Origin of the sequence: Mesorhizobium sp. M2A.F.Ca.ET.043.02.1.1 (assembly GCF_003952405.1) — a bacterium.
Lineage (GTDB): Bacteria > Pseudomonadota > Alphaproteobacteria > Rhizobiales > Rhizobiaceae > Mesorhizobium.
The window spans coordinates 3,215,945-3,438,642 of record NZ_CP034445.1 but is presented as its reverse complement, the minus strand read 5'-3'; the positions used below and the strand labels follow the sequence as shown (position 1 = coordinate 3,438,642).

At 64.5% G+C, this 222,698-nt stretch carries 214 protein-coding genes, 1 tRNA gene and 4 pseudogenes (2 of these 219 running past the window's edge); 122 read left to right on the top strand and 97 right to left on the bottom strand.

The window, feature by feature from the left end:
- The 3 genes from hisF to coaA form a co-directional block, all read left to right on the top strand.
- A protein-coding gene (gene hisF / locus EJ068_RS16395; RefSeq protein WP_189341946.1) for an imidazole glycerol phosphate synthase subunit HisF crosses the window boundary here: on the top strand, positions 1 to 644 show its 3' portion. It extends 151 nt beyond the left edge of the window; only the last 644 of its 795 coding nucleotides appear in the window; its start codon lies off the left edge, out of view; it ends in the stop codon at positions 642 to 644.
- 72 nt (positions 645 to 716) lie between these two features.
- Complete coding sequence (locus EJ068_RS16390) at positions 717 to 1,040, top strand: phosphoribosyl-ATP diphosphatase (RefSeq protein WP_126080098.1); 324 nt, start codon at positions 717 to 719, stop codon at positions 1,038 to 1,040.
- Positions 1,041 to 1,076: 36 nt separating this feature from the next.
- Positions 1,077 to 2,036 carry a type I pantothenate kinase gene (gene coaA / locus EJ068_RS16385; protein ID WP_126080099.1) on the top strand — a complete coding sequence of 320 codons (960 nt, stop codon included), beginning with the start codon at positions 1,077 to 1,079 and terminating at the stop codon, positions 2,034 to 2,036.
- A gap of 170 nt (positions 2,037 to 2,206) precedes the next feature.
- Here coaA and EJ068_RS16380 read toward each other — a convergent pair whose 3' ends face one another.
- From EJ068_RS16380 to EJ068_RS16360, 4 genes are all read right to left on the bottom strand, one after another.
- On the bottom strand, positions 2,207 to 3,376 hold the full coding sequence (locus EJ068_RS16380; protein WP_189341943.1) for a glycosyltransferase family 87 protein: 1,170 nt from the start codon (positions 3,374 to 3,376) through the stop codon (positions 2,207 to 2,209).
- A 114-nt stretch (positions 3,377 to 3,490) separates the two neighbouring features.
- Positions 3,491 to 4,108 (bottom strand): alpha-ketoglutarate-dependent dioxygenase AlkB, encoded by a 618-nt coding sequence (locus EJ068_RS16375; protein ID WP_128314705.1) that lies wholly within the window; start codon positions 4,106 to 4,108, stop codon positions 3,491 to 3,493.
- An 86-nt stretch (positions 4,109 to 4,194) separates the two neighbouring features.
- Positions 4,195 to 4,632 (bottom strand): alternative ribosome rescue aminoacyl-tRNA hydrolase ArfB, encoded by a 438-nt coding sequence (gene arfB, locus EJ068_RS16370; RefSeq protein WP_126080103.1) that lies wholly within the window; start codon positions 4,630 to 4,632, stop codon positions 4,195 to 4,197.
- Positions 4,633 to 4,817: 185 nt separating this feature from the next.
- Entirely contained in the window at positions 4,818 to 6,428 is a 1,611-nt protein-coding gene (locus tag EJ068_RS16360; RefSeq protein WP_127249732.1) for a phosphoenolpyruvate carboxykinase, read from the bottom strand.
- 341 nt (positions 6,429 to 6,769) lie between these two features.
- Between EJ068_RS16360 and EJ068_RS16355 the strand changes: the two genes are divergently transcribed.
- From EJ068_RS16355 to EJ068_RS16290, 13 genes are all read left to right on the top strand, one after another.
- Positions 6,770 to 7,471 (top strand): response regulator transcription factor, encoded by a 702-nt coding sequence (locus tag EJ068_RS16355; protein ID WP_095819116.1) that lies wholly within the window; start codon positions 6,770 to 6,772, stop codon positions 7,469 to 7,471.
- A gap of 159 nt (positions 7,472 to 7,630) precedes the next feature.
- Positions 7,631 to 9,415: a sensor histidine kinase gene (locus EJ068_RS16350; protein ID WP_126080106.1), complete on the top strand. Its 1,785-nt coding sequence runs from the start codon at positions 7,631 to 7,633 to the stop codon at positions 9,413 to 9,415.
- A 12-nt stretch (positions 9,416 to 9,427) separates the two neighbouring features.
- The gene (locus EJ068_RS16345; RefSeq protein ID WP_126080107.1) at positions 9,428 to 9,889 is read left to right on the top strand and encodes an HPr kinase/phosphorylase; all 462 of its coding nucleotides are present in this window, start codon (positions 9,428 to 9,430) and stop codon (positions 9,887 to 9,889) included.
- Between the two features lie 164 nt (positions 9,890 to 10,053).
- Positions 10,054 to 10,455, top strand: a complete 402-nt coding sequence (locus tag EJ068_RS16335; RefSeq protein ID WP_027166957.1) for a PTS sugar transporter subunit IIA — start codon at positions 10,054 to 10,056, stop codon at positions 10,453 to 10,455.
- On the top strand, positions 10,452 to 10,748 hold the full coding sequence (locus EJ068_RS16330; RefSeq protein WP_126080108.1) for an HPr family phosphocarrier protein: 297 nt from the start codon (positions 10,452 to 10,454) through the stop codon (positions 10,746 to 10,748). Before EJ068_RS16335 ends, EJ068_RS16330 begins: the two co-directional genes overlap by 4 nt.
- 163 nt (positions 10,749 to 10,911) lie before the next feature.
- Positions 10,912 to 12,312: an adenosylhomocysteinase gene (gene ahcY / locus EJ068_RS16325; protein WP_126063335.1), complete on the top strand. Its 1,401-nt coding sequence runs from the start codon at positions 10,912 to 10,914 to the stop codon at positions 12,310 to 12,312.
- A 190-nt stretch (positions 12,313 to 12,502) separates the two neighbouring features.
- Complete coding sequence (locus EJ068_RS16320; RefSeq protein WP_126080110.1) at positions 12,503 to 15,082, top strand: PAS domain-containing sensor histidine kinase; 2,580 nt, start codon at positions 12,503 to 12,505, stop codon at positions 15,080 to 15,082.
- A gap of 10 nt (positions 15,083 to 15,092) precedes the next feature.
- On the top strand, positions 15,093 to 16,604 hold the full coding sequence (gene tsaE, locus EJ068_RS16315; protein WP_126080111.1) for a tRNA (adenosine(37)-N6)-threonylcarbamoyltransferase complex ATPase subunit type 1 TsaE: 1,512 nt from the start codon (positions 15,093 to 15,095) through the stop codon (positions 16,602 to 16,604).
- The gene (locus EJ068_RS16310) at positions 16,601 to 17,338 is read left to right on the top strand and encodes a nucleotidyltransferase family protein (protein WP_126080112.1); all 738 of its coding nucleotides are present in this window, start codon (positions 16,601 to 16,603) and stop codon (positions 17,336 to 17,338) included. The genes tsaE and EJ068_RS16310 overlap by 4 nt, the downstream gene beginning before the upstream one ends.
- Complete coding sequence (addB, locus tag EJ068_RS16305) at positions 17,335 to 20,454, top strand: double-strand break repair protein AddB (protein ID WP_127386058.1); 3,120 nt, start codon at positions 17,335 to 17,337, stop codon at positions 20,452 to 20,454. The genes EJ068_RS16310 and addB overlap by 4 nt, the downstream gene beginning before the upstream one ends.
- Positions 20,451 to 23,963 (top strand): double-strand break repair helicase AddA, encoded by a 3,513-nt coding sequence (addA, locus tag EJ068_RS16300; RefSeq protein ID WP_127251482.1) that lies wholly within the window; start codon positions 20,451 to 20,453, stop codon positions 23,961 to 23,963. Before addB ends, addA begins: the two co-directional genes overlap by 4 nt.
- A 74-nt stretch (positions 23,964 to 24,037) precedes the next feature.
- Positions 24,038 to 24,361, top strand: a complete 324-nt coding sequence (gene trxA, locus EJ068_RS16295) for a thioredoxin (RefSeq protein WP_112129004.1) — start codon at positions 24,038 to 24,040, stop codon at positions 24,359 to 24,361.
- A gap of 129 nt (positions 24,362 to 24,490) precedes the next feature.
- Positions 24,491 to 24,772, top strand: a complete 282-nt coding sequence (locus tag EJ068_RS16290) for a cupin domain-containing protein (RefSeq protein WP_095819107.1) — start codon at positions 24,491 to 24,493, stop codon at positions 24,770 to 24,772.
- Between the two features lie 7 nt (positions 24,773 to 24,779).
- Here EJ068_RS16290 and EJ068_RS16285 read toward each other — a convergent pair whose 3' ends face one another.
- From EJ068_RS16285 to EJ068_RS16260, 6 genes are all read right to left on the bottom strand, one after another.
- Positions 24,780 to 25,199: a VOC family protein gene (locus tag EJ068_RS16285; protein WP_127251481.1), complete on the bottom strand. Its 420-nt coding sequence runs from the start codon at positions 25,197 to 25,199 to the stop codon at positions 24,780 to 24,782.
- Between the two features lie 52 nt (positions 25,200 to 25,251).
- Complete coding sequence (locus EJ068_RS16280) at positions 25,252 to 26,577, bottom strand: folylpolyglutamate synthase/dihydrofolate synthase family protein (protein ID WP_127251480.1); 1,326 nt, start codon at positions 26,575 to 26,577, stop codon at positions 25,252 to 25,254.
- A 139-nt stretch (positions 26,578 to 26,716) separates the two neighbouring features.
- Positions 26,717 to 27,643 carry an acetyl-CoA carboxylase, carboxyltransferase subunit beta gene (gene accD, locus EJ068_RS16275; protein WP_127251479.1) on the bottom strand — a complete coding sequence of 309 codons (927 nt, stop codon included), beginning with the start codon at positions 27,641 to 27,643 and terminating at the stop codon, positions 26,717 to 26,719.
- 95 nt (positions 27,644 to 27,738) lie between these two features.
- Positions 27,739 to 28,578 carry a tryptophan synthase subunit alpha gene (gene trpA / locus EJ068_RS16270; protein WP_127386057.1) on the bottom strand — a complete coding sequence of 280 codons (840 nt, stop codon included), beginning with the start codon at positions 28,576 to 28,578 and terminating at the stop codon, positions 27,739 to 27,741.
- A gap of 2 nt (positions 28,579 to 28,580) precedes the next feature.
- Complete coding sequence (trpB, locus tag EJ068_RS16265) at positions 28,581 to 29,801, bottom strand: tryptophan synthase subunit beta (protein WP_127251478.1); 1,221 nt, start codon at positions 29,799 to 29,801, stop codon at positions 28,581 to 28,583.
- A gap of 26 nt (positions 29,802 to 29,827) precedes the next feature.
- Entirely contained in the window at positions 29,828 to 30,487 is a 660-nt protein-coding gene (locus EJ068_RS16260; RefSeq protein WP_127251477.1) for a phosphoribosylanthranilate isomerase, read from the bottom strand.
- A 108-nt stretch (positions 30,488 to 30,595) separates the two neighbouring features.
- Here EJ068_RS16260 and EJ068_RS16255 point away from each other — a divergent pair, with 108 nt between their 5' ends.
- On the top strand, positions 30,596 to 30,811 hold the full coding sequence (locus EJ068_RS16255) for a hypothetical protein (RefSeq protein WP_127251476.1): 216 nt from the start codon (positions 30,596 to 30,598) through the stop codon (positions 30,809 to 30,811).
- Positions 30,812 to 30,992: 181 nt separating this feature from the next.
- Here the strand turns inward: EJ068_RS16255 and EJ068_RS16250 are convergent, their stop codons facing one another.
- The 4 genes from EJ068_RS16250 to EJ068_RS16235 all read right to left on the bottom strand — a co-directional run bounded on the left by EJ068_RS16250 (position 30,993) and on the right by EJ068_RS16235 (position 34,382).
- A complete protein-coding gene (locus EJ068_RS16250) occupies positions 30,993 to 31,751 on the bottom strand; it encodes a M48 family metallopeptidase (protein ID WP_127251475.1) in 759 nt (252 codons plus the stop codon).
- 120 nt (positions 31,752 to 31,871) lie between these two features.
- Complete coding sequence (locus EJ068_RS16245) at positions 31,872 to 32,351, bottom strand: DUF2852 domain-containing protein (protein ID WP_126080124.1); 480 nt, start codon at positions 32,349 to 32,351, stop codon at positions 31,872 to 31,874.
- Between the two features lie 115 nt (positions 32,352 to 32,466).
- Positions 32,467 to 33,609 carry a benzoate/H(+) symporter BenE family transporter gene (locus EJ068_RS16240; RefSeq protein ID WP_127251483.1) on the bottom strand — a complete coding sequence of 381 codons (1,143 nt, stop codon included), beginning with the start codon at positions 33,607 to 33,609 and terminating at the stop codon, positions 32,467 to 32,469.
- A gap of 2 nt (positions 33,610 to 33,611) precedes the next feature.
- Positions 33,612 to 34,382, bottom strand: coding sequence for an alpha/beta hydrolase (locus EJ068_RS16235; protein ID WP_127251474.1), 771 nt, complete (start codon positions 34,380 to 34,382; stop codon positions 33,612 to 33,614).
- Positions 34,383 to 34,597: 215 nt separating this feature from the next.
- On the opposite strand from EJ068_RS16235, the gene infC reads away from it, so the two are divergent.
- The 8 genes from infC to EJ068_RS16195 all read left to right on the top strand — a co-directional run bounded on the left by infC (position 34,598) and on the right by EJ068_RS16195 (position 41,646).
- The gene (gene infC, locus EJ068_RS16230) at positions 34,598 to 35,134 is read left to right on the top strand and encodes a translation initiation factor IF-3 (protein WP_010912915.1); all 537 of its coding nucleotides are present in this window, start codon (positions 34,598 to 34,600) and stop codon (positions 35,132 to 35,134) included.
- Positions 35,135 to 35,287: 153 nt separating this feature from the next.
- Entirely contained in the window at positions 35,288 to 35,935 is a 648-nt protein-coding gene (locus tag EJ068_RS16225) for an isoprenylcysteine carboxylmethyltransferase family protein (RefSeq protein WP_127251473.1), read from the top strand.
- Positions 35,936 to 36,269: 334 nt separating this feature from the next.
- Positions 36,270 to 36,473 carry a 50S ribosomal protein L35 gene (rpmI, locus tag EJ068_RS16220; RefSeq protein WP_027166935.1) on the top strand — a complete coding sequence of 68 codons (204 nt, stop codon included), beginning with the start codon at positions 36,270 to 36,272 and terminating at the stop codon, positions 36,471 to 36,473.
- Between the two features lie 36 nt (positions 36,474 to 36,509).
- The gene (gene rplT, locus EJ068_RS16215; protein ID WP_042637600.1) at positions 36,510 to 36,911 is read left to right on the top strand and encodes a 50S ribosomal protein L20; all 402 of its coding nucleotides are present in this window, start codon (positions 36,510 to 36,512) and stop codon (positions 36,909 to 36,911) included.
- A 156-nt stretch (positions 36,912 to 37,067) separates the two neighbouring features.
- On the top strand, positions 37,068 to 38,165 hold the full coding sequence (pheS, locus tag EJ068_RS16210; RefSeq protein ID WP_127251472.1) for a phenylalanine--tRNA ligase subunit alpha: 1,098 nt from the start codon (positions 37,068 to 37,070) through the stop codon (positions 38,163 to 38,165).
- Complete coding sequence (locus tag EJ068_RS16205; RefSeq protein WP_126080128.1) at positions 38,162 to 38,599, top strand: GFA family protein; 438 nt, start codon at positions 38,162 to 38,164, stop codon at positions 38,597 to 38,599. The genes pheS and EJ068_RS16205 overlap by 4 nt, the downstream gene beginning before the upstream one ends.
- A complete protein-coding gene (gene pheT, locus EJ068_RS16200) occupies positions 38,596 to 41,004 on the top strand; it encodes a phenylalanine--tRNA ligase subunit beta (protein ID WP_127251471.1) in 2,409 nt (802 codons plus the stop codon). Before EJ068_RS16205 ends, pheT begins: the two co-directional genes overlap by 4 nt.
- Positions 41,005 to 41,043: 39 nt before the next feature.
- Positions 41,044 to 41,646 (top strand): nucleotidyltransferase family protein, encoded by a 603-nt coding sequence (locus EJ068_RS16195; RefSeq protein ID WP_127251470.1) that lies wholly within the window; start codon positions 41,044 to 41,046, stop codon positions 41,644 to 41,646.
- A 210-nt stretch (positions 41,647 to 41,856) separates the two neighbouring features.
- Here the strand turns inward: EJ068_RS16195 and EJ068_RS16185 are convergent, their stop codons facing one another.
- A complete protein-coding gene (locus EJ068_RS16185) occupies positions 41,857 to 42,852 on the bottom strand; it encodes an aldo/keto reductase (RefSeq protein ID WP_127251469.1) in 996 nt (331 codons plus the stop codon).
- A gap of 96 nt (positions 42,853 to 42,948) precedes the next feature.
- Here EJ068_RS16185 and EJ068_RS16180 point away from each other — a divergent pair, with 96 nt between their 5' ends.
- The 18 genes from EJ068_RS16180 (at position 42,949) to EJ068_RS16090 (ending at position 63,871) form a co-directional block, all read left to right on the top strand.
- Positions 42,949 to 43,839: a LysR family transcriptional regulator gene (locus tag EJ068_RS16180; RefSeq protein WP_127251468.1), complete on the top strand. Its 891-nt coding sequence runs from the start codon at positions 42,949 to 42,951 to the stop codon at positions 43,837 to 43,839.
- A gap of 318 nt (positions 43,840 to 44,157) precedes the next feature.
- A complete protein-coding gene (locus EJ068_RS16170; RefSeq protein WP_127250026.1) occupies positions 44,158 to 44,727 on the top strand; it encodes a cytochrome b in 570 nt (189 codons plus the stop codon).
- 66 nt (positions 44,728 to 44,793) lie between these two features.
- Entirely contained in the window at positions 44,794 to 45,369 is a 576-nt protein-coding gene (locus tag EJ068_RS16165) for a YceI family protein (protein ID WP_127250025.1), read from the top strand.
- Positions 45,370 to 45,635: 266 nt separating this feature from the next.
- Positions 45,636 to 46,622, top strand: coding sequence for a Gfo/Idh/MocA family oxidoreductase (locus EJ068_RS16160; protein ID WP_127250024.1), 987 nt, complete (start codon positions 45,636 to 45,638; stop codon positions 46,620 to 46,622).
- 90 nt (positions 46,623 to 46,712) lie between these two features.
- Positions 46,713 to 48,368, top strand: coding sequence for an FAD-binding dehydrogenase (locus tag EJ068_RS16155; RefSeq protein ID WP_127250023.1), 1,656 nt, complete (start codon positions 46,713 to 46,715; stop codon positions 48,366 to 48,368).
- Between the two features lie 92 nt (positions 48,369 to 48,460).
- Positions 48,461 to 49,435: a 2-dehydropantoate 2-reductase N-terminal domain-containing protein gene (locus EJ068_RS16150; protein WP_126080136.1), complete on the top strand. Its 975-nt coding sequence runs from the start codon at positions 48,461 to 48,463 to the stop codon at positions 49,433 to 49,435.
- A gap of 94 nt (positions 49,436 to 49,529) precedes the next feature.
- Positions 49,530 to 49,850: a hypothetical protein gene (locus tag EJ068_RS16145; protein ID WP_245463126.1), complete on the top strand. Its 321-nt coding sequence runs from the start codon at positions 49,530 to 49,532 to the stop codon at positions 49,848 to 49,850.
- 31 nt (positions 49,851 to 49,881) lie between these two features.
- Positions 49,882 to 50,769 carry an RNA polymerase sigma factor gene (locus EJ068_RS16140; RefSeq protein WP_127250022.1) on the top strand — a complete coding sequence of 296 codons (888 nt, stop codon included), beginning with the start codon at positions 49,882 to 49,884 and terminating at the stop codon, positions 50,767 to 50,769.
- Between the two features lie 234 nt (positions 50,770 to 51,003).
- Positions 51,004 to 55,074, top strand: coding sequence for a Pls/PosA family non-ribosomal peptide synthetase (locus EJ068_RS16135; protein ID WP_245463125.1), 4,071 nt, complete (start codon positions 51,004 to 51,006; stop codon positions 55,072 to 55,074).
- Positions 55,071 to 55,550 (top strand): GNAT family N-acetyltransferase, encoded by a 480-nt coding sequence (locus EJ068_RS16130; RefSeq protein ID WP_245463124.1) that lies wholly within the window; start codon positions 55,071 to 55,073, stop codon positions 55,548 to 55,550. The genes EJ068_RS16135 and EJ068_RS16130 overlap by 4 nt, the downstream gene beginning before the upstream one ends.
- A 17-nt stretch (positions 55,551 to 55,567) precedes the next feature.
- Positions 55,568 to 56,206 carry a 4'-phosphopantetheinyl transferase superfamily protein gene (locus EJ068_RS16125; protein ID WP_127250020.1) on the top strand — a complete coding sequence of 213 codons (639 nt, stop codon included), beginning with the start codon at positions 55,568 to 55,570 and terminating at the stop codon, positions 56,204 to 56,206.
- A 200-nt stretch (positions 56,207 to 56,406) separates the two neighbouring features.
- A complete protein-coding gene (locus tag EJ068_RS16120; protein ID WP_126080207.1) occupies positions 56,407 to 56,718 on the top strand; it encodes a helix-turn-helix transcriptional regulator in 312 nt (103 codons plus the stop codon).
- Complete coding sequence (hyfB, locus tag EJ068_RS16115; protein ID WP_127250019.1) at positions 56,715 to 58,730, top strand: hydrogenase 4 subunit B; 2,016 nt, start codon at positions 56,715 to 56,717, stop codon at positions 58,728 to 58,730. Before EJ068_RS16120 ends, hyfB begins: the two co-directional genes overlap by 4 nt.
- Positions 58,721 to 59,677, top strand: a complete 957-nt coding sequence (locus EJ068_RS16110; RefSeq protein ID WP_127250018.1) for an NADH-quinone oxidoreductase subunit H — start codon at positions 58,721 to 58,723, stop codon at positions 59,675 to 59,677. The genes hyfB and EJ068_RS16110 overlap by 10 nt, the downstream gene beginning before the upstream one ends.
- On the top strand, positions 59,677 to 60,339 hold the full coding sequence (locus EJ068_RS16105; RefSeq protein ID WP_127250017.1) for a hydrogenase-4 component E: 663 nt from the start codon (positions 59,677 to 59,679) through the stop codon (positions 60,337 to 60,339). Before EJ068_RS16110 ends, EJ068_RS16105 begins: the two co-directional genes overlap by 1 nt.
- Complete coding sequence (locus EJ068_RS16100) at positions 60,336 to 61,787, top strand: hydrogenase 4 subunit F (protein WP_127250016.1); 1,452 nt, start codon at positions 60,336 to 60,338, stop codon at positions 61,785 to 61,787. The genes EJ068_RS16105 and EJ068_RS16100 overlap by 4 nt, the downstream gene beginning before the upstream one ends.
- 19 nt (positions 61,788 to 61,806) lie before the next feature.
- Positions 61,807 to 63,318, top strand: a complete 1,512-nt coding sequence (locus EJ068_RS16095; protein WP_127250028.1) for an NADH-quinone oxidoreductase subunit C — start codon at positions 61,807 to 61,809, stop codon at positions 63,316 to 63,318.
- Positions 63,319 to 63,322: 4 nt separating this feature from the next.
- The gene (locus tag EJ068_RS16090) at positions 63,323 to 63,871 is read left to right on the top strand and encodes an NADH-quinone oxidoreductase subunit B family protein (protein WP_127250015.1); all 549 of its coding nucleotides are present in this window, start codon (positions 63,323 to 63,325) and stop codon (positions 63,869 to 63,871) included.
- 28 nt (positions 63,872 to 63,899) lie between these two features.
- Here the strand turns inward: EJ068_RS16090 and EJ068_RS16085 are convergent.
- The 3 genes and pseudogenes from EJ068_RS16085 to EJ068_RS16075 form a co-directional block, all read right to left on the bottom strand.
- Positions 63,900 to 64,797: pseudogene (locus EJ068_RS16085) on the bottom strand (hypothetical protein).
- A 10-nt stretch (positions 64,798 to 64,807) separates the two neighbouring features.
- Positions 64,808 to 65,791 (bottom strand): SPFH domain-containing protein, encoded by a 984-nt coding sequence (locus EJ068_RS16080; protein WP_127250014.1) that lies wholly within the window; start codon positions 65,789 to 65,791, stop codon positions 64,808 to 64,810.
- Positions 65,792 to 65,804: 13 nt separating this feature from the next.
- Positions 65,805 to 66,536 (bottom strand): NUDIX domain-containing protein, encoded by a 732-nt coding sequence (locus tag EJ068_RS16075; protein WP_127250013.1) that lies wholly within the window; start codon positions 66,534 to 66,536, stop codon positions 65,805 to 65,807.
- A 235-nt stretch (positions 66,537 to 66,771) separates the two neighbouring features.
- On the opposite strand from EJ068_RS16075, the gene EJ068_RS16070 reads away from it, so the two are divergent.
- Positions 66,772 to 67,950 (top strand): MFS transporter, encoded by a 1,179-nt coding sequence (locus tag EJ068_RS16070; protein WP_126080200.1) that lies wholly within the window; start codon positions 66,772 to 66,774, stop codon positions 67,948 to 67,950.
- 69 nt (positions 67,951 to 68,019) lie between these two features.
- On the opposite strand, the gene EJ068_RS16065 is transcribed toward EJ068_RS16070, so the two are convergent.
- Positions 68,020 to 69,078 carry a LacI family DNA-binding transcriptional regulator gene (locus tag EJ068_RS16065; protein ID WP_127250011.1) on the bottom strand — a complete coding sequence of 353 codons (1,059 nt, stop codon included), beginning with the start codon at positions 69,076 to 69,078 and terminating at the stop codon, positions 68,020 to 68,022.
- Positions 69,079 to 69,234: 156 nt separating this feature from the next.
- Between EJ068_RS16065 and EJ068_RS16060 the strand changes: the two genes are divergently transcribed.
- The 4 genes from EJ068_RS16060 to EJ068_RS16045 are packed head-to-tail and all read left to right on the top strand — an operon-like array spanning position 69,235 to position 73,586.
- On the top strand, positions 69,235 to 70,170 hold the full coding sequence (locus tag EJ068_RS16060; RefSeq protein ID WP_127250010.1) for a sugar ABC transporter substrate-binding protein: 936 nt from the start codon (positions 69,235 to 69,237) through the stop codon (positions 70,168 to 70,170).
- A gap of 19 nt (positions 70,171 to 70,189) precedes the next feature.
- Positions 70,190 to 71,743 carry a sugar ABC transporter ATP-binding protein gene (locus EJ068_RS16055; protein ID WP_127250009.1) on the top strand — a complete coding sequence of 518 codons (1,554 nt, stop codon included), beginning with the start codon at positions 70,190 to 70,192 and terminating at the stop codon, positions 71,741 to 71,743.
- The gene (locus EJ068_RS16050) at positions 71,740 to 72,732 is read left to right on the top strand and encodes an ABC transporter permease (RefSeq protein WP_127250008.1); all 993 of its coding nucleotides are present in this window, start codon (positions 71,740 to 71,742) and stop codon (positions 72,730 to 72,732) included. Before EJ068_RS16055 ends, EJ068_RS16050 begins: the two co-directional genes overlap by 4 nt.
- Positions 72,733 to 72,749: 17 nt before the next feature.
- The gene (locus tag EJ068_RS16045) at positions 72,750 to 73,586 is read left to right on the top strand and encodes an N-acyl homoserine lactonase family protein (RefSeq protein ID WP_127250007.1); all 837 of its coding nucleotides are present in this window, start codon (positions 72,750 to 72,752) and stop codon (positions 73,584 to 73,586) included.
- A gap of 21 nt (positions 73,587 to 73,607) precedes the next feature.
- On the opposite strand, the gene EJ068_RS16040 is transcribed toward EJ068_RS16045, so the two are convergent.
- The 3 genes and pseudogenes from EJ068_RS16040 to EJ068_RS16025 all read right to left on the bottom strand — a co-directional run bounded on the left by EJ068_RS16040 (position 73,608) and on the right by EJ068_RS16025 (position 75,684).
- Positions 73,608 to 74,138, bottom strand: a complete 531-nt coding sequence (locus tag EJ068_RS16040) for a dihydrofolate reductase family protein (RefSeq protein ID WP_126080195.1) — start codon at positions 74,136 to 74,138, stop codon at positions 73,608 to 73,610.
- Positions 74,139 to 74,261: 123 nt separating this feature from the next.
- Positions 74,262 to 74,730 (bottom strand): annotated as a pseudogene (locus EJ068_RS16035) (helix-turn-helix domain-containing protein); the annotation flags it as partial.
- 183 nt (positions 74,731 to 74,913) lie between these two features.
- Complete coding sequence (locus EJ068_RS16025; protein ID WP_126080194.1) at positions 74,914 to 75,684, bottom strand: SDR family NAD(P)-dependent oxidoreductase; 771 nt, start codon at positions 75,682 to 75,684, stop codon at positions 74,914 to 74,916.
- An 88-nt stretch (positions 75,685 to 75,772) separates the two neighbouring features.
- Between EJ068_RS16025 and EJ068_RS16020 the strand changes: the two genes are divergently transcribed.
- Entirely contained in the window at positions 75,773 to 76,411 is a 639-nt protein-coding gene (locus EJ068_RS16020; protein WP_127250006.1) for a TetR/AcrR family transcriptional regulator, read from the top strand.
- Complete coding sequence (locus EJ068_RS16015) at positions 76,401 to 77,198, top strand: rhodanese-like domain-containing protein (protein ID WP_127250005.1); 798 nt, start codon at positions 76,401 to 76,403, stop codon at positions 77,196 to 77,198. The genes EJ068_RS16020 and EJ068_RS16015 overlap by 11 nt, the downstream gene beginning before the upstream one ends.
- 54 nt (positions 77,199 to 77,252) lie before the next feature.
- Here the strand turns inward: EJ068_RS16015 and EJ068_RS16010 are convergent.
- Together EJ068_RS16010 and EJ068_RS16005 are read right to left on the bottom strand one after the other, a co-directional pair.
- Positions 77,253 to 77,329 (bottom strand) — tRNA-Arg (locus EJ068_RS16010).
- Positions 77,330 to 77,514: 185 nt separating this feature from the next.
- Positions 77,515 to 79,005, bottom strand: coding sequence for a HAMP domain-containing sensor histidine kinase (locus tag EJ068_RS16005; protein ID WP_126080191.1), 1,491 nt, complete (start codon positions 79,003 to 79,005; stop codon positions 77,515 to 77,517).
- Positions 79,006 to 79,258: 253 nt separating this feature from the next.
- On the opposite strand from EJ068_RS16005, the gene rpmH reads away from it, so the two are divergent.
- From rpmH to yidC, 3 genes are read left to right on the top strand one after another with little or no spacing between them, the layout of a single operon-like run.
- Positions 79,259 to 79,393, top strand: a complete 135-nt coding sequence (gene rpmH, locus EJ068_RS16000) for a 50S ribosomal protein L34 (RefSeq protein ID WP_008833937.1) — start codon at positions 79,259 to 79,261, stop codon at positions 79,391 to 79,393.
- Positions 79,394 to 79,409: 16 nt separating this feature from the next.
- On the top strand, positions 79,410 to 79,763 hold the full coding sequence (rnpA, locus tag EJ068_RS15995; RefSeq protein WP_112128961.1) for a ribonuclease P protein component: 354 nt from the start codon (positions 79,410 to 79,412) through the stop codon (positions 79,761 to 79,763).
- A 14-nt stretch (positions 79,764 to 79,777) separates the two neighbouring features.
- Positions 79,778 to 81,610 (top strand): membrane protein insertase YidC, encoded by a 1,833-nt coding sequence (gene yidC / locus EJ068_RS15990; protein WP_127250004.1) that lies wholly within the window; start codon positions 79,778 to 79,780, stop codon positions 81,608 to 81,610.
- Between the two features lie 722 nt (positions 81,611 to 82,332).
- Here yidC and EJ068_RS15985 read toward each other — a convergent pair.
- From EJ068_RS15985 to EJ068_RS15975, 3 genes are read right to left on the bottom strand one after another with little or no spacing between them, the layout of a single operon-like run.
- On the bottom strand, positions 82,333 to 83,877 hold the full coding sequence (locus EJ068_RS15985; RefSeq protein ID WP_127250003.1) for a DHA2 family efflux MFS transporter permease subunit: 1,545 nt from the start codon (positions 83,875 to 83,877) through the stop codon (positions 82,333 to 82,335).
- Positions 83,874 to 85,169, bottom strand: coding sequence for an HlyD family secretion protein (locus EJ068_RS15980; RefSeq protein WP_127250002.1), 1,296 nt, complete (start codon positions 85,167 to 85,169; stop codon positions 83,874 to 83,876). The genes EJ068_RS15985 and EJ068_RS15980 overlap by 4 nt, the downstream gene beginning before the upstream one ends.
- On the bottom strand, positions 85,162 to 85,626 hold the full coding sequence (locus tag EJ068_RS15975) for a MarR family transcriptional regulator (RefSeq protein WP_127250001.1): 465 nt from the start codon (positions 85,624 to 85,626) through the stop codon (positions 85,162 to 85,164). Before EJ068_RS15975 ends, EJ068_RS15980 begins: the two co-directional genes overlap by 8 nt.
- 167 nt (positions 85,627 to 85,793) lie before the next feature.
- Here EJ068_RS15975 and EJ068_RS15970 point away from each other — a divergent pair, with 167 nt between their 5' ends.
- The 3 genes from EJ068_RS15970 to yihA all read left to right on the top strand — a co-directional run bounded on the left by EJ068_RS15970 (position 85,794) and on the right by yihA (position 87,538).
- Positions 85,794 to 86,108 carry a hypothetical protein gene (locus EJ068_RS15970; RefSeq protein ID WP_127250000.1) on the top strand — a complete coding sequence of 105 codons (315 nt, stop codon included), beginning with the start codon at positions 85,794 to 85,796 and terminating at the stop codon, positions 86,106 to 86,108.
- 123 nt (positions 86,109 to 86,231) lie between these two features.
- Complete coding sequence (locus tag EJ068_RS15965) at positions 86,232 to 86,870, top strand: CatB-related O-acetyltransferase (protein ID WP_127249999.1); 639 nt, start codon at positions 86,232 to 86,234, stop codon at positions 86,868 to 86,870.
- 26 nt (positions 86,871 to 86,896) lie between these two features.
- The gene (gene yihA / locus EJ068_RS15960) at positions 86,897 to 87,538 is read left to right on the top strand and encodes a ribosome biogenesis GTP-binding protein YihA/YsxC (RefSeq protein WP_127250027.1); all 642 of its coding nucleotides are present in this window, start codon (positions 86,897 to 86,899) and stop codon (positions 87,536 to 87,538) included.
- A gap of 30 nt (positions 87,539 to 87,568) precedes the next feature.
- Here the strand turns inward: yihA and EJ068_RS15955 are convergent, their stop codons facing one another.
- Both EJ068_RS15955 and EJ068_RS15950 read right to left on the bottom strand, forming a co-directional pair.
- Positions 87,569 to 90,022: a DNA translocase FtsK gene (locus tag EJ068_RS15955; protein ID WP_128314815.1), complete on the bottom strand. Its 2,454-nt coding sequence runs from the start codon at positions 90,020 to 90,022 to the stop codon at positions 87,569 to 87,571.
- A 230-nt stretch (positions 90,023 to 90,252) separates the two neighbouring features.
- A complete protein-coding gene (locus tag EJ068_RS15950; RefSeq protein WP_189341983.1) occupies positions 90,253 to 90,951 on the bottom strand; it encodes a TetR/AcrR family transcriptional regulator in 699 nt (232 codons plus the stop codon).
- 131 nt (positions 90,952 to 91,082) lie between these two features.
- Here EJ068_RS15950 and EJ068_RS15945 point away from each other — a divergent pair, with 131 nt between their 5' ends.
- Together EJ068_RS15945 and EJ068_RS15940 are read left to right on the top strand one after the other, a co-directional pair.
- Complete coding sequence (locus EJ068_RS15945) at positions 91,083 to 92,276, top strand: HlyD family secretion protein (protein ID WP_127249996.1); 1,194 nt, start codon at positions 91,083 to 91,085, stop codon at positions 92,274 to 92,276.
- A gap of 148 nt (positions 92,277 to 92,424) precedes the next feature.
- Positions 92,425 to 94,008, top strand: coding sequence for a DHA2 family efflux MFS transporter permease subunit (locus EJ068_RS15940; protein WP_245463462.1), 1,584 nt, complete (start codon positions 92,425 to 92,427; stop codon positions 94,006 to 94,008).
- A 228-nt stretch (positions 94,009 to 94,236) separates the two neighbouring features.
- Here the strand turns inward: EJ068_RS15940 and msrB are convergent, their stop codons facing one another.
- The 4 genes from msrB to EJ068_RS15920 form a co-directional block, all read right to left on the bottom strand.
- Positions 94,237 to 94,740 carry a peptide-methionine (R)-S-oxide reductase MsrB gene (msrB, locus tag EJ068_RS15935; RefSeq protein ID WP_127252735.1) on the bottom strand — a complete coding sequence of 168 codons (504 nt, stop codon included), beginning with the start codon at positions 94,738 to 94,740 and terminating at the stop codon, positions 94,237 to 94,239.
- A 221-nt stretch (positions 94,741 to 94,961) separates the two neighbouring features.
- Entirely contained in the window at positions 94,962 to 95,516 is a 555-nt protein-coding gene (locus EJ068_RS15930; protein ID WP_127252736.1) for a fasciclin domain-containing protein, read from the bottom strand.
- Positions 95,517 to 95,731: 215 nt separating this feature from the next.
- Complete coding sequence (locus EJ068_RS15925) at positions 95,732 to 96,454, bottom strand: anti-sigma factor (RefSeq protein WP_127252737.1); 723 nt, start codon at positions 96,452 to 96,454, stop codon at positions 95,732 to 95,734.
- Entirely contained in the window at positions 96,451 to 96,990 is a 540-nt protein-coding gene (locus tag EJ068_RS15920; protein WP_127252738.1) for a sigma-70 family RNA polymerase sigma factor, read from the bottom strand. The genes EJ068_RS15925 and EJ068_RS15920 overlap by 4 nt, the downstream gene beginning before the upstream one ends.
- A 555-nt stretch (positions 96,991 to 97,545) precedes the next feature.
- Between EJ068_RS15920 and argB the strand changes: the two genes are divergently transcribed.
- A complete protein-coding gene (gene argB, locus EJ068_RS15915) occupies positions 97,546 to 98,439 on the top strand; it encodes an acetylglutamate kinase (RefSeq protein WP_126063404.1) in 894 nt (297 codons plus the stop codon).
- A 43-nt stretch (positions 98,440 to 98,482) separates the two neighbouring features.
- Here argB and bchE read toward each other — a convergent pair whose 3' ends face one another.
- Together bchE and EJ068_RS15905 are read right to left on the bottom strand one after the other, a co-directional pair.
- Complete coding sequence (gene bchE / locus EJ068_RS15910; RefSeq protein WP_128314778.1) at positions 98,483 to 100,033, bottom strand: magnesium-protoporphyrin IX monomethyl ester anaerobic oxidative cyclase; 1,551 nt, start codon at positions 100,031 to 100,033, stop codon at positions 98,483 to 98,485.
- Between the two features lie 111 nt (positions 100,034 to 100,144).
- Positions 100,145 to 100,621, bottom strand: a complete 477-nt coding sequence (locus EJ068_RS15905) for an Lrp/AsnC family transcriptional regulator (RefSeq protein ID WP_126080175.1) — start codon at positions 100,619 to 100,621, stop codon at positions 100,145 to 100,147.
- 139 nt (positions 100,622 to 100,760) lie between these two features.
- Here EJ068_RS15905 and phhA point away from each other — a divergent pair, with 139 nt between their 5' ends.
- Positions 100,761 to 101,594 carry a phenylalanine 4-monooxygenase gene (phhA, locus tag EJ068_RS15900; RefSeq protein ID WP_126080174.1) on the top strand — a complete coding sequence of 278 codons (834 nt, stop codon included), beginning with the start codon at positions 100,761 to 100,763 and terminating at the stop codon, positions 101,592 to 101,594.
- Positions 101,595 to 101,729: 135 nt separating this feature from the next.
- On the opposite strand, the gene EJ068_RS15895 is transcribed toward phhA, so the two are convergent.
- The 4 genes from EJ068_RS15895 to EJ068_RS15885 all read right to left on the bottom strand — a co-directional run bounded on the left by EJ068_RS15895 (position 101,730) and on the right by EJ068_RS15885 (position 104,950).
- Positions 101,730 to 102,152 (bottom strand): MarR family transcriptional regulator, encoded by a 423-nt coding sequence (locus tag EJ068_RS15895; protein WP_127252740.1) that lies wholly within the window; start codon positions 102,150 to 102,152, stop codon positions 101,730 to 101,732.
- Positions 102,153 to 102,303: 151 nt separating this feature from the next.
- Positions 102,304 to 103,743, bottom strand: a complete 1,440-nt coding sequence (locus EJ068_RS15890) for a GMC family oxidoreductase (protein WP_127252741.1) — start codon at positions 103,741 to 103,743, stop codon at positions 102,304 to 102,306.
- On the bottom strand, positions 103,740 to 103,913 hold the full coding sequence (locus EJ068_RS32655) for a hypothetical protein (protein WP_189341973.1): 174 nt from the start codon (positions 103,911 to 103,913) through the stop codon (positions 103,740 to 103,742). The genes EJ068_RS15890 and EJ068_RS32655 overlap by 4 nt, the downstream gene beginning before the upstream one ends.
- A 275-nt stretch (positions 103,914 to 104,188) precedes the next feature.
- Complete coding sequence (locus tag EJ068_RS15885) at positions 104,189 to 104,950, bottom strand: GGDEF domain-containing protein (protein WP_127252742.1); 762 nt, start codon at positions 104,948 to 104,950, stop codon at positions 104,189 to 104,191.
- A 149-nt stretch (positions 104,951 to 105,099) separates the two neighbouring features.
- On the opposite strand from EJ068_RS15885, the gene EJ068_RS15880 reads away from it, so the two are divergent.
- A complete protein-coding gene (locus tag EJ068_RS15880) occupies positions 105,100 to 105,807 on the top strand; it encodes a pyrimidine 5'-nucleotidase (RefSeq protein WP_127252743.1) in 708 nt (235 codons plus the stop codon).
- A gap of 43 nt (positions 105,808 to 105,850) precedes the next feature.
- Here EJ068_RS15880 and EJ068_RS32650 read toward each other — a convergent pair whose 3' ends face one another.
- From EJ068_RS32650 to EJ068_RS32640, 3 genes are all read right to left on the bottom strand, one after another.
- A complete protein-coding gene (locus EJ068_RS32650; protein ID WP_189342634.1) occupies positions 105,851 to 106,345 on the bottom strand; it encodes a hypothetical protein in 495 nt (164 codons plus the stop codon).
- Positions 106,345 to 106,797: a hypothetical protein gene (locus EJ068_RS32645; RefSeq protein ID WP_189342635.1), complete on the bottom strand. Its 453-nt coding sequence runs from the start codon at positions 106,795 to 106,797 to the stop codon at positions 106,345 to 106,347. Before EJ068_RS32645 ends, EJ068_RS32650 begins: the two co-directional genes overlap by 1 nt.
- 206 nt (positions 106,798 to 107,003) lie before the next feature.
- Complete coding sequence (locus EJ068_RS32640; protein WP_189341915.1) at positions 107,004 to 107,420, bottom strand: hypothetical protein; 417 nt, start codon at positions 107,418 to 107,420, stop codon at positions 107,004 to 107,006.
- 355 nt (positions 107,421 to 107,775) lie between these two features.
- On the opposite strand from EJ068_RS32640, the gene EJ068_RS15855 reads away from it, so the two are divergent.
- Both EJ068_RS15855 and EJ068_RS15850 read left to right on the top strand, forming a co-directional pair.
- Positions 107,776 to 108,378 carry a sensor histidine kinase gene (locus EJ068_RS15855; RefSeq protein WP_245463461.1) on the top strand — a complete coding sequence of 201 codons (603 nt, stop codon included), beginning with the start codon at positions 107,776 to 107,778 and terminating at the stop codon, positions 108,376 to 108,378.
- 361 nt (positions 108,379 to 108,739) lie between these two features.
- A complete protein-coding gene (locus tag EJ068_RS15850; RefSeq protein WP_245463435.1) occupies positions 108,740 to 109,384 on the top strand; it encodes a response regulator transcription factor in 645 nt (214 codons plus the stop codon).
- Between the two features lie 112 nt (positions 109,385 to 109,496).
- Here EJ068_RS15850 and EJ068_RS15845 read toward each other — a convergent pair whose 3' ends face one another.
- A complete protein-coding gene (locus tag EJ068_RS15845; protein WP_126080167.1) occupies positions 109,497 to 110,342 on the bottom strand; it encodes an LOG family protein in 846 nt (281 codons plus the stop codon).
- Between the two features lie 143 nt (positions 110,343 to 110,485).
- Between EJ068_RS15845 and dapD the strand changes: the two genes are divergently transcribed.
- The 3 genes from dapD (at position 110,486) to EJ068_RS15830 (ending at position 112,547) form a co-directional block, all read left to right on the top strand.
- Positions 110,486 to 111,340 carry a 2,3,4,5-tetrahydropyridine-2,6-dicarboxylate N-succinyltransferase gene (gene dapD / locus EJ068_RS15840; protein ID WP_127251077.1) on the top strand — a complete coding sequence of 285 codons (855 nt, stop codon included), beginning with the start codon at positions 110,486 to 110,488 and terminating at the stop codon, positions 111,338 to 111,340.
- Between the two features lie 126 nt (positions 111,341 to 111,466).
- Positions 111,467 to 111,838, top strand: a complete 372-nt coding sequence (locus EJ068_RS15835) for a DUF805 domain-containing protein (protein WP_189341914.1) — start codon at positions 111,467 to 111,469, stop codon at positions 111,836 to 111,838.
- A gap of 7 nt (positions 111,839 to 111,845) precedes the next feature.
- On the top strand, positions 111,846 to 112,547 hold the full coding sequence (locus tag EJ068_RS15830) for a hypothetical protein (protein ID WP_126080164.1): 702 nt from the start codon (positions 111,846 to 111,848) through the stop codon (positions 112,545 to 112,547).
- A 75-nt stretch (positions 112,548 to 112,622) separates the two neighbouring features.
- Here EJ068_RS15830 and EJ068_RS15825 read toward each other — a convergent pair whose 3' ends face one another.
- On the bottom strand, positions 112,623 to 113,657 hold the full coding sequence (locus EJ068_RS15825) for a 2-dehydropantoate 2-reductase (RefSeq protein ID WP_128314565.1): 1,035 nt from the start codon (positions 113,655 to 113,657) through the stop codon (positions 112,623 to 112,625).
- 175 nt (positions 113,658 to 113,832) lie between these two features.
- Here EJ068_RS15825 and dapE point away from each other — a divergent pair, with 175 nt between their 5' ends.
- Entirely contained in the window at positions 113,833 to 115,032 is a 1,200-nt protein-coding gene (dapE, locus tag EJ068_RS15820) for a succinyl-diaminopimelate desuccinylase (protein WP_127251075.1), read from the top strand.
- A 2-nt stretch (positions 115,033 to 115,034) separates the two neighbouring features.
- Positions 115,035 to 115,640 carry a transporter gene (locus EJ068_RS15815; protein WP_127251078.1) on the top strand — a complete coding sequence of 202 codons (606 nt, stop codon included), beginning with the start codon at positions 115,035 to 115,037 and terminating at the stop codon, positions 115,638 to 115,640.
- On the opposite strand, the gene truA is transcribed toward EJ068_RS15815, so the two are convergent.
- From truA to def, 4 genes are read right to left on the bottom strand one after another with little or no spacing between them, the layout of a single operon-like run.
- Positions 115,637 to 116,425: a tRNA pseudouridine(38-40) synthase TruA gene (truA, locus tag EJ068_RS15810; RefSeq protein WP_127251074.1), complete on the bottom strand. Its 789-nt coding sequence runs from the start codon at positions 116,423 to 116,425 to the stop codon at positions 115,637 to 115,639. The two genes, EJ068_RS15815 and truA, sit on opposite strands and share 4 nt — an antisense overlap.
- A gap of 23 nt (positions 116,426 to 116,448) precedes the next feature.
- On the bottom strand, positions 116,449 to 116,955 hold the full coding sequence (locus EJ068_RS15805) for an N-acetyltransferase (protein ID WP_126080160.1): 507 nt from the start codon (positions 116,953 to 116,955) through the stop codon (positions 116,449 to 116,451).
- Positions 116,952 to 117,887 carry a methionyl-tRNA formyltransferase gene (gene fmt / locus EJ068_RS15800; protein ID WP_127251073.1) on the bottom strand — a complete coding sequence of 312 codons (936 nt, stop codon included), beginning with the start codon at positions 117,885 to 117,887 and terminating at the stop codon, positions 116,952 to 116,954. The genes EJ068_RS15805 and fmt overlap by 4 nt, the downstream gene beginning before the upstream one ends.
- A gap of 58 nt (positions 117,888 to 117,945) precedes the next feature.
- Positions 117,946 to 118,476, bottom strand: coding sequence for a peptide deformylase (gene def, locus EJ068_RS15795; protein ID WP_127251072.1), 531 nt, complete (start codon positions 118,474 to 118,476; stop codon positions 117,946 to 117,948).
- A gap of 103 nt (positions 118,477 to 118,579) precedes the next feature.
- Here def and EJ068_RS15790 point away from each other — a divergent pair, with 103 nt between their 5' ends.
- Entirely contained in the window at positions 118,580 to 119,827 is a 1,248-nt protein-coding gene (locus EJ068_RS15790; protein ID WP_127251071.1) for a DNA recombination protein RmuC, read from the top strand.
- 1 nt (position 119,828) lies between these two features.
- On the opposite strand, the gene EJ068_RS15785 is transcribed toward EJ068_RS15790, so the two are convergent.
- Both EJ068_RS15785 and EJ068_RS15780 read right to left on the bottom strand, forming a co-directional pair.
- Entirely contained in the window at positions 119,829 to 120,233 is a 405-nt protein-coding gene (locus tag EJ068_RS15785; RefSeq protein ID WP_127251070.1) for a GFA family protein, read from the bottom strand.
- Positions 120,234 to 120,268: 35 nt separating this feature from the next.
- The gene (locus tag EJ068_RS15780; protein WP_127251069.1) at positions 120,269 to 121,228 is read right to left on the bottom strand and encodes a cation diffusion facilitator family transporter; all 960 of its coding nucleotides are present in this window, start codon (positions 121,226 to 121,228) and stop codon (positions 120,269 to 120,271) included.
- A 212-nt stretch (positions 121,229 to 121,440) separates the two neighbouring features.
- Between EJ068_RS15780 and EJ068_RS33680 the strand changes: the two genes are divergently transcribed.
- Entirely contained in the window at positions 121,441 to 121,566 is a 126-nt protein-coding gene (locus EJ068_RS33680) for a hypothetical protein (RefSeq protein ID WP_095819016.1), read from the top strand.
- 193 nt (positions 121,567 to 121,759) lie between these two features.
- Positions 121,760 to 122,074 carry a quaternary ammonium compound efflux SMR transporter SugE gene (gene sugE, locus EJ068_RS15770; RefSeq protein ID WP_127251068.1) on the top strand — a complete coding sequence of 105 codons (315 nt, stop codon included), beginning with the start codon at positions 121,760 to 121,762 and terminating at the stop codon, positions 122,072 to 122,074.
- 178 nt (positions 122,075 to 122,252) lie between these two features.
- Here the strand turns inward: sugE and EJ068_RS15765 are convergent, their stop codons facing one another.
- Positions 122,253 to 122,681, bottom strand: coding sequence for a DUF6481 family protein (locus tag EJ068_RS15765; protein ID WP_126080153.1), 429 nt, complete (start codon positions 122,679 to 122,681; stop codon positions 122,253 to 122,255).
- 337 nt (positions 122,682 to 123,018) lie between these two features.
- On the opposite strand from EJ068_RS15765, the gene EJ068_RS15760 reads away from it, so the two are divergent.
- The 5 genes from EJ068_RS15760 to EJ068_RS15740 all read left to right on the top strand — a co-directional run bounded on the left by EJ068_RS15760 (position 123,019) and on the right by EJ068_RS15740 (position 128,153).
- Complete coding sequence (locus EJ068_RS15760; RefSeq protein ID WP_127251067.1) at positions 123,019 to 124,071, top strand: LLM class flavin-dependent oxidoreductase; 1,053 nt, start codon at positions 123,019 to 123,021, stop codon at positions 124,069 to 124,071.
- A 125-nt stretch (positions 124,072 to 124,196) separates the two neighbouring features.
- Positions 124,197 to 125,366 carry an AI-2E family transporter gene (locus EJ068_RS15755; RefSeq protein ID WP_127251066.1) on the top strand — a complete coding sequence of 390 codons (1,170 nt, stop codon included), beginning with the start codon at positions 124,197 to 124,199 and terminating at the stop codon, positions 125,364 to 125,366.
- An 88-nt stretch (positions 125,367 to 125,454) separates the two neighbouring features.
- A complete protein-coding gene (locus EJ068_RS15750) occupies positions 125,455 to 126,276 on the top strand; it encodes an arylamine N-acetyltransferase (protein ID WP_127251065.1) in 822 nt (273 codons plus the stop codon).
- Positions 126,277 to 126,279: 3 nt separating this feature from the next.
- Positions 126,280 to 127,278, top strand: a complete 999-nt coding sequence (locus EJ068_RS15745; protein WP_127251064.1) for an LLM class flavin-dependent oxidoreductase — start codon at positions 126,280 to 126,282, stop codon at positions 127,276 to 127,278.
- A 74-nt stretch (positions 127,279 to 127,352) separates the two neighbouring features.
- Positions 127,353 to 128,153, top strand: coding sequence for an inositol monophosphatase family protein (locus EJ068_RS15740; RefSeq protein ID WP_127251063.1), 801 nt, complete (start codon positions 127,353 to 127,355; stop codon positions 128,151 to 128,153).
- Here the strand turns inward: EJ068_RS15740 and EJ068_RS15735 are convergent.
- Positions 128,143 to 129,162 carry a LacI family DNA-binding transcriptional regulator gene (locus EJ068_RS15735; protein WP_127251062.1) on the bottom strand — a complete coding sequence of 340 codons (1,020 nt, stop codon included), beginning with the start codon at positions 129,160 to 129,162 and terminating at the stop codon, positions 128,143 to 128,145. The genes EJ068_RS15740 and EJ068_RS15735 overlap by 11 nt on opposite strands.
- Positions 129,163 to 129,380: 218 nt before the next feature.
- On the opposite strand from EJ068_RS15735, the gene EJ068_RS15730 reads away from it, so the two are divergent.
- From EJ068_RS15730 to EJ068_RS15690, 9 genes are all read left to right on the top strand, one after another.
- A complete protein-coding gene (locus EJ068_RS15730; RefSeq protein ID WP_127251061.1) occupies positions 129,381 to 130,961 on the top strand; it encodes a sugar ABC transporter ATP-binding protein in 1,581 nt (526 codons plus the stop codon).
- Positions 130,958 to 132,253, top strand: coding sequence for an ABC transporter permease (locus EJ068_RS15725; RefSeq protein ID WP_127251060.1), 1,296 nt, complete (start codon positions 130,958 to 130,960; stop codon positions 132,251 to 132,253). The genes EJ068_RS15730 and EJ068_RS15725 overlap by 4 nt, the downstream gene beginning before the upstream one ends.
- Before the next feature lie 18 nt (positions 132,254 to 132,271).
- Positions 132,272 to 133,240 (top strand): substrate-binding domain-containing protein, encoded by a 969-nt coding sequence (locus EJ068_RS15720; RefSeq protein WP_127251059.1) that lies wholly within the window; start codon positions 132,272 to 132,274, stop codon positions 133,238 to 133,240.
- 462 nt (positions 133,241 to 133,702) lie between these two features.
- Positions 133,703 to 135,619, top strand: a complete 1,917-nt coding sequence (gene dnaK / locus EJ068_RS15715) for a molecular chaperone DnaK (RefSeq protein ID WP_126080143.1) — start codon at positions 133,703 to 133,705, stop codon at positions 135,617 to 135,619.
- 221 nt (positions 135,620 to 135,840) lie between these two features.
- Positions 135,841 to 136,968: a molecular chaperone DnaJ gene (dnaJ, locus tag EJ068_RS15710; protein WP_042647343.1), complete on the top strand. Its 1,128-nt coding sequence runs from the start codon at positions 135,841 to 135,843 to the stop codon at positions 136,966 to 136,968.
- A 144-nt stretch (positions 136,969 to 137,112) separates the two neighbouring features.
- Complete coding sequence (gene pmtA / locus EJ068_RS15705) at positions 137,113 to 137,718, top strand: phospholipid N-methyltransferase PmtA (RefSeq protein WP_128315277.1); 606 nt, start codon at positions 137,113 to 137,115, stop codon at positions 137,716 to 137,718.
- Positions 137,719 to 137,833: 115 nt separating this feature from the next.
- Positions 137,834 to 138,430 (top strand): NADPH-dependent FMN reductase, encoded by a 597-nt coding sequence (locus EJ068_RS15700; protein WP_127251057.1) that lies wholly within the window; start codon positions 137,834 to 137,836, stop codon positions 138,428 to 138,430.
- A 23-nt stretch (positions 138,431 to 138,453) separates the two neighbouring features.
- Positions 138,454 to 139,137 (top strand): orotidine-5'-phosphate decarboxylase, encoded by a 684-nt coding sequence (gene pyrF, locus EJ068_RS15695; RefSeq protein ID WP_245463434.1) that lies wholly within the window; start codon positions 138,454 to 138,456, stop codon positions 139,135 to 139,137.
- 173 nt (positions 139,138 to 139,310) lie between these two features.
- Positions 139,311 to 139,598: a DUF1330 domain-containing protein gene (locus tag EJ068_RS15690; RefSeq protein ID WP_095769448.1), complete on the top strand. Its 288-nt coding sequence runs from the start codon at positions 139,311 to 139,313 to the stop codon at positions 139,596 to 139,598.
- On the opposite strand, the gene EJ068_RS15685 is transcribed toward EJ068_RS15690, so the two are convergent.
- From EJ068_RS15685 to EJ068_RS15655, 7 genes are all read right to left on the bottom strand, one after another.
- Positions 139,595 to 140,647: a D-alanine:D-lactate ligase-like protein gene (locus EJ068_RS15685; RefSeq protein ID WP_127386225.1), complete on the bottom strand. Its 1,053-nt coding sequence runs from the start codon at positions 140,645 to 140,647 to the stop codon at positions 139,595 to 139,597. The two genes, EJ068_RS15690 and EJ068_RS15685, sit on opposite strands and share 4 nt — an antisense overlap.
- A gap of 105 nt (positions 140,648 to 140,752) precedes the next feature.
- Complete coding sequence (locus EJ068_RS15680) at positions 140,753 to 141,631, bottom strand: SMP-30/gluconolactonase/LRE family protein (protein WP_127252530.1); 879 nt, start codon at positions 141,629 to 141,631, stop codon at positions 140,753 to 140,755.
- On the bottom strand, positions 141,628 to 142,263 hold the full coding sequence (locus tag EJ068_RS15675) for a 2-dehydro-3-deoxy-6-phosphogalactonate aldolase (RefSeq protein ID WP_127252531.1): 636 nt from the start codon (positions 142,261 to 142,263) through the stop codon (positions 141,628 to 141,630). The genes EJ068_RS15680 and EJ068_RS15675 overlap by 4 nt, the downstream gene beginning before the upstream one ends.
- The gene (locus tag EJ068_RS15670; RefSeq protein WP_245463433.1) at positions 142,263 to 143,195 is read right to left on the bottom strand and encodes a 2-dehydro-3-deoxygalactonokinase; all 933 of its coding nucleotides are present in this window, start codon (positions 143,193 to 143,195) and stop codon (positions 142,263 to 142,265) included. Before EJ068_RS15670 ends, EJ068_RS15675 begins: the two co-directional genes overlap by 1 nt.
- Positions 143,192 to 143,959, bottom strand: a complete 768-nt coding sequence (locus tag EJ068_RS15665; protein ID WP_127252533.1) for an SDR family oxidoreductase — start codon at positions 143,957 to 143,959, stop codon at positions 143,192 to 143,194. Before EJ068_RS15665 ends, EJ068_RS15670 begins: the two co-directional genes overlap by 4 nt.
- Positions 143,960 to 144,258: 299 nt before the next feature.
- Positions 144,259 to 145,608 carry an EAL domain-containing protein gene (locus EJ068_RS15660; protein ID WP_126083626.1) on the bottom strand — a complete coding sequence of 450 codons (1,350 nt, stop codon included), beginning with the start codon at positions 145,606 to 145,608 and terminating at the stop codon, positions 144,259 to 144,261.
- Between the two features lie 245 nt (positions 145,609 to 145,853).
- Positions 145,854 to 147,653 carry a GtrA family protein gene (locus EJ068_RS15655; protein WP_127252534.1) on the bottom strand — a complete coding sequence of 600 codons (1,800 nt, stop codon included), beginning with the start codon at positions 147,651 to 147,653 and terminating at the stop codon, positions 145,854 to 145,856.
- A 126-nt stretch (positions 147,654 to 147,779) separates the two neighbouring features.
- Between EJ068_RS15655 and EJ068_RS15650 the strand changes: the two genes are divergently transcribed.
- The 5 genes and pseudogenes from EJ068_RS15650 to EJ068_RS15630 all read left to right on the top strand — a co-directional run.
- Positions 147,780 to 148,784, top strand: a complete 1,005-nt coding sequence (locus EJ068_RS15650) for a glycosyltransferase (protein ID WP_127252535.1) — start codon at positions 147,780 to 147,782, stop codon at positions 148,782 to 148,784.
- Between the two features lie 11 nt (positions 148,785 to 148,795).
- Positions 148,796 to 149,170 carry a GtrA family protein gene (locus tag EJ068_RS15645; protein ID WP_127252542.1) on the top strand — a complete coding sequence of 125 codons (375 nt, stop codon included), beginning with the start codon at positions 148,796 to 148,798 and terminating at the stop codon, positions 149,168 to 149,170.
- Between the two features lie 223 nt (positions 149,171 to 149,393).
- Complete coding sequence (gene gshB / locus EJ068_RS15640; RefSeq protein WP_127252536.1) at positions 149,394 to 150,335, top strand: glutathione synthase; 942 nt, start codon at positions 149,394 to 149,396, stop codon at positions 150,333 to 150,335.
- A 192-nt stretch (positions 150,336 to 150,527) separates the two neighbouring features.
- Positions 150,528 to 151,298 carry a glycosyltransferase family 8 protein gene (locus EJ068_RS15635; RefSeq protein WP_127386476.1) on the top strand — a complete coding sequence of 257 codons (771 nt, stop codon included), beginning with the start codon at positions 150,528 to 150,530 and terminating at the stop codon, positions 151,296 to 151,298.
- Positions 151,299 to 151,604: 306 nt separating this feature from the next.
- Positions 151,605 to 152,246: pseudogene (locus EJ068_RS15630) on the top strand (magnesium chelatase domain-containing protein); the annotation flags it as partial.
- A 1,208-nt stretch (positions 152,247 to 153,454) separates the two neighbouring features.
- On the opposite strand, the gene EJ068_RS15625 reads toward EJ068_RS15630, so the two are convergent.
- Complete coding sequence (locus EJ068_RS15625) at positions 153,455 to 154,000, bottom strand: hypothetical protein (RefSeq protein ID WP_129554620.1); 546 nt, start codon at positions 153,998 to 154,000, stop codon at positions 153,455 to 153,457.
- Between the two features lie 319 nt (positions 154,001 to 154,319).
- Here EJ068_RS15625 and EJ068_RS15620 point away from each other — a divergent pair, with 319 nt between their 5' ends.
- Positions 154,320 to 155,369: a hypothetical protein gene (locus tag EJ068_RS15620; protein ID WP_129554619.1), complete on the top strand. Its 1,050-nt coding sequence runs from the start codon at positions 154,320 to 154,322 to the stop codon at positions 155,367 to 155,369.
- Between the two features lie 83 nt (positions 155,370 to 155,452).
- Complete coding sequence (locus EJ068_RS15615) at positions 155,453 to 155,953, top strand: hypothetical protein (RefSeq protein WP_129554618.1); 501 nt, start codon at positions 155,453 to 155,455, stop codon at positions 155,951 to 155,953.
- A 33-nt stretch (positions 155,954 to 155,986) separates the two neighbouring features.
- Here the strand turns inward: EJ068_RS15615 and EJ068_RS15610 are convergent, their stop codons facing one another.
- The 4 genes from EJ068_RS15610 to EJ068_RS15595 form a co-directional block, all read right to left on the bottom strand.
- Positions 155,987 to 156,739 (bottom strand): hypothetical protein, encoded by a 753-nt coding sequence (locus EJ068_RS15610; RefSeq protein WP_129554617.1) that lies wholly within the window; start codon positions 156,737 to 156,739, stop codon positions 155,987 to 155,989.
- Positions 156,732 to 157,265 carry a hypothetical protein gene (locus EJ068_RS15605; RefSeq protein WP_129554616.1) on the bottom strand — a complete coding sequence of 178 codons (534 nt, stop codon included), beginning with the start codon at positions 157,263 to 157,265 and terminating at the stop codon, positions 156,732 to 156,734. Before EJ068_RS15605 ends, EJ068_RS15610 begins: the two co-directional genes overlap by 8 nt.
- A gap of 416 nt (positions 157,266 to 157,681) precedes the next feature.
- Positions 157,682 to 158,545, bottom strand: a complete 864-nt coding sequence (locus EJ068_RS15600) for a ParB/RepB/Spo0J family partition protein (RefSeq protein WP_129554615.1) — start codon at positions 158,543 to 158,545, stop codon at positions 157,682 to 157,684.
- 788 nt (positions 158,546 to 159,333) lie between these two features.
- On the bottom strand, positions 159,334 to 160,899 hold the full coding sequence (locus EJ068_RS15595) for a recombinase family protein (protein ID WP_245463432.1): 1,566 nt from the start codon (positions 160,897 to 160,899) through the stop codon (positions 159,334 to 159,336).
- A 51-nt stretch (positions 160,900 to 160,950) separates the two neighbouring features.
- Here EJ068_RS15595 and EJ068_RS15590 point away from each other — a divergent pair.
- Positions 160,951 to 161,844, top strand: a pseudogene (locus tag EJ068_RS15590) (ATP-binding protein); the annotation flags it as partial.
- A 52-nt stretch (positions 161,845 to 161,896) separates the two neighbouring features.
- Here the strand turns inward: EJ068_RS15590 and EJ068_RS15585 are convergent.
- Positions 161,897 to 162,484 carry a TetR/AcrR family transcriptional regulator gene (locus tag EJ068_RS15585; RefSeq protein ID WP_127252539.1) on the bottom strand — a complete coding sequence of 196 codons (588 nt, stop codon included), beginning with the start codon at positions 162,482 to 162,484 and terminating at the stop codon, positions 161,897 to 161,899.
- Positions 162,485 to 162,615: 131 nt separating this feature from the next.
- Complete coding sequence (locus tag EJ068_RS15580; RefSeq protein WP_127252540.1) at positions 162,616 to 163,206, bottom strand: DUF308 domain-containing protein; 591 nt, start codon at positions 163,204 to 163,206, stop codon at positions 162,616 to 162,618.
- 165 nt (positions 163,207 to 163,371) lie between these two features.
- Here EJ068_RS15580 and EJ068_RS15575 point away from each other — a divergent pair, with 165 nt between their 5' ends.
- Together EJ068_RS15575 and EJ068_RS15570 are read left to right on the top strand one after the other, a co-directional pair.
- A complete protein-coding gene (locus EJ068_RS15575) occupies positions 163,372 to 163,887 on the top strand; it encodes a GNAT family N-acetyltransferase (RefSeq protein WP_127252541.1) in 516 nt (171 codons plus the stop codon).
- A gap of 284 nt (positions 163,888 to 164,171) precedes the next feature.
- Positions 164,172 to 165,146 carry an integrase core domain-containing protein gene (locus tag EJ068_RS15570; protein WP_245463431.1) on the top strand — a complete coding sequence of 325 codons (975 nt, stop codon included), beginning with the start codon at positions 164,172 to 164,174 and terminating at the stop codon, positions 165,144 to 165,146.
- A 286-nt stretch (positions 165,147 to 165,432) separates the two neighbouring features.
- On the opposite strand, the gene EJ068_RS15565 is transcribed toward EJ068_RS15570, so the two are convergent.
- The 3 genes from EJ068_RS15565 to EJ068_RS15550 form a co-directional block, all read right to left on the bottom strand.
- Entirely contained in the window at positions 165,433 to 167,598 is a 2,166-nt protein-coding gene (locus EJ068_RS15565; RefSeq protein ID WP_127251348.1) for a malate synthase G, read from the bottom strand.
- Positions 167,599 to 167,845: 247 nt separating this feature from the next.
- Positions 167,846 to 169,867: a hydantoinase/oxoprolinase family protein gene (locus EJ068_RS15560; protein ID WP_127251349.1), complete on the bottom strand. Its 2,022-nt coding sequence runs from the start codon at positions 169,865 to 169,867 to the stop codon at positions 167,846 to 167,848.
- A 330-nt stretch (positions 169,868 to 170,197) separates the two neighbouring features.
- On the bottom strand, positions 170,198 to 170,824 hold the full coding sequence (locus EJ068_RS15550; RefSeq protein WP_127251350.1) for a CDGSH iron-sulfur domain-containing protein: 627 nt from the start codon (positions 170,822 to 170,824) through the stop codon (positions 170,198 to 170,200).
- Between the two features lie 311 nt (positions 170,825 to 171,135).
- Here EJ068_RS15550 and EJ068_RS15545 point away from each other — a divergent pair, with 311 nt between their 5' ends.
- Positions 171,136 to 172,062 (top strand): ABC transporter ATP-binding protein, encoded by a 927-nt coding sequence (locus EJ068_RS15545; RefSeq protein ID WP_126080257.1) that lies wholly within the window; start codon positions 171,136 to 171,138, stop codon positions 172,060 to 172,062.
- On the top strand, positions 172,059 to 172,820 hold the full coding sequence (locus tag EJ068_RS15540) for an ABC transporter permease (RefSeq protein ID WP_127251351.1): 762 nt from the start codon (positions 172,059 to 172,061) through the stop codon (positions 172,818 to 172,820). Before EJ068_RS15545 ends, EJ068_RS15540 begins: the two co-directional genes overlap by 4 nt.
- Positions 172,821 to 173,060: 240 nt before the next feature.
- Here EJ068_RS15540 and EJ068_RS15535 read toward each other — a convergent pair whose 3' ends face one another.
- Positions 173,061 to 174,098, bottom strand: a complete 1,038-nt coding sequence (locus tag EJ068_RS15535) for a phosphatidylglycerol lysyltransferase domain-containing protein (RefSeq protein WP_127251352.1) — start codon at positions 174,096 to 174,098, stop codon at positions 173,061 to 173,063.
- Positions 174,099 to 174,326: 228 nt separating this feature from the next.
- On the opposite strand from EJ068_RS15535, the gene EJ068_RS15530 reads away from it, so the two are divergent.
- Together EJ068_RS15530 and EJ068_RS15525 are read left to right on the top strand one after the other, a co-directional pair.
- The gene (locus EJ068_RS15530; protein WP_127251353.1) at positions 174,327 to 174,812 is read left to right on the top strand and encodes a MarR family transcriptional regulator; all 486 of its coding nucleotides are present in this window, start codon (positions 174,327 to 174,329) and stop codon (positions 174,810 to 174,812) included.
- Entirely contained in the window at positions 174,809 to 175,489 is a 681-nt protein-coding gene (locus EJ068_RS15525) for a GNAT family N-acetyltransferase (RefSeq protein ID WP_127251354.1), read from the top strand. Before EJ068_RS15530 ends, EJ068_RS15525 begins: the two co-directional genes overlap by 4 nt.
- Before the next feature lie 12 nt (positions 175,490 to 175,501).
- Here EJ068_RS15525 and EJ068_RS15520 read toward each other — a convergent pair whose 3' ends face one another.
- Positions 175,502 to 175,726, bottom strand: a complete 225-nt coding sequence (locus tag EJ068_RS15520; protein WP_126080260.1) for a hypothetical protein — start codon at positions 175,724 to 175,726, stop codon at positions 175,502 to 175,504.
- A 191-nt stretch (positions 175,727 to 175,917) separates the two neighbouring features.
- A complete protein-coding gene (locus EJ068_RS15515; protein ID WP_126080261.1) occupies positions 175,918 to 177,915 on the bottom strand; it encodes a PhoX family phosphatase in 1,998 nt (665 codons plus the stop codon).
- Between the two features lie 426 nt (positions 177,916 to 178,341).
- Between EJ068_RS15515 and EJ068_RS15510 the strand changes: the two genes are divergently transcribed.
- From EJ068_RS15510 to EJ068_RS15500, 3 genes are all read left to right on the top strand, one after another.
- Positions 178,342 to 178,680 (top strand): hypothetical protein, encoded by a 339-nt coding sequence (locus EJ068_RS15510; protein WP_042637321.1) that lies wholly within the window; start codon positions 178,342 to 178,344, stop codon positions 178,678 to 178,680.
- 14 nt (positions 178,681 to 178,694) lie between these two features.
- Positions 178,695 to 179,405, top strand: a complete 711-nt coding sequence (locus tag EJ068_RS15505; RefSeq protein ID WP_126080262.1) for a phosphatase PAP2 family protein — start codon at positions 178,695 to 178,697, stop codon at positions 179,403 to 179,405.
- A 78-nt stretch (positions 179,406 to 179,483) separates the two neighbouring features.
- Complete coding sequence (locus EJ068_RS15500; RefSeq protein WP_126080263.1) at positions 179,484 to 179,753, top strand: helix-turn-helix transcriptional regulator; 270 nt, start codon at positions 179,484 to 179,486, stop codon at positions 179,751 to 179,753.
- A 22-nt stretch (positions 179,754 to 179,775) separates the two neighbouring features.
- Here the strand turns inward: EJ068_RS15500 and EJ068_RS15495 are convergent, their stop codons facing one another.
- Entirely contained in the window at positions 179,776 to 180,702 is a 927-nt protein-coding gene (locus EJ068_RS15495) for a DMT family transporter (RefSeq protein WP_126080264.1), read from the bottom strand.
- A 118-nt stretch (positions 180,703 to 180,820) separates the two neighbouring features.
- Positions 180,821 to 181,678 (bottom strand): SMP-30/gluconolactonase/LRE family protein, encoded by an 858-nt coding sequence (locus tag EJ068_RS15490; RefSeq protein WP_127251355.1) that lies wholly within the window; start codon positions 181,676 to 181,678, stop codon positions 180,821 to 180,823.
- A gap of 112 nt (positions 181,679 to 181,790) precedes the next feature.
- Between EJ068_RS15490 and EJ068_RS15485 the strand changes: the two genes are divergently transcribed.
- Positions 181,791 to 182,585, top strand: a complete 795-nt coding sequence (locus EJ068_RS15485; protein ID WP_245463430.1) for a helix-turn-helix transcriptional regulator — start codon at positions 181,791 to 181,793, stop codon at positions 182,583 to 182,585.
- A gap of 43 nt (positions 182,586 to 182,628) precedes the next feature.
- On the opposite strand, the gene EJ068_RS15480 is transcribed toward EJ068_RS15485, so the two are convergent.
- Together EJ068_RS15480 and EJ068_RS15475 are read right to left on the bottom strand one after the other, a co-directional pair.
- Positions 182,629 to 183,561 (bottom strand): CHAD domain-containing protein, encoded by a 933-nt coding sequence (locus EJ068_RS15480; protein ID WP_126080267.1) that lies wholly within the window; start codon positions 183,559 to 183,561, stop codon positions 182,629 to 182,631.
- The gene (locus tag EJ068_RS15475; RefSeq protein WP_126080268.1) at positions 183,558 to 184,031 is read right to left on the bottom strand and encodes a CYTH domain-containing protein; all 474 of its coding nucleotides are present in this window, start codon (positions 184,029 to 184,031) and stop codon (positions 183,558 to 183,560) included. Before EJ068_RS15475 ends, EJ068_RS15480 begins: the two co-directional genes overlap by 4 nt.
- Before the next feature lie 92 nt (positions 184,032 to 184,123).
- Between EJ068_RS15475 and EJ068_RS15470 the strand changes: the two genes are divergently transcribed.
- The 5 genes from EJ068_RS15470 (at position 184,124) to EJ068_RS15450 (ending at position 188,378) form a co-directional block, all read left to right on the top strand.
- Complete coding sequence (locus EJ068_RS15470) at positions 184,124 to 184,828, top strand: CerR family C-terminal domain-containing protein (RefSeq protein ID WP_126080269.1); 705 nt, start codon at positions 184,124 to 184,126, stop codon at positions 184,826 to 184,828.
- The gene (locus EJ068_RS15465) at positions 184,825 to 185,778 is read left to right on the top strand and encodes an HlyD family efflux transporter periplasmic adaptor subunit (protein ID WP_127251357.1); all 954 of its coding nucleotides are present in this window, start codon (positions 184,825 to 184,827) and stop codon (positions 185,776 to 185,778) included. The genes EJ068_RS15470 and EJ068_RS15465 overlap by 4 nt, the downstream gene beginning before the upstream one ends.
- Entirely contained in the window at positions 185,775 to 186,695 is a 921-nt protein-coding gene (locus tag EJ068_RS15460; RefSeq protein WP_126080271.1) for an ABC transporter ATP-binding protein, read from the top strand. Before EJ068_RS15465 ends, EJ068_RS15460 begins: the two co-directional genes overlap by 4 nt.
- Entirely contained in the window at positions 186,692 to 187,828 is a 1,137-nt protein-coding gene (locus EJ068_RS15455) for an ABC transporter permease (RefSeq protein ID WP_126080272.1), read from the top strand. Before EJ068_RS15460 ends, EJ068_RS15455 begins: the two co-directional genes overlap by 4 nt.
- A gap of 70 nt (positions 187,829 to 187,898) precedes the next feature.
- Positions 187,899 to 188,378: a hypothetical protein gene (locus tag EJ068_RS15450; RefSeq protein WP_189342067.1), complete on the top strand. Its 480-nt coding sequence runs from the start codon at positions 187,899 to 187,901 to the stop codon at positions 188,376 to 188,378.
- An 89-nt stretch (positions 188,379 to 188,467) separates the two neighbouring features.
- On the opposite strand, the gene EJ068_RS15445 is transcribed toward EJ068_RS15450, so the two are convergent.
- Together EJ068_RS15445 and EJ068_RS15440 are read right to left on the bottom strand one after the other, a co-directional pair.
- Positions 188,468 to 189,445: a threonine/serine dehydratase gene (locus EJ068_RS15445; RefSeq protein ID WP_127251358.1), complete on the bottom strand. Its 978-nt coding sequence runs from the start codon at positions 189,443 to 189,445 to the stop codon at positions 188,468 to 188,470.
- Positions 189,446 to 189,877: 432 nt separating this feature from the next.
- The gene (locus EJ068_RS15440; protein ID WP_126080275.1) at positions 189,878 to 190,201 is read right to left on the bottom strand and encodes a hypothetical protein; all 324 of its coding nucleotides are present in this window, start codon (positions 190,199 to 190,201) and stop codon (positions 189,878 to 189,880) included.
- A 180-nt stretch (positions 190,202 to 190,381) separates the two neighbouring features.
- Between EJ068_RS15440 and mbfA the strand changes: the two genes are divergently transcribed.
- Positions 190,382 to 191,365, top strand: coding sequence for an iron exporter MbfA (mbfA, locus tag EJ068_RS15435; RefSeq protein ID WP_126063482.1), 984 nt, complete (start codon positions 190,382 to 190,384; stop codon positions 191,363 to 191,365).
- 117 nt (positions 191,366 to 191,482) lie between these two features.
- Here mbfA and EJ068_RS15430 read toward each other — a convergent pair whose 3' ends face one another.
- On the bottom strand, positions 191,483 to 192,574 hold the full coding sequence (locus EJ068_RS15430) for a TadE/TadG family type IV pilus assembly protein (protein WP_348527731.1): 1,092 nt from the start codon (positions 192,572 to 192,574) through the stop codon (positions 191,483 to 191,485).
- Positions 192,575 to 192,991: 417 nt separating this feature from the next.
- Here EJ068_RS15430 and lepA point away from each other — a divergent pair, with 417 nt between their 5' ends.
- Positions 192,992 to 194,797 (top strand): translation elongation factor 4, encoded by a 1,806-nt coding sequence (gene lepA / locus EJ068_RS15425; RefSeq protein WP_127252994.1) that lies wholly within the window; start codon positions 192,992 to 192,994, stop codon positions 194,795 to 194,797.
- 27 nt (positions 194,798 to 194,824) lie between these two features.
- On the opposite strand, the gene EJ068_RS15420 is transcribed toward lepA, so the two are convergent.
- Positions 194,825 to 196,561 (bottom strand): ATP-binding protein, encoded by a 1,737-nt coding sequence (locus tag EJ068_RS15420; protein ID WP_245463460.1) that lies wholly within the window; start codon positions 196,559 to 196,561, stop codon positions 194,825 to 194,827.
- Between the two features lie 312 nt (positions 196,562 to 196,873).
- Here EJ068_RS15420 and EJ068_RS32630 point away from each other — a divergent pair, with 312 nt between their 5' ends.
- From EJ068_RS32630 to EJ068_RS15400, 4 genes are all read left to right on the top strand, one after another.
- Positions 196,874 to 197,326 carry a hypothetical protein gene (locus EJ068_RS32630; RefSeq protein WP_245463429.1) on the top strand — a complete coding sequence of 151 codons (453 nt, stop codon included), beginning with the start codon at positions 196,874 to 196,876 and terminating at the stop codon, positions 197,324 to 197,326.
- Between the two features lie 11 nt (positions 197,327 to 197,337).
- On the top strand, positions 197,338 to 197,847 hold the full coding sequence (locus EJ068_RS15410) for a hypothetical protein (RefSeq protein ID WP_127252996.1): 510 nt from the start codon (positions 197,338 to 197,340) through the stop codon (positions 197,845 to 197,847).
- Between the two features lie 362 nt (positions 197,848 to 198,209).
- Positions 198,210 to 198,557: a hypothetical protein gene (locus EJ068_RS15405; RefSeq protein ID WP_126080281.1), complete on the top strand. Its 348-nt coding sequence runs from the start codon at positions 198,210 to 198,212 to the stop codon at positions 198,555 to 198,557.
- Between the two features lie 352 nt (positions 198,558 to 198,909).
- Positions 198,910 to 199,281 (top strand): hypothetical protein, encoded by a 372-nt coding sequence (locus EJ068_RS15400; RefSeq protein ID WP_127252997.1) that lies wholly within the window; start codon positions 198,910 to 198,912, stop codon positions 199,279 to 199,281.
- Positions 199,282 to 199,569: 288 nt separating this feature from the next.
- Here the strand turns inward: EJ068_RS15400 and EJ068_RS15395 are convergent, their stop codons facing one another.
- Positions 199,570 to 201,273: a phospholipase D-like domain-containing protein gene (locus tag EJ068_RS15395; RefSeq protein ID WP_127252998.1), complete on the bottom strand. Its 1,704-nt coding sequence runs from the start codon at positions 201,271 to 201,273 to the stop codon at positions 199,570 to 199,572.
- Between the two features lie 16 nt (positions 201,274 to 201,289).
- Here EJ068_RS15395 and EJ068_RS15390 point away from each other — a divergent pair, with 16 nt between their 5' ends.
- Entirely contained in the window at positions 201,290 to 201,694 is a 405-nt protein-coding gene (locus EJ068_RS15390) for a hypothetical protein (RefSeq protein WP_127252999.1), read from the top strand.
- A 435-nt stretch (positions 201,695 to 202,129) separates the two neighbouring features.
- On the opposite strand, the gene msrA is transcribed toward EJ068_RS15390, so the two are convergent.
- From msrA to EJ068_RS15365, 5 genes are all read right to left on the bottom strand, one after another.
- Positions 202,130 to 202,867 (bottom strand): peptide-methionine (S)-S-oxide reductase MsrA, encoded by a 738-nt coding sequence (msrA, locus tag EJ068_RS15385; RefSeq protein WP_127253000.1) that lies wholly within the window; start codon positions 202,865 to 202,867, stop codon positions 202,130 to 202,132.
- 255 nt (positions 202,868 to 203,122) lie between these two features.
- Positions 203,123 to 203,428, bottom strand: a complete 306-nt coding sequence (locus EJ068_RS15380) for a hypothetical protein (protein WP_127253001.1) — start codon at positions 203,426 to 203,428, stop codon at positions 203,123 to 203,125.
- Between the two features lie 88 nt (positions 203,429 to 203,516).
- Positions 203,517 to 204,203: a DUF1223 domain-containing protein gene (locus tag EJ068_RS15375; RefSeq protein ID WP_128298040.1), complete on the bottom strand. Its 687-nt coding sequence runs from the start codon at positions 204,201 to 204,203 to the stop codon at positions 203,517 to 203,519.
- A 116-nt stretch (positions 204,204 to 204,319) separates the two neighbouring features.
- Complete coding sequence (locus EJ068_RS15370; protein WP_127253438.1) at positions 204,320 to 204,664, bottom strand: antibiotic biosynthesis monooxygenase; 345 nt, start codon at positions 204,662 to 204,664, stop codon at positions 204,320 to 204,322.
- Positions 204,661 to 205,029, bottom strand: a complete 369-nt coding sequence (locus EJ068_RS15365) for an NIPSNAP family protein (RefSeq protein WP_127253439.1) — start codon at positions 205,027 to 205,029, stop codon at positions 204,661 to 204,663. The genes EJ068_RS15370 and EJ068_RS15365 overlap by 4 nt, the downstream gene beginning before the upstream one ends.
- 271 nt (positions 205,030 to 205,300) lie before the next feature.
- Between EJ068_RS15365 and EJ068_RS15360 the strand changes: the two genes are divergently transcribed.
- Positions 205,301 to 205,975, top strand: a complete 675-nt coding sequence (locus tag EJ068_RS15360) for a winged helix-turn-helix domain-containing protein (RefSeq protein WP_127253440.1) — start codon at positions 205,301 to 205,303, stop codon at positions 205,973 to 205,975.
- Between the two features lie 314 nt (positions 205,976 to 206,289).
- Here EJ068_RS15360 and ligD read toward each other — a convergent pair whose 3' ends face one another.
- The 3 genes from ligD to EJ068_RS15340 form a co-directional block, all read right to left on the bottom strand.
- On the bottom strand, positions 206,290 to 208,791 hold the full coding sequence (ligD, locus tag EJ068_RS15350; RefSeq protein ID WP_127253441.1) for a DNA ligase D: 2,502 nt from the start codon (positions 208,789 to 208,791) through the stop codon (positions 206,290 to 206,292).
- A gap of 9 nt (positions 208,792 to 208,800) precedes the next feature.
- The gene (locus EJ068_RS15345; RefSeq protein ID WP_127253442.1) at positions 208,801 to 209,661 is read right to left on the bottom strand and encodes a Ku protein; all 861 of its coding nucleotides are present in this window, start codon (positions 209,659 to 209,661) and stop codon (positions 208,801 to 208,803) included.
- A 114-nt stretch (positions 209,662 to 209,775) separates the two neighbouring features.
- A complete protein-coding gene (locus EJ068_RS15340; protein ID WP_127253443.1) occupies positions 209,776 to 210,282 on the bottom strand; it encodes a ferritin-like domain-containing protein in 507 nt (168 codons plus the stop codon).
- A 396-nt stretch (positions 210,283 to 210,678) separates the two neighbouring features.
- Between EJ068_RS15340 and EJ068_RS15335 the strand changes: the two genes are divergently transcribed.
- From EJ068_RS15335 to EJ068_RS15330, 3 genes are all read left to right on the top strand, one after another.
- A complete protein-coding gene (locus EJ068_RS15335; protein WP_126080293.1) occupies positions 210,679 to 210,825 on the top strand; it encodes a hypothetical protein in 147 nt (48 codons plus the stop codon).
- Position 210,826: 1 nt separating this feature from the next.
- A complete protein-coding gene (locus tag EJ068_RS33675) occupies positions 210,827 to 210,952 on the top strand; it encodes a hypothetical protein (RefSeq protein WP_281059023.1) in 126 nt (41 codons plus the stop codon).
- Between the two features lie 68 nt (positions 210,953 to 211,020).
- Positions 211,021 to 211,467 (top strand): thiol-disulfide oxidoreductase DCC family protein, encoded by a 447-nt coding sequence (locus tag EJ068_RS15330; protein ID WP_127253444.1) that lies wholly within the window; start codon positions 211,021 to 211,023, stop codon positions 211,465 to 211,467.
- 34 nt (positions 211,468 to 211,501) lie between these two features.
- Here EJ068_RS15330 and EJ068_RS15325 read toward each other — a convergent pair whose 3' ends face one another.
- The 3 genes from EJ068_RS15325 to EJ068_RS15315 all read right to left on the bottom strand — a co-directional run bounded on the left by EJ068_RS15325 (position 211,502) and on the right by EJ068_RS15315 (position 215,165).
- On the bottom strand, positions 211,502 to 211,879 hold the full coding sequence (locus EJ068_RS15325; protein ID WP_127386182.1) for a DUF1850 domain-containing protein: 378 nt from the start codon (positions 211,877 to 211,879) through the stop codon (positions 211,502 to 211,504).
- Positions 211,876 to 213,972 carry a TRAP transporter permease gene (locus EJ068_RS15320; RefSeq protein ID WP_129554612.1) on the bottom strand — a complete coding sequence of 699 codons (2,097 nt, stop codon included), beginning with the start codon at positions 213,970 to 213,972 and terminating at the stop codon, positions 211,876 to 211,878. The genes EJ068_RS15325 and EJ068_RS15320 overlap by 4 nt, the downstream gene beginning before the upstream one ends.
- 233 nt (positions 213,973 to 214,205) lie before the next feature.
- The gene (locus EJ068_RS15315) at positions 214,206 to 215,165 is read right to left on the bottom strand and encodes a TAXI family TRAP transporter solute-binding subunit (RefSeq protein WP_127252695.1); all 960 of its coding nucleotides are present in this window, start codon (positions 215,163 to 215,165) and stop codon (positions 214,206 to 214,208) included.
- 305 nt (positions 215,166 to 215,470) lie between these two features.
- On the opposite strand from EJ068_RS15315, the gene EJ068_RS15310 reads away from it, so the two are divergent.
- A complete protein-coding gene (locus tag EJ068_RS15310; protein ID WP_126080298.1) occupies positions 215,471 to 215,842 on the top strand; it encodes a YciI family protein in 372 nt (123 codons plus the stop codon).
- Between the two features lie 6 nt (positions 215,843 to 215,848).
- Positions 215,849 to 217,096 (top strand): RNA polymerase sigma factor, encoded by a 1,248-nt coding sequence (locus tag EJ068_RS15305; RefSeq protein ID WP_127252696.1) that lies wholly within the window; start codon positions 215,849 to 215,851, stop codon positions 217,094 to 217,096.
- Positions 217,097 to 217,517: 421 nt separating this feature from the next.
- On the opposite strand, the gene cysK is transcribed toward EJ068_RS15305, so the two are convergent.
- From cysK to hrcA, 5 genes are all read right to left on the bottom strand, one after another.
- Entirely contained in the window at positions 217,518 to 218,498 is a 981-nt protein-coding gene (gene cysK / locus EJ068_RS15300; protein WP_127252697.1) for a cysteine synthase A, read from the bottom strand.
- 327 nt (positions 218,499 to 218,825) lie between these two features.
- Positions 218,826 to 219,443 carry a LysE family translocator gene (locus tag EJ068_RS15295; protein WP_127252698.1) on the bottom strand — a complete coding sequence of 206 codons (618 nt, stop codon included), beginning with the start codon at positions 219,441 to 219,443 and terminating at the stop codon, positions 218,826 to 218,828.
- Between the two features lie 266 nt (positions 219,444 to 219,709).
- Positions 219,710 to 221,059 carry a sorbosone dehydrogenase family protein gene (locus EJ068_RS15290; protein WP_127252699.1) on the bottom strand — a complete coding sequence of 450 codons (1,350 nt, stop codon included), beginning with the start codon at positions 221,057 to 221,059 and terminating at the stop codon, positions 219,710 to 219,712.
- Positions 221,060 to 221,175: 116 nt separating this feature from the next.
- The gene (locus EJ068_RS15285) at positions 221,176 to 221,373 is read right to left on the bottom strand and encodes a hypothetical protein (RefSeq protein ID WP_127252700.1); all 198 of its coding nucleotides are present in this window, start codon (positions 221,371 to 221,373) and stop codon (positions 221,176 to 221,178) included.
- 71 nt (positions 221,374 to 221,444) lie between these two features.
- Positions 221,445 to 222,542, bottom strand: a complete 1,098-nt coding sequence (gene hrcA / locus EJ068_RS15280) for a heat-inducible transcriptional repressor HrcA (protein WP_126080304.1) — start codon at positions 222,540 to 222,542, stop codon at positions 221,445 to 221,447.
- Between the two features lie 148 nt (positions 222,543 to 222,690).
- On the opposite strand from hrcA, the gene rph reads away from it, so the two are divergent.
- Positions 222,691 to 222,698, top strand: partial view of a ribonuclease PH gene (gene rph, locus EJ068_RS15275; RefSeq protein ID WP_027169620.1) — the 5' end (the start) only. Its footprint extends 709 nt past the window's final position; the window shows 8 of its 717 coding nt (coding positions 1-8); it begins with the start codon at positions 222,691 to 222,693; its stop codon lies beyond the right edge, outside the window.

Here is a 222,698-nt window from a genome sequence, read left to right as displayed (position 1 = left end):
TCGACATCACCGCCTCGTCGGACAATCGCGAGACGATCTTCGACGTGGTCGCCCGGACCGCCGAGCAATGCTTCATGCCGCTCACCGTCGGCGGCGGCGTGCGCCAGGTGGCCGATATCCGCAAGCTGCTTCTGGCCGGCGCCGACAAGGTGTCGATCAACACGGCGGCGGTGAAGAACCCCGATTTCGTCACGGAGGCCGCCGACAAGTTCGGCAACCAGTGCATCGTCGTGGCCATCGACGCCAAGAAGGTGTCGGCGGCCGGCGAGGCCGACCGCTGGGAGATCTTCACCCATGGCGGTCGCGAGAAGACGGGCATCGACGCGGTCGACTTCGCCGCACGCATGGTCGATCGCGGCGCCGGCGAGATCCTGCTGACCTCAATGGACCGCGACGGCACGAAGGCCGGCTATGACATCGCGCTGACCCGCGCCGTCGCCGACGCGGTGCGCGCGCCGGTCATCGCTTCGGGCGGCGTCGGAACGCTCGATCACCTGGTCGAAGGCATCCGCGACGGCCACGCTGGCGCCGTGCTTGCCGCCTCGATCTTCCATTTCGGCACTTACTCGATCGCCGAGGCCAAGGCATACATGGCCAAGGCCGGCCTGCCGATGCGGCTGGACTCGGCCGCCCATCGGGCTTAAAGCATGATCCCGCAAGGTTGGGGACCGGTTTTCGGAAAAGATCATGCTTAAACAAGCAGATAGATGACCGACATGGCTCAATTTTCGCTCGCCGAGCTGGAAACGATCATCCATCAGCGCGCCCATTCCGGCGATCCGGACTCATGGACGGCGAAACTGTTCGCCAAGGGCATGGACAAGGCGGCGCAGAAGCTCGGCGAGGAGGCTGTGGAAGCCGTGATCGCCGCCGTCCGCGGCGACAAGCAGGCCCTCGTTTCGGAAAGCGCGGATCTTCTGTATCATTGGCTGGTCGTGCTCGGCATCGCGGGCGTTCCGTTGGACGACGTGCTCAAGGAGCTCGAGGGCCGCACCGGCCGCTCGGGGGTTGCCGAAAAGGCGTCCCGCCCCCGGGTTTGATGCCCGGGGCAGACGGCGAGGAGGGCAGGAAACCCGATGGACCAGCTGACTCCGACCGAGAAGTATTCCCCTTATCGCTTCTTCTCCGCCGAGCAATGGTCGCAGTTCCGCGCCGACACGCCGCTGACGCTGACCGAGGACGAGATCGACCGGCTGCGCTCGCTCAATGACCCGGTCAACCTCGAAGAGGTCAAGCGCATCTACCTGTCGCTTTCCCGCCTGCTCTCGGCGCATGTCGAGGCGAGCCAGCTGCTGTTCAGGCAGCGCCAGGCCTTCTTCAAGGCGCAGGACATCGTCAAGACGCCTTTCATCATCGGCATCGCCGGTTCGGTCGCGGTCGGCAAGTCGACCACGGCGCGTGTGCTGAAGGAGCTTCTGGCGCGCTGGCCGTCGAGCCCCAAGGTCGATCTCATCACCACCGACGGCTTCCTGCTGCCCAATGAGATCCTGCGCCGCGAGAACCTCATGGAGCGCAAGGGATTTCCAGAGAGCTACGATGTCGGCGCGCTGCTGAGATTCCTGTCCGGCATCAAATCGGCGCAAGGCAGCGTCCGCGCGCCGGTCTACTCGCACCTGACCTATGACGTCATCCCCGGCGAGTTCGTCACCATCGACCGTCCCGACATCCTGATCTTCGAAGGCATCAACGTGCTGCAGCCGGGCAAGCTGCCGAAGGACGGCAAGATCGTGCCGTTCTTGTCAGACTTCTTCGATTTCGCCATCTATATCGATGCCGACGAGAAGCTGATCCACCAATGGTACATCCAGCGCTTCATGCGGCTGCGCGAGACCGCCTTCCGCAATCCGGACTCCTTCTTCCACCGCTATTCTCAGCTTTCCGAGGACGCCGCGCGCGCCATCGCCGAGGGGCTATGGGCCAATATCAACCTGAAGAACCTGCGCGAGAACATCCTGCCGACCAGGGCGCGGGCCGATCTCATCCTGCGCAAAGGCGCCAACCATTTGATCGAGGAAGTGGCGCTGAGGAAGCTGTGAGGCCGCGCCCGACGCCGGATCGCCATTCTTCACATCTGCGAGGCAGCTCCTTCGCGCCACGATCCAATCTGGATCGCTGAAAATTCGGGACGCGGAAGCCCTCTTCCTTGCGCTATGCCAGACGGAAAATCGCCGGGGCAGTTGCCCCAGAACGGCTGCGCCCTGAACCGCTACGCCAGCGACGGCTTTGCGGAGATTTCAGCCTTCCGGCTTCCCGTCCATATCGTAGACAGCATCCACGCGGCGAGAAACAATGGCACCAGGACGGCAACGCAATATCCGCCCCAGGTGAAGTAATGCGTGACGAAAGGCCAGAGCCAGCAAATCGCGAGTATCAGCCGGGGCGGCCTTGACGTCATCGCGGCCAGCATGGCGACAGCGACGGCCAGACTGATCGTGTCGTAGGTGTAGCCGTAGGGCGTGGCAAGGATCGCAAGGACAGCGGTCAGCGCCACGCGTTCCTGATGCGAGACCTGGCGCCCCGGCCGCCAGAGCCAGACCGCTATGGCGATGGAAATGATGGTCGCGACTGCCTGGGCGCCATAGGCGGCGGTCAGCCCGAAGCCGAGCGCCCTCGCCGTGAAGAACACCGTTATCGCATTATACTGATAAGGCTGCGGATAAGGCGCCTCCATGATCGCCGTCATCAAGGGACGGGTTTCGGTCAGGAACAGCCGCCAGACATCGAAGCCAAAGAACAGGCCGGTGGCGAGGACGACCGCCACAGTGGTGACGATGGCGGCGAAAATGGCTCGCCAGTTGCCGCTGGCGAGCAGGCAGAAAGGCACGAGAATACCAAGATGCGGCTTGATGGTCAGAAGGCCGAACAGAACTCCGGCCAGCAACGGGCGCCTTGGGGCCACGGCGAGGCCTCCGATCAACAAGGCCATCGTCAGCGCGCCGTTCTGACCGAATATCGAGTTCCAGATAACGGCGGGACTGAGGACGACCGCCAGTTCCACCAGCGCTCCGAGTTTCAGCGGCCGGATTGCCAGCCACAGACACAGAACGGTCCCGAACGTCCAGACCAGATAGGCAGGCAGGATCGGCAGGGTCGCGAGCGGGACGCCGAGCAAGAGGATGTTCGGCGGATAGCTCCATTCCTGATTTGGAAGGTCGGGCGAGAACATGCCGCGCAACGCCGCGCGGTAGGCGTCCGCATCGAAAAGCACGGCAACATGGCCGTCGATGGCCAGGCGGGAGCCGGCCCAGAGATTGGTGAAATCCCAGTAGGGCAGCCTGTGCGATAGCTCGGAAAACCCTCTGCCGTCGAGGTCCCACAACATGCTCAGGTAGACCTCGGCCATCCAGATACCGATCATCGATACGACCGTGACCATTGCCACGTCCAAGAGGCTTCGGGTCCTGATCCAGTTCGGTTCCATGGCGATCTCGATTTGGCAACCGCGCTTGTAGCGTGGGTGTCCTTAAAATCGCGTTGCCCCCGGACATGGTCAGCCAGGCACCGTCACCCGCCGCAGCGTCAGATTGATGCGGCCGCCATTCTTCAACAGCGCCGATGTCGCCGGATAGATGCGATCGACGCCATGGAAGGCGAGGCGCCCCTCGCCGCCGAGCACGACGACGTCGCCGCTCTTCAGCCTGAACGATTTGGTGCCGCCTTCGCGCGTGTTCTGGCCGACCCGGAACAGGCAGTCGTCGCCCAGCGAGACCGACACAACGGGCGCGTCAAAATCCTGCTCGTCGCGATCCTGGTGCAGACCCATCCTGGCGTCCGCCGCATAGAAGTTGACAAGACAGCCCTCGGGCAGATGCGGGTAAGCCGAGACTTCGCGCCACAATTGCAGCAGCGCCTCGGGGATCGGCGGCCAAGGCTCGCCGGTCACCGGATGCGTCGGCTGGTAGCGGTAGCCGCGCTCCTTGCCGGTCACCCAGCCAAGCGCGCCGCAATTGGTCATGCGCACGCTCATCTGCTTGCCGGTGCGCGGCATGGCGGGCACGTAGAGGGGTGCGGCCTGCACCACGCGCCGGATCTCCTTGACCAGCGCTTCCTGGGCGGGGCGAGCGATGTAGCCCGGCATGTGGCGGACGCCTTTGGGCAGAACGAGCATTGGATCGATCCGATCAATTGGCCCGAAAGCATGCCACCGAAGGAAGAGTTCCGCGACCCGAAAACGGCCGCTCGTTTCCGGCATGCTCAGTCGCTGTCGACGCGACCGCGCAGCTTCTTCACCGTCGACCGGCCTGCCTTGCTCTTGAGGCGGCGCTCCACGGCGCCTTTGGACGGCCTGGTCTTCTTGCGCGGCGGCGGTGGCGGCTCGGCCGCCTTGGCGACCAGCGCGGTCAGGCGCGCCCGCGCGTCGGCCCGGTTCTGCTCCTGGGTGCGGAACCGACCGGCCTCGATGACGATGACGCCGTCCTTGGTGGCGCGCTGGCCGGCAAGCTTGATCGCGCGGACGCGGACCCGCTCGCTAAGGCCCGAAGCGTTCGCTGCGTCGAAGCGCAACTGCACGGCGGTGGCTACCTTGTTGACGTTCTGGCCGCCCGGGCCGGACGAGCGGATGAAGTCCTCATGCAGGTCGCCCGCATGGATGACCGCTTCGCCTGATATGATGATGTCGTCGTCGCTCGCCATGGAGCACTCATGACGCGACGGCTGCAAAAAGAAAAGGCCCGGCGCAGGGGGCTTCACCGTTTCACGGAAACGGCGAATCCTCCCTGGCTCTCAATGTTGGCGCAATTCCGGACGGAAAACCGTTTTGCACTTTTCCTGGAATTGCGCTGGCCGAGCACTGGAGGTGAGGACGCTCGAGGCAGCGATTATTCCGCCGCCTCCTGCAGGCGCGGCGCCGCGCCCAGGATGGCGGCGTCGACGTGACGCTCGAACTTCTCGAAGTTGGTCGCGAACATGTTGACCAGCTTCGCGGCCTGGGGGTCGTAGCCGGCCTCGTCCGCCCAGGTCGAGCGCGGGTCGAGAATGGCGCCGTCGACGCCCGGAACCGCCACCGGCACCTCGAAGCCGAAATTGGCGTCAGTGCGGAACTCGGCCGACTTCAGCGAACCATCGAGCGCGGCGCCCAGAAGAGCGCGCGTCACCTTGATCGGCATGCGGCGGCCGGTGCCGTAGGCGCCGCCGGTCCAGCCGGTGTTGACGAGCCAGCAATCGACCTTGTGCTCGGCGATCAGCTCGCGCAGCAGATTGCCGTATTCCGAGGGATGGCGCGGCATGAAGGGGGCGCCGAAGCAGGTCGAGAAGGTCGCCTCCGGCTCGGTGACGCCCTTTTCCGTGCCGGCGACCTTGGCGGTGTAACCGGACAGGAAGTGATACATCGCCTGCGCCGGGGTCAATTTGGCGATCGGCGGCATCACGCCGAAAGCGTCGGCGGTCAGCATGATGATGTTCTTCGGATGGCCTGCGCGGCCGGTCTTCGAGGCGTTGGGGATGAAGTCCAACGGATAGGCGCAGCGCGTGTTCTCGGTGAGGCTGCCGTCATTGAAATCCGGCACGCGACCGGCATCGAGCACGACATTCTCCAGAACCGTGCCGAAGCGCTGCGTTGTGGCGAAGATCTCAGGCTCGGCCTCGGCCGACAGCCTGATCGTCTTGGCGTAGCAGCCGCCCTCGAAATTGAAGACGCCGTGCGGGCCCCAACCATGCTCGTCGTCGCCGATCAGCGTGCGCGACGGATCCGCCGACAGCGTCGTCTTGCCGGTACCGGACAGGCCGAAGAACACCGCCGCGTCGCCGGCCGGGCCTTCATTGGCGGAACAGTGCATGGGCATCACGCTCTTTTGCGGCAGCAGGTAGTTCAGCATGGTGAATACCGACTTCTTCATCTCGCCGGCATAGGACGTGCCGCCGATCAGCACGATCTTGCGGATCAGGTCGACCGCGATCACGGTTTCGGTGCGGGTGCCGTGACGCGCCGGATCGGCGCGGAAGGACGGCAAATCGATGATCGTCATGTCGGGGAGGAAGCGCTCGAGCTCCGCGGCTTGCGGGCGGATCAAAAGGTTGCGGATGAAAAGCGAGTGCCAGGCGAATTCGGTGATGACCCGGGTCGGCAGCTTGAGGTCGGCGTCGGCGCCGCCGACCAGGTCCTGAACATAGAGATCCTTGTCCGCCGCGTGGGCGCGGAAGTCGAAAAGCAGCGACTCGAACTGGGCGGGCGAGATCGCCTTGTTGTTGTCCCACCAGACATGCGGCTCGGTCGCCTCGTCGCGCACGACGAATTTGTCCTTCGGCGAACGCCCGGTGTGCTGACCGGTCTCGGCGACCAGCGCGCCTTGCGCGGTCAGCCTCGCCTCGCTGCGCCGGATCGCTTCCTCGTAGAGTTCGGCCGCGCCGAGATTGTAGCGCACCATGCCCGTGGTCTTTAGGCCGATCGCGTCAATAGCGCAGTCGGGGTTGCGTTTGCCGGCTTCCGACATCAAATTTCCTCTCTGGATTTGGCCGCATGTGACGGGGATTTCACTGAGCCCGTGCCGGGGGCTGTCAGGTTCAGAACCAGAAAAGCCGAATGATATCAAATCATTAATCGATTTAAAAAATTTGAAAGTTGTTTAAATCGTTTATATGTGCAAAAAGTCGCGGACGTTGCCCAAAGGATTGGCAGACTCCAATCGTCCAATCCCGTTATGGGTGCGATGGTGTGTAGCGGCAGGCCGCCCGTGACTTCGGACAGGGCCCGTGCCACATTTTGTACCCAATTTGTCCTGCAAAAGCCCCTTCTCGACGACAGAAGGGACAGCTCATGAGGGAGCCGCTTGAAATGGCAACAATCGCGCTTGTCGACGACGACCGCAACATCCTGACCTCGGTGTCGATCGCGCTCGAATCCGAGGGCTACCGGGTCGAAACCTACACCGACGGCGCGTCGGCGCTGGAAGGCCTGGCGGCGCGCCCGCCGAACCTCGCCATCCTCGACATCAAGATGCCGCGCATGGACGGCATGGAGCTGTTGCGCCGCATGCGTCAGAAATCGGACCTGCCGGTGATCTTCCTGACGTCTAAGGACGACGAGATCGACGAATTGTTCGGCCTCAAGATGGGCGCCGACGATTTCATCCGCAAACCCTTCTCGCAGCGGCTCCTGGTCGAGCGCGTGCGGGCGGTGCTGCGCCGGACCAGCGCCCGCGAGGCGGCGGCCAAGGCGCCCGCCCAGCAGGCCCGCTCGCTCGAACGCGGCCAGCTGGTGATGGACCAGGAACGCCATACCTGCACCTGGAAAGGCGAGCCGGTGACGCTGACGGTGACCGAGTTCCTCATCCTGCATTCGCTGGCGCAGCGCCCCGGTGTGGTGAAAAGCCGTGATGCGCTGATGGATTCGGCCTATGATGAGCAGGTCTATGTCGACGACCGCACCATCGACAGCCACATCAAGCGGCTGCGCAAGAAGTTCAAGGCCGTCGACGACGACTTCGAGATGATCGAAACCCTTTACGGAGTCGGGTACCGGTTCCGCGAAGCATGAATAGGCAGTAGTGAGTAGGCAGTAGGGAATAGTCGGTAGTCAGCTTTGAATAGTGCGAGCGGCCGGTTATGCCAGCTGCGGTCCCCGCCAGCCACTGCTCTATTCCCTACTGCCTACTGCCTACTCACTACTCACTAATTAACCAGGGCCTGCTATTCGATGGCAGTGGAAGTAGAGCGAGGCAGACGGGCGGGCGCGGCAAGGCGTCCGCCGCGGATCGTGCCCGCCTTCGTGTCGAGAATCACGGTGCCGATGCGCCGGTTTCTCGGCCATCACATCTTCTCCAGCCTGACGAGGCGCATCCTGTTCCTCAACCTGGCCGGCCTTGCCGTGCTGGTGACCGGCATCCTCTACCTCAACACCTTTCGCGACGGCCTGATCGACGCTCGCGTCGAGAGCCTGATGACGCAGGGCGAAATCATCGCCGGCGCGATCGCCGCCTCGGCGACGGTGGAAACCGATTCGATCAGCATCGACCCGGAAAAGCTGCTCGAGCTGCAGGCCGGCGAGAGCCTGGGGCCCGGATCGGACCAGCTCGACAATCTGGACTTCCCGATCAACCCCGAGCGCGTCGCGCCGGTGCTGAGACGGCTGATCTCGCCGACGCGCACCCGCGCCCGCATCTATGACCGCGACGCGAACCTCCTGCTCGACTCCCGGCATCTCTATTCGCGCGGCCAGATCCTGCGCTACGACCTGCCGCCCGTCGACGACGAACAGCCCGCCCTCGTGGAGCGGGTCGAGAAGTTCATCTTCGACTTCTTCCGCAACAAGGACCTGCCCGTCTACCACGAGCAGCCCGGCGGCAATGGCGCGGCCTTCCCGGAGGTGGTCAAGGCGCTGACCGGCAGCCCTTCGACCATTGTGCGGGTGAGCGAGCAGGGCGAGCAGATCGTCTCCGTCGCGGTGCCGATCCAGCGTTTTCGCGCCGTGCTGGGTGTGCTGATGCTGTCCACGGAAGGCGGCGATATCGACAAGATCGTCGCGGCCGAGCGCAAGGCGATCCTGCGCGTGTTCGGCGTCGCGGCGCTGGTCACCGCGATCCTTTCGATGCTTCTGGCGTCCACCATCGCCAATCCGCTGCGGCGGCTTTCCGCCGCCGCCGTCAGGGTGCGGCGCGGCGTCAAGAACCGCGAGGAAATACCGGACTTTTCCGACCGGCAGGACGAGATCGGCAATTTGTCCATCGCCGTGCGCGACATGACCAATGCGCTTTACGCGCGCATCGAGGCGATCGAAAGCTTCGCCGCCGACGTCTCGCATGAATTGAAGAACCCGCTGACATCGCTGCGCAGCGCGGTCGAGACGCTGCCCTTGGCGAAGAACGACACGTCTCGCGCGCGTCTGATGGAGATCATCCAGCACGACGTGAAGCGGCTCGACCGGCTGATCACCGACATCTCCGACGCCTCCCGTCTCGACGCGGAGCTGGCGCGCGAGGACGCCGGAACCGTGGACCTGAAGAAGTTCATCACCGATCTGGTCGCGGTCTCGCGCGAGACCACGCGCAACAAGAAGGCTGTCGAGATCGAACTCAAGGTGGCCAAGCTGCCGACCGGCGCCAAGGGCTATTACGTTGTCGGCCATGATCTGAGGATTGGCCAAGTCATCACCAACCTGATCGAGAACGCGCGCTCCTTCGTGCCCGACGAGCACGGCCATATCGCGATCTCATTGGCGCGCGCTGGCAAGTTCAACATCATCACCGTCGACGACAACGGCCCGGGTATCCGGGCCGAGAACATCGACCGCATCTTCGAGCGCTTCTACACCGACCGGCCGGCCGGCGAGGCGTTCGGCCAGAACTCTGGTCTCGGGCTGTCGATCAGCCGCCAGATCGTCGAGGCGCATGGCGGCACGCTGACGGCCGAAAACATCCCCGGCACCAAGCCCGGCGAGATCAAGGGCGCGCGTTTCGTGGTGACGCTGCCGGCGGAAGGCTGACGCTAGCCGAACATGCCGGACACCGCCGCGAAGCCCCTGAATATCCACGGGACGGCCCTCCTGATCGGCGAGCGCGGCGTGCTGATCACGGGGCCGTCCGGCGCCGGCAAGACGACGCTGGCGCTGGCGCTCCTCGATCATTGCCGAACCCGCGGCATGTTTTCCCGGCTGCTGGGCGACGACCAGCTGTTCGCCGCCGCGCATGGCGGGCGGCTGGTGTGCCGCGCGCCGGCAAGCATCGCGGGACTCTGCGAGGTGCACGGCATCGGGCCGCGGCCGTTGGCCTTCGAGCCGGCCGCCGTGATTGACCTTGTCGTTCGGCTTGTCGAGCCGGCCGATATGGCGCGGCTGCAAGACGAAGCCACCGAGACGATCGAGGGTTGCCGGCTGCCCCGCATCGACATCACCCGGCAAAATGTCACCGCCGCGCTGCCCATGCTGATGGCGCGGCTGGCGATCCAGCCTTTTTCATGATCCGGCCGGGGTTTTTTGCTGCGATGCGTCAAAATGGCCCAAGCCGCCGCAATTTTGGGCTTGTCAACCGGCCGTGCGTCGACAAGATAGCGCTCCCGCCGCCTGGAATGGCTGGCGAACATAATATACGCCTGTGAAGCGGCGATGACGGGAGCCACCAGAGAATGATCGGACTCGTGCTCGTGACGCACGGTCAACTCGCCACCGAGTTCCGGCATGCCGTAGAACATGTCGTCGGGCCGCAAGACAATTTCGAAACCGTGGCGATCGGCGCCGACGACGACATGGAGCAGCGCCGGGCCGACATCGTCGACGCTGTGGCGCGCGTCGACACCGGCGCCGGCGTCATCGTGCTAACCGACATGTTCGGCGGCACGCCCTCCAACCTCGCCATCTCGGTCATGGAATCCGGTCGCACCGAGGTCATCGCCGGCATGAACCTGCCGATGCTGATCAAGCTCTCCTCGATCCGCAAGGGCGACAACATGGCCGCCGCGCTCGATGAAGCGCAGGCGGCGGGCCGCAAATACATCAACGTCGCCAGCCAGCTCCTGAGCAGCAAATGAACGCACCGGCGCAGCAGACGGACGAGGTTGTGCGGGAGTTCCCGATCATCAACCAGCGCGGCCTGCATGCGCGCGCTTCGGCGAAATTCGTCCAGGTTGCCAGCGGCTTCAATGCCACCATCCATGTCGAGAAGGACGGCGTGAAGGTCGGCGGCACCTCGATCATGGGCTTGATGATGCTGGCGGCGAGCCCGGGCTATTCGATCCGCGTGATCGCCAGCGGCCCGGAAGCCGTGCCGGCCATGGACGCGCTGGAGCAGCTGGTCGCCTCGCGTTTCGGCGAGGAAATCTAGTTCCCGGCCTCACATTTCGCGCCTCGAAGACATGCGCGCATAAAGATTTCTTTATGTCCCATTGTCGTATCGCGGCCGATCTGCTAGTCAGGCCGGCAACCGCGCCCTTCCATGCGCCTCCCGGCGCCGGCGCGCATTGAGAAAATCACACCGGAGCACTGCCATGACGGGTAGCAAGGACTATGTGGTCGCCGACATCTCGCTTGCCGGCTGGGGCCGCAAGGAGATCGAGATCGCCGAAACCGAAATGCCGGGCCTGATGGCCTGCCGCGAGGAGTTCGGCGCCAAGAAGCCGCTGAAGGGCGCGCGCATCACCGGCTCGCTGCACATGACGATCCAGACGGCGGTGCTGATCGAGACGCTGAAGGCGCTGGGCGCCGACATCCGCTGGGCATCGTGCAACATCTTCTCGACGCAGGACCATGCGGCTGCGGCGATCGCCGAGGCCGGCATTCCGGTCTTCGCCATCAAGGGCGAGTCGCTCCAGGACTATTGGGATTACACCGACCGCATCTTTCAGTGGACCGATGGCGGCACATCCAACATGATCCTCGATGACGGCGGCGACGCCACCATGTATATTCTGCTCGGCGCGCGTGCAGAGGCCGGCGAGGACGTGTTGTCCAATCCCGGCAGCGAGGAGGAAGAGATCCTGTTCGCGCAGATCAAGAAGCGCCTGAAGGCCTCGCCCGGCTTCTTCACCAAGCAGCGCGAAGCAATCCGCGGCGTCACCGAGGAGACCACCACCGGCGTCAACCGCCTCTACCAGCTGCAGAAGAAGGGCCTGCTGCCCTTCCCGGCGATCAACGTCAACGATTCCGTCACCAAGTCGAAGTTCGACAACAAATATGGCTGCAAGGAATCGCTGGTCGACGGCATCCGCCGCGGCACCGACACGATGATGGCCGGCAAGGTCGCGGTGGTGTGCGGCTATGGCGACGTCGGCAAGGGCTCGTCGGCCTCGCTGCGCGGCGCCGGCGCCCGCGTCAAGGTCACCGAGGTCGACCCGATCTGCGCGCTGCAGGCAGCGATGGACGGCTTCGAGGTGGTGACGCTGGAAGACGCGGCCCCAACCGCCGACATCGTCATCACCACCACCGGCAACAAGGATGTCGTCACGCTCGACCACATGCGGGCGATGAAGGACATGGTGATCGTCGGCAATATCGGCCACTTCGACAACGAGATCCAGGTGGCGTCGCTGCGCAACCTGAAATGGACCAACGTCAAGCCGCAGGTCGACCTGATCACCTTCCCGGACGGCAAGCGGATGATCCTTCTCTCCGAGGGACGCCTGCTCAACCTCGGCAACGCCACCGGACATCCGAGCTTCGTCATGTCGGCCTCGTTCACCAACCAGGTCCTGGCGCAGATCGAGCTGTTCACCAAGCACGGCCAGTACCAGAACCAGGTCTATGTGCTGCCCAAGCATCTCGACGAGAAGGTGGCGCGGCTGCATCTCGACAAGCTCGGCGCCAAGCTCACGGAGCTCTCCGGCGAACAGGCCGCCTATATCGGCGTGACGCCGCAGGGCCCGTATAAGCCGGAACACTACCGCTATTAACCAAAGCGAAATTATCTACCAGATATTGAAGTCGGGTGGTTGACTTTCCGCCCGGCTTTATTTTTTGCGCCAATGATTCTTCACGCCGATTCCAGCAGGCGTTATTGTTGTGATTCGCGGTCCGGGGACATGTTGGGCCGGGGACGCATTCAGGGCGGTCTTGCATTCAAGCGGCGAAGAGGACCAAGACATGCCGGGGGATTACCCGCGAAGCGCGGGAAAGGCCGTTTCCGGCGGCCATGAGGATTCGAACGAAGCCGACCCCGCCGTGAACGGCGGCGGTTTTCGCGCCGGTGCGCGGCAGGCCTTGCTTCTTGCCACCTCGGCGCTTGCCAGCCCGCTGCTCGCCTTTGCCGCGCGCGCCGACACAAGCCTTCCGGGAAAGGCCGATGCGCCGGTCAGTACCGTCGAGGTCATGCAGCTCGCCATGTTCGTCGGCGTGATGGGCGCGGCGCTTGTCTCGGCCATCTTCCTGATCCGCGAACGCGGGCGCACCGCCGCGCAGAATGTCCAGCTCAGGGCCCGCATCGCGGACGTCAACGCGGCGCTGCAGCGTTCCGAGGCGCTGCTCAACCTGCGCGACCAGCGGCTGATCGTCTGGGCCACGGACAACAAGAAACCCGAACTCATCGGCAGCCTGCCGTTGGAAAGCGGCGCGCCCGACGACAGGTCCGCCTTCCTCGCTTTCGGCCGCTGGCTGATGCCGCGCTCGGCGGCGGCGCTGGAACACGCGGTCGCCGCGCTGCGCGAGCAGGCAAAGGCCTTCGATCTGGTCATCGAAACGCAGGCCGGCGTGCCGCTGGAAGTGCATGGCCGCAAAAGCGCGGCGCATGTCTTGGTGCGCTTCGTCTCGCTGTCGGAGACGCTGCGCAACCAAGCCAGGCTGAAGATCGAGAACCAGCGGCTCAGCGCCGACCACGACACCATGATCGGCCTGCTCGACGCGTTGAAGATGCCGGCATGGCTGCGGGCGGCGGACGGCCGATTGCAATGGGTCAACCGCGCCTATGCCGAGGCGGTGGAGGCGGAAAGCCCGGCTGCGGCCGTGCGCGACGCCAGGGAGTTCCTCGGCGGCCAGGCGCGCGATCAGATCGCCGAACAGCACAAGACGCGCGCGGTCTTCGAACAGACGCTTTCCACCGTGATCGATGGCGACCGCCGCATGTTCGCGGTCACCGACTTCGCCGGCGCCGACGGCTCGGCGGGACTTGCTTGCGACACAAGCGCGGCCGAGACGATCCGCGCCGAACATGAGCGGACCGTGCGCAGCCATGCCGACACGCTCGACCAGCTGAACACCGCGGTGGCGATCTTCGACACCGACGAGAAGCTGCGTTTCTTCAACCAGGCCTTCCAGAAGCTGTGGGGCCTGGATTCGGGCTTCCTGCTCAGCGCGCCCTCCAACACGCTGCTGCTTGACCGGCTGCGCTCGGAAGGCAGGATCGCCGAGCAGCCGGAATGGCGGCGCTGGAAGGAGAACCTGCTCAGCGCCTATCGCGCCGTCGAATCGCAGGAGCATTGGTGGCACCTGCCGGACGGCAAGACGATCCGCGTAGTGGCGAACCCGCAGCCGAAGGGCGGCGTCACCTGGGTGTTCGAGAACCTGACCGAGAAGATGGATCTCGAGAGCCGCTACCAGACCGCCGTGCGGGTGCAGGGCGAGACGCTGGACAACCTCGCCGAAGGCGTGGTCGTCTTCGGTCCGGACGGGCGGCTGCGCCTGTCCAATCCGGCCTTCGTCGCGCTTTGGGGGCTGACGGCGGAAGCGCTCAAGCCCAACGTCCATGTCTCGGCGATCCGCGACCTGTGCGACCAGCACGCCGCGAACAGCCCGTGGGGCGGCTTCGTCGCCGCCGTCACCGGCTTCGACGACGAGCGCCGCGACCGGCGCGGCCAGATCGAGCTGATCAATGGCAACGTGCTGAGCTACGCGGTGATCCACCTGCCCAATGGCCAGGTGATGATCACCTTCGTCGACGTCACCGACACCGTCAATGTCGAGCGGGCGCTGAAGGACAGGAACGAAGCGCTGGAGAAGTCCGACCAGTTGAAGAACGAATTCGTGCAGCACGTGTCCTATGAGCTGCGCTCGCCGCTGACCAACATCATCGGCTTCACCGAGTTGCTGTCGCTGCCCGCCACCGGGCCGTTGACGCCGAAGCAGCGCGAATATGTCGAGTATGTCGGCTCGTCGTCATCGGTGCTGCTCACCATCGTCAACGACATTCTCGACCTGGCGACGGTCGACGCCGGAATCATGCAGCTCGACATTTCCGAGATGAACATCGATCGGACGATCGCCGCGGCGGCCGAGCTGGTCGCCGACCGGCTGGACGAGCACCGGATCAAGCTCGCGATCGACGCGACGGAGGCGCCGGCGAGCTTCCATGGCGACGAGACCCGCATCCGCCAGATCCTCTACAATTTGCTCAGCAACGCGGCGAACTACGCGCCGGAGGCAAGCACGATCCGGCTTACCTGCCGGCGGCTGGCCGACGCCGTCGAGTTCTCGGTGCATGATGACGGCCCCGGCATGCCGCCGGACGTGCTGGAGTCGGTCTTCCGCCGCTTCGAGCCGCGCGCCAATGGCGGGCGGCGGCGCGGCGCCGGGCTGGGGCTCTCGATCGTCAAGAGCTTCGTCGAGCTGCATGGCGGAACCGTGCGCATCGAGACCGGCCAGGACAGGGGCACCACGGTGATCTGCACCTTCCCGGACAAGCCGTCCGGAATCCCGGATACGCCGGCCGGCATCCGCGACGCGGCCGAGTAGCGCGGCCTATATGGAAGGGATGGTGCTGGAGCGTTTTCTCGCCGACGAGGCGGCAACGGCAAGGCTTGGCGAGGATCTCGCCATGGCATTGCGCGCCGGCGACGCGATCGCGCTCAAAGGCGATCTCGGCGCCGGCAAGTCGACGCTGGCCCGCGCGCTGATCCGGGCACTGGCCGACGACGCCAATCTCGAGGTGCCGAGCCCGACCTTTACGCTGGTACAGAGCTACGAGACGCGCGTCCCCGTCCACCATTTCGACCTCTATCGGCTTTCCGCGCCGGACGAGCTCGACGAGCTCGGACTCGACGATGCTCTCAGCCAAGGCGCGGCGTTGATCGAGTGGCCGGAACGGGCCGGAGACCGATTGCCCGCAAATGCGCTGTGGGTCGATCTCGCCGAACATGGCGAAGGTCGCGTGGCGCGGTTGTCGGGCCAGGGACCTGTCTTTGAGCGCGTGGCGCGATCGCTGGCCATGCGCGATTTCCTGGCCTCGGCCAGACGGGGCGAAGCCAGCCGCCGCCATTTCGTCGGCGATGCCTCCGCCCGCTCCTACGAGATCGTGTCGCTGCCCGGCGAGGCGCCGCGTGTGCTTATGAACTCTCCGCGCCTGGTGCTCGGGCCGCCGGTGCGCGACGGCAAGCCCTATGCGGTGATCGCCCATACGGCTCAATCCGTCGCCGCCTTCGTCGCCATCGACAAGGCGCTGCTGGCGAACGGCGTCAGCGTGCCGGTGATCCATGCCCAGGACATCGACCAAGGCTTTCTGCTCATCGAACATCTCGGATCGGAAGGTTTTCTCAGCCACGACGGCCAGCCCATCGCCGAACGCTACGAAGCAGCGGCCGAACTGCTTGCCATGATGCATGGCAAGGCCTGGCCCACGCGCATGGAAGCGGCGCCCGGCGTGGTCCACGACGTGCCGCCCTTCGATCGCGACGCCATGCTGATCGAGGCCGATCTTCTGGTCGACTGGTATGTGCCCTGGATCACCGGCGGTCCGGCGAGCGAGGACTTGCGAGCGGGCTATCACAAGGAATGGAACGCGGCGCTCGACCGCCTCGCCGGCAGCGAATACACGCTGATGCTGCGCGATTTCCATTCGCCCAACATCATCTGGCGGGCAGAGCGATCCGGCCTCGACCGGCTCGGCATCGTCGACGTCCAGGACGCGCTGATCGGGCCCGCCGCCTATGACGTCGCCTCCCTGGCCATGGACGCACGCGTCACCGTCTCGCCCGAGATCGAGCGCCGGACGGTCGCCGCCTATGTCGCGGCGCGGCACGCTGCGGGCGCCTTCCATGAAGCCGCTTTCGCCGAGGCCTACGCGATCATGGCGGCGCAGCGCAATTCGAAGATCCTCGGCATCTTCGTGCGGCTCGAAAAGCGCGACGGCAAGCCTTACTATCTGAAACACCTGCCGCGCATCCGCGACTATCTGAGGCGGGCGCTGGCGCATCCGGCGCTGGCCGGCCTGAAGGAATTCTACATGGCCCACGGCCTGCTCGAGGAACGGGTCCCATGAAGCCCCCAACCACGACGCCGAAGACAGCGATGGTGCTGGCGGCCGGGCTTGGCAAGCGCATGCGGCCGATCACCGACACGATGCCCAAGCCGCTGGTGAAGATCGCCGGCAAGACCTTGCTCGACTGGGGGCTGGACAGCCTGGAGGCCGCCGGCATCGCCAAGGCCGTCGTCAATGTGCACTATCTGCCCGAGCAGATCGTCGCCCATGTCGCCAGCCGGAAAGCTCCGAAGATCGTCATCTCCGACGAGCGCGAGGCGCTGCTGGAATCGGCGGGCGGCATCGTCAAGGCGCTGCCGCTTCTGGGCAGCGAGCCCTTCTACATCATCAACGCCGATACGTTCTGGATCGACAGCGGTCAGCCCAGCCTCAAGCGCCTTGCCCTTGCATGGGACGCCGCCAGAATGGATATTCTGCTGATGCTTACCGATCTCGACTCAGCGACCGGGCACTGCGTCGGCACCGATTTCCTGGTTGCCGCCGATGGAGCTCTACGGCGCTCGAAGGGTGATCCGACTGGCCTGATCTATGCCGGCGCCGCCATCATCCATCCGCGCATCTTCAAGGACGCGCCCACGGGCTCGCATTCGCTCAACGTCTATTTCGACAAGGCGATCGCCGCCGGGCGCCTGTTCGGCATGAAGATGAACGGGCGCTGGATCACCGTCGGCACGCCGGACGCCATTCCCGCCGCCGAAGCGGCCGTGGCCGGCGCGCTCGCGAAAGCGGTATGAGCGGCGCGCGCCGCGTCCTTTCCATCCCGCCCGGAGCGCCGTTCCTGCCGACGCTGGCGGAGGCGTTGCTCGACGGACGATTGATTCCCGGCTTTCGTTTCGACGGCGAGCCGCTGGCGCTGGCCGACGCGACCGTCTATGTGCCGACCCGACGCGCGGCGCGGGCGCTGCGCGGCGCCTTCGTCGACATTCTCGGTCAACGCTCGGCCATCCTGCCGACGGTGCGGCCGCTCGGCGAGTTCGACGAGGATGAGGCAGCCTTCGACGCAGAGGCGGCGCCGGCGATAGACCTCGCGCCGCCGATCGCGGCGCAGGAGCGATTGCTGTTGCTGGCGCCGCTGGTGCGTGCCTGGAAGGAAAGCCTGCCGGCGCATGTCAGAGAGCGGTTCAACGAGGAATTCGTCGTGCCGACCTCGGCCGCCGACGCCATCTGGCTGGCGCGCGACCTTGCCCGGCTGATGGACGAGATCGAGACCGAAGGCACGGATTGGGCGAAGCTCGCGACGCTGGTCACCGGCAATCTCGCCGGCTGGTGGCAGGTGACGCTCGATTTCCTCGGCATAGTCACCGACAACTGGCCGGAACTGCTCAAGGAGCGCAACCGCTCCAATCCGGCCGCGCATCGCAGCGCGCTGATCCGGCTGGAAGCGGCGCGGCTGAAGCGCAATCCGCCGGCCGGACCTGTGATCGCCGCCGGTTCGACCGGCTCGATTCCCGCCACGGCGGAACTGCTTGGCGTGATCGCCGGGCTGCCCAATGGCGCCGTCGTGCTGCCCGGGCTCGACCGCGAGCTGGACGACGCATCCTTCGCGGCGATCACGGCCCCCGGCGCGCGTCCGGCAACGCTCGGCCACCCGCAATATGGCCTCGCCAAGCTGATCGGCGGCATCGGCATCCAGCGCCGCGATGTCGAGGATGTCATCGCCGCGCCACCGCCGCTGGCGCTGCGGGCGGCCCTTGTCGGCGAGGCGCTGCGGCCCGCCGAAACCACCGAATACTGGACCGAAACGCGGCCGCGCTTCACGTCAGGCGATGTCGAACAGGCGCTTGCCGGCGTGACGCTGGTGGAAGCGGCGAACGAACGCGACGAGGCGGCGGCAATCGCCATTGCACTCAAACTTGCCGTCGAGGCACCGGGCAAGCGCGCGGCGCTCGTCACCGGCGACCGCGCGCTGGCGCGGCGGGTCTCGGCCGAGCTTCTGCGCTTCGGCGTCGTCGCCGACGATTCCGGCGGCGCGCCGCTCATCAACATACCGGCCGCCAGCCTGCTCAGGCTCGCGCTGAGCGCCGCGTTCCGGCCCGGCGACCCGGTAAGCCTGCTCTCCTTGCTCAAGCATCCGCTGCTCGGGCTCGGCCTCGAACGCCAGGCCGTGCGCAAGGCGGCCGAGTTGGTCGAGCTGGTCGCCTTGCGCGGCGGCACGGGCCGGCCGGATGTCGCATCGCTCGGCGCGCTTTTCGAGACGCGACTCGCGGAGCTGAGCGGCGATACGAGGCAGCCTTTCTGGTTTTCGCGGCTCACCGTGCGCGGCATCGAGCAGGCGCACGGCATACTTAGCCGCCTTACCAAGGCGCTCTCGCCGCTCACCGCTATGCGCGACGAGAAAGACGCCGATATCGCGACGCTGACCAGCGCAAGCGTCATCGCGCTGGAGGATCTCGGCCGCGCCGCCGATGGCAGCCTGGCGGAACTCTATGCCGGCGATGCCGGCGAGAAACTCGCCGAACTTTTGCGCGGACTGGTGGCGGCGTCCTCGCCCTTCACTTTCGCCGCCTCGGAATGGCCCGACGTGATCGAGGCGCTGATCGCGCCGGAGACGGTGAAGCCGGGGCAAGGCACCGACCGCAACATCGCCATCTGGGGCGCGCTGGAAGCGCGATTGCAGAATGTCGACATGCTGGTCATCGGCGGGCTCAATGAAGGGGTCTGGCCGCGCAAGCCCGATAGCGATCGCTTCATGTCGCGGCTGATGAAGACCGGCATCGACCTCGAACCGCCGGAGCGGCGCATCGGCCTTGCCGCGCATGATTTTCAGATGGCGATGGGCGCGGCGGAAGTGTTGCTGACACGGTCGGCGCGATCCGGCGATGCGCCGGCGGTGCCGTCGCGCTGGCTGCAGCGCATCCTGACCTTCATCAGCAAGGAGCCGGCGGCGGCCCTTCGCGGGCGGGGCGACGCGCTGCTTGGCTGGGCGCGCGCGCTCGATGCCGGCGAGAAGAAGGATTTCGCCGCCCGCCCGCAGCCCAGGCCGCCGCTCAGCATGCGCCCGCAGCATTTCTCGGTCACCGAGATCGAGACGCTGCGCCGCGACCCCTACGCGGTCTATGCGCGGCGCATCCTGGGGCTCTCGCCGCTCGAGCCGTTGATCCGCGATCCGGGCGCCGCCGAACGCGGCACGCTGTTCCACGAGATCCTGCATCTGTTCTCGCGGCGGGTGGAGGATCCAAGGGCGCCGAATGCGCTCTCGAGCCTCATCGAAGCCGGCCGTCTCTGCTTTGCCGAGGCAAAGCTTCCGCCGGACATCGAGGCCATCTGGTGGCCGCGTTTCGAAAAGCTCGCCGAGAATATCATCGAATGGGAGCATACCCGCGCCGATGCGGTCGCGAGGCGCTATGCCGAGGAACGCGCCGACAAGACGGTGGTCGGCCGCACCGGCGTGACGCTGTCGGGCTATGCCGACCGCGTCGACCTGCTGGCCGGCGGCATGGCCGACATACTCGACTACAAGACCGGCTCCTCGCCCTCGAAAGCGCAGGCGCACACGCTTTTGTCGCCGCAGCTTGCGCTGGAAGGCGCGCTGCTCAGGCGCGGCGCGTTCAGGGAACTGGGTATCCGCGAGCCCTCGCAGCTGGCCTTCGTGCGGCTGAAGCCGAATGGCGAGGTATTCGAGGAATCGATCCTCGAATACAACCGCAAGCCCCGCACCGCCAACGATCTCTCCGAGGAAGCCTGGGCGCGGCTAGAGCGGCTGCTGTTCCATTATGCCGACCCGACCACCGGCTATCTGTCGCGCGCCCTGCCCTTCCGCGAGGGCGAGGCCGACGGCGATTACGATCATCTGGCGCGCGTGCTGGAATGGTCGGCCGGCGGCGCCAGCGAAGACGAGGCGGAAGGATGAAATATCCGATCCCCTCCGATACCGCCGCCAGCCAGGCGCGCGCCTCGGATCCTGCCTATTCCGCCTGGGTGTCGGCCAATGCCGGCTCCGGCAAGACGCATGTCCTGGCGCAGCGCGTGATTAGGCTCCTGCTCAACGGCACCGATCCGTCGAAGATCCTGTGCCTGACCTACACGCGGGCTGCCGCCGCCAACATGTCGAACCGCGTGTTCTCGACCCTGTCCGAATGGACAGCGCTGCCCGATGCGGAGCTGGCGGTCAGGATCGCGGCGCTGGACGGCCGCGGCGCCGACCGCGACATGATGCGGCGCGCGCGCCGGCTGTTCGCCGAGGCGCTGGAGACGCCGGGCGGGTTGAAGATCCAGACCATCCACGCCTTCTGCGAATCCGTGCTGCACCAGTTCCCGCTCGAAGCCAACATCCCGGCGCATTTCGAGATGCTCGATCCGCAGATGGAGGCCTCGCTGTTCGCCGATGCCCGCCGCGACATGATCTCGGGCGCTGGCGCCGGCGTCGAAGGCCTGGCGGAAGCCTTCGCCACGGTGCTGGAGCGCGGCGGCGAGTTCGGTCTCGATTCCCTGCTTGCCGAGATCGTCGGCAAGCGCGACGAGTTGCGCGATTTCATCGCCAAGCTCGGCAGGGATCGGGATTTCCGGCCGCTCTTCGCCGAATTCGGCTTCAGGCCGGGACAGACGGCCGAGGGCATCGCCGCTTCGCTATGGCCGCTGCCTGGCTTCGACCCCCGCCAGTTCGCCGAATTCGCGCATGCCGCCGAAGCCGCCGACGCGCGGCAGGTGCTGAACAACGTCATCCCCTATGCACGGGGCGCCTTCGCCGAAGCCGACCCGATCCGCCGGCTGCGGCTGCTGGCAAAGGCCTTTCTCAAGGCCGACGGCGACCCCTATGAGCCGCCCAAGATCTTCAAGAAGGCGCTGGTCGACCGGCTACCGGATCTGCCGGACCGCTATCTGGCCGGGGCCAAGGCGATCCTCGACGTGTCGGACCGGCTGGCGCTGTTCCGCATGCTGGAAGGCACGGCGGCGGCGCTCACCGTCGCCGGCTGGCTGATCGCGCGCTACGAGCAGTTGAAGCGCGGACGCGGCTTCCTCGACTTCAACGACCTCATCACCCGCACCGTGAGCCTGCTGTCACGGCCCGATGCCGGACCATGGGTGCAGTTCAAGCTCGACCAGGGCATCGATCATATCCTGCTAGACGAGGCGCAGGACACCAGCCCGGACCAATGGGAGGTGGTGAAGAAGCTGACCGAAGAGTTCTTTGCCGGGCTCGGCCAGCGCGAGGCAGTCAGGCGCACGGTGTTTGCCGTCGGTGACGAGAAGCAGTCGATCTACTCCTTCCAAGGCGCCGCACCCGACTCCTTTGCCGAAAGCCGGCTATTGTTTGCCGGCCGTGTGCGCGACGCCGAAGCCGCCTTCGCCAATCTCAAGCTCACCTGGTCGTTCCGGTCGAGCGACGATGTGCTGGCCGCCGTCGACCGCGTCTTCGCGGAACCCGGCGTGCGGCGCGGCATCAGCCACGATCCCGATCCGCTCAGCCACAAGGCGATCCGCATCGACGCGCCGGGCTATGTCGAGGTGTGGCCTTCGGTCGGCGCCGAAATGGTCGAGGAGCCGGACGATTGGACGCTACCGGTCAACCATGCCAGCGCGCCCGCCGTGCGCGTCGCCGAGCATGTCGCCACGACCATCCAGACCTGGCTCAAGCAAGGCGAGATAATCGAAGGCAAGGGCCGGAAGCTGACCGCCGGCGACATCCTGGTGCTGGTTCGCAAGCGCGACCGCTTCGTCCATGCGCTGTCGCGCAGCCTGAAGAACCGGCAGATCCCGGTCGCCCGCGCAGATCGGCTCAGCCTGCCCGGCCATATCGCGGTGCAGGACCTGATCGCGCTCGGGCATTTCCTGATCCAGCCGGAAGACGATCTTTCCCTGGCCGCGGTGCTGCGCAGCCCGATCTTCGAGGTCTCCGAGGAGACGTTATTGACGCTTGCCGGCCAACGGCCGAAGGGCCAGTCGCTGATTGCCTCGCTCAGGCATCACGCGGCCGAAGATGTTTCCCTCGCCGCTGTCGTTAGCCGGCTCGATGGCTGGGCAACCGAGGTCGCGTTCAAGCCGGTGTTCGAATTCTACGCCGCGGCGTTGGCGCGTGACGGGCTGCGCCGCAAGATGACGGCGCGGCTGGGGCCCGAGGCCGGCGACATCCTCGACGAATTCCTGAGCTTTTGCCTGGCCGAGGAACGGACCGGACTGCCGGGGCTGGAATCCTTCCTCTCGACGCTGGAGAACGCCGGCCCCGAGATCAAGCGCGAGATGGACCAGACGCGCGACGAGGTCCGCGTCATGACCGTGCACGCCGCCAAGGGCCTGGAGGCACCAGTCGTCTTTCTGGTCGACGGCGGCTCGGCGCCGTTCAGCGACCAGCATCTGCCGCGGCTGATGCCGTTCGAAGGCTCGGGGACGCAATGGAAAGGCAAGGGCTATCTGTGGCGCTCGGCCAGCGATGTCGCCAACGGCGTCTCGAAGGCGGCGTCGGTGCGGGCGCGCGAGCTGGCGGACGACGAATACCGGCGGCTGCTCTATGTCGGCATGACGCGCGCCGAGGACCGGCTGATCGTCTGCGGCTATCACGGCAAGCGGCAGCCCAGCCCCGGCACCTGGCATTCGATCGTCAGCCGCGCGCTGCTGGGCGCGCCCGAGAGTTCCGAGCGGCGGCATCCGGCGACGGCCGATGTGGCCGTGCATCGCTTCCATATGACGAAACTGCCGCCGGTGGCGCTGGCAGCGGGCGAAGCCGAGCATAAAATCGAGCATGCCGCGCCGCTGCCGGACGAGCTGTTCCGGCCGTTGCCGCCCTATGAAGACCTGCCGCGGCCGCTTTCGCCCTCCGGCGCTTCGGCCTTGATCGAGGAAGCGCACGACGCCATCCCCGATACGCGCTCGCCGGTGCTCGACGCTGCCGCCGAGCCCGGCTTCGCCGTCGTGCGCGGCCTTGCCCTGCACAAATTGCTGCAGATGCTGCCCGGCATCGCCGAGGCGGAAAGGCACGGTGCGGCCGAGCGCTACCTGGCGCGCACCGGCGCAGATTGGCCAGATGGTGAGCGCGACAGGGCGTTGGACGCGGTGCTCTCCATCCTTTCCGACGACCGCTTCGGCGCGTTGTTCTCGCCGTCGTCCCGCGCGGAAGTCGCGATCATGGGCAGCCTGGAGGTGAAGGGCAGGCTGCGTTCCATCTCCGGCAAGATCGACCGGCTGGCTGTCACCCCGCAAAAGGTGTCGATCGTCGACTACAAGACCAACCGGCCGGCCCCCAAAGACCTGGCCGAAGTGCCGCCGGCCTATGTGCTGCAGCTTGCGCTCTATCGCGCGCTGCTTGAGCCGCTCTATCCGGGACGCGCGGTGACCGCGGCGCTGCTCTTTACCGAGGCACCGCGGCTGATCGAGCTGCCGGCCAGGGCCATGGACGATGCCCTTGCCCGACTCACGGGAGCGTGACACAAGAACTGCTTGAACATCGCCGCCACAACCACCACATTTGGTGCAACCCGAGTTTTCGAAAGGATTTCAGCATGGCCACCGTCAAGGTCGACAATGGCAATTTCCAGGCCGATGTGCTCAACGCCAAGGAGCCGGTCGTGGTGGATTTCTGGGCCGAGTGGTGCGGCCCGTGCAAGATGATCGGCCCGTCGCTGGAAGAGATCGCCAAGGAGCTCGGCTCCAAGGTGAAGATTGCCAAGCTCAACATCGATGAGAATCCGGAGCTTGCCGCGCAGTTTGGCGTGCGCTCGATCCCGACGCTGATGATCTTCAAGGGCGGCGAAGTGGCCGACATGAAAGTGGGCGCCGCGCCGAAGACGGCGCTGTCGCACTGGATCAACGGCGCCATCGCCTGAGTCAATCCGAAAGGTTCAAGATCAAGCCCGGCCATCGCGCCGGGCTTTTCTTTGGCGCCATCGCTCATGGCGCCCTGGCCCTGACGTTCGCGCCCGCCATCTCCTCTTCTACAGGAAAAGGAGAACGCCATGACCGGAACAGCCAAGGCCACAGTCCATGTCGACAATGAGCGGGTGATCGTCACCGAGTACCGCTTCGCGCCCGGCGCCAACACCGGCTGGCACCGCCATGGCCACGACTATGTCGTCGTGCCGCTGATGGACGGCAAGGTGAGGCTGGTGACCAAGGACGGCGAATCCTTCGCCGAAATGAAGAAGGGAGCGCCCTATTTCCGCCGCGAGGGCGTTGAGCACGACGTCATCAACGCCAATGACGGCGAATACGCTTTTATAGAGATCGAGCTGAAGTAGGCTTGGGTCACCAGTCGACGACGCGATCGCCGCCGGTGAACTGCGCGCTTTTTGCGGTGTATTCGAACAGCTCGATCCTCACGCCGTTGGGATCGGTGATCCAGGCCTGAAAAGTGTCGTCGCAGGCGAGCTTCTTCGGCGTCACCTCGACGCATTTCGAGCGGATATGGGCGATCGCAGCCTCGATATCTTCCACTTCCAGGCAGAAATGGTTGATCTGGTTACGGTCGCCGTCGCTGGCCTCGGTCTTCTCAAACACCTCGACATGGCTGCGGCCGCGGCAGTTGAGATAGAAGCCGAAAATCCTGCCGTCGCGCAGGAAATTGAACCTTGTGTCCATGCCAAGCACGTCGCGATAGAAGGAGCGTGTCGCCTCCAGGTCGTGCGCGAAGATGCAGACATGGGCGAGCTGCCTGACTTTGATCATGGCCGGTTCCTTTCGGCCCCCGCCGAATCCGCAGCGCTATCTTGACCCGGCCTCAGGTCGGAGGCGTGCCGTTTTCGGCCAGCACGGCGCCGGCGAAATAGAGCGAGCCGCCGATGAGAATGCGCGGCGCCGGGCCGTCCCAGGAGTCGCGCAAGAGCATGAGGGCGCTGGCGACGGAGCTGACCGGCTCGGCCGACAGGCCGGCCTCTTCCGCCCGCAATGCCAGCTCGTCGTTGGGAACGCCGGCATCGCTGTTGCTTACCGGCACGGTGTAGACATGGCGGGCAAGCCCCTTGAAGGCGCTGAAATAGCCGGTCTGGTCCTTGGTGTTGATCATGCCGGAAATCAGCACCAGCGGTCTCGGATTCTTCTCCTCCTGCTCGGCCAGCGCCTCGGCGATGACGATGCCGGCGCCGGGATTGTGGCCGCCGTCCAGCCAGATATCCGCGCCCTTCGGAGCCAGATCCACCAATTTGCCCTGCGTCAGCTTCTGCATGCGTGCAGGCCAGGCGACATGGGTCATCGCCCGCTCGGCGGCGCGATGGCCGATCTCGAAGCCGGCCGCCTTTACAGCGGCGATCGCGGCGGCGGCATTCGCGTACTGGTGCCGCCCGGGCAGGCGCGGCAGCGGCAGGTCCATCAGCCCGTCCTCGTCCTGATAGACCATGCGGCCGTTTTCCTCGAAGGCGAGGAAATCCTGGCCATAGACCACGGTCGGGCAATCCAGCCGCTCGGCCGTCTCGATCAGCACCTGAAGCGCGGTGTCGCTTTCCTGGGCGCCGATCACGACGGGGCAACCACGTTTCATGATGCCGGCCTTCTCGGCGGCGATCAGCTCGACGCGGTCGCCGAGATAGGCTTCGTGGTCCATCGAGATCGGCATGATCACCGAAACCGCGGGCCGCTTGATGACGTTGGTGGCGTCGAAGCGGCCGCCAAGCCCGACCTCGATGATGGCCGCCTCCGCCGGATGCTCCGAGAACAGGACGAAGGTGACGGCCGTGAGTATCTCGAAGACGGTGATCTTCTGGCCCTGATTGGCCTCGGCGACGCGCGCGATGGCCTCGGCGAATACATCGTCCTCGACGAGCTTGCCGCCGCCTTCGGCCGCCAGCCGGTAGCGTTCGTGCCAATTCACCAGATGCGGCGAGGTGTGGACGTGAACGAGATGACCGGCCGCCTCCAGCAGCGCGCGCGAGAAGGCGGCGCAGGAACCCTTGCCATTGGTGCCGGCGATGTGGATGACCGGCGGCAGCCGGTCCTGCGGATTGCCGAGGCGTTCGAGAAGCCGGGTGACGCGGTCCAGCGAAAGGTCGAAACCTTTCGGATGCAGCGTCATCAGATGTTCGATTTCGCGTTCGGCGGAGAGCGTTGTCATGGCGGAATCCTAACGCCTGACCCGGAGACCGGGAATCGGTCTCGGAACGGTCATATGCAAATAAGAGGCTACAGCAGACAACGCACGGCGCAAATCGCGGTTCGCGGCGAATGATGTCGCGCAGACCGATATGGCGTCATCAGGCCTGGGGCCGTGTCTCCGCGTTGGCGATCGCCGGCGGCAGGATTTCCGGCTCCAGCGGCTTGTCGGCTTGCGGCATCTTGAGCAGCATCTTCAGGAGCCGGGAAATGGTCTGGCGCATCTCCAGCCGCGAGACGACCATGTCGACCATGCCGTGCTCCATCAGATATTCGGCGCGCTGGAAACCGTCGGGCAGCTTTTCGCGAATGGTCTGCTCGATGACGCGCGGACCGGCAAAGCCGATCAGCGCGCCGGGCTCGGCGATATGGACGTCGCCCAGCATGGCGTAGGAGGCGGTGACGCCGCCGGTGGTGGGGTTGGTCAGCACGACGATGTAGGGCAGGCCGGCTTCCTTCAGCCGGTCGACGCCGACCGTGGTGCGCGGCAGCTGCATCAGCGACAGGATGCCCTCCTGCATGCGGGCGCCGCCGGAGGCGGCGAACAGGATCAGCGGCCGCCTGCGCTGCAGCGCGACCTCGAAGGCATGCACGATGGCTTCACCGGCGGCCATGCCGAGCGAGCCGCCCATGAAGGCGAAATCCTGCACTGTGACGATGACCGGCAGCCCATCGATGGTGCCGGCGCCGTTGAGGATCGCATCCTCGAGGCTGGTCTTGGCCTTCGCCTCCTTGAGGCGATCGGTGTAGCGCTTCTCGTCGCGGAACTTCAGCGGGTCCTGGACGACCTTGGGATTTTCCAGCACCTCGTATTTGCCGTCGTCGAAGAAGTATTTCAGCCGCTCCTTGGCCGAAATCTTCATGTGGTGCCCCGAGGCCGGGATGACGAACTGGTTGGACTCGAGGTCCTTGTGGAAGATCATCTCGCCGGTCTCGGGATCCTTGATCCAGAGGTTTTCCGGCATGTCGGTGCGCCGGCCGAGCATCGAATTGATCTTCGGGCGGACGTAATTGGTGATCCAGTTCATGGCTTCGGCTCCCGTCCTGGAAAGGACTTCCCGCAATTCCAGGAAAAGTCTGTGGCGATTTTCCGTCCGGAACTGCTTGTAGAGGAATAGTCAGGCTATTCGGCGGCAACAAGGCGGGCCGAACGGACGCCCTGGGCGAGGCCGCTGACCAGCGTGGCGACGGCTTCGGCCGGATCGGCTGTCTTCTCGCCCTTCGGTCCCAGCACATTGGCGATCGCATTGACGATCGCCGTGCCGACCACGACGCCGTCGGCCGAGGCGCCGATGACGCGCGCCTGCTCGGCGGTCTTGACGCCGAAGCCGACGCAGACCGGCAGCGCAGTGTGGCCCTTGATGCGGGTGACCGCCGCCGAGACCTTGGCGGTGTCGGCAAGCGCCGAGCCGGTGATGCCGGTCATCGAGACGTAATAGACGAAGCCGGAGGTGTTTTCGAGCACCTTGGGCAGGCGCTTGTCGTCGGTGGTCGGCGTCGCCAGGCGGATGAAGTTGACGCCGGCTTTCAATGCCGGAATGCAGAGCTCTTCATCCATTTCCGGCGGCAGGTCGACGACGATCAGGCCGTCGATGCCGCTGGCCTTGGCGTCGACGAGGAAGCGATCGACGCCGTAGATGTAGATCGGATTGTAATAGCCCATCAGCACGATTGGCGTCTCGTCGTCGCCGGCGCGGAAATCCGACGCCATCTTCAGCGTCCTGGCCAGCGTCTGGCCGCCCTTCAGCGCCCGAAGACCCGCCGCCTGGATGGCCGGACCGTCGGCCATCGGATCGGAGAAGGGCATGCCGAGCTCGATGACGTCGGAGCCTGAGGCAGGCAGCGCCTTCATGATCGACAGTGAGGTCTCGTAATCGGGGTCGCCGCCCATGACGTAGGTGACCAGAGCCGGACGGCCCTCGGATTTGAGCTTCGCCATGCGGCGGTCGATGCGGGTGGTCATTGTCAGATCTCCATGCCCAGCATGTTGGCCACCGTGTGCACGTCCTTGTCCCCGCGGCCCGACAGATTGACGATGACCAGCTGGTTCTTGTCCATCTTCGGCACGATCTTCATCGCATGGGCGATGGCATGCGCCGATTCCAGCGCCGGGATGATGCCTTCGACCCGGGTGGTGATCTGGAAGGCCTCCAGCGCCTCGTCGTCGAGGATCGGCTCATATTGGACACGGCCGGAATCGCGCAGCCAGGAGTGCTCGGGGCCGACGCCGGGATAATCGAGACCGGCCGAGATCGAGTGGCCGTCGAGGATCTGGCCGTCCGCGTTCTGCAGCAGATAGGTGCGGTTGCCGTGCAGCACACCGGGCTTGCCGGCATTCATCGACGCGCAATGCTCGACGCCGTCGACGCCGCGCCCTCCCGCCTCGATGCCGATGATGCGCACTTCCTTGTCGTCAAGGAAAGGGTGGAACAGGCCGATGGCGTTGGAGCCGCCGCCGACGGCGGCGATGATGACGTCCGGCAACCTCCCTTCCTGCTCCAGCATCTGCGCGCGCGCCTCCGAGCCGATCACCGACTGGAAGTCACGCACCATCTCCGGATAGGGATGCGGGCCGGCGGCGGTGCCGATCAGGTAATAGGTGTCCTCGACATTGGTGACCCAGTCGCGCAGGGCTTCGTTCATGGCGTCCTTCAGCGTGCCGTGGCCGGCGGTGACCGGCCGCACCTCGGCGCCGAGCAGCTTCATGCGGAAGACGTTGGGGCTCTGGCGGGCGACGTCGGTGGCGCCCATGTAGACGACGCAAGGGTAGCCGAAGCGCGCCGCGACGGTTGCCGAGGCGACGCCATGCTGGCCGGCGCCGGTCTCGGCGATGATGCGCTTCTTGCCCATGCGCTTGGCGAGCAGGATCTGGCCGAGGCAGTTGTTGATCTTGTGCGAGCCGGTATGGTTCAAATCCTCGCGCTTGAAATAGACCTTGGCGCCGCCGAGATGCTTCGTCAGGCCTTCGGCGAAATAGAGTTTTGAGGGCCGTCCGGCATAGTGGGTCGACAGGTTCTGCAGTTCGGCCTTGAACTCCGGATCGTTCTTGGCGTGGTTCCACTGCTCTTCGAGATCGAGGATCAGCGGCATCAGCGTCTCGGCGACGAAGCGGCCGCCGAAAATGCCGAACATGCCCTGCTCGTCGGGTCCGGTGCGGAAGGAATTGGGCATAGCCGGCTTGTTCATCGCCGATCTCCTGATTTTAGTTGTGCTCAGGCGGCGCGGTCGTCGCGCGCGGCCCTGACGGCCCGGAAAAACTGCTCGATCAGCGCCGGATCCTTGACGCCCGGAGCGCTTTCCACACCGGACGAGACGTCTATTCCGGGAGGGTTGGCCAGTCTCAGGGCATCGCCGATATTGGCGGCGTTGAGCCCACCGGAAAGCATGTAATCGAGCCCGGCGTCAAGGCCGGCAAGGATGCGCCAGTCGAAGGCGACGCCATTGCCGCCCGGCAGCTGCGATCCCTTGGGCGGCTTGGCGTCGAACATGAAACGATCGGCAATCCCGACGAACGGCTTTATACGCTCGAGGTCGGCTGTCTCGCTGACGGAAAAAACCTTCATGACCGGCAGGCCGTAACGCGCCTTGATCTCGGCCACGCGCTCAGGCGTTTCCGAACCGTGAAGTTGCAGCATATCCGGCTGCATCTTGGCGACGATCTCGTCCAGGAAAGCATCATCGGCGTCGACCGTGACGGCAACCGCCAAGGCCTTGCCGCGCACCGCTTCGCGCAGGCGCCCGGCCTCGGCGGGCTCGACATAGCGCGGGCTTTTGGGGAAGAAGATAAAGCCGACATGGCTGGCGCCGCCGGCAAGGGCGGCGGCCATCGCGGCGTCGGTCTTCAATCCGCAGATCTTGATGTCGAGCGTCATGGGCCGGGCTTGGCACGAAAAGCCGCGAGAGTCGAGAAAAAGCATGCTGTTGCCACCACGGCGGAAAACGCTACCTTCATATAGGAACCACAGGCGAGCAGGATAATCATGGCCGACCGGACCGTCGCCGAACTGAAGCAGAAGGTCGCGCAAGCGCGCGAGGTGATCGCGCATCTGATCGACAAGGCCGCCTTCAACGGCGCCGAGGCGCACCGGGCGCTGGACTATTTCGGCAGCGACGCCTTCGACCGGGATTTTCTGCCTTGGCCGCATATCGAGGAAGGATTGCGGCCGGACGAGTTGAATGCGGCGAATGACGATTGAGGGGTGCGTGAGGCAACCACGCGGTCGTCATCCTAGGGCGGAGCGACGCGAAGCGGCGCGCGGACCCTAGGATCCATGCCGTTACATCAGCCGAAAGGTGCAGCGGCGGAGATGGCTCAGCTAATCTCCAGCGTTTGCGCTAGCAGTGGCGGCGTTCTTCGCACCGCTGCATCCGCTGTAGCTACTCGAACACAATCGCCTGCAACGCCCCACCATTCCGCTTCAGCCAGTCCTTGCAGCGGTCGGTATCCGGGCAGAGCTTCTCGCACAGCTTCCAGAATTTCGGGCCGTGGTTCATCTCCTTGAGATGCGCCACCTCGTGCGCCACCAGGTAATTTATTACCGCCGGCGGCGCCATCATGATGCGCCAGGAGAAGGAGAGATTGCCCTCCGAGGTGCATGATCCCCAGCGGCTGGAGGTATCCTTGTACCTTATGGCCTTGGCGCGCTTGCCGATCGACTCGGTGTGCTTGACCACCAGCCTTTCGATCTCCTTCTTGGCCTCGCGCTTGAGATAGTCGGCGACACGGCGCGGCAGATGGATGCGCTCGCCATGGACGACCAGAAGCGGGCCGCGGTCGTCGCGCGAGACGGTGACGGTGCCGCGCTTCGAAGGCTCATGCACGATGCGGTGCGGCACGCCGCGGATCGGGATCTTTATGCCGGGGCGCACTTGCGGGCGGGTCGGCACCTTGGCCAGGCGCTGCTCCAGCCAGTCCTGGTGGCGGTCGAGGAATTTCTCCACCTCGCCCCGGCGCAGGCCGGGCGGCACGGTGACGCGGAGGCCCTGGCCGCCGGAATCGATGCGCAATGTGAGCCGCCTGGCCCTGGCGCTTTCGACGATCTTCAGCGGCAGCGTTCGGCCGGCGACGCAATGTTCGCGCTCCACCACAGGGGTGGGCTTTGGCTTGGTCAGATTGCGAAAGAAGCCGAGGGTCATGGCTGGACGATACGCGATTCGAAAAAAACGGCCAGTGGAGGGAAGCTACAAAGAGAACAAAAACGAAACGGCGCCGCTAGACGCGACGCCGCATATCAAGCCGAGACCTGTCGCAGGATCTCAGTCGTCGAGCAGGTTCGTGCCCTTGCCGCGCTTGGCAGCGGGCTTGTCGTCCGAGCCGGTGGTGGTCGGCGCGGTATGCTTGTTACGGTTGGCCATGAAGCGGTCAAACTCTTCCTGGTCCTTGGCGCGGCGCAGTTCGCGGGCGTAGTCGTCGAACTCGGTCAGCATCTCGTCAAGCTTGCGGCGCTCCTCGGCCAGGCGCTCCAGCTCCTTCTCGCGCCAGTCGTCGAAGGCGACGTTGCCGGTGCGGGCCGAACCGTGACCCCAGCGGGCCGCCTTGTCGGAGCCGCGGCGGCAGCCGGCGAAGATGCCGTCGGTCGCGCGGTTGACGTCGCGCTTGAAGCCTTCCAGCCGGTCGCCCCAGATGATGTAGGCGAGCATGGCGAAGCCGAGCGGCCAGAACACCATGAAGCCGATGACCATCAGCGCGATGGTGGCCGGCGTCCAGGCCGGACGGATCAATGCAGTCGTATTCATTTCTCCCAATCCTTCCGTTGGAGACAGCCAAACCGGCTGCGTGGAATCGAAATGGGAAGGCGAAATGGGCTATTCAAGACAAATCCGGCCAAAACCGGCGAAGCTTCTGAAATGATTATCGCTTTTTGAGTTTTTCCAGGAAAAGCACTGCCATGCCGGCGACAAGCCCCCAGAACGCCGCGCCGACGCCGAAGAGCGTGAGCCCCGAAGCCGTCACGGCGAAGGTGACGGTGGCCGGCATGCGGTCGCCAGCGTCATGAAGGGCTATCGACAGCGCGTTGGCCAGGGGCGCCGTCAAGGCTAGCCCCGCGACCAGCACGATCAGGCTTTGCGGCAGGACGGCGAAGATCGCCACCAGCGAGGCGCCGAAGATGGCGAAGATGAGATAGGCGAGCGCGTAGAACGGCCCGGTCTTCCACCGCTCGGCCGGGTCTGGATGGACGTCGGGGCCGGTGCAGATGGCGGCCGAGATCGCCGCGAGATTGGTGGTCGCGGCGCCGAACGGCGCCGAGAGCAGCGAGAACAGGCCGGTGACGCCGATCAGCGGACCGGGCTCCGGATGATAGCCCGCTGCGCGCAGCACCGCGAGGCCGGAGAGGTTCTGCGAGGCCATGGTGACCAGGTAGAGCGGCAGGGCAAGGCCGATGGTCGCCGATGCGGTGAATTGCGGCGCAATGAACGTCAATGTCGACAGTTCCGGCACAGGCAGGCTGCCGACGCGGCCGGTGAGGAAAGCGGCAAGGCCGCCGCCGACCAGCACCACCAGCACCGATAAAGCCGGATTGAACAGGCGAATGACGAAGAAGGCGGCGATCAGCGGCAGGATCAGCCAGGGATCAGCGGGAATGGTTTTCACCGCATTGACGGCGAAACTGACCAGGATGCCGGCCAGCATGCCGGACGCCACAGAGGCCGGAATCTGCGCGATCAGCCGGGTCAGCGGCTTGAACAGGCCGGTGGCGACCAGAAGGACGCCGGTGACCATGAAGGCGCCCACGGCCTGCGGCATCGTGAAACCGCTGGAGGCCGCGATCAGGGCGAGACCCGGCGTCGACCAGGCGGTGATGACAGGCATTTTCGTGCGCCAGGACAGCCACAGGCATTCCACGACCATGGCAAGGCAGATCGCCGTCACGCCGCTGGCGGTCTCGATCTGTGTGGCGCCGACCGCCTTGGCGGCGGCGATGACGAGGGCCAGCGTGCCGCCAAAGCCGACGATCGCGGCGACGAAGGCGGATATCGGGATGGAGATGCGCACGGTCACGCGGCCCGCCTGACCATGTCGGCGACGGCGCGCTGCAGCATATCGAGATCCTCGGGACGGGACAGGCGATGGTCGCCGTCGGGGATCAGCGACAGCGTCACGTCGTCGGCGGGAAGCATCGATGCGAGCTTCAGCGCATGGCTGGACGGCACGTCCGGATCGGCCAGGCCCTGCAATATGTGCACCGGACAGTGCGTGTCGATCGGTCCGGTCATGACCCGGTTGGCGCGGCCGTCCTCGATCAGCGCCCGGGTGTAGATATAAGGCTCGTCCGAATAGTCGGACGGCTCGGCAAAAAATCCCTTTTTAGAAAGATCGCGCCTCTGTGCCTTGGTCAGCACCGGTTCGATCAACTCGAAAGTGAAGTCAGGCGCCGGGGCAAGCAGCACGAGACCAGCCACCCGGTCGTCGCCCGCCCGGCGCAATTCCTGCACCATGCGCAGCGCGATCCACGCCCCCATCGAGGAGCCGACCAGTATCTGCTTGCCTTTGCTGAAACGCCGGAAGACGGCGAGGCTCTCGGCCAGCCATCTGGAGATCGTGCCGTCGGCGAATTCGCCGCCCGACTCGCCGTGGCCGGAATAGTCGTGGCGCAGATAGGCGCGGCCCTCGCGAGCGGCCCAGGCGGCAAGCGTCTCCGCCTTCGTGCCCAGCATGTCGGACTTGTAGCCGCCGAGCCACACCACGCCGGGCGCCGCGCCGGGCGCCTGCCTGACGGCGATGCTCGATCCGTCCACGTCGATGAAAACCGGAGCGCCGGCGGCCATGGGCTTGGTCCTTTCCGCCGGTCTTTTGACACAGGCGGTGGTTCAACGAAAAGTGCTCGCGGCATTTCTTTGCTTGGTGCAGACAATTGCAGGCGGCAGGTGATTTTCCGGCAGGGCTATGCTATTGACTCACGCCCCGCGCTCACCACATAGGCGCGTCCACCTGTTTTGACTCTACAGAAACCCTGAACGAAACGGCCGAGGAGACCACGACCATTCGCAGACCTTTCAAAGCAGCGGCACCCACCAAGGACGGGCCGCGCTCCAACCGAGACATCCGGGTTCCCCGGGTCCAGCTTATCGACGCCGAAGGCCAGAACCGCGGCGATGTTTCCATCAACGACGCATTGCTGCTGGCCGAAGAGGCCGGGCTCGATCTCGTCGAGATATCGCCCAATGCTGTACCGCCCGTCGTCAAGATCCTCGATCTCGGCAAGCTGAAATACGCCAACCAGAAGAAGGCGGCCGAGGCGCGCAAGAACCAGAAGGTCATCGAGATCAAGGAGATCAAGATGCGCCCGAACATCGACAGCCATGACTACGAAACCAAGATGAAGGCCGTGCGGCGCTTCTTCGAGGAAGGCGACAAGGTCAAGCTGACGCTGCGCTTCCGCGGCCGCGAGATGGCGCATATGGAGCTTGGCATGCAGCTTCTGAACAAGGTGCGCGAGGAAGTGGCGACGATCGCCAAGGTCGAGGCGGAGCCGAAGCTCGAAGGCCGCCAGATGATGATGGTTCTGGCGCCGCGCTAAATCCCGCCAAAATCATGGTGCAGGGGCGTCCCGACGATCGGCGGGACGCCTGTTTTCTGTCCGATCGCGAGCAAATCGACGACCGAGTTCTTCGGTTGCGTGCAAATCTCGACGATCGCTTCGCGATCGCGAGCAGACGATCGGGTTTTCCTCATGGCCGATGAAGTGAAGTCCAAGCCTGCCAGGCAAACGCCAGGTCTCGGCGGCTATCAGTATATGCGCCGCGTTGTGCTGGCCGTTCTGATCGTGGTGCTGTTTGCCGCGCTTCTGTTCGGACAGTCGACTTTTCCGCCGGACACGCCGGTGCACGAAACGATCGAGATGTTCGGCGTGCTCTTGATTTTTCTCGGCATAGTCGGGCGATTGTGGTCGACGCTTTATATCGGGGGGCGCAAATCCTCCGAAGTGGTCACCGGCGGGCCCTATTCGATCACCCGCAATCCGCTCTATCTGTTCTCGACGGTGGCGGCCGCCGGCGTCGGCGCGCAAATCGGCTCGTTTTCAGGCATCATTCTCTTTGCGCTGCTGTGCGCCGGCGCGTTCCACATCGTCATCCTGCGCGAGGAGCGGTATCTGAAGGAAGTGCTCGGCGCCCCTTACGCGGCCTATCTTGCCAAGGTGCCGCGTTTCTTCCCGAACCTGACGCTCTACCAGGAGGGCGACACCGGCAGCTTCAAGCCGCGCCTGCTGTTGAACACGCTGCTCGACGGGCTGGTGTTCCTGGTGGCGCTGCCGGCCTTCGAGCTGATCGACGGCATGCAGCAGTCGGGGGTGTTGCCGGTGTGGTTCACGCTGCCGTAGGAACGGTGATCCTCAGGTGAGGCCGGCCTGCAAACGGCGGCTTCCTGCGCTTCCGGTGCTCACGTACTTTAAGTACGCTCCGCTCCGGTTCTCGGAAGCCACCGTTTTCGACTCGGCCTGACCTGAATCTCAACCGTTCCCCCCGACGCACATCGAGAACACCGCGTCACACGGCTTGAGGTGTTGCACACAGGCCGTCTTTGATCTATAGGACCGCGGTTCTAGAAAACCGCCCGGCAGGGCATGCCGTGGCGGTTTCATTTGCTTTTCGGGCTTTGGTCGGCCCGAAGCGGACAAGAAGCGCGATGGTGCGCCACCAATACGGAGTAGCAAAATGCCCAAGATGAAGACCAAATCGGCCGCCAAGAAGCGGTTCAAGATTACTGCCACCGGCAAGGTGCTATCGGCTGCCGCCGGCAAGCGCCACGGCATGATCAAGCGTTCCAACAAGTTCATTCGCGATGCCCGCGGCACGATGGTTCTGGCTGAACCGGACGGCAAGAAGGTCATCAAGAATTTTCTGCCGAACGGCCTCTGAGCATTCGGCCTGGTTACGTTTTAAGGAGATCATGACATGGCACGCGTCAAGAGAGGCGTCACCGCCCACGCCAAGCACAAGAAGGTCCTGAAAGCCGCCAAGGGTTTCTACGGCCGCCGCAAGAACACCATCCGCATCGCCAAGCAGGCGGTGGAGAAGTCGCTGCAGTATGCCTACCGCGACCGCAAGAACCGCAAGCGCTCGTTCCGCGCGCTGTGGATCCAGCGCATCAACGCGGCGACCCACGAGCATGGCCTGACCTATGGCCGTTTCATCGACGGTCTCAACAAGGCCGGCATCGAGATCGACCGCAAGGTCCTGTCGGACATGGCCATCCACGAGCCGCAGGCTTTCGCCGCGCTGGTCGCCAAGGCCAAGGTCGCGCTCGAATATCTGAAGAACACCACGCCGAATGCTTTTGAGAGCGCTGTCGCCTAAGCCAGCGCTTCCCAAGCATTTCTAGTACTGATTTGGGGAACCCGCGCTGGCACGGCTGGCGCGGGTTCTTTTTTGCACCTGATGTAACCAAAATGGCACCCGCGTAGTCACAATCGTAACGCGCTAAAGCAGCCACCGAATAGAAAGAATTTCGCCGTGAATGCCACTGCTGGAAATCTTGAAGCCCTGGAAGCTTCGTTGCTCGCCGAGATCGCGGCGGCCTCGGACGAGGCCGCGATCGAGGCGGTGCGCGTCTCGGCGCTGGGCAAGAAGGGCTCGGTCTCCGAAATGCTGAAGACGCTGGGCGCGATGAGCGCCGAGGAACGGCAGGTGAAGGGCCCAGCGATCAACGGCCTCAAGAACCGCGTCACCGAGGCGCTCATCCAGCGCAAGGCCGAGTTGAAGGACGTGGCGATCGCCGCCCGGCTCGAGGCCGAGAAGGTCGATGTCACGCTGCCTGTGCGCCAGTCGCCCGCCGAGCGCGGCCGCATCCATCCGATCAGCCAGGTGATCGACGAGATCGCGGCGATCTTCGGCGATCTCGGCTTCTCGATCGCCGAAGGCCCGGATATCGAGACCGACCACTACAATTTCACCGCGCTGAACTTCCCCGAGGGACATCCGGCGCGCGAGATGCACGACACCTTCTTCTTCCAGCCGGACGAGAAGGGCGAGCGCAAGCTGTTGCGCACGCACACCTCGCCCGTGCAGATCCGCACTATGGAGCGGCAGAAGCCGCCGATCCGCATCGTCATCCCCGGCAAGACCTACCGACAGGATTCCGACGCCACGCATTCGCCGATGTTTCACCAGGTCGAAGGGCTGGTGATCGATAAAACCGCCAACATCGCCAACATGAAGTGGGTGCTGGAGGAGTTCTGCAAGGCCTTCTTCGAGGTGCCTAGCGTCAAGATGCGCTTCCGCCCGTCCTTCTTCCCGTTCACCGAACCCAGCCTCGAGGTCGACATCCAGTGCGACCGCTCGCGTCCGGGCGAAGTGCGCTTCGGCGAAGGCTCCGACTGGATGGAGATCCTGGGCTGCGGCATGGTGCATCCCAACGTGCTGCGTTACGGCGGGCTCGATCCCGACGAATATCAGGGCTTTGCCTGGGGCATGGGTATCGACCGCATCGCCATGCTGAAATACGGCATGCCGGATTTGCGCGCCTTCTTCGATGCCGATGTGCGGTGGCTCACGCATTACGGCTTCCGGCCGCTCGACCTGCCGACGCTGTTTGGGGGATTGTCGACATGACTGCTCCCCACACCGGGGGCTGCCGGTGCGGCGCGGTGCGGTTCGAGGCCTCGGCCGAGCCGCACCACATCAGCTATTGCCATTGCGGCGACTGCCGGCGCGCCACCGGCGCGCCGGTGTCGGCCTTTGTCGGCTTCATGGCCGACCAGGTCGCGCTCGAAGGCAAGTCGCTGAAAAGCTATCGCAACGGCCCGGTGGAGCGCTCCTTCTGCGGCATTTGCGGCTCGCCGATCGCCTATGTCGATAAGCGGCTCGACAACAAGATCTATTTCATGCTCGGCGTCATGGACATGCCGGCCTATTTCAAGCCGACGCTGCATGCCTATGTGCGCGAGCAACTGCCCTTCCTGCACATGCCGGACGACCTGCCGAGACATCTGAAGACCAGCGTGCCCCGACCAGAAGGGCAAGGACCGAACGGAACAGAACCATGAAATTCACGCTCTCCTGGCTCAAGGACCATCTCGAGACCGACGCCTCGCTTGCCGAGATCGTCGAGCGGCTGACCGCGATCGGCCTCGAAGTCGAACATGTCGACGACAAGGCAGGCTTGAAACCCTTCGTCATCGCCAAGGTGCTGACGGCGGTGCAGCACCCCGATGCCGACCGGCTGCGGGTGCTGACCGTCGACACCGGCGACGGCAAGCCGCCCGTGCAGGTGGTGTGCGGGGCGCCCAATGCCCGCGCGGGGATGATCGGCGCCTTCGCCGCGCCCGGCACCTACATCCCGGGCATCGACGTGACGCTCTCGGTCGGCAAGATCCGCGGCGTCGAAAGCCATGGCATGATGTGCTCGGAACGCGAGCTGGAACTGTCGGACGAGCACAGCGGCATCATCGATTTGCCTGAGGATGCGCCGGTCGGCACCAGCTTCGCGGCCTACGCGCATCTCGACGATCCGGTGATCGAGATCAACCTGACGCCGAACCGCCCGGACGCGACCAGCGTCTACGGCATCGCGCGCGACCTCGCGGCGAGCGGGCTCGGGCGGCTGAAGACAGCGCCCGTGGAAGCGATTCCGGGCAAGGGCGCGACACCGGTCAAGGTCACGATCGAGGCGCCCGAGCTTTGCCCCGGCTTCGCGCTGAGGCTGGTCAAGGGCGTCAAGAACGGCCCGTCGCCGAAATGGCTGCAGCAGCGGCTGATCGCCATCGGGCTCCGGCCGATCAGCGCGCTGGTCGACATCACCAACTACGTCACCTTCGACCGCGGCCGGCCGCTGCATGTGTTCGACGCCAAGAAAGTCGCCGGCAACCTCGTGGTGCGCCGCGCCAGGGACGGCGAGAAGGTGCTGGCGCTGGACGGACGCGAATACACGCTGACGCCCGAAATGTGCGTGATCGCGGACGACAATGGCGTGGAATCGATCGCCGGCATCATGGGCGGCGAGCATTCGGGCTGCGACGAGAACACCACTGATGTGCTGATCGAATCCGCGCTCTGGGATCCGATCACCACGGCCCGCACCGGCCGCGCGCTCGGCATCATCACCGATGCCCGCTACCGCTTCGAGCGTGGCGTCGATCCCGAATTCATGGTGCCGGGTGTCGAGCTGGCTACCAAGCTGGTGCTCGATTTCTGCGGCGGCACGCCGAGCGAGATGGAGGTTGCCGGCTATGCCGGACACAAGCCGATGGTCGTGTCCTTCCCGCTGTCGGAAGTGAAGCGGCTGACCGGCATCGAGGTGCCGAGGGAAGAAACCCTCGGAATCCTGACCCGTCTCGGCTTCGAGCCGCAGGGCTCGGACGACGTCTTCAAGGTGAGGGTGCCCTCATGGCGGCCGGATATCGACGGCAAGGCCGACCTGGTCGAAGAGGTGATGCGCATCCATGGCGTCGACAACATCTTGGCCCAGCCGCTGACCTCGCACGACGCCGTCAACGGCAAGATCCTGACCACGCTGCAGGTGCGCACCCGCGCCGCCAAGCGGGCGCTCGCCGTGCGAGGCATGATGGAGGCCGTCACATGGTCGTTCATCCCGGCCAAGCACGCCGAGCTGTTCGGCGGCGGCCAGACGGCGCTGAAGCTCGCCAACCCGATCGCCGCCGACATGTCCGACATGCGGCCTTCGCTGCTGCCCGGACTGATCGCCGCGGCGCAGCGCAATGCCGACCGCGGCATCGGCGACGTGGCGCTGTTCGAGGTCTCCGGCACCTATGAAGGTGACGCGCCCGAACAGCAGCGGCGAGTGGCAGCCGGCGTGAGGCGCGGCACGGCCAAACTCGACGGTTCGGGCCGCAGCTGGGCCGGCAATGCCGGTCCGGTCGGCGTGTTCGACGCCAAGGCGGACGCGATCGCGGCGCTGGAAGCCTGCGGCGCGCCGGTCGACCGGCTGCAGATCGAGCCCGGCGGCCCGGCCTGGTATCACCCGGGACGTTCCGGCACGATCAAGCTCGGCCCCAAGACGGTGCTCGGCACTTTCGGCGAATTCCATCCGAAGACGCTGGACGGGCTCGACGCGTCCGGCCCGATCTGCGGCTTCGAAGTCTTCGTCGACGCCGTGCCGGAGCCGAAGGCCAAGCCGACGCGCACCAAGCCGAAGCTGGAGCTGTCGCCCTTCCAGGCGGTGAAGCGCGATTTCGCCTTCGTCGTCGACAGGACGGTCGAGGCCGGAACGCTGGTGCGAGCAGCCTTGGCTGCCGACAAGAAGCTGGTCACCGGCGTTTCGGTGTTCGACGTCTTCGAGGGCGCGTCTCTCGGCGCGTCCAAGACGTCGATCGCCATCGAGGTGTCGATCCAGCCGGTCGAAAAGACGCTGACCGACGAGGATTTCGAGGCGCTGGCCAAGCGCATCGTCGAGAACGTCAACAGGCAGACGGGCGGCGTGTTGAGAGCATAAGGCATTGCCGGCAGGTGGCGAATCGCCTTCCAAAGGGCGATGGACCACCTCCGCTATTCCGGCCTTCCCTTCGAAACGCAACGCGCGGCTTTCCTCGCCATCGTCGCGGCCGACCCGCTGTTGGCCGAGACGCTGTCGCGGGCGCGGGCGCTTGCGCTGCCGGATTGGCTGGTGGTTTCCGGCGCGCTCTACAACAGCGTCTGGAACCATCTGGCCGGGAAGCCGCCGGGCTACGGCATCAAGGACGTCGATCTGTTCTATTTCGATGATGCCGATCTCTCTTACGAGGCCGAGGATGCAGTGATCCGCCGGGCGGCGACGCATTTCGAGGGGCTGCCGCTGCCGGTCGAGGTGCGCAACCAGGCGAGGGTGCATCTGTGGTATCCGGTGAAGTTTGGGCAGGAATGTCCGCGGTATGCGAGTTCGAGCGAGTCGGTGAGCTATTTTGCGTCGAAGACGCATGCGGTTGGGGTGCGATACGGTGCTGACGGGGCGCTGGAGCTGGTGGCGCCGTTCGGGCTGGATGATATCTTTTCGTTTCGCATCACGCCGAACCGGGCGCTGGACAATCAGCGGACCCATGAGGCGAAGGGGAGAAGGGCCAGGGAGTGCTGGCCGGAGATTGAAGTGGTGCCGTGGTAGGGGCGCACAGATAAGAGACGTCGGCGCGAGGCCCCCCTCTCTGCCCTGCCGGGCATCTCCCCCTCAAGGGGGGAGATTGGCAGCTCTGCCGACGGCGCTTCCTCCTCATCGGTGAAAATTGGCGAAAGCCGGCGCGACATCTGATCTCCCCCCTTGAGGGGGAGATGGCCGGCAGGCCAGAGAGGGGGGCCTCGCGCCGACTTTCAACTCTCACCTATTCACCAGCGCCAGCAGTTCCTCCGTATAGCGCTTGCCGACCACCTTGTCCGGCGACAGCGCATCGCCGATCGCCGCCACTTCCGCAGCGCTCAACTCAATCCCGGCCGCCGCCGTATTCTGCTCCAAGTGGCGTATCTTTCTTGCACCGGGGATCGGCACGATGAAATCGCCCTGGTGCAGCACCCAGGCGAGCGCCAGCTGCGCCGGTGTCACGCCCTTTTCCGTCGCCATCTTCTCCAGCACTGCAATGACGGCGTTGTTGGCTGCCATCGCCTCGGCCTGGAAGCGCGGCAGAGTGAGGCGCCAGTCGCCGGCGCCGAGCGCGTCGGGCTTGGCGATCGTGCCGGTAAGCAGGCCGCGGCCGAGCGGGCTGTAGGGGACAAAGCCGATGCAGAGCTCGCGGCAGACGGCGAAGACCTCGTCCTCGGGATCGCGGCTCCACAGCGAATATTCGCTCTGCACCGCGGCGATCGGGTGCACGGCATGCGCCCGGCGCAGCGTCGCGCCGCTCACCTCCGACAGGCCCAGCGCCCTCACCTTGCCCTCGCGCACCAACTCGGCCATGGCGCCGACCGTGTCCTCGATCGGCACGTTGGGATCGACGCGGTGCTGGTAATAGAGGTCGATGACATCGGTATCGAGCCGCTTCAGCGAAGCTTCCGCCACCGCCTTGACGTGCAGGGGGCGGCTGTCGACGCCTGCCATGCGGTCGAGGCCGGTGCCTTGGTCGAGGATCTTGAAGCCGAACTTGGTGGCGATGGTCACTTTGTCGCGCACCGGCTTCAGCGCCTTGCCGAGGAGGATTTCGTTCTCGAACGGACCATAGACTTCGGCCGTATCGAAGAAGGTCACGCCGATTTCGACGGCGCGGCGCAGCGTGGCGATGGCCTCGGCCTCCGGCTGGCCGCCATAGGCGAAGCTCATGCCCATGCAGCCGAGGCCGACGGGAAAGACTTCGAGTTCAGTTCCGAGTTTGCGGGTTTGCATGACGCATCTCCTTGTTGCGATGGGCATGAGATAGCGCCTGGAACCTTGTTCGATAATTGGTTCTCTTTTGTACGGCTTGCTCTATAGAATAGAACAATGAACCGGACGAACCTTTCGCAGCTCGCCGTGCTTGCCACAGTCGCCCAATGCGCCAGCTTTCGGGGCGCCGCGCGCGAGCTCGGCATCGCGCCCTCGGCCGTGAGCCACGCCGTGTCGAGCCTGGAAGCGCGGCTCGGCGTGCGGCTTCTGGCGCGCAGCACGCGCAGCGTCGCGCCGACCGAAGAGGGCGCGCAGCTGCTCGAACGGCTCCGCCCGGCGCTGTCCGAGATCGATCTTGCGTTGGAAACAGCGGTCGAGGCGCGCGACCGGCCGGCCGGCAATCTGCGGCTCACCGTGCCACGCACGGCCGCCCACCTGACGCTCACGCCCAGGCTCGGCGCCTTTGCCGCGGCCTATCCCGATATCGTGCTGGAGATCGTCATCGAGGATCGCTTCACCGATGTGGTCGAAGGCGGCTTCGACGCCGGCGTGCGCCTCGGCGAAAGCCTGCAGCGCGACATGATCGCGGTACGCATCGGGCCCGACATCCGGGGCGCGGTGGTCGGCTCGCCATCCTATTTCACCTCCATGCCGAAACCGCGCCATCCACGCGAGCTGGCCGACCATCGCTGCATCCGCTTCCGTTTCTCCAGCGGCATCCTCTACCGCTGGGAATTCGAGAGGGACGGCGAGGAGATCGAGATCGCGGTGCAAGGGCCGCTGATCCTCGACGAGGACGAGCTGATCGCCCAGGCGGCGGTCGACGGCGCCGGTCTCGCCTTCGTGTTCGAACCCTATGTGCGGGCGCCGCTCGCCGACGGCAGGCTGATCCGCGTGCTGGAGGACTGGTGCCCGTCTTTCGAGGGTTTCTTCGTCTATTATCCCAGCCGCCGGCAGATGCGCCCTGCGCTGCGGGCGTTTGTCGATTTCTTCAAGGTGAGCGGGTAAGCGGTCGTTGAAAGCGCCGACAGCAGGCTATCAATTCAGCGTTGATCGCAAGTCCTGTCAAACGCTGGCGCCGCCCCTCATCTGCCTGCCGGCATCTTCTCCCCGTTGAACGGGGAGAAGGGCGCAGTGGCCGGCGGTTTCGCCAATCGCCAACGCCGCAGGAAAGAACGCCGGCGTCGCGGCCAGCCTCTTTCTCCCCGTTCACGGGGAGAAATGCCCGGCAGGGCAATGAGGGGCGGCGCCAGCGTCTGGAATTGTCTGGGGGGCAAGACATAGAATACTTCGGAAGAAAGCTGATCTCAGCGGCGTTCTTCGGCCATGGAATCCCTCACCAACACCCCTACCCGCTACGGCTGGGCGATGATCGTCCTGCACTGGCTGATCGGCGTCATCTTCATCGGCCAGTTCGCGCTCGGCGTCGTCATGGTGCGCACGACAAGCCAGCGCGCGTCCTTCGAGCTGATCCAGCTGCACAAATCCTTCGGCTTCCTGCTGCTCGGCCTGATCATCCTGCGCATCGCCTGGCGACTCGGCAATGCGGCGCCAGCGCTGCCGGCTTCGGTCGGAACGATGGAGCGCAGGACCGCGCCGCTGGCGCATTTCGCGCTCTATGCCTTCCAGATCGCGCTGCCGCTTTCCGGCTGGGCGCTGGTGTCGGTGTCGACGCTGGAAATCCCGACCATGCCGTTCGATCTCTTCGTGATGCCCAATCTGCCGCTCGCCGAATCCGACGCTTCGGAGAGCTTTTGGACGTCCGCGCATTGGTATCTCGCCTATGCCGGTATCGGGCTGGTGGCGCTGCACATCGCGGCGGCGCTGCGCCACCATTTCCTGCTGCGCGACAATGTGCTGACGCGCATGATCACACCTTCGTCAGGCAGGGAATAGAAACGCGCCACCATTCGTTGGTGGGGCAAGAACGCAGAAAAGCGTATCTGCGGAAGGAAAAAACCCATGAACGCGCGTATCCTCGGATTGGCGGCCTTTGCCGCTTGCCTTGCCGTGCCTGCCATTGCCGCGGTGGCGCTCAGCGACGCCGCCGGCAGCTACACGATCAGCCCGTCGGGCTCCTCGATCCGTTTCACCATCGGCAAGGCCGGCGGCGGCGGCTTCGACGGCGCTTTCGGCCGCTTCAAGGGCACGATCCGCATCGACAATGGCGATGTCGGCCGCTCCAAGGTCGACCTCACCATCTATCCCGAAAGCGTCGGCACCGGTCAAGCCCGCATCGATGCCTTCCTGCGCTCCGACGCGGTGTTCGACGCGGCCAACAACCCGGAGATCCAGTTCCGCTCGACCAGCGTGACGCGCACCGGCGACACGACGGCGGTCGTGACCGGGCGGCTGACAGCGCGCGGCAAGACGTTTCCGGAGAAATTCACCGCCGAGCTCGGCGGATTGAAGGGCGGGACCATCAAATTCCACGTCACCGGCAAGGTGCTGCGGTCGCGCTACGGCATGGATGTCGGCACGCCGCTCTATTCCAATGTCGTCAATTTCGACATGACGCTGACGGGGAAGAGGGGGTAGTTCCAAGCTCCGCTTCCTCGAGTTCGTGATCCTAGGGCGAGCAAGGAGCGAAGCGACGCGCGCAGACCCTAGGATCCATGCCGTGACGCTAAGGCGTTGCAGCAGTTACAGAATTCTGCACCGCTGCACTTTACGTCATAGGTCACGGAATGGATCCTCGGGTCAAGCCCGAGGATGACGAACGCGTTTTGTGACCCGCGTCTGCGATTGGCTTTTCTCCAGAATTGGGGCACACCTCCATGATGTAACCGACATGGAGAAGCGTGATGTTCCGATGGGGTGTTCTGTCGACGGCGAAGATCGGCCGCGAGCAGCTTTTGCCGGCAATCGTGGATTCGGAGAACGGCGTGCTGTCGGCGATCGCCAGCCGCGACCTGTCGAAGGCGAAGGCGCTGGGCGAGCGTTTTGGCGCCCGTCATGCTTTCGGCTCCTATGAGGAGCTGCTTGCCTCGAAGGAGGTCGACGGCGTCTACATCCCGCTGCCGACCTCGCAGCATGTCGAATGGACGGCGAAGGCGATCGAGGCCGGAAAGCATGTGCTGGTGGAAAAACCGCTGGCGCTCGACGCCAGGGACATTCCGCCGCTGATCAAGCTGCGCGACGAAAAGAAGGTGCTGGTCTGCGAAGCCTTCATGGTCGTCTACCACCCGCAATGGATCAAGGTGCGCGACCTGATCGCTGGCGGCGCCATCGGCCGGCTGCGGCACGTGCAAGGCGCGTTCTCCTACTACAATGTCGACCCCAACAACATGCGCAACAAGCTCGATCTGGGCGGCGGCGCGCTGCCTGACATCGGTGTCTATCCGACAGTGTCGACGCGCTTCTCGACCGGCAAGGAGCCGATCCGCGTGCAGGCGACGATCGAGCGCGACAAGACCTTCGGCACCGACATCTATTCCTCGATCCGCGCCGATTTCGGCGACTTCGAATTGTCCTTCTATCTCTCGACGCAGATGGCGGCGCGCCAGGTGATGGTGTTCCACGGCGAGAAAGGCTTCATCGAGGTCTTCGGCCCGTTCAATGCCGGGCTCTACGAGCACCACCGCATCGAGCTGCACAACCAGAACCATACCGAGGCGCAGGTGTTCCGCTTTCCCGGCACGCAGCAATACCGGCTGGAATGCGAAGCCTTCGTGCGCGCCGCCCAGGGCGGCAAGGACCGCGTCTTCACGCTGGAGGAATCGGTGCTCAACCAGAAGGTCATCGACGCCATCTTCCGCGCCGGCGAAAAGGACGGCTGGGAGCCGGTCTGACGATTTTTGCTTTTACGCAATTCCGCGTCACACTTTTCCTGGAATTGCGTAGGCTCCGAATAAGTTTGCCGGCTCATTCTGGGAGGAAAAATGGCTGACGCGGACGTGATCATTGTCGGCGCGGGGCTGGCCGGCCTCGTGGCCGCGGCCGAGCTGGCGGAGGCAGGCAAGAAAATCATCATCGTCGACCAGGAGCCGGAGCAGTCGCTGGGCGGCCAGGCCTTCTGGTCTTTCGGCGGGCTGTTCCTGGTCGATTCGCCGGAGCAGCGGCGCATGCGCATCCGCGATTCGCACGACCTCGCGCTCGAGGACTGGATGGGCACGGCCGCCTTCGACCGGCCGGAGGATTTCTGGCCGCGCAAATGGGCCGACGCCTATGTCGGCTTCGCCGCCGGCGAGAAGCGCTCCTGGCTGATCGAGCGCGGCTTGAAATTCTTCCCCGTCGTCGGCTGGGCCGAGCGCGGCGGCGGCAATGCCGTCGGCCACGGCAATTCGGTGCCGCGCTTCCATGTCACATGGGGCACCGGACCCGGCGTGCTCGAACCTTTCGTGCTGCGCGTGCGCGAGGCGCAGAAGCGCGGGCTGGTCGAATTCAGGTTCCGTCATCGGGTCAACGAGATCATCCGCACCCGCGATACCGTCACCGGCGTGCGCGGCGACGTGCTGGAGGCGAGCAGCGTCGAGCGCGGGCATAAGAGCTCGCGCGCCGTGTCCGGCGCGTTCGAGCTCAGCGCGCAAGCAGTGATCGTCGCTTCCGGCGGCATCGGCGGCAATCACGAGCTGGTGCGCAGGAATTGGCCCGAGCGCCTGGGCGCGCCGCCCAAGCGCATGATTACCGGGGTGCCCGACCATGTCGACGGGCGCATGCTTGCGATCACCGAGGCCGCGGGCGGCAGGATCATCAACCGCGACCGCATGTGGCACTATGTCGAGGGCATCAAGAACTGGGCGCCGATCTGGACCGAGCATGCGATCCGCGTCCTGCCCGGTCCCTCCTCGATCTGGCTCGACGCGCGCGGCAAGAGGCTGCCGGTGCCGCTCTATCCGGGCTTCGATACGCTCGCCACGCTTAGCCATATCATGGGCACCGGCTTCGACTATTCCTGGTTCATCCTGACCAGGAAAATCATCCAGAAGGAGTTCGCTCTGTCGGGCTCCGAGCAGAATCCGGACCTCACCGGGAAGAGCTGGCGGCAAGTGCTGGGCCGCGCGACATCGGGCATTCCCGGCCCGGTGAAAGCCTTCATGGAAAAAGGCGAAGACTTCATCGTCGAGGCCGACCTTTCAAAGCTGGTGGCGCGCATGAACGCGCTGGCCGGCGGCGAGCCGCTGCTGGACGTCGCCCAGGTCGAGCGCGAGATCCGCGCCCGCGACAGGCAGCTCGACAACCCGTTCTCCAAGGATGCGCAGATCACGGCGCTGCGCGGCGCGCGCACCTATCTCGGCGACAGGCTGATCCGCACGGCCAGGCCGCACAAGATGCTCGATCCGGCGAACGGCCCGCTGATAGCGGTGCGCCTCAACATCCTCACCCGCAAGACGCTGGGCGGGCTTGAGACCGATCTCGACAGCCGCGTGCTCGATGCCGCCGGACAGCCGGTTCCGGGGCTCTACGCGGTCGGCGAGGTAGCCGGCTTCGGCGGCGGCGGCCTGCATGGCTATGCGGCGCTGGAGGGCACCTTCCTCGGCGGCTGCATCTTTTCGGGGCGCAGCGCCGGACGGGCGGCGGCGGCCACGATTGCGTGAACGGAGGGGGCAGGTGATCGCCGGGTTAGCGACAACGCTGTAGGCTTTTTCAGTCAACAGTTGTCGACCGAACTCCAATCAGCGGGAAGAGCATGCGCATCATCGTCTATGGCATCGGCGCGATAGGAGGCGCCATCGCGGCCCAGCTGAGTTTTTTCGGCCACACGGTCCTCGGCATCGCCCGCGGCAGGCAGCTTGATGCCATCCGCGCTTCGGGACTGTCGCTTTCCACTCCGCAAGGCACCAGGACCGCGCGCTTTCCTGTCTATGCCGACCCGGCGGAGATTTCCTTCGAGCCGGACGATGTCGTGCTGCTGACGATGAAAACGCCAGACACGCTCGGCGCGCTGCAACGGCTCAACGCCGCCGGCCTGGCGACGCAACCCGTATTCTGCTTCCAGAACGGCGTCGCCAACGAGGCGCTGGCCTTGCGTTTCTTTGCCAATGTCTATGGCGCAACGGTGATGCTGCCGGCCGATTACGACACGCCCGGCGAGGTCGGGACCTATTTCGCGCCCAAGATCGGCGCCTTCGACATCGGCCGCTATCCTTCCGGAACCGACGACGCGGTCGAGAAACTGTGCGGGGTCCTGAGCACGTCCGGCTTCATCGTCGAGGCCAGGGACAATGTGATGGACAGCAAATACCGCAAGCTGCTGGCCAATCTTCGCAACATCATCGACGCGGCGCTTGGCGACACCGAGCTTCAGCGGAAATGGTATGCCAGGGCGCTCGCCGAGGCGGAGGCGGTGCTGACCGCCGCCGGAATAGCGTGGGACAAGACCGACGCCATGGCCCGCCAGGAACTGACCATAACCGCCATTCCCGGCCGAACGCGCGTCGGGTCGTCGACGCTGCAGAGCATCGTGCGCGGGACGGGCTCCCTCGAAACCGACTTCCTCAACGGCGAGATCGTGCTGCTCGGGCGGCTGCACGGCATGGCGACGCCCGTCAACGCAGCCTTGTGCAGACTGTCGATCGCGCTGGCCAGCGGCCGGATGCGGCCGCAATCGGCCGGCGACGACACGATCGCCTCCATGATCGGCGCGGCCGACGGAACCGGCTGATCGCCGGAGGCAATCAAAAAACAGAGCCGCCCGAGAATCCTTTCGGGCCCATGGAACGTCTTCCTCACGCAGACACGTCAAACAGGAGACGACCATGAACTACAACCTCATCCGCTACGGCGTGAAGGACGCCGGAATCGTCGAGAACCGGACGCTGGTGACAAAGGTGTTCGAGGCGCTGGATGAAACAAAACCGCAAACCGTGCGCTATCTCGTGCTCGAACTCGACAACGGCGAATTCATCCACATCGTCGGTTTTGAAAAAGACAGCTCGGCGCTGACCGAGCTCGACGCGTTCAAGGCATTCAGCGCCGATCATGCCGGCCGGCGTTCGACGCCGCTTGTGAGGTCGCCGGCGAAGATCGTCGGCAACTATCGTATGCTGGCCAGGGCCAATGAAGCCGTGCCCGCCTGACCTTGGCATTGGCGAGGCGAGAAAGAGGACGATGAGCTTGGCAGGGTTCGGCCGCGCGGAACTTGAAGCCATGCTCGTCGGCCTGCGCCCGAAACTGCACCGCTATGTCGCGCGCATGGCGGGCTCCGCCATCGAGGGCGAGGACATCGTGCAGGAGGCAGTGGTGAAGGCGCTCGCCGCCCATGATGGCGGCGCTCTCGTCGAACGCCCCGAGCAGTGGCTGTTCCGCATCGCCCACAATGCGGCGCAGGATCATCTGCGCCGCCGCCAGCGGGAGCGCTCCCGCGTCACCGAGGCCGACATGACGACGATCGAGGATCTCTCGGCCAATGCCGAGGCGAGGCTCGCGGCGGCGGCAAGCCTGCGCAGCTTCATGCAGCTTACGCTGGCGCAGCGCAGCGCCGTGATCCTCGTCGACGTGCTTGGCCTCACCTTGCATGAGACCTGCGAGGTGACGAGCGCGACGCTTGCCGCCACCAAGGCGGCTCTGCATCGCGGCCGGGCGGAGTTGAAGGCGCTGGCTTCGGCGCCGGCCGACGTCGCGATGCCAAAACTCGAACCGGAAGAAGAGCGCCGGCTGCGCCGCTATATCGACCTGTTCAACGCGCGCGATTTCGACGGGGTCAGGGCGCTGATCGCCGAGGACGTCCAGGTCGACGTCGTCAACCGGACCCGCCTCGACGGCAAGAAGGAAGCCTCGACCTATTTCGGCAATTACGAGCGCCTCGGCGACTGGGCATTGTCGCTCGGCTTCGTCGATGACCTGCCGGCGATCCTCATCCGCAACCCGCAGGCGGACGATGCCGTGCGCGGCTTCGTGCTGGTCCATTGGCGTGGCGAAGAGGTTGTGCGCATCCGCGATTTCCGCCATGCACCCTACTGCCTCGAGAATGCCCACGTCCGTCCCGTCGCGGTTTGATCGTCGCGTGAGGCACTGCTCCATCAAATCATCGTGAGGCCGCGCGATCGTCACGGATCGGCCATCAGCGCAGCAGCATAGGCCTGCTCGAAGTCGGCCAGTCCCCGGTCCCATACGCGCCACGGCACGATCATTTCACCGTCCGCGAAGAAGGCGCCTGGCTGGCCGTCGTTAGTTTTTTGTCATTTCACCAATCACGTAATGCGGGCGGACAGGAGCCCGCGAGGTTCTCCGATGTCTCTTACCGAAGCCACCAAGCCCGCCAAGCAGGATTCCCGCAAGGCCAAAGCAGCGACCGCGGCGCCGCCGCGCGAGCAGATCCTGATCGGCCCCGATTTCATCCAGAAAGGCGAGCCGCACGAGCGGCTCGACCGGTTCTTCGCCGATCTGGCGGGCCGCTTCGACGCCGCACCGGCGGTCATCTCCGACGGTCGGCCCTGGTCGTATCGCGAGCTGAACAGCCGCGCCAACCAGTTCGCCCATCTGTTGATCGAGCGCGGCGTCAAGCCAGGCGACAGGATCGGCCTTTTGCTCGACCGCTCCGCCGAAACCTATATCGCGGTGCTTGCCGTGATGAAGGCCGGGGCGGCATTCGTGCCCTTGGCCACCGCGTTTCCCGAAGACCGCATGGTGATGATCATCGAGGACGCCCACGTCACGATGGTGATCAGCGTTTCCGGTTATGCGGCGCGCGTGGCGCGCCTGCCCGTTCCGCATATCTCGATCGATTCGGCGGAGTCCGAAATCGCGCTCCAGCCGGAAACGGCGCCCCTGCCGGACGGCGCCCAGGATCAGACCTGCTACATCCTCTACACGTCGGGCACCACAGGCAAGCCCAAGGGCGTGGTCATCACCCATCAGAGTTTTTGCAACTTCATCCGTGTCGCGGCGGCATCCTATGGCTACCAGCCGGGCGACCGCGTCTATCAAGGCATGACCATTGCCTTCGATTTCTCCTCGGAGGAGATCTGGGTGCCGTTCGCCGCAGGCGCGACCGTCGTGCCGGCGCCCGGCCAGCAGCCGTTGGTGGGCGAGGAGCTGGCCACTTTCCTGCGCGAGCACACCATCACCTGCATGGCCTGCAGCCCGACGCTGCTGTCGTCGATCGAGAGCGATGCGCCAAGCCTGCGCGCGATCCTTGTCGGCGGCGAGGCCTGCTCTCACAAGCTCGTGGTGCGGTGGGCGAAGCCTGGCCGTCAGATCCTGAACACCTACGGCCCGACGGAGGCGACCGTCACAGCCACCATGGCCTTGCTGACGCCGGATGAACCGGTGACGATCGGCAGGCCGCTGCCCACCTATTCGATCGCCATCCTCGATCCGAAAAAGCCACAGGTTCTGAGCGGCGACGCGTTGGGCGAGATCTGCATCGGCGGCATGGGCGTTGCGGTCGGCTATCTCAACCGGCCGGAACTCAACGATGAGAAATTCATCCATGATTTCATCGGTCTGCCGAACAACCCAGGCGGCCGCATCTATCGGACGGGAGATCTTGGCCGGATCAACGACAAGGGCGAGATCGAATACCACGGACGCATCGACACGCAGGTCAAGATCCGCGGCTATCGCATCGAGCTGGGCGAGATCGAGGCCGTGCTTTTGGATCAGCCCGGCATCGCGCAGGCGGCGGTCACGACCTGGGAGATCGAACCCGAGCGCACCGAGCTGGTCGGCTACTATGCCCCCAAAAGCGGCGGCGACGGTGTGGACCGCACCGCTCTCGTGCAGGAGCTGAAGCGACGGCTGCCCGATTACATGGTTCCGGCCTATCTCGAGCAATTGCCCGCGATCCCGATGACCGTTTCCAACAAGGTCGACCTGAGGAAGTTGCCAAAGCCGACGAGCGCGCGTGTCGCCGCCGGCCATGCGATGATCGACCCGCGCAACGAGGACGAGACGCTCCTCGTGGAGACGCTGGCGGACGTGCTGAAATTCGAGGACATCTCCATCGAAGATCACTTCTTCGACGACCTCGGCGCGAACTCGCTGCTGATGGCGCGGTTCTGCGCGCGCATCCGCTCGCGCAAGGCCTGGTCGACGACGTCGATGCGCGACATCTACCTGCACCCGACGGTAGCGAAGCTTGCGGAATATCTGCGGGAACCCCAGACGGCCGCGGTTGCCGCGCGCGAGCCGATGTTGACGCACAGAGCCACCAATCTTGCCATCTGGGCGACGGGATTCGGCCAGCTGCTGTTCTACGCGGTCTACAGCTATGCGGCGTTGTGGACGATCAATGACGGCCTCAATTGGGTCTATGACGCCCTGGACGACCCGGTGTCTCTCTATCTGCGTTGCGTTCTTCTGTCCGCCGGCGTGTTCTTTGGATTGAGCGGCTTCGCCGTCGCCGCCAAATGGCTGCTGGTCGGCCGCTGGAAAGCCGAGACCTTTCCGATCTGGGGTTGGCGTTACTATCGATTCTGGATCGTCAAGACTCTGGTCCGCAGCGCTCCGGTCGTGCTGTTCCGCGGCAGTCCGCTCTATAGCCTCTATCTGCGCCTGCTCGGCGCGCGGCTCGGCAATCGCACCGTCGTCGAGTGCCGGGCCGTTCCGGTCTGCACCGATCTGATCGCCATCGGCGACAACTCGATCCTGCGCAAGGACTCGACGATCCTCGGGTTCCGCGCGCAGGCCGGCTATATTCATACCGGGCCGGTCAATATCGGCAACAACGCCTTTGTCGGCGTCGGATCGACGCTCGACATCGACACGCGCATGGGCGACAGCACCCAGCTCGGCCACGCTTCGTCGCTGCATCGCGGACAGACCATTCCGGCCGGAGAGCACTGGCACGGCTCGCCTGCGATCCCGACGGAGGCGGATTACTGCAACGTGCCCAACGTCCCATTGTCGCGGGTGCGCCGCGTCATCTACGAGGCGATCCAGCTCTTCATCCTTTTTGCCATCGTCACGCCGTTCCCGCTTCTGTTCCACAGCTACTGGGAAAATGTCGGCGACGACTATGATGAGACCATCGGCGTCGTGGCGATCGGCACCACGGTCACGGTGGCGGGCTTCATCATCGGCGGGGTGCTGCTGGCGGCCATCGTGCCGCGGCTGTTCAACCTCGTGCTGAAGCCCGGCCGGAACTATTCGCTCTACGGCTTCCACTACTGGCTGCAAACGATGCTGGAACTGGTCAGCAATGTGCGGCTGCTGAACGTGCTGTTCGGCGACAGTTCCGCCGTCGTCTATTATCTGCGCGCCATCGGCTGGAAGCTGAACAAGGTGGATCAGACCGGATCGAATTTCGGCACCAACCAGCGGCATGAAAACCCGCAGCTGAGCGAGATCGGCTCGCACACGATGGTGTCCGACGGCCTGTTCATGGTCAACATGCAGAAGTCGGCCAACTCCTTCCGGCTCGAGCATACGCGGGCCGGCGAACGCAACTTCTTCGGCAACAACATCATCTATTCACCGGATTCCCGCGTCGGCGACAATTGTCTGCTCGGCACCAAGGTTCACGTGCCGGTGGACGGCCCCGTGCGTGAGAATGTCGGGCTCCTGGGCTCGCCACCATTCGAAATTCCGCGCATGGTCAATCGCGACAAGGAGCTTCTCGGATTGATCTCCGACAAGGAGCGCAGTCGCCGCCTGCCGCTGAAGAACCTGCACAATCTGGTCACCGCTCTGATGTTCGTGGCCGCGCAGTGGCTGATCCTGTTCCTGACGCTCGCAATCTGGGACCGCGCGCTGAACTACTATACCGAGTGGGGGCAGACGGCACTGTTCGTGGCGGTGATGCTGACCACGGCGATCGGCATCCCGTTCTATATCTTCCTCGAGCGCGCCAGCCTCGGCTTCCGCCGCCTGAAGCCCAGGATGGCGACGATCTACGACCCGGTTTTCTGGCGGCACGAACGTCACTGGAAGCTGTCCGATTCACCGATCATGGGCCTGTTCACCGGCACGCCGTTCCGGCCGCTGATCCTGCGCATGCTGGGCGTGAAGGTGGGGCTGCGCCTCTATGACGGCGGCTGCATCATCACCGAGCGGTCGCTGGTGGAGATCGGCGACGACGTCACGCTCAACGAAGGCTGCGTGATCCAGCCGCACTCGCTGGAGGAAGGCGCGTTCAAGTCTGACTACATTCGTATCGGCAATGGCTGCACGCTGGCGCCGTCCGCTTTCGTTCATTACGCGGTGACGATGGGCGAGGGGTCGGTGGCCGACGTCGACTGCTTCGTCATGAAGGGCGAGGTGCTGGAGCCGAACACGGTCTGGCGCGGCAACCCGGCGAAGCTCTATGGCGTGGTGACGCCGATCGACGCCCGCGCGATGGAAGCCGGGCACGCCGCGTGACGCGCCGCGCCGGCACCAGCGACCGGCCGGTTGCCCTGGAGCCTGTCGGCAAGGGCAACCGGGCGGCGATAATGGCGCTCGAACTGTTGCCGGAGCAGCAGGAGCACGTCGCCTCCAACGCCGAATCGCTGGCGGAGGCCGAGCAGGATGACGAGGCGATCGCCCGCGCCGTGGTCTTCGCCGGGCGCGTGGCCGGATTCCTCATGTACAGCGCGCCAAAGGACGATGACGAAGCGATCGTCTATCGCTTCATGATCGACCGCCGCGAGCAAGGCACAGGTCTTGGCCGCGCCGCTGTCGGCAAGGCGCTGGAAGAGATTGCGAAGCTCGGCCACATCCGCCGCGTTGCGATCTGCTACGAACCGGAGAACGAGGCGGCGCGCCGGCTTTACGCCGGCTTCGGTTTCGTCGAGCAAGGACTGGACGAAGACGACGAGATGATCGCCACGCTCGAACTGGGGCGGATAGAGCGTTGAAAACCCGGCCGCAAGGCATGTCGGCAAGCATCCGACACACCGTCGAGCAGGCATTGGCCGGCCTCGCGCCGCCCGGCCTGAGCGCCGGTTGCCGTCATATCCTCGCCGGCGACGAACAATATATCCTGCCCGCGGAAAGCGCTTCCATGGCGACGCGCGAACCCGGCGCGCGCGCCGCCACCGGGGCAGGCCGCCACATCGCGCATGAATTGCTGCGGCGTCTGGGATGCGTGAACCCCGCGATATTGCGCGGCCGATCGGGAAGCCCGATCTGGCCGGCCGGCATTGTCGGCTCGATCGCGCATGACGACACGATTGCCGTAGCAGTCGTCGCGCGATCCGGCGCGCTGCGAAGCGTCGGCGTCGACATCGAACCCGCCTTGCCATTGCCCGACGACCTCAGGGCCATGGTTGCCGCCCCGAAGGATCGCCTGGGTGATCTCGATCCGAAGCTGGGCGGCCGTATCCTGTTCGCGGTCAAGGAAGCGGCCTACAAGGCATCGTTCCCGCTCGACGGTCGCGTGTTGGGTTTCGAGGACATCGCCATCGATTTCGAAAAGGGCGAGGCGGTCACTTCGCCGGGCCGTCGCCTGGCCGTCCGTTTTGCCACCTCCCAATGCATCCTGGCGCTGGCTTACGCAGCCGTGGAGCGCTGAGAAGCCCTTCCGTATCCCGGCACTCTGACGCCGGCTGCATAGATGGGTGCCGTATCTGGCCAGGGGCTGCCGCGCCTTCGGCCCACACTGTCACGCCATCAACATAGATGTTCTAAACATCAATCCTTGACGATAGGACATTTTAATGTAGGCTATAGCACCGAGACCTAATATCTCAAACCTGAACGAGTGAGTCCTCGGTGATAACCGCACCGCAATTGCGCGCCGCAAGATCGCTGCTCGGCATCGATCAGCGCCGGCTTGCCGAATTGTCCGGCCTATCGGTGCCGACGATCCAGCGAATGGAAGCCAGCGGCTCGATCATCCGGGGCAATGTCGATTCGCTGATGAAGCTGATCGCGGCGCTCGAGATCTCCGGCATCGAACTGATCGGGGAAGGCGCGGCGAGCCCCGGCGGCGGGCGCGGGGTGCGGCTGAAGAGCGGTTTCGATCCCGCCAAGGCGCCCGAACCCGATGGCGGCCAGGTCGAATCGGGCGGGAGCCAGCCGTGAATTCGACCGTCGCCCTTCTGCTGTGCGGTGCTGCCGCGTTTTTGGCAACGGCCATAATGGCCGCGGCCGCCAGCCGGCTCGCCGCCGCGACGCGCCTGGTCTACGGCGCGACGCTTGTCATTTCAGCCGTGCTGCTCGCGACTGCTGCCGGCCATCTTGCCGGCAACCCCGGCGAGGCCTCCGCCACCTTGCCGCTCGGCCTGCCCTGGACCGGCGCCCGGTTCCGCCTCGACGGCCTGTCGGCGTTCTTTCTCGTCGTCGTCAATTTGGGCGGCACGATCACCAGTCTCTACGGCCTCGGCTACGGCCGGCATGAATCCCAGCCGCATCGGGTGCTGCCATTCTATCCCGCCTTCCTTGCCGGCATGAACCTCGTGGTGCTGGCAAACGACGCCTTCAGCTTCCTGTTGTCCTGGGAATTCATGTCGCTCGCCTCCTGGGCGCTGGTCGTGGCGCATCACCGCGACGAGGCCAACCGGCGGGCCGGCTACATCTACCTGGTGATGGCAAGCTTCGGCACGATGGCGCTGCTGCTTGCCTTCGGCCTGTTGGCCGGGCCGGCGGGAACCTATGCGTTCGACGCGATGCGGACGGCGCATCCCGGCCCGTTCGTCGCCGGCGCGGTGCTGGTTCTCATGCTGCTTGGCGCCGGCTCCAAGGCCGGCCTCGTGCCGCTGCATGCCTGGCTGCCGCTTGCCCATCCGGCGGCACCCAGCCACGTCTCGGCGCTGATGAGCGGCATCATGACGAAGGTCGCCATCTATGGCTTCGTCCGCGTGGTGTTCGACCTGCTTGGCGAGCCGGCATGGTGGTCCGGCGTCGCGGTGCTTCTCATCGGCGGCGTGACGGCGGTGCTGGGCATCCTGCACGCGCTGATGGAAAAGGACCTGAAGCGGCTGCTCGCCTACTCCACCATCGAGAATATCGGCGTCATCTTCGCCAGCCTCGGCCTTGCGCTGGCCTTCAAGGCAAACGGCATGCCGTCGGCGGCCGCGCTGGCCTTCACCGCGGCGCTCTTCCACGTGCTGAACCATTCCTTCTTCAAGAGTCTGCTGTTCTTCGGCGCCGGCGCCGTGCTGACAGCAACCGGCGAACGCGACATGGAGAAGCTGGGCGGCCTCATCCATCGCCTGCCGGTGACCAGCTTTGTCTTCCTCATCGGCTGCGTCTCGATCTCGGCGCTGCCGCCCTTCAACGGCTTTGCCTCGGAATGGCTGGTCTTCCAGGCCATATTGCGCAGCCCCGAGCTGCCGCAATGGGGGCTGAAGGTCATCGTGCCCGCGGTCGGCGGCATGCTGGCGCTGTCGGCCGCACTTGCCGCGGCCTGCTTCGTCAAGGCATTCGGCATCACCTTCCTTGGCCGGGCGCGGTCGGCGGCGGTGGAACGCGCCCACGAAGTCGATCGGTGGTCGCTGGCGGCGATGGCCGTGCTTGCCGCCTTCTGCCTGCTCGCCGGCATCCTGCCAGGCTTCGTCATCGACAGCCTGTCGACGGTGACGCTTCCGCTCGTCGGCGAGCGCATGCCGGTTCAGATGGCGCAGCCTTGGCTGTCGATCGTGCCGATCGCCGAGAGCCGCAGCTCCTATAACGGCCTGCTGGTGTTCGTCTTCATCACCATCTCGGCGTCGCTCGCGGCCTTCTTCATCCACCGCTTCGCCTCGCATGCGCTGCGCCGGGGCATCGCATGGGGGTGCGGCTTCCCGGATGAGGTGCCGGCCGCGCAATACACGGCCGTCAGCTTCGCTCAACCCATTCGCCGCGTCTTCGGCGGCTTCGCGTTCCGCTCGCGCGAGACGGTGGACATGCCGGCGCCGGGCGCGCTGGAGCCGGCGCGACTCAAGGTGGAGATGCACGATGTGGCCTGGGAGATCTTCTACCAGCCGATCACCGGCGCGATCGATTTCGCCACCGAGCGGCTGAACCACCTGCAGTTCCTGACCATCCGCCGCTATTTGACGCTGGTCTTCCTCTACCTCGTCATCCTGCTTCTGGTGCTCGCGCTATGGCCATAATCTCGCAACTGGCCGTGCAGGGCGCGCAGATGCTCGCGGTGCTTTTGCTGGCGCCGCTGCTGATCGGCTTCGTGCGCAAGGTGAAGGCAAGGCTGGTCAGGCGGCAGGGGCCCTCGCTGATCCAGCCCTATCGCGATCTCGTCAGGCTGATGCGCAAGGAGGTCGTGCTGGCGGACAATGCGTCCTGGCTGTTTCGGGTGACGCCCTACCTCATCTTCGCCGCGACGTGGGTCGCGGCGGCGCTCGTCCCGACCTTCGCCACCGGCCTCGAATTCAGCTGGACCGCCGACCTCATCGTCATCGTGGCGCTGCTCGGCAGCGCGCGCTTCTTCCAGGCGCTGGCGGGAATGGATGTCGGCACCAGCTTTGGCGGCCTCGGCGCCAGCCGCGAGGTGATGATCGCGTCGCTGGCCGAACCGGCGATGCTGCTCATCGTGTTCAGCCTGGCGCTGGTCGCCGGCGCCACGCAACTCTCGACGGTCGCCGCCTTCATGGGCTCTCCGCAAGTCGGGTTGCGGGTGTCGCTCGGCATGTCGCTGATTGCGCTCGTGATGGTGGCGATCGCCGAGAATGCCCGCATTCCGGTCGACAATCCGGCCACGCATCTGGAGCTCACCATGGTGCATGAGGCGATGATCCTGGAATATTCCGGCCGCCATCTGGCGATGATCGAGCTCGCCACCTTCCTCAAGCTGCTGCTCTACATGTCGCTGATCTCCTGCGTCTTCCTGCCCTGGGGGCTGGACAGCGGCGGGACCGGGCCGAAATCGCTGGCCATCGGCGCGGCCGCCTATCTCTGCAAGCTCGCGGTGCTCGCCATCCTGCTTGCCGTGTTCGAGACGGCGGTCGCCAAGATGCGTGTCTTCCGCGTGCCGGACTTCCTGGGCGCGGCGCTGATGCTGGCGCTGCTCGGAACGCTGTTGCTGTTCGTCTCGCGGAGCCTGTGATGAACGGTCTCACCTTCGACATCGCCCATCTGCTCGCCGGCAGCCTGGTGCTGATCTCCTTCATGATGCTCTATCAGGACCGGCTGTTCGCGCTGATCAACGTCTTTGCCCTGCACGCGATCGTGCTTGCACTCTCGGTGGCCTGGCAGGCCTATATCCAGGACGCGCATCATCTCTACATCACGGCGGCAATCGCGTTGGTCTTCAAGGCGATCGTCATTCCCGTCGGGCTGCATCGCATCATCCAGCGGCTCGGCATCCACCGCGACATCGAGACCGCGGTCGGCATCGGCCCGACCATGCTTGCCGGCATCGGGTTGGTGACGCTCTCCATGGTGCTGATGCTGCGGGTGACGCCGGAGGCCGACCCGCTCGCCCGCGAGGACCTGGCCTTCGCGCTGTCGATCATCCTGCTCGGCCTGCTGGTGATGGTCACCAGGCGCAATGCCGTCAGCCAGGTCGTCGGCTTCATGTCGCTGGAGAACGGGCTGGTGCTGGCCGCCACCGGCGCCAAGGGCATGCCGCTGGTGGTCGAGATCAGCGTCGCCTTCTCGATCCTGATCGCCTTCATCGTGATTGGCGTCTTCCTGTTCCGTATCCGCGAACGGTTCGATTCGGTCGATATCGGCGCGCTCGACGACTACCGGGGAGAACGCCGGTGAGCGGGTTTTCCTTCGACGCCGTGGCCGCGATCCTTTTCATCCCGGCAGGTGCCGCGGCCATCCTGGCGGCAATGCCGAACTATCGCATGACAGCGACCGTCAATGTCATTGCGAGCCTGCTCACCTTGCTCGCGGCGCTGTCGCTGTTCGTCACGGACCGGCCGGCGCCGGGACAATATCTGCTGGTCGACGACCTCAACATCGTCTTCATCGTGCTCAACACATTCGTCGGCTTCACCACCAGCGTGTTCAGCGCGTCCTATATCGCGCATGAGCTGGAAACCGGCCGGCTGACCGCGCCGAACCTGCGCTTCTACCACGCGATGTACCAGATCATGATGTTCGGCATGAACCTCGCCTTCGTGTCGAACAATATCGGCCTGATGTGGGTCGCGGTGGAGCTCGCCACGCTGACCACCGTGCTGATGGTCGGCATCTACCGCACGCATGAGGCGCTGGAGGCGGCGTGGAAATATTTCATCCTCGGCAGCGTCGGCATCGCGCTCGCGCTGTTCGGAACGATCCTCGTCTACATGGCGGCGCAGCCGGTCGTCGGCGAGGGCACCAACGCAATGGTCTGGTCGGTGCTGATCGAGAAGGCGGCGCGTTTCGATCCCGCGCTGCTCAGCGTCGCCTTCATCTTCCTGCTGCTCGGCTACGGCACCAAGGTCGGCCTTGCCCCCTTGCATGCCTGGCTGCCCGACGCCCATGCCGAGGGCCCGACGCCGATCTCGGCGGTGCTGTCGGGCCTGCTGCTCAATGTCGCGCTCTATGCCGTGCTGCGCTTCAAGCTGTTGCTCGCGGCGAGCCCGCAGGCGATCGGGCCGGGGCCGCTGATGGTCACGATGGGACTGACCTCGCTGATCTTCGCGGGCTTCATGCTCTACCGCCGCCGCGACATCAAACGCCTGTTCGCCTATTCCTCGATCGAGCATATGGGCATCATCGTCTTTGCCTTCGGCATGGGCGGCCCGCTCGCCAACTTCGCCGGCCTGTTGCACATGGTCATGCACAGCCTGACCAAATCGGCGATCTTCTTCGCCGTCGGCCATATCGCGCAGGTCAAGGGCACGCAGAAGATCTCCGAGATCAGGGGGCTGACCGAAAGCCATCCCGGACTTGGCTGGGCGCTGGTCATCGGCGTCGTGGCCATTGCCGGCCTGCCGCCGCTCGGCATCTTCATGAGCGAATTCCTGGTCGTCAGCTCGACTTTCGCCAGGCATCCGTGGCTGGCGATCCCGCTGGTGTTCGGGCTGCTCATCGCCTTCGGCGCGCTGCTGCTGCGGCTGACCGGCGTCGCCTTCGGCGAGCCGCGCGGCGGCATGGCGCCGGTCGAGGCGTCCTATGTGCCGATGTATTCGCACCTCGCCTTGGTGTTTGCCGCCGGCATCTATCTGCCGGCGCCGCTGGTGGCGTGGTTCCAGCATGTCGCCGGTATCCTGGGGTAGGCGCATGGTGAGGAAAAACATGCCCGCGCTTGCCGATCTCATCGAGGCAGACCGCCAGGTCGAACATCACGCGCCCTGGCGGCGCGGCGTCGTCGCTCCGAAGGCCTGGAACCTCGCCGTCGAGCAGCTCGTCGCCGGACGCTGGAGCCTGCTCGGCCTGTGGGGGGAGCCTGACAAGGTGCACATGGCGCTTCTCGACGAGGCGCAGACCATCGGCGTGATCAGCCTGGATTGCCGTGGCGGCCGTTACCCGTCGGTCGGCCAGCTCCATCCACCGGCGCTCCGGCTGGAACGCGCCGCAGCGGATCTTTTCGGGCTGGCGCCGCAAGGCCTGCCCGATACCCGCCGCTGGCTCGACCATGGCCAGTGGGGCATCAGCCACCCGCTGGCGGCGCGGCCCGGCGGGCCGGCGGCCGCGTCGTCCTACCGGTTCCTGGCGGCCGAGGGCGAGAGCCTCCATCAGATTCCTGTCGGGCCGGTGCATGCCGGCATCATCGAGCCGGGGCATTTCCGCTTCACGGCAGGCGGCGAAACCGTGGTGCGGCTGGAGGAGCGGCTGGGCTATGTGCACAAGGGCATCGAAGCGTTGATGCAGGGCGCATCGATCGATCGTGCCGCGAAACTCGCGGGCCGGACTTCAGGCGACAGCACTGTCGCCTATTCGCTGGCCTTCGCCCGCGCGGTGGAGGCGGCGCTCGGCATCACGCCGCCGGGGCGCGCGATCTGGCTGCGGGCGCTGATGGCCGAATTGGAGCGCCTCGCCAACCACCTCGGCGACATCGGCGCCATCTGCAACGACGCCGCCTTCGCGATCATGCACGCGCATTGCGGCGTGTTGCGCGAACGCGTGTTGCGCGCCGCCGATGCGGCCTTCGGCCACCGCCTGATGCGCGACCGCATCCTGCCCGGCGGCACGGCAAGCGACCTGAGCGAGGCGGGGACGGATGCCATCCGATCGCTGGTCGCGGAGATCAGGCGGCGCTTCCCGCATCTGGTCGAGCTCTACGACAACACCGCCTCGCTGCAGGACCGGACGGTGGCGACCGGCCGGCTCAAGGGCGAGCTTGCCCGGCAATATGCCGCCGGCGGCTATGTCGGCCGCGCCTCGGGCCGCGATTTCGATGCGCGCCGCAGCCCGGGTTACGCGCCCTATGACGAGCTCGCCTTCGATGTGCCGGTGCTGCAGGAGGGCGACGTCAACGCGCGCGTCTGGATCCGCGTGCGGGAGGTCGAGCAGAGCCTGTCGCTGGTGGAGCAGATTCTCGGGCGGCTGCCCGCCGGGCCAATCAGCGTCGATATCGCTGCACCGCAAGAGCCGCGCGAGGGCATGGCGCTGGTCGAGGGTTTTCGCGGCGACATACTGGTCTGGCTGCGCATCGGCGAGGACGGCCTGATCGAGCGCTGCCACCTGCGCGACCCTTCATGGTTCCAGTGGCCGCTCTTGGAGGCGACGATCGAGGGGAACATCGTCGCCGATTTCCCGCTCTGCAACAAATCGTTCAACTGCTCCTATTCCGGCCACGACCTGTAGAACCATGCGAAAACTGCTCTTCGAAAGCCTGATCCGCCCGCCCCTGACGGAACGCGCGCCGCAAGTCAGCAATGCTGCCGTCGACGAGCTGGCGCGCGCGCTTGACGGCATGGCGCGCCGGAAGCTCGGCCGGAGCCTGTCGATCCGTGCCGTCGATGCCGGCTCCTGCAATGGCTGCGAGCTCGAAATGCACGCGCTCAACAACGCCTTCTACGACATCGAGCGCTTCGGCTTCCGCTTCGTCGCCTCGCCGCGCCATGCCGACGTGCTGATGGTCACCGGGCCGGTGACCAAGAACATGCGCGAGGCGTTGAAGCGGACCTTTGAGGCGACGCCCAACCCGAAATGGGTGGTTGCATTGGGCGACTGCGCGAAGGACGGCGGCTGCTTCGCCGGCAGCTACGCCGTCGTCGGCGGCGTCTCGGACGTGGTGCCGGTCGACCTGCACATTCCAGGATGCCCGCCGCCGCCGATCGAGATCCTGAAGGGATTGATCGCCCTGCTCGACGGCGCGAACGGGAAGGCTGGAAAGACCGGCGCCGTCCAGGGCTGACTGTTGCAGGTTTGCGGCCAACTCGGTCCTACCGATCAACGACCAGCCGCAACACCCTTGACGCTGGCGACAGCCGCACCTGCCGGCCCCAGTCGAAGGCGATGAAATCCTGCTCGATGCCGTCGGCGAAGATCACGCCGCCCTCGTTCATGCGCGAGGTGATGAAGAGCGGTTTCTCGGTGATCTTTCCCGCCCGCAATTTCGTGGCGGTGGCGATGCTTGGGAAGGGCTCGCGCACCCAGAAGCCGACCGCATGTTCCTCGCGGCCGAGCGACAGCTCCAGATGCGTCGCTTCCATGATCGTAGCGCGCCCAGCCGGTCGCGCCGGTGCCGGAGGCGACGATGAGACCGCTGGAGGAATGGTCCTCCGCCTCGCCTTCCGCCTCGATCCGGTAGCGGGCCGACTGGTGGCTGCGATGGCCGACGAAAATCTCGTTGAGCGCAAGCAGCGTCTCGCCTTCGCCGAGCTCGGCCTGGACCATGGTGCGCGACTCCATGTCGACATCGCCGGCGGCGCTGGCGACAAGCAGCCTGGCCAGCCTGCCGGTGCCGATGCGCACCAGCACGCCGTCATAGAGATCAGGCGCCGGATTGACGCCGAGCACCGGCTGACCGTTGAGATATTTGGCGACATTGGCGACCAGCCCGTCCTGCCCGACGGCGACGATGACGTCGTCGGGCGCGAACAGGAAGCGGTTGAGGTCGGCGCGGCTCACCAGGGTCTGGCGCCAGTCGGCCGGCACCGAGGCGCGCGCCGTGCCGAGCACCGCGTGGAAGCGATCGTGCCGGGCCTCGACGTCTTCCAGGCGCTGGCCGCGCGTCTCGAGAAAGAAGCGAGCCTGGCCACGCGTCGCGTGATGCGCGATCAGCAGCTCGTAGTCGGTCTCGCGCGTCACGAAGACCGCGCGGGGACGGTTCGCGGCCATGGCTCGCTCCTCACCGGCCTTCGATCACCGCCGGGGCCTTGCGAAACTCGCCGAGCACGGTGGCGAGCAGGTCGGGCGTGACGTTGACATGCTCGATCTTGTCCAGCTTGCCGGCGAGCTGCTGGGCGGCAAGGCCGAGCAGGATCGCGGGCGGCAGGTCACGGTAGATGGCGATATGCTGCCGTTCGGCTTCCGCCTTGGCGCCCTCGATGGCGCGGATCCGCTCGGCCTCGGCGCCGGCCTCGATCTGCTGCGCCTCGGCCGCGCCGGTGGCGCGATTGCGGGCGTTCTCGGCCTCTTCGGCGATGAGCAGCTTCTCGCGCCGCGCCAGCTCGGTCTTGTTCGCCAGCTCGTTCTCGGCGATGGCACGCTCCTTCTCCACGGCAAGCGCCCGGCGCTGGAAGGTCGCCTCGTCGGCCTTCTGCTGCAGCGCCTCGAAGGTCGGCGTCTGCAGCGCCCGCTCGAGCTCGCTGGTCGGCGTCAAATTGGTGAGCCTGACCGCGACGGCGGCGACACCGATGTCGGTCAGCGCGGGATCGGCGGCGACCAGCGCCTGCAGCCGCTCGCGCAAGGGCGCCGGGCCGGCGTCGAGCAAAGCGCGCACCGGCGCCTGGCCGAGATATTGCTGCACCGCCTGGTTGGCGATGCCGGCAATGCGCGCCTGGATCTTCTCGATCGGCTCGCCGCGCAGCTTGCCGGTCCTGAGATCGATGCTGAAATCGACGCGTTCGGCGAGCCGCGCCGGATCGACGACATGCCAGCCGATCGTGCCCTGCACGGCAGCGGTCTGGAAATCCTGGCTGCGGCCCTTGACGAAGAGCGTCATCTCGCGATCGTCCATCGGCAGCTCGGCGATGCTGGCCGTCTCGGGCACGAACCAGAAGGCCAGGCCGCGGCCGCTCTGCATTTCGCGGCCGTTGCGGCAGCGGATGACGTGGCTGCTTGCCTCGCTGCGAAGCTGGGCAATGAAGCCGAAACTGAGAATGGTGGCCATGATGGTCTCTCCCTCAATCAGCCATGAGACGTTGGAAACGATAGAGCTCGGCCGGGCGGAAAGCAGCGCCCGATTCATAGGCGCCGGTCGCCGCCAGCCAGCCCTTGTCGAGCTGGCGCCGGCGGAAGGCGGGCTTGTTGAGCGACGTGCCCAGGATCGCCTCATGCACATCCTGCAGCTGCCGCAACGTGAAGAATTCGGGCAGCAGCGCGAAGCCGACATCGGAATAGTCGAGCTTGCCGCGCAGCCTGAGCATCGCCATCGCCAGGATATCGGCATGATCGAAAGCGAGCATCAGTTTTTCGCCTTCCGGCGCGAGCACATCGACCGGCCCACCAGCCTCGCCGGCCCAGGGCACCTGGATCGTAGCTGGCAGCAGCGTCGGCTTCGCGCCGAGCGCCGCATCGAAGGCCTGCTCGGTGAGCAGCGCCAGATAGGCGACGCTGATGATGCGCATGCGCAGATCGCGCTCCACCGCGCCGAATGTGTAGAGCTGCTCGAGATGCGCCTCGCCCATGCCGGCCTTTTCGCGCAGCACGCGCGCGGCGGCCGCGTCGAGGGATTCGTCGATGCCGACAAAGCCGCCCGGCAGCGCCCAGCGCCCCGCATGCGGAAGCTGGTCGCGCTTGACCAGCAGCACGGCCGGCCGGCCGGCGCGGATACCGAGCAGCACAAGGTCGACCGCCACCGACGGCCGCTGGAAGGCGCTTGGGTCGTAGTCCTTGAGGAAATCGGTCTCGTTCATCGAACGCTCCGCTAATATGCAAGACACATATATCTGTTATGAATATATGTCAACGATGAGTTGTGAGGTCGATGACGGAGCGCCGTCTTGGCACTGGTGATGAGGCTTTCATGCAGGGCGACAGATCGCTTCCCGAGCGGGCCGAATAGTGCATTATCCGTGATATCGATCGCGCCAGACATTCATTGCTTTCTACCGTAGTCGAGCCGCCAAGTGTCTCAGCAGGAGCAGTGCCGTGCCCAGCCGCTGGACCATCCTTGCCGTTCTGTTCGTCGCCCGCGCCGCGATAGCGGTGCAATTCCAGAGTATCGCGGCCATTGCGCCGGAACTGGGCAAGGCGCTCGACGCAAACCTCGCCGACATCGGCGTGCTCATCGGTCTGTACTTCGCCCCGGGCGTTGCGCTGGCGCTTCCCGGCGGCGCGATCGGCAGGCGCTTCGGCGACAAGGCAAGCGTGCTCGCCGGCCTGGCGATGATGCTGGCCGGCGAGATGCTGCTTTTCACCTCAACCTCATGGAGCGTGCAGATCGCGGCACGGTTGATCTCCGGGGTCGGAGGCGTGCTGCTGAACGTGCTGATGACCAAGATGGTCGTCGACTGGTTCACGGGCCGGCGGATCGCCACGGCGATGGCGATCTTCATCAACTCTTGGCCGCTGGGCATCGCCCTCACGCTCGCCGGGCTGCCGCTGATACGGGCGGAATTCGGCATAGCGGGGACGCAGATTGCCGTGATGGCGCTCATCGTCGCGGCGCTTGCGCTGGTGGGATTCCTGTACCAGCCACCCGGACCCGCCGCCGCTCCGGCTTCAGCGGAAGGCTCACGGCTCGCGAAGCCTGCTGTCTGGGCCGTGCTGCTGGCGGGTTTGATCTGGGCCTTCTACAATGTCGGCTTCGCCATGATCTTCAGTTTCGCGCCGTCGATGCTGGTCGAGCGCGGCTGGTCGACCGCCGCCGCCGGTTCGGCCGTCAGCATCGTGCTGTGGCTCGCGGCTCTTTCGGTTCCGCTCGGAGGCTACCTCGCGGACCAGAGCAGGAGCCGCAACGCCATGCTGGCGACAAGCTGTCTCGCTTTCGCGGCCTTGGTCCTCTTGCTATGGCGCTGTTCAGCGGTGCTGCCCACCATGGTTGTGCTCGGCCTGGTCTGCGGGCTGCCGGCCGGAGCGATCATGAGCCTGCCGGCGCGGGTGCTGGCGCCGGCGACACGGGCGCTGGGAATGGGGCTCTTCTACACGGTCTACTACGCCACGATGCTGATCGCGCCTTGGTTCGGCGGCAAGCTTTCGCTTTGGACGGGCAGCGCCGGCGCGGCGCTCGGCCTCGGCTCGGCGGCTCTTCTAGCCTGCCCGGTCCTTTTGTGGGAGTTCGAACGCCGGCTGCCCGTGCAGGCCCGAACGGCCCCGCAGGCGGGCTGAGGCCCTTGCGGACTTTCCGCTGTCGAGACGAGGGATGGGCGCCGCCCGAAAACGCAAGCCTCGATCGGATCAAGGCGCGGGGGTCATTGGGTCGGAGCTGGGCGGCGACGCCACGGGTTGCGCCACGACCGGCGCGCAGCTGTCGCCGACCACCAGTGAAGGCTGGAAGACGACGTTGCGCGGTTCGGCAGGACCGCCACGCCTGATCTGATCGACGAGAAGCCGCACCGCCTCGTTGGTCATGTCGACGAGTGGATGCTCGGTGCGCGTCAAGCGCGGACGCAAGCCTCCGATGCCAGGGATGGTATCGGTGGAAGCGATGGAGATGTCGCCCGGACAGCGCAGCCCGAGATCCGCGACTGCCCGCATCACGCCGAGAGCCATCAGACCGCTCGCGACATAGAGCGCCGTTGGCCGCGCCGGCTGTTCCAACAGGCTGCGCGCCACCGAATAGGCGGCATCCTCACGGAACTCACCCGAGCGTATATAGCGCGATTCAAGCGTCAGGCCTCGCGACCGCATGGCCGCCAGCATTCCGTCGAGGCGGCCCCGCCCGGTGGTGACATGCAGCGGGCCGGTGACCGTGCCGAGGCGGGTATGGCCGAGATCGAGCAGATATTCCGTCGCCTGCCTGCCGGCCGATATGTTGTCGATCGTCACCGTGTCCGACCTGTCATCGGCGACGGTACGGCCGAACAGCACGGTCGGGATCGGTTTGCCGTCGGGATCGTTCTGCAGATGCTCCGTCGAGTCGCCGACCGGGACCAGGATCACCCCGTCGCAGGAGAGTGTTCGCACGCGGGCGAGGATGCGACGCTCGACCTCCGGCTTCTCGTCGCTGTTGAAGATCAGCAGCGAATAGCCCCAGGCGGCGACCGCCGCTTCCGCCGCCCACACGACGCGCGAGAAGAAGGGGTTGGCGAGATCGGCCACGACCAGGGCGATCAACTGGCTGCGCCCGCGCTTCAGGTTCCGCGCGGCGAGCGAGGGCGCATAGCTGAGGTCACGGACGGCGGCCAGGACGCGGGCCCGCAATTCCGGGCTCACATAGGCGGAATCGTTAATCACCGCCGACACCGTTGCCGTCGATACCTCTGCCTTGCGAGCGACGTCCTTGATGGTGGCCATAGCGAACTCAGCTAATCGATTAGTTGAGTTTTGGTCGCCAAAATGGCCTTTGTCTAGGCTAAATCCCCGAAAATTTGCTTGATTGCCGTTGTTATCCGCATAATCTAGCGAAACGGTTCGGCGAGGTAGGCGCCGTAACATCAAAGGGAGGAAATCATGAAGTGGATAGTCATTGGGGCTGCGTTGGCGGCCGCGGCCGCAGCGTTTCCCGCTCGGGCGGACACGCCGCTGGCCGGCATCGTCTCGATCTCGGCGACGGAGGCGAACAACGCCCGCTATATCGTCGGCGCCAAGGCCGCCGCCAAGGAGATCGGCTGGGATGTTTCGGTCATCGATGCGGCGGGCAGCGCCGACCAGGCCAATGCCGCGATCCAGAATTTCGCGCAGCGCGGCTCGGCGGCCATCGTCGACATGGTGTTTCCCTATTCCTCGATCGGGGCCGGGCTGCAGGCGGCCAAGTCGGCCAATATCCCGGTCGTGACCTGGGGCGGCGGGCTGGGAAGCTCGGTCGCCGCCACCAATGGGTCGGGCGGGCCGATGGTGGTGCCGGTCAATGAGCTGATGCTGAAGACGATGGGCGGCAAGGGCTCCATCCTGGCGCTGACCTATCACACAGGCGAGGTCTGCCGAAACCGCGAGGTCGAACTCGACAAGGCGCTTGCGGCCAATCCCGACATCAAGGTCACCAAGAACGAGGTGCGCATCCCCGGCTATTTCGAGGATGGCGCGCAATATGCCAACGCCTGGCTGGCCTCGCATCCGGCAGGCCAGGAGAATCTCGCCATCTGGGGCTGCTGGGACGATCCGGCGATCGGCGCCATCGGCTCGCTCAGGGCGCAGGGCCGCGACGACGTCAAGGTCTACGGCGTCAACGGCAACGCGCAGGCGCTGGAGAACATCAAGAACGGCTTCATGACCGCGACCGCCTGGCAGGACAGCTATACAGAAGGCTACACTATGATCAAACTGCTGCCGGAGATCCGCAAGGCCGGCGCGGACTGGACGCCGAAGGCGGTGGAGGTGCCCGCGGTGCTCGTCACCAAGGACACTATCGACGACTTCATCGCCAAGCATCCGGACGCCATGAAATAGGAACCTCAACGCTTCACCCATGAACCCAGTCCCGACAGCGATGGCGGCGCCGCCGGCGGTGCCGTTCGTGGCGGCGAATGCGATCAGCAAATCCTACGGAGGAGCGCAGGCGCTGCGCGGCGCTTCGCTCTCCGTGCTGCCCGGCGAAGTGCATGGGCTGGTCGGCGCCAACGGCGCCGGCAAGTCGACATTGATCCGTATCCTGGCCGGCGTGACCCAGCCGGACACGGGCGAAATCGCCATCGAGGGCAGGCCGGTGGCGATCGTGTCGCCGCACGCGGCGAGCGGGCTCGGCATGAGCTTCATCCATCAGGAGCTCGCCTATGTGCCGGATATGACGGTGCTCGAGAACATCATGCTCGGCCTGCCCAAGAAAAAGACGAGGCTCGGCCTGGTCGACTGGAGCGCGATCCAGCGCGACGTCGCGCCGATCATCGAGCGCGTCGGCATAACCGCGCCGCTCGATGCCGCGGCCAAGAGCCTGTCGACGGCCGAGAACTGGCTGATCAGCATCGCCCGGGCGCTGGTGTGGAAGGCGCGCCTCATCGTCATGGACGAGCCGACCGCTTCGCTCTCGGCAGGCGAGTGCCGCAAGCTCTTCTCCATCATCCGGGGGCTTTCGGCGGCGGGCGTGGCGGTGCTCTACGTCTCGCACCGGCTGGACGAAATCCTCGATCTGTGCAGCCGCGTCACCGTTTTCCGCGATGGCCGGTCTGTTGCGGTCCTCGACGGCTCCGGACTGACCCGGCGCCGGCTGGTCCAGGAGATCGTCGGCGGGGCGGTCGAACAGCTGCCTAAGTCGCGCGAGGCGACGGGCGGCGAGATCGTGCTGTCGGTGCGGGGCCTGCGCCGCCTGCCGCGCGTGGAGGAAGCAAGCTTCGACCTCCGCCGCGGCGAGGTGCTCGGGCTCGGCGGCCTTGTCGGCGCCGGGCGCAGCGAGCTCGCGCGACTGCTCTACGGCGCCGACCGGCCCGACGCCGGCAGCATGACGATAGAGGGAAGGCCTTTTGCGCCGCGCACCCCGGCCGGCGCGGTGCGCGCCGGGCTCGGCCTTGTGCCGGAGGAGCGCCGTACGGAGGGGCTGCTCCTCGGCAAATCCGTCGCCTTCAATCTCAGCCTCGGCAATCTCACGCCTCTCCTCGCCAGCCCGGTCCTGCCCTTCATCAGCCTGCGCAGGCGGGCGCGGCTGGCGCAGGCGACGATCCGCGACCTGTCGATCAAGGCCGGCTCGCCGGAACAGCCGGTCGGGCGGCTTTCCGGCGGCAACCAGCAGAAGGTGGTCATCGGCCGCTGGCTGCGCTCGAAGCCGAAGGTCCTCATCCTCGACGAGCCGACGCGCGGCGTCGATATCGGCGCTCGCGGGGAAATCCATCGGCTCATCCGCGAGCTCGCCGGACACGGCATGGCCGTGCTCGTCATCTCGTCCGAACCGGACGAGCTCCCCGATCTGTGCGACCGGGTCCTGGTGATGGCGGAAGGACGGATCGTGCGCGAGCTCGCCGGCACCGACCTCACCCGCAGCGCCATCATCGAGGCAAGCTATGCCTTAACCGAGGAAAGGGTTTCCGCATGAGTGACGCCGGTTACACGCGACGCCTCTCGCCCGGCACCAGGGCCGCGCTCGGTGTTTTCGCGCGCTATGGCACGATCATCGGCCTGCTCGTGATGATCCTGGTCTTCTCGTTCCTGTCGCCGCACGCCTTTCCGACCTACAATAATTTCATCAACGTGCTGAGCCAGGCATCCCTCGCCATGATCATCGCCGGCGGGCTGACCATGGCTGTGATCGTCGGCGAGCTCGATCTCTCCGTCGGTTATGCCGCCAGCCTGCACGGCGTGCTCGTGACCGGGCTGATCGTGGCAAACCATATGCCGATCCCGTTGGCGGTTTTGATCGTGCTCGCGCTGGGCGCCCTCATCGGCGTCGTCAACGGCCTGATCGTCACCAAGCTCAAGGTCAATTCGGTGATCGCCACGCTCGGCGTCGGCACCGTGCTGGTCGGTCTATCCTTCGCCTATTCGGCAGGCGTGCCGATCGTCTCCGGCGTGCCGGAAGCCTTCCTGCAACTGGCGCTGGGGCGCTGGCTGTTCGGCATCCCCAACCCGATCATCTTCATGGCGCTGGTGTTCGGCGGCCTGTGGTTGCTGGTCGAGCGCACCGCGATCGGCCAGGAGATCCAGGCGGTCGGCGGCAACCCCGCCGCGGCCCGGCTCGCCGGCATCAATGTCGACCGCATCAAGATCCTCGGCTTCGTGCTTTCGGGCATGTGCGCGGCGCTTACCGGAACCTTGCTGGCCGCCAGGCTTGGCAGCGGCACGACCAATGCCGCCGATTCCTATCTGCTGACCGCCTTCGCCGCCGTCTTCCTCGGGTCGGCCACGCTGCGCGACGGCGAGTTCCACATATTGGGCACCTTCATCGGCGCGCTCATCATCGTGCTCGGCTTCAACGGGCTCAACATCTTCGGCGCGCCGACCTTCTCGCAATTCGTGTTCCAGGGCGCCATCCTGATCGTCGCGGTCGGGCTCGCCAGCCTTGGCCGCTCGCTTGCCGAAAGCTGAATTGGAGGAGAATGCCGATGACCGTTCCGCAATCCGCGACATGGCAAGTCTTTGTGCTGGAATATGCGCGCTCCAAGGAACAGCCCTGGGTCGATCTCATCAGCGGCATGTACAATGACGGCGTGGTCGACCTGCCCTTCTCCTTCGTGCTCGCGCGCAACGGCGAACGCAACGTGCTGATCGATACCGGCTTCATGCAGGACGACCACAGCTTCTCGCAGAAGTTCGGCATCCCGACATGGATCTCGCCGGTGCGGATGCTGGCGGCGCTCGACATCGCGCCCGATCAGATCAGCGACATCGTGGTCACCCATGCGCATTTCGACCATATGGGTTCGATCGCCGAATTCCCGCGCGCGCATATCCACATCCAGAAGAGCGAACTGCTTTCCTGGTACGAGGCGATCGCGCTGCCGAAACGCTTCGCGCATCTGACCGCCATCATCGATCCCGACAATTTGCGCACCGCCCTCGAAGCCTCGATCGAGCATCGCGTGACGCTCATCGACGGCGACAAGGACAACATCCTCCCCGGCATCCATGCGCGGCTCGGCAGCGGCCACACGATCGGCCAGCAATTCGTGCTCGTCGACACCCACGCCGGTCGCCGGGTCATCTCCGGTGATTGCGTCTATTCGCGCCGCCAGTTCACCGGGCACAATCACGACGGGGTCTATGTCCCGCTCAACAATGCGGTGGGCAGCGTCTGGGAGCAGCTGAAGACCATCGACAAGATGAATGACGAGCTTGGCGGCGACCTGTCGAAGCTCGTCGTGCTGCATGATGTCGAGCGCTGGAAGGACCATCCGGTCGTCAAGGAGGTCGAGGGCTTCAAGATCGTCCGGCTCACCTGATCACGGGAGACCGTCGCGAGATCATGCTGGAGCGTAGGTCAACCTGATCACATCCTCGCCGATCCGGTCATGCGCCATCAGGCGAAGCGGCGGCCGGGGTCCGGCGAAATAAGGCTTGCCGCGGCCGAGCACGACCGGGTGCAGGTAGATCCGATACTCATCGATCAAGCCCAGTTCGGTGAGGCTTCGCGCCAAGTCCGGGCCGGCGACTTCGATCTCGCCGTCGTACTCGGCCTTCAGCTTGCGCATCTCGCCCTCAAGGTCATCCCCGACGAGGCTGGCGTTGGGGCCGACCGACTGCAACGAGCGCGAGACGACCCATTTCGGCTGGCGCCGCCACGCCGCCGCGTAGGCAAGGCGATCGGCATCCCATTCAGGATGCTCCTCGTCCCAGTAGCGCATGACCTCATACATGCGGCGACCGTAGATGCTGCCCGACTGCCGCTCGGCCTCCTCGATGAAGTGGCGGAAGAGCGTGGGGCTTGGCCCGAACGCCGTGTGATCGACATAGCCGTCCAGCGACTGGTTCATTCCGAAGACGAGCTTGGCCATTGCCTGTTCCTCACATGGCATTCGCGCGATCCGATTGCGTTGTGCAATCGGTTCAGGCTAGGCCAACTGATTTTATTTTGCAATTGGTTGGTGCTGCATGAACGCGCCCCGGCAAGGCGAAACTCAAGCGACCACCGCCAAGCCCGGTGAGGCGCGCAAGCGGGCTATGTCGCGCGCCGGCGGTTCGCCAAAATGACGGCGATATTCGCGGCTGAACTGCGACGGGCTTTCGTACCCCACGCGGAAGGCGGCGGTCGTCGCATCGATGTCCTGGACCAGCATCAGGCTGCGCGCGTCCTGCAGCCTGAGCTGTTTTTGGAATTGCAGCGGCGTCATCGCCGTCACCGCGCGAAAATGCTCGTGCAGGCTCGACTCATGCCCACCTCCGCGGCAAGCTGCTCGATGCTGAATCGCTCCCGGAAGTTCTGCCCGATCCAGGCGATGGCGCGGCCGACCTGAGCCACCCGACCCTGGCTGGAGGTGATGTGGCGCATCCTGGCGCCGTCCGGGCCGGCAAGCAGGCGATAGAGAATTTCCTGCTCGGCAAGCGGGGCAGCGCCGCCGGATCGTCGAGCAGGCGCAGCAGGCGCAGGACCACCAGCATGACGCTCCCCAGCGACGACATCGCGGCACTGGAAGCTCTCGCCGACGCCGCTGACGTGAACACCCGCGGCTGCTGGGAGCAGGAGATGGAAGTCTGAGTTCCCTCGGACGGCGTTGCCTGCCGTTGTTCGCAAGAACTACGCGAATATGACGCGGCCATCGGGAAGGGCGGCTAGATCCGAGCGCCGCCTGTGGCGTCGATGGACTGCCCCGTCGTCCACCGCGCGTCGTTTGACGCGACGAAGGTGATCACGTCTGCCACGTCGGCGGGCTGGCCGACACGTGAAAACACCGACAATGCTTCCGCGCCCGCACGGGCATCCGTCGCAAGCCAGTCCGCGTTCATGTCGGTGTCGGTGACGCCGGGCATGACCGAATTGACGGTTATGCCGCGGCTTGCGAAATCGGGAGCGAGCGCCAGCGTCAGTGTTTCGAGAGCTCCCTTTGACGCCGCATAGGCGGGGTGGGTCGGCGCTGCGATGCGCGTGAAGCCGGTGGAAATGTTGATGATGCGTCCGTCGTCCCGGATGTCATTGGCCAGCGCCTGGATCAGGAAGAACGGCGCCTTGAAGTTGATGGTCATGAGGTCATCGAATGTGGTCTCGCTGGTCTGCGCCAACGGCGTTGCCACCGCGATGCCCGCATTGTTGACGAGGATGTCGAGGCCGGCTTTGCCAGTCGCGGCCAGCGCCGCGGCCCTAAACTCTCCGGCAATGCTGTCGGCAGCCGCCTTGGCGTCGCGCAAATCCGCGCCGATGGCGACAGCTCGCGTCCCCAGTGCCTCGATATCCCGCACCGTAGCGTCCGCGGCTTCCTTGTTGCTGGCGTAGTGCACGCCGATGAGCGCAGCGCCTTCCCTGGCGAAGGCGAGCGCCACTGCTCGCCCGATACCGCGCGACCCGCCGGTTACGAGTGCGACCTTGTTCGAGAGGCGTCCGGACATTTGCAACTCCGTTGCGATTTTTAATAGCGATCGATATATTAATCCCGGTCGATGGTTGTCAACAGATTTTATAGGGATCGATATATAAATGACCGAGCCTCCAAAAAAACGGGGCAGGCCGAGGACCCTGGATCGTAATGTCGGGCTTGATGTCGCGGCGCGGCTGTTCTGGGAACACGGCTATGAAGGAACATCGATCGCCGACTTGACGGCGGCCATGGGCGTGACCCCGCCGTCGCTCTATGCGACGTTCGGCTCCAAGGAGGAGCTGTACAGGCAGGCGCTCGACCGTGCCACCGAGCGGGAGAGCAAGGCCCGGATGGACGCGCTACGGAGCGATATGAGCGCTTATGAGGCTTTGTCCTTCTACCTGCACGACGTCGCGACCGGCATCTCGCGTCCCGACGATCCGCGCGGATGCATCGTCTCGACAGCGGTTGTTCAATGCGCGGCGGAAAACGAGACGGTGGCGAAATCCGTAACCGCAAGGCGCGAGGCTGCCATCAAAGCCATACGCGAACGTTTCGACAGGGCGGTCGTCGAAGGGGAACTTGCCACCGGCACCGACACGGATTCGCTTGCACGCTTCTACGGAGCTTTCGTGCAAGGAATGTCGGTGCAAGCCTGTGACGGCGCCTGCACCGAAAGGTTGCGGCGCCTGGTCGATATCGCGCTTTCAGCCTGGCCGGGAAACCATGGTGAAAGAAAGGTTCCCCATGCCCCATGACCCCGTCGTCGAACAGTCCGCTCTGAGCACGTTGCCCACTTTCCGCCTGCTCGACGTGCGCGATCAGGCTGCCTTCTCCTTGGGCCACGCGCCCAATGCCGTCCGCGTTCCGATCGAGGTGTGGGAGGCTGCGGCAAAAGCCGGAGAGACGTCGTTCGAGAACGTCGCTTATTGGGAGCGCGCCATTGGCGAACTCGGTGTCGATGGCGAAGTGCCGGCCATCGTCTATGATGACGGGCGAATGACCGAGGCCGCGCGGGTCTGGTTCATCTTGCAGTATTTCGGAGCGAAGGCGTTCATCCTGAACGGTGGATGGCCGGCGGTCGAACGACACGACGACCTGCCGGGAGCGGCCCAGGCAGCCGGCGCCTCGGCTGTCTTTCGAGCCAGGCCCGGCGCGGGTCCTGTCGGTCTCGTCGATCGGCAGACCTTGAAGGCTGAACTCGACGGTGATGTGCGCATCTTCGATGCCCGCACCGCTGGTGAATACACAGGCGAAGACCTGCGCCGCAATACGCGCGGCGGCCATCTGCCCGGCGCAAGGCTGCTGCCGCACGCGAACCTGCTTGACGGCTCGCGCCTGAGGCCGGCGGCGGAATTGCACGATCTTCTCGCGCAGGCTGGTTTCCAATCCGGCGACCATATTGTCACCCATTGCGACGGCGGCGGCCGCGCCGCTCTCGCTGCCGCCGCAGCGGCCCGGGCCGGCTATCGCGATGTTCGCGCCTATTACCTCAGCTTCGCCGATTGGGCGAAGGATGAAAGCTGCGCGATCATTCGCGATTGAGCGAGCGTAGTCCCGGCGGCTACCGGCGGTAAATTTCGGCGATGGCAGCGGAAATGGCGCGCCCGAAGAGATTCGAACTCCTGACCCCCAGATTCGTAGTCTGGTGCTCTATCCAGCTGAGCTACGGGCGCGCAACAGGCCGTGTGTGACACAAGCCTCGCGTTCCGGTCGAGACGGCCGGCCGCGATGTGGAGTGTTCCCTAACGACTGAATTTGAGAATTGCAAGCCGATCCGGCAAAAGTTTTGTCGCAGGCGGTTTTGCCCCTGTTGAGGCGTCGCGCGACTTAGGCCGGTCTAAACCGGAAGAAGTGCTCGTCAAGCCGGGCGGCGCAGGCCGTTGCGCGCTTGATCGAGCCGGACCGGCTGGTCGGGGATGGTGACGGCGAAGACGGTGCGGCCGCCGATCGATTCGACAAGCTCGACCGAGCCGCCATGGGCGCGGATCAATTCGTGCGCGATCGCCAGGCCGAGGCCGGTGCCGCCGCTGCGCGCCGAGCCCCGGAAGGCGGCGAACAGGTTCTCGCGCGCCTTGGGGGGCAGGCCGGGGCCGGTGTCGGTGACGGTGATGCGGCTGACGCTGCCGTGACGCTCGGCCGCCACCGCCAGCCGGCGCACAACCGTCCTCTCCGTATCGGCGGCCATCGCCTGAATGGAGTTGCGGCACAGATTGGTGAGCACGCGGAAGAGATGGTCGGAATCGGCGTCCACCTCGAAGGCATGCTCGACGGCGTTGATGAACTCGATGCCTGTCTCGATGTCGAGCAGGCCGTGCACGTCGTCGACCAACTGGCGCAACCTGAGGCGTCGGCGTGACGGCGCCGGCTCCTGCGTGCGGCCATAGGCGAGCACGCCCTCCGAATAGGCAACGGCGCGGTCGAGCGCGCGCACAAGTTTCGGCGCGAAGGATTGCACAGTCGGATCCTTCACCTGGCGCAGGCGGTCGGACATCAGCTGCGCGGAAGCCAGGATGTTGCGCATGTCGTGATTGATCTTGGAGACGGCGAGGCCGAGGTCGGCGAGATGCTTCTGTTCGGAAAGCATCTTCTGCAGCCGGTCCTGCATCTGCGCCAGCTCGCGCTCGGCCACGCCGATCTCGTCGGCGCGCTCGGTCGGACAGATTATGCGCCCGGGATCGTCTGGCGCCTCGGAGAAGGACAGGATCGAGCGCGTCATGGTGCGGATCGGCCCGATCATGATCAGGTCGATCGCCGCATAGACGAGCATTGCGGTGAACAGCGAGATGAGCAGCGAGACGACGGCGACATTGCGCGAGTATCTGAGCATAGCGTCGCGCAGACGGTAATCCGGCATGATCAGCTCGAATTCCTTGTCGCTGTCGCCGACCGGGCCGAAGACGCGCAGCATGCGCTTGCCGCCGAAGAACAAAGTGTCGAGCGCGCCGGTCATGCCGTTGACCAGGCCGACATTGGCGATGTCGATATGCTCGTCGACCTGCGGCGGCATGTCGGAAACGACGAGCAGCCGCGACACGCCGCCGTCGCGCACGGCGATCGCCTTGGCGCCGATCGCCATCAGCACATCGTTCTGGGCATTGTGCGACAGCGCGTTGGGCTCGCCCTGCAACAAAACGATCGACACGGCGGCGGCGGTGCTCAACCGCTCCTTCAGCCAGTTCACCCGGTAGCTGGCGATCCAGGGCAGGAAGATCAGGATTTCGGCCAAAAGCACGAACGCGATGGTGAGCAGAAGAAGCTTTGTCGACAGGCCGCGCGACAGCGGCACCCGGCGCGTCGGGTTTGCCGCCGGGGTTGCCTTCTCGTTCGTGGACAGAGTTTCACTCGTCATTGACGCGCATTCACAAAGGCTTGATCGGGCAAGATTATGCGATTTGCGGCTTTTTTGCCAATTTCATCGTCACCCCGCAAAAAATTGCCTCGCGGCGGGCGGATTGACTTCCAAAAACCTTCTTTCTATAAGCCCGCTCACGCTCGGGCCATTCGTCCCGGCGCGGTTTCGATCGCGCCTAAGCCGGCCCGGCAAAGCTCCTGTTACAGAGTGACAGAATCAAGAAGGGCCGCACCCCGCGGTATTAAAACAAATGAAGCGTACATACCAACCGTCCAAGCTCGTCCGGAAGCGCCGGCATGGTTTCCGTGCCCGCATGGCCACCAAGGGTGGCCGTGGCGTCGTTGCTGCCCGCCGTAATCGCGGCCGCAAGCGGCTCAGCGCCTGAACGAAAGACGAGATCGTTGCCCGCAACCGGCAAGCCAAAGGGGAAAACTCCCGGGCGGCTTCTGAAACGCGCGGACTTCCTGGCTGTGCGCGGCGGCGAGAAACGCCGCGGACGGCTTTTTCTCGTTGAAGTTCTCGACCGCGGCGACGACCTTGCGCCGCGTGTCGGCTACACCGTCACCAAGAAGGTCGGCAACGCCGTGGTGCGCAACCGCGTCCGGCGGCGGCTGAGGGAAGCCGTGCGCGTTCACGCCGCCGATGACATGGCGCCCGGCAATGATTATGTCATCGTCGGGCGTGAAGACGTGCTCGCCACTCCGTTCGGCCAGTTGAAGGCCGAGCTTTCCCGCCGGCTACGCGGCGCACGATAGGCCAAGGGCTTTCGATGGAAAACAACCGCAATTTCTTCATCACCATCGCGCTGTCGGTGTTGATCCTGACGCTCTGGCAGGTGTTCTACATGAACCCCAAGATGGAGCAGCAGCGCGAGCAGGCCCGCATCGAGCAGCAGCGCGTCGAGGCGCAGAAGAAGGAAGCGGGCGGCGGCGCCAATTCCGGCGCGACCGGAACGCCGGCCCCGGCGGCCGGCAGCGTTCCCGGCGCACCCGGCGGTGAAGCGGTGACCGCCGCCAGCCGCGACCAGGCCATTGCCGCCACCAAGCGCGTCAAGATCGACACGCAAAGCCTCGAAGGCTCGATCAACCTGACGGGCGCGCGCCTGGATGACCTGAAGCTCAAGCACTATACCGAGACGGTCGACAAGAATTCGCCCGAGATCGAGCTGCTCAACCCGTCGTCGCTGCCCAACGGCTATTTCGCCGAGATCGGCTTCGTCGGCAACGATGCGACCGGCGCTGTACCGGGCGCGGATACGGTGTGGAGCGTCGAAGGCAATCCGACGCTGACGCCCTCGACGCCGGTGACGCTGACCTTCACCAACGACAAGGGCCTGACGTTCAAGCGCACCATCTCTATCGACAACGAATATATGTTCACCGTTTCCGACACGGTGCAGAATTCGGGAACGGCCGCCGTCTCGCTCTACAATTACGGGCGCGTCACCCGTTTCGACAAACCGGCCGTCGCCAGCACCTATGTGCTGCATGAAGGTCTGATCGGCGTGACCGGCAGCGAAGGGCTGACGGAGTACAAATACGCGGCCATCGAGAAGGACAAGGAAGTCAAGCCAGGCAAATCGACCGATGGCTGGCTCGGCATCACCGACAAATACTGGGCCGTGACGCTTGTGCCGACGGAGAAGCAGCCCTTCCAGCCGAAATTCTCCTATTTCGAATTCAAGGACGGGCCGCACAGCCACAGCTATCAGTCAGACTTTCTGTCCGACGCGATCAGCGTCGCGCCGGGACAGTCGACGACGATCGAGTCCGAAATCTTCGCCGGCGCGAAGGAAGTCTCGACCATCAACGCCTATGAAAAGGACCGGCACATCCGCCAGTTCGACCTGCTGATCGACTGGGGATGGTTCTATTTCATCACCAAGCCGATGTTCTGGCTCATCGACACGCTCTACAAATTCTTCGGCAATTTCGGCCTGGCGATCCTCGCCACCACCGTCATCGTCAAGGCGATCTTCTTCCCCCTTGCCAACAAGTCCTACGCCTCGATGGCGAACATGAAGAAGGTGCAGCCGAAGATGGTCGAGATCCGCGAGAAATACGCGGACGACAAGATGAAGCAGCAGCAGGCGATGATGGAGTTGTACAAGACCGAGAAGATCAATCCGCTGGCCGGCTGCTGGCCGGTGGCGCTGCAGATCCCGGTCTTCTTCTCGCTCTACAAGGTGCTCTACATCACCATCGAGATGCGGCACGCGCCCTTCTTCGGCTGGATCCACGACCTTGCGGCGCCCGATCCGACGTCGATCTTCAACCTGTTCGGCCTGCTGCCCTTCGCGGCGCCCGCCTTCCTGCCGCATATGGGCGCCTGGGCGGTGGTGATGGGCATCACCATGTTCCTGCAGATGCGCATGAACCCGGCGCCGCCGGACCCGACGCAGGCCGCGATCTTCACCTGGATGCCGGTGATCTTCACCTTCATGATGGGCTCCTTCCCGGCCGGCCTCGTCATCTACTGGGCCTGGAACAACACGCTGTCGATCCTGCAGCAGGGCGTGATCATGAAGCGCCAGGGTGCCAAGATCGAATTGTGGGACAATCTGGCGGCGATGTTCCGCAAGAAACCATCGCCGGCGGAATAGCAGGAATCCTCACTTTCCAATCAGAACCCCGGCCTTGGCCGGGGTTTTTTGTTGTCTCCCGACCTTTGCGACTTGCAGAGACAATAGCTCGGTCATCATTCCAGGGCGGAGCAAGGAGCGAAGCGACGCGCGCAGACCGTGGAATCCATGCCGTTACGCTAAGGCGTTGCAACGGTTACAGAATTCTGCACCGTCACACTCTACGGCAAGGGTCACGGAATGGATCCTCGGGTCAAGCCCGAGGATGACGACGTCACGGGGGTTTCGGCCAATCTCCAACGTCGGCGACAGAAGCGCCAGCGCCAACATTCGCGATTGGCCGTGGCTTACACCCCGGTCGTCATTCCAGGGCGGAGCAAGGAGCGAAGCGACGCGCGCAGACCCTGGAATCCATGCCGTTACGCCAAGGCGTTGCAACGGTTACAGAATTCTGCACCGTCACACTCCGCGGCAAGGGTCACGGAATAGATCCTCGGGTGGCTGAGGATGACGGCGTTGCGTTGGCCTTCGCCGATAAACCCATACGTGACTGCCCTCGATCCGCCGGGGCGGAACAATTTTCGGCAAATTGTCCGAGGCTGGTGAAACTCCGCCCGCCCCCGCTTCGTATGATTCCCGTCCTCCCCAAAAAAAAGTCCGGGCGACTTCCGGCGCAGCGACGCCGGTGTTTGGGAGGTCGTGCGGCATGCCGGGGTCCCGCGGGCGGCGGGATCCCGGTCCTTTTATTCCATGGCCGCGCTATGATCGACCTTGGCCGGGGTGCCGGGCTTGCGCAGCAGAAGCACCAGCGGGATGGCGGCGAGCGACAGAACCATCATCAGCTTGAAGTCGTCGATATAGGAGATGATCGTCGCCTGCAACGTGACGAGGCCGTCGAGCGCGGCGCGGCCGGCGGCGCTGTAAGGACTCAGCGCCTGGGAGATCGCCGGGTCGCCGAAGGCCGGATTGTAGGGCGTCACATAGGTGGCGATGTTGGCGTGGTTGATCTGCTGGTTCTGCGTCAAAAGCGCCGAGACCACCGAGATGCCGACGCTGGAGCCGATGTTGCGCGACAGGTTGTAGAGGCCGGTGCCTTCCGCGCGCCACTCCGGCGCCAGCGTGGCGAAGGTGATAGTGGTGAGCGGCACGAACAGGAAGCCGAGACCCGCGCCCTGGATGAAGCCGGTGCTGATGATCGTCCATTGCGAGACGGCCGGCGTCCAGCCGGTCATGTCGTACATCGCCCAGGCGGTGATGGCGAGGCCGATGAACAGCAGCCAGCGTGTGTCGACCTTGCCGACCAGGCGGCCGACCAGGAACATGCAGGCCATGGTGCCGAGGCCGCGCGGCCCCATGACGATGCCGGCCGTCACCACCGGGTAGCCCATCAGCGTCTGAAGATAGGGCGTCATCAGGGCCAGCGAGGCGAGGTAGGTGATGCCGATGATGAAGATGAAGATCATGCCGACGGCGAAGTTGCGGTCGAGGAACAGCCGCGGGTTCACGAAGGTGTCGCGCGCGGTGAAGGTGTGGACGATGAAGATGTAGAAGGCCGACGCGCAGACCAGCGCCTCGACGATGATCTCGGCCGAGGAGAACCAGTTGAGCTGCTCGCCGCGGTCGAGGAACATCTGCAGCGAGGCGATGGCGAGGCTGAGCATGCCGAAGCCCAGCCAGTCGAGCCTTGCCTTCAAGTCGAGCTTGGTTTCCTGGACGAACATGGAGACGCCGATAAAGGCCAGCGCGCCGATCGGCACGTTGATGTAGAACACCCAGCGCCAGGAGACGTTCTCGGTCAGCCAGCCGCCGATGACCGGACCGAGCACCGGACCGACCATGACCGAGACGCCGAACAGGGCCATGGCCGAGCCGCGCTCCTCGACGCTGTAGATGTCGAGCAGGATCGACTGCGACAGCGGCACGAGTGCTGCGCCGAACAGGCCCTGGAGCAGGCGGAAGCCGACGATCTGCGGCAGCGACTGGGCAAAGCCGCACAGCACCGAAGCGACGACGAAGCCGGTGATCGCCACCAGAAGGATGCGCTTGCGGCCGAAGCGATTGGCGAGATAGCCGGACGGCGGCGTCATCACGGCAGCCGCGACGATATAAGAGGTGAGCACCCAGTTGATCTGGTCGGCGCTGGCCGAGACGCTGCCCTGGATATAGGGCAGCGCGACATTGGCGATGGTGGTGTCCAGCGCCTGCATGATGACCGCCAGGATGACGCAAGCGGTGATGGCGCCGCGATTGGCGACCACGGGCGCGCCTGTCGCGGAAGCCGTTGTCATGACTTTGACCCGGATTGGTTGAAGAGGTTGGCGATGAAGTCCGGCAGGCCGCGAGCATGGCCGGTGTCGATGCTGACGACCGCGCTCATGCCGCCGCGCAGCGGCGGCTTGCCGTCCGGATCGTCGATCGTCACGCGCATCGGGATGCGCTGCACGACCTTGACCCAGTTTCCGCTAGTGTTCTGCGCAGGCAGCAGCGAGAAGCTGGACGACGATGCAGGGCTGATCGAGCCGACCGTGCCGTGCCAGACCTCGCCCGGATAGCCGTCGATGCTGATCGTCGCCTTCTGTCCCGGCCGGACATAGGTGAGCTCGGTTTCCTTCGGCTCGGCCGCGATCCAGATGTCGGTCGACGACACCAGGCTGAAGGCCGGCTGCGAGGCCGGCAGGTATTTGCCGACCTGCAAGGCATCGACATTGGTGACGATGCCGTCGAACGGCGCCTTGACGACGGAATCGTTGAGGTTGCGCTGCGCATCATCCACCGCCGACTGGGCCTGCAGGTAGAACGGGTTCTGCTCGACCGGCTGGCCGGCGTCGCCGCCGAGCTGGGCAAGCATCGCCTGCGCCTGCGCCTTGGCGACGGTCACCTTCTGGCGGGCCGCGATCAGATCGTGCTGGGCGCTGTCGAAGGTTGCCTTGGAAGCGGTCGAGGTCTTGAGCAGGTCCTGCTGACGCTGGAAGGCCGACTCGTAATAGGGAATGTCGGCCTCGACCTGGTCGATCGAGGCCAGCGACTGCTGGTAACTCGCCTGCAGCGTCAGCACCTGGTTGCGCACGGTGCCGAGCTGCGCCTTGGCGCCGGCGAGCGCGGTCTCGAAGGAGGCGGGACGCAGCCGGAAGAGCACATCGCCCTTCTTCACCGCCTGGTTGTCGTGCACATCGATCTCGTCGACGGTGCCGGAGACGTCGGTCGACACGCCGAGCGATTGCGCCTGGATATAGGCGTTGTCGGTGGTCATGATCTGGCCGCCGACGACATAGTAGTAGCCGCCGGCCGCCAGTGCGACCGGCAGCAGCGCGAACAGGATCGGCCGCGTCAGGCTGCGGCGCGGCTTGACGGGAGCGGGCGGAGCTACTGTGACGGAAGCCGGCTTCGGCTGCGCCGAGGGCGCCTCCAGCGTCGCCGGCTCCGGCGCCACGGGCGCTTCCAGCTCATCATCTTCGACGACAGGCGGATTAGTGCCGCGCCTTTGCTCGCGCTGGCTGTCCAGGCGGATGACCTGGTCGCTTGCCCTTTCGCCGGGATTTTCTCCGTCGGCGGGCTTTCTGGGTGAGGTTCCTTCAGACATGGACTTTCTCCCGGTCGACGGCCGGCTGGGTGCAGGCCTCGAGCAGATTGGATTTGATCAGGCAAAGGGCTTGCAGCAGTTGCTGCTGCGAGCCCGCGGACAGGCCGGCGAAGGCTTCGTCGCGCGTTTTCCGGCCGTTGCTGCGCATCACTTCAATCAGCGGATGCGCCTGCGGAGTCAGATAGAGGAGCCACGCCCGGCGGTCGGCCGGATCGGGCCGGCGCTCGATGAAGCCGCGCGCTTCCATCTTGTCGAGCAACCTTGCGAGCGTGATCGGCATGATCTCGATGAGGTCGGCCAGCTTGTTCTGGTGGATGCCCTCATGCACCGAAAGATAGGCCAGCACCTGCCATTGCGCGCGGGTCAGCCCAAAGGTGCGCGAGCGCTGCTCGAACCGCTTCCTGAGCAGGCGCGCGACGTCGTGCAGCACGAAGCTGATATTGGGCGAGGAGGGCATGGGAGAACTTCGGAGCCGGTGGACAAACTTTCGTGAGCATGCTTATTATCATCATGCACATAATCCCGCTGGACGCGGAGCGCAAGACCGACTAAGGCGCTTGGTAAAAATATCGCATAGGCCAGAACCCGACCGGACCGGCTTGGGTTTTCGGCAAGGACAAGACGATGAACCGGCTCAAGATCACCATGCTGGCGCTGCTCATGGGATACGCTTTTCCGGCCGCGGCGAAGGACGCGGTGAGCTGCGGCGGGGCGGCGATGCTGGGCGGTGCGCAGCTCAACTGCAGCCACGTGCAACCCAAGGCGCCGCCGCAATTCTGCACCTTCAGCTGGGCGCTGCACACGATGACCGGCGACCAGAAAATCGTCGAAGGCAGCTTCTCGCTGCCGCCCGGCGCATCGAACGTCCAGGTCTATCAGGGCAGTGGATTCGACAGCGCCCTGTCCAGCCCGATCGTGATCTGCCGCGGCAGCCACTGAACGGTTGGTGCCGCGGGCGGATCACGTTAGTTTGATCGGACGTTGACCGCGCCGGAACGCACTGTCTCTCTGTTTTACCGCCCACACTTTTCCTGGAATTGCTCTAGCCACGGAGGGACCGCGATGAGCGGACCCAATCCCAACATCAAGCATCCGATTGGGACGCATCCGCGCGTCGGCTTCCTGAAGCCGCTGGTGACGTCGCCCAACATCGAGATCGGCGACTTCACCTACTACGACGATCCCGACGGTCCCGACAAATTCGCCGAAAAATGCGTGCTGCACCACTACGACTTCATCGGCGACCGGCTGGTGATCGGCAAGTTCTGCGCCATCGCGGAAGGCGCGCGTTTCATCATGAACGGCGCCAACCATGCCATGTCCGGCTTCTCGACCTATCCGTTCAACATCTTCGGCCATGGCTGGGAGGAAGGGTTCGATCCTGAGACCTGGTCGAAGGAGATCCGCGGCGACACCATCGTCGAAAACGACGTGTGGATCGGCATGGATGCGGTGACCATGCCGGGCGTCAGGACCGGCAATGGCGCCATCGTTGCGGCGAAATCGGTTGTCACACACGACGTGGCGCCTTATGCGATCGTTGCCGGCAATCCGGCAAGGATAGTGAAGATGCGCTTCGATGAATTCACGGTGCGGCGGCTTTTGAAGGCGGCCTGGTGGGACTGGCCGGTCGACAAGATCAGCCGCAATCTCAACGGTATCCGCGGCGCCGACATTGCAAGCATGGAGGCAGCGGTTTGAACGCGCCCAACACGAAAAGCGACAAGATGGCGGTCGATCCGGAGCTGTTCACCCGCGGCTGGATCTTCATCCGCGGCGTGCCGTCGATGAAGTTCCTGCCGCCGGAAGGACCGCCGGAGATCGCCTTCGCCGGCCGCTCCAATGTCGGCAAGTCGTCGCTGATCAACGCGCTGGTCGGCCATAAGGGCCTGGCGCGCACCTCCAACACACCAGGACGCACGCAGGAGCTCAACTATTTCGTGCCGGACGGGTTCTCCGGCGAAGGCGCCGACCTGCCGCCGATGGCGCTGGTCGACATGCCGGGCTACGGCTATGCCAGCGCGCCGAAGGACAAGGTCGATGAGTGGACGAAGCTCATCTACGAATATCTGCAGGGCCGCGTGACGCTGAAGCGCGTCTATGTGCTGATCGACGCGCGCCACGGCATCAAGGCCAAGGACGAGGAAGTGCTGACCCTGCTCGACAAGGCGGCGGTGTCCTACCAGGTGGTGCTGACCAAGACCGACAAGATCAAGGCCGCCGGCGTGCCGAGGCTGATCGAGGAGACGCTGGCCAAGATCAAGAAGCGGCCGGCGGCTTTCCCCGTGGTCCTGGCGACTTCGTCCGAGAAAGCCGCAGGGCTGGACGAGCTGCGCGCCGCGATCGCTCTGGTGGCGAACGGCGGCTGACGCCGTCCGCCTGAGGCCGATCAGCCAGGGTTAATCCGTCTCTTCGCGTTCCGGCTCGCGATCGCGGCGGCCGGTGAGGATCTCGCGCTTGCCGACATGGTTGGGGGCGCCGACAAGGCCCTCCTTCTCCATGCGCTCGACCAGCGAGGCGGCGCGGTTGTAGCCGACGCCGAGGCGGCGCTGGATGTAGGAGGTCGAGCATTTCTTGTCGCGCTTGACCACCTTGACCGCTTCCTCAAAGAGCGCGTCGCCATCCTCCTCGGCGATCGAGCTTTTGTCGAAGACCGGGCCGGTATCGGCCGCCTCTTCAGCCTCCTCCTCGTCGGCGGTGACGGTGTCGAGATATTCGGGACGTCCCTGCGCTTTCAGATGCGCCACGACATGCTCGACCTCGAGATCGGAGACGAAGGGGCCGTGCACGCGCGAGATGCGGCCGCCGCCGGCCATGTGCAGCATGTCGCCCTGGCCGAGCAGCTGCTCCGCGCCCTGCTCGCCCAGGATCGTGCGGCTGTCGATCTTGGAGGTCACCTGGAAGGAGATGCGGGTGGGGAAATTGGCCTTGATGGTGCCGGTGATGACGTCGACCGAGGGGCGTTGCGTCGCCATGATCAGATGGATGCCGGCGGCGCGCGCCATCTGCGCCAGGCGCTGGATGGCGCCTTCGATCTCCTTGCCGGCCACCATCATCAGGTCGGCCATCTCGTCGACGATGATGACGATGTAGGGCATCGACGCGAGGTCGATCACGCGTTCCTCGAACAGCGGCTCGCCGGTGCCCTTCTCGAAGCCCGCCTGTACCTGCATGGTCACGACCTCGCCCTTGTCGCGGGCGCTTGCCGCACGCTGGTTGTAGCCGTCGATGTTGCGCACGCCGAGGCGCGCCATCTTGCGATAGCGGTCCTCCATCTCGCGCACCGCCCATTTGAGCGCCGTGACCGCCTTCTTGGGGTCCGTCACGACCGGCGTCAGCAGATGCGGGATGCCGTCATAGACGGAGAGCTCGAGCATCTTGGGGTCGACCATGATGAGGCGGCATTCCTCCGGCTTCATCCGGTAGAGCAGCGACAGGATCATGGTGTTGATGGCGACCGACTTACCCGAGCCGGTGGTGCCGGCCACCAGCAGATGCGGCATCTTGGCGAGCTCGGCGATGACCGGTTCGCCGCCGATCGTCTTGCCGAGGCCGAGCGCCAGCTTGCAGGAGGTGTTGCGGAAACCGGCCGATCCGATCAGCTCGCGGAAATAGACCGTCTCGCGCGTCTCGTTGGGCAATTCGATGCCGATGACATTGCGGCCCGGCACCACGGCGACGCGCGCCGAGATCGCCGACATCGAACGGGCGATGTCGTCGGCGAGGCCAATGACGCGGCTGGATTTCACGCCCGGCGCCGGCTCGAACTCGTAAAGCGTGACGACCGGACCGGGGCGGACATGGATGATCTCGCCCTTGACGCCGAAATCCTCCAGCACGCTCTCAAGCAGATCGGCATTCTGCTCCATCCGCTCCTGCGACATGTAGAAGCCCTGGCCTTCCGGCGGCATTTGCAGGAGTTCCTCGGAGGGAAGCTCGTAGCCGACTGAAGCCGACAACGGCACGACCTCGCCGGCCATGGGCAAGGAGGGTGCCTGCCTTGCCGTCCTTGCGCTTGCCGGCGCGGCAACCGGCATGGTCTCGGCAGGTGCCGGCTGGGCAGCCACTGGGGAAGGTGCCTGCGCCGGAGCAGGGCTTATATCCGCCGCGTTGGAGCGCCACTCGATGACCCGGTAGAACGATGTCGCCTCGCCCATGAAGGTGGCGCGGGGCGGCATCGGTTGCGCCGCCGGCGCCGGCATCGGCCTGACGGGTGCCGACGCCGGCGCCGCGGGGGTCTGGCCCGCTTCATTCAGGCGTGCCCGCGCCAGGCGCTCGGCGAGGAAGGGCATGCCGAATTCGAAGAAGGCGTGATCGGAAAGATAGGACCAGCGCAATCCGCTCGGACGCGGCTTTTGTGCCGGAGCGGCGGTGGGCTGAGGCGGCACAGCGGGAGCGACGGGCGTGGCGGCGGAAGGCGCGATGACCGGTTTGGCTTGCGCCGGCGCTGCGGCTCGCGCCACAGGAATCGTCCGAACTGAATTGGTTGCCGCCGGGGCCGGCGGCGCGGGCCGGACGGGTTCGCGGACGGGCGCCTTGTTCTGCGCGGCCTCTTCAGCCTGTGGGGTGGCGCGCTTGGCGAGATCGGTGTCCGGTGTGCGGGTGAACCGCACATTGGGCGCAAGGAAGAAGTAATCCTGCCAGGCCGGGCGGCCGAACTCCCCGCCATCGGCTGAATCGAGCGACGCGGCGCGAGCCGCTTCCGATTCGCCTGCCGGCGCGACGCGCAACGCTACGACCTGCCCCGCTTGCGCCTGGGGCTGCGAGACCCCGCCACGGCGCCCGTCCGCGCGGTGATCGTTGTCGCCTTGATGGGCGGAATCGCCGGAGAGATTGGCACGGGGAAAGCGCATGGATGTCATACTCGAGACTCGCCGATTGAACGTCTCCCGAGACATAGAAAGCGATGGTTAACAGGTCCTTCCGAAAGCGCCCGCAGAGGATGCCGATCGGCGTTTGAAAAAGATCGGCAGACAGGTCTTCACGGCACGTGAGGTCAGCCGCGATACGGCGAATTTTCAAGTCGCGGGCGCGAATTCTCAAGGCTTGCGCTATCCGCAACGGACTTCGCGGGCCGCGACGATCAGGCCGATGCGGAAGCCCGTTCCTCGGCGAGGAATTTTTCCGTGCCGTAGGCCTTGAGGAAGACGTCGACGCCGGATTTCACGATGTGCTCGATCTCCGCCTGGCTCGGCGCCTTGGTGCGATAGGAGAAGATGCACTGGCGGAACAGGCCGGCGAGGCAAAGCTCGGTGAACTGATAGGCGGCAAGGTCGACATCGTCGATCTGCATCAGGCCGCGTGCGACGGCTTCGTTGAGGAAGGCCATGACCTTGTCATGGCCCCGCTTCGGGCCGCGCTCGTAGAAACGCGCGCCAAGCTCGGGAATCCGGTCGGCGGCGCCGACGACGGTGCGCTGGGCCTGGATGACCTTGGCCGAAGTGATCTTGATCGAAAGCGCCATGCCGAACTTCACCAGCGTCTTGCGCAAGTCCTCGAAATGATCGAGCACCTCATACAAGTTCTTGAAGATGGTGCCGCGTTCTTCCTCAATGAGAGCCTCGAACAGCTCTTCCTTGTTTTCGAAATAGACGTAGATCGTGCCCTTGGAGACGCCGGCCTCGCGCGTGATGTCGTTCATCGAGGCGGCCTCGAAGCCTTTGTCTATGAAGACGCGGCGGGCGCCTTCGATGATCTGGGCGCGCTTGACCGGGTCCTGCCCGGCTGCCGGACGGCCCTTGCGTAAGTCGAGCAGATCGCTATCGGCTGTCGTGTCGACCATGGAAGTCATTCCTTGAAAATATTTCGAACCACTCGGTTCGATTTCCTCTTGATATGGTCCTCTTTCCGCGCTATGTCAATCACCAATTCGAACCGAACGGTTCAGTATGACTGACATCCAGAGAGATACCCATGTCCTCCAACGCGCCCGCCACCGCCGAAGTCCGCACGTTTCCCAACGCCAAGGTCCAACCGTCGACCGAGGCTCCGGAAATCCCTGTCCAGCCCGCCGCTCCGGTTGCCGCGCCCGCGGCTGAAGCACCCGCCAAGAAGAAGCGTTCGGTGCGCTCTTTCCTTTTGCCGGTCATCGGCCTCGCCCTGCTCGGCGCCGGTTCCTACTATGGCTATAACTACTGGACCGACGGCCGGTTCATGATCTCCACCGACGACGCCTATGTCCAGGCCGACATGTCGTTCGTATCGCCGAAAATATCCGGTTATATCGACAAGGTGCTGGTGAGCGAGAACCAGCAGGTCAAGGCCGGCGATCCGCTGTTCGTCATCGACAATGGCGACTACAGAATAGCCGTCGCCCAGGCCGAAGCGCAGATCGCCACGCTGGCGAAGACGCTCGACCGCATCGACGCGCAGACCAAGGCAGCCCAGGCCTCGCTGTCGCAGGCTCAGGCGCAGAAGGTCGCCGACCAAGCTGCGGCCGACAATGCGGCGCGCGCCCAGGACCGCGCCGCGCAACTGCTCAAGACCCATGTCGGCACGCAGGCGCAGCTCGACGACGCCCAGACAGCGCTCGACCAGGCCAAGGCGGCGCTTGTCGGCGCCGATGCGCAGATCGCCGCGGCGCAGGCCAATATCGGCGTCCTGGAAGCCCAGCGCGCGGAATCGGCCTCGACGCTCGCCTCGCTGCAGCTCACCCGCGACAAGGCCCAGCGTGACCTCTCCTTCACCGTGCTGAAGGCGCCCTATGACGGCGTCGTCGGCAACCGCTCGGTCGAGCAGGGCGACCTCGTCAGCCCCGGCCAGAAGCTCGCCGTCGTCGTGCCGATGGACAAGCTCTACATCGTCGGCAACTTCAAGGAGACGCAGCTCGGCCGCATGGTGCCCGGCGAGAAGGTCCGCATCACCGTCGACGCGATCGACGGCCAGAGCTTCGAAGGCACGGTCTCCTCGCTGGCTCCGGCTTCTGGCGCGGTGTTCTCGTTGCTGCCGCCGGAAAACGCCACCGGCAACTTCACCAAGGTGGTGCAGCGCGTGCCTGTGCGCATCGACGTGCCGGCCGACGTCTTGAAGACCGGCAAGCTGCGCGCGGGCCTCAGCGTCGTCGTCGCGGTCGACAGCCGCACCGCGCCGGCCTCGACGACCAACTGATTGGGGGGCGGTTCGGTGGCCAATCGAGCGCCGAGCCGCCCAGCCTGCTTTATCCGTTTCGACGCAATTCCGGAGCGCCACGCGCTTGTCTTCGAGAATTGCCCAAGGAGGCCATGACATGGCAACCGCAACCATCACCGCAGGAGCAATGCCCGCACGTCCGGCGGCCGCCGCGCCGGCCCTGCCCGCGGACCATATGCCTGTGCGCCGCGTCATCGCCTTCCTGGCGATGGTGTTCGGCATGTTCATGGCGATCCTCGACATCCAGATCGTCTCGGCCTCGCTGTCGGAAATCCAGGCGGGCCTCAGCGCCAGCTCCGACGAGATCCCGTGGGTGCAGACCGCCTATCTGATCGCCGAGGTGGTGATGATCCCGCTGTCGGGCTTCCTCAGCCGCATGCTGTCGACGCGCGTGCTGTTCACCACGGCGGCCGCCGGCTTCACCGCGGCCAGCGCTTTGGCCGCCACCGCCACCAACATCGACCAGATGATCGTCTACCGCGCCATCCAGGGTTTCATCGGCGGCGGCATGATCCCGAGCGTCTTCGCGGCCGCCTTCACCATCTTCCCGCCTTCCAAGCGCGCCGTCGTCTCGCCGATGATCGGCCTGGTGGCGACGCTGGCGCCGACGATCGGCCCGACGGTGGGCGGCTATATCAGCCATGCCATGTCCTGGCACTGGCTGTTCCTGATCAATGTCGTGCCCGGCATTCTGGTGGCGACTGCCGCCTGGGCGCTGATCGATTTTGACAAGCCCAACCTGAAACTGTTCTCCAAGTTCGACTGGTGGGGCCTGGCCGGCATGGCCGCCTTCCTCGGCTGCATGGAATATGTGCTGGAGGAAGGCCCGAACCATGACTGGCTGCAGGAGCCGGCCGTGTTTGCCTGCGCCATCATCATGACCATAGGCGGCGTCATCTTCTTCTGGCGCGTCTTCACCGCCGAGGAGCCGATCGTCGATTTGAGGGCGTTCAGCAACATCAACTTCGCCTTCGGCTCGCTGTTCTCCTTCGTCGTCGGCATCGGCCTTTACGGGCTCACCTATCTCTATCCGGTGTTCCTGGGACGCATCCGCGGCTACGATTCGATGATGATCGGCGAGGCGCTGTTCGTCAGCGGCCTGGCGATGTTCTTCACCGCGCCGGTCGCCGGCATCCTGTCGAACAAGATCGATCTCAGGCTGATGATGATGATCGGCTTCGTCGGCTTCGCCACCGGCACATGGTGGATGACGCATCTCACCGCCGACTGGGATTTCTATGAGCTCTTGATCCCGCAGATCCTGCGCGGCTGCTCGATGATGCTGTGCATGGTGCCGATCAACAACATCGCGCTCGGCACCTTGCCGCCGGAACGGCTGAAGAATGCGTCGGGCCTGTTCAACCTGACCCGCAATCTCGGCGGCGCCGTCGGCCTTGCGCTGATCAACACGGTGCTGATCGACCGCAACGCCTTCCACTATGCGCGGCTTGCCGAGCATGTGCAGTGGGGCAGCGAGGCCGCACAGACCAAGCTGCAGAACATGACGCTGAACTTCCAGCAGACCGCCGGCCTCGACGCAGGTAGCGCGGCGATCTCAAAACTGTCGGGCATGGTGCAGCAGCAGGCGGCGCTTTTGTCCTTCATGGACGTGTTCATGATGCTGACCGTGCTGTTCGCCTCGCTCGGATTCTTCGTGCTGTTCATCAACAAGCCGGCCCAGCAGGGCGGCGGTGGCGGCGGAGGCCATTGAGGAGCCGGAACCCCCGCCTGGTCTCCTCAACACGTGACCCCGGAAATCGGCGACGATTTCCGGGGTCATTCTTTTTGGAAAGAGCTAAGGTGGGTTGAGATTCAGGTCAGGCTGAGCCGAAAATGGTGGGTTCCGAGAACCGGAGCGGAGCGTACTTAAAGTACGTGAGCACCGGAAGCGCAGGAAACCGCCATTTGCAGGCCGGCCTCACCTGAATATCAACACACCTCAGGCAGCGGCCGGCTTGAAGCTTAGCGCCACGCCGTTGATGCAGTGACGCAGGCCGGTGGGCGGCGGGCCGTCGTCGAAGACATGGCCGAGATGGCCGCCGCAGCGCCGGCAATGCACCTCGGTGCGCGTCATGCCGAGCGACCGGTCCTCGGTCTTGCCGATGGCGTTGGCGATCTCCTGCCAGAAGCTCGGCCAGCCGGTGCCGGAATCGAATTTCGTCTCCGACGAATAGACCGGCAGGTCACAGCCGGCGCAGGCGAAGATGCCCTTGCGGTGCTCGTTGAGCAGCGGGCTGGTGCCGGGATATTCCGTGCCCTGCTTGCGCAGCACGTCGAAGGCGGCGTCGGAAAGGATGGCATGCCATTCCGCGTCGGTCTTGGTGACCTCGAAGGTCTCGGCGGCGAGAGCGGGCTTCGGTCCCCCGGCGCGCAGCATCGCTGCGGATCCGACGATGAGAGCTGTGGCGGCAGCCCCGCTCCAGAGAAAATCGCGACGGTTCATGGCCGTTTCTCCTGACGCATTTTGCCAAGATAGAGCCCGGCCCGGAAATCAAAAGCCGGTGACGCCCCATCCGTTATTGTTGAGCATGCAGCTCCGCGCCGCCCTTGCGGGACGGCGCGGAGCACACCCTTGCCGGCGGCGCGGATCTTGGGTGTCGCGGCCGGCGCTCAGCCATGTCTTCGCCGGCCAGGTCCGCTTTGTTACATCTTCGGCCCGCTTTGTTACATCTTGGGCAACAGAACCTTGTCGATGACATGAATGACGCCGTTCGACTGGCGGACATCGGCAATGGTGACGTGGGCGACGTTGCCGTTCTCGTCCGTGACGGTGACCTTGCCCTTCTCCGCCTTCAGCGTCAGCTCGCAGCCGCCGACCGTCTTGACCTGGTGGGCGCCGCCATCGGCCTTCGCCATCTTGGCGACATCTGCCGCCAGCGCCTTGGCGGCGACGACATGGCAGGTCAGCACCTTGGTCAGTTTGTCCTTGTTCTCGGGCTTGAGCAGCGTATCGACCGTGCCGGCGGGCAGTGCCGCGAAGGCTTCGTTGGTCGGCGCGAAGACAGTGAACGGACCGGCGCCCTGCAGCGTGTCGACGAGGCCGGCGGCCTTAACCGCGGCGACCAGCGTGGTGTGGTCCTTCGAATTGACAGCGTTCTCGATGATGTTCTTCTTGGCATACATCGGCGCGCCGCCGACCATCGGGTTGGCATAAGCAATGGCGCCGAGCGCGGAAAGGCCGAGCGTAGAGGCGAGCAAAAGGGTGGCGAGTTTACGCATTGTGTCAGTCTCCTCGGGTTGTTTTTCCCATCCTTGGGAACGCGAAGAGATACGGGTGCGCCGAAAATCTAGTTTCACGGCCGTTGCAAGATTTTTTCTTCGTGCGATTTATTTCATGCGCGCCGCTCATGACGGCAGCAGACTTTCCCCGCCTTCGGCATGAAGAAGATTGACGTCGGCTGTTCTTTATCGGCGTGATTATGCCGAAGTGGCGGTCAGATGCCCTTCAGGTCGCCCGCGGCGACAACGGGACCGGTCGGCTGGCCGGTCGGCGAACCGCCCGAAGGCTCGAGGCTGACGGCGAGCACGGCGCCTTGCGCGAGCTTCTGCTGGACAGCCGGTGCTACGGCCATGCGCGCAGTCTGGCCGGCCGGGATGACGCCCATCGAGACCGGCGCGTTCTTGCCTTCGATCATCCACAGCTCGAAGTCCTTGCCGGCGCCGCGATCGCCGGAGACCAGCGACAGGCCGACCTCATGACGGGCGGCATCATAGACGGCAAGGTATTTGACGTTGCTGTTGTCGGCGGACAGAGACGCGACCAGCCTGGTCCCGGGCGGCTGAACCGGCGGATTGACGTAAGGCAGGACGGCATAGACAGCGAGGGCGGCAATGGCCGCGGCGGCGAGGCCGCGCCAGAAGGCCAGGCTGGTCCACAGGCGGCCACTCGGCGCACCGGACGTGGAGGCGGATGACGTGAAGAGGCGCCGGTCGATCGCTACCTTGACGGAAGCCGGCGGCTCGACTGCAGCATAGGCGGCGGCCAGTGGCGCGAAGTGGACCTCCCAGGCATCGACCAGCCGGGCGAACGCCGTCTCGGTGTCGATGCGACGGGACGCGATCTGCCGTTCGTCGGTCGGCAGAACGCCGAGAACGTATTCGGCGGCGAGCAGGTCGTCGCCTCCACGTCCCGATCCGTTGTCTTCCGCCAGCGTCATCTCTCCAGGCATTCCCTCAGTCTGAGCAGGCTTCGCCGCAGCCAGGTCCGCATCGTGTTCAGCGGAACCTTGAAGCGCTCCGCCAGCTCGGCATAGCTTTCGCCGCTCAAATAGGCGCCCCGGACGGCCGCCGCCCGGTCTTGTTCAAGTTCGTCGAGGCAATGGTGGATGCGTTCGGCCTCGCCTCCCGCCACGGCCATCGCCTCGGGTCCCGGCGTCGGATCGGCGACGTCGAGAGCTGCGTCGATATTGGCGGAAGGACTGCGCCGCGCCCGGATGCGATCGATCGCATGGTTGCGCGCGATGGCCACCAGCCAGGAAATCGGGCTCAGATCGGAAACCGCGAAGCGGTCCGCCTTCGTCCATATCTTGACGAAGACCTCCTGCAGCGCTTCTTCCGCCTCTCCCCTGTCCCTCAAGATACGCAGGCAGACACCGAAAAGTTTCGCGCTCGTCTGCTTGTAGAGCAGATCGAACGCGGCCCGGTCCTTCATCGAAGTCCGGACGATCAGCTTGCTGATGTCCTGCGGCGCCATGCCGGCAAATTAGAAGATTGCAATCTAATTGCAACGGGCGCGGAAGCGGTGCGCACCAGCAGGCGCGGGCCGGCTCGACGCATCTCACGAATCGGGCGTCGCTAGCTGGAGATCGGCTGAAACCTTCCAACCTCGTTATTTCAGGGCGGAGTAGCCGCGCAGCGCCGTCCCGGAGACACTGGAATCCATTCCGTGACCCTGATCGAAGGGTGCAGCGGAGCAAAATTCTGCACCGTTGCGATGCCCGCATGTCGCGGCATGGATCCTCGGGTCTGCGCGCGTCGCTTCGCTCCTTGCTCCGCCCGTGGATGACGACCGGGTTAGGCGTTTCGGCCAATCTCAACCGCATGCCGCCTGCCAACGCAGAGATGGCCGAACGGTCAAAATCCCTGTGCCGGGGAATTGGCAGATTTCGTTATTGTGACCGCAAAGCCGTTTGCGGCCTGCGGCAATTCCCGCTAAGAGGCCGCCAATCAAGCTTAACTCTGATTTCAAGCATGTCTCCCGAAACCGGCACCCACTTTCGGGAGACATGCTCAGCTGGGATCGATACCGATGACGGACGTCGCCGCCAACGCCGAAATGCAGGCCGCGCTGCTCTCGCGCGCGCTGCCTTACATGCAGCGCTATGAGAACAAGACGGTGGTGGTGAAATATGGCGGCCATGCCATGGGAGACCATGAGCTCGGGAAGGCGTTCGCCCGCGACATCGCGCTCTTGAAACAGTCCGGCGTCAACCCGATCGTCGTGCATGGCGGCGGGCCGCAGATCGGCGCGATGCTGACCAAGATGGGCATCGAATCCAAGTTCGAGGGGGGCTTGCGCGTCACCGACCAGAAGACGGTCGAGATCGTCGAGATGGTGCTGGCGGGTTCGATCAACAAGGAGATCGTGGCGCTGATCAACGCCGAGGGCGAGTGGGCGATCGGGCTTTGCGGCAAGGACGGCAACATGGTGTTCGCCGAAAAGGCGCGCAAGACCATGATCGACCCCGACTCCAACATCGAGCGGGTGCTGGATCTCGGCTTCGTCGGCGAGCCGGTCGAGGTCGACCGCACGCTGCTCGATCTGCTTGCCCGCTCGGAGATGATCCCGGTGCTGGCGCCGGTGGCGCCCGGCCGCGACGGCCACACCTACAACATCAATGCCGACACGTTTGCAGGCGCCATCGCCGGCGCCTGCCGCGCCTCGCGCCTCTTGTTCCTCACCGACGTGCCGGGCGTGCTCGACAAGAACAAGAAGCTGATCGACGAGCTGACGGTCGCCGAAGCCAAGGCGCTGATCAAGGACGGCACGGTGTCGGGCGGCATGATCCCGAAGGTCGAGACCTGCATCGAGGCGATCGAGCGCGGCGTCGAGGGCGTCGTCATCCTCAACGGCAAGACGCCGCATTCGGTGCTGCTGGAGCTCTTCACCGAGCACGGCGCCGGCACGCTGATCGTTCCGTAAAGAGCGCGCGAGTTCGTTGTTTCTGCAAACGGTGAACTTGCCTTTAGCCAGCTAATCTTCTCTGGTCTTCGATAATTGCGGCCGGCTTTCTCACCGGACGCCGGACGATCATCGATTCCTCCTCGGCGTCCTGCGGCGCGCCCCAGAATTCGGCGAGCGTCGGGCCGTCCGTGACCCGGCGATCACGGGCGAGAAAACCCCACACCTCGCGGAACCAGACGCGGCGGCCCATCTTGGTGTACCAGCGCATCGAATGCCGCTGCTCCGGATCGGGGTGGAAGAGGATGCGCGCCAGCGCCTTCGGCCGTGACTGCACGGCGACCTCGATGAGCTTGACGGCGAAGAACAGCATCCACGGTTTCAGCCGGGTCATCGCCAGCACCTGATGCTTGTAATCCCAGAGGCGCACGTCCTTCTGGATCACCTTGCGATCGGCAGCGACGCGGAAGAATGGCGTCCAGCGATGCGGCGTGACATAGAGCGCCTGGATCTGGTCGGGATCATAGGCGATGAGCTGGCGGAAGCCGCGCCACAGATCGCTAAGCGTCTCGTCCTCGAAGCCGGCGACCCAGGTCGCCATCGACAATATCCCGTGCCGGCGAAGCAGCCGGATCGCTTCGCGATCGGACTTGGTGCTGCCTCCCTTGCGGATCAACGACAGCGTCGCCTCGTCGGTGTTTTCCATGCCGAGCAGCCAGCGGATGACACCGGCCTTGCGGTAAAGGTGCAGGATATCGGCGTCGCGCACGATGTCGTCGGCGCGGGTCGAGCCGACGATCAGCACCGGCACGTTCTCGGCGATCATGGCGTGCAAAAAGGCGCGCCAGGCCTTCTTCGAGGAGGTCGGATTCTCATCCGCCAGATTCACCAGCTCGACGCCGTGCTCGCGATGCAGCCAGGCGATCTCCCTGGCGAATTTGACCGGGTCGCGATGGCGCCAGCGGGTCCAGAAGCCGCGCTGGCCGCAATAGTTGCACAGATGCGGGCAACCGCGCGAGAACTGCATGACCACCGCGCGCTTGCCGCCCCAATAGGAATAGCGGCGATGATCGATCAGCTCCCAGCCGACGCGCCAGGCATCGAGGTCGGCAATGGTCATTGCCGCCTGCGTCGCGACCGGGCGGCCGAGATCGTCGCGATAGGCGATGCCGGCGACACTTCCCACCGGCTGGCGCATCTCGATTGCCTCGACCAGCGCCGTCGCGGTCGCCTCGCCCTCGCCGCGCACGATGAAGTCGAAGACATCGGTCGCGGTCAGGATGTCGCGCCAGTGATAGGTCGGAAACACGCCGCCATAGATGACGATGACGCCCGGAGCGCGCGCCTTGATCATTTCGGCAATCTTCAAGGCGGTCGGATGCGCCGAGGTCGAGCCGGAATGGCCGATCAGGATGAGATCCGGATCGCCACAAAGAGCATCATCGACCAGCACCGCAAGCGACATCGGCCCAAACTCGGCATCGACGAGGCGAACCTGGTGGCCGGAATCGATCAGCGGGCCGCCGATCGCCAGCAGCCCGAGCGGCGGCAGATGGTCGTCGGGCACGCGGCTGCCGATTGCGGTATGCGGCGGGTTGATCAGCACGATGTTCAAGGCGGACCTCCATGTTGGTCCGCTTGTGCTAATTGCCGATGCCGAAGCCACCTTGGCGCGGTTCAGCAGTTTCCCCGCAGCTTTTCCGGAGAAATTCGCCCCGGTGAACGGTCATTTCCGCAGATGGCTGAGCGGCACGTGGCCAGGGCCCTTGATGTTCTGCAGCACCAGTTGGGTGTGGACGTCGCGCACACCGGGCAACCGCATCAGCCGGTGCATGACGAAGGCGTTCAAATCGTCCACCGACGGCACCATGACATGCAGCAGGAAATCGTGGTCGCCGGTCATCGTCCAGCAGGACGACACCTCGTCCATACGCTGCACAGCCGCGATGAAGCTCTCAGGTGAGCCGTCGCTGTGGCTGACCAGCCGCACCTGGATGAACACCTCGACGGTCAGGCCGACGGCGCGGCGGCTGAGCACGGCGGCAAAGCCCTTGATGATGCCGGTTTCCTGCAACGCCTCGAAGCGGCGCGCGCAAGGCGTTGTCGACAGTCCGATCTCCTGCGCCAGCTCCGACACGGGCTTGCGGCCGTCGCGCTGCAGGATGTCGAGCATCCTTATCTCAAATTCGTCGAATTGAGGCATGACTTCTCGATCTCTCGTTGATTGGAGTGATTTTACCTCAAAATCCTCCGGCAAGCTACAAACAAGGCGGATTTGCCTCATCAGCCGCCTCTAAACTCCGCTTCACGATCCACGGATCACGATCTGAGAGGAGGAAACGATGACGATCAGCGTTGCCGATTACGCCGCCGAATGCGCGGCGCAGGGCCTTCGCGGCGACTATTCGGTCTGCCGCGGCGATTTCACGGTGGCGCAAGGCTACGACTACTCCGCCGAGGAACAGGCGGTGTGGCGCACGCTGTGCGACCGCCAGACGAAGCTTACCCAGAAGCTCGCGCACCGTTCCTATCTGGACGGCGTCGCCGCGCTCGGGCTGCTCGACAGGATTCCCGATTTCGACGCGGTGAGCGAAAAGCTCAGCAAGCTGACCGGTTGGGAGATCGTCGCTGTGCCCGGCCTCATTCCGGCCGGCCCCTTCTTCGACCATCTCGCCAACCGGCGCTTCCCGGTCACCAACTGGCTGCGGACGAAGAAGGAGCTCGACTATATCGTCGAACCGGACATGTTCCACGATTTCTTCGGCCATGTGCCGATCCTGACCCAGCCGGTGTTTGCCGATTTCATGCAGATGTATGGTGAGAAGGCGGAGGACATGATCGCGCTCGGCGGCGACGAGATGATCACCAGGCTTTACTGGTACAGCGCCGAATACGGCCTCATCCAGGAACCCGGCCAGCCCGTGAAGGCGTTCGGCGCCGGCTTGATGTCGTCCTTCACCGAGCTGCAATTCGCGGTCGAGAGCAAGGACGCCCACCATGTGCGGTTCGACCTCGAGACGGTGATGCGCACCGGCTACGAGATCGACAAGTTTCAGCGCGCCTATTTCGTGCTGCCGTCCTTCGATGCGCTGCGCGATGCCTTCGCTAATGGAGACCTTGCCGGCATCGTGGCGCGGTTCAAAGGCCGGCCGGCGCTCGACCCGTCGATGGTCTGAGCTTTTTACGCAACTCCGGACGGAAAACTGGGCAGCGCTTTTCCTGGAATTGTTCTGAGGTCGGTTTTCGCCCAACCGACATTCAGGGCGGTTCAGTTGCCGAGAGGCAGCTGAGCCGCTTTGTCTTGCGGATGTCTAAGCCTTATTGGGCTCGGCCTTGATCCTGGCCAACTGCTCGCTCTGCAGGTCCAGCGCGGCATTGATGAAGCGCAGCACGGTCGCGAGCTCCGCATCGCTGAAGCTCGCCACCAACTTCTCCCCCTCCCGCGCGATCGTGCCGTAATAGCGCTCCGACAATTCCCTGGTCAGCTCGGTCGCCTCGATCACCACCTTGCGCCTGTCCTCGAGGCTGCGGGCCCGGGTGACGTAGCCGCGCGCCTCCAGCCGGTCGATCAATGCAGTGACGGCGGCCGGCGTCAGTCCGGTCGCCGCCGCCACGGCGCCCGCCGATTGCGGTCCAGCATAGAGCAGGCCCAGACAATGCCGCTCGGCCGCGATCAGGCCCAGCCGCGCGCCCACCGCCTCGTCATAAGCCTGGGTGGCGTCCTGCCAGCGCATGACGGCAACGCCGGCTGGTGGCGCTGGCCGCCGCGGCCGTGCTGGTGCGCATTGCCGTCTACGGCCTTTGAACGCGGTCGCAATTTCGCCAAAAGCGCCCAGGCGGCGCCGGTTGCCACACCAGGCGCCGGCGCCGCCGGCGTTTCGGAGATCAGACGGCGATCAGCTTGCCGAGGTGCTCGCCCAGGCGGCAGGCGAGCGCGGTGATGGTCGTCGTCGGGTTGCACTGGCCCGACGTGCAGAACACCGAGGAGCCGCCGACATAGAGATTGTCCATGCCGTGCACCTTGCAATTGGCGTCGACGACGCTCTTGAAGACATCGGTGCCCATGCGGGTCCCGCCCATATGATGGTGGCCGGCGGTCTCCTCGTTGGTCGGGTAATCGCCGCCGTTGCTGATCCAGTCGTCGATGCGGACGCGGCCGAGATTCTTCTGCGCCAGCGTCGTGCCGAAGAGCTTCAGCCCCTCGAGCAGGGTGCGGCGCTCGAGCGGCGACTTCTTCCAGTGCAGTTCGATGCGCGGCACGCCGGCGTGGTCGACATCGGTCTTCGACAGCTCGACCTGGTTCGAAGCGAGCGGCGCCTGCTCCCAGGCGACGTAGAGCTGGGCGGCGCAGCGCAGCCGCTGGTCGAGCTGAGACGACATCCACTCCGCCATGTTCGGCGCGGTGCAGGCGAGGTCGGCGATCAGCTTCTTGACATTGGGATAGGGGCTCTCGATCAGGCGGATGCCGAAATTCATGATCTGCAGCCGCTCCATCGCGGCAAGCGTCGGCGAGAAGAAGGCTTCGTTCGAGGCATCGACCTCGAACTCCGAATAGCTGGCGAGGATGGCGTTGCCGCCCTCGAAGGTCGGATGCTCCATCCAGTAGCGGCCGAGCGCCGCCGCGTTGGGCACCACGCCGCCATTCGAACGCTCATTCGACCACAATAGCAGCCGCGAATTCTCCAGCCCGCCGGTGCAGGTGACGAAATAGTCCGCCGAGAAGGCGCCGGCGACCTGGCCGTTCGACCACAGCTTCGCGCCGGTGACGCGCTTGCCATCGCCGGTAAGCTCGGTCGCATAGGTGTTGAGCACGACGGCGATGTTTTTGCTCCGGTCGAGCTCGTCGGCGAATTTCTCGCCGAAGCGAACCGCAGGACTCTTGATCAATTGCACCCAGCATATGTCCTCCGAAACCGGCACGTCGGGCCGGAAGTCGGGAAGCTCGAGGATGTCGTGGACCTCGCCAAGATAGGGCTCAATGTCGGCGCGGCTGATCGGCCAGCCAGTGTCCGGCGCCCAGGCCTTGGGCTCGAAGTCTTGGCTATCGAGCACGCGGCACCAGCCGGCCCAGTGATTGGACGAGCCGCCCATGAAACGCAGCCTGGTGATGTCGAGGTCGAAGTAGAAATCGCCAACCGTCTTGCCGCGGTAGAAATCCTGCGACTCGTCGCTGAACTCGCGCGAGCCCGCCTCCAGGACAACGACCGGGATGCCGGCGGCGCCCAGCTTCCTGGCGATCGTGGTGCCGGCTGGCCCGGAGCCGAGGATGCAGGCCTTGGGTTTGAAGCCGGCCTGCTTATAGGCTTCGTAGCTGTCGAAGATCATCCGAGGTCGCTCCGCCGCAGGATCCATCCGTTGATCTCGACGATTTCGTCGCGGTCGATCTCGTCAGGATTGGCAGGGGCCGGCTGGTTGCGGAACAGCGACAGTGCCGGCAACGCGATCAACGCCTGCACGAGCGCGCGGCGCGACATTTTTCTTATGAACCTGCTCATGACACGTCTCTCGATAGGGGGCTCGATCCACGCATGCCGTTCCTGAACGGCACACATGCCGCCGAGGAGGCCAATTTCGTGCCAAACCGGGGTGAAGACGGCGTTACACCCAGAAGTTTAGCGCGGTTGAATATGGACATGGTTAGGGTTTTCCTAAAGCGCGGCGCACTGGAGCGGTTCAGGCGCCGCGCTTTAGGAGTTTTGTTTCGATGCATGTCGTGCCCCAAAACTGCTTCGCACTTTTGGGCGACATGCATGACGCCCGCCGCGATGTTTCAAGCCGCTTCGGGAAGCTCGCGGTCGAGTATCGTAAGGTTGCGGCCGCGGTTCTTCGCCTCGTAGAGCCTGCGGTCGGCCGCGCGCATCAAATCGGAAACGGTTGCACCTTCGCCGCAGCTTATGCCGCCGATCGAGACCGTGAGCGGCACGGTGCGCCCGTCGCTAGGGCGGAAACGGATCAGCTCGACCTCGCGGCGGATGCGTTCGGCGACATGCTTGGCCTCACGCTCGCCGGCGCCGATCAGGAAAGCCGCGAACTCCTCGCCGCCGATGCGGCCGAGCACGTCGCCGTTGCGCACACCACGCTCGATGGCGCCGGCGATCAGAAGCAGCGCTTCGTCCCCCGTCAGATGACCGTAGCTGTCATTGATCCTCTTGAAGTGATCGGCGTCGATGATGAGCAGCGCGCCACGATCGCTCTTGCGCCGCGACCCATCGAGCGCGGCAAAGAAGGTTTCGCGATTGAGCATGCCGGTCATGTCGTCGCGGCTTGCCTTTTCGGAGAGGCGCCTGTGCGCCGCGGCGAGTTGCGCGTGGGCGCGGGCAAGTTCGCGATGCGCGTTCTGCAACCGGTCGCTGTGCCAGAAGCTGCCCGCGCTGGCGGCCCAGGCGAGCACGAGCGGGCATAGCGTCGATGCCAGCCAGATCGTGCGGCTCATCGGGAAGCCGATTGCCGGAACCACAATCAGCGTCAACAACAGCGAGACGGCGACCGAAGCGAATGCTACGGTAGCGGCCTTTAGAAATATGCGGCTCATCACTTGCTCCCAAGGGATAGCCTCTGTGCCAGCAAGCGCTGAAGGCGACCTTTCCGGAACTTTTAAAATTTGAAGCGAGACGCCATTTTCACACTTCGTGACGCGCATAAGTTGTGGATAACTTCAGCGCCGGCATGCCATAAGAAACCATGACAATGACACCCGATCCCTCCCGCTTTGCCCATGTCACGGACTGGGTGTTCGACCTCGACAACACGCTTTATCCGCATCACTCGAACCTGTTCGCGCAGATCGATGTGAAGATGACCGCCTATGTCGGCGAGCTGCTGACGCTTTCGCGCGACGACGCGCGCAAGCTGCAGAAGGAACTCTACCTGGAATATGGCACGACGCTGAACGGGCTGATGAAGCGGCACGGCATCGATCCCGACGATTTTCTCGAGAAGGTACACGATATCGACTATTCGAGGCTGGTGCCGGATCCGGTGCTGGGCGCGGCGATCCGCCAGCTTCCCGGACGCAAATTCATCTTCACCAATGGCGACCGCAGGCATGCCGAGCGCACCGCGCGCCAGCTCGGCATATTGGAGCATTTCGACGCCATCTTCGACATCGTCGCGGCGGGGCTGAACCCCAAGCCGGAGCGCCAGACTTATGAACGCTTCGCCGAATTGCACTCGGTGACCGGGCACAATGCGGTGATGTTCGAGGACCTGGCGCGCAATCTGGCCGTGCCGAAATCGCTCGGCATGACGACCGTGCTGGTGGTGCCGCGCAATTTCGAACCGACCTTCTCGGAGATCTGGGAACGCGACCCGGCGAATGATGACGACGTCGATTTCGTCACCGACGACCTCGCCGGCTTCCTGACCACGATAGTCGACGTGGTAGCCTGAGCAACTCCGGATAGCCGTACGTCGCCCGTACGGACGATGCCCTCTAGTCGAAATCCGGAATCGTGCCGGGCGCTAGTCCCAGCCGGCCGTTCAGCTCCTTCAAGAACCCGCAGAGGTCCGGATTGCCGGCTGCTCCCGTGCCGTTGCCGTTGCCGTCGGACGCGTAGCCGTTGCCGTGGCCGTTGCCGCAATTGGCGTTGCCGTTGAAGCTGCCGCCATTGAAATTGCCGCTGAAGCTCCCGGCATTGCCGTTGCCGTTGAAATTGCCGCTGTTGCCGTTGCCGTTGAAGTTGCCGGTATTCCCATTGCCGTTAAAATTTCCGGTGCTGCCAAGGCCATTGAAATTTCCGGTATTGCCAAGGCCGTTGGCGACACCGGCGCCGATTGGAAGATCGGCAATCCTGACCAACGTCGAGGCATCGGAGGCCAGCAACGCGGCAAGCAGGGTGCCGAGCGCGAGGCCGTTGCCATCAAGCAGCTTCGCCGCCACCCGGCGCTCGCGGGGCCGGGCGGGCCGGGATGATTTCAGGCCGGTCATCAGCGATTCCCCCGACCGTTGAAGTTGCCGTTGAAGGCGCCGGCATTGCCGTTGCCGTTGAACGACCCGCCGTTGAAGTTGCCATTGCCGGCGCCGATGTTGCTGTTGCCGTCATATTCGCCGGTGTTGCCGTTGCCGTTGAAGGAGCCGATGTTGCCGTTGCCGCTCGTCGCCGAGGTGTTGTTGTTGCCGTTGAACGCGCCGACATTGCCGGTACCGCTGTTGAAGGCGCCGACATTGCCGGTGCCGCTGTTCTTGTAGCCGAGATTACCGCCGAAGTTGCCGAGCGGATCCATGCTCCTGACGTTCGAGCCGATAGCCTGGCCGTATTTGCCGACCGCCGCCTGGACGGCCGACTTGCCGAAGGCCTGGCTGCCCGTCGCTGTGTCGGCCTTCGCTGCGGTTGCGCTCAACAACCCCAGGCATAGCGCCGGTATGACGTAGCGTTTCATCTGCGAGCTCCTTCCATAGCTAAGCTTGAAATTGGGCTTTCGAAATGGCCCCGGTTTCGAAAAGGATCGTTCGTCGAAAAGGACTGGGACCGCCGGCGACATGTCGCGATAGCCTTGCGCGGGGGACGGGCGCGTGGCTCGGCGGTCCCAGAGACGTCAGCGTCTTTCCAAACTGAAGTTTGGCGACGCTGTCGGTTGGACCAGCGCTAGCGGTTGGCGTTGCCGTTTCCGTTGCCGTTGCCGGCGCCCCAGTTGCCGTTGCCGTTGGCATTGCCGTTTCCGAAGCCCCAGTTCCCGTTGCCGTTCACGTTGCCGTTGCCGAGGCCGAAATTGCCGTTGCCGTTGCCATTGCCGTTCGCGACGCCGGCATTCAGGTTGCCGTTATAGTTGCCGTTGAAGGCGCCCATATTCGCATTGCCGTTGCCGTTGCCGTTGCCGAAGCCGAAGTTGCCATTGCCGTTGAAGTTGCCGTTGTAGGCGCCGGTATTGGCGTTGCCATTGCCGTTGCCGTTGCCGACGCCGACATTGCCATTGCCGTTGCCATTGCCGCTGCCGATCGAAAGCGCGGATGCCGTACCGGTCAGAGCCGACAATACGGCCGCGGCCAGGATGATCTTTCTCATGACGTTCTCCTTCGTTTGCGTTGAGCTTCCCGGGCAGTTCAAGATGACCGGGAGGACGCTTGAAGGATGCACGCAGAAATAGTTGCGATACATTCGGGCTGATCAGCGGAGGTTGTCGGTTTTTCTGCTGATCCCCATGTCAGGAAAAGTTGAAGCAATCAGGAAAAAACTGACAGGCATAAAGGCATCTGGCGGGTGTATACTGCTCGGACATTCATGCCTTTTCTCGCCGACCCGCGGATGGCTTGCGACCCTCGCGACGGCAATGGGAAGAGAAAGGTTGATGTGGGCGGGTATGACTACAGGCAAGGACGATAGGGCCCTGCGCCGTAGGCTTGCGCGGCGCTTGATCGCCGTGCAGGAAGAGCAGCGCCTGCGCCTGTCGCGGGAGCTGCATGACGACCTCGGCCAGATGCTGGCCAGCGTCGCGCTGGAGTTGCACAACGTCCGTGCCGGCACGCAAGAGATGGACGGCCGTCTTGAGCGCGCCGCGATGCTTATCGATCGGCTCAGCGCCAAGGTGCATGACGCTGCCTGGAACCTGCGGCCCGCCGACCTCGATCGTCTCGGCCTGCGCGCTTCGGTCGAGGATCTGGCGACAATGCTTTGCAGCCAGCTCGGCATTCCATGCGAGATGGATCTCGACGCCCTTTCGAACCCGCTGCCCGCAGAGACCGCGCTCACGCTTTATCGTGTCGCGCAGGAGGCGCTTACCAATATCGGCAAGCATGCCCAGCCAAGCCGGGTAAGCGTGACGGCCCATATTCAGGACGATCGAATGCGCCTGACAATCGAGGATGATGGCCGCGGCTTTGACGGCCGCGCCGACCCCGGTCCGGGCCACCTGGGACTTGCCGGAATGCGGGAGCGACTGGCGCTGGTCGGCGGTGAACTGACGGTCGAAAGCGCCACGATGAAAGGAACTACCGTTTATGCGGATGTGCCGTTGGCACATTGAATAGTGGGGGAGGACTGCGCCTTCCAAGGACAGTCTGATGGATGGGGAAATGGTCGCTTCGGCTTCGGGCCTGTTCGTCGCGTTTTGCCAAGTGTCTGGTTTTGCACGGGTTCGGACAGCACAACGCGACGTTCCTTTCCTAAACTCGTCTACGTGAAGCGCCGCACATCCCGGACATTAGCTGCGGCTTACAATCCGCGCCGCATGGGTTAGGCGGGGGGATAGCTTTACCCGCTACGGCCGCCTCAGGGCTTGCCGATACAGACGGGCGTCCCGCGCCATGCGGGGCTGTTGCCTAGACCATCAAGGACAAGAGGCCTCTTCCGGAGGAAGGGCTCTTCACGACTGATGGAGGTTAAAGGTGCGCTGCAGGCGGATATTTCTGGTCGACGACCACCCGATCATGCTGTCGGGGGTCGGGGCGATGATCAACAGCCAGGACGATCTGACGGTCGTCGGCCTGGCCGGGAATGCCGAGGATGCCCTTGAAGGGATCGGCAAGACGCTGCCCGATATCGCCGTGGTCGATATATCGCTTCCCGGCGACAGCGGGGTCGTGCTGATCGAAAGGCTCGGCGAGCGCTTTCCCGAGGTCAGCTGCATAGCATTGACAGCGCATGAGGACCCCGGCTGCCTGCGCCAGGTGCTTGCGGCGGGTGGCCGCGGCTTCGTGGTCAAGCGCTCGACCGCGACGGACCTGCTGCAGGCCATCCGATGCGTGCTGGCCGGTGACAATTATGTCGATCCCGCACTCGCGGCGCGCATATTGAGCCCGCGCAGCGCCCCGCAGGGCGATCCGGGCAATCTCAGCCAACGGGAGCGGTCGGTGATCCAGCTGGTGGCGCTCGGCTACAGCAACAAGGAAATCTCGTCCCGACTCAACCTCAGCATCAAGACGATCGAAACCTATCGCACAAGGGCGTCCGAGAAGCTCGAGCTCCGCTCGCGGGCGGCCATTGTGCGCTTCGCGCACTCGAATGGCTGGCTGGCCGAGTTGCCGGTGTGAGCCGGCATGGCCGGGATGCATCCCGGAGTAGAGGAACTGAGGAATTGAGGAAAAAGGGAGTCCGAGTCGTTCTTCAATTCTTCAATTCTTCAGTTCTTCAATTCATCAGTTCCTACTCGCCCAACTTGTAGAAGCGCCGGATGATTTCCCACGCTTCCTCGGCGGTGTCGACGAAATCGATGATATCCTGATCGCCGGGCGAGATGGTGCCCTGCTCGGCGAGGAAATCGAGGTCGATCACCCTTCGCCAGAAGGCCTTGCCGAACAGGATCACCGGCACGCGCTCCATGCGCCCGGTCTGGATCAGGGTCAGCGTCTCGAAGAACTCGTCCATCGTACCGAAGCCGCCCGGGAACACGGCGACCGCCTTGGCGCGCATGACGAAATGCATCTTGCGGATGGCGAAGTAGTGGAAGTTGAAGCAGAGCTCCGGCGTGACATAGGCGTTGGGCGCCTGCTCGTGCGGCAGCACGATGTTCAAGCCGATCGACGGCGCGCCGACATCGTCGGCGCCGCGGTTGCCTGCCTCCATGACGCCAGGGCCGCCGCCGGTGACGACGACATATTCACGATAATAGGAGGTGGCCGATTGCTGCGAGCACAGACGGGCGAACTTGCGCGCTTCCTCGTAATATTTGCTGTTCGCCTCGAGGTTCTTCTTCTGCGTCTCGTTCTTCGCCGCCCAGGCTTCGCCGCCGGGCTCGGGCAGGCGGGCGCCGCCGAACAGGATCACGGTCGAGCGGATGCCGCGTTCGGCCAGGATCATTTCCGGCTTCAGGAGCTCCAGCTGCAGCCGCACGGCGCGCAATTCGCGCCGCGTCATGAAGTCCGGATCGTTCCAGGCCAGCCGGTAGGTTTCGGCACGTGTCTGCGGGGTATCCGGCACGCTTTTCGCGCGCTCCAGGTCCTCGTCCGAATGCGGCAGCGGCGTCCACCCCGCCTTTTCCATGGGAGTCATCGAATCCACCCGTCCAATTCCTTACTTGCGCCGTCCCGTGACGCTGGCGCGATTGACCCTCATTCAGCCTTAACATAGGGTCCGCGCGACTTTTAAACAGGTTAAGGCTCAGCCCCTTAACAGCTTGGTAATGGAGCGAAATCATGTCGAAGCCCGATCTGGCGAGCCTCGAAACGACCATCGAGAAGGCCTTCGAGGAGCGCGACACGATTTCGACCGCCACGCGCGGCGAGACGCGCGACGCCATCCAGTCCGCGCTCGACCTGCTCGACCGCGGTGTCGCCCGCGTCGCCGAGCGGCGGGACGACGGCACGTGGCACGTCAACCAGTGGCTGAAGAAGGCGGTGCTGCTCTCCTTCCGGCTGAACCCGATGGAGATCATCAAGGGCGGCCCCGGCCAGGCGGTGTGGTGGGACAAGGTGCCGTCCAAGTTCGACGGCTGGAGCGCCGTCGATTTCGAGAAGGCCGGCTTCCGCGCCGTGCCGTCCTCGATCGTGCGCCGCTCGGCCTATGTCGCGCCGGGCGCCGTGCTGATGCCGTCTTTCGTCAATGTCGGGGCCTATGTCGATTCGGGCACCATGGTCGACACCTGGGCCTCGGTCGGCTCCTGCGCCCAGATCGGCAAGAACGTGCATCTTTCCGGCGGCGTCGGCATCGGCGGCGTGCTGGAGCCGATGCAGGCCGGCCCGACCATCATCGAGGACAATTGCTTCATCGGCGCGCGCTCCGAAGTGGTGGAAGGCTGCATCGTGCGCGAAGGCTCGGTGCTCGGCATGGGCGTGTTCCTCGGCCAGTCGACCAAGATCGTCGACCGGGCCACCGGCGAGGTCTTCTACGGTGAGGTGCCGCCCAACTCGGTGGTGGTCGCCGGCTCGATGCCGGGCAAGAATTTCCCGAACAACGAGCCGGGCCCGAGCCTCTACTGCGCCGTCATCGTCAAGCGCGTCGACGCCAAGACGCGTTCGAAGACCTCGATCAACGAATTGCTGCGCGATTGATCCTTCCTAAAGCGCGTCGCGATCTTTCAGATTCGCTCCCTGCGCTTTAGGTTTTGATCTTGCGCATGTCTTTGTCCCGAAACCGGTTCCCACTTCGGGAGACATGCTTTGACGGAGCGGACGCGGTTGTCTGAAAGATCGCAATTCCTCTGGCTGTTCTTCAGCCTTTCGGGGCGGCTGAGCCCGGTCGCCTATGCGCTGGCCGGAGTTTTGCTGGTGCTCGTCCAGTTTTTCCCGTTCTACCAGTTCGCGCGGGTGGAGTTGAACACCACCGCCAGCCAGAACTGGGCCATGATCTGCTGGGGCGTGCTCTTGATCTCGGCCTGGGCCACCTTCGCGGTGACGGCAAAGCGCTTCCACGATTTCGGCAAGCCGACCTATTTTGCGCTGATCTCGCTCATCATCGGTCCCATCCTGCTCATCATCCTCTCCTGTTTCCGCAGCGATCCCGGACCGAACCGTTACGGCAGGCGCACCAACGCGCCGGCCGATTCGTGAGGCTGTCATGCGCTACCGCGCGCTCGATCCGCAACTGATCATCGAGACGGCCGAAAGGCTGGAGGGGCGGATCGGCGAGCGTTTTCCGGATGCCGGCCTGCGCGGCGTCGCCGCCGAGCTGGTGTCGCTGTCGCGGGACCTCGCCAAGGCGGCCAGGGAACTGGAGACGCCGATCTGGTGGCTGCGCGGCGTCATCATCGCGGCCTTCATCGCCGGCGTGGCGGTGTTCCTGTTCGTCGGCACGATCCTGCCGCTCGACCGCATTTCGGGCGCCGACGACGCCGTACAGTCGATGCAAGGCATCGAAGCGACGATCAACACCGTCATCCTGGCCGCGCTCGGGCTGCTGGCGCTGGTCCGCACCGAGGAGCGCATCAAGCGCAAGAAAGTCTTCCGCCAGTTGCACGGGCTGCGCTCGCTGATCCATGTCATCGACATGCATCAGCTGACCAAGGACCCGGCGGCGCTGTCGGCCGATTTCAAGCCGACCGCGCACTCGCCCGCCCGCATGACCAACGCCGCGGACCTTGCGCGCTATCTCGACTATTGCTCGGAGATGCTGTCGATCGCCGGCAAGGTGGCGGCGCTGTTCGCGCAGTCGGTCAATGACGATGTCGTCATCGACGGGGTCAACGACATCGAGAACCTGAGCTCCAACCTGTCGCGCAAGATCTGGCAGAAGATCACGCTGATCGAAGGCCGCCGCTAGAGCGGTTCACCGTTTCAAGGAAACGGCGAACCGCTCTATCCGTTTGTTTTTGCGCAATTCCGGACGGAAAACCGCTCACACTTTTCCTGGAATTGCGCTGACCGCGTCCGGCCCGAGGCCGGGGGGACCGCGCTTTTCCGCTTCGGCCTGACGCACCAGAGCCGCGACCCGTTCGTTCATCGGCGCCGGGATGCCGGCCTGCCTGGCCAGGCGAATGACCGCGCCCTGCAATTCGTCGATCTCGGTCGGACGGCCGCGTTTGAGATCGTCCCACATCGACGAACGCGCCTGAGGGCCGATCGCCAGCATGCGGCGCGCCAGGAGGCCGAACAGCCAGTCGGGCAGCCGCAGCACTTTCGGCAGCAGCGCCGGCGGCAGGCCGGTGATGCGCGCCGGCGCTATGCCCGCCGCCCTCATCGCGGCGAGCGCCTCGTCGATCTGGGCGGCCAGGATCACGCGCCAGATCCGGTCGGCCAGTTGGCTTGCCAGCGGCAGGTCGGAGAGCGCCACCAGGGCATTGTTGAGGTTCATCAGCAATTTGCTCCACTGCACCGCCTTCATGTCGGCGCGCGCCTCGACGGCAAGCCCGTCGACATCGAGCAGCTCGGCAAGGCCATCGACGCCGTCGTCGATCATTACCTCGCCCTGGCTGGCGCGATGGATGCGGAACGGCAGCTCGCCGTCCGCCGACTGCACGACGTTGAACATCACCATGCCGGTCAGCACCCGCCGTCCGGGGAGCGCGTCACGCAGCCGGTCGGCATTGTCGACGCCGTTCTGCAGGCTGACCACCACGGCATCCGGACGCCCGTGGGCGGCGATCAGCTTCGCCATCTCCCCGGTCGCGCCGCTCTTCACCGTCACCAGGATGACATCGGCGTCCGCCAGTGCGATCGCCGGATCGACGGTCGCCGAAATCGCCTGCGCTTCGATGCGGCGGTCGCGGCCGTCAAGATCGCTGACGCGCAACCCGCTTTCCCGCATGGCCTCGACGACGCGGCCGCGGCCTAGGAAGACGACCTTGCGCCCGGCGAGCGCCAGGCAGCCGCCGACATAGCAGCCGATGCTGCCGGCGCCGGCTATCGCGATGGTGCTTGTTTCGCTGGCCATGAATTTGTCCTCGCTTGGCTCCCGACTTGCCATGATGTCCTGTCGTTCTCCCAGAACTGCTGCAAACGTCCGGGCGACATGCATTTATACGTGATGAAAACCATATTGTCGGCGGCATCACCGGCGATGATCTGCCACCGTGACACGACAAACGCTTTCGACTATCGCTTTGCCCATGACATTGCCGACCGATCCCGCCGCGAATCTTGCCGCCCTGATCCGCTGTCCGTCCGTCACACCCGCAGAAGGTGGGGCTCTTGCCGCACTGGGGGACATGCTGAAGCCGCTTGGCTTTTCGGTCGAGCGTCCAGTTTTCTCGGAAGACGGCACGCCGGACATCGAAAACCTCTATGCGCGGCGCTCGGGCAACGGCCCGCATCTGATGTTTGCCGGCCATACCGATGTCGTGCCGGTGGGGGACGAATCGGCATGGACGCATCCGCCCTTCGCCGCCGAAATCGCCAAAGGCGAGATGTATGGCCGAGGCGCCGTCGACATGAAGGGCGGCATCGCCTGCTTCATCGCCGCGGTGGCTCGCCACGTGGAGAAAAACGGCGGGCCGAAAGGCTCGGTCTCGCTGCTCATCACCGGCGACGAGGAAGGGCCGGCGATCAACGGCACCACCAAGCTGCTCGACTGGGCGGCCGCCAAGGGCGAGAAGTGGGACGCCTCGATCGTTGGCGAGCCGACCAATCCGGACACGCTTGGCGACATGATCAAGATCGGGAGACGCGGCTCGCTGTCTGGCACCGTGACCGTCAACGGACGCCAGGGCCATGCCGCCTATCCGCAGCTTGCCGACAACCCGGTGCGCGGGCTGATGAGCCTGGTCGACGCACTGCTCCATCCCGTGTTCGACAAGGGAACCAAGGATTTCCAGCCGACCAATCTCGAAGTGACGTCGATCGACGTCGGCAATCCGGCGACCAACGTCATCCCGGCCAAGGCGACGGCGACGTTCAACATCCGCTTCAACGACACATGGGACGCGGAGACGATACAAGCCGAGATCCACAACCGGCTCGACCAGGCGGCGGGGCGCAAGAAATACCGGCCGGGCAAGAAGACGCCGGTCGACTACGAGCTTGTCTGGCGCGACCGGCCGAGCCATGTCTTCCTCACCCGCGACGACAGGCTGATCGATACGCTGAGCAGCTCGGTGAAGGCGGTGGTAGGCAGGACGCCGGCGCTCTCCACCTCCGGCGGCACGTCGGACGCGCGCTTCATCAAGGATTATTGCCCTGTGGTCGAGTTCGGGCTGGTCGGCAAGTCCATGCATATGGTGGACGAGCGGGTCGCGCTTGCCGACCTCGAGACGCTGACGCAGATCTACGAACGCTTCATCGAAGACTGGTTCGCAAAAGGCCTTTCGTGACCATGCTATCGGCGGACGAAACCTATGCTTCGCTGGTCGGCGCTTGGCGGCTGATGTTCGGCAAGGCCGACGGGCTGCGCCTGCTCGACCTTTCGGCGGACGGTTTCTGGAATTCCTTCTACGCCATCGTCGTGGCGGCGCCGGCGCTGATCGTCGGCTGGGTCGGGATCGCCAACGAGATCGGCGATCCGGAGGCCTTCGCCGGGCGCCTCGGCATGCTGATCAGGCTGGCGACGGTGGATATCGGCTCCTGGGTGCTGCCGCTGGTGGCGCTGGCGCTGGTCGCGCCGCGCGCCGGCATCGGCGGCCGCTTCGTCCACTATGTCGTTGCCTCCAACTGGGCATCGGCGATCATCGCCTGGCTGATGCTGCCCTCGGCGCTGCTCAGGCTGTTCCTGCCCTCAACCAGCGAGATCAGCAGCCTTGTCTCGCTGTTCCTGTTCGCGCTGTCGGCGCTGCTGACCTGGCGCATGACCAATGCGTCGATCGGCAAGGGCGCCGCCGTGGGCACCGCCGTCTTTGTCGGCATGTTCATCGCCTCGCTGCTCGTCCTGTTCGGCCTGCAGGCGCTGCTCGGCATCGACATACCGGACAGCACGACGGGTTAAGTGTCGGCGTCCCCGGCGATGGTGAATTTGCCGGGCGTCTCCGGATAGTCGACGCCGACGAGAAAAAGCCCGTCCGGCGGTGCCACCTGGCCGCAGGCTGCTCGGTCGCGCGCTTCGAGCGCCGCCTTGAGATCGGCCGCGCCCCAGGAGCCGTCGCCGACCCGCCTCAGCGAGCCGACCATCGAGCGAACCTGGTTGTGCAGGAAGGAGCGCGCCGAGCTGCGCACCTCGATGAAATCGCCATCGCGGCTGACCTCGAGGCGGTCAAGCGTGCGGACCGGGCTTTCGGCCTGGCACTGGGTGGAGCGGAAGGTGGTGAAGTCGTGCTTGCCGAGCAGCACTTTCGCCGCCTCGTGCATGGCCTCGGCGTCGAGCCGTTTCGGCACCCACCAGACCTTGCCCTTTTCCAGGGCCGGCGGCGCGCGACGGTTGAGGATGCGATAGAGATAGTGGCGGCCGGTGGCGGAAAAGCGCGCGTCGAAATCATCGGCGACAACCGCCGCCTTGAGGATGGCGACGCGCGCGCCGACCGCCTGCAGATGGGCATTCACCGCATCGCGCACCTTGTCGCCCGGCCACGCTTTGGCAAGATCGACATGCGCCACTTGGGCGGTGGCGTGCACGCCGGCATCGGTGCGGCCGGCGGCCCGTATTCTTACGTCTTCGCCGCAGAACTTTTCGATCGCCTGCTCGATCGCCTGCTGCACCGAGGGCTGGTCGACCTGATGCTGCCAGCCCGCGAACTGGCTGCCGTCATATTCGATATCGAGCCGAAAACGCGGCATGCCAGCTTGTGCTTTGCCTTAGCCTAGGCGGCCAAGGCAGTGAAAGCGGAAGCGTAGACCAGCCTGCCGGTCTCGGGCGCATCGCCCCAGGCCAGCGCCTGCAGCGCCTCGCCCTGATACTCGCTGTCGAAATTTGCGGCGCGGCCATGGGTGTAGCCGAAGCGGCCGTAGTAGACGGGATCGCCCAGGACAACGGCCAGCGTCTCGCCGGCTTCCTTGAGGCGGATATGCGCCTCGCGGATCAGCGCACCGCCGATGCCGGTGCCGTGGAAGGAGGGTTCGACCGCCAGCGGCGCCAGGGCGACGGCCGCGAAACGCTTGCCGCCACTCTGCACGTAAAGCCTGGAAAACAGGATGTGGCCGACGACCTGGCCGTCTTCCTCGGCAACCAGCTCGACGACCGCGTCGCCGCCGGTGACCAGGGCATCGACCAGCCCGGCTTCCGCCTGCTGGCCAAAGGCATGTTCTTCGACGAGGCGGATCGCCTCGCGATCCCGCGGCGTCGCCGCGCGTATCGACATCATGCTCATGTCAGTTTCGTTCCTTTTGCGATCTTGGCGCCGCGCAAGAACTCCTGCGCGGCGGCAGGCTTTCCGCCCGCCCGTTGAACTTCGACCAGCCTGACCGCGCCCGATCCGCAGGCGACCGTCAGCCGGTCATCGAGAATTCCTCCCGACTCGCCGACGCCCTCCGAGAGCGCCGAGCGAAGCAGTTTCAGCCGCTCCATGCGGCCGCCAATTTCGACCTCGCACCACGCGCCCGGAAAGGGCGAGAGGCCGCGAATGTGATTGTGGACTTCGCCAGAAGGCCGCGTCCAGTCTACGCGTGTCTCCGATTTATCGATCTTTCGGGCGTAGGTCACCCCTTCCGCCGCCTGCGGGGTAAATGTCAGACAATTTATCCCCAACTGCGCGAGCGCCTCGACCATCAGCGAGGCGCCCTGAACCATCAGGCGGTCATGCAATTCGCCGGCCGTCATATCGGGTGCGATGGCGACTTTTTCAACCAAAGCCACCGGCCCGGTATCCAGACCCTCTTCCATCTTCATGACCATTATGCCGGTCAAGGCGTCGCCCGCCATGACGGCGCGCCGGATGGGAGCAGCACCACGCCAGCGTGGCAAAAGCGAGGCATGGCCGTTGAGGCAGCCGAGCCTCGGCGCGTCCAGAATGGCTTTCGGCAGCAGCAATCCATAGGCGACGACCACGGCGACATCGGCCTGCAGGGCCGCGAATGACACCTGCTCGGCTTCGCCCTTCAGCGATGTCGGCGTCCGCACTTCAAGCCCCAGCCGCTCGGCCTCGCGCTGCACCGGCGACGGCGTCAGTTCCAGCCCGCGCCGGCCGGCGGCACGCGGCGGCTGCGTGTAGACGGCCGCGATCTCGTGACCGGCTTCGGCGATGGCGCGCAAGGTCGGCACGGAAAAGTCCGGCGTGCCCATGAAGATGACGCGATGCGGCATGAGGTCCTGCGATCCTGTCTTACGGGAGGCTCAAGTGCTCGCGCGGCCGAAACGGCCCTCAGCCCACCATCTTGCCCGGCGCCTTGTCCTTGGCGAGCTTCTTGAACTTGCGCACCACCATGTCGCGCTTCAGCTTCGAGATGCGGTCGATGAACAGCACGCCGTTGAGATGGTCGATCTCGTGCTGCAGGCAGGTGGCCATTAGGCCTTCCGCCTGTATCTCCTGCAGCTTACCCTCGCGGTCGAGATATTTCACCCGCACGGAAGCCGGGCGCTCGACCTCGGCATAATAATCGGGAATCGACAGGCAGCCTTCCTCATAGACGGAACGCTGGTCGGAACTCTCGAGCACTTCGGGATTGATGAAGACATGCGGCTGAGGCTCCTCGCCTTCCTTGGCGAGGTCGATGACCAGGAGCCGACGAGGCTCACCGATCTGGATCGCCGCAAGGCCGATGCCCGGCGCGTCATACATGGTCTCCAGCATGTCGTCGGCGAGCTTGCGCAAATCGGCATCGACGCGCTCGACCGGCTTGGAAACCTGGCGCAGGACGGGATCGGGAAGGATGATGAGCGGCTTGATCGACATGGCGTCTCACCTAAGACTTCGCTGGAGAAGCGTCAACGGGGGCAGCTTTTCCCTGCTCACGTTTTGATCTGTGCCGGCGATGCGAATCGGTTATGCTGCGCACATGAACGACATGACCTCCATCCTTTCGCAGCCGGTCGCGCGGCTCGGCGCCACCACGGTCACGCTCGGCCAGGCGCTTGGTATCGTCGCTGTCGTATTCGTCGTGCTGTTCGCCGCGCTCGTCATCGCCCTGTGGCGCGCCGCCAAGGCGCGCGCGGTCGCCGCGGCGGAAGCGGCCGACCATGCCCGTGACACCGAGGCGCGGATGGCCGACATCATGCAGGCGCAGGCCGAGATGCAGGGGCGCATGGGCGCGATCGCCGACGTCTTCGGCGCCAGGCAGGCGGAGCTTACGCAATCGCTCGGGCAGCGGCTCGACGCCATGACCGGCCGCATCGGCCAGACCATGGCCGAGCAGACCAAGTCGACGCATGAAAGCCTGGCCAAGCTGCAGGAGCGGCTGGCGGTGATCGACACCGCGCAGGGCAATATCCAGTCGCTTGCCGGGCAGGTCGTGCAGCTGCAGGCGATCCTCTCCAACAAGCAGACGCGCGGCGCCTTCGGCCAATCGCGGATGGAAGCGATCGTCGCCGACGGGCTGCCGCACGGCGCCTATGAGTTCCAGGCCAGCCTCAGCAATGGCAGCCGGCCAGACTGCCTGGTGCGAATGCCCAACGGCGCGCCGATGCTGGCCATCGACGCCAAGTTCCCGCTGGAAGCGTGGAACTCCATCCGCGCCGCCGAGGGCGCCGACATGCAGAAGGTGGCGGCGCAGGCCTTTCGGCGCGACATCGAGGTTCATATCCGCGATATCGCGGAAAAATACCTAATCCAGGGCGAGACGCAGGACACCGCCTTCATGTTCGTGCCTTCGGAATCGGTGTTCGCGGAAATCCACGAGAATTTCGAGGCGGTGGTGCAGAAGGCGCACCGCGCCCGCGTCGTCATCGTCTCGCCGTCGCTATTGATGCTGTCGATCCAGGTTATCCAAGCGATCCTCAAGGACGCCCGCATGCGCGAGCAGGCGCATCTGATCCAGGGCGAGGTCATCCGGCTGATGGAGGATGTGGCCAGGGTCGACGAGCGGGTGCGCCGGCTGCAGACGCATTTCGGCCAAGCGGCCAAGGACATCGACGACATTCTGGTCTCGACGTCGAAGGTCACCAAGCGCGGCCAGAAGATCGAGGCGCTGGAATTCGCCGAGGGCGAGACCGAGGCGCCGCGCCCGGCGAAGGCCGAAGGCGGCGCGCGTGTGGCGGACACCAAGACGGGCCAGTTGAGGCTCAGGGTCGTCGAGGACGCCGAATAGCCTACTGCTCTTCGAGAGTCGTCATGCCTTCGAATTCCGGCAGCCAGTGCAACGCCGACCTGTGCCATTTCTGTTGTCTGGGAACCAGGTCCTGACGCTGGCTGGCGGTCCCGACCCTGATGCCATAGACCTTCGGACCGTCGCCGACAGACGTTGCATAAAGATGCGAGCCGCAGTCGGCGCAAAAGGCCTGGGCGCGCCTAGCGCCGCTTGCCACGACCTTGATGTAGATCTTCGGCGCGCCCTTGATGATCTTGTAGTCGCTTTCCGGTGCCGGAACGGTGACGCGGAATGCCGTGCCGGTCAGTTGCTGGCAGTCGGTGCAGTGGCAGATCGAGGTCTTTTCCGGGTCGACCTCCGCCTCATAGGCGATCGCACCGCAATGGCATCCGCCGTCGATCTTCATAGACTATGCTCCTCACAAACTTCGCTGCGCTCAACCTAGCTCTCCTCCGAGGCCTCGGCCATGGCCTTGCGTCGCCGCTCCCATGTGCCAGTCGCCTGTGGCTTGACGAAGAGCCTGGAGATTTGCGGCATCTCTTTCTTCAGTCTCGCCTCCAGGCGCTCGACGCAGGCTTCGATGTCGGGCGCGGTGAGATGATCCTCGAATTCGATGCTCAAGCCAGCAACGATTTCCTCCGGACCGACATGGACGCTCAATATGCCGTTCGCCCGCTGGACGGCCGGATCCTCCTGGGCGATCGCCAGCACCTGGCGCTGCGCTTCGGGAGAAGCGGGCTCGCCAATCAACAGTCCCTTGCTTTCGCGCGCCAGAAAAGCCGCTGTCGCCCCCAGGATGATTGAAATGCCGATCGAGCCGACGCCGTCCAGTTCGGGGATTTCGAGAAGCTCGGCGGCCAGGATGCCGGCGAAGGCGACAATGAGGCCGAGTAGCGCGGCGCTGTCCTCGAACAGAACCGTGTAGACACTCGGATCCTTGCTCGACTGTACGGCTTGCAGCCAACCCTGCCTGCCCTTCTGTCGGCGGAACTCCTTCAGCGCCACCAACCATGAGCTGCCCTCGAACAAGAACGAAAGGCCGAGCACGATATAATTGACCTTGGCGTTGACGACCGGTTCGGGCGCCATGATGTGGATGACGCCCTCATAGAAGGAAATGCCGGCGCCAAGCGCGAACACCAAGAGCGCGATGATGAAGCTCCAGAAATAGAGCTCGCGTCCGTGGCCGAGCGGATGCGTCTGGTCCGGCGGCCGCGCGGCGCGATGCATGCCGTAGAGGAGCAGCGTGCCATTGCCGGTGTCGACCAGCGAATGCACCCCTTCCGACAGCATGGCGGACGAACCGGTGAAGGCTGCCGCCGCGAATTTGGTGACCGCGATCGCCAGATTGCCGGCGAGCGCGGCGTATATCACCCGTCTCGATCCACTATGTCCTGCCATCCGATCCCCGGCTTGCCCCTGCGCGCGAGCTTAGCGGCCCGCCCAGCAAAGCTCTACAGACAATGCGCCAGCCTTTGCGAGGTTTCGAACTGGCGTCGCGACCGCAAAATCGGTTGACAGCCGGCCGGCCGGCTCAGCAAAGCCGCACTGCCTCTTGCAGTCCGTCATTTCTCTTGTTTCACTCGGATTGCCCACAATCGGAGGAGCGAATCATGGCTAAAGGTGCGATGAAGGCGGGCAAGGAAGCCCGCAAGCCGAAGAAGGACGCCAAGAAGCCCGCCGCGGCCCCGGCTCCGAAGGCGCCGCCGGTCAAGGCGATGCGCATCAAGGAAAAGTAAGCGGCCCGAATCGGTCGATCCGGCTCCCTGCGGAATCTGAACCGGCGGCATGACAATGCTGCCGGTGTTTTGTTGATCGGAAAACAACCATCCTATATTCAAGGAGCGAGGACGACCTCGCTTCCCGAAAAACCGGCCGGGACGACCCGCCACCAAGCATCTCGGGCGATGCTGGAATGACGGAGCGTTTTCGATGTCCTGGATCTTTCTTTTCTTCGCCGGCCTGTTCGAGATCGGCTGGGCGATCGGCCTCAAATACACCGACGGCTTCTCCAGACCGCTGCCGACCCTTCTCACCATCGCCTCGATGATCGTCAGCCTCGGCCTGCTCGGCCTGGCGCTGAAGACGCTGCCCGTCGGCACGGCCTATGCCGTATGGACCGGCATCGGCACCGTCGGCACGGCGCTGCTCGGCATCTGGCTGCTCAGCGAGCCCGCGACCGTCGTCCGCCTGGCTTGCATCGGCCTCATCGTCTGCGGCATCGTCGGGCTGAAGCTGGTAGCCTAAATTAGAGCTGACAGCACAAATGCATTCAGGGCCGCTTTCGGCGACCCTGACCAATTTTTCCATCGAACCCGGACTTAGAGCGAGTCAGCGATTCACAGAATCGCCGACCCACTCCAAGCTTTTTGGTTCTTGCACAATTCCGGACGGAAAACCGCTACGCACTTTTCCTGGAATTGCTCTAGCGGGCGGAGAAGCCCGGAGGCGTCCTGCCGACGCGCGCCTTGCGGGCGGCGTAGCGTGCGTCACGCTTGGCCTTGCGCGCGGCCTCGTCGGCAAGCTCGAACGCGATGCGCTCGGCTTCCTCCGCCTCGCGGATTTTGGCCTCGGCGGCAGCAGCCTCTTCGGCGGCGATCCGCGCCGCTTCGGCGGCAGCTTCGCGTTCAGCCTTCTCGGCCGCTTCGCGCGCCAGCTTTTCCTGCTTCAGCCTTGCCTTCTCCGCTTCGCGGATGGCGCGGGCCTCGAGGATCGCCTTGCGTTCTGCCTGGCGCGCCAGCACAGCGGGATCATCCGCCGCCGGCTTTGCCTTGAAGCGCGCGAGCAGCGCCTTCTTTGCCTCGTTCGCGGCATTGCGCCGCTCGAAAATGTCTTTTTCCCTGTAGATAGCCAAGTGTACTTCCCTGCAGTCTATTCGCGACGCTTACATACGCGTGAAAGCGGCGAGTTCAAGCGTCAAAACGGTATGCCAGCCATGAAAAAACCGGGCTTGTTGCCGCAGGGATACGGCTTGGCGATGCGCGATGCACTGTTCACCGATCGCGCCTCTGGCGGGCGGCAAGGCATACGGTTACCTAAAGCGCGTTGCGATCTTTCAGATTCGCTCCATGCGCTTTAGGTTTTGATTTTACGCATGTCTTTATCCCGAAACCGATTCCCACTTTCGGGAGACATGCTTTAGAGCGCCAACAGGCAAAAAACCCACATGAACAGGTTCAGGACGCAACCAGATGGAACTCGGTCTCTACACTTTTGCCGATGTCAGCCCGGAGCCGGGTCCCGGCGCCATCGGTCCGCATGAGCGGCTGCGCAATCTCATCGAGGAAATCGAGCTGGCCGACCAGGTCGGCCTCGACGTGTTCGGGCTCGGCGAGCATCACCGCCCCGACTATGCCGCCTCCGCGCCGGTCGTGGCGCTTGCCGCGGCGGCCGAGCGCACGAAGAAGATCCGGCTCACCAGCGCGGTCACCGCGCTTTCCTCCGACGATCCGGTGCGCGTCTTCCAGCAATTCGCCACGCTCGACCTTCTGTCCAACGGCCGCGCCGAGATCATGGCGGGGCGCGGCTCCTTCATCGAATCCTTCCCGCTGTTCGGCTACAATTTGGAAGACTATGACGAGCTTTTCGCTGAGAAGCTCGATCTGTTGCTCGCCATCCGCGACCAGGTGAAGGTGACGTGGCAGGGCAAGCTGCGCGCGCCGATCAACGGCCGCGGCGTCTACCCGCGTCCTTACCAGGAGAAGCTGCCGATCTGGATCGCCATCGGCGGCACACCGCAATCGGCCGCCCGCGCCGGCGTGCTCGGCCTGCCGCTGGCTTTGGCCATCATCGGGGGCGAGCCGGCGCGTTTCGCGCCGCTGTTCGATATCTATCGCGAGGCGGCGCGCCGCGCCAACACCGATCCGGCAACGCTTGCGACCAGCATCAACGTGCACAGCTTCATCGCCGTGACGACCGAACAGGCGGCCGACGACTTCTACGGACCGCAGGCCGAGGTGATGAACCGCATCGGACGCGAGCGCGGCTGGGGCCCGACCTCGCAGGCGCATTTCGACCAGGCGCGGGGTCCCAATGGGGCGCTCTTCGTCGGCAACCCCGAGCAGGTGGCTGAAAAGATCGTCGCCCAGCACAGGATCTTCAACAATGACCGCTTCCTGCTGCAGATGGCGATCGGCACCATGCCGCATGCCAAGATCATGAAGGCGATCGAGCTCTACGGCACCAAGGTGGCGCCGATCGTGCGCAAGGAGACGGCCAAGACCGCGCCAGCGCCGGCTGCCTGACGAGCGATCCGCTCTAAACTGGCCCCCGAATGCGGAAAGCCGACTCTTGGAACCTTGCCCGGAACTCCCGCGTTTCGCGCACAGGCCCGCCATGCATTATCGGCTGGCGGCTTGCAAGGGAACCGATGAAAGCCGAACAGATCGCTTCGGGCGCAAGCGCTGCCGAAAGCCCTGACCCGCGTGCCGATGCCAGGGCGGACATACGCCTGATGCGGTCGCTGGTGATCGGCATCTTCATTCTGATGGCCGCGGCGGCGCTATACTTCGCCCGCGCCTTCTTCATGCCGGTGATGCTTGCCTTCCTGCTGGCGCTGACGCTGACGCCGATTGTGCGCTTTCTGAGAAAGCACGGGATCCCGGAAGTGGTGTCGGCGACGCTGTTGGTGCTGCTGTCGATCTTCATTTTCACCGCCGCCGGCTATCTGCTCAGCGGCCCGGTTATCGACCTCATCAACAACTCCTATTCGATCGGCCAGCAGCTGACCGAGCGGCTGGCGCCGTTCAGGCGGCCGCTCGAACGAATGACGGACCTCGCGCATCAACTGGAAGCGCTGACCGAGACCTCGCAGGAGCCCGGCCTGCAGCGGGTCGCGGTGGCGCCTTCCGGCATCCTGTCCACGGCGGCCGGCAATATCCTGGAAGCAGGCACCGCGATCACCATCGTCTTCGTGCTGTCGCTGTTCCTGCTCGCCTCCGGCACGCTGTTCTACGAGAAGATCGTCCAATCCTTCGCCAGCATGACGCAGAAGAAGCGGGCACTGCGCGTCGTCTATGACGTCGAGCGCGAGATCTCGCACTATCTGCTCACGGTCTCCATCATCAATGTCAGTCTCGGCACGGTGATCGGGCTGGGTCTCTGGGGGCTCGGCATGCCCAACCCGCTGGTCTGGGGGGCGATGGCGGCGTTGCTCAATTTCCTGCCCTATGTCGGCGCGCTGATGACCGTCCTGATCGTCGCCGTCATTGCGCTGATCAGTTTCGACACGATCGCTTACGCGCTCTTGGCGCCGGCCTTCGTGGTGCTGTGCGACGTCGTCGAAGGGCAGTTCGTGACGCCGATGGTGGTCGGGCGGCGCCTCGAGATCAACGCCGTAGCGATCTTCATCGCCATCGCCTTCTGGTCCTGGCTGTGGGGCTTCGTCGGCGCGCTGATGGCGGTGCCGCTGCTGGTCGTCATCAAGGTGTTCTGCGACCACTTCGAAAGCCTGAGCCCGTTCGGCAATTTCCTGGCGGCGCAGCAGACGGCTGTCGTCGATGAAGAGCCGGCCGATAACAACCACAATCAAGCAGCCTGAGGCTGGCCCAATCCCAAATCCCGGCCATTGTTTGCGACACCGGTGACCAGTGCCTATATCGGACCGGTCAAGCCGGACCCGCCCCTGAATGAGCGACTTCGATCTCGATGGCTATTTCGCCCGCATCGGTTACGGCGGACCGGCCGACGCTTCACTCGCCACGCTGCAGGCGCTGCACGCCGCGCACCCGCGGGCGATCCCCTTCGAGAACATCGATGCCTTGATGGGCGTTTCCGTCGGCCTCGACGTCGCTTCACTGCAGGACAAGATTTTTCGCCAGGGCCGCGGCGGCTATTGCTTCGAGCACAATCTGATCTTCATGCACGCGCTTGGCGCGCTGGGCTTCACCGTCAGCGGGCTTGCCGCCCGCGTGCTGTGGGGCCAGCCGGATGACGCGGTCACCGCGCGCAGCCACATGCTGCTGCGCATCGAGCTTGGCGGCCGCACTTATACCGGCGATGTCGGCTTCGGCGGCCTGATGCTGACGGCGCCGCTGCTTTTGGAAGCCGGGCTGGAGCAGCAGACGCCGCACGAAACCTTCCGCCTCGTCGAGACCGGCGGACAATTCCGCCTGCAGGCCGAAATCGGCGATGATTGGCGCACGCTCTACCGCTTCGACCTCGGCCAGGCCTATGAGGTCGACTACCGGGTCGCCAGCCATTTCCTGTCGACGCATCCGAGCTCGCATTTCCTGTCGACGCTGGTCGCAGCACTCGCTTTGCCCGACCGGCGCTACGCGCTGCGCAACAACCGCCTTTCGACGCATCGTGCCGGCGGCCGCAGCGAGCAGCGCGAGGTCGCGACGGCCGCCGAGCTCGCCGACGTGCTGGAGGACCAGCTCGCCATCGTCATTCCCAACCGCGCCGCCTTCGAGGCAAGGCTCAGGGAAAAACGCATCGTGGAGACCTGACCAATGACCGCCCTTTCGGTTCTCGACCTGTCGCCGATCACCCAAGGCAGCACCGCTTCGCAGTCGCTCGCCAATTCGCTCGACCTCGCCCGCCATGCCGAGCGCCTGGGCTACAAGCGCTACTGGCTGGCCGAGCACCACAACATGCCGGGCATCGCGAGCGCCGCGACATCCGTCGTGATCGCGCATGTCGCCGGCGGCACCAAGTCGATCCGCGTCGGCGCCGGCGGCATCATGCTGCCCAACCATGCGCCGCTGGTGATCGCCGAGCAGTTCGGCACGCTGGCGGCACTTTTTCCCGGCCGCATCGACCTCGGACTCGGCCGCGCGCCGGGCACCGACATGCTGACCGCGCGGGCGCTGCGCCGCAACCTGGAGTCTGCCGACAATTTCCCGCAGGACGTGGTCGAGCTGATGGGCTATTTCCAGCCGGCCGAGGAAGGCCAGCGCATCCGTGCCGTGCCGGGCGAAGGCCAGACCGTGCCGGTCTGGATACTCGGCTCCAGCCTCTATGGCGCGCAGCTCGCAGCGCTTCTCGGCCTGCCCTACGCTTTCGCCTCGCATTTCGCGCCGGCCGAGCTCGACCATGCGCTGGAGGTTTATCGCACGCGGTTCCAGCCGTCGGCGCAGCTCGACAAGCCTTATGTCATGCTCGGCCTCAATGTCTCCGCCGCGCCGACGGACGCTGAGGCGAAGCTGTTGTTCAGCTCGCTGCAGCAGGCCTTCGTCAATTTGCGCAGCGGCCGTCCGGGGCAATTGCCGCCGCCAGTCGAGAATTACGACCGCGATCTCGACCCGATGGCGAAAACCATGCTTGCCCAGGCGCTGTCCTGCGCCGTCGTCGGTTCGCCGGAGACGGTGCGCCAGGGCATCGATGCCTTCGTCCGCCGCACCGGCGCCGACGAATTGATGGTGACGGCGCAGATCTTCGATCACGCGGCGCGCGTGCGCTCCTACGAGATTCTCGCCCACGTGCACAAATCGATGTCGAAGGCGGCGTGATCGCGCAGTCACTTTCGCCTGACATATTGGTCTGTTAAGGGCGCGCAGATGTCCCTCTCAGCCAAGAGTTCCCCGTGACCAAAGATCTCGACGACCGCATGCATTTTGCCATCGACCTGGCGCGCCGCGCCGGCGAGCTGGGGCTGAAATATTTCCGAGACCTCGACAACCTGGCCGTCGAGAGCAAGGGGCATCAGGACCTAGTTTCGGAAGCCGACCGCGAGGTCGAGCTGTTCATCCGCGCGGCGATCGCCGAGGCCTATCCGCAAGACGGCATCATCGGCGAGGAGCATGCTGCGGTGACCGGAACAACCGGCCATGTCTGGGTGATCGACCCGATCGACGGCACCGCCAATTTCGTGCGCGGCATTCCCGCCTGGTGCGTGGTGATCGCCTGCGCCAGGGACGGCGAGACGGTGGTCGGCGTCATCCATGAGCCTTCGACCGACGAGACGTTCTACGGCCGCCTGGGCGGCGGCGCCTTGCTCAACGGCAAGCCGATCAAGACCAGCAATGCCGCGTCGCTTTCCGAGGGCGCCGTCGGCACCGGGCTGTCCAACCGCGCCTCGACCAAGAATGTCGTCACTCTCATCAGCCTGATCATGGCGGAGGGCGGCGTCTTCTACCGCAATGCTTCCGGAGCGCTGATGCTCGCCTATGCGGCGTCCGGCCGGCTGCTCGGCTATGTCGAGGAGCACATGAACGCCTGGGACTGCCTCGCCGGCATGCTGCTGGTCGAAGAGGCCGGCGGAACGGTGCTCAGAGCCGATCCGAAGACGGTGCTCGACCAGGGCACGCGGGTGATCGCCGGCGGCAGCCGCATCTTCCCGAGATTGCAGGCGCTGTGCGCAGAGGCCCTCGAAGCTACGCGCTGACGCTCTGCGCGATCGCGCCCAGCGGCCGGCAGGAATTGCGGATCATCAGCCGGCCCTTCAGCACCAGCTTGCGCGGCGGCGCGTCGCGGTTGCCGGCCAGCCGGTCGAGCAGGAGGTTCGCCGCCTGCTCGCCGATCGCCTGCACCGGCTGCGCCACGGTGGTCAGCTGCGGCACGAACACGTCCGACCAGGGAAAGTCGTCGAAGCAGGCGACCGAAATGTCCTCGGGGCAAGAGAGGCCGATGTCGCGGATCGCTTTCATCGTGCCGATCACCATCGGGTTGTTGGCCGAGAAGATCGCGCTTGGCCGGTCGTGCAGCGACAAGAGCTGCATGGTGGCGTTGTAGCCGTCGATCTCGTGGAAATTGCCGGAGCGTATGAGTTCCTCCGCCACCGGCAGGCCGGCCGCCTGCAGCGCCTCGCGATAGCCGATCATGCGGTCATGCATGGGGGATATGTCGGACGTGCCGGTGATGTAGCCGATGCGCCGATGGCCAAGATGGATGAGATAGGTGACGGCGTCGTACACGGCGCGCTGGTTGTCCAGCACCACCGCGTCGGTGTCGACGCCTTCGCAGAGGCGGTCGAGCAGCACCACCGGCACATTGGTGTCCTCGACGATGCCCTTCAGAAGGCCGCCGTCGCCGACACGCGCCACGATCAGCCCGTCGACCATGCGATCGAGCAGCAGGCGGATCTGCTCGTCCTGCGTGTTCAGATCCTCGTCGGTGCAGCACAGCATGACGGCATAGCCGGCGCGGTCGAAGGCCTGCTGGATGACCGAGACGACATCGGTGAAGAACGGGTTGGTGATGTGCGGCACGGTGAGGCCGATGGTGCGCGTGGTGCCCATCTTAAGGCTGCGGGCGATGGCATTGCGCTTGTAGCCGATGTCGCGGATCGCCTGCTCGATGCGTTGCGTAAGCTCGGGACTGACGGTGGCGGTACCGTTGAGCAATGCCGACACGGTGGCCACGGACACACGCGCCGCCTCAGCCACATGCAGCATGGTCGGCGCCGTGGATTTCCGCTGTTTTTTCTGCTCTGACGCCGTCATTTTCGAAACGTTTAGCCGCCCTTATCTGGCTAAACCTACGTAAACCCGGCGCTTTTCGCAAGAATTGAAATGCATCAATCCTCAGAGAACAGATAGGCGCTTGACACGTTCGAAACGTTTCGATTAGCGTTCAAGTCGCCGAAGACGACGGAGGGAGGCCGTCCTTTGTCATGCAGCGCCCTGGCCCCATCACGACGGAGGACGTGACGGCCGACGGTCCGACCGTCGTCCTGAGCGCGACCGGCATTTCCAAGCGGTTCGGCGGCATCACCGCGCTGTCCGATGTCAGCCTGGACCTCAGGCCGGGCGAGGTGCATGCGCTGATGGGCGAGAACGGCGCCGGCAAGTCGACACTGATGAAGATACTCTCGGGCGTCTATACCGACTACGAAGGCACTGTCGCCATCGACGGCCAGGCGGTCCGTTTCTCCGGTGTGCGCGACGCCGAGGACGCCGGCATCGCTATCATCCATCAGGAGCTCAACCTCGTCCCCGAGCTCAGCGTCGCCGACAACATCTTCCTCGGCCGCGAGAAGCTGATCGCCGGGCTGGTGGTGGACCGCAAGGCGAGCAGCCGCGCGGCAAAAGCGCTGTTGCAGCGTCTCGGCATCGAGCTCGATCCGGAAGCGCGCGTCGGCCGGCTCAGGGTCGGCGAGCAGCAGCTGGTGGAGATCGCCAAGGCGCTGTCGAAATCGGCGCGCATCCTGATCATGGACGAACCCACCTCGGCGCTGTCACCGGCCGAGTGCGAGCGACTGTTCCGCATCATCCGTCAGCTCGCGGCAAGCGGCGTCGCCATCGTCTACATCTCGCACCGCATCGACGAGGTCGTGCATCTGGCAAGCCGGGTGACGGTGCTGCGCGACGGGCGTCACGTGCTGACCAACGATATGGCGGCGCTGAACGAAGACGCCATCATCTCGGCCATGGTCGGCCGCGATCTTATGGCGTCCTCCGATCATCAGCGCGGTCCGGGCGGCAACGCTGTGCTCGCGGTCAGGGACTTGTCGCTGTCGAAGCCCGACCGGCATGGCTGGCGCAGCGTGATCGAGGGCGTGAGCTTCGATCTTTCGGCGGGCGAAATCCTCGGCATAGGCGGGCTGCTGGGTTCCGGCCGCACCGAAATCCTGGAAGCGATCTTCGGCTCCGGCGGCGGCCGTACCGGCGGCGAGATCAAGCTCGGCGGCGCGCCGGTCGAGATCGGCTCGCCGCGCGAGGCGCGCCGGCTGGGCATCGCTTTGGTCACCGAGGACCGCAAGACGCAAGGCCTGCATCTCACGGCCTCGATCACCGACAATGTCGCGCTGCCGCTGGTCGGCGCGCTGGCCCGCTTCGGCCTGCGCTCGCGCTCGGGCGAGCAAGGCCTTGCGCGCGAGGCGGTGAGCGCGCTCGGCATACGCTGCGAAAGCATCGAGCAGGCCGCCGGCACGCTGTCGGGCGGCAACCAGCAGAAGGTGGTGATCGGCAAGTGGCTGGCGACGCGGCCGCGCGTGCTCCTGCTCGACGAGCCGACGCGCGGCATCGATGTCGGCGCCAAGCGCGAGATCTACGACCTCGTCTTCAAGCTCGCCGGCGACGGTCTGGCGATCGCCGTGATCAGCTCGGAACTCCCCGAGCTCCTGCATCTGGCCGACCGCATCCTGGTCATGGCGGAGGGCCGCCAGCGCGGCATCCTGCCCCGCGCTGAGGCCAGCGAGGAGGCGATCATGCGGCTTGCCGCCCCTAGAAGGACCGCGAGACCTGCCGCATGAACCTCATCAGCCTTGTCTCCCGCACCAAGCTTTACTGGGGGCTGATCGCCATCTTCCTGATCGGCGTCTTCGGCTCGCCTATCAGCTCCAAGGGCAACAACATCTTCCTGTCCTACGGCAATCTGCTCGACGTGCTGCGCCAGGTGTCGACCACCGGCCTCATCGCCACCGGGATGACGGCGGTGATCCTGACCGGCGGCATCGATCTTTCCGTCGGCTCGCTGATGGCAATCTGCTCGGTCGTCTGCGCCATGCTGCTCACCGTGCCGGGCATCACGCCGTCGGCGGCGCTTGGCGTGCCGACGACCGCGCTGGTGGCTCTCAGCCTCGGCGCGCTCGCCACCCGCTTCATCCTGCTCAACATCGAGAAATCGCGCGCCGGCGGGGACGCCGGGCGCGACGCGCGGCTGGACACGACGCGCGGGCTGGTCATCCCGGGCGTCGTCGGCGTGGTGCTGTGCGCGCTTTCGCTGTGGTATCTCTTGCCCCAGGTCGAGACCAAGTTCGGCGTGCTGGGCGTGCTGTTGGTGGCGCCTTGCGTCGGCCTGCTGTTCGGCACCATCAACGGCTTCATCATCGTCGCCGGGCGGCTGCAGCCATTTATCGTGACGCTGGCGATGATGGTGACGGCGCTCGGCATCGCCAGGCTGACCGCCGGCCAGAACAATGCGGTGCTGCCGGTCTATACCGGCTCCAACGCCACGGAAGAGTTCGAGATCCTGCGCTCGCTGGTGTTCGGCGTCGTGCCGATGCCAGGCCTGTTCTTCCTCGGCGCGGTCGTGATCTACGGCGCGGTGCTGCGCTTCACGCCCTTTGGCCGCTATGTCTACGCCATCGGCGGCAATGAGGAGGCGGCGCGGCTTTCCGGCATCGCGGCGGGACGCGTCAAGATCGCCACCTATGCGGTGTCCGGCTTGCTCGCCGGCATCGCGGCGGTGCTCTACGTGGCGCAATACCGGCAAGGCAAGCCGGATGCCGGCGCGGGGCTGGAGCTCGACGCCATCGCCGCCGTGGTTATCGGCGGCACCAGCCTGATGGGCGGGCGAGGCAGCCTGATCGGCACCTTCTGCGGCGTGCTGATCTTCGGACTGCTGTCCAACATCCTGCAGCTGCACAACATCAATTCGAACCTTCAGCTGGTGCTGAAGGGGGCGATCATCATCGGCACGGTGCTCGTTCAGGAGCGCAACGCTGGCGACATCTTAAGCTATCTGCGCCTGCCCGGCGGACGGGCGGCGCAAAAGGAAACGGCCGCGGCCAAGCGGCCGTCACAGGAGACGCCGTCTCTATAATCCGGAGGAAACAGGACCATGAAACGACGTGAAATGCTGAAGCTCGCCACTTTCGCGGCGGCACTTCTGACGACCACCGCAATTCTGTCCGGCAGCCATGCCTTTGCCCAGGACAAGAAGTGGAAGATCGGCTTCTCGCAGGTGACGACCATCGAACCCTGGCGCGCCCAATTCAACAAGGACATCATCGCCGAGGCCGCCAAGCATCCGGAAGTCGAGCTGATCATCACCGACGGCGAGGACAAGACCGAGAAGCAGGTCGCCGACGTCGAGAACCTGATCCGCCAGGAGGTCGACGCGCTGCTGGTGTCGCCGAAGGAATCGGCCGGCCTCACCGGCGTCGTGCAACAGGCGATCGACGCCAAGATCCCGGTCTTCGTGCTCGACCGCAACGTCGACACCAAGGACTACACGCAGTTCGTCGGCGGCGACAACAAGCTGATCGGCCGGGCTGCCGGCGAATATGCCGTCGAGCTTCTGGGCGGCAAGGGCAAGGCCGCCGGCAACGTCGTCGAGATCTGGGGCGGCATGGGCACGCAGCCGGCGCATGACCGCCATGACGGCTTCCATGAATTCACCGACAAGGAGCCGGGCATCAAGTATCTGCTCGATCAGCAGTCGGGCGACTGGAAGCAGGACCAGGCCTACAACATCATGGCCAACGCGCTGAAGACCAACGAGAAGATCGACCTCGTCTACGGCCACAACGATCCGATGGCCTATGGCGCCTATCTCGCGGCCAAGGATGTCGGGCGCGAGAAGGACATCAAGTTCATCGGCATCGACGGCCTGCCCAACGAAGGCGTGCAGATGGTGAACAAGGGCGAGCTGACCGCGACCTTCACCTATGTCACGCCGGGCGCCGAGGGCCTGCGCCAGGCGATCAAGTTCCTGAACGGCGAGAAGGTCGAGAAGACCATCACGCTGCCGACGGAAAGGATCACCAAGGAGAACGCCGCCAAGATCCTCAAGGACAACGGGCTCTAAGTCCGGAGCCCTGCCGGGCCACGCGCCCGGCAGGGTTTAGCCCGAGGGCGAGGCTCTCCCCATTCCTTGCCGCCGGATGCGCGTAGCGTCGCCGAGACGCCGATTTTCCGGCCTTTCGCGACCGAAAGTCACGCCCGCCGAGGCGAGCGTTACCCTCACCGGATGACGGCTCGAGGCACCGCCAGCGGCGTCACGTCCAAAAAAGCCAGTCTGAACAATACGATAGCGCGGGCTCGCGCCGAGCGCGCCGCAACGCGCGGCGGATCGCTGCCAAAGCCTTGCCGAGACAATGAACAGCTTGCGCAGAATGCTTGCGCCCCGTATCGGCTGTTCTTATATACGCCCCAGCCGTCCCGGCCCCCGAAAACCGGTGACCATGACGGGATTTCTTGTGAACAGGGGCTTTCGTCGGAACGCCTTTTGAAGGGTCCTGAGAGCCTGCTTAGAGGAGAGACTAGAACAATGGCAAAAGTTATCGGTATCGATCTCGGCACCACCAATTCCTGCATCGCCATCATGGATGGCAAGGACCCCAAGGTGATCGAGAATGCTGAGGGCGCGCGCACGACGCCTTCCATCGTCGCCATCTCGAATGACGGCGAACGCCTCGTTGGCCAGCCGGCCAAGCGCCAGGCGGTCACCAATCCTGAAAACACCATCTTCGCGGTCAAGCGCCTGATCGGCCGCCGCTATGACGACCCGGTGACGGAGAAGGACAAGAAGCTTGTCCCCTACAAGATCGTCAAGGGCGACAATGGCGACGCCTGGGTCGAGGCCGGCGGCAAGAAGCAGTCGCCCAGCCAGATCTCGGCCATGATCCTGCAGAAGATGAAGGAGACGGCGGAAGCCTATCTCGGCGAGAAGGTCGAGAAGGCGGTCATCACCGTTCCGGCCTATTTCAACGACGCCCAGCGCCAGGCGACCAAGGACGCCGGCAGGATCGCCGGCCTTGAGGTGCTGCGCATCATCAACGAGCCGACGGCCGCAGCCCTTGCCTACGGCCTGGAGAAGAAGGACGGAAAGACCATCGCCGTCTATGACCTTGGCGGCGGCACCTTCGATATTTCCGTGCTCGAAATCGGCGACGGCGTGTTCGAGGTGAAGTCGACCAATGGCGACACCTTCCTCGGCGGCGAGGATTTCGACATGCGGCTCGTCGAATATCTGGCGGCCGAGTTCAAGAAGGAACAGGGCATCGACCTCAAGGCCGACAAGCTGGCGCTGCAGCGTCTGAAGGAAGCGGCCGAGAAGGCCAAGATCGAGCTGTCGTCGACGACGCAGACCGAGATCAACCTTCCCTTCATCACCGCCGACGCCACCGGCCCGAAGCACCTGACGATGAAGCTCACCCGGGCGAAGTTCGAGCAGCTGGTCGACGACCTCGTCCAGCGCACGATCGAGCCCTGCAAGGCGGCGCTCAAGGATGCTGGCCTGAAGGCTGCCGAGATCGACGAAGTGGTGCTGGTCGGCGGCATGACCCGCATGCCCAAGATCCAGGAGATCGTGAAGCAGTTCTTCGGCAAGGAGCCGCACAAGGGCGTCAATCCGGATGAGGTCGTTGCGCTCGGCGCCGCCATCCAGGCCGGCGTGCTGCAGGGCGACGTCAAGGACGTGCTGTTGCTCGATGTGACGCCGCTGTCGCTGGGCATCGAGACGCTGGGTGGCGTGTTCACCCGACTGATCGAGCGCAACACGACGATCCCGACCAAGAAGAGCCAGACCTTCTCGACCGCCGAGGATTCTCAGTCGGCGGTGACGATCCGCGTCTTCCAGGGCGAGCGCGAAATGGCGGCGGACAACAAGCTGCTTGGCCAGTTCGACCTGGTCGGCATCCCGCCGGCGCCGCGCGGCGTGCCGCAGATCGAGGTCACCTTCGACATCGACGCCAACGGCATCGTCAACGTTTCGGCCAAGGACAAGGGCACCGGCAAGGAGCACCAGATCCGCATCCAGGCTTCGGGCGGCCTGTCCGACGCCGACATCGAGAAGATGGTGAAGGACGCCGAGGCCAATGCCGACGCCGACAAGAAGCGCCGTGCTCTCGTCGAGGCCCGCAACCAGGCCGAGGCGCTGGTGCATTCGTCCGAGAAGTCGCTGAAGGATTATGGCGACAAGGTCTCGGATGCTGATCGCACCGCGATCTCCGATGCCATCGCCGCGCTGAAGACCGCGGCCGAAGGCGACGATCCGGCCGATATCGAGGCCAAGTCGCAGTCGCTCGCCGAAGTGTCGATGAAGCTCGGCCAGGCCATGTACGAGGCCTCGCAGAAGGAAGCGGCCGAAGCCGACGCCAAGGCGGATGCCGCCAAGGATTCGGACGTGGTCGACGCCGACTTCGAGGAAATCGACGAAGACGACGACAAGAAGAAGTCGGCTTGAGCCGGCTGACGGCGATTAAGTGCAAAAGCCCGGCGCAAAGCCGGGCTTTTTTGCAACCTTCGTTGAAAAAGTACGGGCCTGCTTGAAAAAGTGACGGAAAAAACCGGAGCTAGCCTGCTTGGTACTAGCATCCGGGAAACATCGCTCCTAAATCCAAGGCCATGCCGGCAAACGTCGCCAACAATGCTTGAAGACATTGAGCATCCGGACAGCGGGAAAAAATGAAAGCTGATTTCTACGAAACGCTGGGCGTGCAAAAAGGCGCCGACGAAAAGGAACTCAAGAGCGCTTTTCGCAAGCTCGCCATGCAGTTCCATCCCGACCGCAACCCCGGCGACCATGCCTGCGAGCACAAGTTCAAGGAAATCAACGAAGCCTACGAGACGCTGAAGGACCCGCAGAAGCGCGCCGCCTATGACCGCTTCGGCCACGCCGCTTTCGAGGGCGGCATGAACGGCGCCGCGCACGGCTTCGGCGCCGGCGGTTTCGCGGACATCTTCGAGGATATTTTCGGCGACATGATGGGTGGCCGCCAGCGCCGCTCGTCGGGCGGCCGCGAACGCGGCGCCGACCTGCGCTACAACATGGAAATCACGCTGGAAGAGGCCTTTTCCGGCAAGACCGCGCAGATCCACGTGCCGGCTTCCATTTCCTGCTCGGAATGCTCCGGCAGCGGCGCCAAGCCCGGCACGCAGCCGGTGACCTGCTCGATGTGCCACGGCCACGGCAAGGTGCGCGCCACGCAAGGCTTCTTCTCGATCGAGCGCACCTGCCCGCAATGCCAGGGCCGCGGCCAGACGATCAAGGACCCTTGCCCGAAATGCGCTGGACAGGGCCGCGTCACCGAGGAGCGCTCGCTGTCGGTCAACATCCCGGCCGGCATCGAGGACGGCACCCGCATCCGGCTTGCCAATGAGGGCGAGGCGGGCTTGCGCGGCGGACCGTCCGGCGACCTTTACATCTTCCTGGCGGTGAAGCCGCACGAATTCTTCCAGCGCGACGGCGCCGACCTTTATTGCAAGGTGCCGATCTCGATGACGACGGCCGCCCTTGGCGGCTCCTTCGAGGTCACCACGCTCGACGGCACGCAGACCAAGGTGAAAGTGCCGGAAGGCACGCAGAACGGCCGCCAGTTCCGCCTCAAGGGCAAGGGCATGCCGGTGCTGCGCCAGCCCAATGTCGGCGACCTCTACATCCAGACGGCGGTCGAGACGCCGCAGAATCTTTCGCGCCGCCAGCGCGAATTGCTGGAAGAGTTCGAGCAGCTCTCCTCAAAGGACAATTCGCCTCAGTCGAGCGGCTTCTTCGCCCGCATGAAGGACTTTTTCGAGTCGTTCGGCGAAAACTGATCGTCACGCGCCGCATTGCGCACGGCCTGGGAGGGCGATCCGCTTCCCAAGCGTCATCAACATCTTATGCCAGCTTGACGCCTTGCCTTGTCCCACCCACCTGCTAAGTAGCGGATCGGGGGGCGAGCATTGAGGAGAGCTCTGATGGCACGTAGTCCCGGATTGCGCAAAGCGCTGGCGGAAAAATTCGACGACGAGCTGAAGTTCTTCAAAGGCTGGATCGACAAGCCGAAAACGGTCGGCTCGATCGTCCCCACCAGTTCCGTCACCGCCCGCAAGATGGCCTCGATCGTCAATCCGAGATCTGGCCTGCCCGTGCTTGAAGTGGGGCCAGGCACCGGCGTCATCACCCGCGCCATCCTCGCCCTGGGCGTGAAGCCGGAAAATCTCTACGCGGTCGAATATTCGACCGACTTCGTGCGGCATCTGCGCGGGCTCTATCCCGGCGTCAACGTGATCGAGGGCGACGCCTTCAATCTAAATGCCACGCTCGGCGAGAAGCGCGACATGGTGTTCGATTCGGTCGTCTCCGGCGTGCCGCTGCTCAATTTCCCGGTCGCCCAGCGCATCGCCTATATCGAAAGCCTGCTCGACCGCATTCCCGCCGGACGGCCGATCGTGCAGCTGACCTACGGCCCGCTGTCGCCGATCCCGGCGGGGCGCGGCGACTACACCGTCGAGCATTTCGATTTCATCTTCCGCAACATCCCGCCGACGCAGCTGTGGATCTATCGCCGCGCGGCGCATTAGGGTTAAGGGAGTAGGGGAGAAAGGCAGTAGGGAAATAGGGAATGAACGTTCAGTTTCCGCACTATCCCTACTGCCCTATTCCCTTACTCCCCTACTCCCTTAGCGAAGCAGGCCCATGGCAGTGATCCCACGAATCCTCGTCTTCGCCGGCTCGGTCCGGACCGGCGCCTATAGCGGCCGGACCGCCGATGTGGCGCAGAAGGAATTGGCCGTGCAGGGCGCGGAAGTGACGCGCATCTCGCTTGGCGACTATCCGCTGCCGATCATGGACGAGGACCTGGAAAAGGAAAAAGGCATCCCCGAGAACGCGCTCAGGCTCGGGCGTCAGATCGCCATGCATGATGGACTTTTGATCGCGACGCCCGAATATAACGGCTCGATCCCGCCATTGCTGAAGAACGCGATCGACTGGGTGAGCCGGATACGGCGTGAGGGCAGCCGCACCTTCAGGCCGCTTGCCGGCAAGCCGGTCGGGCTCTGCTCGTCGTCGGAGGGCAAATTCGCCGGCATACGCTGCATCAACCATCTGCGCGCGGTGCTGGTGCGCTGCCAGATGGAGGTGATCACGCCGGAATGCTCGGTCTCCGAGGCCGACGAAGCCTTCGCCGAGGACGGACAATTCAGGGACGCCAGACTACACCAATCGATGGAGCGCCTATGCCGTACACTGATGGAAACCTCGCGCATGCTGTCGACCCGGATCGAGGCGTGATCAATTTCGCGGAGGCAGACACGATGCGGGACCGTTTGATCGTCGGGCTCGACCTGCCGACGCTGAGCGAGGCCGAGAAAGCGGTGCGCGAGCTCGAAGGCGCCGTTTCCTTCTACAAGATCGGCTACCAGCTGGCCTTCGCCGGCGGACTGGACTTCGCGCGGGAGCTCGCCAGCGGCGGCACCAAAGTGTTCCTCGACATGAAGCTGCTCGACATCGACAACACCGTGGCCAAGGGCGTGGAGAACATCGTCAAAATGGGTGTCTCGATGCTGACGCTGCATGCCTATCCCAAAACGATGAGAGCGGCTGTCGAGGCGGCCAAAGGCAGCGATCTGTGCCTGCTTGGTGTGACGGTGCTGACCTCGATGGACGAGCAGGACATGATCGACGCCGGCTATGAATACGACCCGCACACGCTGGTGCTCAGGCGCTCCGAACAGGCGCTGCATGCCGGCATGGGCGGCATCGTCTGCTCGGCGGAAGAGGCCGAAGCGGTGCGCCGCATCGTCGGCCCCGACCTGGCGGTGGTGACGCCGGGCATCCGCCCGTCGGGCAGCGACCATGGCGACCAGAAACGCGTGGTGACGCCGGCGCAGGCGATCCGCAACGGCGCCAGCCATCTCGTCGTCGGCCGGCCGATCGTCAAGGCGCCGGACCGCCGCGCCGCGGCTGAGGCGATAATCGCCGAGATGCAGTCGGCCTGAGGACCGGTTCTGAAACTCTACTCCGGCGGTCATCTGGCGGCGTTTTCTGCGCTTCCGGTACTCACGTACTTTAAGTACGCTCCGCTCCGGTTCTCGAAAAAACCACCAGCTGCCTCACCGGAGCGACTTTCGGAACCGGTCCTCGCTCCGTGCGCGCAAACAGGAGGAACGCAATGCCCAAGGGATATTGGATCGCTCGCGTCGATGTGCGCGACGCCGAGGGATACAAGGATTATGTCGCCGCCGCGAAGCTCGCCTTCGATCGCTTCGGCGCGAAATTCCTGGCGCGCGGCGGCGAGCATGAAAAGGCCGAAGGGCCGGGCCGCGCCCGCAACGTCATCATCGAGTTCGAATCGCTGGCCGTGGCGCATGACTGCTACCACTCGCCGGAATACCAGCGCGCCGCCGCCATTCGCCAGAAAGTGGCCGACGGCGAGATCGTGCTGGTCGAGGGCGTTTAGCGAAAGAGCCTATTGGCCGCCGTCTCGGCCATCGCATCCGCGAGGCTCATGCCCCATTCCCTGCGGCAATAGTCGCGAAAATCGAAGCAAGGCAGGCCGGGGCAGACCTCGAATTCGATGAGATGGACGGTGTCGTCGGCCTCGACCCTAAAGTCGACGGAAAAGACATCTTTCAGGCCGAGACCGCTTATCAGTTTTTGCGCGATGGCGCGGATTTTTCGATCCGCCGCCGGCTGGCTGGCGCCGACAGCCTCCAGCTCCGGCTCGACATAGGTGCCCGCATCCTTCGCGGCCTGGCCGGTGTCGCCATAAAGCGCCATCGAGTCGGCCATGGTCTGGAAGTCGCCGCCGGAATCGACGAAGAAGATGCCAAGCGCTTCGACGCCGGTTTCGGGCTTCAGCCCAAGGAAGCTCGCGCGCACATTGCGGCCGGCGACATAGGGCTGGACGACGACGTCGTCGCGGTAATGGGAAAAGACGCGCCGGCTAAGGTCCAGCGCATGGCCGAGGTCGGCAATGCGCGAATCCGGCCAGATGCCGATCTTGGCGCCGAGCCGGTTCGGCTTGACGAACCAGCCCTTGGGCGAGGCCGGCGGCTCGACCAGCCATTCGCCGTTGCGGGCAAGGCCGGCTTGCGGCACCGGCAGGCCGAGCGCGCAGAGCACGGCGCCGCAGCGGAACTTGTCCTGGCAGAGCGCGAACAGCGAATCGTCGGCGCCGATGGTGCGCAGGCCATTGAGGCGGGCGAGCGCCGGTGAAGCGCCGCCACGGAAATAGGCAATGCCGTCGGTCAGCGTCCAGACCAGCGTTGTTGCGGGATCGGCCTTTGCCAGAACCGGCGCCGCGTCGTCGAGCTCGACAGGCTTGAAAGCGAGACCGCGCTTCTCGCAGGCGGCGGCGAGCAAGTCGAATTCGGGCGCAAGGTCGGTCGACTGCGCCAGATAGGACGAAATTTCCAGGACACGATCCGCCGGGTATCCGTCGGCGGACAGGCGGTCGAGGCAGGCCTTTTCCGGCTCGTAGACGAGGATGAGGGTCGGCTGCGGCATCGAATGCTCCGGGCGAAATCAGGCGCTACCATCGCATGGCCGCAGCGGCCGGCTTGCGGGAAACCGACCGGCCTAAAGGCGATTGCCTGATACTGTTCAACCGTCTTATGCGATCAGCACGCGTGGCTCGAAGCGGCCGTTGACCGGGATATCGAGCAGGAAGGTCATGCCGGCTTGCGGATCGAGAGCGCGCTGTTTTTCGTCCTTGCCGCTCCAGGCCGAGGTCACGGCGAGGCGATCGGCTTTCGCGCCGACAAAGGCGGGGCAGGAAGCCTGCGTCACCGGCATGGCGATCTCGCGCAGCAGCGTGCCGTCCGGCGCATAGGCCTTCACCGCCTTGCCGCCCCAGACGGCGTTCCACAGAACCCCGTCGCGGTCGACGACCGAACCGTCGATATAGCCTTTCGAGGAGCGATGATCGACGAACACCTTCACTTCGCCGGCCGGCAGGCCGGTCGCCGGATCGCAGGCGACGCGCATCAGCAGCCCGGTCGCTGTGTCGGTGTAGTAGGCAATCGTGCCGTCCTGGGAAAAACAGATCGAGTTCGAGACGGTGATGCCGGAAAACAGCCGGCGCAATTCGCCCTTGAAGAACCAGTAGATCGAGCCCGCGCCCTTCTCCTCGCCCTTGCCCATCGTGCCGGTCCACAGCGCGCCGCAGGGATGGACGCGGGAATCGTTGGATCGCGTCACCGGATTGTCGGCCTCGATCGGCGTGTGCAGCGTCAGCCTGCCGGTTTTCACGTCGCGGACCTGCAGGCCGATCTCGGTGGCGATGAGCTGGCGATCGGCGTCGATGACGGCGATGGCGCTGGCCATGACGCCGAGGTCATGCACCTTCAGCGCGCCGGCGAGCGGCTTTTCCAGAAGCTTGCCGTTGACGATGTCGAACCAGAACAGCGTGTCGGTGGCGGGATCGTAGCTCGGGCCTTCGCCGAGCTCGCAGATGTGGTCGGAAAAAACCGAAACGCCGTCCATTGTCATCCTCCGAAAGCTTCATCCCAGGCGGCGACCGCGGCGCTGGCGCGCCGCGCCACGTCCTCAACCGTCGCGCCCGGCTTGTAGAGACTGGATCCAAGACCGAAGACGCTGACGCCGACCGCCTTGTAGCCGGCAAAATCCTTGTCGGAGACGCCGCCGACCGCGCCGATCAGCGTCGCTGCCGGCAGCACGGCGCGGATCGCCGCGATGCCGCTCGCTCCAAGTACGCTCGCCGGGAAGAATTTCAGCGCCGAGGCGCCGAGCCGGATCGCCTGGAAGGCTTCCGTGGGCGTGAACACGCCAGGCATCGTCACCATGCCGTGCTGCATGGCGCGGCCCATGACCTCGGCATCGATGTTGGGGCTGACCAGCAGGCGACCGCCAGCCTTGTGCAAGGCGTCGACGTGCGCCGCCGTCAGCACCGTGCCGGCGCCGATCAGCGCGGTTTGCGGCAGCGCCTTGACCAGATCGGCGATGGAGACGAACGGCTCCGGCGAATTGAGCGGCACTTCGATTGCCTCGATGCCGGCGTCATGGATCGCCTTGCCGATCGCCACCGCCTCGGACGGCTTCAGGCCGCGCAGGATGGCGACAAGGCCGCGCCTGAGCTTCGGGAAGGGTGCGGTCTGGCTCATCAAGCGCCTCCAATCATGCCGTTCTCGCGCGCGGCCTCGACAAGGCCGGCGCGCACCGCTTCATCGGCGTCGACGGTGCGGAAGGCAAGGCCGGCAAAACCAAGGGCGGAACCGTAGAGCGTAGCCAGCGCGCCCGAGGCGACCAGCACCACCAGCGCTTCGCCGGCGCCATAGCGGCGCCTCGCCGAGGCGATCTCGCCGCCGATCAAAAGTCCGGACAGGCATGCCGCCGCGTCGGCGGGCTTCAAATCCTGCAGAAGCCCGGCGGCGCGGATGGCGAACAGCTTCGAGGTCACGTCGCCGCCCTCGCCCAGGGCCCGCTCGCACCATTGCCGGAAGAACGGGCTGTCGGCGGCGACCGGAGCGGGATGCTCGCCCAGCGAATGTTTCAGGATCGAGTGCGTAGCCAAGACGGAAAACAATTCGCCGGTCGGCCAGGTGCCGAAACCTTCGACGGTACCGTCCTGGACCGAAACCCATTTTGAATGGGTGCCCGGCATGCAGACGAGATGGCGCCCCTTTGCCGGCAAACCGGCGCCGGCAAGCTGGGTTTCCTCGCCGCGCATGACATCCGGCGCGTCGGCCAGGCGCTGCGCGAGGCCGGGCACGATGCGGATGTCGCGGCGCGAGCCCTCGATGCGGGCGGCGCCGCGCAAGATCGCGCCGATCGGCGCCGGCACGGTGACATAAGGCGCCTCGATCCAGCCCTGCCGCGAGCCGGCCATCCCGCAGATGACGACCGGCAGCGTGTCCGGCGCGCCCATGGCGTTGAGATGGCCTTCCAGCACCTTGGCAAAACCTTTTTCGCGGGCGGTGATCAGCCCGTCGTCGCCGCGCCGCTCGGCAAGCACCTTGCCGGTATTGTCGAGCAGCCAGGCCCGCAGCCTGGTCGTGCCCCAGTCGAGCGCAGCAACCGCCGGTGCCGAACTCACAGGAAGCCTCCGTCGACGATCAGCATCTGGGCGGTCAGCATGCGCGAGGCGTCCGACGCCAGGAACAGCACCGTGCCCACCATGTCGTCGGGCTGCATGACGTCCTTGATGCATTGCTTGGCGATATGGGCGGCGAGCCCGTCATCCGTGACCCAGAGCTCGCGCTGGCGCTCGGTGATGACCCAGCCTGGCGCCACCGCGTTGATGCGGATGCGGTCGGCGCCGAGCTTACCCGCAAGGCCTTTGGTCAGGCCGAGTATGCCTGCCTTGGCCGCTGTGTAGGCCGGCATGTCGGGATGGTTGATCAGATAGGAGGTGGAGGTGAAGTTGATGATCGAGCCGCCGCCGGCGCGTTTCATGCCGGGCGCCACCGCCTGGGCAGTGAAGAAATGCGGCCGCAGGTTGATGGCGAGATTGTTGTCCCAGAACTCGACGGTGACGTCTTCCACGGCGTGGCGGTCGTCGAGCGCGCCGTTGTTGACCAAAACGGTGACATCGCCATGCGCTTCAGCCGCCTTGGCCGCGGCGGCGCGCAGCGCCGCGATGTCGCGCAGGTCGGCCTTGAGATAGAGCGGGCGGCGGCCCAGCTCCTTCTCCAGCCGGTCGGCCAGGGCCGTGCTTGGGCTCTCGGCGATGTCGATGAAGGCGACTTTAGCGTTCTGCCGCATGAAACCTTCGGTCAGCGCCGCGCCGATGCCGGAGCCGCCGCCGGTGATCAGCACCGAGGCGCCGTCGAGGTCGGCGAACCGCGCCGATGGCATCATGATTTCTTCTCCCTTTGGCCGGCGCGCATCCTAGCCACGCCGGGCCGGGGAGCAAGGGCGAAAAGGCGGATTCGGCAGCTTATGTCCGACAAATGAGCTCTGCACCCCCGTCCCCCGGAAGCTGCTCAAGGTTTGTTGAGATTCAGGTCAGGCCGAGTCGGAGTCGAAGACGGGCGCGAAGCGACCAAACTGGGTGGGTTCCGAGAACCGGAGCGGAGCGTACTTAAAGTACGTGAGCACCGGAAGCGCAGGAAGCCGACATTAGCAGGCCGGCCTCACCTGAATATCAACAGACCTTGTCAGATTGCCTTGGCATGCAGCGCGCCGCGATAGGAATCGCGCAGATAGCCGAGCGTGGCGTCGGCATCGGCCGGCTTGCCGAACAGATAGCCCTGGCCGCCGGCGCAGCCGAACTGGACGAGGCGGTCGGCCTGCGCCTCGTCCTCGATGCCTTCGGCGACGACATCCATGCCGAGCCCCTCGCACATGGCCAGGATCGCTCGGATGATGTGCTCCGAGGGCCGGTCGTCGAGAATGGAGGAGACGAAGGCGCGGTCGATCTTGAGCTTATCGAAATGGAACTCGCGCAGGCGGCCGAGCGAGGACTGGCCGGTGCCGAAATCGTCGAGCGAGACGCGGATGCCGACGCGGCGCAGGTCCTCGACGATCTTCTCGGCCGAGGCCGGATCGTTCATCAGGCCGGTCTCGGTGATCTCGATCTCCAGGCGGCGCGGGTCGAAGCCGGTGCGCTCGAGGATGGCCAGGATATGCAGGCCGGTGTTCTGGTCGACAAGCTGCGAGGGCGACAGGTTGAAGGACAGGAACAGATCCTTGGGCCAGCTGCGCGCCGCTTCCGTCGCCTTGCGCAGCACCAGCTGCGACAGCGGACCGATGATGCCGCGTTCTTCGGCGATCGGGATGAAGACGGATGGCGGCACGACGCCGAGGTCGCGGTCGGTCCAGCGCGCCAGGGTCTCGAAGCCGATGGTGCGGCGGCTGTTCAAATCGACGATGGGCTGGAAATGCGGCTCCACCTCGCCGGCCGAGACGGCGCGGCGCAGCGCCTGCTCGATGCGGGTAACGCGCTTGGCCGCCTCCTCCATCTCGCGCGTGTAGACGACGACGCGGCCGCGGCCCGAGCGCTTGGCGTGATAAAGCGCGGTCTCGGCCTTGTTGATCAGGATCTCGGTGGTCTCGTCGCCGGAATAGAAGAGCGAGCAGCCGACCGAGGCCGAGAGCCTCGCGGTGCGCTCGCCGACGTCATAGGGCGCCGACAATATCTCGATCAGCATGCGCGACTTCTCGGCCGCCTGCTCCTCGGAGAACACCATCGGGTAGAGATAGGCGAACTCGTCGGCGCCGATTCGGCAGACGGTGGAATAGCCATCCATCGAGGCGCGCAGGCGCATCGCCACTTGGATCAGGATGTCGTCGCCGGCCTTGTGGCCGAACAGGTCGTTGATCGGCTTGAAGCCGTCGAGGTCGAGGATGCCGACGGTGAAAGGCGCGGGATCGTCGGCGCGGTCGCTGATCAGGCGATCGACCTTGTCGAAGAAGCGACGATGGTTGCCGAGCCCGGTCAACGAATCCGTGAAGGCCAGATCCGTGTTTTCCTTGCCTGGCTGACCGGTGCCAAACGTCGTTTGCATCATGTCCCTGTTCTGATGTCGGTATTTCTCATCAGACTGGCACCAAAGCGTTTAGGAAAAGTATCGGAAAATCGATTTTCCTTCGTCCAGGAGTTGCTTGCGCCGCCGGCAACGGTTCAGCCTTGGACAAGGACTTCCGATCCGCTCCAAAATATTCTTTCATTCGAAACTTCTAATATAGATGTCGAATACTCTTTCCAGGTTCGCTTCCGGCCGTGCGATCGCGCGCGCCGCTCGCGCTTCCTTTAACCGGCTTGCCTGACGCGATAGAGCTCGATCGGGCTGCCCTTGGTCCCGCTGACGGGCTCGAGCCAGTCGGGCACGCTGCCGCGCAGCAGCCCGGCCAGGAAGCCCTGCGGCGCCTTTTGGGTCAGGGTCCGGCTCTCGCCATTGCCGGGGCAGATGGCGACGAGGCCGACACGATGCGCCTCGACGATCCGCCGCGCGTCATCGGCCGAGCCGAGAAAGGCGTCCAGCGCCAGGAGATTGCCGGCGACGTTGCGGTGATAGGGGCCAGCGAAGACCTTGTGGCCGCTATAGACGAGGATCGGCGCGCCGAGATTGGAGATCGCAAGCACGGTCGTGCCGGTCATGCCGCCAAGCGGCGCGAAGGTGGCCTTCTTCTGGCAGGCCTTGTCCGTCGCGCCGCGGTCGGCGACAGCCGGTCCTTTTTCGAACGCCACCGAGGCGGCGGCGGCAACGCCGGTCCAGACCGGGTTGATCGAGACCAGCCAGACGGCCGCAAGGCGCAGCGCCACGCCGGGCGAAGAGCCGGCCTCCGCCCGCGCCCGCCATTTCGCGATCCAGGCCGACAGCGGAATGACCGCGAAGGCGATCGAGAAGGTGGTGCCGCGCAGCTGCCAGGCGCCGACCACGAAGGAGACGGCGAGCAGCGCCGCGACGAGGCCGTCCTGCCGCGGCCAGCCGCCGCGCCGCAAAGGCAGCGCCATCAGGATGAGCGCTACCAGCGGCGTCGCATAACGCGCCGCAACGCGCGCCGGATCATGGACGAGCAGGGTGAACAGCGACTGGGCCTCGTCGATATGGTCGAGCCACAGTTCCTTGAGGCGTGGTTCGAGATTGGCATAGGGGGCTGAGAGGCATTGCGGGAACAGAGCCGTCACGACCACGCCGAGGACGAGGCCCAGCGCGGCAAGCGACGCCAGCCCGCGCTGCCGGCTGCCGGCTGTGGCCCGGATAGAGGCGATCGCCGCCAGCCCGACGCCGGCGATGGCCGCGACGACGAACTGCGCGACGGAGAAGGCATCGCACTCAGCCACGTCCCAGGCGGAGGGCGGGATGGTGGTGGCGAAGACAAGCGCCGCGACGCCGGCGAAGCCGAGGCCAAAATCGCGGGCGATTGTCCGCTCGCCGCTCGGATCGGCGACGAACAGCAGCGACACGCAGACGCCGATGGTGGCGACGTAAGGCACGGTTTCCATGCCGACGGCGAGCGTCAGCGCCGCGCAGAGGCCGGACAACAGCGCGGCCCAGCGCCAGGCAGGCGCCTCGAGCAGCAAAGCGAGGCTCGCCATGGTGAGCATCAGCTGGACGTTGTGGTGATCGAGCGCGCCGGGGTCATAAATGCCGAGAAAATAATAGCCGGCGCCGCCGACCAGGATGGCGGGCAGCACCGCGCCGGCGCCGCCGAAGCTGCGCGCGGCGCGAGCGGTGAAGAACAGGGTCGACCAGAAGAGCAGCGCCGGCCACAGCACCTGCGCCACGTCCTCGGCAAGCGGCCTGCTGCCGGTCAGCGCCGAGGCGGCAAGCACGATCGCGGCGATCGGCGCATCCACCAGCCTGGACCAGTGCATGACGAAGCCCCCTTCCAACCCCATGCGATACTGGTGCAGGTCGAACCAGCCCTGACCGGCAAGCAGGTCGCGGACCTCGACGAGGCGCAGCAGATTGTCGTTGTCGCCGCCGGCAGCAGTCAGTTGGCCAAAGCCGGCCCACGCATCGGCGGCGAGCGCGAGCAGGGTGACAAGCAGCGCCAGCACGAGGTCGGATTTCCACGCGGCGGCGCCGTTCTCGGCTGTGCCCATTGCCGTGACCTTTGACGGGAGAGGATCGGTTTAAACCTAGCCTTAACCGCTTCAATAAATAGTAAAACGGCTCGACGGGACCGGCATCAGGCCGGCCGGAGGCTGGTCGGGCGTCCGGAGACAGACATGCCGCATGCAGTCCGCCACGAGCCGGTCATCGCCGTGCTCCTGCCTTGCTACAATGAGGAGCTCACGATCGGCGAGGTCGTGCGGCGCTTCCGCGAGACCCTGCCGTCGGCCGCGGTCTATGTCTACGACAACAATTCCAAGGACCTCACGGCGCTGAAGGCCCGAGCAGCCGGCGCCATCGTCGTGCGCGAGCCGCGCCAGGGCAAGGGCAATGTGGTGCGGCGCATGTTCGCCGACATTGATGCCGACATCTATGTGATGGCCGACGGCGACGGCACCTATGCGCCGGAAGACTCGCCGCAGCTGATCAACGTGCTGCAGACCGAGCGCTCGGACATGGTGGTGGGCACCAGGCGCGGCGTGACCGACGATGCCGGCCGCAACGGCCACGCCTTCGGCAACCACATCTTCAACCGGCTCTACAAAGGCCTGTTCGGGACCGATTTCACCGACATCTTCTCCGGCTACCGGGTATTTTCGCGCCGCTTCGTCAAAAGCTTCCCGGCGGTGTCCGGCGGCTTCGAGATCGAGACCGAGATGTCGGTGCATGCGTCTCAGCTCAAGCTGCCGGTGAGCGAGATGGCGCTCGATTACGGCCGCCGCCCGGAGGGCTCGTCGTCGAAACTGTCGACCTTCCGCGACGGCGCCAGGATCCTGTGGATGTTCGCCATGCTGGTGAAGGAGACGCAGCCGCTGCGCTTCTTCGGCACCTTCGCGCTGTTCTTCCTGGCGGCCAGCATCGGCCTGATGATCCCGGTGGTCATCGAATTCGCCGAGACGGGTCTCGTGCCGCGGATGCCGACCTGGGTGCTGTCGATCGGCATGCTGCTTCTGGCCATGCTGTCGATGATGACCGGGCTGATCCTCGATTCGGTATCGCGCGGCCGCGCCGAGCAGAAGCGCATCTTCTATCTGTCGATTTCCTCAGGCCGGGCAGAGCGCGGGGTACCGGCGCAGGCATTGCCCAAGGGCGAAGCTGGCAAGGCTTCGCGGGCAGCCTAGTGGGCGGCATAGTGGGCCGCCTCATCCGCTTCACTCTTGCCGGCGGCATCGGCTTCGCCGCGGATGCGGCGGCGCTCTGGCTGCTGCTTGCCGCCGCGCCGCTTGGCGCGCTTTCCGCGCGCGTGCTGTCGATCGGCTTCGCGCTCTGCGTCACCTGGCAGATCAACCGCCATGTGACCTTCGCGCCGTCGAGCCGGAGCATCGCTGAGGAAGGCGCCCGCTATGGCGGCGTCGGCATCGCCACCAGCATCGTCAACTATCTGGTCTACTGCGCCGTCCTGCTCGCTCTGCCGGCCCTGCCGCCGCTGGCAGCGCTCGTCATCGCCTCGATCGTTGCCATGACGCTGTCCTTCCTGGGCTATTCCAGGCTGGTCTTCGACCGCTGAGACCGCTTGGAAATTCCACTCTGGCGGCCATCTGTTGGCGGCTTCTCCGCTTCCGGTGCTCACGGACGCGAAGTCCGCTCCGCTCCGGTTCTCAAAACCACCACCATATGACTCGCCAGAGCGAATTTCGAAACGGTCTCTAAGCTTCTGCACCAAGCGAGCACGATTGGCAGGAGCCGCCGATTTCCTTATATCGACGGCTGAGTTTCCCCGGAGAGGAAAAATGCCGCTCAAGATCGCCGTCCAGATGGACCATGTCTCCACCGTGTCGATCGCCGGCGACACCAGCTTCGCGGTGTCGCTGGAAGCGCAGCGGCGCGGCCACAAGCTTTTCCACTACACGCCCGACCGGCTGTCGATGCGGGACGGCAAGGTGTTCGCGCGCGTCGAGGAGATGCAGGTGCGCGACGAGAAGGGCAACCATTATTCGCTGGGCGAGAAGGTGCGCACCGATCTCTCCGAGATGGACGTGGTGCTGCTGAGGCAGGATCCACCCTTCGACATGAACTACATCACCACCACACACATATTGGAGCGCATCCATCCGAAGACGCTCGTGGTCAACGATCCGGCCTGGGTGCGCAACAGCCCGGAAAAGATTTTCGTCACCGAATTCCCGGACCTGATGCCGGAAACGCTGATCACCAAGGATCCCCATGAGGTGGCGGCCTTCCGCAAGGAATTCGGGGACATCATCGTCAAGCCGCTCTACGGCAATGGCGGCGCCGGCATCTTCCACCTGCACGAGGCCGACCGCAACCTCGCCTCGCTGCTCGAGATGTTCGGCCAGCTGTTCCGCGAACCCTATATCGTGCAGCGCTACCTCAAGGACGTGCGCAAGGGCGACAAGCGCATCATCCTGATCGACGGCGAGCCGGTCGGCGCCATCAACCGCGTGCCGGCCGAGCACGATTCGCGCTCCAACATGCATGTCGGCGGCCGCGCCGAGAAGACCGAGCTGACGGAGCGCGAGCGCGAGATCTGCGCCCGCATCGGGCCTTCCCTGAAAGAACGCGGCTTCATCCTCGTCGGCATCGACGTGATCGGCGACTACATGACCGAGATCAACGTCACCTCGCCGACCGGCATCCGCGAGGTCAAGCGCTTTGGCGGGGCGGATATCGCGGCCCTGTTCTGGGATTGCGTGGAGGAGAAGCGGGGGTAATTCTCTTCACGATGCAGGCGGCGTTCCATCGGGCCCGTCGTGTCGCCGAATAAGGTAACGGGGCTTCCGCCTGCAGTGGACGACGAACTATTTTGGGGGGCGAGATGCCAATGTGCTGCCTATGACCGGAAATGCTCCCGCGCTCTATCCACAACTGGGCCTGACTCCCCGTTTTCCAAGGCTCGCAATTTCATGGTAATTGTCACCGCAAGCGACAATAACTTTGTGCCCGGGCTTTTTCTATTCATCTTTTCTGCCTGGATTCATAATCGCGAGGCGAAATTCGTCGTCATCGATGCAGGAATAGAGCCTGCGAGCGTGATAGAGCTTCGCCGTTTTTGCGAACGAAACGGAATTGACTGTCAGTTGGTGCAAGCGGACGGCAAGCGGATTTCCGATCTGCCGACAAGAGGCAAGCTGCTGACGACGGCCGCATATGCCCGAATACTCATTCCCGAGATATTGCCTGATTGCGACAAGGCCATCTATTTGGATGCGGATACGCTGGTGGTGTCCGATCTCGGTGCCCTCTGGTTGGCGGACCTGGGCGACAATTTGGTCGCCGGCGTGGTTGACGGCTTCGTCGAGCAGGAGGAACTCGACGACATCGAAATGTCCCGGAATGAATATATCAATTCCGGCGTTCTGGTGATGAATCTCGTCGCCTGGCGCAGGGAAGGCATTGCGGACAGAGTCTTTGCAACGGTTCGTGAAACCGCCAAGTCGCGATACCTCGACCAGACGGCCTTGAACACGGTGGTGCGCGGACGAGTTCTCTTCCTCGGCAGGGAATGGAATTTCTTTTCAGAGCGCTATGTGGAAATCGAACGGCGACTTCCAAAGGTGATCCACTATGCAGGGTCGGCCAAGCCCTGGCGCTACAGGCGCGTGCCTTTTGCCGATGTTTTCAATTTCTACAGAACCCTGTCGGGTTCGGATATCCCGGAGGGGACGCTGCTTTGAAATCCGCTCGTAGGCGCAAGATGATCCTTGGCCTTATCGGGCTGCGCAGAAAATACTGGTCCTCCGCCCTGGCGACCTACTACTACCGCCGTCGATTTACCAAGCCACATCTGCGAAGCCTGGGTAAGATGTTCTCGAAGGTTCCGTTGCCGCCGCAGCATTCGACTGCCACGCGGGAACGAGACGCGCAGTTGCCGACGTTCTCGTAATGTTCTTGCCCAAAGCGAAAATCTGTGGTTGTCTAGCCTGATTTCACTCGCGGCCTGATCGCAAGGTCATGCGAGCTGGTATCCGGGGGCTTAAAAAATGCTGGCGCGGGTTCGCACGGTGGCTTTCCAGGGCATCGAGGCCTTGCCGGTCGATGTCCAGGTGATGGTCTTGCCTGGCAAGGTCGGCATGCAGATCGTCGGCCTGCCGGACAAGGCGGTGGCCGAGAGCCGCGAGCGCGTGCAGGCAGCGCTGCATGCATCCGGCCTGTCGATGCCGTCGAAGAAGGTGACGGTGAACCTCGCGCCGGCGGACCTGCCCAAGGAAGGTAGCCATTACGACCTGCCGATCGCGCTCGGGCTGATGGCGGCGCTCGGCGCTATCCCTGGCGACATGCTCACCGGCTATGTGGTGCTGGGCGAATTGTCGCTCGACGGCACCATCGCCGGCGTAGCCGGGGCGCTGCCGGCGGCGATCGGCGCCAATGCCGAAGGCAAGGGCCTGATCTGCCCCTTCGCCTGCGGACCGGAAGCGGCCTGGGCCGGCAAGGATTTCGATATATTGGCGCCGCGCAGCCTGATCGCGGTCGCCAACCATTTTCGCGGCACGCAGGTGCTGTCGCGGCCCGAAGCCGGCATCCAGCTTGCGGCGCGCGACCTGCCGGACCTCGCCGACATCAAGGGCCAGGAGAGCGCCAAACGGGCGGTCGAAGTGGCTGCCGCCGGCGGGCACAACCTCCTCATATCAATAGCAAAGGACCCATCGACACGCATTGCTTGCGGAGTCGAACTCACTCGGGGGACACGGGCAACCCGGGGCTTTGCGTCGCCTCGGCTACCAAATCGGCGAACAGGCCTTCCAGATTTTCCTCGCTTCGAGTGCCCCTATGGAGAAATGGGTCTAGGCCAATAAGGCGATAGACGCTTGGTCTGGTGCCAGACAGCGTTTGGAAACTTTCGATGTGAATTAGGCTATTGCACACAAGCAGGTCTAACGCCTGTCGGACACGGTTCCGATCGATCCCGGCTAACTGGGCGATTTTTTTGTAGCTGAGGAGCGCAACACCCGCCTTATTGTCTCTGAATGCTACCATCAGCAGATATACCTTGAGCGCATTCAATTGTGCGGCCTTCCGGAGCGTGAAATCCTTGAAGGCGCTGATTGCTTCCCCTGTATAGAGCCGCTTGGCAGGCAGCTTGCCCCATCCTCGGTCCTTCGCGAAACCTACCAACCTGAATGTGCTGCGGCTGGTTCGAGGCCGTACGATGTCCCTGCTGACGAGTATTTTTAGACCCTCGGACACCTTCGCCCTACTAAGCCCGGTCGCCAAGCAGAGCTGGTCATAGGTTACCCTCGCCTCACCCTCCTGGTCTGTGGTGTGTGCAATCGCGATCAGGACCATCAGGGCCGCTGTGTTGCCTGCCCCGTTACCGCCCGCCCAGCTAAGAGCGTTCAACCTTCCCTCGCGTATCCAGTTCGTGGGCAACCTGACCCAATCCAGCTTGGGAGTCATTTCCGATCCCTATCCTTTGCAAGAGAGCTAACCGCATGAATGGCGAACGCTGCGAGCCCAACAGCCGCCAGAGCGATTAGGCCGAGAAGATGCTCGATAGGCATCTGAGCCAACAAGGTCACAAGGTCAGGAACTTTATCCATTGTGTGTCTCCGATCGATCGATCGAAAAAACATACTTTCCCCATCAGTTTCATTCTAGAGTCAGTTTCTGGCCGCTGGCAACCGCTGCCGTTCTGAAATCCATTACAATCAATCTCTTACAGGGTCTGAATATGGTTCATAAAAGAACCTAAAACAGTTCACGAAAGACGCTTCGAGAGATGAAGAGGCGGACAGGTGGGTTCCACGCCCTCGTTGACGGCACCCAACCTTAAGCGACTTGGAGGGCAGTGCGCCATTGAATAACGGTTTTGGTTTTGGCTTGATGGCTCTGTCTAAACCTGCGCTGCCACGACGTGCCCGACCCAGTATAGGTAAGAGATTGCGCCTAGCCCAACCGAGCCTAGTGCGACATTGACCGCCGCATTGAACATCCAGCTATTGTTGGCCATAGTAGCCCTGTTCGCTGCTATCGCGTCATCGTAATTCTGACATTGCTCTGCCAAGGAAACTTGCAGAGGTTTCCGGTCGGCGAGGTCCTGGGACCATACGCCCGGCTGACTACCCGCAAACTCGAAGTCCACCGAGCGTGCCGACATTACGGCTACCCAAGCCGCGACAAAGAGGCCGACCGCGACAAAAAAGGCGACGGCGCCGATGAAGAGATTTGGATCGTGCTGCTGGGTAGCGAGCGAATATGAACCGCCCATCAGTAACACTGATGTCGCCACATTTAATCCGGCAAAGGTGTACGCTCGCTGGTCTGCGGCGATCGCTGCACTAAGCTGTGCCTGAAGGTGTAACTCGGCTTGTCGCAGAATCTCCGTTAGCGTAACGCTATCGGCAGCACTAAGCGGATTCGAAGAGGCAGCGTTGGTCATGCACGGAAACCTCGAATATTCTCTTCTTCCCGGCAAGACCGAACCGGGAAAAAAGTCTCCGGCAAGCAAACCAGCCGCAGCGACGAAGTCAGCCCCAAAGGCAGCGGCCAAGCCTGCGCCTAAGAAGAACAAACCCAAGGCGCCGTCTAAGAAGTGACTGATGAGTTTTAGCGCGGTGTTCCCTTGGGGGGGGTACGGGGGAATTTGCGGACTCGCTGATACGAATATCCCCTCACAAGTTTTTCGAAAAAAGGGCGCGGTATCTACGCTGCTGGATCATTCTCCGCCCATCGACTTTTGAACACCTTGGATGCCACCAATGCTGACTAGGATATCGGACGCGGCGGGAGCCCCGCTCGACGCAAAGGTGGATGTCGAGGATGGCGCAATTATTGTTCACAGTCGCGGCGGTGCTTTCGGCAAGCCTAATCTCAGAAATCCAGATCATCGCAAGGCTCTGTCATTGATTGTGGAGCGGCTCAAACGATCTGATGCTATAGATAACGTTACGGGAGTATGGCTCGACAGTAGGATTGCTCTGACATGGCCAGAGGATGAAAGGCGTCTCCTAGAGGCTTCTGAATTTGCCTTGCCTGCAGGGGATATTGTCACGCTAATCGGCCAGCGAGGGGCGGCCAAGGGGCGCGCAGAGGGCACTTTCGGACACGGCAACAGCACAAAGCGGGTGAAGTTCCTCGTGCCGCACGTGTCGGCACACGAGCTGCAGCAGATTATAGGAGGTCCGGTCGATGAGAACAAACGGGTGCCATCGTCGGTCCAAAGACGCGTAACGGGGGAGATGATCGATGAGGCAGTCGCCCGTTTGATGCGTGGTGAGCCCCATCCCTTTTACGATTCCATCGAGTATGACGTGCTGCTCCCCACAGGAGACAGGCTGCCTCCCAAGGCGGTGTTTGGATTTGCACTTGCTAGCGTCGTCGGGAGGCCCACCAAACCTACTGATTTCTCTGCGGGTTGGGGACAACCGTGCTTCTCCATCATCGAGGAGGCGGGCTATCCAATTGTAGCGAAGGGAGAGAGCTTCCCACCGCCAGACGCCGATCAAGATGATGAGAGATCGTGGGCGGAGGGAGATCGAAGGCGCGTTCAGCACCTCCGGCGGGAGCGGGCGCCCGGACTCGCTAGTGCCAAAAAACGCCGGTTCATCGAAGAGCATGGATTTCTTTTCTGCGAGCGGTGTGGGGTCATTCCATCGAGAGCGCTCGGCCCCCACGGCGACGCCTGCATTGAGGTCCATCACGAAACTATTTTCGTCGCCAAGATGGATGGTGTGACGCGCACCAGATTGAATGATCTGAAATGCTTATGCGCCAACTGTCACAGGATCATTCACCGGGAACGCCTTTGACAATTCCGGCAGGCATTTCGCAAAAATGTGGGTGCAGAGGTGGGCGGACAAAAGTGTATCGCTGGCCGTGGAGCAGGAATGATATGGCGGACATCAATCTCCAAGACGTCAACGAATGGAACGAGGCATGGTGCGTTCCGACGGCATTCGCTGCCATCACTGGCGAGACGCCTGCTAGCATATCTTCACTCCTTTCAGACGTCGCCGCCGATCTCGGCGCCTTCGTGGAACCAATGGTGAGCGCTGGATACAATCGGGCGATCTGGGAAGCCGCTATAAAGCGCCTGGGTGCCACATACACTCTAAGAGGGGATTGCTCTGGGGCGGACTTGAGCGAAGCACCGACCATTCCAGAGTACCTTGCTACCGCGAACCCGGAGAACGTCCAGTTAGTATTCTGCGTGCGTGCCATCGATGGGGCTAGGCATTTGTTCGCGATGCAGGGGCAAACGTTCGTTGATACGTTCACCGAGGGAAAAGTTACCGCAACAGCAGGCGCAGAGATACCTTCGGATTATCACGAGTTTCGCGTCGCCTGCATCTACACGATCGAGCCCATATCGGGCGTACCGCGGTCCATGTAGCGGGGCGTGAGTCTTTCCAGTTTCCCTCCTTAGCTAAGTTGACCGACGGGCGTCTTCAATCTCAGCCACAGCGGCTTGGTACCCTGGGCTCGTCAGCCGGTAGCCTGTTGCTGTGTCCCCGTGAACCATCTTTTCAGCACGCAGTTCGCTCAGCCTGTTTCTCACAGATCCCGCCTTGCGGGTTCCGAGATCGCGCATGACTGCCGAAACCGGAACACGTTCAGGGTGGTGGCTATGGAGCAGAATTAATATCTCACCTCGGACCGATGTTTTGGCATGGACAAACCGCACGCCATCGATCTCCTCAACGAGCGTACCCACAGGTGCCTGCAATAGCTCGATCAACGTACCGGCCTCCTCCATGGTGGTTCCGGTGGCATTGCGGAGCAATTCGGCTACCAGCCAAGCCGCGCCCGTATGAGCTAGCGCGAGGTCAAAGCGGTTCGGATCGACCGGATTTTTGTGGGCAATATTTCGCTTGTTGCGCAGTGAGTAGATCGATCGCGCGATTCTTGCTCCACAAATGCGAAGGCCCTCGGGTAGTCCGACCTCGTTTTCCACCTTTTTGCTAAGGTAACCATCGACATCTGGCTTCTCGTCATAGGTGCCAGAAGCAAGAAACTGCAGGCACTGGACGAAGTTCTCGACGAACTTCCCCGGCGTCGCCCTTTCTAAAGTTGCGGTCGAGCAATCCTGCCGGAGCTTGATAAAATCACCCACCAAGTGCCGAGCGAGTTCCGGGCTCAAATATCCTTTGAGGGCCGCTATCAGCCGCGTCTCATCCACCGATCATGCCCTCAACTGATTTTATTCCAGCTGCGGTGATCTTGTACGTTTTCCGAGCCTGTCGGGATTTGCCGGATTTCTTTAGCTGAAGCGCGAGCGCAGGTTTCTGGCCTTTCAACGCGTCAAGAGCGGAGGTTATGTTTGTGACCCCGTGCCCCAGATTCTTTAGATCGCGGTTGACGGAGAAACCGTCGAAGCTCTCAGCACCTTGACAGATTTGAAGCCAGTAGCCCCCCACCAGCGCCTTATCCGGCTGGCTTTTTGGTTGCGCGGCATCATATAGCTCCGCGAAAGTCTCGAACTTCAAAGCCTCACTAGTTGAACCCCCAGACCCTTGTTCGTCATCGGCCGGATCAAGAGTCCTATGGTCTGAGGCCATGGTCCTCATGCTTGACTTGAGCCCGAGTCGACTGGCGACATACTGGAGAACGCGAGTTCTTGCGTCTTCGTCAAGAGGGTTCAAGGCCGCGAAAACTGATTGCATCGCCTGAAACTCAGGATCGGGTTTTGCTGCGTCTGCTGTCATACTTCACCTCACTTTCTGAGCGAGAAGATGAGGTGAGTCGCTGCGGCGCGCAAGTTCGATGTCAACACTATCGGTGCATTACGGCACATCTGTGTGGAGAACCGCGCCACTTTGGCGGTTTCTCTGGCGCTTGGAGCCTTCCGGCTTCTCAATTTTCATGTCTGACTCCATAGAGCGAGGTCTATGAGTTTTCGGCCAACCTGTATTTTGGTTGCCTAATCAGTAGCTTAGTTCGCAAATTTGCGATCTCTGTAATATGACATCCCGGCTTCCTTCATTCTTGCGGTGGCTTGAAGTTCCGAGAGTCCCCTCGCCGGGGTCCCTTGTGTGGCCTCTTGGGCTGCTGCCCATGCAAAATGCACATGTAGGCATGCACACCCCGGGCTTATTCAGGGTGTGCAATGCGCTAGCAGCCTTTAGTAGTCGGACAATTCATCAGCGAAGTGGCGGACTTCCAGATATTCAGCCAGGTCAGTCGCCCACACGGGGCTCTCTATGAGCCATCGCGCGAACCTAGCCTCTAAGAACTTCAGGGCTCCTGCGAAGGCGTCCGGGTCGTCGTAAATCGTCCTCCCAAAGGTCTTGCTCAAGGACTTGGCCCAGCGTTCGATCTTAGCTCGTCTTGCCACGTCAAAGTCCACGCTGCGAGCAGGTTCGAGACGCTGCCAATCTCTACGCGCCTCCTCCCAGTCCTCGGGGATCTCCTCCAACGTACCCCCGCGTGATATAAGTTCTTTGCGTGCCCTCCTCATTGTCGCGACGGTACGCTCGGATACCGCACAGGCCTCCGCCACTTGGCGCTTCGAACGTCCTTCGAAAAACAGGGTAAGCCGCCAAGCCATGTTTGTTTTATCACGCTTGGTCATGGGCAGTTTGTCTTTGGAATTGGAGGCAGCGGAGGCTTCGACAGCTTCCTCAAGCGTTCCTGAAAAGACCTCAACCGGCACTGGCATCTTTACGCCAGCCTTCCGATATGCAAGCAGCCTGTGAAACCCGTCGATGACGTACCAATGGGCTCCGCTCCACCAAACAAGTAGTGGATCGAGGAACCTCGCGTTCTGTGGGTTACCTATGGCCTCCACTAGCGTTTGGACGTGGCTTTCATCCTCAATGAGTCTGCCTTCCAAAGTTCGCGGCTGAAACACAGCCACTTTCCGCCGGATGTCCGCAGGATGAAGTTCTTGGATGTTGCCGGGGTGGTCTTCGGTTCTGAGCTTAAGCTCTTCTCGAAGGAGGGGCAGAGCCTCGGTAATGTGCATGTCGGGGGTATAGTCAGTCATGATTTCGCTTTCTCTTCACGAGGGGGAGACGGCCTCTATCGGGTCCCTTGGGGATCACCAGTGTTGGCTGTGGAGGGGGGTCAACGCGCACTGAGAGCGCGGTAGGGGCAGCGGCGGCATAGGAACCAGCACGAGCATTAGGTTCCTTATGGCGGTTTGCTGGGTCGTAGTGAACTAGGAGAGAAGCTGGTTTCGTCTCTAGGGGCGGTCTTCTCATTCCCTGTATGAGGACTTAATCCACCAAGGCTGAGGGCGTGCCCTTTCGGGAGTCCGGCAGCTGTGCCAACGGAGCTTTGTATTCTCCATACGGCAACCTATTTCTCCCAATAGCCCGCCAGTTTGCATGTTCCCTGTATGGGCCCCTAATTGCCCACGCCTCGACCCTTTACCCACTCATTGGCCTGTCGGGACCGTGTGCGTACGGTCCCCGGGAAAGCGGAGGGATTTCAGATGTGGATAGAAATGCGGCCCACGCCGACGAGCGAAGAAGGCCGCACCGCTCAGGGCTTTCTCAGCATATCGCAGAGGGAGAGGAGCGCGTCGGGCGACATCTTTGTCCACGCGAAGTGTGACCCGAGCAAACATACGCCCCCCTACGGAGTACGCTCTGAAGCTGGACTTGGCCCCTAACGAAGTAGCTTCAATCTTCAAATTTCTCGTGAAATCGAGCGACAAATCTGAAGATTTCAAGCGGATTGCGAACGCTGTCGTGGACGAACTAATCCGCTGAGAATCGCGACGGGCTCCTGCGAGTTCCGCAGCCAAGTAAGAGGCTCCCGGACGGGTTCTTAAACCGTTGGCTCCGCCTCGACCGAATAGTGGACATCCGTGGGTGAGCCTCCTTGTTTCCAAAAGAAGCGAAGGCTCCCCTTGCGATAATCCACTACGCAACGTGCGAAAGCATCACGCAACGTCGTGTTGATCTCTGTGACGGTTGAGTTTGGGTTGGTCAGCACCTTCTCAAGAGACGCTACGAGCTTCGCGATGGCGCGTCCGCTGGCGCGCTTAGAACGCTCATGGATTGTCTCAAGTTGCTCAGAGATGGCCGCTAGATCGGCTTCGTAACCAGATAGGCGCCGACGAAGCGCGACAGACGTATTGCCCTCTTCGATCTCAGTCAGAATATTCTCAATGGAGCTTGAAACTCCGTCCCACGCGGCCTGCAGTGCGGCCCTTTCGTCGTCTAAGCCCTCATCTCCCGAGGGAACCTCAAAGACCAACTGCCTGCCCCCGGCGTGTCTGATAGCAGCGGTGACAGCCTCAAGGTTCACTTGGCGATACTGGCACTCGGCGCCGGATTTGGCCTTGGTGCATACCAGATAAGGTGTCCCACCCTTTCGGCCCTTATTCACCCGCGTCATCGTCGAGTTGCACATAGGGCAGGAGGCGAGGCCAGCCAGGACGTTGGAGACCTCCCCGGCGGTGGCGCGCATTCGCGGTGTATTGTTCCCGTTCTTGCGCGCATTGACCCTGTTGAACATGGCCGTGGGGATGATGGCCGGATAGTAGTTCGGTATAGGAGCCAAGGCGTCCCGCACCCTCTTGCCGCCCACCTCGCGTGTCTCGTGTGGAATCATGGTCCCGATGACAGCTGGGTTTCCCAGTATCTTGGCGACGTAGGAGCGGTGCCAAAACGCGGCCTTGCGCTTCCCGTCACCAAACGTCTCGACTCCGTTGCGATTAAGGCCATGGGCGATTGTGTGTTGTCCAACCCCCTTGTCAGCCTCGCGGAACACTCGACGCACCACAGAGGCCCTATCCTCCAGCACATCAAAGCCTGTGCGATCTGCCTTTAGCGCAAGCCACGCGGGAACCCTCATGGTCATAGGTCTCCCCTCGGCGGCCGCGTTTGCCTTTTTCTTGCCCCATGCCTCGCGAACACGTTTGGCCTTGGTCTCGCTTTCTTCGTTGGCTCGCATGGCAACCATGAAGGCCCACATAAACGCCATCGGGTCCGCGTCGAGGATGCCTGTGGTGTAGACCTTGCCGTCGCCCAGCGTGACCAAGACAATGCCGCTCTCGCAGATGTCCTCAAGGAGCCTCACGGCCTTGCGCGGCCTCTCACGGGAAATGCGGTCCATGCTCTCCACCAACAGGTAAGAGCCTTTCTCAACCACTCCATCCTTCACAGCCTGAAGGAAGTCCGCTAATGCCCCAGCCTCCTTGTTGCGGCCACGATAGGCAGAGACGCCAAGGTCCATGTAGCTGTCGTCCACGAGGTCAAGGCCATGCTCGTCGGCGTAGCGTTCAGCCTTCTCCATCTGGCGCCGCTTGCTGTCCCCTCGGGATTGTTCAGGGGTTGAGAAGCGGACGTAGGAATATGCCTTTGGGCTGGTTTGGGCGTTGGATTTCATGGTTTCCATCCTTGGGTGAAGCGTTTCTAGGATGGGTCTTACGCTAATGCAATGTTGATGGTCGGGCCGCCGGGCTCTGGCAAGTCGATGCTGGCGCAAAGGCTGCCCTCGATCCTGCCGCCGCTGGCGCCGAAGGAACTGCTCGAAGTTTCGATGATCGCGTCGGTCGCCGGCGAGCTCGGCGAGGGCAAGCTGACTGACCGGCGGCCGTTCCGCGCGCCGCATCACTCCGCCTCGATGGCGGCGATGGTGGGCGGCGGGCTGCGCGCCCGCCCCGGCGAGGTGTCGCTCGCCCATCACGGCGTGCTGTTCCTTGACGAGCTGCCGGAGTTCACACCGCAGACGCTGGATGCGCTGCGCCAGCCGCTGGAGACCGGCGACTGCATGATCGCGCGCGCCAACCACCGCGCCACCTATCCCGCGCGCATCCAGCTGGTGGCGGCGATGAACCCGTGCCGCTGCGGCATGTCGGGCGAGCCAGGCTATCGCTGCCTGCGCGGCGATCGCTGCCGCACCGAATACCAGGCGCGCATTTCCGGCCCGCTGCTCGACCGCATCGACCTTCGGATCGAAGTGCCGGCGGTGTCGGCGAGCGACCTGATACGGCCGGACAAGGCCGAGACAAGCGCTGCGGTGGCGCAGCGCGTGGCGCGTGCTCGGGCCATGCAGCGCGAGCGGCTGGAAAGGCTGGGCGCCGGCGCCATCACCAACGCGCATTGCCCGCCTTCGATCATCGAGGAGATCGCCAAGCCCGATGCCGCCGGTCTGACGCTGCTCAAGGACGCCAGCGAGAAGCTCGCCTTCTCGGCGCGGGCATATCACCGCGTGCTCAAAGTGGCGCGCACGCTGGCCGACCTTGACGCCAGCGAGACCGTCGGCCGCATCCATCTCGCCGAAGCTATTTCCTACCGGATGAGCGCGGAGCGGATGGCGCAGGCGGCGTAGTCAAGGAACTCGCAAGGAGGCCGAGTCGGTTTCTTCGCTCCTGAGTTCCTCTTCAATCGGCCTCGGGGATCAGCTTCTGCAGCGTCGGCGCCAAGATCATGCCGAAGGTCAGGACATCGCCATAGGCCCGGGCGGAAAGCATCGCCCCGTGCACGGTCGCCATGAAGGCCTCGGCCTCGACGCGAGGCGCGGCGGCGATCGTCAATGTGCCTTGCCCGGCGCCGCGCTCGATCACGCCTGTCAGCCAGCCTGACAGAAACTGAAAATACGCACGGACTTCCACAGCAACCTCCGGCGGCAGGGCTGGAAGCTCGCTGGCGAGCAGCGCGCAGACGCAAAACGGCCTGCTCGCGTCCTCGATGCACTGGGCCCAGAAGCCGGCATAGGTTCGCAGCAGCTCGGGCGGCTCAGGCACATTGCGCTCAAGTTCCGTCATGCCTGTCACGGCATCCTCGAGGTAGCGCCTGACCAGGGTCTGCACGAGGTCGACCTTGCTTGGGAAATGATGATGGATGCTCGCCTTGCGGATGCCGACCACCTCGGCGATATCGGCGTAGCTGAAGCCGTTATAGCCGCCGGCGACGATGAAGCGTCGCGCGGCGGCCAGGATGTCGTCGGCTGTATTCGAGGGCCTGTCCATAAGCATGCCTAGAGCGTTTCACCGTTTCACGGAAACGGCGAAACGCTCTATCTCCTTGTTTTGACGCAATTCCTGCCGGAAAACCGCGCACACTTTTCCTGGAATTGCTCTAATCTCCGGCGGCAGAAATCTCAACGCGCGGCCTGCGGCGACCTGCAAAGCAGGTCGCTCACCGAAAGCCAGACGGCGGACACCAGGAAATAGAAGGCGCCGAAAGCGGCATAGGGCGCGACATTGGCGATACCGATGGCTTCCGTGCCGCCCGCCATCTTGATGAAGAAGAGACCGGCCAAAGCCGACTGGGCGCCACTCAGGATCATCGCCCACTGGGCGCCATTGGTCTTCCAGCGACGAACCGCCGTCAGAAGCTGAAACGCGCCCGAGAAAACGGCCCAGACGCCATAGACCGCGAGCACCGCGTTCATGCTGTGGCTTAGCGCGATAGCGACCGCGATCGCGGTGACGATGCTGACGACGAAGTTGAGCAGCTGCGACCTGTTGCGGCCGAGCCCGCCACTGCGCTGCGCGTCGACGTAATTCGCAAGCGCGTCCCACAGGGGGTAGGCGACCAGCATGACGGCGGCCAGCGGCGGCACCATCTTCGCGACGGTGAAGGCTGCCACGACCCAGGCTGCCGATACGGCAAAGCGCAGATAGTAATAGCTTTTGAGCCAGCCGTTTGAGGAGGGGGCGCGGCCTTGACCGCTCGTTTGTGCAGACATGATGTTAACTTTCCTTCGATTTGATTGCCTACCTACTAGAAGGTAGATGGGCATCAGTCAAGCGTCTGCGAGGAGGCCGCCTGGGCGTTCACAACTCTTTGAACGCGCGATCGCGTCCGGAAATTGCGCGTGGTATGTTGGAGCCGATCCGCGCGGGGGCGAGGGATGATTTCAGTTCTGCCGGCGCGCAGCGCCGAAGATTTCGAGACGCTGGCGGGGCTCTGCCGCAAGCTCGCGCAATGGGATGTCGACGCTTCGGCGCCGCATGGCGTCTCAGCTGCGGATGTGAGGGCTCTGTTCCATCCCGAAACAAGCGGCCCGCAGCTGGCCGCCCAGTTCGGCGCACCGGATGCGATGGCATTCATCGCCAGATCCGGAGGACTGCCGGCGGGCTGCCTAGCCTTCGGCCCGTTCGGCGAAGGCACGGTGGAACTTCACAGGTTCCTCGTCGACGCCGCTTTCCGGGGGCAAGGCATAGGCCGCGCGCTGATGGGCGCGGTCCTGACGGAGATTGACAAAGGCCCCGCCCGCACGGTGCTGATCCAGACGATCTTCTACATGGAAAGCGCCATCGCCGTGTACGAGGCATTCGGCATCAGGCCCTGCGCGCCGTTTCGCGACACACCGGCGCATGTCAGGCACACGGACGTGTTCCTGTCGCGTGCGGTCCCGGGCGCTTGAGGGTGCCGCTGCCGGCGTCCCGCAAACCAGGCCGGGCGCGCCCCATCGCCAATCTCCAGCGCCTCAGAAAGAGCGCCGAGGTTGCGGTCAACTTCCTTCTCCCCGTCACCATACGGGGAGAAGGTGCCGGTGTCCGAACCGGATAGATAGGTAACAGAATGGACCGATTAGATGGGTGACAGTTTTCTTGCCAGCCGGGAGGACCGGCGATGGTTTGGCGAGAGACTGGCATCATGGATGAGCGGCTTCGTTTTGTTGTTGAATGCCTAGCTGGCGAGGAGACGATGACGCAGCTTTGCGCGGCCTTCGAGATCTCACGCAAGACCGGCTACAAATGGCTTGGGCGTTACCGGGAGACCGGGCCGGAAGGCCTGCACGACCGGCCGCGGGCGCCGCTCGATCACGGCCGAGCAACGGCAGCCGAGCTGGTGGAGCGGATCGTGGCGGAGAAGGAAGCGCATCCGCTGTGGGGGCCGAAGAAGATCATGGCGCGGCTGAAGCGGGCGGAGCCCAGTTGTGGCTGGCCGGCAGTCTCGACAGCTGGCGAGATCCTGAAGCGGCATGGTCTTGTGGGACGCCGGCGCTGGCGGGCTGTGGGCAATGGGCCATGGCCGGAGCCTGCGGCGCCGAATGCGGTGTGGACGGTAGACCACAAGGGCTGGTTCCGGACCCGTGACGGCTGGCGCTGCGAGCCATTGACGGTGATGGATGCATTGAGCCGCTACCTGCTGGGGCTCGAGGCGACGGGCTCGACGGCCGACGAGGAGGCGTGGCCGGTGTTTGAGCGATTGTTTGAGGAAAACGGTCTGCCGGATCGCATTCGAAGCGACAATGGCCCACCCTTTGCGTCGGCCGGCGTCACAGGGCTGACGCCGCTGGCAGTGCGCTTCATTAAGCTCGGCATCGCCCTGGAGCGCATCCAGCCAGGCAAGCCGCAGCAGAACGGGCGCCATGAGCGTTTCCATCTGACCATGCTGCCGATGGCCGATGCACCGAAGGCTGACAAAGCGGCTCAAGCCAGGGCCTTCGAGGACTTCCGGCGCAGCTACAATGAGGAGCGTCCGCACGAGGCGCTGGGCATGGACACCCCGGCACAGCATTACCGCCCCTCGACCCGACCGATGCCGAAGACAGCCCCTGAACCCGATTATCCGACCGAGGCAGCGGTGCGCGGCGTGCGCCAGAACGGCGCGGTCCAAATGGCGGGGCACCGAGATCTATGTCTCGGCCACGTTGGCCGGCGAACCGATTGCCATTGAAGAGACTGAGGATGGCGAGTGGACGATGCGCTTCCACACCCATCCGCTCGGCTTCATCGATGAGAAGCACATGAAACTGGTTCGCCGCAGCGCCGCGCCAAGCCGACCGCTTGGCGCTGCGGCGACCGCATCATAGGGAGAGAAAACTGTTACCTATGTATCCGGTTCAAAGTGTTACCCATCTATCCGCTGGACACCGGCAGGCGGATGAGGGGCGGCGCCGACCGACGAAAGAGGATCGATGCACCCAAGATGGCCGGTTTGACCCCGCTTCGATCCGATGCGTTCAGCCCTTCGCCTTCAGCTCCAGCCGCCGCTTGTGCAGCACCGGCTCCGTGTAACCGTTGGGCTGCCTCGCGCCCTTGAATACCAGGTCGCAGGCGGCCTGGAAGGCGATGGAATTGTCGAAGTCGGGCGCCATCGGGCGGTAGAGCGGGTCGCCGACATTCTGGCGGTCGACGATCGCCGCCATGCGCTGCAGCGAGTCCCTGACCTGGATTTCCGAGCAGACATTGTGGCGCAGCCAGTTGGCGATGTGCTGCGAGGAGATGCGCAGCGTGGCGCGGTCCTCCATCAGGCCGACATCGTTGATATCGGGCACTTTCGAGCAGCCGACGCCCTGGTCGATCCAGCGCACGACGTAGCCCAGGATGCCCTGCGCATTGTTGTCGAGCTCGCGCTGGATCTCGTCCGGCGTCCAGTTCGGCCGCCTTGCTACCGGCACCGACAATATGTCGTCGAGCTTCGCCTTCGGCCGGCTCTTCAGCGCCGCCTGCACGGCGTGCACATCGACCTTGTGATAATGCGTGGCATGCAGCGTCGCGGCCGTCGGCGAGGGCACCCAGGCGGTGTTGGCGCCGGCCTTGGGATGCGCGATCTTCTCAACCAGCATTGCCGCCATCAGGTCCGGCATCGCCCACATGCCCTTGCCGATCTGGGCGTGGCCGGCAAGCCCGCATTCGAGCCCCGTGTCGACGTTCCAGGCCTCGTAGGCGGAGATCCAGGCGGCCTGCTTCATGTCGCCCTTGCGGATCATCGGGCCGGCTTCCATCGAGGTGTGGATCTCGTCGCCGGTGCGGTCGAGGAAGCCGGTGTTGATGAACACCACGCGCTCCTTGGCCGCGCGGATCGCTTCCTTGAGGTTGACGGTGGTGCGCCGCTCCTCGTCCATGATGCCCATCTTGATGGTGTTCTTCGGCATGCCGAGCAGCGCCTCGACACGGTCGAAGATTTCCACCGCGAAGGCAACCTCTTCCGGCCCGTGCATCTTGGGCTTCACCACATACATCGAGCCGGCGCGGGAATTGGCGCGGCGGCCGTTCTCGCCGACATCGTGCAGCGCGATCAGCGCGGTGATGGCGGCGTCCATGATGCCTTCCGGCACCTCGTTTCCATCGCGGTCGGTGATCGCCGGATTGGTCATCAGGTGGCCGACATTGCGCACCAGCATCAGCGAGCGTCCAGGCAAAAGCAGCTGGCCGCCATTGGGCGCCGTATAGCGGCGGTCGGGATTGAGCTTGCGGACAAAGCTTTTGCCGCCCTTGGTGATCTCTTCGGCGAGGTCGCCCTTCATGAGGCCGAGCCAGTTGCGGTAGACCACGACCTTGTCCTCGGCATCGACGGCCGCGACCGAATCCTCGCAATCCTGGATAGTCGTGAGAGCCGATTCCAGGACGACGTCGGCAATGCCGGCCGGATCGGTCTTGCCGATCTGGTTGGCATGGTCGATCACGATTTCGATGTGCAGGCCGTTCTTGACCAGAAGCACGGCTTCCGGATTTTCGGCATCGCCGCGATAGCCGGCAAACTGCTTTGGGTCGGCGAGCGTGGTGGCGCCGGCGCCCTCACCCGCTTTCAGCGCGCCATTCGCCACCGACAGCCCGTTGACGCCGGCCCATTTGCCGGTGGTCAGCGGCACGGACTGGTCGAGGAAATCCTTGGCCCAAGTAATGACTTTCGCGCCACGCGCGGGATTGAAACCCTTGCCCTTCTCGGCGCCGCCGGTCTCGGGAATGGCGTCGGTGCCGTAGAGCGCGTCATAGAGCGAGCCCCAGCGCGCATTGGCGGCGTTGAGCGCATAGCGCGCGTTCATCACCGGCACGACGAGCTGAGGCCCGGCGACGACGGCGATCTCGGGGTCGACATGCTCCGTCGAAACGCTGAACGCCGCGCCTTCCGGCACCAGATAGCCGATCTCCTTCAGGAAGGCCTTGTAAGCCTCCATGTCGATCGGGGCGCCGTTTTCGCGGTACCAGCCGTCGAGTTTCTCCTGCATGGCGTCGCGTTTGGCGAGCAGCGTCCGGTTCTTCGGCGCGAGATCGTGGACGATGGCGGAAAAGCCTTCCCAGAATTTTCCCGGATCGATGCCGGTGCCGGGCGTAGCCTCCTCGGCCACGAAGTCATGGAGCTCCCGGGCAATTCGCAACCCGGCGATCTCGATGCGGTCGGTCATCAGCACGTCTCCAGATAGGTAGCTTGCCGGGGCCTTTGGCATGTTTGGGGTTGCGGGGTCAATTCGGCTTAGGGTGAAGGAGGCGCGGCCTTCTCCTTCTCCCCTTGTGGGAGAAGGTGGATCGGCGCGCAGCGCCGAGACGGATGAGGGGTGTTCCAGCGGAGTGAGACGCTGGCTTTCCCTGGAGCACCCTCATCCGTCGCCTTCGGCGACACCTTCTCCCAAAGGGGAGAAGGGGAAGGCTGCGCTACACCGCGATCCGAGGCCTTCCCGACGCCACGGCCACCACATGCGCCTCGATGAACATGCGCTGGCCTTCGATGGTCGAGACCTTGAACTCGGTGGCGACGTCGATCTCGGCGCTGTCGGTGCCGGCGTCCTTCGCGCGCTCGGCGGCGAGCACGCGCACATCGGCCTCGGCCGCCGCGATCGCCTTCGCCTCTTCGGTGAAGTCGCGCACCGTCTGGCCGGAGGCGAGGCGGAACAGGCCTTCCTTGGGCTGGCTGACACGGGCCTCGGCCGAGACGCGCACCTGGCCGACCACGGCGCCGAGCGCGTTGGCGACGTCGGTGTCTTCCGGGACGATGCAGCCATTGCCGACCAGCACGGCCAAGCCGGCGTAATGCAGCGGCGCCGAGGCGCCCAGCCCGATGACCGGACGGTCGAGCGCGACGGTGAAGCGGGCGATGCCGGGATGGCCATCGACCGCGCGCTGCACCAGCGCATGCGCGACGGTGGCCGCGCCGTCCAGCCCGTCCTCGGCGAAGGCGGTTTCGAGGATGTATTCGGCCGACCAGCGGGTGAGCGTCGTCAGCACGCGCTCGGCCATGGCTTCGGGTGTCGCCGCGATCGCCTGGCCGCGGCCGTCGCGGCGGCGCGAAAACAGATCGGCGCCCAGGCGGGCAGTGGCGGCGTCCCAGTTCGACTGCTTGCCCAGCACATGCGCGGCGTCGGACGGCGTGAAGCCGCAGATATGCACCAGCCCGCGCGCGACCAACCGGTTCAGCGTGGCGTTCTGCGCGTTCGACGAGAGCAGCCGATCAAGCGCCAGCGGGACAGTGCCGATCGCCTCGTAGAGCTTCGCTTCCGGCGCGGTCAGCCCCGCGGCGAGCCTGTCCGGCACACCGGTGCGCAGGGCAAACCGCCCGTCCATGCGGCCGGGGTTCGGCGCCCGCAGCTGCCGTTCCAGCTCGGCGGTGACTGCCTCGCCATGCGCCATGCCGGCCAGCGCCAGCGGCACCAGGCGGCGCGGCCCGAGCAGGATTTTCGGATCGAGCGCGCCGTCTTCCAGCGTGACCTCCGAGTCGCCGCCAAGGCCGAAGGTGCGCATGGCGACCGCTTCGACCATGGTGCGGAAGCCGCCGACGGTGGCGCCTTCCGGATCGAGGCGCGGGCGGCCGCCGTCGAGCACGGCGACGTCCGTGGTGGTGCCGCCGATATCCGAGACCATGGCGTCGTCCAGCCCGGTCATGTGGCGGGCGCCGACAAGAGAGGCAGCCGGGCCCGAGAGGATCGTCTCGATAGGCCGCTGGCGGGCAAAGGCGGCCGAGACCAGCGCGCCGTCGCCGCGCACCACCATCAGGGGTGCCGCGATGCCGCGCTTGGCCAGAAACCCTTCGGTCGCCGCGACCAGCCGGTCGATCATCGAGATCAGGCGGGCGTTGAGCAGCGTGGTAAGCGCGCGGCGCGGGCCGCCGAGCTTGGCCGACAATTCATGGCTTGCTGTGACCGGCAGGCCGGTCTTCTCGCGGATCAGGTCGCGGGCCGCCAGCTCATGCGCCGGATTGCGGGTGGCGAAATAGGCGCAGACGGCGAAGCCCGAAACCGAGCCGCCCAATTCCGGCAGCGCCGCCTCGAGGCCGGAAAGGTCGAGCTTGGCGGCATTGCCGTGCACGTCGTGTCCGCCGGGGCAGAACACCACCGGGTCGGTGCCCAGCGCCGTCTTCAACCCGTCGCGGGCAAGGTCGGCCTCGGAAAAGCCGATCATCACCAGCGCCACGCGCCCGCCCTGGCCCTCGACCAGCGCGTTGGTGGCAAGTGTCGTGGACATCGAGACCAGTTTTATCGCGGCCGGATCGGTGGCGGATTGCTGAAGCACCGCATCGACCGCGCCGGAAATGCCGACGGCGAGATCGTGACGCGTGGTCAGCGATTTCGCCTTGGCCAGAACCTTGCCTTTCGGGCTGCCGTCTTCCGACCACAGCACCGCATCGGTGTAGGTGCCGCCGGTGTCGATGCCGAGGAAGAGGGGATGAGGCTTGGCGGTCATTTTTGCGGGCAGTCCGGGGTCGAGGGCTTTGTCGCGAAGCCCTTAGCCGATACGGGCTGCCGGATAAAGGTTGGAGGGATGGGCCAAGAGGCGCAAGTTCCTCGCCCGACAAAGTGGGAGAGGGACCCAAGCTTTGAGACATCGGCGCGAGGCCCCCCTCTCTGGCCTGCCGGCCATCTCCCCCTCAAGGGGGGAGATCGGATGTCACGCCGGCTTTCGCCAATCGCCAACGTTGTGGAAAGGAGCGAGGCGCTTGAACTGCCAATCTCCCCCCTTGAGGGGGAGATGCCCGGCAGGGCAGAGAGGGGGGCCTCGCGCCAGCCTCCGTGATTACCCCTCAAACCCCACCCTTTTATGGCTCCCATCACAAAACGGCTTGTTCGCCGAATGCCCGCAGCGGCAGAGGAACACCTTGATCGTGCGGGCGATCGTATGCCCCGTGCCGGTGACGAGCTCGGCATTGCCTTCGACCTTCAGCGGGCCGTTGCTGGTCGGGGTTACGGTCAGCGGGCCGTCCCGCGCGTCCAGCACCTGCGCTTCCTTCAGCGGCGGCTCGCCGGTGGCGGTGAAGCCGTCCTTGATGTGGCTGTTGTCGCAGAACGGCTTGTTCTGCGAGGCGCCGCAGCGGCAGAGCGTGGCGCGCAAGAAGGTGTCGTCGCCGAGCACGATCTCGGCATGCACCGCCAGCGGGCCGTTTTCGCGGACGCGCACCGTGTTGACCACAGGCGGCTTCTCCTGCGGCCCGCCATCCTTGCGCTTGTAGGTGACGGCGCCCGACGGGCAGTTCTCCGCCAGCGCCACAACCCGTTCTACGCTCGCGGCATCGGGATGAATCCACTCGCCCGGCGCGTTGGGCACGAAGACATGCGGGTTGCCGAGCACGCAATTGCGCGAATGGATGCAGCGCTTGCCGCTGAAGGAAACGTCGATCTTCTCGCCTTCGACCGTGCCTGCCATTTGGGTGGGGTCTCCTGTTGGGGTGGAGACCAGGCTTAGGGCGCGGGAGCGAAGGGCGTCAAGCTGGGAGGATGGGCAGCCTTACAATAGCGACCGTTAGGAGATTGGCGAAAGGGGAGGTGCCGGCTGATCTCCCGCACTCCCCTTGAGCGAGGGGCGCCCGCTGCTATGGCGCGCTGGCTGCCAGATTGTCGCGTCCCTAATCGCTTACCCACTGTCCAGAGCTGTCAGGAGGGGCATCGAATGCCGGTTTGCATAAAACGGCAACCGGCCTATATCAGGTCACAATTTCCAGCCGGCCGTTTTTCAGCATGTCATCCATCATCTCGATCTCCGGTGTCACGAAAACCTATGCCACCGGCTTCAAGGCATTGAAGGAAATCAATCTCGATATCGAGCGCGGCGAGATTTTTGCGCTGCTCGGGCCGAACGGCGCCGGCAAGACGACGCTGATCTCGATCGTCTGCGGCATCGTCAACCGCTCGTCGGGCAGCGTCACGGTCGACGGCCACGACATCAGCCGGGATTACCGCGCCGCGCGCAGCCTGATCGGGCTGGTGCCGCAGGAACTCACCATCGACGCCTTCGAGACGGTCTGGGCGACGGTGAACTACAGCCGCGGCTTGTTCGGCAAGCCGCCGAACAAGGATTTCGTCGAGAAGGTGCTGCGCGACCTGTCGCTCTGGGAGAAGAAGGATTCCAAGGCGATCACGCTGTCGGGCGGCATGAAGCGCCGTCTGATGATCGCCAAGGCCCTGTCGCACGAGCCGCGCGTGCTTTTCCTCGACGAGCCGACGGCCGGCGTCGACGTCGAGCTGCGCCAGGACATGTGGGCGATGGTCAGGCGCCTGCGCGAGGACGGCGTCACCATCATCCTCACCACGCATTACATCGAGGAAGCCGAGGCGATGGCCGACCGCGTCGGCGTCATCAACAAGGGCGAGATCATCCTGGTCGAGGGCAAGGCCGAGCTGATGCGCAAGCTTGGCCGCAAGCAGATGAAGCTGGAGCTACGCGCGCCGCTCGCCGCCTTGCCGGAGAGCCTGTCGCGCTATGCGCTGGAGCTGTCGGGCGACGGCAGCCAGCTCACCTACACCTATGACAACCAGAGCGACCGTCCGGGCGTCGCCTCGCTGATCCGCGACCTCGAGGCGGCCGGCGTCCAGTTCCGCGATCTCGACACCAAGAACAGCTCGCTCGAAGAGATTTTCGTCAGTCTTCTGAGGCAAGAGCCATGAACCTGCGCGCGGTATGGGCGATCTACCGGGTGGAGATGGCGCGTGCCTTCCGCACGGTGCTGCAGAGCATCATCTCGCCGGTCATCTCGACGTCGCTCTATTTCGTCGTCTTCGGCTCGGCCATAGGCTCGCGCATCAACGAGATCGACGGCATCGCCTACGGCGCCTTCATCGTGCCCGGATTGATGATGCTGTCGCTCTTGACGCAATCGATCTCCAACGCCTCCTTCGCCATCTACTTTCCGAAATTCGTCGGCTCGATCTACGAGCTTTTGTCGGCGCCGGTGTCATACCTGGAGATCATCATCGCCTATGTCGGGGGCGCGGCGACCAAGTCGATCATCCTCGGCCTGATCATCCTCGCCACCGCCGCTCTGTTCGTGCCGCTCAGGATCGAGCACCCGTTCTGGATGGTCGCCTTCCTGGTGCTGACCGCGGTGACCTTCAGCCTGTTCGGCTTCATCATCGGCATCTGGGCGAAAACCTTCGAGCAGCTGCAGCTGGTGCCGCTGCTCATCGTCACGCCGCTCATCTTCCTCGGCGGCAGCTTCTATTCGATCCACATGCTTCCCGGCATCTGGAAGACGCTCACGCTGTTCAACCCGGTCGTCTATCTGATCAGCGGGTTCCGCTGGAGCTTTTACGGCAAGGCCGACGTCTCGGTCGGCGTCAGCCTCGGCATGACGCTGGTGTTTTTGGCCATCTGCATCGCCATCGTCGCCTGGATATTCAAGACGGGCTACCGGTTGAGGAACTGACCGAAGTCGAGTTCCTCGCCCCACGAAGTGGGGAGAGGTGGCCCGGCGAAGCCGGGACGGAGAGGGGCCCGTGCAGACGGGTGGAATCTCTCTGTGCGTGGCCTGTTCTTCAGATCAAGGCAATGTGGCGCCCTTTTCACGTCGGGTTCTGGCTTCGCGGATGTCGTCCCCCCTCTCCGTCTCGGGCTTCGCCCGAGCCACCTCTCCCCCGCTTTGCGGGGGCGAGGAAGGGGCGCCTATCTAAATCGCCTTGGTCAGGCGCAGCAGCCCCAGCATCTCGACGAAGGTTCCTTTGCGGAAGGCGATATAGGTCGGTTCCTCGACACCGTGGAAGCGGCGCTTGAAGGCCGCCTGGCCCTGCAGGTTGAAGCGCGAGCGGTTGACCCAGGGCGAGTTGTAGGCGCGCTGGAAGGCGTTGCGCCAGAAATCCGATTCGGCGAAGCCGCTGGGCTCGATGTCGAGCAGCGGCGAGAGGCCGAGCGTCACCTGCGAGATACCTTCCTCGCGAAAGCGGTCGACGGCGAATTTGGTCAGTCCGACCTCGGCATGCGGCGTCGCGTCGATCTGCTTGCGCTTGAAGGCGGTGGTGTAGCCGATCACCTTGCCGTCGCGAAACAGCGGGTCGAAATCCAGGATGGCGAGAAGCCGGCCTTCGGGGCTGTGCAGGAGGAAGCGGCGCATGCCGGCGCCGAGCTCCTCGGAGAAGCGGCGGTTGAGGAAACCCATCTCCCAGCGCTTGATGATGCGCTTTTTGCGCCAGTCGGCGGAAAGCTGCTTGATCTCTTCCTGCAGCATGTCGCCCGTGCCCTCGGCGAGGAGAAAACCCTTCTTCGCCAGCCAGCGCTCGGAATAGCGCACCGTCTCGTTGCGCTTGCCGGAAAAATCATGCGCCGGCAAAAGCAGCCTGGTGTCGATGCCGAACCGGTTGACCTGGTAGCCGAGACCGGCGAGCACCTTGGCCGTGTCGGCGCCGATCTGCACGAACCAGGGGCCGCCAGCCGCCTCGACGAAGCGCTTGATGTAGCCCGGGCGGTCGGCCGGGTCGGCCACCGGATCGCCCAGCGCGAAATGACGGCTCATCTTGGTGCCGAAGGCGATGTAGCCGTCGCCCTCGCTGAAATAGGACAGCTTCTGCTGCACGGCCGTGGAATAGGCGAGCGAGAAATCGCCGTGGCGGCGCACCAGCGCCAGGCGCTCCTCATCGCTCAATTCGCGCCGCGGAACCTTGGGTGCCACGGCATCGAGAAGCCTGTCGAAATAGATGCGCAGGGGCGCCATGAGCTCCGCGTGCCAAGAAGTGATGACCTGCCCTCGCAGGTCGCGAATCGCTGGAGACCGCTGCCGGCCACGTCGCGTCAGCGATATAGGATGCAATTGACGGCGAATGAAGGGCAAAGGTCCGAAAGCCTCCAGCAGCGGCGGTCGGCCCCGGAACGTCCTGCGAGCTTCAGCTTGATTTTCCCATGTCATGTTATATATCGTGTTATCGATGTTTGCGAGCGCGCTATGGAAGACATTCTGCGATCTCTCGGCTTTCTCTGCCTCGGCAGCCGGATGAAACGCATAGGCGAGCTGTTGCAGGCCGACACGCAGCGCGTGCTCAACCGCCTCGACATGCGCATCCAGGCGAGCCAGTACCCGCTGCTCGCCGCGCTCGACAGGCTGGGGCCGCTGCCGGTCGGTGAGCTGGCGCAATCCCTGGGCGTCGCGCAACCGGGCGTAACGCGAAGCGTAGCGTTGCTTGCCGAGTTGGGGCTGGTCGAGGTCAATCCTGCGGATGACGACCAGCGGCGCAGGATCGTTTCGCTGACCGGCAACGGCAGACGGCTGGTCGACCGGGCGAAACGGGAAATCTGGCCAAGCATCGAAAATGCCGTCGCGGATCTGTGCGCCGATCTTTCCGGGCCGCTGCTCGGCCAGCTTGCCGCCATCGAGGACCGGCTGGCCGAGACACCGCTCCACCGTCGCGCCGAAAGGGACGCCCCGCCATGAAGCATATGCTCGACCGTCCTGTCTGGAGCGCGCTCGAAACGCGACAAAGGACTTTCGCCGAGGGTGACGATCTCGCGCGCCGGTATCGGCCATCGATCATCCCGTTCGCCGCCACGGCCACGGACGATCCGGAATGCCTGCACGCGCTCGGAAGGCTCGTTCCCGCTGGAGAAACCGTCATCCTGGCGCAGGCCGAGAACATTGTCCTGCCGCCGGCGCTTGTCGCGACGATGACCGCCGATGCCGTGCAGATGATTGCCGGGCAAGCCTTGCAGACGGTCACCGATCCCCGAATCGAGCAGTTGACGCGACAGGACGCGGCCGAGATGTTCGCGCTCGCCTCGTTGACGAAGCCTGGGCCGTTCACGCTGGAAGCGTTGAGCCTCGGCGAATTCTGGGGCGTGAAGATCGACGGCAGGCTGGCCGCGATGGCCGGCGAGCGCATGAAGCAACCCGGCTATTCGGAGCTCAGCGGCGTGTGCTCGCATCCGGATTTTCGCGGCGGCGGCCTCGCCAGGCTGTTGTCGCTGTTTGTGGCCAACCGCATCATGGCGCGTGGCGAGGTGCCATATCTGCACGCCTTTGCCAACAATGCAGCGGCGATAAAGCTCTACGAGTCGATCGGCTTCCGGCTGCGCAGCGCGATGAACATCGCGGTGGTTCAGCGGGCGAGATAGCGGCTGTCTGGATCAGGCGGTTTTCGACTTCGGCCGACGGAAGCAAACCGTCTCCATCAACATCTCTTCATCGACCATGCCGGCATTGTAGAGCGCGAGCACAGTCAGCGCGATCTCCCGCGCCTCGTCCGATTCGGGATGCGCCTCGCGACTTCGGCAGGCTTCATCGAAGACGCGTTGCAAGGTGGCGACCTGGGCGGGTTTCAGCAGGCCACGGTCATAAATGGACTTCGGCATGGCGATCTCCTGGCGAGGAGCTAGGGCGCCACCTATAAAGATCAATCTTTCCTGAGGCTTGATCGACTTCAACCAAAACAGGGGGCTCGGATCCTGCCGAGCCCCCGCAATGTCGGGCGCTTAGAGCAATTCCAGGAAAAGTGTGAGCGGTTTTCCGTCCGGAATTGCATAAAAACAGAGAGATAGTGTCCTCACACCGCGATCTTGCCGCCGCCCTGCTTCGTGATCGCAACGACCGACGGCCGCACCGGCATGTCCGGCTTGAAGTCCGGCCAGCGGGTCGACGGATCCTCGTAATAGGACGGGCGGCCGAAGCCTTCCCAGTCCTCGCCGCCGTCGCCCGGATGCTGGACGGCGACGAAGGCGGTCTGGTCGTCCGGCGCGAAGAGCGGGCCGCACATCTCGGCGCCGATCGGCACGCGGAAGAACAGTTTTGAGGTCGCCCGCGCCGCTCCTTCCGTGTCGACCGCCCACAGGCCGTCGGTGCGGCCGGTGGCTTTCGGGCCCTGGCCGTCGGTGGCGACCCACAGGCGCCCGGCGGAATCGACGGCGCAATTGTCCGGCATGCCGAACCAGCCATGCGCGGTGGTCGCGGTCGAGAAGGTGGCGCCTACATCCGCGACGGACGGATCGCCGCATTTGAGCAGCACTTCCCACTTGCCCTTGCTGGCGGCGAAGTCGCCGCCATCCTCGACGATCTCGATGATGTGGCCGAAGGCGTTGGCAGCACGCGGGTTGGCGGCGTCGACCTGCTCGGCCTTACGCTTGGAATTGTTGGTCAGCATGACATAGACCTTGCCGTTGCCGGCGTTGGGCTGGATGTCTTCCGGCCGGTCCATCTTGGTGGCGCCGAGCAGATCGGCGGCGCGCCGCGTCTCGATCAGAACGTCGGCCTGGGACGCAAAACCGTTCTCCGCCGTCAGCGGGCCTTGGCCAAAGACGATCGGCATCCATTCGACCGAACCGTCCTCGGCGAACTGCGCCACATAGAGCGTGCCGTCGTCGAGCAGGTTCATGTTGGCCGCGCGGTCACCAGGATTGAACCTGCCGGCGGTGACGAATTTGTAGACATAGTCGAAGCGCTCGTCGTCGCCGAGATAGAAGACGACGCGGCCGTCCCTGGCGACGATCGACTCGGCGCCCTCATGCTTGAAACGGCCCATGGCGGTGCGCTTCCTCGGCACCGAAGCCGGATCGTTGACGTCGACCTCGACGATCCAGCCGAAACGATTCGGTTCGTTCGGCTCCTTGGCGAGGTTGAAGCGGTCGTAATGCGCGCCCCATTCATAGGCGCCTTCCGGAATGCCCAGGCGCTTGTAATTGGCGGCTTCCTTGTGGCCTTCCGGCAGCTCGCCCGAGAAGTAGCCGTGGATATTCTCCTCGGCCATCACATAGGTGCCCCAGGGCGTGACGCCGCCGGCGCAATTGTTGAGCGTGCCGATGACCTTGGTGCCGGAGGGGTCGGCATTGGTCTTGACGCGGTCGTGGCCGGCGACCGGGCCGGAGAGCGCCATCTCGGTGGTCGACATGATGCGGCGGTTGAGCTTGCCGTCGCGCACCACCTGCCACTTGCCGCCTTCCTTGCGGATCTCGACGATGGTGCCGCCATGCGCGGCCATCTCGACATCGACCTCCTCCTTCGACAGCGGTGCGACCTCGGCGGCCTTCTTGCCGTCTTTTTCGACGATCGAAACGATGCCGGGGAACATCAGATGCGGGTTGGTGTATTCGTGGTTGACGACCAGTAGCCCGTGCTCCGCCGAGCCGTCGATCGGGATATAGCCGACATAGTCGTTGTTGTAGCCGAACTGTTTTGCCTGAGCCTCAGCCGATTGCTTCAGCGGATCGAACTCCGGCGAATCGGCAAACAGCGGATCGCCCCAGCGCAGCAGCACGTCGGCATCATAGCCTGGCGCGACATGGTGCTTGTCATCGATGCCGGCTTCGAGCTCGTCGAACTTGAACGCCGAGGCCTCGGCGGCGCGCGCCTCGTCGGCGGCGACGAGCGCCAACGGGCTGACGGTGGCGGCGATGGCCGAGACGGCCAGCGAGCCCAAGAGGAAACCGCGGCGCGAGAAGCGCGCGGCAATGATCTCGCCCATGGTGCGGTTGTCGGTCGGGTTGACGGGCGGACCGTCATTCTCCTCGAGCTGGCTGGTGCGGAAGCGGGTTTCAGGGGTCGCGGTCATGGTGTTCCTCTGGCTTCTTGAGGTGGCTTGAGCTTGGACCTTCAACCCCTAAAGCGCGCCGATCACATTTTCGTGACATCGGCTTCTGCGTAGCCCTCGGTGGTTGGCGAAGCCTGTCGATGTCAGCCCCTTTCTCCCCGTCACTATACGGGGAGAAATGCCCGGCTGGGCAATGAGGGGCGGCGCCGAGCTGGCAAACAGTGGCGCTATAATGATGTCTTCAAAGACAGCCCCTGCGTGTAATGCTGATGGCCAACGCTGGCGCCGCCCCTCATCCGCCTGCCGGCACCTTCTCCCCGTATAGTGACGGGGAGAAGGGGGCTTGCCGCGACCTTCGCCCCCACACCGCCAGCTTGACGGCTTCGCCCGGTTCGGAAACAAGGGCTGCGGCCGGCGTGGCGACGGCGCTTCAAAAGGGGACGGCAGGTGAGTTTCTGGGGACTGGCGCAGCTCGGTATTTCGACCGTGATGTTCCTGCTGGCGGCGATGGCGGCCAAGCAATGGGGGTTGGCGCCGAGCTTGGCCAAGCTCCTTGTGACGCTGGCGCTCTATACCGCCGGCAACCTGATCATGCTGAGGCTGGTGCGCGAGTTCGGCATGTCGGTGGCGTTCAGCCTGTCGGCGGTGATCCAGCTTGTCGCGGTCAATGTCGTGGCGATCGCCTTTTTCGGCGAACGGCTCAATGCTTTCCAGGCGACCGGCATGGTGCTGGCGATCGCCGCCGTCGCCCTGATCACGCTTGGGCCCTATATGCAGAAGCTCTAACCCTCGAGCCTCTCATGAAGCCATCCGTCGGCGCGCTGCTTGCCAAGATCGAATTCCCCCTGCTTCTGGCCGGACTGATCATCGCCGGCGGGCTATGGGGTTTCGAAGAACTGATGGAGGTGGCGCGGGCGACGACGCCGCACGCCTTCGACACCGAAATCCTGCTTGCCTTCCGCCATGCCGGGCAGCCGGACAGCCCGATCGGTCCGCTTTGGCTGCAGGGCGCGATGCGCGACATCACCGCGCTCGGCAGCACCGTCGTGCTGGTGCTGATCACGACCGCGACGATCGTCTATCTCATCTTGATCCGCAGGCCTTCGACCGCGCTGTTCGTGTTCGCGGCGGTGGCGGGCGGGCAAGTGCTTTCCACCTTGCTCAAGCACGAAGTCGACCGGCCCCGGCCCGATCTCGTCTCGCACCTGGCCACCGAAACGTCACTGTCCTTTCCAAGCGGACACGCCATGCTGTCGGCGGTGACCTATCTGACGCTCGGCTCTTTGGCGGCGCGCTTCCTTCCGGATCGCCGGACGAAGATCTTCGTGCTTTGCCTTGCCGTGCTGATCACCGTGCTGGTCGGCACCAGCCGCGTCTATCTCGGCGTGCACTGGCCGTCAGACGTGCTTGCCGGCTGGTGCGCTGGCTTCGCCTGGGCCATGCTGTGCTGGCTCGCGGCACGGCTGCTGCAGCGGCGCAAAGTTGTGGCCGACAGCGATATCGATGGCTGAAGCATTCAAAATGATGCTTGAGACATTGTAATATCTAAAATATACATCTTTCATATTTTCAGAAACAGGTTCCGGCCGATGATCACTGCCGCACAGATGCGCGCCGCGCGGGCGTTGACCGGCATCGACCAGAAGACGCTTGCCGAGCGCGCCGGGGTCTCCCTGCCCACGATCCAGCGCATGGAAGCGAGCGACGGTGTCGTCAGGGGCGTGGTCGACACGCTGATGAAGGTCATCCAGGCGCTCGATGATGTCGGCGTGGAGCTGATCGGCGAGAACCAGGCCAGCGAGCGCGGCGGCAGGGGCGTGCGCCTCAAGGCCGCCGCGGCGCAGAACCCGCAAGGTTAAGCCGCCGGCCTGGAAGATCGCCTCACATCGCCGCTTCGATCGGCTCGGCAAGCTTCGGATTGGCGCGCGCGGCGATCAGGCAGCCGGCGACGATGAGGCATGCGCCGGCCAACGTGGTCCAGGCCAGCTTCTCGCCGAAGAAGAACCAGCCAAGCGCGATCGCCCAGATGAAGGCCGAGTATTCGGTCGGGATCAGATATTGCGCTTCGGCACGGGCGTAGGACCAGCTCATCAGGAATTGCCCGGCGAGCGACAGCAGCGCCACCCCGACCAAGGGCAGCCAGAGATCTCCCGGCAGCGCAACCGCGAGCCAAGGTGCTGCGCAACCAAGGATGATCCCAACGAAGAGGTTTTGGAACAGCATGATCTCGACCGGCTTGGCCAGTAGAGCCTGCTGCCGGGCGAGGACCAGATTGTAGCCGTAGAACACCGTCGATACGAGCACCGCCGCCGTGCCGAGCACGGCATCCTGCGAGTAGCTTTCCCGCCCGAACTGTCCGGACAGGATGATGGCGACGCCGGCGATGCCGGCAAGCGACGCCCAGATCGCCTGCCGCCTTATGCGCTCGCCCAGCAGCAGCGCCGCGAGGAAGAGCGCAAACAGCGGCGCGACGAAGCTGAGCCCGATCGCCTCGGCGAGCGGCAGCCTGGCGAGTCCCCAGAAGAACGAGACCAGGACGACGCCGACAATCGCGGCGCGCAACGCATGCAGGCCCAGCACCGGAAGGCGCGGCTTCGAGCGTGGCCCCGCCGACCAGGCGGCGCCGGCGACCAGGGTCGAGACCATGCTGCGCCACAGCAGCGTGTTGTAGACGCCGACCGCTATTGTCAGCGACTTCATGGCCGCATCCATGCCGGACAGCAGGAAAATCGCCAGCGCGCACGTGAGCACGGGGATGGTCGTAGAAACGGCGCCGGTCAGGCTGGATGTCTTCACGGCTTGGCTCATGGCAGCCGGATATCCCGGAGCCGACAGCGCTACCAGATGGCAGCGCCGCCGATATGGCCGGTCCAATCCCGATCGGCGAAATTCGAAGGCTGGCGGGACACGATCACTTCCGCCTGGCTCAATCCAGTGACAGCGCCGCGACCTCGCCCTCGCCCATCAGCGGCACATAGATGGTCGCCTTGCCGTCCGTGCCGATATCGGCGCTGCCCGGCTTGAACTGCATTACCGCTTCCCGCTTGCCGCCTGGCTTGTAGCTGTAAAGCGTGCCGGTCATGTAGGCGGTGGCGTAGATGGTGCCGCCAATGGCGATGACACCGTCGAGGTCGGCGAAGTTTTGCGCGCCGGGGAGCGGCGTTATCGTCTTCGTGGCGAGGTCGACCGACAGCAGTCCGCCGGGCTCCCTGAAATCGGCCTTGTTGATGCCCTTCCCCCAGGACGCGACGATCAGCCGGTCGCCATCGGCGAACACGCCATTGGGCGAGGCCAGCAGCGCATCCTTGACGAACAGCTCCGGCTTGTCGCCGTCGATGCGGTAGATCGTGTCGGCCAGCATGTCGCTGACATAGACCTTGCCCGCGCTGTCCTCAGTCATATCGTTGAGGAAGACAGAGCCCGGCACGTCGATGGTCTCGACCAGCCTGCCGCTGGCGAGATCGACGACGAGCACCTTTGTGAGGTCGGCGGCGTAGAGCCTGCCTCCGGAAATCGCCATGCCCTTGGGCGCATCCATGCCGTCGACCCAGTGGCGGGCGATGACCTTGCCGTCCATCGACAGAAGCGACAAATAGCCGTTGCCGTCCGCCGCGCCGGGATCGCCGGCGATGTTGGAGACGACGATGCGGTTGTGGGCGGCGTCGGCAAGCACGGATTCCGGCTGCTCGAAGCCGGCGGCGCGCCAGAGCTCGCCGGCCTGCGCAGCCGGAGCCGCCGCGATGCCGGCGACGGCGATGACGGTCGAAGCGATGAGGGTGTTCATGGTGCTCTCCTGTGGTGACGAAGGAGAGCTAAATTTTTCGATACTTTTCGGAAAGACGGTTCGACGCTAGTATCGCTTATCGATACGAAATCGCGCGAATGAGGTGCATTCCATGAACGCTCCGATCTTCGAGGCGCTGAAGCGGACGCTGAAGGCCAAGGGCCTGACCTACCGGACGCTCGCCGAGCGCATGGGCGTTTCCGAGCCGACGGTGAAGCGGATCTTCCATGAGCGGAACTGCAAGCTCGACCGGCTGATGGAGATCTGCGCCGCGGCGGACGTCGAGCTGGAGAACGTGCTCGGCGCGATGAATCGCGGACCGGGTCCGGCCAACCGCGTTTCGCCGGAGATCGAGCGCAGGCTGGCGGCGCGGCCGGCGCTGCTCTTCGTCTTCATCATGCTGTCGGAGAAATTCACGGCCGAAGGCATCATGCGCTCGCAGGGCTTGAGCGAGGCCTCGATGTTCCTCTATCTGCGCGACCTCGAGGAGCTCGGGCTGGTGGCGCTGGGGCGCGGCCTGTCGGCAAGGCTGCTCGTCGACACGCCCATCCAGTGGGATTTCGAAGGGCCGCTGAAGCCGCACTTCGAAATGACCAACAAGAATTTCGTCGGCTGGGCGCTCGGCCATATGGAGCACGGCGCGACCTTCATCAGCTTTTCCCGGCGGATGCGGCCGCAAACGGCCGAGATGTTGCGCCGCGAGGCCGACGAGCTCGCCGAACGCGCCCGGCTGCTTGCCCATCACGACCAGCACACCACGCCGGAGGACCAGCTCACCGGCTACAAATGGACCTTCGCCTTCGGCGCGACGCCGTTCCCGGCGATCATGCCGATCTGCCCGCATCCGCGCGATGCGGGGGCAAAGGCGGATGCTGGGGCGAAAGGAAGACGGCCGCTGCCGGCGTAGCGCCTTCTCCTTCTCCCCCAGGGGAGAAGGAAAAAGCGCAGCGTCACGCCGCTTTCGCCTCTTCCTGCGGCGCGGCGAGGTCGTCGCGCGCCTTGCGAGCCAATCTTTTGGCGGAGCGTTTCGGGCTGTCGCCGAAAAGCTCGGCGGCATCGGCGAGGCAGGCCTTGGTCAGGCTCTTCTCGGAGCGCTTCAAGAGCTTGCGCAGAAGCTTCGTCTCGTCGGCGGGGCCGAGCGGCTCGCCTTCGGCATCGAGCAGCGCGCGCATGACGAAGACGTCGTGCAGTTCGCCGAGCTGCTCGCCGAGCTTGTCGACCGCCTTGCGGCGCGCCTTGATCGGCGTCGGCCACAGGCGGCCGAGCAGCGACAGATGCATGGAGTGCGTCTTGGCCGCCTTGCGCAGGTTGTGAAAATCCTCGTCCTCGCCGCGCGCCTCCGCCTTGTCGAGCGCCTTCTTCGCCCGCCGCAAGGTGGCGCGGGCGCCGTCGGCCAGGATGTCGGCCGCCTGTTCCGGCAGGTCGGGCAGCGCCAGCCTGTCGATACGCTCCAGGCCTTCCCGGCAGGCGGCCACGGCCGCGTTGATGGCGGCGTCGAGGCCCGGGCCGGCATGAAGCTCGTGCTGGCGCAGCACCAGCCGTTCGCGCACGGGATCGAGACCGCCGCCTGCGGATTGTTCCGGAAAGGCATCGGCGAGGCGGTCGACGGTCTCGATGAGCGCCGTCGCCTCGCGCGGGCCGGCGAGCAGCGCCGAGACCTGCTTGTAGCATTCATTCTCGGTCCGGCAGAACGGTTCGTCCCCGGAACGAACCATGCGCAGCAAGGCGCGCACGCTCTTCAGCCGCTTGCGGCATTTGTGCAGGCCCTGCTCCGGCTTCTCGCGCGCCGTCTCGAGATGGCTGATGGCCCTGCCGATCTCGTCGGCCAATATGCGCCTGACCTCGCCGGTCAGCGGCAAGCGCGGATCGATGCGGAAGCTCATGCGGCGATCTCCGGTATCCCCCCGAGGGCCAGCGACGCGTTGTAGAACCTCGACTCGCCGGTGACCTCGCGACCGAGCCAGTCGGGCAGCATTTCGTCAGATACGTCCTCCGGCGTCTCCAGCTCCGCGATCACCAACCCCGCGAGCTTGCCGCCGAAAACATCGACTTCATAGAGATAGCCACGGTGTCTAACATGGTGGCGTGTCTTCTCGATGACACGTCCGATGGCAAAGGCCATCAATTCCTCGGCCTCGGCAAGCGGGATCGAATATTCGAATTCGTCGCGTTCGCGCGCCCTGACGCCGAACTTCAACGTCAGCTTGGCGGAGCGCCCGTCCGAGATGCGCACGCGCACGGTGCGGCCGGGCTGGGCGGCGACATAGAACTGGCGAATGCGGATCTCCGCCTCGACCTCGTCTCGCCAGGCGGAACTGGAGACCAGGAATTTACGCTCGACTTCCTTGCCCATGGCCGCGCACTAAAGCCTGTGGGGGCAGTGAAGGCAAGCCGGTTCAGAGGTCAAATTTGACTTTAATCAATCGATTGATTAAACATTGAGGTATGGACAGGCAATCAATTGCGAAAAGGCAGCAGCGCGAAGCCACCACCGCCGACCAAACACGCGCGGCGCTGGTGCACGCGGCGCTCAAGCTGTTCGGGCGGCAGGGGTTCGACGGCACGTCGACGCGCCAAATCGCGGCGGAAGCCAAGGCCAATATCGGCTCGATCGCCTATCATTTCGGCGGCAAGGAAGGCCTGCGCGCCGCCGCCGCCGACTTCATCGTGGAAACCATCCAGGGCATCGCCGGCCAGGCGCTGGGCGGCGCCCAGGGGACCGCCCCGGCAAACCCGGAAGCCGCCAGGGCACAGCTCTTTGCGGCGCTGGAGCGGATGGTGGGCTTCGTCATCGTCAGTCCGCAGGCGGGCGAGATCGTACAATTCGTACTTCGCGAGCTCTCGCATCCGACCGCCGCGCTCGACCGCATCTATGCCGGCGTCTTCGAGCCGACGCACCGGCGGCTGTGCCAGATCTGGGAGCAGGCGACCGGCGAACCGGCCGAGAGCGAGGCAACCCGGCTCACCGTTTTCACCATGATCGGCCAAGTCATCTATTTCCGCATCGGCCGCGAAGCGGTGATGCGCCGGATGGGCTGGCGCGAGATCGGCGAGAAAGAGGCCGCCAAGGTGGTGGCGGTCACGACCGGCAATCTCAGGGCAATGCTAGCGGCGCGCGATGCGCCCGCCGGCAAGAAGGGCAAATCATGAGCATTCTCTGTTCGTTGCCGCTCGCGGCCCAACTGTTCGGCGCCTGCGCGCCGGCGGCACCCCTCGCCGTCGGCTATGTCGAAGGCGAATATGTGCTGATGGCGCCGATCGAAGTGGCCCAGGTGGCGACGGTGACGGTGAGGCGCGGCGACCGCGTCGAGACCGGCGCGGCGGTGGCGACGCTGGAAGATGCCGATGCCAAAATCGAGGTGGCGCAGGCCGAGGCCGCGCTTGCCCAGGCACAGGCGCAGCTTGCCGACCTGCAGGTCGGCAAGCGTTCGGAAGAGATCGCCGTGCTGAAGGCCGAGGTCGACATGGCAAAAGCCCAGGCCGCCGACGCCAAGCGCAAATATGACCGCGCCAGCGACCTCTACAAGCGCGGCACCGGCACGCAGGCCGACTACGACACCGCCTCGGCCTCGCTGGAGACGGCCAACGCGCAGGTCGGCCAGGCGGAAGCCAATCTCGCCGTCGGCAACCTGCCGGCGCGGCCCGAGACGATCAAGGCCGCCGACAACCAGGTCAAGCAGGCGCAGTCGGCCCTGCGGCAGGCTGAGTGGCGGTTGTCGAAGCGGGTGCTGACGGCGCCCTCGCCCGGACGCGTCAACGACGTGATCCGCAATCCCGGCGACACGGCCGGGCCGACCGCACCGGTGATCTCGATGCTGCCGGACGGCGCCGTGAAGCTCAGCGTCTATGTGCCCGAAAGCGCGTTCTCGTCGGTCAAGGTCGGCACCGCGCTCAGCGTCCATTGCGATGGCTGCGGGGCAGGGCTGAAGGCGCGCGTCAGCTATGTCTCGCCCGATCCCGAATTCACACCGCCGGTGATCTACTCGCTCGAGAACCGGCAGAAGCTGGTCTATCTCGTCGAGGCGCGGCCGGAGGGCGATGCCGGGCCGCTGCAGCCCGGCCAGATCGTCGATGTCGATCTCGCGGATATGGGGCAATGAACGCCATCGACGTCCGCGGCCTGGTCAAGCGCTTCGGCGACAAGACGGTCGTCGACCATGTGACGATGACGGTCGCCGAAGGCGAGATCGTCGGCTTCCTCGGGCCGAACGGCTCGGGCAAGACGACGACCATCCGCATCATGTGCGGGCTGCTCACGCCGGACGAGGGCGACGGCACGGTGCTGGGCTTCGACATCCGCACCGACGCGCTCAGGATCAAGCGTGAAGTCGGCTACATGACGCAGAAATTCTCGTTCTACGAGGATCTGACGATCGGCGAGAACCTCGAATTCGTGGCGCGGCTCTACCAGCTGAAGCCGGTCGAGCACTATGTGGCGAGGACATTGGAAGAGCTCGGCCTGGCGAGCCGCCGCAACCAGCTGGCCGGCACGCTTTCCGGCGGCTGGAAGCAGCGGCTGGCGCTGGCGGCCTGCATCATGCACAAGCCGAAGCTGCTTCTGCTCGACGAGCCGACGGCCGGCGTCGATCCCAAGGCGCGGCGCGAGTTCTGGGACGAGATCCATCGCCTGGCCGGCGGCGGGCTCACCGTGCTCGTCTCCACCCATTACATGGACGAGGCCGAGCGCTGCCACCGCATCAGCTACATCTCCTACGGCAAGATGCTCGCCGCCGGCACGGTCGACGAGGTGGTGAGGAATGCCGGGCTGACCACGTTCGTGCTGCATGGGCCGGGGCTCGACCAGGTCGCCCAGGCGCTGCAGGGGCGGCCCGGCGTCGACCAGGTGGCGCCGTTCGGCGCGACACTGCACGTCGTCGGCTCCGACAAGGCAGCGTTGGAAAAGGCGCTGGCCGACGTCGAGAAGGAGCACAAGGACGTGACGGTGACGCCGGGCGAGACCAGCCTCGAGGATGTGTTCATCCAGTTCATGTCCGGCTCGAAGGACAATATGGCATGAACGCGGTCTTTTCCTTCGCCAGGCTGGGCGCGCTGCTCACCAAGGAGTTCATCCAGATGCGGCGCGACCGCATCACCTTCGCCATGATGCTGGGCGTGCCGCTGATGCAGCTCGTGCTGTTCGGCTTTGCGATCAACAACGACCCGAAGAGCCTGCCGGCGGCCCTGGTGGCGACCAGCAGCGATCCCTACACGCGGGCGATGGTCTCGGCGCTGCAGACCACCGGCTACTACCGCTTCGACCATGTCGCGCAAAGTGCCGCGCAAGCCGAGTTCCTGATGGCGCGCGGCGACGTCTCCTTCGTCGTCACCATTCCCGCCGATTTCGCGCGCCGCGTCGAGCGCGGCGACAACCCGCAGATCCTGATCGAAGCCGACGCCACCGACCCGTCCGTCGCCAGCGGCGCCATCTCCACGCTCAGCACCGTTGCCGGCCAGGCGCTGCTGCGAGCCCAGGGCACCCAGGACGCGGCCAGGGAAGCGGCGCGCGGCCAGCTCGATGTTGTCGTGCACCGGCGCTACAATCCGGAAGGCGTCTCGCAATACAACATCGTGCCCGGCCTGCTCGGCGTAATCCTGCAGATGACCATGGTGATGATGACGGCGATGGCGCTGACCCGGGAAACCGAGCGCGGCACGATGGAAAACCTTCTGGCCATGCCCTCGAGCCCGCTCGAGATCATGCTGGGCAAGGTGCTGCCTTACCTGGTGGTCGGCGCGGTGCAGGTGGTGGTGGTGCTGGTGGCGGCGAAGCTGCTGTTCGGCATCCCCTTCGTCGGCAGCCTGACGCTGCTGCTCTCCTCGGTGCTGGTCTTCGTGCTTTCGCTGGTGCTGCTCGGCTACACGATCTCGACCATGGCCCGCTCGCAGATGCAGGCCATGCAGCTGACCTTCTTCTTCTTCCTGCCCTCGCTGCTGCTCTCCGGCTTCATGTTCCCCTATCGCGGCATGCCGGGATGGGCGCAGAGCCTTGGCGAGATCTTTCCGCTGACGCATTTCCTGCGCATCACCCGCGCGGTCATGCTCAAGGGCGCCGAGCTGCCGGCGGTGGCGACGGAAATCGGCTGGCTGGCGGTGTTCGTGGCGCTGTTTGCCGGGGTCGCGCTGGTGCGGTTCAGACGGACGCTGGATTGATAGGCACCGCCGGCGCGGTAGCCGAGACTATAGAGTGCATCGCCTGTGACGGGCCAATTCAGGTTGATAGATGCTGCGGGGCAAACTTCATATCCTTCCTTTGATCACGGGCAAGAAAGACATGCCCTTGCGTGTCGGAGCCGATCTCGGCCCAGTCCAGAAGCACCTTGGCTTCCCGAAATGGCTGTATGTCTATCAGAATCAGCCCTGCGGCTTTCTTCTTGGCTATGGCGACCTGGAGATCGACATTCTGACCCGCCGGAATCGGGCTCGCGTCAACCGCATCAGCATCAAGCTGTGGCACATGCCGGACGTCGCCAAGTCTTTACCTTTGAAGTGGAGCGGAAACAGCCAAATCGATCTCGATGGCTTCAGCCCAGCCATGAGACTTTCCTCCGCCAAGGCGCTGCTTACTGATCTCGGCCTTCACAGCGAAGAGTACCAAGTCGACAGTGCCTCCGAAACAGTGCGCCGCCTTGTGCTTCCCCATAGGAATTGCATTTCTTCCGAGGACCGGAAGAACCGATCCTTATGGAGATCCACTTCCTGACCTCAGAGGAAATCCGGCGAACCAAAGGTGATTGGGCCTTTTGAGCCACACAAGCTGAAGGCCTGACGCTTGTGGTAGGCGCAACAGTCCTACGCGGCCGTCATGATCTCGGCATAGGTACCGAAATCGACATTGCCGCCGGACAGGATCACGGCGACGCATTTGCCGGCGAGGTCGATCTCGCCGGACGAGAGCGCGGCAAAGGCGACGCAACCGCCGGGTTCGACCACCAGCTTGAGATGGGCCATGGCGTCGCGCATCGCTTGCGCGGCGGCCTTGTCGGAGACGGCGATGGCGCCGGCGAGATTCCTGCGGTTGATCTCGAAAGTGATGGCGCCGGGCTCGGCAGTCAGCAGCGCATCGCAGATCGAGCTGTGGCCGGGATCGTTCGAGACCCGCTCGCCCTTGGCCAGCGAGCGGCGCGTGTCGTCGAAATGCTCGGGCTCGACGGCCCAGATGGCGGTTTGCGGCGAAGCGTCCTTGACGGCGACGGAAATGCCGCTCGACAGGCCGCCGCCGCCGCAGGGGATGACGACGGCGTCGAGCGCCACGCCGAGCGCCTTGGCCTGCCGCATCAATTCCAGCCCGATCGTACCCTGGCCGGCAATGATGGCCGGATCGTCGAAGGGCGGCACCAGCGCCATGCCTTGTTCGATATAGGGGCGCACGACCGTCATGCGGTCATCCTTGAAACGGTCGAACGTCACCACCTCGGCGCCCATCCTGCGGACATTGCCGATTTTCATCGCCGGCGCGTCGGCCGGCATGGCGATCACCGCCTTGACGCCGAACATCGCGGCCGACGCCGCCACGCCCTGCGCATGGTTGCCGGACGAGAAGGCGACGACACCGCGGCCCCGCTCTTCCTCGCTGAGCGTCGACAATTTGTTGTAGGCGCCGCGGATCTTGAAGGAGCCCGTGCGCTGCAGCGTTTCCGGCTTGAACAGGATGCGGCCGCCATGGCGCCTGTTGAGCTCGGGCGATTCGATCAGCGGCGTTTCGACGATCAGGCCGGAAAGCCGCTCGGCGGCGGCGCGGATGTCCAGGATGCCGGGCAGGGTGGTCATGGTGGGCCTTGCGAAAGAACGCGATCGCCCATGGTGCACGCAAAAGGCCGGCGCGCGCCAACGAAAAAATGTGACGGGGACAAGGTTTGGCGGTGGTGCGCTGGCGCGCCTTCACCTTCGTCGGGAGTTTTGGCTACCGCCAATCGCAAAAGGCTGATGCTGTCCCGGGTCGCTGGGCTTGTCTTGATACTGGACGAGAAAGCGCTGTGGCTGAAAGTGGCGCCGGGCGGAGCGGGCGCTGTTGGCGCGACCTATGCGATTAGCCGAGTCCCCTATCCCTTCGTCATACTCGGGCTTGACCCGAGTATCCATGCCGTGACCTTTGCCATGCGCGCGACGGTGCAGAATTCTGTACCCGCTGCAACGCCTTAGCGTCACGGCATGGATCGGGAATGTGGCCACGGCCAATCGCGGTCCTTGCGAACGCCCCCCTCACCCCAGCAGCGTCGGCGTCCGCTTCTTGCCGCCGAGCTTGCGCCAGGTGTTGAAGCGGTGGGTGGCGGCGGCGAAGGATATCTTCATCTGCTGGGAAACCGTGTAGCGCGACTTGCCTTCGTCGAACATGCGGTAGCAGCACTCCGCGCCCTCCTCGGTCAGCTTGCCGTCCGGCGTCTTGTTGTGCGGGTTGGCGGGATCGAATTTCTCGAGCTGTTCCTCGACCAGGCCCTTCAGGCGCCTCAGGTCGGCCTCGATGCTGGCGATGAGATCGAGCACCGGCTTGGCGTCGAATGCGTGCGGCGGCTTCTTCTCCGTCATTGCGTTGGTCTCCTTCGATTTCGGCTGTCGCGTCAATATAGGTTAACATTCGGCAATAATGAAGGGGCCGCTCCGAGCACGTCTGGTCATCCATTTTCGCGCGCGGCGGTGGCCTTCGCAATTGACGTTGGGCGCTTGAAACCATAGTTTAGAATCATTCTAAACTAGAGTGATCCCATCATGCTTTCCCGTGTTTTCGGCTTCGGCCGCCGTTCCTTCGATTCGCTGTCGGAGCAGGAGATCCTGGCGCTGGCGATCTCCTCCGAGGAGGATGACGGGCGCATCTACCGCGCCTATGCCGATGGCCTGGCGCAGGACTTTCCGCAATCGGCCAAGGTGTTCGAGGCGATGGCCGAGGAGGAGGACGGCCACCGCGACTCGCTGATCGAGCTTCACCGCAAGCGATTCGGCGACCGCATTCCGCTGATCCGGCGCGAGCATGTGAGGGGCTATTACGAGCGCAAGCCGGACTGGCTGGTGCGGCCGCTCGGCATCGAGCATGTGCGCCGGCAGGCCGAGGACATGGAGCGGCAGGCCTACCGCTTCTATGTCGAGGCCGCCAAGCGCACCACCGACGCCTCGACGCGCAAATTGCTCGACGATCTCGCTCTGGCCGAGCAAGGCCATGAGAGCTCGGCGCACGAACTGGAGCAGCAGCACGTGCCGGGTGCGGTCAAGGAGGAGGAAGCGAGCGCCGAGCAGCGCCAGTTCATCCTCACCTATGTGCAGCCGGGGCTGGCCGGGCTGATGGACGGCTCGGTGTCGACGCTGGCGCCGATCTTCGCCGCCGCCTTCGCCACCCATGCGACTTTCCAGACATTCCTCGTCGGCCTCGCCGCCTCGATCGGCGCCGGCATCTCGATGGGTTTCACCGAGGTCGCCTCCGACGACGGCAAGCTGTCGGGGCGCGGTTCGCCGCTCAAGCGCGGCCTGACCGTCGGCATCATGACGACGCTGGGCGGGCTCGGCCACGCGCTGCCCTACCTCATCCCCTATTTCTGGACGGCAACGATCGTCGCGGCGGTGGTGGTGTTCTTCGAGCTGTGGGCGATCGCCTTCATCCAGAACCGCTACATGCAGACGCCGTTCTGGCGCGCCGCCTTCCAGGTGGTGCTGGGCGGCGCGCTGGTGTTCGGGGCCGGCGTGCTGATCGGGAACGCCTAGAGCAATTCCAGGAAAAGTGTGAGCGGTTTTCCGTCCGGAATTGCGTAAAAACAAGGAGGTAGAGCGGTTCGCCGTTTCCGTGAAACGGTGAAACGCGCTAAGCCGCGCCCTACTGCGTCAGCACCGTTTCCGACGGGCGCTGGTTGTAGTCGCATTTGCCGGTGGTGGTGTAGAAGAATCGGCGTTGCTGACGTCGGCGGGCACCGGGTTGCCGCCGTCTTCCCAGGCCTGGTAGCCGGGCTGGCCGCAGGGCACCGCGGTGAAGATGTTGACGGTCTTGCCGGTCGCCACTTCCGGCGTGTTGGTGGCGCTGGTGCCGATATAGAGCCGGTTCGAGGTGGCGGGGTCGTTCGATTTCAGCACCTTCGGGTTGCCCGACGGCACGTCCATCTCCAGATAGAGCTGGTCCATCTGGCTGACGTCGATCACCGCGCCGGCGCCATTGGCAGGATAGAAGGTGTCGGCGCAAGAATATCTGGTGCCGTATTGGTCGGTCTGGATCACTGATCCGGCGGGCAGGCTCTTCTGCAGGGACTTTAGTGTGCCGGTCGTGCACACCTGTTTTTGCACCACTGTGCTGGTGGAGCCGTTGACAGTGCTCACCGTGGTCGTGCCGTAGCCCTTCGGATCGCCATAGCCGTTATAGCTATAGCTGATCGTCATCAGCGGCTTGGCCACCGTGGCGCCGAACTTGGTGCCGTAGAGCGTCATGGTCTTTGCCCAGTAACCCGACACCTTCGTCACCTTGAAGGTGGACTGCACCAGCGCCGGCGTCTTGCGCACCGCGGAGCCGACGCCGACCTGCACCGTGTCGATCCGTGCGATCTGCATGAAATTGGTCGGCATTGGATAGTTGGCCGTGGCGGTGAAGGTCGCCGCGCCGAAACTGTCGACATTGACGCTGGTGAGCGTCGCCGTGCCCTGGCCGCTATTGGCCGCATAGGCCTGCTGCAGCGCCGTCTGGCGGTCGGCCAGCGATGTCGTCGTCGGCAGCGTGGTGATCGAGATGATCGCGGCGTCGAGCGCGTTCTGCATGTCGCTGCGGGTCGTCACCGCCGAGGTGTAGTCGACCGAAAAGCCGACTGCCGTCACCAGCGGGATCGTCAGCAGCACCATCATCGGCATCATCGAGCCGTCGCGGCTAGCAAGGAAGCGCCTCGCCATTCCGGCCAGCGCGGCCGGGCTGAACTTTCGGGCAGAACTTGGCATGCTTAAGGCCTTCATCATCGCGGCATCGGAGCCGGTTTACCATCCGGGCGCGGAGCATGCCCTAAAGCGGTGGAGGAATGTTTAAGCGGTTTTGAATGTTTCGTGTGCGGCCCCTTCGCCCCGTTTACGGGGAGAAGGTGGATCGGCGCGTAGCGCCGAGACGGATGAGGGGTGAGTCAGCCGAACGATGATCATCGTCATCCGCGGCGCAAGGTGCCCACCCGTCGACGACGGACTCACCCCTCATCCGCCCTTCGGGCACTGCGGCCCTTCGCTATCGCTCCGGGCGTTCGTCGCTCGGAAAGCCAAGCAATTGGCTTTCCCTCCGCTGCGCGGACCACTCCTCACCCCCGCAAGCGGGGCGAAGGAAAGCCCCGCCGCTTGCCCCTCAACCCCGCCCCTGCTAAAGCGCGCCGCATGACGACGCCGCTCGACCACATCCGCAATTTCTCCATCGTCGCCCATATCGACCATGGCAAATCCACGCTTGCCGACCGGCTGATCCAGCTCACCGGCGCGCTGGAGGAGCGCGACATGAAGGAGCAGGTGCTGGACTCGATGGATATCGAGCGCGAGCGCGGCATCACCATCAAGGCCCAGACGGTCAGGCTCAACTACCGCGCCAAGAACGGCGAGGACTATGTGCTGAACCTCATCGACACGCCTGGACATGTCGACTTCGCCTATGAGGTGTCGCGTTCGCTCGCCGCCTGCGAGGGGTCGCTGCTGGTGGTGGACGCTTCCCAGGGCGTCGAGGCGCAGACGCTGGCCAATGTCTACCAGGCCATCGACAACAACCACGAGATCGTCGTGGTGCTGAACAAGGTCGACCTGCCGGCGGCCGAGCCCGAGCGCATCCGCGAGCAGGTCGAGGAGGTGATCGGCCTCGACGCCTCCAACGCGGTGCTGATCTCGGCCAAGACCGGCCTCGGTGTGCCGGACGTGCTGGAGGCGATCGTTCACCAGCTGCCGCCGCCGCGCGAGGGCGACATCAACGCGCCGCTCAAGGCCATGCTGGTCGACAGCTGGTACGACGCCTATCTCGGCGTCATCGTTCTGGTGCGCATCATCGACGGCGTGATGAAGAAGGGCCAGACCATCCGCATGATGGGCACCGGCGCGAAATATCTCGTCGAACGCACCGGCGTGTTCAAGCCGGCCCGCGTCAATGTCGACGAGCTCGGCCCGGGCGAATTCGGCTTCTTCACCGGCTCGATCAAGGAAGTGGCCGACACCCGCGTCGGCGACACCATCACCGAGGACCGCCGCCCGACGCAGAAGGCGCTGCCCGGCTTCAAGCCGGCGCAGCCGGTGGTGTTCTGCGGCCTGTTCCCGGTCGACGCCGCCGATTTCGAGGATCTGCGCGCCGCCGTCGGCAAGCTGCGCCTCAACGACGCCAGCTTCTCTTATGAGATGGAGACGTCGGCCGCGCTCGGCTTCGGCTTCCGCTGCGGCTTCCTCGGTCTGCTGCATCTGGAGATCATCCAGGAGCGGCTGGAGCGCGAGTTCAACCTCGACCTCATCGCCACCGCGCCTAGCGTCGTCTATCGCATGAACCTCATCGACGGCACGGTGAAGGAATTGCACAACCCGGCCGACATGCCCGACGTGGTCAAGATCGCCTCGATCGAGGAGCCGTGGATCCGCGCCACGATCCTGACGCCCGACGACTATCTCGGCGGCATCCTAAAACTCTGCCAGGACAGGCGCGGCATCCAGGCCGATCTCTCCTATGTCGGCAAACGCGCCATGCTGACCTACGACCTGCCGCTCAACGAGGTGGTGTTCGATTTCTACGACCGGCTGAAGTCGATCTCCAAGGGCTACGCCTCCTTCGACTATCATTTGACCGATTATCGCGAGGGCGACCTGGTGAAGATGTCGATCCTGGTCAATGACGAGCCGGTCGACGCTTTATCCATGCTTGTGCACCGCTCGGCCGCGGAGAAGCGCGGCCGCGCCATGTGCGAGAAGCTGAAGGAGCTGATCCCGCAGCATCTCTTCAAGATCCCGATCCAGGCGGCCATAGGCGGCCGCATCATCGCACGCGAGACCGTCTCGGCCCTGCGCAAGGACGTCACCGCCAAATGCTACGGCGGCGACGTGACCCGCAAGCGCAAGCTGCTCGACAAGCAGAAAGAGGGCAAGAAGCGCATGCGGCAGTTCGGCAAGGTGGATATCCCGCAGGAGGCGTTTATCCAGGCGCTGAAGATGGGGGATTGAGGGGGGCTTTGGCGCGCGGAGCGCTCGCTACTCCTCAGCGAAGTATCGATTTACCTCAGTGAGCATGTCACAGAATTCCACATCGAATTCCGATGCGTGGAATTCGTCCAAAACCTGAAACAGCGAGATAGATATCCCGTAGGCCTCGTCAAGCACCCGATTGTAAGCCGAAAAAAACTCTTTTCCAGAAATTCGACAACTATATCCCCGAGTCGTCCAATCTTTATCAAATTCGCTTTTAGCCAACTTCAGAATGGTCTGAGTGTCCCTACCGTCGCGTTTGAGCTGATAGTACTTGCTTGTCGCCGATTGGACGTTAATGAGGCAATCCTCGCGCATTTCCAAAGAAATAGCGGACAAGGTATTGTCGATCCACGCATCTTCTATCGTTTTCTCTTTCTTTTTAGCTGCCTTTTGCGTAGCCTTGTAGATCGCGTCCCGAGCGATGACATAGTTCTCGATCTCTTTTCGCCGGAGGACATGACAGAAGACCCCCGACCTTCTTAGCTTCTGCTCGTGGCCTTCAATTTCGTCCAAGCATCGATAATCTCGGTCAAAGATCGCGGCGATCTTGGGTTGAATTCCAAAAAGCTCCTGAAAGGCCCAAGGCAGGTTGCCTACCCGAGGCCATTGTTCGTACCCACCTATCTTGAGCAGCATCGTGTCAGGATCGCTAAATACCCCATCGGGAATCAGCATTTGCTCGAACCTTCGATAGATGGAGCGATCGTTTCCCTCGAATGCTATTATCCTTCTGGCTCTAGAAAGACGCGCAAAGTCGGCGTTCTCTGAGGAACCTAATAGCGCATGCGCGCTACGGTAGCCTTCCTCGGTGGTGATCCGCTTCCCTGTCTGCAGTTCCGATCTCACCAGAACGACATCGCCTGAGTTGGCTTCGTTCATGATCTCTGCCGAATGAGTGGCAAGAAAAATCTGAGAAAATCTCTTCTTGGCAATGCCGTAAAGTCTTCTCTGTAGGTCGGCGTGGAGGTACACGTCAGGCTCGTCCAGAACGAGGATATCTCCTCCCGACCCTCGAAGAAAATGGGCCATGATTTGCATCCACGCCTGAAATCCAAATCCTGACAAATAGATTTCTCTTGGATACCCCTTCTCGAGGTAAATCATCTCAAGCGTCGATGGCACTCCAACAATTACTTTCGGTTTTTGAACCTCGATATCTTTCCAATTACCCTCCACTAGCGCGGAGAATTCCTGAAATTCGCCGTGGCTCTTCTGTCGCCAAATATTCCTAAAGTTTCGCGCAGCAAGTCGAGTATGCTCGACGCTTCTAACGTAATCGGGATCGTTCGGTTTCTCGGTTTCCTCAAACTGACCCAGCGTCGGAACGACAATTATGGATTCTGGAAAGCAGTCTCTGAAGAAGGCCTTGGTGCTCTTTGCTCTTCTATCTGATTGTATGAAAACGATTGGTTGACGGTCGACGTTCAGTATAATGTGAAGGGCGGATCCATTCTCGTGAAATATCGAAATCTTAACGTCATCTTCCGACTCATCTGTCGGTATATTTGCAATGGGCAGGCAAAAATTCTTATTAGCCATTTCGTATGTTGCGCAAACGCCATACGGACTTTGGGTCTTCAGGACCGGAAGTCTGTATTCCGCGTAGCGAGCTACGTCAGCGAACAGCCGGAGGGCGTCGAGCACTGAAGACTTTCCAGCGTTGTTTGGACCTACGAAGATATTTCGCTCTTTGCAGGTAACGCGGAATTTAGAGTGCTTTCGAAAGTTCTCGAACTCGATTCGCCTTAGAATTTAAACCTCCTCCCGCTAGTGCCGTCTTAGGTTAGATTCCTACATGATTCTGCCTGAGCCGTAACGGTGTCGCACGTCATTTCGGCCCTGAGCCTCCCGCCATCGAACCCCCTCGCCTCTGTTCCTTCGGGAGGTTGCTTTCGATTTTTCAGTTCGTGTCTATGATCCCAGTGCACTTGCCTAGTGTCCTCCCTTCTCCATCCGCCCACCTTGGCGTATCCTGTTCCCCGGCTTGGGGAGACATCACATGCGCTCCACCTCGGACACCGTCGGGGCCTCGCCATTGGCGGCGCGTTGGGCATGGCGGGCACTTTCGTTGGCAGCGACGCGCTGCGCGAGACGCTGTGGACCATCGACGGCGCGGGCATCGTCGTCGCCGCGGCGCTGCTGACGATAAAATACCAGCGGCTCGGCAATGATCTCGTCGCGGCCGGCTTTCTCACTTTCCTCGCCGGCGAAAGCCTGCTTCTGGCCGGCAATGCGGCGGGGCTGCAGGCCAGCGTGCCTTCCTATGCCGGCGGCATTGCGCTGTGGGCGGCGGGGCTGGTCATGGTTAGCGCGCAGGCCACCTTCGCGCTCTGGATGCGGCTCACGGGGCTCATTGCCGCCGCGCTCTTCACTGTTTCGGTGCTGATGATCCTGTGGGGCGCGCCGCTTTTGCCCACCTCGTCGCCGCTGCCGGCGCTCGGCTATCCGTTCCTGGTGCTGACCTTCGTCGGCTGGATCTGGACTTTGCTGAAAGCGGAGCGCTGAGTGCCAGGGCCATGGCCGCGCCGCTCGAACTCCGCAACAGCCCGTCGGGAAAGATCTTTCCGGCGCTCGGGCCGTTCCTGATCGGCGGCGTCTTCGGCTTCGGCGCGCTGCAGGGCGTGGCCTCGGGCGCGGATGGAGGGCATGTGCTGTGGATCGCGCTGCTCGCCGCCGCTTGTCTCGGGCTCGGCGCCTTTATCGCGCGCGGCGCTTTCGACACTTCGGTCAAGGTCGTCTTGGATCAGCGTGGTTTCCGCGATGCTCGCGCCGGCGACGTGCTGGTGCCGTGGAGCAAGGTGCGGAGCGTGCGGCTTGCCGCCGGCGGCAAGGGCGCGGCGATGCTCAATTTCGAGCTCACCGGCGAGCCGCCCGACGAAATCCGCTATTCCTCCGCCAACGCCTTCGGGCTGATGCCTTTCGGCCGGAACACCGTGCATATGGAGATCTCCTCGCTCGACGTGCGGGGGCAGGACCTGGTGGATGCGGTGAAGAAGTTTGCACCGCATGTGGTGGTGAGGCGGTGATTCGCGGGGAGATGTCCGGCAGGACAGCGGGGCGCTGTCCCGCCGGCATCTCAAGGCCTAGGTTCCTCGCCCCGCCACGTGCGGGGAGAGGTGTCCGCGAAGCGGACGGAGAGGGGCCTTCGTAGGGCGCTCCCCTCTCCGTCTCGGCTTCGCCGAGCCACCTCTCCCCACTTTCGTGGGGCGAGGAAACGCGAACTCACAGGCGCCGCGTTCCTTCACGCCCCCCTCTGCCCTGCCGGGCTTTCGTTGCTCGGAAAGCCAAGCAATTGGTTTCCCGTCCGCTGCGCGGACCGCTCCTCAACCCCCACAAGGGGGGAGATTACGCACTCCACCCGTGCTCTACTCCCCTCGGGGACCTCGCCATGATTCGCGCTCTGCTCGCTCTCCTTCTCCTCACCACGCCGGCCGCCGCCGCCGACATGTCGGTCTTCGTGCGCAACCAGCGCTCGGACGGCGTGGCGCTCGAGCTGTTCAGCCGCGACAGCCAGAAAGTCTGGCCGGGCGGCGACAAGGTGTTCCTGATCCGGCCGAAGGCGAAGAAATCCGTGCCGATCTCCTGCGAGCCCGGCGAGCATATCTGCTGGGGCGCCTGGGTGGACGGCGACGATTCCGTCAGCGCCGGCGTCGGCCCCGACAACGACCAGCCCTGCGACACCTGCTGCTTCATCTGCGTGGAGCATTCGACAGAGACGGTGGACCTGGCGGAGTAGGGGGAGTTCAACGCTTGGGTTCCTCGCCCCCGCAAAGCGGGGGAGAGGTGTCCGCGAAGCGGACGGAGAGGGGGCCTTCGTAGGGCGCTCCCCTCTCCGTCTCGGCTTCGCCGAGACACCTCTCCCCACTTCGTGGGGCGAGGAACCTTAATCCTGAGAAGCCGCGATCCTTCGCGCCCCCCTCTGGCCTGCCGGCCATCTCCCCCACAAGGGGGAGATCAGACGTCGCTGCCGTCTTCGCCAATCCCCTCAAATTCACCCCACTATTTTCCTCCCCACCCCTTGGCATCGCCACGCCTCATGCCATCATCCGGCATCGGCCGTGGGGGCCGATTCTGTCTCGGGGGTTCTCATGTCCATCTCTTTCGCGCGCCGCGCCGCCGCCGCGCTTTCGCTTGCCGTCCTCATCGCGCCCGCCGCCCATGCCGGCGACGTCACCTTCCAGATCAGGAACAACCATCCCAACGCCATGCGCGTCGAGCTCTACAGCCAGGACCGCGACTATGTCTGGCCGGGCGATGGCAAGGATTTCTATCTCGACGACGGCGAGACCAAGCAACTGCCGATCTCTTGCAACGAGGGCGAGAAGATCTGCTACGGCGCCTGGGTGGACGGCGACGAAAGCACCTATTGGGGCGTCGGCCCCAACAACCAGGAGACCTGCGAGGATTGCTGCTACACCTGCAGCGGCGGCCAGACCGAGGAGATCGACCTGGAGGAGTAGGGGCGCCGAAGCTGCTGATCTCCCCCTAGTGGGCCGTTTACGGGGAGAAGGTGCCGGCAGGCGGATGAGGGGCGGCGCTGAGCTTTCAGGTAAAGCGGGACGGCGCGACCTTGGGCAAAGGCAGGCAGCCGGCGCTCAAACTGCAGACGCCGGCGCTGCCCCTCATCCGCCCTTCGGGCACGGGCCCTTCGCTGTCGCTCCGGGCGTTCGTCGTTCGGAAAGCCAAGCAATTGGCTTTCCGTCCGCTGCGCGGACCACTCCTCACCCCCGCAAGCGGGGAGAAGGAAGCTAGCTCTGCGCTGTCCAGAACGCGATCTCCTGCGCCTTGGTCCGGAGCTCGGTCTTCAGCCACTGATCGTCGTCGTCGAGATAGCTCCACGGCGTCTTGCCCTCAGCCCGCATCTCGCGGATGTAGGAGCGGTAGCGATAGTGGCTGTAGACCGACATCGCGTAGGTGGCATAGGCGGCGGCGAGCTTGCGGTGACCACGGATGATGACCAGGTTCTCGTCGTTCTTCCGACTCGCCGGCGCCGAGAAATTGTGGCTCCCGGTCACCACCACGCAGTCCTTCGAATGCGGGTCGGTCACCAGGATCTTCGAGTGCACGATGGCGTGGCCGATCTGCGACAGGAACTCGCGCCGGTTGACCTCGGCGATCCATGGCCCGAGCGGCGCGTCGAGGCCTTGCGGCTGCGCCACCGCATAGCGGTCGGGCGTGAATTTGCGATCGCTGCTCACCAGGTCGATGTCGAGGAAATTTTGCCCGGTGCCGCCCTCGTCCGCGCTCAGCGTCGAGACCACGCCGCGCACATACATGCCTTTCTCCTTGGCCCGCTCTCCGGCAAGCGTGTGCAGCCCCTGCTTGCCCGGCGTGAACATCAAGAACAGCACCGCCTGCCGGGCCGAGCTGATGACCTCGCGCAGCGCATCCATGTCGGCGCCGTTCGAGGTGCGGGTGAACCAGACGGTCGCCCTGGCGCTCCCGATCGTGAAGGTTTTCGGCGCGTCGTTGTCGGCGATCAGCGCCGGCGTGAAATTGGCCGGGTCGGTCTTCGGCGGCGAGGCATCCTTGAGCAGGTCCCAATTCTTGCGGAAATGCGCCGCGACAGCCGCGTCCTCGATCAGCAGGCCGTTGTTGACCTGCGTGCACAGGCCCGTGGTGCTCCAGTTGGTGCTGCCGGTCCACACCTTCTTCGGCTCGCCGTCTTCGGAGACGACGACGAACTTGTTGTGGCCGAGCCCTTTCGATTTCAGCATCCGGTCGATGGTCGAGATGCCGTGGTCGTTGAGGTTCTTGCGCGCGTCCTTGTTGCCGTCGCCGCTTTTGTCGGAACCGTTGGCGAGGATGAGATGCAGCCGCGGGCCGAGCCCGATCAGCGCCGTCTCCAGCGTCGCGTCGCCGAGCTCGTAGAGCGCGGCATGCAGCTCGTCGCCGGCGCCTTGCGTCAGCCCGACCATGCGCAGGCCGAGATCGCCTTCCAGGAAGGCGCGGAATTTCGCGTCGCCATTGGTCTGCAGGCTCTTCTTGAAGGCCGCCGGCGTCAGCCTGTTCTTGGCCATGTAGCGGGCGACGAATTGCGACAGCACCAGCCCGCGGTTGAAGTAGCAGGAAAAGCCGCCCCCGGCGTCGGTGGCAAGCGTCTTCCACTCCGTCCAGTCGCTGGAAGCGCCCTTGATCAGCGGCTTGCCGGGGCCCGTGCTCATCATCGCGGTGACCCGGTAGCGCACGACATTGCCGACATCGGCGGCATGGTCGGTCCAGTTGAAGCGCTGGAACGGCCAGACGTCGGACGGCCTGTGGTCGCCCGATTTCGGCCTGTCCTTGGTGAAGCCGACGCGGTTCTCCACCGTCTCGATCTTCTCGGTCGCGCCAACCTTGCGGCCGCGCTCGAGCAGGAAACCCCGGCATCCGGCGATGAAGTCGCTCGGCGCCCAGGCGACGAAAGCGTCGTCGCCATTGGTGTAGACGGAAACCTTTATCTGGACGGCCATTTGTCGGTCCTCCCCGATGCAGCGCCGGCTGGTCCGGCATATCACTGCAGCCAACAAAATCCGCGCCGGAAGCAATGCTCCGGATCAACTGAAACAGAACTTTCGAGAAGGTGGCGGCGGTGATTATGTGGCGGCAGAAGATCGAACGTCAATGTTTTGCAGCGTCAAGTATAACTCTATGAACTGCTTCACACTGTGCTCTGTTTGCAAGCAAAACAAGGGCGATGGTTTCGAGGGTCATGGGTTCAAACGGCAGACCGGGCTGGAGCACTCCAGGAAAGTGCGAGCGACGCCGTTCACCGTTTCTGTCCTTGAAATCGGCGCGAAGGCAGGGGATTGGCCAAAGCCGCCCGAACCTCGTCATTCCTGGGCGGAGCAGCCGCGAAGCGGCGTCGCGGAGACCCTGGAATCCATGCCATGACTTTGAGCGCAGGATGCATCAGAGCAGAATTCTGCACCATTGCGGCGCTCGGAAGTCACGGCATGGATCCTCGGGTCTGCGCGCGTCGCTTCGCTCCTTGCTCCGCCCGTGGATGACGACTTCGCGTAGGCTTTGGCCAATCGCCTAGGCATCCGCCACGCATATATCCCTAAGCCGGGAACCGGCCGGCCCGGAGACCGTTTCGAAATTCGCTCCGGCGAGTCATATGGTGGTGGTTTCGAGAACCGGAGCGGAGCGGACATCAGGTCCGTGAGCCTGCGCATGATCCGAAAATCGAAATCGATTTTCGGAAAGGATCATGCGCCAAGCAAAAGTGCTGCAGCGTCCTTTGCGCGTCCAAGAGGACGCGCGGCGCTGCAGTAGCGCAGAAACCGCCGGCAGATGGCCGCCGGAGTAGAATTTCCAAACGGTCTCTCAGCTCTTGCTGGAGGCCAGCACAAGCACCGGCTTCTCGCTGTAAAGCTGCGGGAACAGCGCCTTGAGATTCTCGATCTTGGGCAGGTCGTTGTAGACGATATAGGGATAGGTCGGGTTCAGCGTCAGGAAGTCCTGATGATAATCCTCGGCCGGATAGAAGGTCTTGCCGGTTTCCAGCGTGGTGACGATCGGCTTCGAAAACACCTTGGCCTTGTCGAGCTGGGCGATGTAGCTCTCGGCGACCTTCTTCTGCTCGTCATTCTCGGCGAAGATCGTCGAGCGGTACTGCGTGCCGGAATCCGGCCCCTGATAGTTGAGCTGCGTCGGGTTGTGCGCGACCGAGAAATAGACCTGCAGCAGCTGGCCGTAGGTGACCTTCGACGGGTCGTAGGTGATCTCGACGGATTCGGCATGGCCCGTGCGGCCAGTGCCGACCACCTCATAGACGGCGTTCTCGGCGCTGCCGCCTGTATAGCCCGATACCGCCTTGCTGACGCCCTTGACGTGCTGGAACACGCCCTGCACGCCCCAGAAGCAGCCGCCGGCGAAGATCGCCTTCTCGGTGCCGCTCGCCGCCTTCTCGTCCATTGCCGGCGGCGGGATCACCACCGCGTCCTCGGCCGAACGCGCCGGGCTCTGCCAGAAGACGGCCGCGGCGACTGCCGCAAGGCCAAGCGCCGCAAGCGCGCCGCGGGTGAAGAATGGCCGCGCGGCTTTTGTCTTTGTGCCGTTCATGTCCTGATCTCCTGTCATTGTCTTAGCATATACGAAGGAAGCCGTCGGGAGGTTGTCACTTTGCCGTGCGGCGGTGTGTAACCGCCAACGGCGCTCCCCCTCATCCGGCCGCTTCGCGGCCACCTTCTCCCCGAGGGGAGAAGAGATAGCGGCGGCGCCGACCGCTCCTCTCCCCTTGGGGAGAGGTCGGATTGCCCCGAATTGCTCTTCGCAATTCGGTTGGCAATCCGGGTGAGGGGAAGTGCCAAGCTCACCTTACTGAGCGGTGCTATCCGCCGGCTTCATCGCGTCCGTCGCCGGCTTCATGGCGTCGGTTGCAGGCTTCATCGCATCCGCAGGCTTCATGGCATCCGTGGCCGGCTTCATCGCCTCAGTGCTCATCGCGTCGGGCTTCATGGCGTCGGCCGGTTTCATCGCGTCCGTCGCTGGCTTCATCGCATCGGTCGCCATGGCATTGGCGGGCTTCATGGCGTTGGTCGCGTCGTCGGCGCGGGCGCCGGCCACGAAGACCGCGGCGGAAAGCGCGAAGGCCAGAGCCGGCAGCGTGAGGAACTTGGTCATGGTCGTACTCCTTGGGTTTTGGCGCGCGCATGCGGGCCTTGGTGAAGCGTTGCCGCCCATGCGGCCCCGCGCGAAAGGGAATGAAAAATCAGTTGGCGGCGGCGGCCAGGATCGGCCCGCCGCGCGGCGCCTGCACCAGCACGGCGGTGCTCAAGCCGCCGCTGGCCGCCGGCAGCGGCAGCGTTGTCGCTTCACCGTTCCAGCTGCCGAGCCTTGTCAGCGCATGCACGACATTGGCGTGCGGCAGCGTGCGGCCGGTGTTCTCGCCACGCGCCACCGGCACCTCGACGACGCCCTTGTTGTAGCGCACCAGCCAGATGTCGGCGCCGCCGCCCAGCGCCTTGCCGGCGCCGATGCTGACCTTGCCCTGCCCGAGCGAAAGCTCGGGGCCCTGCGGGTGGCCGCTGTTGGCGATGAGGCCCTGGATCTCGCCGGGCGCACCACCCACGGCGTCATGGCTGCCATTCACCACCACCTGCGGCGTGAACGGCCCGTCATGGCCGAGCGACGGCTCATAGGTCACCTGGCGGTCGGTGAATTCCTTGCGGCCAAAAGTGTCCTTCCAGCCGAGATAGTCCCAGTAGGTGACGTTGAACGATAGCGCCAGCACGCCCGGCTGGTCCTTGACCTTGATCAGGTTGGCATTGGCCGGCGGGCAGGACGAGCAACCCTGGCTGGTGAACAGCTCGACCACGGTGAGTGGCTGGGCGGCCGCGGCACCGATCGTGGCCACGAGCATCGCGCCGGCAAGCAGGCCTGTCTTCAATCGGGTCATGGGAAGCAATCTCCGTAGCGGGGTCATGCTCCCATTTCGCCACCGCGGATCGCTTCGTTACAGGCTTCACCGGTTTGTGATTGCAGGCCGCTTCTCTTCCGATCGCGGAAGAAGGCTCATCCGTTCACCGCGCGGCTATCTTCCGGCGCTTCGGCCCTTTCCGTCAGCCCGTAATCGCGCACGACCTGGGCGATGCGCAGACGGTAGCCGGCAAAGATGCCGCCGCGGCCGGCCTTTTGCGCCTGGCGGTGCTCCTCGGTGTTGCGCCAGGCTTTCACCGCTTCCTCGTCGCGCCAGAAGGACAGCGACAGCACCCGCTTCGGATCGGTCAGGCTCTGGAAGCGCTCGACCGAGATGAAGCCGTCGATGCTTTCGAGCAATGGCCTGAGCTCGGCGGCGATGCCGAGATAGGCATCGCGCTTTCCTTCGGCCGGTTCGACCTCGAAGATGACAGCGATCATGCCTCTATTCCTTCCTTGACGGTCACGTCGGTGCGAAAGAGCTGCCTTGGACCGTGCGGTCCCGACACCAGCTTCAGGAAGACGCGATCTTCCTTCAAGATGAACTTCTCACGCCTGGCGAACTCGTAATTTGCCTTGCCCGCGGGGTCCTCGGCAAGCCGGGCGCGATAGGCCTCATAGGCGGCGAGGCTCTCGATATTGTAGGCGGCATAGGCCGTGGTGGCCGAGCCTTCATGCGGCGCGTAGTAGCCGATGAGCTCGGCGCCGCAGCGCGGAATGGCCTGGCCCCAGGCGCGCGCATATTGCTCGAAGGCCGCCCGGCCGAACGGGTCGATCTCGTAGCGGATGAAGCAGGTGATGGTCATGTCGGTCTCCTCGTCGGTTGGCTTGCGTGCATCGATGCTTCGACCGTGATCGAAACATCGCTGGCGGCTCTGTGCTAGAGCAGGATGACGTTTCGTTGAATCGTCATCCTGCTCTAACTCTTTGTTGGAGCATGATCTTTTCCGAAAACCGGTTCCCACTTTTCGGGATCATGCTCTAGGCATCCTCCTGTCAGGAGTGTTTGCCCGGGCTGCTTGAGATGAGCCCAGAATAATGCTTCCCTGACGTGAATGCTTCGATGAGGATCGAACCATGCGTGAAGGACCCGACATCGCCCGCATCGCCAGCCTGGTCGGCGACCCGGCCCGCGCCAACATGCTGAACGCGCTGATGGGCGGCACCGCGCTGACGGCGTCGGAGCTGGCGCTGGAAGCCGGCGTGTCGATGCCCACGGCTTCCTCCCATCTGTCGAAGCTGATGGAGGGCGGGCTGCTCACCTTGGCGAGCCAGGGCCGTCACCGCTATTACGGGCTGGCCAGCGCGCAGGTGGCCGGCATGATCGAGGCGATCATCGGCGTCGCCGAGGCGGTCGGTCCGAAGCGGGTGCGGCCGGGACCGCGCGACGCGGCGATGCGGGTGGCGCGGGTCTGCTACGACCACCTCGCCGGCGAGCAGGCGGTGGCCATGCTCGACCGGCTTTTCGACCGGAAGCTTCTGCTGCGCGAGGACAATGAAATCAGGCTCTCGCCAGCCGGTGCCGCGCATTTTTCCGCGCTCGGCATCGAGATCCAGGCCAAGGCGCGGCGGCCGGTGTGCCGCGCCTGCCTCGACTGGAGCGTGCGGCGCTCGCATCTCGCCGGGATGCTCGGCGCCGCTATCCTCGACAAAATCATCGCGGAGAAATGGGCCCGCCGCGAGAAGGACAACCGAGCCGTGGTGTTCTCGCCGAGGGGCAGGCAAGAGTTTGGGAGGGTGTTTCTGGCGTAGGGGGCGCGCACTAACGACAGCCTCGCAATGCTGGCGCGAGGCCCCCTCTCTGCCCTACCGGGCATCTCCCCCTCAAGGGGGGAGATCGATGTCATGCCGGCTTTCGCCAACCTTCAACATTGCAGGACAAGCGAGGCGTCGAGACTGCCAATCTCCCCCCTTGAGGGGGTTGAGGAGCGGTCCGCGCAGCGGACGGGAAGCCAATTGCTTGGCTTTCCGAGCGACGAAAGCCCTGAGCGACAGCGAAGGGCCGCGCAGTCCGGCAGGACAGAGGGGGCGCGAAGGATCGCGGCGTTGCCCGGCGCTTGCGAGGCTCACCCCCTTTTCAACGCCTTCCCCAGCTTGAAGAACTCCCTCCACGGATCGGCTTTCTTCAGTTGCGCCAGTGTGGAAGCATCCCCAAGCGGGAAGGCATTCGGCGCCAGCCCCTTCTCGATCTCGGGCCAGGTCACCGGCATCGATATCGTGGCGCCCTTCTTGGCGCGCGAAGAATAGGGCGCGACGGTGGTCGAGCCGCGGCCGTTGCGCAGATAGTCGACGAAGATCTTTCCGGTGCGCGCCTTCTTCGACAATGTCGCGGTGTAGCGGTCGGGCGCCGCCTGCTCCAGCGCACGGGCGAAGTCGTGCGCGAAATCCTTGACCTCGTCCCATTCCGCCGAGGGTTTCAGCGGCACCAGCACATGATAGCCCTTGCCGCCGGAGGTCTTGACCAAATTGGGCAGCGACAAATCGTCGAGCTGCCTGCGGATGTCGAGCGCCGCCTCGCGCACTTTGGAGACATCGACGCCTTCGTCCGGGTCGAGGTCGAAGATGATCTGGTCCGGCTTTTCCAGCTCATCGATCGTCGAGCCCCAGATGTGCACCTCGACCACGCCGTACTGGACCAGCGCCGCCAGCCCGTCGAAATCCTTGATGTAGAGGATCTCCTCGCCATCGGTCGGATCTTTCATGCGGGCGATCTTGTCGCTCATGCCGGGCGAGGCGTGTTTCTGGAAGAAGCGCTGGCCGTGGATGCCGTCCGGCGCGCGCACCAGGCTCAGCGGCCGGTTGACGACGAATGGCTCCATGCGCGGCCAGACCAGCGCGTAGTGTTCGAGCAGGTCCTGTTTCGAAACCTTCTCGTCCGGCCACAGCAGCTTGTCGGGATGCGAGAGTTTTATCGAGGTCTTGGCCGCTCCGGCTGAGGTCTTGGCGGGTTTTGCGCCCGGCTTTGCTTCGCTCTCGGCCTTGCCGGCTTGCTTCGGCTTTTCCTGCACGACTTCCTCCGCCGGCTTGTCCTCGCGCAGCCCCTGGAACGAGGCATGACGGATTATACGGTCGGATGTCCAGCTGCGGAACTCCACCTCGCCGACAAGCTCGGGCTTGACGAAGGTGAGCCCCTTGCCCTTCGGCACCGCGGCCGAGAAGGGCGATGTCTTCGCCTCGAGGCGATCGAGCTTCTTTTTCAGATCCGTCATCACCTTGCCGGAAAAGCCGGTGCCGACACGGCCGGCATAGTGCAGCTTGCCGCCCTCATTGAAGCCGACCAGCAGCGAGCGCAGGCCGCGGCCCGTCTTGTCCGAAGGCAGATAGCCGCCGATGACGAATTCCTGCCTGAGCGTGCATTTCGACTTGATCCAGGTGAGGCCGCGCCCGCAGCGATAGGGCGCGTCGGCGCGCTTCGACACCACCCCTTCGAGGCCCATGCGGCAGACATGCTGCAGCATGACCTTGCCGGGTTCGTGGAAATGATCGCTGAAGCGCAGTGCCGAATCCTCGGGCTGCCGGCCCAGCAGTTCGGCCAGCGCCTGCTTGCGTTCGACCAGCGGCTCGCGGCGCAGGTCCTCGCCGTCGAGCCGCACCAGGTCGAAGACATAATAGATGAAGCGGTCGGCGCGGCGGGCCGACAGGTCCGCCTGCAGCAGCGGGAAGGACGACACACCGCTGTCGGCCAGCACCACGACCTCGCCGTCGATGATGGCGTCGCGGCATTTCAGCTTGGCCAGGGCCGCTGTGACCGGCCCCTCGAATTTCCCTGTCCAGTCGAGGCCGGCGCGGGTGAGCAGCCTGACCTCGCTGCCTTCGATCTGCGCCTGCATGCGATAGCCGTCGAATTTCACCTCGTGCAGCCAGTCGTCGCCGGTGGGTGCTTCCTTCTCCAGCGTCGCCAGTTGCGGCTCGATGAATTCGAGCCGCCCGGCCCGGCCGGCCTTGGCTTTGGCGGGCCTGTTGGACTGCCAGACCTTCGGCGTCTGCCCCTTGGCCGCCTTGCCTTCGCCGACCTCCTCGATGGTCAGGCCCGATTTCACCGATTTCGGTTTTTCTTCGAGGATATCCTCGCCGGGACGGGCGGCGGCATCGTCGGATTTGATCAGCAGCCAGTTGTCGCGCCTCTCGCCGGGGCGCGGCCTCAGCCTGACCAGATGCCAGCGGCCGTTGAGCTTGTGGCCTTCGAGCTCGAAGTCGATATGGCCCTTCTTCATGCCCTGAGCGGGATCGCCATCGGGCATCCATCTACCCTCGTCCCACACCAGGACCGAGCCGCCGCCATACTGGCCCTTTGGAATGGTGCCTTCGAAGGAAGCATAGTCGATCGGGTGATCCTCGACATGCACGGCCAGCCGCTTCTCATGCGGGTCGAGGCTCGGGCCGCGCGTCACCGCCCAGCTCCACAGCACGCCGTCATATTCCAGGCGGAAATCATAGTGAAGCCGCGTCGCGGCATGCTTCTGGACGACGAAGATGCCGCCGGCCTGCTTGCCGCGCTTCACCTTGCCGGCCGGCTCGGCGGTTTTCCTGAAGTCGCGCTTGGCGTGATATTGTTCGAGGCTGGCCATTGCGGGCTCCTATGCGGACTTGCGCTTCGGCGCGGCTTTGGCCTTCGCTCGTTTGGCCGGCGCTTTGGACGATGCCTTGCCGGCTTTGCCGTCATCCGCGTTGAGGCTCTTCTTCAGCGCGTCGAACAGGTTAACGACATTGGACGGTTTCGGCGATGCCTTGGCCTTCGGCGCCTTTCTCCCGGCCTTCCTGGAGCGGACCAGCTCGAGCAGCGATTCTTCGTACCGATCCCTGAACTTTGCAGGGTCGAACTTCGCCTTCTTCTTGTCGATGATAGTCTCGGCCAGCCCGACCATCTCGCCGTCCAGCTTCGCGGACTGGATGTCGGCGAAGACGCCGGACGCGTCGCGAACCGTATCTCCGTAGCGCAGCGTCGTCAGCAGCATGCCTTTGCCGAATGGCTCGATCATCGCCGGGCGCTCCCGCTGATAAAGCACGATGCGGGCGAGGCCGGCCATTTTCTTCTCCGCAAGCGCATCGCGAATGACGGCGAAGGCCTCCTGCGAGACCTTGTCGGCGGGGGAGACGTAATAGGGCGTGTCGAGATAGACCTGGTCGATCGAGGCCTTGTCGACGAAACCGTCGAGATCGAGCGTGTGCGAGGATTGGATCTGGACCGCCTCGATATCTTCGTCCTCGATGCGGATGAATTCGTCCTTGCCGACCTCGAAGCCCCTGACCTCCTCATCCTCTTCCAGCGGCTTTTGGCTTTTCTGGTCGACATAGACACGCCGCACCCTGTTGCCGGTCTTTCGGTTGAGGATGTGGAAGGACACCTTTTCGGCGTGGGTGACGACGTTGCTCAGTTGGATGGCGCAGGTGACCAGTGAAAGCTTGAGATAACCGCTCCAGGCGGGGCGCGGCGCCATGACGAACACTCCTTGCAACATCGGGGCAACATCGGACAAACCGAAACGACCGGAACGCCGCTTCGGTTCCCGGGGACGGGAAAGCCGACGCCATGCGCCGGCCTTATCGTCAGGCTATTCGGCCGCCTGCAGGTTGATCTTGCTTTCGGCGATCTCGGTGAGCTTGCGGTCGGTCGCCTCTTCTTCCTTGAGGTTCTTGGCCAGCACATTGGCGCAATCGCTGCGGCTGAGCTGCTTGGCCCAGGCGATCAGCGTGCCGTATCGCGTTATCTCATAGTGCTCGACGGCCTGCGCGGAGGCGATCAGCGCCGCATCGAGGACATCCTTGTCGTCGACATCGCCGCTGACCTCGTCAGCCTCCGCGAGGATGCCATCGATGGCCGGGCAGTTGACGGTCTTGGCCTTGACACCATGCAGCTCGAACACCTGCTCGACCCGCTCGATGTGACCCTTGGTCTGCGTGAGATGCTTCTCAAAGCCGGCCTTCAATTGCGGATCGGTCGCCTTGTCGATCATCTTCGGCAGCGATTTCTCGATCTGCTTCTCGGCATAATAGATGTCGCGCAGCGTGTGGATGAAGAGATCGTCCAGTGTCTGGATGTCCTTCGAAAAGAAGCCCATGGCGGTTGCCTTCCATGTTTCGCATTGTCGGGGAGTTGCGCGGCGGACAGCCGTCAACATGGCCGGGTTCATCCCGGTCCTTGCGGATCAACGTCGTCTTCCGTGACAGGTTCCTGTCCGCCCGGCCGGGAGAAAGGAAATTTCCTGCCGCCGGGCGAAGGTGAAACAGAGGCGCGGCCAAGCGACATCCGAACGAAACATATGTGATGCAAAAGTCACACGGCGCGGAAAGGCGACGAAAGGCACCGAAACACCGCGAATCAGCCGCAATCCGGCCACGATGCAACGAGTTTCGGACCAGAAATTAACATCACGTTCACCGACTATTCACGCCTCGACGCTATGCTCTCGAACAATTCGGACGGGACATCCGAAAGCGGGACAGGGACAGTTAAAATGAACTTCTGGAACCACATTACAGGCTACGCCGCCGCCATTCGCGAATTCGTCGCGCCGACCTACCGGCCGGAGCGCTATTACATGCGCGGCCCGGGGCCGGCCTGCGCGCGTCGCGGCAACTCGCTGGGCGTCGGCGCGAACTGACATGACCCGCCAACGCGCCCACCACAGCCGCATCTGCCGGCCGGCCGCCGACCAGCGCGCCACCACCTATCGCGTCGAGCGCCTTGTGCTCGCCGCCAACTGGCGTGCGACAACGCCGCGACTTTGACGCCGCCGCCGGCTGGCTTAGTGTGTCTCCTAGCTTAGTGTTTGGGGTCACAAGCAGCCGGGGCCGCGATGACCGACCTGCCCGAAAGTCCTGATTTCCCGCGCCAGGCCTATAACGCCCGCCAGCCGCTGATCGTCTTCGACGGCGTCTGCGTGTTCTGCTCGGGCTTCGTCCAGCTCGTCCTCAGGCTGGACCGGGAAAAACGCTTCCGCTTCGCCACGGCGCAATCGCCGCTCGGCGAGGCGCTGTTTCGCGAGCATGGCCTGCCGACCGACGATTACGACAGCAACCTCGCCATCATCGACGGCGCCCCCTTCACCAAGCTCGACAGTTTCGTTGCCGTCATGGCCGCGCTCGGCTGGCCTTGGCGCGCCGCGAAGGCGCTGCTCATCCTGCCGCGACCGCTGCGCGACTGGCTCTATGACCGCGTTGCCAAGAACCGCTACGCGCTGTTCGGCCGCAAGGACAGTTGCGAGATTCCTTCGGCCGAATTGCGGGAGCGGCTGATCGGCTAAAGCGCGTCGCGATCTTTCAGATTCGCTCCATGCGCTATCGCGCCTGGCTTGAGCCGGCGCAGGGTTCGAGCACGGTGGGTTCGCCGGCCGTCCCGCCCAGCTCCCGGCAACCCATGACCGTGCACAGCGTCCAGCCTTCCCCGGTGGCGCCGGACGCCGCGAGCACCAGACGCTGCTGGGGCCCGATCCGTGGCGCATAGATCCACCAGCCGTCCCGCAGCACCGAGCCCTCGGGCGGCTCCATGCCGGCGCCGGAGCCTTTGACCCGCGCCTCGACGACGTGCAGCCCGGTGGGCGACACTTTCCAATCCTCCTGCCAGCGCGTGCGTTCCACCGAATGCGTCCAGGACAGGGTGAAGGCGGCGGCGGCGAGCGTCACCGTCTTGCCGGCGGTGAGGATGCATAGGCTCATGCGGCGCCGGCCATGGACAGCCGGCGCGCGCGCCAGCAATGCCAGCCGATCCACGCCAGCGCCAGAACCCAGCCGGCCTCGTCGGTGAGCGGCAGCGCGATCACCAGGAGCAGGCCGGCTGCGAAAGCGACGAGACGCTCCCACAAGGCCATGCGCCGGGCGAGGAAGCCGACGGCGGCGGCGCCCCACAGCACAATGCCCATGCAGGCCTTGGCGACGATATAGGCGACCTCGACGGGATAGCCGAACGAGGCCGCGATCGGGCCGGCATCCTGCAGCATGAGGGCGGGCGTGTAGACGGCCATGAACGGCACGACGAAGCCGGCGATGGCGAGCTTTGTCGCCTGGATGCCGATCTTCAATCCGCTTTCCTTGGCCATCGGCGCGGCGGCGAAGGCGGCGAGCGCCACCGGCGGCGTCAGGTCCGCCATGATGCCGAAATAGAAGACGAACATGTGGCTGACCACCAGCGGCACGCCGAGCGACAGCAGCGCCGGACCGGCAAGGGAGGAGGTGATGATGTAGTTGGGGATCGTCGGAATGCCCATGCCGAGCACCAGGCAGGTGAGCATGGTCAACACCAGCGACAGGAACAGATTGTCCTCGCCGATGGAGATGATCCAGCCGATGAAAGTGGAGGCGATGCCGGTGAGCGTCAGCGTGCCGATGACGATGCCGACGATGGCGCAGGCGATGCCGACGGGCAGCGCGTTCTTGGCCCCTTCGGCAAGCGAGTCGACGCAGATGCGCAGCGTCTCGCGCCCACCCTTGAAGGCGAGGCAGGCAATGACGAGCGCCGCGATGACGAGGCTCAGCACATTGACGCCGAAACGCATGAAGGACGCGGCGGCAAGCCCGATGGCCAGCCAGAAGACGACGCGGAAGGCGAGCGGTCCGATCAATGCCGCCAACGGTGTGCCGAGGATGAGCACTATGGTCAGCGCGAGGCCCATCGTGCCGGCGAAGATCGGCGTGTAGCCGGCAAACAGAAGATAAACCAGCACGGCGAGCGGCAGCACGAGCGGCCAGTGCTTTCGCACCGCCTCCCAGGGATTGGGCAACTCGGCCTTGGCCATGCCATGCAGCCCGGCCTTGCCGGCCTCCAGATGCACCTGCCAGAAACAGGCGCCGAAATAGAGCAGCGCCGGGATGATCGCCGCCTTGACCACCTCGGCATAAGGGATGTTCAGCGTCTCGGCCATGATGAAGGCGACGGCCCCCATGACCGGCGGCATGATCTGGCCGCCCATCGAGGAGGTCGCCTCGACCGCGCCGGCAAAGGCCGAGCGGAAACCGAAGCGCTTCATCAGCGGAATGGTGAACTGGCCGCTGGCGACGACATTGGCGACGCCCGAGCCGGAGATCGTGCCCATCAGCGCGGAGGAGAGCACGCAGACCTGCGCCGGACCACCGCGCCATGAGCCGACGAGGCCGAGCGCGAAATCGTTGAACAGCGCGATCATGCCGGCACGTTCGAGGAAGGCGGCAAAGACGACGAAGATGAAGATATAGGCGGCCGACACATAGACCGGCGTGCCGTATATGCCCTCGGTGCCGAAGGCGAAGGTGTCGACCAGCTGCGCGAAATCATAGCCGCGATGGATGAAGGGCGGCGGCAGATGATTGCCGACGAAGCAATAGGCGAGGAAGATGAAGGCGATCACCGCCAGCGGCAGGCCCATCAGCCGTCTAGCGGCCTCGAAGACCAGCACCACCAGCAGCGTGCCGACGATGAGGTCCGGCGTGGTGAGGAAGCCGGAGCGGCGGATGAGGTCGGCATAGAAGACCCAGTTGTAGAGACCGGTCGCGAAACCCAGCACGCCGAGCGTCCAGAATGCCGCCTTCGCCGCCACGCCGGTGGCGCGCAAATTGGCGATCAGGCCGAAACCGAGCAACAGCAGGAAGCCGACATGCATGGCCCGCACCACCTGGCTGGGAAGGCTGCCATAGGCGGCGATGTAGATCTGGAAGACGGAGAAGGCGACCGCGATGGCAAAGGCGGCCTTGCCAGCGAGGCCGTCGCCGAAGCCCGGCGGCAGCCCTTCGACCTGTTCTTCGGCGGCGGGGGAAAGAACGGTCGGGGTCTCGGTCATTGGCGGGTTCCTGACGGGCAATACCGTTCTCCGTTGAGGGGAGGGAAACCACGTATGGGGCTCCCCCTCGCCCAGCCTCCGCTTCGCTCGGCTGACCTCTCCCCGGTGGGGAGAGGAGATTGTCGGCGTCGCTGCCAACCTCTTCTCCCCACCGGGGAGAAGGTGGCCGCGAAGCGGCCGGATGAGGGGGCTGGCGCTGCGCTATGCGATAGCCCTTCCTCGATGGTGAGGGCCTATTTCAGCAGGCCCTTTTCCTTGTAGTAGCGCTCCGCGCCGGGATGCAGCGCCACGGGCATGCCGTCCAGCGCCTTGGCCGGGTCGATCGCCTTGGCGGCGGCATGAGCGGCGGTGAGCTGGTCGAGATGCTCGAACAAGAGCTTGGTCATCTGGTACGCGGTGTCGTCGGGAACGTCGGCGCGGGTGATCAGGAAGTTGCCCACCGCGGCGGTCGGGACATCTTCCGCCTGGCCTTCATAGGTGCCTTTCGGGATGACCACGGAAAGATAAGGCGCCCCGATCTTGGCGACGTCCTCGGCCGGCACGGCGACGACGTTGATCGGCACGGAAGTTGCGAGATCGCGGATGGAGGCGACGCCGAGGCCGGCCGACTGCAAGGTGGCGTCGAGCTGGCGGTTCTTGATCAGCTCGACCGATTCGGCGAAGGGCAGGTATTCGACGCGTCCGAGATCCTCGTATTTGAGACCGGCGGCGGCGAAGATGGCGCGCGCGTTGAGCTCGGTGCCGGAGGCGGGCGCGCCCACCGACAGGCTCTTGCCCTTGAGGTCGGCGAGCGTCTTGATGCCGGAGTCCTGGCTGGCGACGATCTGGATATAATTGGGATAGATCGCGGCAATGCCGCGCAACTTGTCGAGCTTGCCCGGGAAGCCGGCTTCGGTGTTGCCCTCGGCGGCCATCTTGACGGAATCGCCGAGCGCGAAGGCGATCTCGCCCTTGCCCTGCTGCAGGAGGTTCAGGTTCTCGACCGAAGCCTTGGTCGCCTGAACCTGCGTGCGTGAGCCCTCTATGCCCTTGCCGTAGATTTCGGACAGCGCGACGCCGAGCGGATAATAGACGCCCGACGTGCCGCCGGTGAGCACATTGATGAACTCCTGCGCCCCGGCCGATACGGCGCCGAGACCGAGCGACAGCGCCAAGGCGCCGGCGGCAACAAATTTCGTCCTGAAATCGAGCATAGGTTTCTCCTCCTGAAACGGTCGCGTCGCCTCCCCGGCGCGAGACTCGTGAGTTTAGACGGGAGGAGCCAAATGCCAACCCGCAATTCAACGCATTCTGTTTGACCATGATCCTTTCCAAAAAACCGGGGCCACTTTTTGGGATCATGATCTGGACGAACGGTTGAGTGGCGGCGAAAAAGCGCCGACTTGCGCTCTGCTGCTTTGGGGACGAAAGATTTTTCCGGCGCCTGTCGAAATCGGTCGATGCCGCACGACATAGGTCGGCACGCAACGACGCGGCCTTCAAGAAACGGGAGAAGACCATGCGATACATGCTTTTGATCTACAATGACGAAGCCGCGATGGCGAATGCTCCAAAGGAGCAGACCCACCAGGTGCTCGCGGCCTATGGCGCCTACACCGAAGCGCTGAAGAAATCCGGGGCGTATATCGCCGGCGAGCGGCTGCGCCCGACCCAGGCGGCCACCTCGGTGCGGCTCACCGGCGGCAAGACCAATGTGCTCGACGGCCCCTATGCCGACACCAAGGAGCAATTGGCCGGCTTCTACATGATCGAGGCGGCCGACATCGACACGGCCATCGAATGGGGCGCGCGCTGTCCCGCGTCCGCCACCGGCACGGTCGAGGTGCGGCCGATCTGGGAAATGGCAGAGTACGTCGCCGCCGCGGAGTGAGCCGCGATGGATGATCGCTCGGAGATCGCGCGGGCGGCGGCGGAAGCGGCCGCCCGGAGCAGCTACGGCAAGCTGGTCGCCTGGCTGGCGGCGCGCACGCGCGACGTCGCCGGCGCCGAGGACGCGCTGGCCGATGCCTTCGCCGCCGCGCTGGAGCGCTGGCCTCGAACCGGCGTGCCGGCGCAGCCGGAAGCCTGGCTGCTCGCGGTGGCGCGCCGGCGCGACGTCGACGCCGTGCGGCGGCGGCTGACCGGCGAGGCGGCGCGCGATCATCTGCAGCTGATTGCCGAGGAGATGGAGGCGCGCATGAGCGGCGAGGAGCTGCCCGACGACCGGCTGCGGCTGATGTTCGCCTGCGCCCATCCGGCGATCGAGGCCAGCGTGCGCGCGCCGCTGATCCTGCAGACGATCCTCGGCTTCGACGCCGCGACCATCGCCTCTGCCTTCCTGGTCTCGCCGGCGACGATGGGGCAGCGGCTGGTGCGGGCCAAGGCGCGCATCCGCGAGACCGGGATTCCTTTTCGCGTGCCGGAGAAGGCGGAGCTCGGCGAGCGGCTGGGCGCCGTGCTGGAAGCGATCTACGCCACCTTCGCCGAAGGCTGGTCGGATCCGACCGGCACCGACAGCCGCCGGCGCAACCTCGCCGGCGAAGGAATCTGGCTTGGACGGCTGGTCGCCTCGCTGATGCCGGACGAGCCGGAGGCGCTGGGACTGCTGGCGCTGATGCTGTTCGCCGAGGCGCGCCGCTCGGCACGGCGCGGCCCGGATGGAGACTTCGTGCCTTTGGCCGAACAGGATATCGCGCTCTGGGACGACAGCCTGATCGACGAGGCGGAGGCCTTGCTGGCGGGCGCCGCGCAAAGGGGCATCATCGGCCGCTACCAGCTCGAGGCCGCCGTGCAGTCCGCCCACACGGCGCGCCGGCGCGGCAGCGGCACGGACTGGGCGGCGATCCGCCAGCTTTACGACGCGCTGCTTTCCGTAGCCGGTTCACCGGTGGTGGCGATCAACCGCGCGATAGCGATCGCCGAAACCGAGGGTGCAACAGCCGGGCTGGCGGCGCTCTATGTGCTGGGCGACGACAAGCGGCTGCAGGACTACCAGCCCTATTGGGCCGCGCGCGCCGGGCTGCTGGCCAGGCTTGGCAATACGAAGCAGGCGGCGCAGGCCTACGACCAGGCGATCGGCCTCGAGCGCGACCCGGCGCTGCGGCGTTTCCTCCAGGGCGAGAAGGCGAAGCTTGTGGGGGGTTAATGTCGGTTTGATCGGTGAGCAGGAGTCATCACCCTTTCCGGGGGATCGGCGCAAACGCTGGGGATTGGCGGAAGCCTCTCAACTTCGTCATCCCTGGGCGAAGCAGCCGCGAAGCGGCGTCGCGGAGACCCTGGGATCTATGCCGTGACCTCGATCGTAGGATGCAGCGGAGCAGAATTCTGCACCGATGCGGCGCGTCGAAGTCACGGAATGGATCCTCGGGTCTGCGCGCGTCGCTTCGCTCCTTGCTCCGCCCGTGGATGACGAAGTTGGAAGGCTTCAGGCAATCTCCAAGGCATGCGGTCTGCCGAGCCGGCCATGCCAAGTGCGCCTCGACGACGAAGCCGCCGCTGCCGGCGCGCGTACAGACGCCACAGCATGATCCTCGGGTCGGTCAAGCCCGATGATGACGAAGGGCGCCCTACGCCCCCAGCCCGTCGAACAGGATGGTCGAGAGATAGCGCTCGGCGAAGGAGGGGATGACGACGACGAGGTTCTTGCCCTTGTTGTCCGGCCGCGAGCCGACGACGATGGCCGCCTGCAACGCCGCGCCCGACGAGATGCCGACCGGCACGCCTTCGAGGCGCGCGACCAGGCGTGCATTGGCGACCGAATCCTCGTTCGACACCCTGACGATCTCGTCATAGACGGACGTATCCAGGATCTTCGGCGCGAAGCCCGCGCCGATGCCCTGGATCTTGTGCGGGCCGGGCTGGCCGCCGGACAGAACCGGGGAGGCCTCCGGCTCGACCGCCACGATATGCACCGAGGGCTTGCGCTTCTTCAGCACCTGGCCGACGCCCGTGATGGTGCCGCCGGTGCCGATGCCGGCGACGAAGATATCGACCTCGCCATTGGTGTCGTTCCAGATCTCCTCGGCCGTGGTGCGGCGGTGGATCTCGGGATTGGCCGGGTTCTCGAATTGCTGCGGGATGATGGCGTTGGGCAGCGTGGCGGCGAGCTCGTCGGCCTTGGCGATGGCGCCCTTCATGCCTTTCGGCCCCTCGGTCAGCACCAGCTCGGCGCCGAGCAGCGCCAGCATCTTGCGGCGCTCGACCGACATCGTCTCCGGCATGGTGAGGATCAGCTTGTAGCCCTTGGCGGCGGCGGCGAAGGCGAGCGCGATGCCGGTGTTGCCGGAGGTCGGCTCGATCAGCGTGGTCTTGCCGGGCGCAATCTTGCCGGCTTCCTCCAGCGCCTCGATCATGGCGACGCCGATGCGGTCCTTGACCGAAGCGATCGGGTTGAAGAATTCGAGCTTGGCCATCAGGTTGGCGACGATGCCCTTCTCCCTGGCGAACTTGTCCAGCCTGACCAGCGGCGTGTCGCCAATCGTCTCCGTGATCGAATTGAAGACGCGGCCGCGGCCGGGCACGCGCGCGGAGGTGACGGGCTTGTTCATTTGGTTCGCTCCCAGGGCAATGGCATAGGCAAAACAGAATAGGGCTTTCAGCCGCGCAAGATAGGCCGGCCACCGAAAATATCCGAGTGGGGCGGTTGCTGAAAAGCGCGCCGCAGCGGAAATGCATTTTCCGCTGCAGTGGGTTTCAGGAATGGTTTGGCTGAAATCGGAACGGTCACGCACCAAGGCGTGTTGAGAATTCAGGTCAGGCCGAGCCGAGAAGGGCGGGGTCCGAGAACCGGAGCGGAGCGTACTTGAAGTACGTGAGCACCGGAAGCGCAGGAAGTCGTCCTTCGCAGGCCGGCCTCACCTGAATATCAATGCACCTTATTGGCGGGCCGCGATGGCGGCCGCCGCGCCCATCATGAAGCCGGCGGCGGTGCGGTTGAGCACCTTCAACGCGCGTGGCGATTTCAGGAACCAGCGCGCCTTGGCGGCCAGCGCCAGATAAGGCACCAGCACCACGAACAGCACGACCACGGTGAGCATCGCCAAAATGGCGTAGTTGGCGAGCGTGATCGTCTTCAGATCGACGATGGTCGGCGTGATGGCGAGATAGAAGATCATCGTCTTGGGATTGCCCAGCGTCACCGTCAGCCCGGCGATGAAGCTCGACAGCAGCCCGCCCCGGGCCTTGTGCGCCTCGACGGTCTCGGGCGTGATACCGCTGGTCCAGAAGCGCCAGGCAAGGAAGGCGAGATAGGCGACGCCGGCCCATTTGATAGCGAGGAAGACCATGCCGAAGGTCTGGGCGACGAAGGCCAGCCCAAGCACGACGGCGGTGAGATAGGTTAGGTCGCCGAGCATCAGGCCGAACGACATGGCAAGCGAGGAGCGGAAGCCGGAGCCGAGCGCGCGGGCGACCAGCGCCGTGACGCCGGGGCCCGGAATGGCGGCGGCGACGCCGAGGGCTGCGCTGTAAGCGAGGAATCCGGTGAGTGTCATGGTTGCGGTCCCGAGATAGGGACGCACTTGTCGCACGAAACGGATCGGGAATGAATTCGCTATGGGGCAGATTCGTTTGCGCCAGCCCCCTCATCCGGCCGCTTCGCGGCCACCTTCTCCCCGAGGAGAGAAGAGGTTGGCGCCGACGCTCGCCTGCTCCTCTCCCCTTGGGGAGAGGTCGGATTGCCCCGAATTGCCCTTCGCAATTCGGTTGGCAATCCGGGTGAGGGGGCCCCTCGACGCACGGTCGAACGCCCGACCACCGCTTACCCGCCATACGTCACACGCCAGATCGTACCGTTGCCGTCCTCGGTGAGGATCAGCGCGCCGTCCTTGGCGACAGCGACGCCGACCGGCCGGCCCCAGACCGCGTCGTCGGATATGACGAAGCCGGTGGCGAAGTCGTCATATTCGCCGGTCGGCTTGCCGTCCTGGAACCGTAGCCGCACCACCTTGTAGCCGGTGCGAACATTGCGGTTCCACGAGCCGTGCAGGGTGACGAAGGCGTCGCCCCTATATTCAGCAGGAAAACCGTCAGCCGGGAAGTTGCCGCCACTATAGAAGGCGATGTTGAGCGGCGCCGAATGCGCCTGGATCAGCACGTCGGGCAGCGTGACCTTGCCAGCGAGGTCTGGGCGCGCGCCCTTGTGGCGCGGGTCCTCGTTGTCGCCGATGTAATACCAGGGCCAGCCATAGAACGCGCCATCCTTCACCGCGGTCGCGTATTCGAAGGGGACATTGTCGCCAAGCTCGTCGCGCTCGTTGACGACGCACCAGAGCGCGCCTGTCGCCGGCTGCACGGTCATGCCGGAGCAGTTGCGCAGGCCGGTGGCGACGGTCCTGCGGTTGCTGCCATCGGGGTCGAAGGCGAGCACATCGGCGCGGCCTTCCTCCGGGCCCCAGGCCTCGCCCAGCGGCTGCGATTTCGCCCACGCCTCGACACCACCCTTCGGCTTCGCTCCCATATCCTCGGCGATGTTGGAGCCGGAGCCGACCGACAGATAGAGCGTCTTGCCGTCGGGCGCGAAGGCGATGTCACGCGTCCAGTGGTGGCTGGCGGGAACCTTGGCGACAATAGTTTCCGGCTCACCGGACGCTTCGAGGTCGCCGTCGCGATAGGGAAAGCGCACGACGCTGTCGCTGTTGGCCACATAGACCCATTGCGGCTTGTCGCCCGGCGGATAGAAGGCGATGCCGTAGGGTCGCGTCAGGCCCTTGGCGAAGATCGAGGTCTCGGCGGGCTTCGCGCTGCCCTCAGCCAGGCGATAGACGCGGACCTGGTTTGCCCGGCTGTCGGCGACGAAGAGGTCGCCGTTCGGCGCCACGCGGACCGCGCGTGGACTGTCGATACCCGATGCGACCAGCTCGGCGGAAAAGCCCGGCGGAAGCTGTGGCTTCGCGCCCTCCGGGCGATCGGTGACGCCGCCGCCATTGGCGGCGGACTCCGCCACATTCGGTTTCGGCTGATCCTGCGGCTTCAGCAGCCGGCGCACGCCCGGACGGTCGGCCTTCCAGTCGCCGAAGGCCTTTTCGCCGCTGAGCAAGGGGGCCTGCTGCGCAAAGGCACCGGTGGCGAGAATCAAGGCAATGCCCGCAAGGCCGGCGATCCGTATCATGCTGTTCTTCGTCGTCTGCCATGCGCCTCGCTCGGTCAGGCGCTCCGAGCAGGACATATTGGGCAAACGACCGAAAAGAGAAGCTTGCGCACGCGGATTTGACGGAGCGCCGGAGCTTAGATCTCTTCGGTATCCAGGTCGTCGTCGAGGCGCTTTTCCAGCTCGACGAGATCGGCCGGCAAGGGCAGGCCCATGGCGCGGAGCTCCCGCAATTTCTCGCGCAGCTGCTCCTGGATCTCGTGGTCGTCCTCGGGCTGGTTGATCATTTCCTGAAGCAGGAGGTCGATCTGGGCCTTGATTGATTCCAGAGCCATTTTTTCCTCCGCAGCGACTTTAGGTGTGTCGAGATTCCGGTCAGGCCGACATCACCTGAATATCGATACACCTAACGCAGCATGCGCGAAATCAGTTGTGCGGTATAATCGACCATCGGCACGATGCGGGCGTAATTCAGCCGCGTCGGACCGATGACGCCAAGCGCGCCGATGACGCGGGCATCCTTGTCGCGATAGGGGGCGACGACCAGCGACGAGCCGGACAGCGAAAACAGCTTGTTCTCCGAGCCGATGAAGATGCGCACGCCCGGCCCTTCCTCGGCTAGGTCGAGCAGCTGCAGCAGCCCGTCCTGCGTCTCCAGATCCTCGAACAGATGGCGCAGCAGTTCGAGATCGGCCTGGGCGGTGACATTTTCCAGCAGGTTGGCACGGCCGCGCACGATGAGACGCGCCGGCAGGCCGCTTTCGGCGCCGGCCCAGACCGCCAGCCCCTTCTCGACAAGATCCTGCGACAGCGTGTCGAGAGCGGATTTGGTCTCATCCTTGATGCGGGCGATCTCGGCGCGCGCCTCGGCAAGCGTGCGGCCCCGGATATGGGCGTTGAGGAAATTGGACGCCTCGTGCAGTTGCGACACGGTGGTGCCGACGGGCAGGTCGACGACGCGGTTCTCGACATCGCCGTTCTGCGACACCAGCACGGCCAGCGCCTTGGTCGGCTCGAGCTGGATGAATTCGATGTGCTTCAGCGCCACCTCGTTCTTGGAGGCGAGCACGAGGCCGGCGCCGCGCGACATGCCGGACAGCATCTGGCTGGCCTCGGTCAGCATATGCTCCAGCGTTGCGCCGGAGCCCGAGGCGCGCACCTGCGCCTCGATGATGCGGCGCTCGTCGTCTGAAAGGTCGCCGAGCTCCATGAAGGCGTCGACAAAGAAGCGCAGGCCCGTCTGGGTCGGGAGCCGCCCGGCGGAAACATGCGGCGCATAGATCAGGCCGAGATGCTCGAGGTCGCTCATCACGTTGCGGATGGTGGCCGGCGACAGCGAGGAGGGCAGGATGCGCGACAGGCTGCGCGAGCCGACCGGCTCGCCGTCGCGCAGATAGGAATCGACAATCCGCCGGAAAATATCGCGCGAGCGCATGTCGAGTGACTGAAGTACCGGCGACTGAAGCCCGGGTGACTGCGACGTCGGATCGACTGGTCTGTTCATTCCGGCGAGAAACCTCCTACCGGAAAGATATAGACTCCCGGTCGGCTCGCGCAACCCGCCCTGGCTCGCGCCCCCTTTTCCTTTGCGCGAGAGACTGCATGCGTCTACAAGCCGCCAACGAATCCGGGAAAGAACAGAAAGAGCCTCGATGCGCCC

Excerpts from the sequence above, each read along its gene's own strand:
- EJ068_RS16390 (WP_126080098.1), top strand. The coding sequence starts at position 717 with ATGGCTCAATTTTCGCTCGCCGAGCTGGAAACGATCATCCATCAGCGC.
- coaA (WP_126080099.1), top strand. The coding sequence starts at position 1,077 with ATGGACCAGCTGACTCCGACCGAGAAGTATTCCCCTTATCGCTTCTTC.
- EJ068_RS16380 (WP_189341943.1), bottom strand. The coding sequence starts at position 3,376 with ATGGTCACGGTCGTATCGATGATCGGTATCTGGATGGCCGAGGTCTAC.
- EJ068_RS16375 (WP_128314705.1), bottom strand. The coding sequence starts at position 4,108 with ATGCTCGTTCTGCCCAAAGGCGTCCGCCACATGCCGGGCTACATCGCT.
- arfB (WP_126080103.1), bottom strand. The coding sequence starts at position 4,632 with ATGGCGAGCGACGACGACATCATCATATCAGGCGAAGCGGTCATCCAT.
- EJ068_RS16360 (WP_127249732.1), bottom strand. The coding sequence starts at position 6,428 with ATGTCGGAAGCCGGCAAACGCAACCCCGACTGCGCTATTGACGCGATC.
- EJ068_RS16355 (WP_095819116.1), top strand. The coding sequence starts at position 6,770 with ATGGCAACAATCGCGCTTGTCGACGACGACCGCAACATCCTGACCTCG.
- EJ068_RS16350 (WP_126080106.1), top strand. The coding sequence starts at position 7,631 with ATGGCAGTGGAAGTAGAGCGAGGCAGACGGGCGGGCGCGGCAAGGCGT.
- EJ068_RS16345 (WP_126080107.1), top strand. The coding sequence starts at position 9,428 with ATGCCGGACACCGCCGCGAAGCCCCTGAATATCCACGGGACGGCCCTC.
- EJ068_RS16335 (WP_027166957.1), top strand. The coding sequence starts at position 10,054 with ATGATCGGACTCGTGCTCGTGACGCACGGTCAACTCGCCACCGAGTTC.
- EJ068_RS16330 (WP_126080108.1), top strand. The coding sequence starts at position 10,452 with ATGAACGCACCGGCGCAGCAGACGGACGAGGTTGTGCGGGAGTTCCCG.
- ahcY (WP_126063335.1), top strand. The coding sequence starts at position 10,912 with ATGACGGGTAGCAAGGACTATGTGGTCGCCGACATCTCGCTTGCCGGC.
- EJ068_RS16320 (WP_126080110.1), top strand. The coding sequence starts at position 12,503 with ATGCCGGGGGATTACCCGCGAAGCGCGGGAAAGGCCGTTTCCGGCGGC.
- tsaE (WP_126080111.1), top strand. The coding sequence starts at position 15,093 with ATGGAAGGGATGGTGCTGGAGCGTTTTCTCGCCGACGAGGCGGCAACG.
- EJ068_RS16310 (WP_126080112.1), top strand. The coding sequence starts at position 16,601 with ATGAAGCCCCCAACCACGACGCCGAAGACAGCGATGGTGCTGGCGGCC.
- addB (WP_127386058.1), top strand. The coding sequence starts at position 17,335 with ATGAGCGGCGCGCGCCGCGTCCTTTCCATCCCGCCCGGAGCGCCGTTC.
- addA (WP_127251482.1), top strand. The coding sequence starts at position 20,451 with ATGAAATATCCGATCCCCTCCGATACCGCCGCCAGCCAGGCGCGCGCC.
- trxA (WP_112129004.1), top strand. The coding sequence starts at position 24,038 with ATGGCCACCGTCAAGGTCGACAATGGCAATTTCCAGGCCGATGTGCTC.
- EJ068_RS16290 (WP_095819107.1), top strand. The coding sequence starts at position 24,491 with ATGACCGGAACAGCCAAGGCCACAGTCCATGTCGACAATGAGCGGGTG.
- EJ068_RS16285 (WP_127251481.1), bottom strand. The coding sequence starts at position 25,199 with ATGATCAAAGTCAGGCAGCTCGCCCATGTCTGCATCTTCGCGCACGAC.
- EJ068_RS16280 (WP_127251480.1), bottom strand. The coding sequence starts at position 26,577 with ATGACAACGCTCTCCGCCGAACGCGAAATCGAACATCTGATGACGCTG.
- accD (WP_127251479.1), bottom strand. The coding sequence starts at position 27,643 with ATGAACTGGATCACCAATTACGTCCGCCCGAAGATCAATTCGATGCTC.
- trpA (WP_127386057.1), bottom strand. The coding sequence starts at position 28,578 with ATGACCACCCGCATCGACCGCCGCATGGCGAAGCTCAAATCCGAGGGC.
- trpB (WP_127251478.1), bottom strand. The coding sequence starts at position 29,801 with ATGAACAAGCCGGCTATGCCCAATTCCTTCCGCACCGGACCCGACGAG.
- EJ068_RS16260 (WP_127251477.1), bottom strand. The coding sequence starts at position 30,487 with ATGACGCTCGACATCAAGATCTGCGGATTGAAGACCGACGCCGCGATG.
- EJ068_RS16255 (WP_127251476.1), top strand. The coding sequence starts at position 30,596 with ATGGCCGACCGGACCGTCGCCGAACTGAAGCAGAAGGTCGCGCAAGCG.
- EJ068_RS16250 (WP_127251475.1), bottom strand. The coding sequence starts at position 31,751 with ATGACCCTCGGCTTCTTTCGCAATCTGACCAAGCCAAAGCCCACCCCT.
- EJ068_RS16245 (WP_126080124.1), bottom strand. The coding sequence starts at position 32,351 with ATGAATACGACTGCATTGATCCGTCCGGCCTGGACGCCGGCCACCATC.
- EJ068_RS16235 (WP_127251474.1), bottom strand. The coding sequence starts at position 34,382 with ATGGCCGCCGGCGCTCCGGTTTTCATCGACGTGGACGGATCGAGCATC.
- EJ068_RS16225 (WP_127251473.1), top strand. The coding sequence starts at position 35,288 with ATGGCCGATGAAGTGAAGTCCAAGCCTGCCAGGCAAACGCCAGGTCTC.
- rpmI (WP_027166935.1), top strand. The coding sequence starts at position 36,270 with ATGCCCAAGATGAAGACCAAATCGGCCGCCAAGAAGCGGTTCAAGATT.
- rplT (WP_042637600.1), top strand. The coding sequence starts at position 36,510 with ATGGCACGCGTCAAGAGAGGCGTCACCGCCCACGCCAAGCACAAGAAG.
- EJ068_RS16205 (WP_126080128.1), top strand. The coding sequence starts at position 38,162 with ATGACTGCTCCCCACACCGGGGGCTGCCGGTGCGGCGCGGTGCGGTTC.
- pheT (WP_127251471.1), top strand. The coding sequence starts at position 38,596 with ATGAAATTCACGCTCTCCTGGCTCAAGGACCATCTCGAGACCGACGCC.
- EJ068_RS16195 (WP_127251470.1), top strand. The coding sequence starts at position 41,044 with ATGGACCACCTCCGCTATTCCGGCCTTCCCTTCGAAACGCAACGCGCG.
- EJ068_RS16185 (WP_127251469.1), bottom strand. The coding sequence starts at position 42,852 with ATGCAAACCCGCAAACTCGGAACTGAACTCGAAGTCTTTCCCGTCGGC.
- EJ068_RS16180 (WP_127251468.1), top strand. The coding sequence starts at position 42,949 with ATGAACCGGACGAACCTTTCGCAGCTCGCCGTGCTTGCCACAGTCGCC.
- EJ068_RS16170 (WP_127250026.1), top strand. The coding sequence starts at position 44,158 with ATGGAATCCCTCACCAACACCCCTACCCGCTACGGCTGGGCGATGATC.
- EJ068_RS16165 (WP_127250025.1), top strand. The coding sequence starts at position 44,794 with ATGAACGCGCGTATCCTCGGATTGGCGGCCTTTGCCGCTTGCCTTGCC.
- EJ068_RS16160 (WP_127250024.1), top strand. The coding sequence starts at position 45,636 with ATGTTCCGATGGGGTGTTCTGTCGACGGCGAAGATCGGCCGCGAGCAG.
- EJ068_RS16155 (WP_127250023.1), top strand. The coding sequence starts at position 46,713 with ATGGCTGACGCGGACGTGATCATTGTCGGCGCGGGGCTGGCCGGCCTC.
- EJ068_RS16150 (WP_126080136.1), top strand. The coding sequence starts at position 48,461 with ATGCGCATCATCGTCTATGGCATCGGCGCGATAGGAGGCGCCATCGCG.
- EJ068_RS16145 (WP_245463126.1), top strand. The coding sequence starts at position 49,530 with ATGAACTACAACCTCATCCGCTACGGCGTGAAGGACGCCGGAATCGTC.
- EJ068_RS16140 (WP_127250022.1), top strand. The coding sequence starts at position 49,882 with ATGAGCTTGGCAGGGTTCGGCCGCGCGGAACTTGAAGCCATGCTCGTC.
- EJ068_RS16135 (WP_245463125.1), top strand. The coding sequence starts at position 51,004 with ATGTCTCTTACCGAAGCCACCAAGCCCGCCAAGCAGGATTCCCGCAAG.
- EJ068_RS16125 (WP_127250020.1), top strand. The coding sequence starts at position 55,568 with ATGTCGGCAAGCATCCGACACACCGTCGAGCAGGCATTGGCCGGCCTC.
- EJ068_RS16110 (WP_127250018.1), top strand. The coding sequence starts at position 58,721 with ATGGCCATAATCTCGCAACTGGCCGTGCAGGGCGCGCAGATGCTCGCG.
- EJ068_RS16105 (WP_127250017.1), top strand. The coding sequence starts at position 59,677 with ATGAACGGTCTCACCTTCGACATCGCCCATCTGCTCGCCGGCAGCCTG.
- EJ068_RS16095 (WP_127250028.1), top strand. The coding sequence starts at position 61,807 with ATGCCCGCGCTTGCCGATCTCATCGAGGCAGACCGCCAGGTCGAACAT.
- EJ068_RS16090 (WP_127250015.1), top strand. The coding sequence starts at position 63,323 with ATGCGAAAACTGCTCTTCGAAAGCCTGATCCGCCCGCCCCTGACGGAA.
- EJ068_RS16080 (WP_127250014.1), bottom strand. The coding sequence starts at position 65,791 with ATGGCCACCATTCTCAGTTTCGGCTTCATTGCCCAGCTTCGCAGCGAG.
- EJ068_RS16075 (WP_127250013.1), bottom strand. The coding sequence starts at position 66,536 with ATGAACGAGACCGATTTCCTCAAGGACTACGACCCAAGCGCCTTCCAG.
- EJ068_RS16065 (WP_127250011.1), bottom strand. The coding sequence starts at position 69,078 with ATGGCCACCATCAAGGACGTCGCTCGCAAGGCAGAGGTATCGACGGCA.
- EJ068_RS16060 (WP_127250010.1), top strand. The coding sequence starts at position 69,235 with ATGAAGTGGATAGTCATTGGGGCTGCGTTGGCGGCCGCGGCCGCAGCG.
- EJ068_RS16055 (WP_127250009.1), top strand. The coding sequence starts at position 70,190 with ATGAACCCAGTCCCGACAGCGATGGCGGCGCCGCCGGCGGTGCCGTTC.
- EJ068_RS16050 (WP_127250008.1), top strand. The coding sequence starts at position 71,740 with ATGAGTGACGCCGGTTACACGCGACGCCTCTCGCCCGGCACCAGGGCC.
- EJ068_RS16045 (WP_127250007.1), top strand. The coding sequence starts at position 72,750 with ATGACCGTTCCGCAATCCGCGACATGGCAAGTCTTTGTGCTGGAATAT.
- EJ068_RS16040 (WP_126080195.1), bottom strand. The coding sequence starts at position 74,138 with ATGGCCAAGCTCGTCTTCGGAATGAACCAGTCGCTGGACGGCTATGTC.
- EJ068_RS16025 (WP_126080194.1), bottom strand. The coding sequence starts at position 75,684 with ATGTCCGGACGCCTCTCGAACAAGGTCGCACTCGTAACCGGCGGGTCG.
- EJ068_RS16020 (WP_127250006.1), top strand. The coding sequence starts at position 75,773 with ATGACCGAGCCTCCAAAAAAACGGGGCAGGCCGAGGACCCTGGATCGT.
- EJ068_RS16015 (WP_127250005.1), top strand. The coding sequence starts at position 76,401 with ATGCCCCATGACCCCGTCGTCGAACAGTCCGCTCTGAGCACGTTGCCC.
- EJ068_RS16005 (WP_126080191.1), bottom strand. The coding sequence starts at position 79,005 with ATGACGAGTGAAACTCTGTCCACGAACGAGAAGGCAACCCCGGCGGCA.
- rpmH (WP_008833937.1), top strand. The coding sequence starts at position 79,259 with ATGAAGCGTACATACCAACCGTCCAAGCTCGTCCGGAAGCGCCGGCAT.
- yidC (WP_127250004.1), top strand. The coding sequence starts at position 79,778 with ATGGAAAACAACCGCAATTTCTTCATCACCATCGCGCTGTCGGTGTTG.
- EJ068_RS15985 (WP_127250003.1), bottom strand. The coding sequence starts at position 83,877 with ATGACAACGGCTTCCGCGACAGGCGCGCCCGTGGTCGCCAATCGCGGC.
- EJ068_RS15980 (WP_127250002.1), bottom strand. The coding sequence starts at position 85,169 with ATGTCTGAAGGAACCTCACCCAGAAAGCCCGCCGACGGAGAAAATCCC.
- EJ068_RS15975 (WP_127250001.1), bottom strand. The coding sequence starts at position 85,626 with ATGCCCTCCTCGCCCAATATCAGCTTCGTGCTGCACGACGTCGCGCGC.
- EJ068_RS15970 (WP_127250000.1), top strand. The coding sequence starts at position 85,794 with ATGAACCGGCTCAAGATCACCATGCTGGCGCTGCTCATGGGATACGCT.
- EJ068_RS15965 (WP_127249999.1), top strand. The coding sequence starts at position 86,232 with ATGAGCGGACCCAATCCCAACATCAAGCATCCGATTGGGACGCATCCG.
- yihA (WP_127250027.1), top strand. The coding sequence starts at position 86,897 with ATGGCGGTCGATCCGGAGCTGTTCACCCGCGGCTGGATCTTCATCCGC.
- EJ068_RS15955 (WP_128314815.1), bottom strand. The coding sequence starts at position 90,022 with ATGCGCTTTCCCCGTGCCAATCTCTCCGGCGATTCCGCCCATCAAGGC.
- EJ068_RS15950 (WP_189341983.1), bottom strand. The coding sequence starts at position 90,951 with ATGGTCGACACGACAGCCGATAGCGATCTGCTCGACTTACGCAAGGGC.
- EJ068_RS15945 (WP_127249996.1), top strand. The coding sequence starts at position 91,083 with ATGTCCTCCAACGCGCCCGCCACCGCCGAAGTCCGCACGTTTCCCAAC.
- EJ068_RS15940 (WP_245463462.1), top strand. The coding sequence starts at position 92,425 with ATGCCCGCACGTCCGGCGGCCGCCGCGCCGGCCCTGCCCGCGGACCAT.
- msrB (WP_127252735.1), bottom strand. The coding sequence starts at position 94,740 with ATGAACCGTCGCGATTTTCTCTGGAGCGGGGCTGCCGCCACAGCTCTC.
- EJ068_RS15930 (WP_127252736.1), bottom strand. The coding sequence starts at position 95,516 with ATGCGTAAACTCGCCACCCTTTTGCTCGCCTCTACGCTCGGCCTTTCC.
- EJ068_RS15925 (WP_127252737.1), bottom strand. The coding sequence starts at position 96,454 with ATGACGCTGGCGGAAGACAACGGATCGGGACGTGGAGGCGACGACCTG.
- EJ068_RS15920 (WP_127252738.1), bottom strand. The coding sequence starts at position 96,990 with ATGGCGCCGCAGGACATCAGCAAGCTGATCGTCCGGACTTCGATGAAG.
- argB (WP_126063404.1), top strand. The coding sequence starts at position 97,546 with ATGACGGACGTCGCCGCCAACGCCGAAATGCAGGCCGCGCTGCTCTCG.
- EJ068_RS15905 (WP_126080175.1), bottom strand. The coding sequence starts at position 100,621 with ATGCCTCAATTCGACGAATTTGAGATAAGGATGCTCGACATCCTGCAG.
- phhA (WP_126080174.1), top strand. The coding sequence starts at position 100,761 with ATGACGATCAGCGTTGCCGATTACGCCGCCGAATGCGCGGCGCAGGGC.
- EJ068_RS15895 (WP_127252740.1), bottom strand. The coding sequence starts at position 102,152 with ATGCGCTGGCAGGACGCCACCCAGGCTTATGACGAGGCGGTGGGCGCG.
- EJ068_RS15890 (WP_127252741.1), bottom strand. The coding sequence starts at position 103,743 with ATGATCTTCGACAGCTACGAAGCCTATAAGCAGGCCGGCTTCAAACCC.
- EJ068_RS32655 (WP_189341973.1), bottom strand. The coding sequence starts at position 103,913 with ATGAGCAGGTTCATAAGAAAAATGTCGCGCCGCGCGCTCGTGCAGGCG.
- EJ068_RS15885 (WP_127252742.1), bottom strand. The coding sequence starts at position 104,950 with ATGAGCCGCATATTTCTAAAGGCCGCTACCGTAGCATTCGCTTCGGTC.
- EJ068_RS15880 (WP_127252743.1), top strand. The coding sequence starts at position 105,100 with ATGACAATGACACCCGATCCCTCCCGCTTTGCCCATGTCACGGACTGG.
- EJ068_RS32650 (WP_189342634.1), bottom strand. The coding sequence starts at position 106,345 with ATGACCGGCCTGAAATCATCCCGGCCCGCCCGGCCCCGCGAGCGCCGG.
- EJ068_RS32645 (WP_189342635.1), bottom strand. The coding sequence starts at position 106,797 with ATGAAACGCTACGTCATACCGGCGCTATGCCTGGGGTTGTTGAGCGCA.
- EJ068_RS32640 (WP_189341915.1), bottom strand. The coding sequence starts at position 107,420 with ATGAGAAAGATCATCCTGGCCGCGGCCGTATTGTCGGCTCTGACCGGT.
- EJ068_RS15845 (WP_126080167.1), bottom strand. The coding sequence starts at position 110,342 with ATGACTCCCATGGAAAAGGCGGGGTGGACGCCGCTGCCGCATTCGGAC.
- dapD (WP_127251077.1), top strand. The coding sequence starts at position 110,486 with ATGTCGAAGCCCGATCTGGCGAGCCTCGAAACGACCATCGAGAAGGCC.
- EJ068_RS15830 (WP_126080164.1), top strand. The coding sequence starts at position 111,846 with ATGCGCTACCGCGCGCTCGATCCGCAACTGATCATCGAGACGGCCGAA.
- EJ068_RS15825 (WP_128314565.1), bottom strand. The coding sequence starts at position 113,657 with ATGGCCAGCGAAACAAGCACCATCGCGATAGCCGGCGCCGGCAGCATC.
- dapE (WP_127251075.1), top strand. The coding sequence starts at position 113,833 with ATGACATTGCCGACCGATCCCGCCGCGAATCTTGCCGCCCTGATCCGC.
- EJ068_RS15815 (WP_127251078.1), top strand. The coding sequence starts at position 115,035 with ATGCTATCGGCGGACGAAACCTATGCTTCGCTGGTCGGCGCTTGGCGG.
- truA (WP_127251074.1), bottom strand. The coding sequence starts at position 116,425 with ATGCCGCGTTTTCGGCTCGATATCGAATATGACGGCAGCCAGTTCGCG.
- EJ068_RS15805 (WP_126080160.1), bottom strand. The coding sequence starts at position 116,955 with ATGAGCATGATGTCGATACGCGCGGCGACGCCGCGGGATCGCGAGGCG.
- fmt (WP_127251073.1), bottom strand. The coding sequence starts at position 117,887 with ATGCCGCATCGCGTCATCTTCATGGGCACGCCGGACTTTTCCGTGCCG.
- def (WP_127251072.1), bottom strand. The coding sequence starts at position 118,476 with ATGTCGATCAAGCCGCTCATCATCCTTCCCGATCCCGTCCTGCGCCAG.
- EJ068_RS15790 (WP_127251071.1), top strand. The coding sequence starts at position 118,580 with ATGAACGACATGACCTCCATCCTTTCGCAGCCGGTCGCGCGGCTCGGC.
- EJ068_RS15785 (WP_127251070.1), bottom strand. The coding sequence starts at position 120,233 with ATGAAGATCGACGGCGGATGCCATTGCGGTGCGATCGCCTATGAGGCG.
- EJ068_RS15780 (WP_127251069.1), bottom strand. The coding sequence starts at position 121,228 with ATGGCAGGACATAGTGGATCGAGACGGGTGATATACGCCGCGCTCGCC.
- EJ068_RS33680 (WP_095819016.1), top strand. The coding sequence starts at position 121,441 with ATGGCTAAAGGTGCGATGAAGGCGGGCAAGGAAGCCCGCAAGCCGAAG.
- sugE (WP_127251068.1), top strand. The coding sequence starts at position 121,760 with ATGTCCTGGATCTTTCTTTTCTTCGCCGGCCTGTTCGAGATCGGCTGG.
- EJ068_RS15760 (WP_127251067.1), top strand. The coding sequence starts at position 123,019 with ATGGAACTCGGTCTCTACACTTTTGCCGATGTCAGCCCGGAGCCGGGT.
- EJ068_RS15755 (WP_127251066.1), top strand. The coding sequence starts at position 124,197 with ATGAAAGCCGAACAGATCGCTTCGGGCGCAAGCGCTGCCGAAAGCCCT.
- EJ068_RS15750 (WP_127251065.1), top strand. The coding sequence starts at position 125,455 with ATGAGCGACTTCGATCTCGATGGCTATTTCGCCCGCATCGGTTACGGC.
- EJ068_RS15745 (WP_127251064.1), top strand. The coding sequence starts at position 126,280 with ATGACCGCCCTTTCGGTTCTCGACCTGTCGCCGATCACCCAAGGCAGC.
- EJ068_RS15735 (WP_127251062.1), bottom strand. The coding sequence starts at position 129,162 with ATGCTGCATGTGGCTGAGGCGGCGCGTGTGTCCGTGGCCACCGTGTCG.
- EJ068_RS15730 (WP_127251061.1), top strand. The coding sequence starts at position 129,381 with ATGCAGCGCCCTGGCCCCATCACGACGGAGGACGTGACGGCCGACGGT.
- EJ068_RS15725 (WP_127251060.1), top strand. The coding sequence starts at position 130,958 with ATGAACCTCATCAGCCTTGTCTCCCGCACCAAGCTTTACTGGGGGCTG.
- EJ068_RS15720 (WP_127251059.1), top strand. The coding sequence starts at position 132,272 with ATGAAACGACGTGAAATGCTGAAGCTCGCCACTTTCGCGGCGGCACTT.
- dnaK (WP_126080143.1), top strand. The coding sequence starts at position 133,703 with ATGGCAAAAGTTATCGGTATCGATCTCGGCACCACCAATTCCTGCATC.
- dnaJ (WP_042647343.1), top strand. The coding sequence starts at position 135,841 with ATGAAAGCTGATTTCTACGAAACGCTGGGCGTGCAAAAAGGCGCCGAC.
- pmtA (WP_128315277.1), top strand. The coding sequence starts at position 137,113 with ATGGCACGTAGTCCCGGATTGCGCAAAGCGCTGGCGGAAAAATTCGAC.
- EJ068_RS15700 (WP_127251057.1), top strand. The coding sequence starts at position 137,834 with ATGGCAGTGATCCCACGAATCCTCGTCTTCGCCGGCTCGGTCCGGACC.
- pyrF (WP_245463434.1), top strand. The coding sequence starts at position 138,454 with ATGCGGGACCGTTTGATCGTCGGGCTCGACCTGCCGACGCTGAGCGAG.
- EJ068_RS15690 (WP_095769448.1), top strand. The coding sequence starts at position 139,311 with ATGCCCAAGGGATATTGGATCGCTCGCGTCGATGTGCGCGACGCCGAG.
- EJ068_RS15685 (WP_127386225.1), bottom strand. The coding sequence starts at position 140,647 with ATGCCGCAGCCGACCCTCATCCTCGTCTACGAGCCGGAAAAGGCCTGC.
- EJ068_RS15680 (WP_127252530.1), bottom strand. The coding sequence starts at position 141,631 with ATGACAATGGACGGCGTTTCGGTTTTTTCCGACCACATCTGCGAGCTC.
- EJ068_RS15675 (WP_127252531.1), bottom strand. The coding sequence starts at position 142,263 with ATGAGCCAGACCGCACCCTTCCCGAAGCTCAGGCGCGGCCTTGTCGCC.
- EJ068_RS15665 (WP_127252533.1), bottom strand. The coding sequence starts at position 143,959 with ATGATGCCATCGGCGCGGTTCGCCGACCTCGACGGCGCCTCGGTGCTG.
- EJ068_RS15660 (WP_126083626.1), bottom strand. The coding sequence starts at position 145,608 with ATGCAAACGACGTTTGGCACCGGTCAGCCAGGCAAGGAAAACACGGAT.
- EJ068_RS15655 (WP_127252534.1), bottom strand. The coding sequence starts at position 147,653 with ATGGGCACAGCCGAGAACGGCGCCGCCGCGTGGAAATCCGACCTCGTG.
- EJ068_RS15650 (WP_127252535.1), top strand. The coding sequence starts at position 147,780 with ATGCCGCATGCAGTCCGCCACGAGCCGGTCATCGCCGTGCTCCTGCCT.
- gshB (WP_127252536.1), top strand. The coding sequence starts at position 149,394 with ATGCCGCTCAAGATCGCCGTCCAGATGGACCATGTCTCCACCGTGTCG.
- EJ068_RS15635 (WP_127386476.1), top strand. The coding sequence starts at position 150,528 with ATGGTAATTGTCACCGCAAGCGACAATAACTTTGTGCCCGGGCTTTTT.
- EJ068_RS15625 (WP_129554620.1), bottom strand. The coding sequence starts at position 154,000 with ATGACCAACGCTGCCTCTTCGAATCCGCTTAGTGCTGCCGATAGCGTT.
- EJ068_RS15620 (WP_129554619.1), top strand. The coding sequence starts at position 154,320 with ATGCTGACTAGGATATCGGACGCGGCGGGAGCCCCGCTCGACGCAAAG.
- EJ068_RS15615 (WP_129554618.1), top strand. The coding sequence starts at position 155,453 with ATGGCGGACATCAATCTCCAAGACGTCAACGAATGGAACGAGGCATGG.
- EJ068_RS15605 (WP_129554616.1), bottom strand. The coding sequence starts at position 157,265 with ATGACAGCAGACGCAGCAAAACCCGATCCTGAGTTTCAGGCGATGCAA.
- EJ068_RS15600 (WP_129554615.1), bottom strand. The coding sequence starts at position 158,545 with ATGACTGACTATACCCCCGACATGCACATTACCGAGGCTCTGCCCCTC.
- EJ068_RS15595 (WP_245463432.1), bottom strand. The coding sequence starts at position 160,899 with ATGAAATCCAACGCCCAAACCAGCCCAAAGGCATATTCCTACGTCCGC.
- EJ068_RS15585 (WP_127252539.1), bottom strand. The coding sequence starts at position 162,484 with ATGGACAGGCCCTCGAATACAGCCGACGACATCCTGGCCGCCGCGCGA.
- EJ068_RS15580 (WP_127252540.1), bottom strand. The coding sequence starts at position 163,206 with ATGTCTGCACAAACGAGCGGTCAAGGCCGCGCCCCCTCCTCAAACGGC.
- EJ068_RS15575 (WP_127252541.1), top strand. The coding sequence starts at position 163,372 with ATGATTTCAGTTCTGCCGGCGCGCAGCGCCGAAGATTTCGAGACGCTG.
- EJ068_RS15570 (WP_245463431.1), top strand. The coding sequence starts at position 164,172 with ATGACGCAGCTTTGCGCGGCCTTCGAGATCTCACGCAAGACCGGCTAC.
- EJ068_RS15565 (WP_127251348.1), bottom strand. The coding sequence starts at position 167,598 with ATGACCGACCGCATCGAGATCGCCGGGTTGCGAATTGCCCGGGAGCTC.
- EJ068_RS15560 (WP_127251349.1), bottom strand. The coding sequence starts at position 169,867 with ATGACCGCCAAGCCTCATCCCCTCTTCCTCGGCATCGACACCGGCGGC.
- EJ068_RS15550 (WP_127251350.1), bottom strand. The coding sequence starts at position 170,824 with ATGGCAGGCACGGTCGAAGGCGAGAAGATCGACGTTTCCTTCAGCGGC.
- EJ068_RS15545 (WP_126080257.1), top strand. The coding sequence starts at position 171,136 with ATGTCATCCATCATCTCGATCTCCGGTGTCACGAAAACCTATGCCACC.
- EJ068_RS15540 (WP_127251351.1), top strand. The coding sequence starts at position 172,059 with ATGAACCTGCGCGCGGTATGGGCGATCTACCGGGTGGAGATGGCGCGT.
- EJ068_RS15535 (WP_127251352.1), bottom strand. The coding sequence starts at position 174,098 with ATGGCGCCCCTGCGCATCTATTTCGACAGGCTTCTCGATGCCGTGGCA.
- EJ068_RS15530 (WP_127251353.1), top strand. The coding sequence starts at position 174,327 with ATGGAAGACATTCTGCGATCTCTCGGCTTTCTCTGCCTCGGCAGCCGG.
- EJ068_RS15525 (WP_127251354.1), top strand. The coding sequence starts at position 174,809 with ATGAAGCATATGCTCGACCGTCCTGTCTGGAGCGCGCTCGAAACGCGA.
- EJ068_RS15520 (WP_126080260.1), bottom strand. The coding sequence starts at position 175,726 with ATGCCGAAGTCCATTTATGACCGTGGCCTGCTGAAACCCGCCCAGGTC.
- EJ068_RS15515 (WP_126080261.1), bottom strand. The coding sequence starts at position 177,915 with ATGACCGCGACCCCTGAAACCCGCTTCCGCACCAGCCAGCTCGAGGAG.
- EJ068_RS15505 (WP_126080262.1), top strand. The coding sequence starts at position 178,695 with ATGAAGCCATCCGTCGGCGCGCTGCTTGCCAAGATCGAATTCCCCCTG.
- EJ068_RS15500 (WP_126080263.1), top strand. The coding sequence starts at position 179,484 with ATGATCACTGCCGCACAGATGCGCGCCGCGCGGGCGTTGACCGGCATC.
- EJ068_RS15495 (WP_126080264.1), bottom strand. The coding sequence starts at position 180,702 with ATGAGCCAAGCCGTGAAGACATCCAGCCTGACCGGCGCCGTTTCTACG.
- EJ068_RS15490 (WP_127251355.1), bottom strand. The coding sequence starts at position 181,678 with ATGAACACCCTCATCGCTTCGACCGTCATCGCCGTCGCCGGCATCGCG.
- EJ068_RS15485 (WP_245463430.1), top strand. The coding sequence starts at position 181,791 with ATGAACGCTCCGATCTTCGAGGCGCTGAAGCGGACGCTGAAGGCCAAG.
- EJ068_RS15480 (WP_126080267.1), bottom strand. The coding sequence starts at position 183,561 with ATGAGCTTCCGCATCGATCCGCGCTTGCCGCTGACCGGCGAGGTCAGG.
- EJ068_RS15475 (WP_126080268.1), bottom strand. The coding sequence starts at position 184,031 with ATGGGCAAGGAAGTCGAGCGTAAATTCCTGGTCTCCAGTTCCGCCTGG.
- EJ068_RS15470 (WP_126080269.1), top strand. The coding sequence starts at position 184,124 with ATGGACAGGCAATCAATTGCGAAAAGGCAGCAGCGCGAAGCCACCACC.
- EJ068_RS15465 (WP_127251357.1), top strand. The coding sequence starts at position 184,825 with ATGAGCATTCTCTGTTCGTTGCCGCTCGCGGCCCAACTGTTCGGCGCC.
- EJ068_RS15460 (WP_126080271.1), top strand. The coding sequence starts at position 185,775 with ATGAACGCCATCGACGTCCGCGGCCTGGTCAAGCGCTTCGGCGACAAG.
- EJ068_RS15455 (WP_126080272.1), top strand. The coding sequence starts at position 186,692 with ATGAACGCGGTCTTTTCCTTCGCCAGGCTGGGCGCGCTGCTCACCAAG.
- EJ068_RS15450 (WP_189342067.1), top strand. The coding sequence starts at position 187,899 with ATGCTGCGGGGCAAACTTCATATCCTTCCTTTGATCACGGGCAAGAAA.
- EJ068_RS15445 (WP_127251358.1), bottom strand. The coding sequence starts at position 189,445 with ATGACCACCCTGCCCGGCATCCTGGACATCCGCGCCGCCGCCGAGCGG.
- EJ068_RS15440 (WP_126080275.1), bottom strand. The coding sequence starts at position 190,201 with ATGACGGAGAAGAAGCCGCCGCACGCATTCGACGCCAAGCCGGTGCTC.
- mbfA (WP_126063482.1), top strand. The coding sequence starts at position 190,382 with ATGCTTTCCCGTGTTTTCGGCTTCGGCCGCCGTTCCTTCGATTCGCTG.
- EJ068_RS15430 (WP_348527731.1), bottom strand. The coding sequence starts at position 192,574 with ATGCCAAGTTCTGCCCGAAAGTTCAGCCCGGCCGCGCTGGCCGGAATG.
- lepA (WP_127252994.1), top strand. The coding sequence starts at position 192,992 with ATGACGACGCCGCTCGACCACATCCGCAATTTCTCCATCGTCGCCCAT.
- EJ068_RS32630 (WP_245463429.1), top strand. The coding sequence starts at position 196,874 with ATGGCGGGCACTTTCGTTGGCAGCGACGCGCTGCGCGAGACGCTGTGG.
- EJ068_RS15410 (WP_127252996.1), top strand. The coding sequence starts at position 197,338 with ATGGCCGCGCCGCTCGAACTCCGCAACAGCCCGTCGGGAAAGATCTTT.
- EJ068_RS15405 (WP_126080281.1), top strand. The coding sequence starts at position 198,210 with ATGATTCGCGCTCTGCTCGCTCTCCTTCTCCTCACCACGCCGGCCGCC.
- EJ068_RS15400 (WP_127252997.1), top strand. The coding sequence starts at position 198,910 with ATGTCCATCTCTTTCGCGCGCCGCGCCGCCGCCGCGCTTTCGCTTGCC.
- EJ068_RS15395 (WP_127252998.1), bottom strand. The coding sequence starts at position 201,273 with ATGGCCGTCCAGATAAAGGTTTCCGTCTACACCAATGGCGACGACGCT.
- EJ068_RS15390 (WP_127252999.1), top strand. The coding sequence starts at position 201,290 with ATGCAGCGCCGGCTGGTCCGGCATATCACTGCAGCCAACAAAATCCGC.
- msrA (WP_127253000.1), bottom strand. The coding sequence starts at position 202,867 with ATGAACGGCACAAAGACAAAAGCCGCGCGGCCATTCTTCACCCGCGGC.
- EJ068_RS15380 (WP_127253001.1), bottom strand. The coding sequence starts at position 203,428 with ATGACCAAGTTCCTCACGCTGCCGGCTCTGGCCTTCGCGCTTTCCGCC.
- EJ068_RS15375 (WP_128298040.1), bottom strand. The coding sequence starts at position 204,203 with ATGACCCGATTGAAGACAGGCCTGCTTGCCGGCGCGATGCTCGTGGCC.
- EJ068_RS15370 (WP_127253438.1), bottom strand. The coding sequence starts at position 204,664 with ATGATCGCTGTCATCTTCGAGGTCGAACCGGCCGAAGGAAAGCGCGAT.
- EJ068_RS15365 (WP_127253439.1), bottom strand. The coding sequence starts at position 205,029 with ATGACCATCACCTGCTTCATCCGCTACGAGATCGACCCGTTCGGCCGG.
- EJ068_RS15360 (WP_127253440.1), top strand. The coding sequence starts at position 205,301 with ATGCGTGAAGGACCCGACATCGCCCGCATCGCCAGCCTGGTCGGCGAC.
- ligD (WP_127253441.1), bottom strand. The coding sequence starts at position 208,791 with ATGGCCAGCCTCGAACAATATCACGCCAAGCGCGACTTCAGGAAAACC.
- EJ068_RS15345 (WP_127253442.1), bottom strand. The coding sequence starts at position 209,661 with ATGGCGCCGCGCCCCGCCTGGAGCGGTTATCTCAAGCTTTCACTGGTC.
- EJ068_RS15340 (WP_127253443.1), bottom strand. The coding sequence starts at position 210,282 with ATGGGCTTCTTTTCGAAGGACATCCAGACACTGGACGATCTCTTCATC.
- EJ068_RS15335 (WP_126080293.1), top strand. The coding sequence starts at position 210,679 with ATGAACTTCTGGAACCACATTACAGGCTACGCCGCCGCCATTCGCGAA.
- EJ068_RS33675 (WP_281059023.1), top strand. The coding sequence starts at position 210,827 with ATGACCCGCCAACGCGCCCACCACAGCCGCATCTGCCGGCCGGCCGCC.
- EJ068_RS15330 (WP_127253444.1), top strand. The coding sequence starts at position 211,021 with ATGACCGACCTGCCCGAAAGTCCTGATTTCCCGCGCCAGGCCTATAAC.
- EJ068_RS15325 (WP_127386182.1), bottom strand. The coding sequence starts at position 211,879 with ATGAGCCTATGCATCCTCACCGCCGGCAAGACGGTGACGCTCGCCGCC.
- EJ068_RS15320 (WP_129554612.1), bottom strand. The coding sequence starts at position 213,972 with ATGACCGAGACCCCGACCGTTCTTTCCCCCGCCGCCGAAGAACAGGTC.
- EJ068_RS15315 (WP_127252695.1), bottom strand. The coding sequence starts at position 215,165 with ATGCTCGATTTCAGGACGAAATTTGTTGCCGCCGGCGCCTTGGCGCTG.
- EJ068_RS15310 (WP_126080298.1), top strand. The coding sequence starts at position 215,471 with ATGCGATACATGCTTTTGATCTACAATGACGAAGCCGCGATGGCGAAT.
- EJ068_RS15305 (WP_127252696.1), top strand. The coding sequence starts at position 215,849 with ATGGATGATCGCTCGGAGATCGCGCGGGCGGCGGCGGAAGCGGCCGCC.
- cysK (WP_127252697.1), bottom strand. The coding sequence starts at position 218,498 with ATGAACAAGCCCGTCACCTCCGCGCGCGTGCCCGGCCGCGGCCGCGTC.
- EJ068_RS15295 (WP_127252698.1), bottom strand. The coding sequence starts at position 219,443 with ATGACACTCACCGGATTCCTCGCTTACAGCGCAGCCCTCGGCGTCGCC.
- EJ068_RS15290 (WP_127252699.1), bottom strand. The coding sequence starts at position 221,059 with ATGATACGGATCGCCGGCCTTGCGGGCATTGCCTTGATTCTCGCCACC.
- EJ068_RS15285 (WP_127252700.1), bottom strand. The coding sequence starts at position 221,373 with ATGGCTCTGGAATCAATCAAGGCCCAGATCGACCTCCTGCTTCAGGAA.
- hrcA (WP_126080304.1), bottom strand. The coding sequence starts at position 222,542 with ATGAACAGACCAGTCGATCCGACGTCGCAGTCACCCGGGCTTCAGTCG.